Origin of the sequence: Microbacterium album (assembly GCF_014643695.1) — a bacterium.
Classification (GTDB): Bacteria; Actinomycetota; Actinomycetes; order Actinomycetales; family Microbacteriaceae; genus Microbacterium; species Microbacterium album.
In genome coordinates this window covers 1-226,540 of record NZ_BMJY01000003.1, presented here as the reverse complement: position 1 = coordinate 226,540, position 226,540 = coordinate 1, and the positions used below count along the sequence as shown (strand labels likewise).

Here is a 226,540-nt window from a genome sequence, read left to right as displayed (position 1 = left end):
GCTCGGCGGGCTGCGCCTGCGGGATCGGATCGAGACGGCCACCGGTGCCGTCGCCGACATGATGTTCCAGGGCGCTCTCTGGCTCGCCGTGCTGGCCCCGGTCGTCTGGTTCGGCACCACGGTGTACCTCACGCGCGGCGGGCCGCTGTGGCGTCGCTTCGCGGGGCTCGTCGCCGGCATCGTGGTGCTCGTGCCGTGGCCGTTCGTCATGGTGGGGGTGATCGGGCGATGACGGGGCAGACCGGTGCGGCGGCGCGCAGCGCCGCTCCGACGTGGGCGGTGGCGGCCATCGCGGGGTTCTTCGGCCTCCTGTTCGCGTACGCCGTCTGGACCGCGATCAGCTACCTGATCGCGTCCCTGCAGGCGGCGGGCACGGCCGGCCTCTCGCTGACGGCCACGGGGTGGATCGTGTGGCTCCTCGCGATCGCGCTGCCGATCCTGCTCTTCGCCGTCGCGGTCGTCGTCGGGCGCGCGCGGGGGCTCGTGACGCTGACGCTGCTCCTGCTGACCGCGCTCGCCCTCGTCGCGGTCTACTGGCTCGACGTCGTGGCCTACACCAACACCGTGTCGATCCTCGGCTGACGGTCCCCTGGGTCGTTCGTGACCGGCGGTGCCGCCGTGCGCGCGGAAGGCCCGCGGCTCGCGCGATAGAGTGTCCTCGATCGCGCCTCACGCCGCCGCCCGCACGGGCGGCCCGGACGGCGTGCGGCGCATCGGCCGTCCCCGTCCGCGCATCTCTGCGCGCCCTGCACCGAAGGATCCACCCGTGCCGAAGCCCGTCGTGCTCATCGCCGAACAACTCTCGCCCGCCACCATCGAGGCGCTCGGGCCCGATTTCGACGTCCGCACGGTCGACGGGACCGACCGGGACGCGCTGTTCTCCGCCCTCGCCGACGCGAACGCCGTGCTGATCCGATCCGCCACGAAGATGGACGAGGAGGCGATCGCGCACGCGCCGCAGCTCAAGGTGATCGCGCGCGCGGGGGTCGGTCTCGACAACGTCGACATCAAGGCCGCGACGACGGCCGGCGTGATGGTTGTGAACGCCCCCACCTCGAACATCATCTCGGCCGCCGAGCTCACGTGCGGTCACATCCTCAGCCTCGCCCGTCGTATCCCGGCCGCGAAGGCCTCGATCGCCGCGGGGGAGTGGAAGCGCAGCGCCTTCACCGGCGTCGAGCTGTACGAGAAGACGCTCGGCGTGATCGGCCTCGGCCGCATCGGCGCCCTCGTCGCTGCGCGCATGCAGGCGTTCGGCATGCGCGTGCTCGCGTACGACCCCTATGTCACGCCCCAGCGCGCCCAGCAGCTCGGCGCCGAGCTCGGCACCCTGGACGAGGTGCTCGAGCAGTCCGACTTCGTCACGATCCACATGCCGAAGACGCCCGAGACGACGGGCATGATCTCGACCGAGCAGCTGCGTCGCATGAAGCGGACGGCGTACGTCGTCAACGTCGCGCGCGGTGGCCTGATCGACGAGGACGCGCTCGAGCAGGCGCTCAAGGGCGGCGAGATCGCCGGAGCGGGCCTCGACGTGTTCTCGAGCGAGCCGCCCGCCGACACCCGCCTGACCGCCCTGCCGAACGTCGTGGCGACGCCGCACCTGGGCGCCTCCACCGACGAGGCGCAGGAGAAGGCGGGCGTGTCGGTCGCGCGCTCCGTGAAGCTCGCGCTCGAGGGCGACCTCGTGCCCGACGCCGTCAACGTCGCGGGCGGCGTGATCGACCCCTTCGTGCGCCCCGGCATCGCGCTCGTCGAGAAGCTCGGCCAGGTGTTCAGCGGGCTGGCCAAGAGCGCCCTCACGAGCCTCGACATCGAGGTGCGCGGGGAGCTCGCGGCATACGACGTGAGCGTGTACCGCCTGGCGGCCCTCAAGGGCGTCCTCACCAACGTCATCAGCGAGAACGTCTCGTACGTGAACGCGCCGCTGTTCGCCGAGCAGCGCGGCATCGAGACGCGCCTGATCGTCGAGGCCGAGAGCCCCGAGTACCGCAACGTCACGATCCTGCGTGGCACGCTCGCGGACGGATCGGTGCTGAGCGTCGCCGGCACGCTGTCGGGCACCCGCATGGTGCAGAAGATCGTCGCGATCAACAACTACGAGATCGAGGTGCCGATCGAGAAGCACCACGTCGTGTTGGTCTACAAGGACGGCCCCGGGATCGTCGCCGTCTACGGCCAGAAGTTCGGTGCGGCCGGGATCAACATCGACGGCATGCAGGTCGCGCGCGAGCAGGCGGGGCTGGCCCTCAGCGTCGTCACGGTCGACCAGCGCGTGCCCGACGAGGTGCTGGCGGAGATCGGCCGCGACATCGAGGCGCCGCTCGTCACGCAGATCGAGATCACGGAGTAATGCGGGAGAGCGGGGCCGGACGCCGGCCCCGCTCGCTCGGCTCGGACCCCGCGCTCAGTCGTGCGCCGTGCGCTCGACGAGGGCGATGAGGGCGTCGAGGTCGGGTCCGGTCGGCACGTCTCCCGGCACCCCGCCCGTCAGTGCGGCGTTGAGGTAGAGACCGTCGCCGACCAGCATCACGAGCTCGAGCGTCGTGGCGTCGCGCGTCGCGGGACGCAGCATCTCGGCCCACCGTGCGCGCACGTCGCGGAGCGCGGCCGAGGCGGCCGCATGCCCGCCGTGCGCGAGCCGCGACACGGCCACGATCGCGCGATCGAGCGGCCCGCCGCTCTCGCCCGACGTGCGCAGGTAGTACGCGATCGGGCCCTCGGGGGCGGCGCGGCCGATCGCCGCGTCCGCCTCGGCGAGGGCGATCAGTCGTGCGATCAGACCCCGCTCGAGCTCGTCCTTCGAGCCGAAGTGGTACAGCAGGCCGCCCTTGGACACGCCCGCTGCGCCGGCGACGGCGTCGAGCGTGGCGGCGCGGTCACCCTCGTCGATCAGCAGCGCCTCGAACGCGTCGAGCACCTTCTCGCGAGCGTGGGGTGGACGACTCATGCCGTCCACCCTCTCATGTTCGCGCTCGATCCAGAATCCGTTACTATACCTACCGGACGGTACAGTAATCGGGGGATTCATGACGGACACGCGCGCGCTCGCGCCGACCACCACCAGGGCAGGCTGGCGCGCCTGGACGGCCCTGGTCGCGCTCATGCTGCCGGTGCTCCTCGTCTCGGTGGACAACACCGTGCTGACCTTCGCGCTGCCCGGCATCGCCGCCGACCTCGCGCCGACGAGCGCGCAGCAGCTGTGGATGATCGACGCGTACTCGCTCGTGCTCGCGGGGCTCCTGGTCACCGCGGGCTCGCTCGGGGACCGGTTCGGCCGCCGCAGGATGCTCCTGATCGGCGCGAGCGGGTTCGGGATCGTCTCGGTTCTCGCCGCCTTCGCTCCGACGGCCGAGCTGCTCATCGCCGCGCGCGCCGGACTCGGCGTGTTCGGGGCGATGCTGATGCCGTCCACGCTGTCGCTGCTGCGCACCATCTTCACCGACCGCGACCAGCGGCGGCTCGCGCTGGCGGTGTGGGCGTCGATGTTTTCGGCGGGCGCCGCGCTCGGCCCCATCCTCGGCGGCTTCATCCTGGAGCACTTCTGGTGGGGCGCGGTCTTCCTGTTGGCGATCCCGATGCTCGTTCCCATGCTCATCCTGGTGCCGCTGCTCGTGCCGGAGAGCCGAGATCCGCGCCCCGGACCCGTCGACCTGACGAGCGTCGCGCTGTCGATGGCGACGATGGTGCCGATCGTCTACGGGATCAAGGAGATCGCGGTGCACGGCCTGTCCGGCACGACCGCGGTGCTGTTCGCGGCCGGCGGCGGCTTCGGATGGCTCTTCGTGCGGCGTCAGCTGCGGCTGCCGGTGCCGATGCTCGACATGGCGCTGTTCCGGCGGCCGGGCTTCTCCGGCGCGGTCCTCGTGAACCTCCTCAGCGTGACCGCGCTCGTCGGCTTCCTGTACTTCGTGGCGCAGCACCTGCAGCTCGTGGTCGGGCTCGCTCCCATGATCGCGGGCGTGATGCTGCTACCCGGGATGGCGGCGATGATCGTCGGCGGGATCGGCGTCGTGCCGATCGCGCGCCGCTATTCGCCCCGCGCGGTGATCCCGGCGGCACTTGCCTTCTCGGTCGCGGGCTACGTCATGGTCGCGTGGAGCGGGGCGCACGAGCTGGGCGTCCTCATCGCGGCCTTCGCGGTGCTCGGCGTCGGAATCGGTGCGGCCGAGACCGTCGCGACCGAGCTCGTGCTGACCCGGGCGGAGCCCGAGAAGGCCGGCGCCGCCAGCGCGGTGTCCGAGACCGCGTACGAGGTCGGAGCCGTGCTCGGCACGTCGATCCTGGGCGGGATCCTCACCTGGTGGTACCGCGCCACGCTCGACGTGCCGGTCGGCGTGCCGGAGGAGCTCGCCTTCGCGTCGCGCGAGACGCTCGCCGGTGCGATGCACGCGGCCGAGACCGTCGGCGGGGTGGCGGGCGAGGCTCTGCGCCAGGCCGCCGCGGTGGCGTTCGACGGGGGCGTCGTCGTGACCTCCCTGATCGGTGCGGGTCTCGTCGTCGTCGCGGGCGTCATCGCGGCCACTACTCTGGGGAGACACCGGGAGGTCGATCGCCGCTGACGCCTTCCGCGCGCCGTCTCCGCTCTCCTGCGGATCCGGGCGCGAGCAACGCGAGAGAAGGAGAGTCATGGCGCGTGTCGTGAAGCTGGCGGTCATCCCGGGCGACGGGATCGGCCCGGAGGTGATCGCCGAGGCCGAGAAGGTGCTCGATGCCGCGACGGCGGGTTCGGACGTCGTCTTCGACAAGACCCGCTTCTCGCTCGGCGCCGCGCGCTACCTCGAGACGGGCGACACGCTCACGGACGAGGATCTCGATGCGATCAAGGCGCACGACGCGATCCTGCTCGGCGCCGTCGGCGGCGTCCCGGGCGATCCGCGCCTGCGCGACGCGAACATCGAGCGGGGCCTGCTGCTGCGGCTGCGCTTCGAGCTCGACCACTACGTGAACCTGCGGCCGTCGAAGCTGTACCGCGGGCAGCCGGGACCGCTGGCCGATCCGGGCGAGGTCGACTTCGTCGTCGTGCGCGAGGGTACCGAGGGTCCCTACGTGGGCAACGGCGGATCGATCCGCCGCGGCACGCCGCACGAGGTCGCGAACGAGACCAGCGTCAACACCGCGTACGGCGTCGAGCGCGTCGTCCGCTACGCCTTCGAGCTCGCGCAGCGGCGCCGCGGGCGGCTCACGCTCGTGCACAAGACGAACGTGCTCGTGAACGCCGGGTCGCTGTGGCAGCGCGTGGTCCACGAGGTGGGGATTGGATACCCCGAGGTCGCCGTAGACTACCTCCACGTCGATGCGGCCACCATCTTCCTGGTCACGAACCCCGGCCGCTTCGACGTGATCGTCACCGACAACCTCTTCGGCGACATCCTCACCGACCTGGCAGGTGCCGTCACCGGTGGCATCGGCCTCGCCGCCTCCGGCAACATCAATCCGGACGGCGCGTTCCCGTCGATGTTCGAGCCCGTCCACGGATCGGCACCCGACATCGCCGGCACCCAGAAGGCCGACCCCACCGCGGCCATCGGCTCCATCGCCCTGCTGCTCGACCACCTCGGGCTTCGTGAGGAGGCGGATCGCGTCACGCGCGCGATCGAAGAAGACATCGACGAGCGCCACGGCTCGTCCCATCCGGCACCCGCCCGCAGCACGACCGAGATCGGCGATGCGATCGCCGTCCGCCTGCAGGCGTAACCTGGGCCGCACGCACGTCAGACAGGACCCCGACATGACCGACACCATCACCCCGGCCGGCACCGCTCCCGCGCCGCTTCAGTTCGCCGTCACGAAGAACCTCGCCGCGAAGACGACGGCGCAGCGCGAGCAGATCCTGCAGGACCCCGGCTTCGGCACGCACTTCACCGACCACATGGTCGACGTGTGCTGGTCCGAGCGCGGCGGCTGGCACCGCCCGCGCGTGCAGCCCTACGGCCCGATCAGCCTCGATCCGGCCGCCGCCGTGCTGCACTACGCGCAGGAGATCTTCGAGGGCATCAAGGCGTATCGTCACGCCGACGGCGGCGTGTACACGTTCCGCCCCCAGGAGAACGCGCGGCGCCTGCAGCGCAGCGCGCGCCGCATGGCGCTGCCCGAACTGCCCGAGGAGTACTTCCTGCAGAGCCTGCGCGAGCTCATCGCCGTTGACGGCGCCTGGGTGCCCTCCGCGCCCGACCAGAGCCTGTACCTGCGCCCGTTCATGTTCGCCAAGGAGGCGTTCCTCGGCGTGCGGCCGGCCAAGAAGGTCGCGTACTACGTGATCGCGAGCCCCGCGGCGTCCTACTTCGCGGGCGGCGTGAAGCCCGTCAAGATCTGGCTCTCGCAGGACTACCAGCGCGCCGCAAAGGGCGGCACCGGCGCCGCGAAGACGGGCGGCAACTACGCCGCGAGCCTCCTGCCGCAGTCGGAGGCCTACGCGCAGGGCTGCGACCAGGTCGTGTTCCTCGACTCGGACGGCAACATCGAGGAACTCGGCGGGATGAACATCCTGTTCGTGAAGAAGGACGGCACGCTCGTGACGCCCTCCTCCGACAGCATCCTCGACGGCATCACGCGCAACTCGATCCTGGACCTGGCGCGCGACCGCGGCCTCACGGTCGAGACGCGTGCCGTGTCGCTCGCCGAGTGGCGCGACGGCGTCGCCTCCGGCGACATCACCGAGGTGTTCGCGTGCGGCACGGCCGCCGTCGTCACCCCGATCGGGGCGCTCAAGGGCGCCGGATTCGAGGACGAGCAGCCCACCGGCGAGCTCGCGCTCTCGCTGCGTGAAGAGCTCACGGACATCCAGTACGGCCGCCGTGAGGACACCCGCGGCTGGCTCTACCGCCTCGACGACTGAGCCACGTGCCGTCCCGCTCACCTCGGTTTCGACTCCGCCGCTACGCGGCTCCGCTTAACCCGTTTCGACTGCGCGCTTCGCGCTCCGCTCAACGAGCGGGGTGGGTCGGAAGACCGCTCGTTGAGCGAGCGCAGCGAGTCGAAACGGGTTGAGCGAGCGGAGCGAGTCGAAACCGAGCTCAACCCCCGTCACCCGGACGGACCCCGTGGGCGGGTGAGCGCGTTGCGGGCGGGGCGGTAGATGCCGCGTCGGTCGATCCAGGGTGGGGCTTTGACGACCGGGGTGCCGGCTCTCATGCGGATGTCCCATCCGGAGCGGTCGAGGTTGTGGTGGTGCCACCAGCAGAGCAGGACGCCATTGTCGGTGTGGGTGGGGCCGCCGTTCGCGTGTTCGTCGACGTGGTGGATCTCGCACCACGCCGCGGGGATCGTGCACCCCGGGATGATGCATCCGCCGTCTCGGGCGGTGATCGCCCGGCGCTGGTGGGCGTTGAACACCCGCTCCGGGGAGCCCAACTGGACGATGCGGCCGGTGTGGTCGTGGATGACCTTCTGCACGGCCCCCGTGCACGCGATCCGATGCGCGGTGGACACCGGAACGCGGGTGGCGTCGATCCGCGCCGCCCCCGTGGGGTTGTGGAGGTCGTCCTCGGCGACGGTGACCACAAGCGTCGGGGCTGCGCCACCCAATGTCGGGGTGTCGGTGGCTTTCGCGGCGGACTGGATGATCACCGCCAGCACGTCGTGCCGCTTCTGCGCGTTCGTCCGCGGGTCATCGACCACGTCTTCGGTTGACCAGGGGGTGTGCTCGTCCCGGTCTTCCGGGTCGGTGGGGGTGAAGCGGACGGCGGGGTTGAGATGCGCGTCCAACAGTCGCTGCAGCCCCGCGGCGACCTCCGGGAGCAGGGACCCGCGCAGCGGGACGACCCCGTCCCGGGGCGTGCCGAGGGTGAGGCCTCGGTTGCGGGCGGCGCGTTCGTCGTCGGGTGCGGGGCCGTCCTGGTCCAGGTACGCCGCCCACGTGCGCGCATGCACCTCGACCTCCGCGAACGTGGGCGGGATCATCCCGGCCTGTTCTTCGAGCGCACCGGTCGCGTAGGCGACGGTGGTGGCTTCGGCCGCGTCGAACTCGACCGGGTCGGCGCGGTCCTCCACCCGTGCGAGGGCGGTTGTGACCTCGTGTGCCGCGTCCACACCGAGCACGCCCTCGTGCAACGCGTGGGCGACGTGGCGGAACCTCGCCGGAAGCTCCTCACCGGTGAGAGACACACCCGGCCGGGTGCGCTTGTCCAACCGGATGCGGGCGTTGATCGTCTTCGCCGACACCCGGGTGGTGCGCTCCAACAGCTCCACCCCGTTCCGGCACCCGTACCGGGCCGACAGGCGGTCATCCGCATCCCGGGCGGAGCGGGTGTCGATCTCTCCGGCGATGCGGACCCGGGCGGCGTCGACGATACGACCGAGGGCTTCCACCGCGCCGGCCGCGGACACCAGATCAGCGTCCGACAGCGCGGCCGTGTTGTGGATCAGGGCACGCAGATCACCGGGTGAGGGGAACCCCTCACCCGGTGATCGTGTACCGGTGATCCATACCTCCACGGTAGGGGCGACCACCGACATTCCCCGTCGGAGAAACCGCCGATCCACGCCCCAAAACGAAACCCGTGGACGACCCGCTTCCGACGGTGGCTGTGGACGAGGAGTGGACGCCCCGACGTGCCGATCTCCTGATGCAGAGCCCCGGCGCCGCGCAACGTTCCGTTCACCTTCGCCCATGATGCTGTCCCGACATGGGGGGATCGGTCTTTCGCGCGGACATTCAGGGGCTGCGCGCCGTCGCGGTGCTTGCGGTCGTGGCGCAGCACGCCGGACTGGCGTGGGCGCCGGGCGGCTTCGTGGGCGTGGACGTGTTCTTCGTCGTCTCCGGCTTCCTCATCACGGGGATGCTCGTGCGCGAGCTCGAACAGACGGGCCGGATCGACCTGCCCGCGTTCACGGCGCGCCGCGCCCGGCGCATCCTGCCCGCGGCGCTGGTCGTGCTCGTGCCGAGCGCCGCCGTCGCGTATGCCGTCGTCTCGCCGCTGCTGCGCGACCGGACGGTGACGGACGCGATCGCCACGGCCCTGTTCGTGCCCAACTATGTCTTCGCGCTGCGGGACACCGACTACTTCGCCGACGCCACGCCGTCGGTGTTCCAGCACTACTGGTCGCTCGGCGTCGAGGAGCAGTGGTACCTGGTGTGCCCCGCGCTGCTGCTCGCCGCCTGGGTGCTCGGCCGTCGCCGCGGCCAGGCACGGCACGCGGTGGTGATCGCGCTCGTCGCCGTCACCGTGGTGTCGTTCGTCGCGTGCGTGCTCGTCACGTCCCAGTCCCAGCCGTGGGCGTTCTTCGCGCTCTGGACGCGGGCGTGGGAGTTCGGGATCGGGGCGCTCGTGGCGTTGCTGCCGGCGGCGTTGGTGCGTCGTGTGCCGCTCGCCGGCGCGGTGGCGCTCGGCTGGGCGGGGCTGGCGGGCATCCTCATCACGGTCGTCTTCGTGGGGGAGACCCACGCCTTCCCCGGAGCGATCGCGCTGCTGCCCGTTGCGTCGACCGCGGCGGTGATCCTGTGCGGGTCGCGTCTGGCCCTGGCCGAGCACCGGCCGCGGTTCGGCCCGGACCTGGTGCTGACGCCGCGTCCCATGCAGTTCGTCGGCGGCATCTCCTACTCGCTGTATCTGGTGCATTGGCCGCTCCTGCTGCTGATTCCCGCCCTCCTACCGGGGGAGTGGCGCGGTCCGTGGCTGTCGGCCGCGCTCGGGCTCGCCGGCATCCCGCTCGCGTGGCTGCTGTACCGGGGGATCGAGCAGCCGGTGCGCCGGGCACGGGCGCTGGTGGCCGGGGCTCCTCGCCGCACGCTGTGGGCGGCGCTCGCGGGCACGGTCGTGGTGGCGGCGCTCGGCGCGGCGACCCTGGCTTTCGCGCCGGCCCCCGCGCTGGCGACCTCGTCGACCGTGCCGCGCACGGCGCCGGCGGCTCCGCCCGATGCGACGCCGTTCGTCCCGGCGAACCTGACCCCGACCATCCCGGAGGCGCCCGAGGACGAGCCGGCCATGTATGCCGACGGGTGCAATCTCGGCTACGCGGACGCCGAGCCGACGCCGTGTTCGTACGGCGAACCGTCGGGACCGAGGGTGGTGCTGTGGGGGGACTCCCACGCCGCGCACTGGGCCCCGGCGCTGATCGACGTGGCCCAACGAGAGCGCCTGGATGCCGTCGTCCACACGAAGAGCCGCTGCTCCTCGGCGTTCCGGGTGCATGTGCTGGGCGACGGTCCCTTCGAGGCGTGCGACGAGTGGCGCGCCGCGGTGCTCGCCGAGCTGCGCGCGGATCCGCCCGACGTGCTGATCGTGACCGGTTACGCAGAGGAGGCCCCGCCCGAGGGGACCGACCCGGCGACCGCCTGGCGCGACGGCCTGCGCGAGATCGTGGACGCGCTGCCCGACAGCACGAGCGTGGTGCTGCTCGCCGACAGCCCGGACCTCAAGCGGCGACCGCTCGACTGCCTGCTCGAGCACCTCGAGGACGCCCTCGCGTGCGGCGCGCCCGCGGCCGAGGCCCTGGCGGGACCGACGCGCGAGGCGATGCGGGAGGTCGCTGCCACCACGCGCGCGCACCTGGTCGACCTCACGCCGTACTTCTGCGCCCCTCCGGAGGACGGCGGCCTGTGCCCGGCGATCTCCGGCGGCGTGCTGATGTACCGCGACTCCCACCACCTCACCGCCACGTTCTCGACCGCCCTCGGCCCCGCCCTGGGTGAGGCGATCGCGCGCGAGCTGGGTGGCTGGCCGGGTTTGTGAGGGGGACGGGCCAGGGCGGATGCCGCGAGGCGGTGGGACGCCCTAGGCTGGGCCGGTGAAGATCGCCCGGTTCAGCCACAACGACACCATCCGCTTCGGCATCCTCGACGGCACCGCCCTCGTCGTGCTGGCCGGGGATCCGCTGTTCGCCGGCTTCGAGACCACGGGCGAGCGCGTGCCGCTCGGCGACGCGGCGCTGCTCGCGCCGGTCATCCCGCGTTCGAAGGTCGTGTGCGTCGGTAAGAACTACAGCGCGCACGCGGCGGAGATGGACAGCGAGGTGCCGAAGGAACCGCTGCTGTTCTTCAAGCCGAACACCGCTGTCATCGGCCCGGGCGACGCGATCGTGCGCCCGCCGCAGTCGCAGGATACCCACTGGGAGGGCGAGCTGGCCGTGGTGATCGGCCGGATCGCGAAGAACGTCAAGGCCGAGAACGCCCTCGACTACGTCTTCGGGTACACGGTCGCGAACGACGTCACGGCGCGCGACCTGCAGCGCAGCGACGGCCAGTGGTCCCGCGCGAAGGGCTTCGACACTTTCTGCCCGCTGGGTCCCGCGATCGAGACCGACTTCGACTACGCCCAGGGTGAGGTCATCACGCGCCTCAACGGCGAGGTCAAGCAGCAGGCTCCGTTCACCGACATGATCTTCGACGTGCCGACCATCATCGAGTACGTCACGGCGGCGTTCACGCTGCTGCCGGGCGACGTGCTGCTGACCGGCACCCCCGCCGGTGTGGGCGCGTTCCAGGCGGGCGACACGATCGAAGTGGAGATCCCGGGGCTCGGCGTGCTGCGCAACAGCGCTCGCGACGCGCTGGTCTCCTGACGTGAGCGTCCCGGCAGACCTCGCGCCGGACACCATCGCGCGGATCCAGACGCGCACGGTCCGCGTGCTCGCGGCGGGACAGGTGCTCGGCGGGGTCGCGTTCGGGGCCACGGTGTCGCTGGGGGCGCTGCTCGCCGCCGATCTGTCGGGACAGGCGTCGCTGTCCGGACTGGCCACGGCGGCCGGGACGCTCGGCGCGGCGCTGTGCGCCATCCCGCTCGCCCAGCTGGCCGGGGTGCGCGGCCGGCGCTTCGCGCTGTCGGTCGGCAACGCGCTCGCCCTGGTCGGCATCATCGTCGTCGTGCTCGCCGCGGCCGTGCGTGAGTTCCCGCTGCTGCTGGTCGGGATCCTCCTCATCGGCGCAGGCAACGCCGTGAACCTGCAGTCCCGCTTCGCCGCCACCGATCTCGCACCGCGCGAGCGGCGTGGCCGGGCGCTGGGGACCGTGGTGTGGGCCACGACCGTCGGCGGCGTGCTGGGACCGCTCATGCTCACGCCGGGGGAGCTGCTGGGTGGGCTCGTGGGCATGCCGCCGCTGACGGGCGCATACCTGTTCGCCGTGGTGGCGCAGAGCGCGATGTTCGTGCTGTTCCTGGTGGCGTTGCGCCCGGATCCGCTGCTGCTCGCGCAGCGGATCGCTCGTGCTCCCGTCGCGTCCGATGCCCCGGCACCCGAGGCGGATCGCCCGATCGCCGCGCGCTATGCCGTGTTCGCGATCGCGAGCTCGCACATCGTGATGGCGTCGGTGATGGCGATGACGCCCGTGCACCTGGCCCATCTCGCCCACGGCGGGCACGGGGCCGGGCACCAGGGCGACACCACGGAGGTCACCCTGCTGGTCGGCGTCACGCTCGCACTGCACGTGCTCGGGATGTACGGCGCCTCGCCCCTGTTCGGCGTGCTGGCCGATCGGATCGGGCGCGTGGCGACGGTGCTCGGCGGACAGGCGATCCTGGCGGCCTCGCTCGTGACCGCCGCGCTGTGGCCGGGAGAGCCGGCCGCCGTCATGGTCGCGCTGTTCCTGCTGGGCCTCGGGTGGAGCGCGTCGACCGTGGCCGGATCCGCGCTGCTCACCGAGAGCACGCCGATCGGCCAGCGCCCGCGCCGGCAGGGGTTCAGCGACACCGCCATGATGGCGGCCGCGGCCGTCGGCGCCGTGCTGGCGGGCGTGGTGCTCGGCGAGTGGGGCTACGGCCCGCTGGCGCTGCTCGCCCTCGTCTTCGTGGCCGCGGCGACCGTGCTGTCGCCGCTCGGCCGCCGCTGACGCGCGCGACCGGGCATCCGGTCGCCGGATCGCGCGATGCGGACGACCTAGGATTGATCCGATGTCTTCTGCACCCGATCCCCGCACCACGACCGCCACCGGCGCGGACGTGCGCGTGCGCTTCTGCCCGTCGCCCACCGGCCTGCCCCACGTGGGGCTCATCCGCACGGCCCTGTTCAACTGGGGCTACGCGCGCCACCACGGCGGCAAGCTGGTGTTCCGCATCGAGGACACCGACGCCGCGCGCGACAGCGAGGAGAGCTACCAGCAGCTGCTCGAGGCGCTGCGGTGGCTCCACATCGACTGGGACGAGGGCGTGGAGGTCGGCGGCCCGCACACGCCGTACCGGCAGTCCCAGCGTCACGACCTGTACCGCGAGGTGCTCGAGAAGCTGGTCGCCGCGGGCGCCGTCTACGAGAGCTACTCGACCGCCGAGGAGATCGACGCCCGCAACGAGGCGAACGGGCGCGCCAAGCAGCTCGGCTACGACAACTACGACCGCGATCTCACCGAGGAGCAGAAGGCCGCGTTCCGCGCGGAGGGCCGCCAGCCGGCCATGCGCCTGCGAGTGCCGGACGAGGACATCACGTACGTGGACCTGGTGCGCGGCGAGGTGACCTTCCCGGCCGGCTCGTTCCCGGACTTCGTGATCGTCCGTCCCAACGGCATCCCGCTGTATACGTTCGTGAACCCGGTCGACGACGCTCTGATGGGCATCACGCACGTCCTGCGCGGCGAGGACCTCATGCCGTCGACGGCGCGCCAGATCGTGCTGTACCGCGCGCTCATTGACGCCGGCGTCACGAGCTTCATCCCGCGCTTCGGCCACCTGCCCCTCGTGCTGGGCGATGGCAACAAGAAGCTGTCGAAGCGCGACCCGCGCGCCGACCTGTTCCTGCAGCGGGAGAAGGGCTTCACGCACGAGGGCCTGCTGAACTACCTCGCGCTGCTCGGCTGGTCGATCGGGCCCGACCGCGACGTGTTCTCGCTGGACGAGTTCATCGCCGCGTTCGACGTGGCGGACGTCAACCCGAACCCCGCCCGCTTCGACCAGAAGAAGGCCGAGGCGATCAACGGCGACCACATCCGCATGCTCGCGCCCGAGGACTTCGCCGCGCGGCTCGTGCCGTACCTCGCGAAGGCCGGCGTGGTGGGGGAGGAGCCTACGGCCGAGCAGCGCGCGCTGATCTCCGCCGCCGCCCCGCTCGTGCAGGAGCGCCTGCAGCTGCTGGGCGACGCCCCCGGGATGCTCGGCTTCCTCTTCGTGGACGAGGTCGCGTACGACGACGACGCGCTGGCGGGCCTGCCCGACAACGCCGCCGAGGTGCTCAACGCCTGCCTGGCCGCGCTGCAGTTCGTGCCCGCGGGGGAGTTCACCGCAGCGGCGATCCAGGACGCCCTCTCGACCGCGCTGATCGACGGGATGGGCCTCAAGCCGCGCATCGCCTACGGCCCGCCGCGCGTCGCCGTCTCGGGCCGCCGCGTCTCGCCGCCGCTGTTCGAGTCGATGGAGCTGCTGGGCAAGGACGTCTCGATCCGCCGGCTCGGCGCGCTCATCCAGAGGCTCGCGAGCTAGGTCGTCCCCGGCGACACGCCCCGCCCGCGCCCGCGGTTTGGCGGCGCCCGTCGGGTCGGGTAAGCTGGATCCTCGGCACGGCTTCGGCCGGAACGCCCTTGGGGTATGGTGTAATTGGCAACACGGCTGATTCTGGTTCAGTTGTTCTTGGTTCGAGTCCAGGTACCCCAGCCACAAGACCCCTGATTTCCCGCGGGAAACCAGGGGTCATCGTGTTCCGGGCTGCAGTCAGGCGCCCAGAAGTGCCGCGTCCGGCAGGTTCGCAGTCGTCACGGGCCGGCTCACGCTTGCTGGTCGTGCGCGAGGAGCGCGCGGGCGGTGTCGAGAATGGTGGTCCGGACGTCGCGGCTCGTCCAGCCGAGCTGACGACGGGCCTTGCTGCTGTCGACGGTGCGGACGATGCCGAGCTCGTCGACGATCATCGCGAGGTGAGGGTCGCGTCGAGCCGCCAGTCGCACCAGGAAGTCGGGCAGCTGTCGTGTGGGAATCTTCTTCGCCTCGGGGAGGCCCTCGCGAAGGATGCGCGCAACGTCGCGGTACCAGAGGAATGTGCCCGAGCCGTTGTAGCGTTCACCGATCGCTGCGGGCTGTCCGAGGGCGAGAACGTGCAGTCTGGCCTCGTCGCGTACGTCGACGATGTTCCAGCCGAGACGGGGCAGCGCTGGCATCGCCCGGTTCAGCAGGCGGCGGATCACATCGATCGTGCCGGCTCGGCCGGGCGCGCCGACCGGTGGTCCCTGCATGAACGACGGCAGCACCGCGGTCAGATCGAGACCGAGTTCGTCGGCAAGCTCCCACGCGAGCCGCTCCGCGTAGATCTTGGAGTCCGGATACACGTGGAGCGGCTCGCCGGACGGCTCCGACCACATGTGCTCGGTGGTCGTGCTCGAAGGGTCGCCCGATCGGGCGGCAGTCCCCGAAGAGGTGAACACGACCCGGCGCACGCCGACGCGTGCTGCCGTGGTGAGTATCCGTCGGGTGCCCTCGCGAGCAGAGGTGATCAGGTCTGCATCGTGGTCGAACGGCATCGGCGAGGCGGTGTGCAGCACCGCCTCGACGCCGTCGAGCGCCGACTCCCAGCCCTCGTCGTCGAGCAGGTCGGCTTGGACGAACTGAAGCGAGTGCGTTCCCCTGGATCGCTCCAGGATCGCCTGGCGTGCCGGCTCCGCGCGGCGGGTGTCGCGCACCGAGGCACGCACCCGATAGCCGCTGTTCAGCAGCTCCACGATCAGCCACCCGGCGAGATACCCGGTGCCACCTGTGACGAGCACTGTTCCCCGCGATGCGGTCTCACTCATATCCCTCACCCACTCGTTGATGTAACTCAGTGATGAAACTCAATGATATCCGTCATCTGTATCATGGCAACATGACTGAGACCGCGGCGGACGAGAAGGCGCAGATTATCCAAGCGCTGCTTGATATCGCAGGATTCGCGCAGGCGACGATGGCGGCAACGCTGCAGGACTTCGATGCGCCGACCTCGGCGGCCCCCGCACTGCGGATCCTCGCCACGAGCCAGGCGCCCGTCACTCCCCGCGACCTCGCGAGGCTGCTCGAGCGCGACCCGTCCACCGCCAGCCTCATCGCTGACAAGCTCGAGCAGATCGGGCTCGTCGCCCGGCAGCCTCACCCCAGCGATGGTCGCAAACGGGTGCTCGTCCTCACGGAACGCGGCCACCGGCTCTGGGACACCCTGCGCGAGAGGCTCCATGAATCCGCGATCCTCGACGACATGACCCCGGCAGAACGGCAAGGGCTCCTCGACCTCCTCGGCAGGATGCGGGCGAAGGGGCGCCCGTGACCGGGGCGGGCGTCGCCGTTGCGCGGACGCGACGCGCACGCTGGCCTCTCTCGGCGCCCACCGGCAGCCCGCTCACCAGGGAAGGATCACTGGGAGGTCTGGGCGTGAGATGCCCTGAGCCCGCACGCCCTGATCCAGCAGACTGGTCTTGTCGGGCCTTGAAACACACCGTCGGGCGCGACGGCGCGAGGCAGGTCGCATCCGGTTAGAGGGGATAGGCGTCCGGGGCGTCTCGGGCGTCCGGCGACCCCTCGCGCGCCCGAGGCTGGTAAACGGCGCCCCACGGCGCCGATGTGGTGCACCTCGCCCGTGCCCCGTCGGAGCCCGTCTCTCCCGAATCCGTTCTGAGGGCGGCACGCCGCGGGCGGCCTGCCTACGGGCGCGTCCGCTGCAGGCGCTTCTCGCGCTCCTTCTGCTTGGCCGCGAGCGCCTCCTGCTCGCCCTTGAGCGTGGCCGAGGCCAGGACGTCCAGCACGCCGCGGCCGCCCTGCTCGCGGAAGATCCTCCCGTACCGGATGCGGCTGAACACGTCCACCGTGCGCGTGCTCAGGTACCCGATGGCGACGCGTCCCAGCAGCCACGCGGACGCGAAGCCGTTCAGGACCCCGACGACGGCCGCGGCGATCATCACCCACAGCTCTCCGGAGACCGCGGACCAGACGATCATCCCCGCCGTGGGCGCGACACCGATCGCCGTCGCGATGAGCGCCACCCACAGGTGCAGCGAGATGTTGCCGTTGGCGTCGTTCGGCCCCACCCGTCGCCGCGGGTCGACGCCGGGGGAGACCCCGACGGCGCTCGTCAGGATCGCGGCGCCGGATGCCGCGCCGACCGTCGCGGGCAGCGCGGCCACGACGAACGGGATCGCCCACCACGCCTGGGCCAGCACGACGAAGATCGCGGAGACCAGCAGCGCGCGCGGCAGGAAGATGAGCGCCATGGCCCACTGGCGGCCGCGCACGTCGGCCCTCACGCTCTTCTCGTGTTCGCCGACGACGTTCTGCCAGACGGCCGTGCCGTCCTGTCCGTAGAGGTTGCAGCCCGACAACGCCACCATGACGGCGACGATGACGCCCGCGAACGCGCCGACCGGCGCCGTATAGCCGCCCAGCAGCGCGAACACGCCGGTCACGGCGCCGGCCCAGACGGCCGTGCTCGCTTCCAGCGCGCGCCACGGATCCCGCCGCCACTGGCGCAGCTCCTTCATGACGACCGCGCCTGTCGGCGTCGCCGGCAGCATCCCGCCGCCGGCGACGAGCGCGGTGGAGCGCGGTCGCCCGCGACGGCGCTGCACGCGCTGCTCGCGCGGGACGAGCAGGGCGATCGTCCCGGCGACGCACGCGACGGTGAGGGCGAGAAGCGCACCCAGCAGGAGCGCCGTCCCGGCCCAGTCGCCGGCCGCGGCCGCCTCGATCGCGAGGATCGTCCACGACGTCGGGAACACGTCGAGGACCGTCGTGATCGGCCCCTGCGGCAACCCGTGCTGCAGCAGGGCCGGAACGGACTGCATCGCGACCGACACCATCATCCAGCCCGCGAACATCGACGCCAGCACGATGCCCCACTGCACTCCCGCGATCTCGATCCCGAGCCTCGTGCGCATCGCGGCGCCGAGCGCGCCGTAGACCAGGCGCGAGAGCGAGATCACGAACACCCACGTGAGGGCTCCGCCGACGAGCGCGACGGCGATCGTCTCCGGGCCGAGCAGGGCCGCATGCCAGAGCGGAGCGAGCAGCGCCAGCAGCACGTACGCGGCGGCGACGCCGACGAACACGCTCGCCAGCAGAGCGCGCCCGAGCGCCGCGCGCGACACCGGCAGCAACGCGAAGTAGTCGGCGCGCAGCACCCCGGCTCCGCTCATCAGCACCGGCCCCAGCATCGCGCCGAGCATCCACAGCGCGAGCACGAGGGTCAGCACCGAGTGGCGCACCGCCTCGGTGGGCGCGGCGATCGCGGCGTACCAGGTCGCGGCGACGAGAGCCGCACCGATCGCCCATCCGGCCCGCCGCAGCCCCGCCGAGGAGTTGCGCAGCATCGCGAACTTGAGTGAGATCATCCCCCGATCCACGACAGCTCCTCGTCATCGACGGCGGGCGCGCCCACGAGCGCGACGAACCGGTCCTCGAGCGTGGCGCCCGCGCGGACCTCATCGAGCGTGCCCTGCGCCACGACCTCGCCGCGAGCGACGATGGCGACGTGATCGCACAGCTGCTCGACCAGGGCCATGACGTGGCTCGAGATCACCACCGATCCGCCGGTCGCGGTGAATCGGCGCAGGATCCTGGTCAGCACGCGCGCGCTCACCGGATCGACGGCCTCGTAGGGCTCATCCAGCACGAGCACCTTCGGGGTGTGCAGCAGCGCGGTGGCCAGACCGATCTTCTTGCGCATGCCCGTGGAGTACTCGCCGACGAGCGTGCCGAGCTGCTCGGCCTCCTCCAGTTCCAGGATGCGCAGTAGTTCGGCGGTGCGGGCTGCCACGACGTCGCTCGGAATCCCCCGGAACCTACCCCAGTAGGTGAGCAGCTCTCCACCCGTGAGGCGCTCCGGCAGGGCGAGTCCATCGGGCAGTACGCCCAGACGGCGTTTGGCCTCCACCGGGTCCGACCAGACGTCGATCCCCTGTACGAATGCCTGCCCCGCGGAGGGGCGCAGCAGGCCGACGGCCATCGAGAGGGCCGTCGTCTTGCCGGCCCCGTTGGGCCCCACCATCCCGAAGAAGGAGCCCACGGGCACGGTCAGGTCGATGTCGTCCACGGCGACCTTGTCGCCGAAGACGCGGCGGAGCCCGCGCAGCTCCAGGGCCGGCAGGTCGTTGTCAGTGTCGTTTTCCACGAGCATGAGTCCACCCAAGCGGTGCGTGAACGCGATCGCATCGGCCGATCGGCCAGGATCGGCGTCGATCGGCCAGAGCCCGGGGCGGGACGATGGTCCCGCCATGTCGCATCCGTATCATCAAGGCATGGCACTCCCGTCGTCGACGACGTGGCGCCGGCTGGCGCGCCGGCTCTCACCGGCGACGGGGCGCACGCGGGGCGAGTTCGCGACGGACACCGCTCTGACCGCGCTCGCCGTGGTCGTCGGGGCGGCGACCGCGTTGCCCGGCGCCAGCCCGCAGATCCCGGCCTGGTGGTGGCCGTGGGATCTCGCGTTCGGGGCGCTCGCGGCGGCAGCCATCTGGTGGACGCGGCGGTTCCCGGTCGCCGTGGCGGCGCTGATGATCCTCCCGGGGACGGTCGCCATCACGGCGGGCGTGGGTGTCCTGGTGTCCGTCTCCCGCGTCGGCCTCCTTGGTCCGATCCGTGCGGCGGTGCTGCTGACGGCCGTGCACATCGTGATGGCGCTGCCCTACCACGCCGTGGCCCCGGTGCCGGGCATGCCCTGGATCGTGTGGGTCGTCGTCATCCCGCTCCTGTACAGCCTGTGCCTGTGCATCGGTCTGCTCGGCCGGGCCCGTCAACAGGTCATCGCCGGCCTGCGCGCCTCCGCGGCGCGCGACCGCGAGCGCTACGAGGAGCGCCTGTCCGGGGCGCGCCGCGACGAGCGCGAGCGCATCGCCCGCGAGATGCACGACGTGCTCGCGCACCGCATCTCGCTGCTGTCGATGCATGCCGGCGCTCTCGAGTACCGCGCCACGTCCTCCTCACCGCCGGATCCGCAGGAACTGTCTCGTGCGGCGCGCATCATCCGCGAGAGCGCCCAGGGCGCGGTCGAAGACCTGCGGGAGCTGCTGGGGCTGCTCCGCAGCGACGACGAGCTCTCGACCGGGGCTCCGCAACCACGGTTGGACGACCTGCCGCGCCTCGTCGAGGAGGCGGCGGCGGCCGGCCAGCGGGTGCAGCTCGACAGCGACCTTCGCGGCCGTGCGATCCGGGAGGCGACACAGCGGACCGCGTATCGGGTCATCCAGGAAGCGCTCACCAATGCCCGCAAGCACGCTCCGCATGCCGCGGTCACGGTGCAGCTGAGACAGAGCCGCGACCGACTGACGATCCTCGCGACGAACCCGCTTCCTCCCGGCGTGACGCGGTGGGACCTGCCGCCGGCCGGCAACGGGCTCGTCGGCCTGGAGGAGCGCGTGCGCATCGACGGCGGCTGGTTCTCCACCGGTGTGGAGGACGGGGCGTTCCTGCTGCGCGCAGAGCTGCCGGTGGGTGCGCGATGACGGTGCGCGTGCTCCTGGTCGACGACGACCCTCTCGTCGTCTCGGGGCTGCGGATGATGCTGGCCGGCGATCCCGAGATCGAGGTCGTGGGGTCGGCGGCCGACGGCGACGAGCTGCTCGCGGCCGTCGAGCGCACCCGGCCCCACGTCGTGCTGCTCGATGTCCGGATGCCGCGACGGGACGGGGTCGCTGCGCTGAAGACGCTGCGGTCACGGCCGGGCGAGCATCCCGCGGTGATCATGCTCACGACGTTCGGAGCAGAGCCCGTCGTGCTCGACGCGCTGCGCGCCGGGGCGGCCGGTTTCCTCCTGAAGCACACTCCGCCCGACCGGATCGTGGCTGCCGTGCACGCCGCTGCGGCGGGGGAGGCGACCGTGTCGCCGGCGGTGCTGCGGCAGCTGATCGACCGCGTCTCCGCGGGCGCCGGGGCGGATCCCGTACCCGTGGATCCGCTGGCGGGCCTCACAGACCGTGAGCGCGAGGTCGCGCTCGCGGTCGCGGAGGGGCTGGGCAACGGCGAGATCGCCCAGCGGCTCTTCCTGTCGATCGGCAGCGTCAAAGCGCACATCTCGAGCGCGCTCGGAAAGCTCGGACTCGACAACCGCGTGCAGCTGGCGATCGCCGCGCACAAGTCGCGCGGCCCGACGTGACCGCCGTGGCGCCGAGCGCGGGATGGGGGCGTCAGGTCGGGAGCCCCCGGCGTAGCTCGCTCAGCACCGCTTCGGCGTCGTCGTGCCGCGCGAGCGGGGCGGCCTGGCCGAGCCAGAGCGACTGCAGCTCGCCGAGGTCGCGTCGCGCGGCCTCGGCGCGGAACCGGCCCGTCAGCCAGTTCTGGGCGGGGAAGGGCGCGACGGCGCCCGCGGCCTCGATGGCGCGCGTGGCCCGGTTCGGCGCTCCGCGGGCGAGGCGGCCGCTCATGGCCCGCGTGAGCACGGTGCCGTGCGCCGGGGTGGTGTCGATCGCGCGCCGGTGCGCCTCGGTGGCCGCGGAGGCGCGGGTGCGCAGGAACGCGGTGCCGACCTGGACACCCTCGGCGCCGAGCGCGAAGGCCGCCGCGACCCCGCGCCGGTCGGCGATGCCACCGGCGGCGATCACGGGAACGGAGACCGCGTCGGCGACCTGGGGCACGAGCGCGAACGTGCCCACCAGCGACTCCTCCGCGGGCTGCAGGAACGACACCCGGTGTCCCGCGGCCTCGGCCCCGGAGGCGACGACCGCGTCCACACCGCCGGCCTCGAGCGCGACCGCCTCGTCGACCGTCGTGGCGGTGCCGATGACGGTGATCCCGCGTTCGCGAGCCGCGGCGACGACGGCGGCGGGAGGCACGCCGTAGACGAAGCTGATCACGCTCGGTCGCGCCTCCAGTGCGGCGCGAACCTGTTCGTCGAACGGAGGCAGGTAGCGGTCGGTCGGCTCCGGCAGGGGCAGCCCCACCTCGGCGAAGAGCCCGGCCATCGCCGCGCGCGCCCGCGCGAGCTCGTCGGCGTCGGGGTGGCGCTCGGTGCCGGTCGGCAGCCACAGGTTGAGCGCGAACGGCCGATCGGTCGCGGCGCGCAGCCCGGCGGCCGTCTCGCGGATGCGGTCGGGGGCGTACCCGTACAGACCGTAGGATCCGAGACCGCCGCCGTTGCTGACCGCGGCGGTCAGCGCCACGGAGGACAGCCCGCCGAAGGGCCCGAGGACGAGGGGATGCTCGATCCCCAGCAGCCGGGTCAGACGGTTCGCCATGGCAGTCCTCCGTGGCGGCGTCCGGCTAGATGACCCCGAGGGCCAGCATCGCGTCGGCGACCTGGGTGAATCCGGCGATGTTCGCTCCGGCGACGTAGTCGCCCGGCACGTCGTACTCGTCGGCCGTCGCGAGGCACCGGTCGTGGATCGAGGTCATGATGTCGGACAGCCGCGCCTCGGTGTGCTCGAACGTCCACGAGTCCCGCGACGCGTTCTGCTGCATCTCGAGCGCGCTCGTCGACACGCCGCCGGCGTTGACCGCCTTGCCGGGCGCGAAGCGCACCCCCGCCTCGCGGAGGATGCGCACCGCATCGGGGGTCGTGGGCATGTTGGCGCCCTCGGCGACGATGGTGCAGCCGCTGCGGACGAGCGCCTCGGCGCCGGTGCCCATCAGCTCGTTCTGGGTGGCGCACGGCAGCGCGATGTCGCAGGGGACGTCCCAGATGGACCCGCTGGACAGGAACCGGGCGCTGCCGCGGACGGCGGCGTAGTCGCTCACGCGCCCGCGCCGGCCGTTCTTGATCTCCTTGAGCAGGTCCAGATCGATTCCCGCCTCGTCCACGACGTAGCCGCTCGAGTCGGAGCACGCCACGACGAGCCCGCCGAGTTCCTGGACCTTCTCGATCGCGTAGATGGCGACGTTCCCCGAACCGGAGACGACCACGCGCTTGCCCTCGAAGGAGTCGCCGGTCGCGGCCAGCATCTCGCGGACGAAGAAGACGGTGCCGTAGCCGGTCGCCTCGGTGCGCACCTGCGAGCCGCCCCAGGTGATGCCCTTGCCGGTGAGCACGCCGGACTCGTAGCGGTTCGTGATGCGCTTGTACTGGCCGAACAGGTAGCCGATCTCCCGGCTCCCGACGCCGATGTCGCCCGCGGGCACGTCCGTGTGCTCGCCGAGGTGACGGTACAGCTCGGTCATGAACGACTGGCAGAACCGCATGACCTCGGCCTCGCTGCGGCCCTTGGGGTCGAAGTCCGACCCGCCCTTGCCGCCGCCGATCGGCATGCCGGTGAGCGCGTTCTTGAAGATCTGCTCGAAGCCCAGGAACTTCACGATCCCGAGGTAGACGCTCGGGTGGAACCGCAGGCCGCCCTTGTAGGGGCCGAGGGCCGAGTTGAACTCGACCCGGAAGCCGCGGTTGAGCTGAACCCGACCCGCGTCGTCGGTCCACGGCACGCGGAAGATGATCTGCCGCTCGGGTTCGCACAGCCGGCGGATGATCTCCGCGTCGGCGTACTCGGGGTGCTTCGTGACGACGGGACCGAGGCTCTCGAGCACCTCCTTCACAGCCTGGTGGAACTCGATCTCGCCGGCGTTGCGGGCGACGACCTCGTCGTAGACCGGGACCAGTTGTTCATGCAGTGCGGGCACGTGGTTCTCCTTCGTGGTGCAGGCGGCGATCCGTGCAGGAGCGCGCGGCGAGGCGATCGCCTCACCGGCGAGACGCTCCCTGGCCGCGGCACTGCCCCTGACAGAGGACCGCCGACACAGACACTACGCCTCGCGCTCCGCGATCCTCGAATCGCCCATGGCGGATGCGGATCGCGGTGGAGGCGTCACCGCCCCCGGCGCGCTCGCCACATCGCCGCCGCGAGCCACAGTGCGGCCGCGGCCGTGAGGATGCCGTGCGCGATGCGGCCGGCGGGCGGAAGGAAGAACTGCGGGAGGTAGAGCGCGATGGCCGCGGCGAGCAGGATCGCGCTGCCGCGGCTCAGCACGCCGCCGCGCCAGACCCCCATGGCCACCAGCACCGCTCCGATGGCCACCAGGAGCAGTCCGAGGGCGAACAGCGTCAGCTGGGTGGCGCCCTCACGGATCGCGCTGGAGATCTCGAACACCGCCTGTCCCTCGAGCGCGACCGCGTTGAGGGCGAACGTCTCGGCTCCGAAGAACAGCAGGACCAGGCCCGTGCCGAGCCAGGTGACCACGACGGATGACCGCGTGGCCGCCTCGCCGCGGGTCCCGGTGTGCAGTTCGCGCAGGGCGCCGAGCGAGAGTGCCAGGAGCAGGAAGCCGAACGCTCCGGAGAGGTGGGCGATCACCCACCACTCCGATCCCATCGCCTCCGCGTAACCCGCAGCGGTCTCGGACTTGTCCGCCCAGGGGCGGAGCAGGGGGAACAGCCCGAACAGGACGCCGCTGAGGGCGAGCGTCAGGGCACCGGAGCGCGGGGAGCGGCGGGGGTCGTGTGCGGCGGTCATGGCTTCTTCTCCTCGGGGGATGGGGGAGCGGACAGTGTGCGGACGAACGCCTGGACCAGGCGATGGAAGCTGACACCCACGTCCTCCGCCATGCCGAACCCGCCCGCGGACTCGATGTGCGCGAAGCCGTGCACCGTCGCTCGCAGGGCGCGGGTGGTGTGGATGGCGTCGGCGCCGCTGACCCCGCAGCCCTGCAGCACCGTCAGGATCACATCGAGCTGCCTGCGGGCCGGCTCGGCGAGCAGGGGGTCGTGGAGGGGATCCGGGGACACCGCCGCGTAACGCGACGGATGCCCCACCGCGTAGTCCCGGTACGCGTGCATCATGGCCGCGACAGCGTCCTCCCCGCTCCGCCCCAGCGCGGCGGCGGTGAGCGCGCCCGTGATCTCGTCGAGCACTCGCGCCGCGATCAGGGCCCTGAGCTCGCCGAGCCCGGCGACGTGCTTGTAGAGCGACGGGGGAGCCACGCCGGCGTGCCCCGCGACGGCCGTCAGGGTGAGGGCGTCCAGTCCGCGTTCATCGATCACCGCGATGGCCGCGTCGACGACCGCGGCGGGGGAGAGGCCGGCGCCGCTCATCGCGCGACCTCGCCCGACCCCGCGCGACCGGGCGGGGCGCCGCAGCTATCGTCCATAGCTGCCAGGCTAATGACATTAGCCAGCGATCGCAAGGCGGCGAGGCCGGGCGGTCTCGCCTCGCGAGCCGCGATTCCGAGCCTTCTTGGAGACAGCGCCTCGCCCCCGCGAATAGGCTTCTCCGCGTGCCCACCTCACAAGCGAGGCGGGGAAGGGGAACCGCACGATGAGCACCGCCCGCCCGAGACGACGCCGCGTCGGAAGCGTCCTGCTCTCCGTCGCCGGCGTGCTGCTGCTCGCCGTCGGCGCGGCGGTTCTTGGCGCCGCGCTGCTGGCGCCCGAGGAGACCGAGAAGGCGTACGGGCGGGTCAAGACGGAGGTCATCGCGACCATCGACGAGGTGCGCCTGACGGTCTTCGAGGAGTTGCCGGAGGTCCGGCTCGGGGTGTCCGGGGGCATGGTCGAGCTCGACCGCTGCGACGGCACGTTCACCGAGATGCTCTCGTACGAGCGAGCGGACGTGCCGCCGGTGTGGGCGGCGCACAACAACTGCGCCGGGGATGTCATCCTGCCGTGGCAGACGGGTCAGCAGATACGGATCGCGGGGGACGACCGGGTCTTCGAGGTGGTGGACATCCGGGAGACGTCCAAGATCTGGGCGAGCACCGACGACCTGGTCGGGCTCGGCGGCGACTTCGCGCTGCAGACCTGCTATTACGGGGAGGACCGGATGAAGTTCATCGGCCTCGTCCCCGTCGACGCGTGAGGTCGGGGGTACACCGGCGAGCCGCTGCGCGACTCAGCCCGCGGTGAGGATGAGGGCGTCGCCCTGACCGCCGCCTCCGCACAGCGTGACGCCGGCCGTCCCGCTCCCGCGGCGGGCGAGCTCGTGCGCGGCGTGTACGACGAGCCGGTTGCCGGACGCGCCGACCGGGTGACCGAGCGCGATCCCGCCGCCGTGGATGTTCACGACCTCGGACGAGAGGCCGAGCTCCTTCCGCGACTGCACCACGACCGCGCCGAACGCCTCGTTGATCTCGACGAAGTCCAGGTCGGAGGCCGCCAGGCCCTGCCGATCGAGCGCCTGCGCCAGGGCCTGGGCCGGTTGGGCCTGCAGCGAGTTGTCCGGCCCGGCCGTCTGACCGGAGGCCCCGAGCGCTGCCAGGACGCGCCAGCCCTCCGCGTCGGCGCGGGCGCGCGTCGTCACGACGACGGCCGAGGCGCCGTCCGAGATCTGCGACGCGTTGCCCGCCGTGATGCTCCCGTCCTCGGCGAAGGCGGGGCGCAGCCGCGCGAGCGTGTCGACCGTGGTGTCGGGCCGGACGCCCTCGTCCCGCGTAACGCGCACCGGGTCACCCTTGCGCTGCGGGACCTCCAGGGGAACGATCTCGTCGTCCAGCACACCGGTTTCCGCCGCGGCGGTGGCGCGCTGGTGCGAGAGCGCCGCGACCTCGTCCTGCTCCTCGCGCGTCACCCCGAAGCGGGCGTTGTGGCGTTCGGTGGACAGCCCCATGCTGACGCCGTCGTGCGCGTCCGTCAGGCCGTCGTAGGCCATGTGGTCGAGCACCTCGATCGAGCCGTAGGACCAGCCTGCGCGCGAGCCCGGCAGCAGGTGCGGGGCGCGCGACATGGACTCCATGCCGCCGGCGACGACCACGTCGGCGTCCCCGACCCGGATCATGCGCGCCGCGTCGATCACGGCGGCCAGCCCGGACAGGCAGACTTTGTTGACCGACTGCGTCGGCACGTCCCAGCCGATGCCCGCGCCCAGGGCGGCCTGACGGGCCGGGTTCTGGCCCGAGCCGGCGGTGAGCACCTGCCCGACGATCACCGCCTCCACGGCGCTGGCCGGCACGCCGCCGCGCTCGAGGGCCCCGCGGATCGCCGCGGACCCGAGCTGGGGCGCCGTGAGGGAGGCCAGTGCGCCGCTCAGGCGGCCCTGGGGCGTGCGGGCGGCGGCGACGATCACGACGTCCGAGGTGTTCATGGGGTCTCCTCCAGCGCGACGGCGAGCGGCGGTTGGGTCGCCGCGATCACCTCTTCGAGTGTGACACCCGGCGCGAGCTCGCGGAGCGCGAGGCCTTCGGACGTCACGTCGATCACGGCCAGATCGGTGATGATGCGGTCGACCACGCCCCGGCCGGTCAGGGGCAGCGAGCAGTCGTCGACGATCTTCGGCGAGCCGTCCTTGGCGACGTGCTCCATGAGCACGATGACGCGCCCGGCTCCGTGGACGAGATCCATGGCGCCCCCGGGGCCCTTGACCATCTTGCCCGGGATCATCCAGTTGGCCAGGTCGCCCGTCGCGGACACCTGCATGGCTCCGAGGATGGCGGCGTCGATCTTCCCGCCCCGGATCATCCCGAAGCTCGTGGCGGAGTCGAAGAACGCCGCGCCGGGAAGCGTCGTGACGGTCTCCTTGCCGGCGTTGATGAGATCGGCGTCGACCGCGTCCTCGCTCGGATACGGGCCGACCCCGAGGATGCCGTTCTCGGACTGCAGCACCAGCGCCACCCCCGGCGGCACGTAGTTGGGGACCAGGGTCGGGAGCCCGATCCCGAGGTTGACGTACTCGCCGTCGCGCAGCTCGCGCGCGGCCCGGGCGGCCATCTCGGTGCGGGTGAGCGGCATGTCAGTTCCCTCCCTGGACGGTGCGCTTCTCGATGCGCTTTTCGATGGCCGTGCCGACCTCGACGATGCGGTGCACGAACACGCCCGGCAGATGGACGAGGTCGGGGTCGAGCTCACCGGGCTCGACCAACTCCTCGACCTGCGCGACGCACACGTGGCCGGCCATCGCCGCGAGCGGGTTGAAGTTGCGTGCGGCCTTACGGAACACGAGGTTGCCGTGCCGGTCGCCGCGCCACGCGTGCACGAGAGAGAAGTCCGTGGTGATGGCCTCCTCGAGCACGAACTCCCGCTCGACGCCGTCCACGACGAACCGCCGCACGTCCTTGGCGGGCGATGCGACCGCGACCGTGCCGTCGGGCGCGTAGCGGCGCGGCAGCCCACCCTCCGCGACCTGGGTGCCGACGCCCGTCTGCGTGTAGAACGCCGCGATACCGGAGCCGCCGGCGCGCAGCTTCTCGGCGAGCGTCCCCTGCGGGGTCAGCTCCAGCTCCAGCTCGCCGGCCAGGAACTGCCGCTCGAACTCCCGATTCTCGCCCACGTAGGACGACGTCATCTTGCGGATGCGCCGCGCGGCGAGAAGCACGCCGAGCCCCCAGTCGTCGACACCGCAGTTGTTCGACACGACGGACAGATCGGTCGTGCCCTGTGCGAGCAGCGCCTCGATGAGCGCGATCGGGTTTCCCGACAGGCCGAAGCCGCCGACGGCGATGCTCGCGCCGTCGGGGATGTCCGTCACGGCGGACGCGGCGCTCATGTATTGCTTGTCGATCACGTCGAAGTCACTCCCTCGTCACTCCCGCTGCGAGCCGCACGTGCGATGCGCCCGTCCTCCCCACTGTCGGCGAGCCTCGCCGGAGTGCGAAATCCCGCTTGCAACGTGGACCGGCCCAGCCATAGTGTCCACATCATGGACGCTCCGCTCGTAACCGGGACGAACCCGACGCCTCCGGGGACGCAGGCGGTGTCGCGCGCGGCCCTGCTCCTCCGCTTGGTCACCGGGCAGGGCGAGGAGGGGGCGACGTTCGCGCATCTGGTGTCGGCCTCGGGCCTGACACGTCCCACGGCGCACCGACTGCTGTCCGCATTGCGGGCGGAGGGGATGGTGGACCGGGACGCCGTGACGTCCCGCTGGCTGCCGGGCCCGGAGCTGTATCTGATGGGCTCGGTCGCGGCCGCGCGCTACGATGTCGCCTCGCGCTCGCGCGACGTCGTGCGGTCCCTCGCGGCCGCGACGGAGGAGAGTGCGTTCCTCTCGGTCCGGCGCGGGGACGAGACCGTGTGCCTCGTGCGCGAGGACGGCGCGTTCCCCATCCGCTCGTTCGTGCTCTACGAGGGCGTGCGCTTCCCGCTGGGTGTGGCGTCGGCGGGCCTGGCGATCCTCGCCTTCCTGCCCGAGGACGAGATCGCCGCCTACCTCGAGCGCCACGGGGAGCTGCCCAAGCGCTGGGGCGAGGCGCACTCGGCCGCACAGCTCCGCAGGCGCATCGCGCAGACGCAGGATCGGGGTTACAGCGTCAATCCCGGGCTCATCGTCGAGGGCAGCTGGGGGATGGGCGCGGCGGTGTTCGACCGCGCGGGCCGACCGGCGTGGGCCCTCAGCGTGACCGGGGTCGAGTTCCGCTTCGGCCCCGAACGCCGCGCCCGGCTCGGGCGCGCGCTGCTCGCGCACGCGCACGAGCTCACGGGCCGCCTCAAGGCCGTGGCCGGTTAGGGCAGCACGACCGGGCAGGATGGGGGGATGACGATCGATCTCGACGCCTATCTCCGCCGGATCGGCTACGACGGCCCCGTGCGCGCCGATGCGGACACGCTGCGCGCCCTGGTCGCCGCGCACGTCCGGGCCGTGCCGTTCGAGAACCTCGACCCGCTGCGGGGCGTGCCCGTCGCGGATCTCGGTCCCGAGGCGCTGCAGGACAAGCTCGTCGCCCGTGGTCGTGGCGGCTACTGCTACGAGCAGAACGGGCTCATGGGCTACGTGCTCGAGCGGCTCGGGTTCGGCGTCGAGCGGCTGGCGGCGCGCGTGGTGTGGCTGAGGGATCCAGACGGCCCGGAGCCGGCGCAGACGCATTTGGTGCTGGCCGTGACGATCCCGGGCGACGATGCGCGGAGGCTGGTCGACGTGGGCTTCGGCGGGCCGACGCCTCCGGTGCCGCTGGTGCTCGGAACCGCGGCCGAGCAGCCGACCACCCACGAGCCGTACCGTCTGATCGACGGCGACGGGGTCCGGGCCCTGCAGGCTCAGATCCGCGCCGAGTGGCGCACGCTGTACCTGTTCGAGGAGCTGCCGAGGCCGCACGTGGACCTGGAAGTCGGCAGCTGGTACGTCTCGACCCATCCCGCGTCGAAGTTCGTCTCCCAGCTCGTCGCCGCCCGCGTCGCGCCCGACGGCCGCTACGCCCTGCGCGGCCGCAACCTCGCCATCCACCGCGGCGGAGCGACCGAGCGCGTGCGCTTCGACACGGCCGCGCAGGTGATCGAGGCGCTCACGGGCACGTTCGGCATCGATGTGTCGGACGTCGCGGATCGCGCGGAGCTCGAACGCCGCGTCGACGAGGTGCTCGACGCCTGAATCCACGCCCCGCGAGCGCGGACGACTGCCTGTGGACAACTCCGTCCGCGGAATCCGCGCCTCTGCTAGCTTCTCGCGCGAAGGTCGTCCCCTCAGGCTCGAGGGTGTCGTTCGCCCTCACGCGAGGAGATCCATGAACCGCCGTCCGCCGTCCCGCATGCTGTGCGGGATCACCCTGCTCGTCTCGGCCCTGGTGCTGTCCGCCTGCTCGGGAGCGGGCGGTGCGCAGGACGAGAGCCGCAGCCTGAGCGTGCACTGGCTCGCGTACAGCGGCGACGGCGGGTCGGTCGGCGAGACGCGGCTGACGCGGACGCCGAGTGAAGACGGCGACTTCCGAGTGGAGTTCTCGGAGAACGAGGTGGGCGGCATCGGCGAGGCATCGCAGGCGGCCGCATGGAACGCCGCGATCGTGTCGACCCTGTTGACGGGTGGGGAGCTGTCGGGGGCATACCGCTTCGAGACGGACGGCCGCATCGACGGACCGAGCGCGGGCGCTCTGACGACGGCGGGGCTGATCGCCCTGCACCGCGGAGACGAGCTGCTCGAGGGCGTGACGATGACGGGCACGATCAACCCCACCGGGACGATCGGCCCCGTCGGGGGGATCCCCGAGAAGCTGCAGGGAGCGGCCGACGCGGAGTTCACGAAGGTGCTCGTTCCGCTCGGCCAGCGCAACGTCCCCGATGTCGAGGGCCGCGAGGTCGACGTCGTGCGCGAGGGCGAGCGCCTCGGCATCGAGGTCGTCGAGGTGAGCGACGTCTACGAGGCCTACGAGCATCTCACGGGCGAGGTGCTGCGACCCCCGTCGTCGAGCGCGCAGCCCCGGCTCGACAACGCGTCGTACGCCAAGGTCGAAGCGCAGACCGGCGCGGTCCTGGCGCGTTACGAAGAGGCGATGCGGGGCTTCAGCAGGGCCCCGCGTCCCTTCCAGGACATGTTCCTCGTAGAGGGAGGGCTGGTGCAGGAGGTGGAGACGCGGGCGCAGAAGGCGAGGGACCTGCAGCGCCAGGGCCAGCAGGCCGGCGCGTACATCGCCGCGGGCGAGGCCGCCGCGCTCGCCGCGACGCTTGAGGCCGGCGCCAACCTGCTCAACCCGGTCTTCACGCAGGGCTTCGACGGCCTCGGCCTCGTGTTCGCCGACGCACTCGACATCGGCCCCAGCGTCGCGAAGGTCGAGTCCTTCCTCGACCAGCTCGCGGGCTACCAGCCGAAGACGATCGCGGACGTCGAGGGCCTCGTCAACGCGTACGCCGGCACGTTCGACGCCTACTCCCTCCTCATCTTCGCGACAGGCCGTATCGAGGCGATCCAGCAGCGCTTCGAGGGCGGCGGATACGGCTCGCTCGAGGAGCTGTTCACCGAGCTCGTTCAGCCGGTCCTGTACGCCCAACTCGCGGAGGCGCAGCTCGCCGTCACGCAATCGAGCTTCGAGATCGGTCGAGACAACCCGGGGGCGTCGATCAGCGAAGACGTGGACGTGCACGCGGTGGGCGCGTTCTTCCGCCGCGGCGCCGATGCGAACTTCAAGGCCTTCGAGGAGGCCTTCGTCACGCCCCAGGCGGAGGCGGCCGGCATGAGCAACGCGCAACTGCTGGATCTGCTGTCGAACGTCGATCTGACGGTGGCCGCCGCACGCACCCAGCCGGGCATCGAGGCCTTCGTCTCGCGCTACATCGGCGAGGACAGCACGAACGCCGCGTACGCGACTCTCGGCTACGGGCTCAACAATTACGTCCGCAACGCCATGCTCGTCGACAAGTACTACAACAACGCGATCCTCGACTCGGCGTTCACCGTGACCGGCGTGCGGTGGGACGCCGTGCTCAATCACGCGATCGATCTCGGCCGGGACCACCTCAGCAGCGAGATCGCCCTGCTCCGGGACCACGACACCGAGCCGGTGCTGGCCGTGGGCGGCTACGAGTCTGCCGTGCTGAGCGCGTCGGGCGACGTGGCATCGCGCTTCGGCGCGGTCTCGTCGCTCAACGGCGGCTTCGTCACCGCGCGCGTCCTGTCCTATCTGGGAGGGTTCCCCGCCTCGCTGGCCGCGGACTGACGACCCGCCCGCGGCAGCGGCCGGGTCGTCACGACACGCGTTCCCAGCGATCGCCTCCGTGCGCGGCCGCGACCCCGAGCGCGTCGTCGGCCGAGCGCAGGAGGTCGCTCAGGTCATAGCCGGCCGCCGAGACCGACGCCCAGCCCACGCTTGCCGACAGGGGGACGGTGGCGCCCGCCGCCGGCCCCAGGGCGGTGACGGTCACGAGCAGTTCGCGCACCTGCTCGCGCAGCACCTCCGTCGTCCGCGGCGCCAGCACGACCATCCAGCCGTCGCCGCGCCGGCCGATGTCCGCGTCCGCGGGGAACGCGCGCCGCACGCAGCTCTCGAACGAGTCGGAGAGCTCGCCGAAGCCGGCCTCGCCGCACGCGTCACGGAGGTCGGGGATGTCGTCGAGCCGGATGCTGAGGAGGGACCACGATCGCTCTTCGCGCTCACGGGCGCGCGTGAGGCGATCCGCGCCCAGCGTCGAGAAGTGCGCCCAGCGCGTGGGGACGTCGCGCCTGCCGGGCGTGGCACCCTGAGCGAGCCACAGCAGGCTCACGAGCGTGCAGACGGCGTTGACGAGCAGACCGATCCAGTTCACGCTGTGCGTGAGCACCAGATCCTCCGGGCCCGAAGCTGGGAAGAGGAAGATCGTCGCGGCGCTCACGAGGGCGATCAGGGCGAACGCGATCGACGCGACCCGGAGGGGGCGCAGCATCCGGTGGCCGCCCTCCGGGATCCGCGCGAGCTCGAGGAGAGTGAGGGCCGGGAAGACGCCGATCCCGAGGAAGACGATCCGGAAGACGACGCTGAACCCGGCGCCGTCGCCCGCGCTCGTGAGCGCGAGCGCGGCGGCGGCGCCCACCGGCAGGACGACCCAGCCCATGCTGGGCGCTCCGCGCCAGGCGCGCAGCCCCGCCCAGACCAGCACCTGGGAGGAGAACAGCACGCCGAGGGAGGCGCGCCTCAGCGTCTCCAGCTCCAGGCCCGTCGCCGTGACCGTCAATGACGTCGACAGCAGCGCCAGGGAGAACGCGAGCGACCACATCAGCGTCGCGCGGCTCGGCCGGGGCAGGAACCCGAGCCCGATCATCATGATGGCGGCGAGCGTGGTCACGGTGATCTGTGCGATTCCGAACTCGGGCGAGAGTCCCGGCGGAGCGGTCATGGTCGGGTCGTTCATCGGGTCTCACTCATCCTCGTCCGGCTCATCCTCGGGTCGGCACAGCAGCCTGGACCGGCAGCCGCACCGTGACGGTCGTGCCGCGTCCCGTTTCGCTCTCGACGTCGACCGTCCCGCCGTGCGCGGCGACGATGTCGCGGGCGATGCCCATGCCCAGGCCCGTGCCGGGCGCGGCGCTCTCCTGGGCCGTCGCCGCGCGGAAGTACGGCTCGAAGATGCGGGGGAGGTCCTCCGGCCCGATGCCGATCCCCGTGTCGGTCAGCATGAGCTCGGCGCCCTCATCGCCGCGACGGCACGTAACGCGCACGCTGCCCTCGCGAGGCGTGTACTTGATCGCGTTGCTGACGAGGTTGTCGACCACCTGGCGGAGGCGGAACGCGTCGCCCACGAGCGGGACGGGATCCGGCGCCACCAGGTGCAGCGACACGCCCTGTGCCGAGGCCGCGGGCCGGAACGAGTCGAGCGAGTTCTCCACGACGGAGCGCAGGTCGACCGGAGTCGGCTGCTGGGCGGTGTTGCGGCTCCCCGCGCCCGACAGCACCTGCCCGACGAGGACCTCCATGCGTTCGCCGGCTCGGCTGATGTGCTCGAATCGCTCGCGCGCCCAGTCGGGCAGGTCGCCCCGGTCGAGCGCCAGCTCCGCATGCCCGACGACGGCCGTCAGGGGATTGCGCAGCTCGTGCGACACGACCGCCGACAGCCGCTGATGGGCGCGCTCGGACTCGATCAGCGCCGTCACGTCGTGGACGATCAGAAGCACCGACGGCGGCTCGTCGCCGTCGCAGCCCACACGCCGGGCGGACACGGACAGTGCGTGCCACTCGCCGTCCGCGTCGAACAGCCACACGCGCTCGTCGTCGAACACCTCGCCGCGCGCGGCACGCGCGAGGGGGCGCTCCGGGGCCGGGAGCGCCTCGCCGCGGCGGGAGCGGTACTCGACCGCGCGGCCGGGATGGGCCGGATTCTCCGGATCGACCCCGTACAGCCTTGCGTAGGTGTCGTTCATCGCGATCAGCTCGCCGTCCGGGGAGAGGCGGACGATGCCGACGTCGATCGCGTTGAGCATGAGCGAGACGCTGCGCTCTTGCGCGCTGACGCGTTCGATGGTCGCCTGCATGCGGGTCGTCTGACGGCGGAGCAGCCGCTTGAAGGCCCGGGTCTGACGCGCGGACAGATGCGTGGTCAGGCCGATGAAGGTGAGGCACAGGGTCGTGACGATCACGCGCAAGGCCGAACTGTCACCGCCGCCGGTCAGCGCCGTGTCGGCGAGCATGATGCCGACGACCAGGACGAGCGCCCCGATGAGCGCCGTCAGGGGGAAGTGCGTCGCGAGCCACACGATCGGAAAGACCCACAGGAACCCGAGCTGCAGGTCGCCGCCCGCGCCCATGAACCCGATGCCCACGAGGTCTCCGAGGGGGAGTGCGATGACCGCGTGCCGCGGCAGTCGGTGCCAGGGAACCGCGACGGCGGCCATGGTCGTGCCGATGACGACCGCCAGCCCGGTCGCGAACGCCCAACTGGTGATGTGGCCCGGCATGAGCGCCTGGACGACGAGGGCGATGGCGACGACGCTGCCCGCGAAGGCCAGCTGCGTGACCCAGATCGACCGCGCGCGCGAGTCCGGCGCCCGCCCGCCCGGGGGCGGCGCGTGCGGCGCGGTCGCGCGCTCGATGCCCGACGCCATGGGCGCGTCCTACTGACCGCCCGCCGCGCCGCGAAGGCGCGCGCGGGCCCCGGCGTCGTCGCTCTGCGCCACGTCCCGCATCACAGGTCGAGAGACTCGCCCGGCTCGAGCACGTGGAACTCGCCGTCGCCCTGCTCCGTGGCCCACTGCAGCCGCGCATGGTGGATCCTGCGGCCCGCCACCGACAGCGTCATGTCGTGCACCCCGAACGCGCGTCGCGGCCGCACGGCGAGGACGAAGTCCATCGCGTCGCCCAACCGGAGCCACGGCCCGCCGACGGGGACCGCGAGGGTCGGCACGGTGACGCCGTCAGGCACGGCGTATGAGTCGCCGGGGTAGTACAGCTCGCCGTTGACGAGCACGCCGACGTTGTCGACGAGCGGGAGGCTCGAGTGGATCTCCTCGTGAGTGCCGCCGAAGAAGCGCAGCTCGAACGGGCCGGCCGTCACCGCCTCGCCCGCGTGGACGACCGTGACGTCGCGCCCCTCGATCGCGTGCGCGACGGCCGCCGTCGTGAAGACGGGGGCGGCGGGGGCGGCCTCGAAGATGCGATCGAGCTGCTCGGGAGTCCAGTGGTCGGCGTGCTCGTGGGTGATGACCACGGCCTCGAGCGCGTGCAGGTCGGAGAGCGGGGACGTGAACGAACCGGGGTCGATCAGGAGGGTTCGTCCCTCCGACTCGATGCGGAGGGCCGCGTGCTCGTGCTTCGTGATGCGCATGGAACGAGTCAACCATCCCGCGTGCTTCCCGCGCGACACGCGCGGGCGACGCCGGCATCCGGCCTCGATTTGTCCGGTCACCCCGAGACGTGGCATACTCTTCTAGTTGCCGAAACGCCAAGACGGCGGAGCGGGAACAGTGCGGCCCCATCGTATAGCGGCCTAGTACGCCGCCCTCTCACGGCGGTAACGCGGGTTCGAATCCCGCTGGGGTCACCATCGAGACAGCAGCCCGGTCCAGACGGACCGGGCTGCTGTCGTCTCGCCGCCCGCGCGCCCGTGCCCTACCATGAAGGCCACGGCGACCCCCGAGCATCGCCGGCAAGGCTACCCGGCGGTGGAGGCGAGATGAGGGCATGCGCGCGCGGCATCGCGGCGGGACTGCTGCTCGCCGCCGCGCTGGTGACCTCGGCGTGCGGACCCGCTCCCTGGACCTGGGACGGGCAGCCCCCGCAGGACACGCCGACGCCGACCACCACGCCGGTCGTGGTGCCCCGCCCCGTACCGAACGATCTGTCGGGCGGCTCGACGCAGCGCGAAGTCCAGGCGGGAGCCGTCACGGTGACGGTCGACTACTGGTCGACGCTCTCGATGGACCAGTGGACGGCCACGGCCCTCAAGCCGGTCAGCCTCTCGCTCACCGCCACCGTCACCCCGGACGACGGGCAGCGGGTGTATCTGCAGTCCGCCGCGATGATCGCCGCGCCGGGCGCGGAGGACGGCGGGCTCGCGCCGCTCGCCGAGCAGCGCGACCAGGCACGGGTGCAGCCCGGGTACCTCGTCCTGGATCCGTACAGCTACTCCAACACGTTCAACATCGGCGAGGTCCCCGCCGAGGCCACCTTCGTCACCGCGCAGTTCACGTTCGACTTCCTCGTGCAGACGACGCCGACGTCCGAGGAGTTCGCGAAGCAGTCCGCCACCGACACGCTCACGATCGCGATCACGCAGCCGCCGTCCGACGGCTGAGGGTGCCGCCGGCGCCGGAGTGGGGTAGAGTACACGCGCTCGCCCTGCACCCGCCGGTCCCGACGGCATCCCCCCGCAGTGCGCGAGTCGACGTACGAAGGTGAGCGCTCGTGAACCCGACACGATCTCCTCGGCCCCTGCGGCGTGCCGTCGCGCTCGCTCTCGGCATCGCCACCGTCGCGGCCACGACCGCGTGCTCGCAGCTGGCAGACGGATTCGGAGCGATGGAGCGCGCCCTGCGCGGCGACGACACGCCGGCGGTCGTCTCGGCGCCCGCTCCGACGCCCGCGCCGACCGACGCGGGGACGTTCGTCTCGGCGCTCAGCTCCGACGGCTCCGTGAGCCTGAGCACGGACATCGCGGACCAGCTCGAACTGCGGCTGGACGTCTGGATCGTCGAGCCGAAGCGGGCGGCGGAGTGGACGGCGGAGATCCCGAAGGCCTTCGGCTACGCCGTCAACGTGTACGACCACCTCGTCGACGAGAAGGCCGTGCTCGCGGACAAGCGGCGCGCCTACCTGTCGTCCGTCGCGATCAACTCGCGCACCTCACAGGGGTCCGGCCAGGTCGCCAGCCCCCTGCAGTTCAGCGCCGACCCTCGTGCACTGGTGCCGCGGGACACGCTCCGGTCCGAGCGCGGTCTGCTGCTCAACAGTTACCAGGGCGGTTTCCTCGTGCCGCAGACGAGGCTCGGAGAGCTGCCGGCCGACACGTACGGCGTGACGCTCGAGTTCGCCCTCACCGTGGAGGTCGAGGACTCCGTCGGGGAAGGGTCGGCATTCGGTCAGCAGACCGTGTACGAGTACGTCCCGATCGCGATCACGACGCCCGAACAGGGCGAGTGACCCGTCCGGAGTGCGCGTCGGTCCGTCGCGGTTGGGCGCCTCGCGGAACGCTTGAGGTGAAATTGCGGCGGCCTTAAGAGAGGCCCGAGGGAACCTCGCGGCCGCCCCGCTAATCTGGCTCGTGTCACCGCTACCCGAGCGGTGGCATCACGTGCGACGCCGGTACCCGACCGGTCCCGCACGCCGGCACCCGTGCGAGCGGGCGCCGCCGAGGTCGCGCCCGCCAGAGGGCGGCGGTCTCGGCGTGCGTCGCCTGTGCGCCCGCGGCGCCGCGACCCCGCCTGTGTCTGTGACCTGTGTCTGTAAGAGGTGAGCTACCGATGTCCGACGTGCGCAGCGTTTCCGGCCCCGCACACGTGCTCGAGCGCGTCCCCCCGGGGCGCGCGACCCGCGAAGCCGACGACGAGTTCGAGCCCGCGTTCCCCGATGATTTCGGCGCGGTCCTCGAGGACGCCACGGGCCACCGGTCCACGATCGGCTGCATCATCCCGGCGTATAACGAGGAGGAATCGATCGGCGACGTCCTCCGCGCGCTGCTGAACCAGACGCGTGTGCCGGACGTGATCCACGTGGTCGTGAACAACACCTCCGACGGCACGGTGAAGGTCGCGTCGGCGTTCGCCGGTCCGCACGAGATCGACACCCCGAACGGCCAGCAGTTCACTGAGGTCTTCGTGCACGACATCGGCAAGAACCCGGACAAGAAGGTCGGCGCGCTCAACTACGGGTACTCGCTCGTCGAGGGCTACGACTACCTGCTGGGCGTGGACGGCGACACGATCGCGGAGCCGGACGCGGTCGAGTACCTCGAGACGGAGGCGATCTCGGATTCCCGCATCGGCGGCATCTCCGCGATCTACACGATCGATGACCGGCCCATCAAGGGATCGGTCGCGAAGTTCCTCATCGCGGGACAGCGCACGCAGTTCGCCGCCTTCAACCTCCAGAACCTCCTGCGCGGGCGCAACATGGCCGTCCTCGGAGGGCAGTTCTCGATCTTCTCGACCAACGCGCTCCGCGAGGCGATGCGGCAGAACCACCAGACGACGCCGTGGGTGCGGGACAGCGAGGTGGAGGACTCGCTGCTGTCTCTGCAGATCAAGAGCGCCGGCTACCTCACGAAGATCAGCCCCTACGCGCGCGCGTCGGTGGGCGGCATGACGACGCTGAGCGCGTACGACGCCCAGCAGGTGAAGTGGACGTACGGGGCGATCGAGCTCATGTGGCCGGGACAGCGGGGGGACACGAAGGGCCAGCCCTTTCACCCCAATCTGCGGCTGCGGTGGTTCGAGAACTTCGGCATGCTCACCAACCTGTTCGTCCGCGTCGGGTTCGTGACCCTGCTCGCGGCATCGCTGTCGATCGACGCCTTCGTGTTCTCCCCGTGGTGGCTCATACCGCCGGTCGTCGCGACCCTCGTCAACCTCCGCGTGGCGCGCACGATGCGGGACTGCAACCGCCGGGACGTCCTGTTCGCTCTGCTGGTCGTTCCCGCCGAGCTGTTCATGTGGGTCCGGCTCAGCCACTTCCTGCGCTCCTGGACCCGGTTCCTCTCCCGCAAACAGGTCGACAATTGGGCGATGCAGGCCAAAGCCGAGCGAGGCGGGGGAAACGGTCACTGGGTGCCGCTCCTGCTCCTGGTGGCCGTGCTCGTCGCACTCGCGGTGATCTGGAACATGCTGGGGCCGCTCGTGCAGTCCTCCATCCTCTGGATCGGATGGCCCATCGTCGGCGTCGTGACGGTGGTGCAGACGCTGTTCCTCTTCTTCAAGCTCACGCGGCGTCACCACGGCTACCGCGTGTGAGGGCCGTCACGGCCCCGTCAGCACCTCCGCGGTGAGCCGGTAGCCGACCCCGCGCACCGTCTCGATGTACCGCGGGCTCGCCGCGGAGTCGCCCAGCTTGCGACGCAGGTTCGTCATGTGCGCCTCCACGGCGCGCTTGTCGGCTTCGCCCACGAAGTACGACGTGACATACGACTCGCCGCGCAGCACCAGGGTCAGGTCGGCCTTGCTGCGCACGCGGCGCTTCGACTCGAGCAGGGTGGCGAGCAGGTCGAACTCGGTCCGGGTGAGTTCGAGGACGCGGTCGCCGGCGATCACGACGCGGGTCTCGGGGTTCAGGCGCAGATCGCGGTGGCGGAGCCATCGCTCGCCGGCGCCGTCCCCGCCGTCTGCGAGCTCGAGCTCCGTGCCCGGGGCGGTCGCGCCCGCCGGCGAAGGTGCCACCCAGGCGTCGGCGGGGGCGCTGGGGGCGCCGGAGGGCATCGCATAGACGGGCGGAGCGGGCGCGATCCGGTCGGCCGCCGATACCGGAGGCTGCGCGTATGCGTGCCCTGCGTACGCCTGCAGGTGCTGTCGGCCGCCCGGAAACGAGGGGCCGACGCTCTCGGGCCGCTGCTGCGGCGGGGCGGGCACGGGCTGCTGGCGACGCATCACCGCGTCGATCCGGGCGCGGAACTCGCGTGCGCGGAACGGCTTGGTGATGTACTCGTCCGCGCCCGCGCCGAGGCTGAGCACGACGTCGGCCTCGTCGTCGAGCGCGCTCACCACGATGATGAACGTGTCGCTCTGAGCCCGGATGCGCCGGGCCGTCTCGAACCCGTCGATGCCGGGGATGTTCAGGTCGAGCGTCGTCAGGGCGGGCCGATAGGTCAGCACCGCCTGCACGCCGTCGATGCCGTTGCCGACCGAAACCGTCGAGAACCCGGCGGATTCGAGCACGCCGACCAGCACATGCCGCACATCGGGGTCGTCCTCGATGATCACGGCGGTCTTGTTGTGTGCTGTCTCGGGGGACATGTCCGCCACCTTCACGGGAGGTCGCGCGCCGTTCGGGCACAGGGGCACGCGATTTTAAGTCATTGAATCACACATGCGGGACGCGGCGTCCGCAGACGCGGCGTCGCCGGGTCATCGGGACCGGGCGTCGCGGGTCAGCTCGATCGCCGCGGCGTCCCACCAGTCGCCGGCGGGAGGACCGCCGTTGCACTCGCCGTCGCTCTCGCCCGGGGGCTTGATCCACAGGTTCGTGTCCACGACCTCGTCGCCGTACGTTCCGGGCGCGTCTCCGACGACGCGCCCGCGGGGATTGCACCACTCGTCGGTCGCGCCGGCGCCGTTGCGGGAGGTGTCGACGATCGCGTGTCCCCACCCCAGCTCGGCCGCCAGGGCGTGCGCGTAGGCGAACTCGTCGTATGTGGTCTGGTAGTTGGAGACGTTCGTCGCGAAGCCGCGCACGCGCTCACGGACGCCCACCCGATCGATGAGCGACGCCATCCGCTCGACGGGCAGCCAGTTCGAATGCCCGCCGTCGAGGTAGATCCACGTGTTGCGGCCCTCCAGTCGCTCGACCGCGCGCCGCAGCTGCGCCGCGCGTGCGGGGATCGACGCGCACTCGGGCGCGAGGGCCAGGCTGTCCGGTTCGAGCACGACGATCTTCTGCACGTCGCCGGCCGCCGCCAGGGTCGAGCCGATGAGGGCCGTCCATTCGTCGTACTCCGACTCGTCCAGCCCGCCCGCCGAGTACTGGCCGCAGTCGCGCTGGGGTAGGCCGTAGACGACGAGGGCCAGCGCAGCCTCGTGCTCCCGGGCCTGGGCGATCAGGCCCCGCACGCGGGCCTCGACTCGGGACGCCGGGTCCCGCTCGGGGGTGAGCCAGTACGCCGACGGTTGCGCCGCGAGGTGCTCCGCCGCCGCGCGTGCCGCGCTGCCCGCAGCGGCCGCGGCAGCGGCCTGGGCGGCCTTGGACTCACCGGGTGCCAGGACGACGGTCCCCACCCCGGGCGGCTGGGCCGCGGCGAGGCGTGTCGAGGCGCTCGCAAGCCCCGCGAGCAGCCCCGGTACCGCGACCAGCAGCGACGTCAGCGCGAGGACGAGGACGACTCCGAGGCCGCGTCGCGCGGGGTGCGCTCGTCGTCCGTCTCCGCGGCGCCGGGGGCGCGCCGGTGCCGGGGGCATCACCATGGCACCCGACTCTACCGAGGGTGGCGCGGGGGTGCCGTCGTCCGGCTCAGCGGTCCTCGAGGATCCGGGCGCGAACCTCTCGGCGCAGTACCTTCCCGATGAGTGAGCGCGGCAGGTCGTCCACGACGACGATGCGCCGCGGCACCTTGTAGGCGGTCAGGTGGGTGCGGCAGAAGTCCCGCAGGGCCTCGACGTCGATGCCGGAGCCCGCGCGCAGCACGACGGCGGCGGCGACGCTCTCGCCCCCGTCGCCGCGCGGCACCCCCACGACGCTCGCCGCGCTCACATCGGGGTGCGACTCCAGCGTCTGCTCCACCTCGGTCGGCGAGACGTTGAACCCGCCCGTGATGATCAGTTCCTTGAGCCTGTCGACGATCGTCACGAAGCCGTCTGCGGAGACGGTCGCGACGTCGCCCGTGCGCAGCCAGCCGCCGTCGAGCAGCGCGGCGGCCGTCTCGTCGGGCCGCCGCCAGTAGCCCTGGAACACCTGGGGTCCCCGCACCAGCAGCTCCCCCGGTTCGCCGGGAGGCAGGTCTTTCGCGGGGTCGTCGAGGTCGACGATCCGGATGTCGGTGCTGGGGAACGGCACGCCCACGGTGCCGGGCCGCCGCGAGGGCCCCATGGGGTTGCCGAGGGCGACGGGCGAGGTCTCCGTCATCCCGTAGCCCTCGACCAGCAGGCCTCCTGCCGCCTCCTCCCATCGCTCGACGGTCGCGACGGGAAGGCTCATGGCCCCCGAGATCGCGAAGCGCACCGTGGACAGGTCGATCTGGCCACGGGTCGACGCGCGCGCGAGCTGGTCGTAGATGGGCGGCACGGCCGGCAGGAAGGTCGGCGGGCTCTTGCGCGCGGCGTCGGCCACGAGCCCCACATCGAAGGCCGGGAAGAGCACGAGCCGAGCGCCGATGCTGAGGGCGAACGTCAGGCACAGCGTCATGCCGTACGCGTGGAAGAGCGGCAGCACGCCGTAGAACGTCTCCGCGCCCTCGCGCAGGCCCGGGACCCAGGCCTCGCCCTGCATCGCGTTGGCGCGCAGGTTGCGGTGCGTCAGCACGGCGCCCTTCGGGGTGCCGGTCGTGCCGCTGGTGTACTGCAGCAGCGCGATGTCGTCCAGCTCCGGCCGCGGCGTGCGTCGCGGCAGGCGGCGACCGCCCGTGAGCGTCGCCCAGGTCAGCACGCGCCGGGCGGAAGGCCTGCCGGTGAGCCGAGCGCGCGATGCGCGGGCCTTGGGGACCGGCAGCCGCAGTGCCAGCCGCTTCCCGAGCGGCAGCGCCGCCGTCACGTCGACGCTCACGATGACGTCCGGTCGCACGTCCGCCGGAAAGCCCGCGATCGTGTCGTACGTCTTGTCCCACACGATCGCGTGCCGGGCGCCATGATCCTCGAACTGATGGCGAAGCTCCCGCGCCGTGTACAGCGGGTTGTGCTCCACCACGATCGCCCCGAGCCGCAGCACGGCGTAGAACGCGGCGACGTGCTGTGGGCAGTTCGGCAGCACGATCGCGACGCGGTCGCCCTTGCGGACTCCTCGGCGCCTCAGGCCCTCGGCGGCCAGGTCGACCTCGCGCGCGAGCTGCCGGTAGGTCGTGACCTGGCCGAAGAACTCCAGCGCCGGCAGCGAGCGGTGCTTCGCCACGCTCGCATCGAGCATGTCCGGAAGCGTCTGGGTCACCGGGCCGATCTCCGCCGGGACGCCGGGCGGGTATGCGGACAGCCACGGCCTCGAGGCATACGGTCGGGATGACGCCACGGTGTCCTCCTCGGATGTGCCGGATCGGATCGGATCAGCCTACCCGTCCCTGGCCCTCCTGGCACGGCGCACGAGCCGTGCGACGGCCCAGACGACGGCGCCGGTGAACCCGAGCACGGCGACCCAGGGGAGGAGGAAGCCGAGCGCCACCACGATGCCGTTCACGGTCGCCAGCAGACCGTTCCAACCGGCGCGGAGCCCGTCCGCGAAGCCCGTGGGATCCGGCTCGACGGGCGGGGCGTCCGTCACCAGGGAGACGGCGAGGGCCGACATCGTCACGCGCCCGTCGAGGTGCTCCAGCTGCTGCTCGAGCGACTCCAGCTCCGACTGGCGCTGCGCCAGTGCCGTCTCGACCTCGACGAGGTCCGACACGCTCGCGGCCTCCGCGAGCAGGGCCTGCAGCCGTTCCACGAAGGCCCGTGCCGCGTCGACGCGCGCCCGCAGGTCGAGAGCCTGGGTCGTGACGTCCTCCGTGTGCACGCGGCTGCTGGAGACCTCGCCCAGGTCGTCCAGCGCGGCCATGGCGGCCTCGAGCGACTCCGCCGGGACGCGGATGCTGACGTACCCGCCGTCGTCGGGAACGGGAATGGGCATGTACTCGCCGTGCGGCGAGACCAGCCGGCGGTCGCCGCCCACCGACAGCTGCTCGACCCAGCCCCCGTGCTCGGCCGCGAGACCGGCCACGGCGTCGGCGGCGTGCTCGACATCGTCGACGACGACCACGGCCGTCGCCGTGCGGGCCACCTCGCGCGCCGTCTCCGCGCGCAACGGCGAGGACGTGCCGGGGGAGACGGCGGCGTCTTCGCGGACCGCACCGGACCCGCCGTCGCCGACGTCCCCGCCGGACAGCGGGTCGGGCTCCGCCGGGACCTGGACGATCTCCGGCATGCCCGGTCCCGCCTCCGAGGTCACTCCGATCGTCGCGCCGCCGGATCCGGACCCCGAGATGCCCTGCATCACGGCCGGCGAGATGACGGCCGCCACCGCCACGATCGCGGCGGCGACGGCGCCGCCCTGCCAGAGGCGGCGCCTCCGCCGCCCCCGGGCGTGCTGGGAGGCGCGGTGATCGGCGATCGCGTCGAAGACGCGCGCCTCCATGCGCTCGAGAGTCTCCTCGGAGACATCGGGCAGCGCCTCGGGCGCCGCATCGGCGGGCTTGTCGTTCGCGCTCACTGGGCTTCCTCCCTCACGACGGTCCGCAGCCGGGTGCGAATGCGGGAGAGACGGTTGCGGACGACCCCGTGTGCGACGCCGAGCTCTTCGGCCGCCGTCCGGTACGCGTAGCCCTCGGAGACGCACAGGCGGAAGATGCGCTGATCCAGCGCGCTCAGCCCCTTCACCTCTCGCAGGATGCGTTCGACCAGGTCGGCGTCGGCCACCTGCTGCTCCACGTCGACCGTGTCGGGTGCACGATCATCCAGTTGCTCGGCGGCCGCGCGCCGCAGCGATCGCAGGCGGTTCGCGGCCTGGAAGCGGCAGATCGTCGCCAGCCACGGCAGCAGCGACTCGCCGGCGAGCTCCAGCCCGGCCAGCTTGCGCCACGCCACGACGAACGTCTCCTGGGTGACGTCCTCCGCGTCGGGCGCGGAGCGCAGCAGCCCGTGCGCGATCCAGTACACCGGCCGCGCGTGCCGACGATAGAGCGTCCGGAACGCGTGCTCGCTCCCCGCCGCCGCGCGGGCGACGAGCTCGGCGTCGCTCGTGCTGTCCGTCATCCGTCCGCCATTCCATCCGCGGCCCCGGTCGGGCCGCCTCATTGTCTCTCACTCGAGGAATGTCGCGACGGCGCGGATCGTCTCACTGAGCGGCATCTCGTCTCCCGCCGGGTCCCCGCGCGCGGCCCGCGCGCGGGGCCGAGGCCGGTATCCTGAAGCCGCGAGAGGGAGTATCCCGTCAGCGCGCGCTCGTCATCACGGATCTCGACGGTGGGACCCCGGGCGCGCACCGCGGTCGCGCGGGGGAGAGACTTTCGACGCTTCGACGTTCCCTCCATGAGAAAGGCCCCGCGGTGGACCTTGCCCTTCCCCTGTGGTTCGAAGTCGGATCGCTGGTCGTCCTGTCGACGATCCTGATCCTCGACCTGCTTATCATCCTCAAGCGCCCGCACATCCCCTCCACCAAGGAGGCCTCGCTCTGGGTCGCCTTCTACGTCACGCTCGCGCTCATCTTCGCGCTCGTGATGTGGATGGTCGCGGGGGCCACGCCGGCGCAGGAGTTCCTCCTCGGCTGGATGACCGAGTACAGCCTCTCGATCGACAACCTCTTCGTCTTCGTGCTGATCATGGGGCAGTTCGCGGTGCCCCGGAAGTACCAGCAGGAGGTGCTGATGGTGGGCATCATCATCGCGCTGGTCCTGCGCGGGGCGTTCATCCTGCTGGGCGCCGCGCTGATCGAGAACTTCTCGTGGATCTTCTACATCTTCGGTGCCTTCCTGGTCTACACCGCGGTGCGTCAGGCGATGCCCGAGAAGGCCCACGACGACGAGAAGCGCGAGAACTTCGTGGTGCGCGTGCTGAGGCGTTTCATCGACATCACCGACCACTACGACGGGGCCAAGATCCGCACCGTCGTCGACGGCAAGAAGTTCTTCACGCCGATGCTGCTGGTGTTCGTGGCGATCGGCGTGACGGATCTGATGTTCGCGATCGACTCGATCCCGGCGATCTACGGCCTGACGCAGAGCCCGTTCATCGTCTTCACGGCGAACCTGTTCGCGCTCATGGGCCTGCGCCAGCTGTACTTCCTGCTCGGCGGCCTGCTCGAGCGCCTCAAGTACCTGCACTACGGCGTCGCCTTCATCCTGGCCTTCATCGGCGTGAAGCTGTTCCTGCACGCGATGCACGTCAACGAGCTGCCGTTCATCAACGACGGCCGGCACATCGACTGGGCGCCGGAGATCGGCAACTGGGTGTCGCTGGGCGTGATCGTCGCCTCCATGGCGGTCGCCACGATCGCCAGCCTCATCTCGGCGGCACGCGAGAAGCGTGCCGCGGTGGAGACGACGGATGCGCCGAAGGTCGTCGACTCCGTCGGCGCGGGCGATGAACGGCAGGTCCGCTGACACGCGAGCCCGCGGTACACGGCGCGGAGAAATGCCCAGGCGGCAGGCCTGCGCGCCGCCGTCCGCTGGGCACTCTGGGCGCCACGCGCCCTTTGTGCGGGCAGGGTGTTAAGCTGACCGGGTGCGGTGCGTTCGACTTCTCCTTCGCGGCCGCGGCGAGTCCCTGATCTAGGCCGACCTCGTCGCGGAGTCCTCGCAGGCCTGCATCCGCCACGAAGGAGACCGGTTTTCGCATGAGCAACCCCACGAGTGATGTCGTCCGCATCCCGGACCGTCCCCGCACTCTCGCAGAGAAGGTGTGGGAGGACCACCTCGTCGTCAAAGGCGAGGACGGACAGCCCGACCTCATCTACATCGACCTGCACCTGGTGCACGAGGTGACCAGCCCTCAGGCCTTCGACGGGCTGCGCGCCGAGGGGCGCCCGGTCCGGCGCCTCGACCTGACGATCGCCACCGAGGACCACAACACCCCGACGCTGGACATCGACAAGCCGATCGCGGATCCCACGAGCCGGATCCAGATCGAGACGCTCCGCCGCAACGCCGAGGAGTTCGGCGTCCGCCTGCATTCCCTGGGCGACAAGGAACAGGGCATCGTCCACGTCGTCGGCCCGCAGCTCGGGCTGACGATGCCGGGTATCACGGTCGTGTGCGGCGACAGCCACACCTCCACCCACGGCGCCTTCGGCGCCATGGCGTTCGGGATCGGCACGAGCGAGGTCGAGCACGTGCTGGCGACGCAGACGCTGCCGCTGAAGCCTTTCAAGACCATGGCGATCACGGTCGAGGGGCAGCTGAAGCCGGGCGTGACCGCGAAGGACATCATCCTGGCCGTGATCGCCCGGATCGGCACGGGCGGCGGCCAGGGGTACGTGCTCGAGTACCGCGGCAGCGCCATCCGCTCCCTCTCGATGGAGGGGCGCATGACGATCTGCAACATGTCGATCGAGGCGGGCGCCCGCGCCGGCATGGTCGCCCCCGACGAGACGACCTTCGAGTACCTCCGGGGTCGCCCGCACGCCCCGAAGGGCCAGGACTGGGACGACGCCGTGGCCTACTGGCGCACCCTCCCGACCGACGAGGGCGCCGCGTTCGACGCCGAGGTGTTCATCGACGCGGACGAGCTCGAGCCGTTCGTGACGTGGGGGACCAATCCCGGCCAGGGTGTCTCGCTGAGCGACGCCGTGCCCTCGCCGTCGGACTTCGAGGACCCCAACGAGCGCGCCGCCGCAGAGCGTGCGCTCGAGTACATGGATCTGAAGCCGGGCACGCCGATGAAGGAGATCCCGGTCGACGCCGTGTTCATGGGGTCGTGCACCAACAGCCGGATCGAGGATCTGCGTGCGTTCGCGTCGATCATCAAGGGGCGCAAGAAGGCCGACGGGGTGCGCGTGATGGTCGTGCCGGGATCCGCGCGTGTGCGCCTGGAGGCGGAGGCCGAGGGTATCGACAAGATCGTCACCGACTTCGGCGCCGAATGGCGCTTCGCCGGATGCTCCATGTGCCTCGGCATGAACCCGGATCAGCTCGCGCCGGGGGAGCGGTGCGCCTCGACGAGCAACCGCAACTTTGAGGGTCGCCAGGGCAAGGGGGGCCGCACGCACCTGGTGTCGCCGCTCGTGGCGGCGGCCACCGCGATCCGGGGCACGCTGGCCAGCCCTGCCGACCTCGCGGACGCACCCACCGAGTTCGCGTCGACCGGCGTGGAGGCCTGACATGGAGAAGTTCACGACCCACACCGGCGTCGCCGCGCCGCTCAAGCGGTCCAACGTCGACACCGACCAGATCATCCCCGCCGTCTACCTCAAGCGGGTCACCAAGACCGGCTTCGACGACGCGCTCTTCGCGGGCTGGCGCCAGGACCCCGGATTCATGCTGAACCAGGAGCCGTACCGGGACGCGTCGATCCTCCTCGCCGGCCCGGACTTCGGCACGGGATCCAGCCGCGAGCACGCGGTGTGGGCGCTGCGCGACTATGGCTTCAAGGTGGTGCTGAGCCCGCGGTTCGCGGACATCTTCCGCGGCAACTCCGGCAAGCAGGGACTGCTGACGGGGGTCATCTCCGAGGAGGACCTCGAGCGGTTCTGGGCGGCGATGGACGCCCAGCCGGGCGTGGAGATGACGGTCGACCTGACGACGCGCACCGCGACTCTGGGGGACTTCACGGCCGGGTTCGAGATCGACGATTACACTAGGTGGCGGCTCCTCGAAGGGCTTGACGACATCGGGCTCACCCTGCGCAACGAGGAAAAGATCGCGCAGTTCGAGGCCCGCCGGGAGGCGTGGCGGCCACGGACGACACCCGTTCCGTGAGGCCGAGCCCTGAGTCCTGAGCCGAGGCCCCGCCAATGCCTCGCATCGCATGCGGCCGACCGCCGCGAGACACCCTAGTGAGGCATCACCCATGACACTCCTCGGCGACGCGCATACCCCCGGGGCCTCGTCACGCGCGACGGGCGACGTGATCGAGATCCGCGGAGGTCGTCCGCTGACGGGCCAGGTCGACGTGCGCGGGGCGAAGAACCTCGCGACGAAGGCGATGGTCGCCTCGCTGCTCGGCGAGACCCCCAGCACGCTCCGCGACGTCCCGGACATCCGCGACGTCGAGGTGGTCCGCTCGCTGCTCGAAGTGCACGGGGTCACCGTCACGGCGGGGGACGAGCCGGGCTCGCTCGTGCTCGACCCCGCGGCCGCGAAGTCGGCGGGCTTCGAGGAGATCGACGCGCACGCCGGCTCGTCGCGCATCCCGATCCTGTTCTGCGGCCCGCTGCTTCACCTGCTCGGTCAGGCCTTCATCCCCGACCTGGGCGGATGCCGCATCGGCGATCGCCCGATCAATTTCCACCTGGACGCGCTGCGGCGGTTCGGGGCCATCGTCGACAAGCAGCCCAACGGCATCCGCCTCTCGGCTCCCGACGGACTGCACGGCGCGAACATCGAGCTGCCGTACCCCAGCGTGGGCGCGACCGAGCAGGTGCTCCTCACGGCCGTGCGCGCGAAGGGCGTCACGGAGCTGCGCGGTGCGGCGATCGAGCCGGAGATCATGGACCTCATCGGCGTGCTGCAGAAGATGGGCGCCATCATCTCGTATGAGCCGAACCGGGTGATCTACATCGAGGGCGTGGAGGAGCTCCACGGCTACGACCACCGCTCGCTGTTCGACCGCAACGAGGCCGCGTCCTGGGCGTGCGCCGCGCTCGCGACCGACGGAGACATCTTCGTCAAGGGCGCGCGCCAGTACGAGATGCTGACGTTCCTGAACGTGTACCGCAAGGTCGGCGGCGACTTCCGGATCACGGACGAGGGCATCCGCTTCCGCCGCGGCGAGACGCCCCTGAAGCCGGTCATCGTCGAGACGGACGTGCACCCCGGCTTCATGACGGACTGGCAGCAGCCGCTGATCGTCGCGCTGACGCAGGCGAACGGCCAGTCGATCGTGCACGAGACCGTGTACGAGAACCGGTTCGGCTTCACCCAGGCGCTCGTGCAGATGGGCGCGGACATCACGGTGCATCCGCGCGGGCTCGACGGTGCGTACCGTCGCGTGGCGCGGCGTGAGCTCGAGCAGGCTGCCGTGATCAACGGCCCGACTCCGCTGCACGGCGCCGACATCGTGGTGCCGGACCTGCGCGGTGGCTACAGCCACGTGATCGCGGCGCTCGCCGCCGAGGGCACTTCGCGAGTGTCCGGCGTCGGGATCATCAGCCGCGGGTACGAGAAGTTCTTCGACAAGCTCACGGCCCTCGGCGCCGACTTCGACGTCGTCGGCTGAGCGAGCCGTGGTGCGTGGTGCTGAGCGAGCGGAGCGAGTCGAAGTGCGGTCTCCGGAGAAGTCGCGGCCCAGCTGGTTCTGGCCGCTCACGATCGTGATCCCGTTCGTCGGGCTGCTGGCCAAGCTGGAGATCCGCGGGCGGGAGAAGCTGCCCGCGTCGGGCGCCTTCGTGCTCTCGCCGAACCACGTCAGCGAGCTGGATCCGCTGATCGTCGCGGTCGCGGTCTGGCGGCTGGGCCGCGCGCCGCGGTTCATGGCGAAGGAGAGCCTGTTCCGTGTGCCGGTCCTGGGCGCCGCGCTGCGCGCGACCGGCATGGTGCCCGTCGCGCGGGCGTCGTCGCGTGACGCGGCCGCGCAGACCATCGCGCAGTCGACCGCGCTCGTGGAGAGCGGGCGCGGCGTCATCGTGTATCCCGAGGGGACGCTCACCCGCGACCCCGACCTGTGGCCCATGCGCGGCAAGTCGGGCGCCGTGCGTCTCGCGCTCGCGGGCGACCTCCCGCTCATCCCCGTGGCGCACTGGGGCGTGCAGAACATCATGGGTCGCTACGCGCGCGGGCTGAGCCTGTGGCCGCCGCGCAAGCGGGTGCGGATGGTGCTCGGCGATCCGATCGACCTGTCCGACCTGCGCGGGCGTGCCACCGAGCCCGCGGCGATCGCCGAGGGGACGGCCCGGCTCATGGCCGCCATCACGGCCCTGCTCGAGGATCTGCGCGGCGAGAAGGCGCCGGAGCAGCGCTGGGATCCCTCGTCCCACGGGCAGTCGGAGACGGGCCGCCTGTGAGTCGTCGCGCCGACGCCCCCAAGGTGGTCGTGATCGGGGCGGGGAGCTGGGGCACGACGTTCGGCAAGATCCTCGCCGACGGCGGCGCCCACGTGACCATGTGGGCACGCCGCGCCGAGCTCGCGCAGGAGATCGACGAGGCCAAGCGCAACTCGCGGTATCTGCCCGGCATCAACCTGCCGCGCTCGATGCGCGCCACCGCCGATCTGCGCCGCGCGGTCGACGGGGCCACCCAGGTGTACCTGTCGGTCCCGAGCCAGTCCGCCCGCGAGACGCTGCGGTCCCTGCGACCGCTCCTGCGCGACGAGGCCGCGCCGCTCGTGAGCCTGATGAAGGGCGTCGAGAAGAAGTCCGGCCTGCGGATGAGCCAGGTGATCGAGCAGGAGCTTCGCTGCGATCCGGCGCGCGTCGCGGTCGCGAGCGGCCCCAACCTGGCGCTCGAGATCGCGCGCGAGCAACCGACCGCCGCGGTCATCTCCTCGAGCAGCCAGGAGACCGCCGAGGACGTCGCGCGCCGGGCCCGCAACCGCTACTTCCGCAGCTTCGTCAACACCGATGTGATCGGCACCGAGTTCGGCGGCGTCCTGAAGAACCTCATCGCGGTGGCGATCGGCATCGTGGACGGCGTGGGCTACGGCGAGAACACCAAGGCATCGATCATCACGCGCGGCCTCGTGGAGATGACGGACTTCGCGGTCGCGTACGGGGCACAGCCGGGCACGCTGCAGGGCCTCGCGGGCCTCGGCGACCTGATCGCGACGTGCCAGTCGCCGCTCAGCCGCAACAACACGGCGGGAAGGCTGCTCGGCCAGGGATACACGTTCCAGGACGTCGTGCGGCAGATGGAGCAGACGGCCGAGGGGCTCGCCTCGGTGGCGCCGATCCTGCAGCTGGCCCGCGACGCGGGAGTCGAGATGCCGATCGTCCAGCAGGTGAAGATGGTGCTCGACGGCACGCTGAAGCCCCGCGACATCGCGCCGCACCTGACGACAGACGACGACACGCCGCAGGGCGAAGGGACGCAGAATGGCCAGGACGACCGTGGCGGTGCTCTTCGGAGGGCGCTCGAGCGAGCACTCGATCTCCTCCGCGACGGCGGGCGGGGTGCTCGGGGCGATCGACCGTGACCGGTTCCGGGTGATCCCGGTCGGGGTCACCCGCGCGGGCGCGTTCGTGCTCGAGGAGGACGACCCGGCGCGTTTCGCCCTCGATGCGGCCCGGCTCCCCGAGGTGACGGACAACGGCACCCGCATCCTCTGGCCCGTGCCCGACGGTGACCGCGAGCTGCGTGTGCGCCGGCCGGACGGCTCGATCGAGTCCCTCGGCGAGGTCGACGTCGTGCTGCCCATCCTGCACGGGCTGCACGGCGAGGACGGCACGATCCAGGGCTTCCTCGACATCCTCGAACTCCCGTATGCCGGCGGCGGCATCCTGGATTCGGCTCTGTGCATGGACAAGCACTTCATGAAGGTGGCGCTGCAGGCCGAGGGGCTGCCGGTGGCGCCGTGGGCGACCGTCCGGCGCACCCGCTGGGACTCGTCGCCGGAGGACGTGCGCGCCGAGGCGGCGGCGCTCGGCTATCCCGTCTTCGTCAAGCCCGCGCGCGCCGGTTCGAGCGTGGGCGTGTCGAAGGCGCGCGACGCGGGCGAGCTCGACGCGGCCATGGCGACCGCGCTGGCCGAGGACGACAAGGTGCTCATCGAGGCGGCGATCGTCGGCCGGGAGATCGAGGTCGCGATCCTCGAGGGTCGCGACGGCGGCCGGCCCCGAGCATCCCTGCCGGGCGAGATCGTGCTGACCACGCGGGAGTTCTACGACTTCGAGGGCAAGTACCTCGGCGGCGACGGGGCGGACGTGGTGTGCCCGGCCGACCTCGCCGATGACGAGATCGAGACCATCCGGGAGATCGGACGCCGCGCGTTCGAGGCCGTCGACGGCCGTGGCCTCGCCCGGGTCGACGTGTTCCTCACGCCCGACGGGGGCATCGTCGTCAACGAGCTCAACACGATGCCCGGGTTCACGCCCATCTCGATGTACCCCAAGTGTTGGATCGCGAGCGGCATGACGTACGCCGAGCTGATCGCCGAGCTCATCGAGCTGGGCCTCGCCCGGGCCTGAGCGTCGCCCGCTCAGCCTTCGTCGGCCTCCGGGACGATCGTCGCCTCGTCCGGGTCGACGCAGTGTGTCTCGGCGGGCAGGGCCGAGACGATGCGGCTGATCGCGGGGAGCACGGACGACGGGCTGATGACGCTCGTGTCCACGTAGAGCTGCGTCGCCGGGGTGCGGCCGTAGGTCGTGATGCGCTGCATCGGCAGGTCGGAGGCGTCGACGATCCAGTCCACGCCCTCGAACGTCACGCACTGGAGGGTCGTGGGTCCGGGCGGGGTCACGCCGCACCGAAGCATGACCGTGGCCGGCAGGACGTCGGTCGCGGCGCCCCACGCTCCGGCGGCCTGGGCGTCCGTCCAGCGCCGATCGAGACCGCCGAGATTGCTGGGCAGGCGCACGCTCACCTCGGCGCACAGCGGGTCGTTGGCGTCGTCCGCGGCGGGGAGCGACACGGTCGCGGCGCATCCGGTCAGGCCCAGCAGGACGGCCGCGGCGGCCGCGGCGACGAGACGACGGATCACCCTCCCAGCGTAGTTCGCGCCGCCTGACCGTTCCGTCCGCGCGCCGCGGCGCCCGTACGCTGGGGGGATGCGAGCGGCTCGTGGTGCAGCGGAGGATCCGACGGTCGGCCAGCTGAGCGAGGGCGAGATCCTGCGGCGGATCGCCGCGCGGACGGGCCGCGCCGCGGCTGCGCACGTCGGGCCCGGCGACGACGCCGCGGTCGTGGCAGCCCCTTCCGGGTCCGTGGTGGCGACGACCGACACGCTCGTGCACGGGCCGGACTTCCGCCTCGCCTGGTCGAGCGGCTACGACCTGGGCTGGAAGGCGGCCGCCGTGAACCTCGCCGACATCGCGGCGATGGGCGCCCGCCCGACGGGCCTGCTGGTGGCGCTCGCCATGCCCGACGACACGCGCATCTCCTTCGTGGAGAGCATCGCGGACGGTCTGCGCGAGGCCTGCGCCGCCCTGGCTCCGGGGTGCGCGGTCGTCGGCGGCGATCTCACCGTGTCGCCCACCCTGACGCTCGCCGTCACCGCGCTGGGCGACACCGAGGGGCGTCCCCCCGTGCTGCGCTCCGGGGCGACCCCGGGGGACGTGCTCGCCGTGGCGGGAGAGCTGGGCCTCGCCGGCCGGGGCCTCGCCGTGCTGTTCGACCGCTTCCGCGACCCCGCGGGCACACCGGTGCCGGTCGACGCGACGCGCCTGCAGGCCGGCGATCCCGAGGCGCTCGCGGCCCAGCTGCGACCGGCGCCGCCGATCGGGCTCGGTCCGGTCGCGGCCGTCGCCGGGGCCACGGCGATGATGGACGTCTCGGACGGCCTGGGGCTCGACGCCCGCCGGCTCGCGGACTCCTCGGACGTGACGCTCGAGCTCGACGCGAGCGCGCTCGGCGACGACCCGCGGGCGGCGATCGAGGGCGGCGAGGACCACGCCCTGCTGGCGACCTTCGCGGGTGAGGCGCTGCCGCCGGGCTTCCGCGTGATCGGCCGCGTCGTCGAGCGCGGCGATGCGCCGCTGCGGATCGACGGGAAGCCGTACGGCGGACCCGGCGGATGGGACCCCTATCGCGACTGGGACTCGGTCGCCGGCTGAGCCCACCACAGGGCCGTGTCGCCGTAGGCGCGGTCTCGCAGCGGCGCGAGGCCCGCCGCCGCCCAGGCGGGCGCCGGCGAGCGGGAAGACCGTTCCACGATCACGAGCGCGCTCGCGGACAGGACGGGTGTGAGGGACGCGAGGTTCGCCGTCAGCTCGGCGTCCGGGAGGTCGTAGGGCGGGTCGAGGAACGCGATGTCGAACGGCCCCGTCGCCGACCGCAGGAACGGGCCGACGGCGACGGGGTGGACGCGCACGACGGGCGCGCCGGCCCCGATTGAGCGGCGCACGGTCTCGACGTTGCGTCGCGCGACGGTCGCGGCAGGGCGGGAGCGCTCGACGAGGTCGACCGACGCCGCACCGCGGCTGGCCGACTCGAGACCCAGCGCGCCCGATCCCGCATACAGGTCGAGCACGCGCGCCCCGTCCAGGACCCCCGCGGCCTCGAGCGCTCCGAAGAGCGACTCCCGCACGCGATCGCTCGTGGGGCGGGTGCCCGCCGGGGGCACGTCGAGCCGCACGCCTCCGGCCGCCCCCGCGATGATCCTCGTCACCCCTCCACGCTAGGCCACCCCGGTCCGGAGGCGGCGTCGCGGCCCGGTCGCGGCCTGGGGAGGGCGGCGCCGTCCGCGGGGGAGGCCCGACCTAGACTCGGGGCATGTCGTTCACGCTGGACACGCCGCTCGCCGCGGCGCTCGGCGACAAGGCCGCGAAGTCGCTCGCGCGCGCCTTCGGCATGGCCACGGTGGGGGACCTGCTCGCGCACTATCCCCGGCGGTACGCCCTGCGCGGGGAGCTGACGCCCATCCTGCATCTCCCCGTCGGCGAGACCGCCACCGTCATCGCCGAGGTGAAGCAGGTGTCGTCCCGTCCCATGCGCCAGCGCCGCGGTCAGCTGCTCGAGGTGATCATCGGCGACGGGGTGGGGGAGCTCGTCCTGACCTTCTTCGGCCAGGCATGGCGCGAGAAGGAGCTGTTGCCGGGGCGGAGAGGCGTGTTCTCGGGGAAGGTCGCGGCGTACAAGGGGAAACTGCAGTTCTCGCACCCCGACTATCAGCTCTTCGAGGACGACCGCACGGCACTCGCGCAGGCCGACGAGATGGTGCGCACGCCGATCCCGATCTACCCCGCGACGTCCACGGTCGCGACGTGGGCGCTGCAGGCGTGGATCGGCGACGTGCTCGACCGTCTGGGGGATGTCCCGGACCCGGTCCCCGAGGACCTCCGGTTCCGCGACGGCCTGCTCACCGCCCGCGAGGCGCTGAACTGGGTGCACCGCCCGGAGACGCGCGAGCAGATCGACGCGGCGCGCGCCACGCTGCGCATGCACGAGGCGCTCGTGCTGCAGACCGCCCTCGCGCAGCAGCGGCAGTTCGTCCGCATGATGGCGGCGCGCGCGCGTCCTGCGCGGCCCGGCGGGCTGCTCGAGCGGTTCGACGCGGCCCTCCCGTTCGAGCGCACGCCCGACCAGGTGGCGGTCGGGAATCAGATCGCGGGGGATCTCGAGGCGGCGTGGCCCATGAACCGCCTCGTGCAGGGCGAGGTCGGGTCCGGTAAGACCCTCGTGGCGCTGAGGGCGATGCTGCAGGTGGCGGAGTCCGGCGGTCAGGCGGCGCTCATCGCTCCCACCGAGGTGCTCGCCGCACAGCACCTGCGCTCGATGACGCGGATGCTGGGGCCGCAGCTCGCCCCCGAGCTGATGCCGACCCTCCTGACCGGGCAGATGTCCGCGGGCGACCGTCGGAAGGCGGCGCTGCGCGTCGCCTCGGGCCAGGCGCTCATCGTCGTCGGGACGCACGCGCTGCTGAGCGAGGGCACGACGTTCGCCGACCTCGCGCTCGTCGTGGTGGACGAGCAGCACCGCTTCGGCGTCGAACAGCGCGAGACCCTGCGGGCGAAAGGGACGAGCCCGCACGCGCTCGTGCTGACGGCCACCCCGATCCCGCGTACGGTCGCGATGACCGTCTTCGGCGACCTGGACGTCTCGACGATCCGCACGCTGCCCGCGGGCCGAGCCGGCATTCAGACGTTCGTGGCCCCCGTGGCCGAGAAGCCCGGCTGGTTCGCGCGCGTATGGGACCGCGTCGCGGAGGAGGTCGACAAGGGGCACCAGGTCTTCGTGGTCTGCTCGGCGATCGACGCCGAGAAGGCGGCGGCCGCTCCCGGAGCCGACGACGGCTCGGCCGGCTCGGCGGCCGTGGAAGGGCAGCCCGCCCGCCCGACCTGGGGAGTCGTGCAGGTCGCGGAGCTGCTGTCCGGGCATCCGCGGGTCGGCCGGCTCCGCCTCGCGACGCTGCACGGGCGGATGCCGGCCGAGGAGAAGGACCGCATCATGCAGGACTTCGCCCGCGGGGACATCGACGTGCTCATCGCGACGACGGTGATCGAGGTGGGCGTGGACGTCCCCAACGCGTCGACGATGGTCATTCTCGACGCCGACCGCTTCGGCGTGTCTCAGCTCCATCAGCTGCGGGGCCGCGTCGGGCGCGGGGGCGTACCGGGTCTGTGCCTCCTCGTCACGGAAGCCGAGGAGGGCAGCCTGGCCCGCTCGCGCGTCGAGGCGGTCGCCGCGACGCTCGACGGTTTCGAGCTCGCCGAGATCGATCTCGAGCTGCGGGGAGAGGGCGATGTCCTCGGGGACGCGCAGTCGGGGGTGCGCTCCTCGCTCAGGCTGCTGCGCGTGGTCAAGGACGCGGACCTCATCGCGCGTGCGCGCGGCGAGGCCGAGCGGATCCTCGAGCGCGACCCGACCCTGGACGGCCATCCCGGCCTCGCCGAAGCCCTCGAACGCCGCGTCACGCAGGAGGAGCGCGCCGCCCTGTCGCGCAGCTGACGCGGTTCGCGGGGGCGCGGCCCAGGGTGACGCACGATTCCGCGGGGTGACACGTGAACCTCGCCGCCCGCGGACGCTCGATAGGCTTTCCCCTATGAACCCCCGGATCGCCGTCGTTCCCGGCTCCTTCGATCCGCCCACCTTCGGGCACCTCGACGTCATCCGCCGCGCCGCGGCTCTGTACGACGAGCTGCACGTGCTGGTCGTGCACAATCCCGACAAGGCCGCCATGCTGCCCATCGCGCAGCGGCTGGCGCTCCTCGAGCAGTCGATCGAGGAGGGGGACGTGCCCGGGAAGGTGATCGTCGGTTCGTGGAGCGTGGGGCTGCTGGTCGACTACGCGCAGGAGGTCGGCGCGGGCGTCCTCGTCAAGGGCATCCGGTCGCAGCTGGACGTCGCGTACGAGACGCCCATGGCCGTGGTCAACCGCCACCTCGCCGGCATCGAGACGGTGTTCCTGCTGCCCGAGCCGTCGCACGCGCTCGTGTCGAGCTCCCTCGTGCGCCAGGTCGCGGGCCTCGGCGGCGACGTCTCGCCCTACGTGCCCCCCGCGGTGGCCCGCTTCCTCGCCAAGGCCAGCACGAACGACTTCTGACCCCGCGACAATCCGCCCCCGCGCCGACAATCCGTCTCCGCGCCGACAATGCGTGTGAGGCACGCATGGTCAGCGCAGAGACGGATTGTCGCGAGTGGTCGCGCGGCCTTCGTTCAGGGGCGCGCGAGTAGAATCGACGGGTGAGATCTCGACTTTCCGGCCCCTTCGTGCTGCCCGTGCGCGACATCGTGCGCAAGCCGGGCGAGATGCGCGAACACTCCCTGAGCATCCCCGCGCCCGAGCGCTGGGGCGAGGGGATCGTCGCTGTCCCGGCGGGCGGAGAGCTCGAGGTGGACGTCCGGCTGGAGTCGGTGCACGAGGGTATCCTCGTCTCCGGCACGGTCGACACGCGGTACGAGGGCGAGTGCGGGCGCTGCCTGCGCGAGATCGCCGCGCCCGTCGAAGTCGAGTTCCAGGAGCTTTTCGAGTATCCTGGGCAGGAAACAGCTGACTTCGAGGTTCAAGACGACCACGTGGATCTTGAAACTCTGGTCAGGGACGCGACGGTACTCGCGCTCCCGTTTCAGCCGGTCTGTCAGCCGGATTGCCCCGGCCTCGACCCGGTCACGGGTGAGCGACTGACCGAGAGCGCCGGCGCAGAGCAGCAGGCGCCCATCGATCCTCGGTGGGCCGCGCTCCACGAGTTCACCGACCAGGATGGATCGGCGCGAGACCGCGTCGCCCCGAGCACAGAAGAGAGTTAGCCATGGCAGGTAACCCCCCGAAGCGGAAGGTCTCCCGTTCCAACACCCGTTCGCGCCGCGCGCAGTGGAAGGCCGAGGCCCCCGCGCTCGTCAAGACGGTCGAGAACGGCAAGGTCGTCTACAGCCGCCCGCACCACGCGAAGGTCGTCACCGACTCGCAGGGCACGGAGCTGTTCCTCGAGTACAAGGGCCGCAAGGTCGCGGACGTCTGATCCGCGGGCTGGACGGGCGACCGTGACGCAAGACAGTCGCGGTGCCCAGCGCCTCACCGAGAAGCTCGGCGTCGACATCGACGCCGAGCTTCTCGATTTGGCGCTGACGCACCGCTCCTTCGCATACGAGAACGGCGGGATCCCGCACAACGAGCGCCTGGAGTTCCTGGGCGACTCGGTGCTGGGCCTCGCCGTCACCAGCATGCTCTTCACGCGGCACCCGGAGCTCGACGAGGGCTCGCTGGCCAAGCGCCGGGCGAGCGTGGTCTCGACCGTGGCGCTGGCCGAGGTCGCCCGCGGCATCGGCCTGGGGGAGCACCTGCGCCTCGGGCGCGGCGAGGAGCGCACGGGCGGCCGGGACAAGGACTCGATCCTCGCGGACGCGATGGAGGCGGTCATCGGCGCCACGTACCTGTCGGCGGGGCCCGACACTGCGACGGCCATGGTGCTCAGGCTCGTCGAGCCCCTGCTCGAGGACCCCGAGCGATACGGTGTCGCGATGGACCCGAAGACCGGCCTGCAGGAGATCGCGGCTCGTCAGGGGCTCACGCCTCCCGTCTATGTCATCGAGTCCAGCGGCCCGGACCACGATCGCCGCTTCGTCGCGACCGTGACGGTGGGCGAGCTCGAGATGACGGGCGAGGGCACGAGCAAGAAGACCGCGGAGATGGCCGCGGCGCTCAGCGCCTGGCGTCTCCTGAACCAGCGCGTCAGCGCCTGACGCGTGCCCGAGCTCCCCGAGGTCGAGGTCGTGCGCGCCGGGCTCGCACCCGCGGTCACGGGCGCGCGCATCGTCGCGGTCGACGCACGCGATCCGCGCGCGCTGACGCGACACGCGGGTACCCCGGCCGACTTCGAGACGCGGCTGACGGGGCGGCGGATCCGGGCGACGGCGCGCCGTGGCAAGTTCCTGTGGCTGCCGCTCGAGAGCGAGAGGCCGGGCATCCCGGCGTCGCTGGGCGGTGCCCCGTCGTCGCCCGAGGCGATCATGGTGCACCTCGGGATGAGCGGGCAGATGCTCCTGCGCACGCCGGATGCGCCCGCCGAGCGGCACGAGCGCGTGCGATTCGCGATCGAGCATCCGGAGCACGGTGAGCTCGCGGTGGTCTTCGCCGATCAGAGGACGTTCGGGTCGTTGGCCATCGATCCGCTCGTCGATACCCCGGATGCGGCGCCGGGCGGCTCCGGCGACGACGCGCCGCTCGTGCCCGCGCAGGCGGCGCACATCGCGCGCGACCCGCTCGATCCCGCGTTCGACGACACGCGGTTCCGGAGCCGGATGTCCGCGACCGCGTCCGCGGTCAAGCGCGTGCTGCTCGACCAGACGGTGGTGAGCGGGATCGGGAACATCTACGCCGACGAGGCGCTGTGGGCGGCCCGCGTGCACCCCGAGACGCCCGGCCGGGCGCTGTCGCGCCGCAGGGTCGACCGGCTGCTGGCGGAGGTGCGCAGCGTGTTGGTGAAGGCGCTGGCGGAGGGCGGCACGAGCTTCGACGCACAGTACGTCAACGTGAACGGCCAGGCCGGCTACTTCGCGCACAGCCTCAGCGCCTACGGTCGGCACGGCCAGCCCTGTCCGCGCTGCGGACGTGTGCTCGTGCGCGTCGCCTTCGCGAACCGCAGCAGCCACTTCTGCCCGCGCTGCCAACGCGTCGGGTGAGCGCCGGGGTCCTGGGTTCGTCCTCTGCTCGAAAATTGCATGATTAGTTTCACGGTTGCGAGCGACTTGAAACTCAAGTGCCGATAGAGTTTCATTGTGGACCTGGAGATGTTCGTAAACGGTGAGATGGGTTGGTTCACTCCCATCTCGGGTCATGACGCGTATCTGGGCGAGTGGACGCACAAGGCGTTCGTTCCGGCACCGCTTCCGGTCGCACCGCCCATCCTGGGAGCCACGGCCTACATGGCGGTAGCTGAGGCACGTGCGTCGCTGGCGGCGCTCGACAACACTGCACGCCAGCTCCCCAACCCGCAGCTGCTGCGGCACCCGGCTCTCCAGCGCGAGGCGCAGAGCACCTCAGCACTCGAAGGCACGTACGCGCCCCTCGAATCGGTGCTCACCGCCGACGAGGACAGTCCGCGAACACCTGAGCTCGTCGAGGTGCTGAACTATGTCCGCATGGCCAACGCAGGCTTCACGCATGTCTCGCAGGGTCGGCCGATCTCGGTGTCATTCCTCAGCGCGATGCAGGGGATGCTGATGCGGGGCACACCCCTGGAGAGGGAGTCCGGTCACGTGCGTGAGACGCAGGTGGTGATCGGCCGCAGGGCAGACGCTCCCATCGGCGGCTTCCCCGTGAACTCCGCGCGGTTCGTTCCGTCGCCTCCGGGGCTGGATCTGGAGGCTAACCTTCGCGACCTCGTGGACTGGATGGAAGCTGATCATTCCGGGCGAATCGACCCTGTCGTGGTCGCGGCGATGGCGCACTACCAGTTCGAGACTCTGCACCCGTTCCGTGACGGCAACGGTCGGCTCGGCAGGTTCCTCATCGTGCTGCAACTGCTGCACGACAACGTGCTTTCGGAGCCCACTCTCACCGTTTCGCCGTGGTTCGAGGAACGCCGTACCGAGTACTACGACAGGCTTCTGGCGGTGAGCACTCACGGCGATTGGGATGGGTTCGTCACCTTCTTCGCACGCGGTCTGCAAGCAGCCGCTGACCAGACGCATCGCCAGATGAACACCCTGGTCGCGGTGCAGGCAGAGCTGAAGGATGAGATCCGCCAGTCGAAGCTGCGCGCCGACTCCGCGCATGCGATCGTTGATTTCGCTGTGGCGAACCCGACGTTCTCGATCAACAAGGCGCAGGCGGCCCTCGGCCTTTCCTATCAGCGCGTGAATCGCCTGGTCCACCAACTCGAAGAGCTGGGCATATTGAGTCGGTTTCAACAGCCTGGGCAAGGTCGGCGCTTCTTCGCGCCCCGAGTGCTGAAGGCGCTTACAGAGTCGATGTGATCCGCGCTGCGGAGCGGAGCGCCCCGCGGGCGGAAACTGGGCTACTTCGCGCAGCCTCAACGCCTACGGCCGACACGGTCAGCCGTGTCCGCGCTGCGGACGTGCGCTCGTGCGCGTCGCCTTCGCGAACCGCAGCAGCCACTTCTGCCCGCGCTGCCAGCGGCTGAGCCGTTGAGGGTTCGACGCCGACGGGTCAGCGGCGGACGGCGTCGGCGAGCGCGAGGGCGTCGGCCGCGAGACGCGCGGACGAGTCCTCGTCGCGCATCCACAGCGGGACCGCGCGCGTCGTGATGCCCGCGGCCCCGAGCGGAGCGACCGCCGCCGCATCCGACTCGTCCACGAGCCACCCGTCTAGGAGGCCGCCGTCGGCGCGCGCACCGTAGTGCCGGGCGACGGCCTCGGCGGATGTCTCCACGCCGATCGCGGCGAGGCACGCGTCCGCCATCCCTCGCACGACCGCGCCCGCGATGATCCCCGAGACGCCGACGATCGGTGCGCCGGACGCCGCGAGCGCCTCCCGCATCCCCGGTACCGAGAGCACCGGCCCCACCGACACGACGGGGTTGGACGGGGCGATCAGAATGGCGTCGGCGTCGGCGATGGCCTCGTGCGCGCCCGCCGAGACGGTGGCGTGCTCGATCCCGCGCTGCACGAATCCGGTCGCCGGGATCTGCGCGCGGTGGCGCACCCACCACTCCTGGAAGTGGAGCGGTGCGCCGTCCGCGCGCAGCACGTGCGTGTCGATCTCGTCATCCGTGGCGGGATGGAGCGTGGCACCGAGATCCCAGCGCGTGCCGAGGCGCCGGTAGACCTCCGACAGCGGCAGGCCCTCCCGCAGCCACGCGGTGCGCGCGATGTGGGTGCCGAGGTCCAGATCGCCGAGCGTGAACCAGTCGGGAGCCGTGCCCCAGGCCGCCAGCTCGGCGGACACGCGCTCGGTCTCGTTTGATCGCCCCCAGCCGCGCTCGGTGTCGTTGACACCCGCCAGCGCGTACAGCAGGCTGTCGTGGTCCGGGGCGATGCGAAGCCCCGACACCCACCAGTCGTCCGCGGTGTTGACGACCACGTCGATGCGGTCCCGGCCGCCCGTGCGTCGCACGTGCTCGCGCAGTCCTTTCACGAAGCGGGCGCAGCCCACGCCGCCGCCGATCACCGTGTACCTCACGGATCCACGCTAGCGGGAGGCAGGGGACGCGGATCGCACGAGGCGCTTCTCCCACATTCCCGCGTACGACGCCGGGAGGAATCCGACGGCCTCGTTCACGTCGAGCATGAAGCGGTTCTCCTCGGCGTTGCCCGTGCTGACGCACGGCGACTCCGGCGCGACCTCCCGCCAGCGCTGCAGGCCGACGCACTTCACGATCGCGCCGAGGCGACGCCCCCGGTGCTCCGGCATCACGAGCGTTCCCCACTGCTCGGTAGGGCGCGTGCGGTCGACGCCGATGAACAGCTCGTTGAACGCCGCCACCTCGCCCGTGGGCACGTGGATGACCAGGGTCACGCCCATCAGGGCGCCCGCCTTCTCGTGCTGCTCGTCGCGGCGATGGACGCGGGCCGCGTCCCAGTGCGCCTGCTCGGTGGACAGCGCCCCGAGCGGCACGTCGGTGCTCATCCGGGCGATCGCGGCGGCGTAGCCCGCGGCGTACTCGTCGGGGGTGCGTCCGGCCCACCAGACCGGCCGGTACTCGGCTCCGGCGCGGGCCAGCGACTCGGCCAGCAGCCGGTCGACCGCGTCGAACGAGCCGCGCAGGTCGAACACGCTGATGCGCTCGACCTGCCCCAGCGCGTACCCGTTGCGCAGCATCCGGCGCGTGGGCTCGTCGGCGGCGGGGATCCAGCCGGCGCCCGTCGGCGGCACGAGCCGGTCCTCGACCGGTACCGCCTGGTGGATCGTGTATCCCTGCAGCACCGAGCGCCCCAGGTCGAGGGCGCGCCGCTCGATGTCGGCGGTGAGCGCGTCGCCGACCTCCCGCGCGGCGTGCTCGTCGAGGTCCGCAAGACAGACCTCGATCTCGGCGGAGCGCCGGATGGTGTTCTCGATCGTGAGCGTGCCGACGCCCAGGACGGGACCGTCCGGGTCCCCGCTGGCGCGGGCCGCGACACCGAGGTGCGTGTAGTACTCGGCGTCGCGCCACCGCGCCAGCAGGTCGCGGGGGTCGTCGTCGTGCAGATCCGTGCCGGACTGGCGCCGCCACGCCTCGTTGCCGAGGCGCACCAGCTCGAGGAAGTCCTCGGCATCGGCGTCCTCGAGCCGTGCGGGCACGTGGACCGGGTCGATGCGGATGTCCATGGCGTTTCCTTCTCGTCGTTCGTGCGCGCCTGTGGCTCGCGCCTGTCGTGTCCGCGCGCTGCGCGGGGGAGGGGCGTTCATCGCCCGTACTGCTGGAGGGAGGCGGCCGCCTCGCGCACGGAGCGCGCGAGCTCGGCCTCGCGGCGGTACTGGTCCAGTGCGCGCTCGGCGCGGGCGTCGCGCTCGTCGCGGTCCGCGGCCACGTGCCGGGGGCGCGTGCCCCACAGCAGCAGGGCCAGGCCGATCCGCATCGCGATGCGGTGGTGGAGCGCCGTCCGCGGCGCGCGGTCCTGCAAAGAGACGTGCATCAGCGCGTCCCGTGGCGGCGACGGCGGTTGCGGCGGATGCGACGTGCGCACCGCTGCGCTCTCGGACGGGCGGTGGTCGCGGTCGCGGTCGGCGGTCAGACGGATGTCGGACATGGTGGTGTTCCTTCGGTGAGTCCCCGAACGGGGAGGGAGAACCGCCCGGGAATGGGCGGAGGTGGGAGCGCTCGCGTCCGGGGCGCTGAAGCGCCGGCGCCGGACAGGGCGGCGGGAGAGGGGATCGGGCAGCTCGTGCCTGATCAGGCGAATGCCGGAGGGCGGGCCTTCGCGCGTGGAGCGTCGTGGCCGGCCGCGGTCGCCTCGAGGGGCGGAGCGGGCGTCAGCCTCGCGCTCGCCCGTTGCGACGGGCGGAGGTGCGGACGGACGCCACTGCGGTGAACGGTGTCACGCGATTGTTAGCCGTCGTGGTGATCATGGCGCCCTCCTCTCAAACCTCGCTGCGGGTCGCGGATGACGACACTATCGGCGGCGTTCAGCTTTCGTCAAGCTCGTTCTCAGACTGTCGTGCACGCCGGCCCGGCGCGCCCGGGCGCGCGGCACCCGTCCGGTAGCGTGAAACCCTGCGTTTCGGGAGGGATCGGAGGCACGCGGATGCACCTGAAGAGCGTGACGCTCAAGGGCTTCAAGTCGTTCGCTCAGCCGACCACCTTCGCGCTCGAACCGGGCGTGACCGCGATCGTCGGCCCCAACGGCTCGGGCAAATCGAACGTCGTGGACGCCCTCGCCTGGGTCATGGGGGAGCAGGGCGCGAAGACGCTGCGCGGCGGCAAGATGGAGGACGTCATCTTCGCCGGAACCGCGACGCGCGGTCCCCTCGGGCGCGCCGAGGTGCAGCTCACGATCGACAACTCCGACGGTGCGCTGCCGATCGAGTACAGCGAGGTGACGATCAGCCGGACGCTGTTCCGGAACGGATCGAGCGAGTACGCGATCAACGGGGAGTCGTGCCGGCTGCTCGACGTGCAGGAGCTGCTCAGCGACTCGGGTCTCGGCCGCGAGATGCACGTGATCGTCGGACAGGGGCGCCTGGACGCCGTGCTGCAGGCGACGCCGGAGGACCGGCGCGGCTTCATCGAGGAGGCCGCGGGCATCCTCAAGCACCGACGCCGCAAGGAGAAGACGCTCCGCAAGCTCGAGGCGATGGAGCAGAACCTCACCCGCCTCAGCGATCTGGCCGGTGAGATCCGGCGCCAGCTCAAGCCCCTCGGCAAGCAGGCCGAGATCGCGCGCGAAGCGCAGACCATCGCGGCCATCGTGCGCGACGCGAAGGCGCGCCTGCTGGCGGACGAGGTCGTGCAGCTGCGGGCGGCGCTCGCCGACCACGCGCGCAGCGAGCAGGAGCGGCACACCGAGCGGCTGGTCCTGCAGGAGCAGGCGGACGGCGTGCGGGCGCGCATCGCCCAGCTCGAGCGGGAGCACAACGCGGAGGCCGTCGACGAGGCCCGGCGGGTGGCTTTCGGCCTCGAGCAGGTGCAGGAGCGCCTGCGCGGGCTCTACACGCTCGCCAATCAGCGGCTCGCGCTCCTGGGCGCGGACGAGGATCCCGACGCGGTCGCGGTGACCGTGACCCAGGAGTCCATCGACGCGGCGCGCGCGGAGATCGGCGAGATCGCGGACGGCCTGGGCGCGGCGCAGGACGCCGTTCAGGAGGCCTCGCGGTCGGTCCTGCGCGCCCGCGGCGAGCTCGACGCGCTGGACGCGGACATCGCCGAGCAGAGCGCTCTCGTCTCCGAGCACGACATGAGGATCACGGCCCTGCGCGGTTCGGCCGAGGCGGCGCAGTCCGCGCTCGCCGCCGTGCGCGGCGGCGTGCTGCGGCAGCAGAACGCGCTCGACGCCGCCAATCAGCGCCGCGTCGAGGCCGCGGAGGAACTCGAACGGATCGACCCGGCCGTCGCGTCCGAGGGCAGCGCGGCCGAACATCAGGCCGCCTACGAGATCGCGCAGCGCGAGGCGGGGGAGGCCGAGGCCGATCTCGACCGCATCCGGGAGGCGCATCGTGGCGCCGAGCGCGAGGCGGACGCCCTCACGGCGAAGGTGGCTGCGCTCTCGAGCGCGTTGGACGTGCACAACGGCGCCGCGGCCCTGGCCGCCGAGGGCGGCGAGGGCGTGCGCGGACTCGTGGGCGACTCCGTGCATGTCGACCCGGGCTTCGAGGCGGCCATCGCCGCCGTGCTCGGCCCACTCGCCGAGGGCCTGCTGGTGGACTCGCGCGACGCCGCGTTCGCCGTGGCTTCGGACGCGGCGCGGTACGGCGTCGTCGACATCGTGATCGCCGAGGCCCCGTCTGCTGCGGCGACCGCGGCCGGGGTCCCCGAGGGACGGCTCTCCGGCGTGGCCGGCGTCGTCCGGGCGACCGACGTGGTGCGCGCGCCCGCCGGCATCCTGCGCGTCCTCGACGCGGTGGCCGTGGCCGACGACCTCGCTGCGGCGCGCCGCGCGTTCGACGCGGTGTCGGAGGACGTCGCCGCGCGGCTGACGGTGGTGACCCGCGCGGGCGAGGTCTGCACGGCCCAGACCCTCCGCGCCGGCACGGGGGAGCGGTCGCGCCTGGAGCTTCAGGCGGAGCGGGATGCGGCGGCCGCCCGGCTGGACGAGGTGCGCGTGCACGTCGACGGGCTCGCGATCGAGCGGGCCGAGGCCACCGAGCGTCTGCAGACCGCGCGGCGGGTCGCGAAGGAGGCCCTGCAGGCGCTGCGGGAGCACGATGCGCACCTGGCGCAGCACGCCGAGCGGCTGAACAAGGCCACCGTCCGGCACGAGGCCGCCGTCGCCGAGTGCGAACGCCTGGAGACGGGCCTGTCGCAGGCGCAAGCGGCCGTCGCCGACGCCGAGGCGAAGGCGAAGGCGGCCACCGCCGAGCTCGAGCGCGCACTCGAGCAGCCCCGGCCGATCCTCGACGCATCAGCCCGTGAGGGGCTGCTGGCGGCGCTCGAGTCCGCGCGCGAGGAGGAGATGCGCACGCGCCTCGAGGTCGAGACGCTGAAGGAACGGGTGCGGGCCGCCGAAACACGGGCCGCGGGCCTCGAGCGCCAGCGCGAGCGTGAGCGGCAGGCCGCGGCGCAGGCCGCGCGGCGCGCCGTCATCCGCCGCGCGCAGCGGGAGACCGCCGCGGGCGTCGTGGCCGAGCTGCCGCATCTGCTGGACTCGGTCGACCGCTCCGTGACGCAGGCGCGCGTTGCCCTCGCCGAGGCCGAGAGCGCCCGGAGCGCGGTGTCGGCCGAGCTGCGCGAACTGCGCGGCCGCGACGCCGCCCTCCGCGAGCGCCTCACGGGCCTCACCGAGAGCGTCCACGGCCTTGAGCTTCAGATCCACGAGAAGAAGCTGCACCTCACGAGCCTGCTCGAGCGCGTCTCGAGCGAACTCGGGTTGACCGAAGACATCATCGTTTCGGAATATGGTCCGGATCAGCCGGTCCCACGCGATCCCGCCGACATCTCAGCACGCGCGGAGGCCGCGGAGGCCTCGACAGATGCCGCAAACGACATGCCCGCGACGATCCCATACGACCGGCGCATGCAGGAGCGGAGGCTGCGCGACGCCGAGCGCAAGCTCGCCCAGCTGGGACGGGTCAACCCGCTCGCGCTGGAGGAGTTCGCGGCCCTCGAACAGCGGCACAAGTTCCTCACGGAGCAGCTCGACGACCTCGTCCAGACCCGCAAGGACCTGATGACGATCATCGCCGAGCTGGACGAGCGCATGCAGACGATCTTCGAGGCCGCGTTCGAGGACACCAGGGCCGCGTTCGCCGAGGTGTTCCCGATCCTGTTCCCCGGGGGCACGGGGAGCATCGCGCTCACGAATCCGGACGACCTGCTCACCACGGGGATCGAGGTGTCCGTGCGCCCGGTCGGGAAGAAGATCGAGCGGCTGTCGCTGCTGTCGGGAGGCGAGCGGTCTCTCGCGGCGGTGGCGTTCCTGACGGCGATCTTCAAGGCACGACCGAGCCCGTTCTACATCCTCGACGAGGTCGAGGCCGCGCTCGACGACGCGAACCTCGGCCGCCTGCTGGGCGTGTTCGAGCAGTTGCGCGCGTCGAGTCAGCTGATCGTCATCACCCACCAGAAGCGCACCATGGAGATCGCCGACGCGCTCTACGGTGTCTCGATGCGCCAGGACGGCGTCTCGGCGGTCGTGGGCCAACGCATCTCGGAGCGCGCCGCCTCGTGAGCGGGGTCGGGGGCGCCGCCGCCGCGTTCGACGAGATCGCCCCGCTCCTGCGCCGTCGGCCCGACGTCGAGGCGCACGACCTCGTGGCCGCGGACGCGAGCGACCGCCTGATCCTCGCCGAGGCCGCCGAGACGGCGTCGGATGAGGCGGTCGTGATCGGCGACCGCTACGGGGCGCTGACGCTCGCGCTGCTGCGCGCCGTCCCGTCGATGCGCATCCGGCTCCACCAGGACGCCGTCACCGGCGAGCACGCGCTGCGCGCCAACGCGGCGGACCTCGGGATCCCGCTCGACTCGGTGTCCTGGCACGAGCTCGACCGCGAGCTGGTCGTCGGCTCAGGCACGGTGGTGCTCCAGCTGCCCCGATCCCTCGACGCGCTCGACGAGATCGCCGGGGTCGTCGCGGCCGATGCCGACGACGCCGTGCGCCTGGTCGCTGGGGGACGGGTCAAGCACATGACCCTCGCCATGAACGACGTGCTGGCGAGGCACTTCGCTGACGTGCGGGCGAGCAGGGCGGCGAGCAAGTCGCGCGTGCTGCACGCCGCGAGACCGATCCGCGGTGCCGCCGAACCGTGGCCGCGGCGTCGTGACCACCCGGAGCTGGGCATCACGGTGTGCGCGCACGGCGCGGCGTTCGCGGGCACCTCCGTCGACATCGGCACGCGCTTCCTGCTCGAGTTCCTGCCCTCGATGCCCGAGGCCGGCACCGCCATCGACCTGGCCTGCGGCACGGGCGTGCTGGCGACCGCCCTGGCGCGCCTGCGCCCCCGCACGACGGTCATCGCGACGGATCAGTCCGCGGCGGCGGTCTCCTCGGCGCGCGCGACGGCAGCGGCCAACGGCGTGGGCGACCGCGTGCGGGTCGTGCGCGACGACGGTCTCGCCGCTCAGCCGGACGCATCGGCCGATCTGATCCTGCTGAACCCGCCCTTCCACTCCGGCGCCGCCGTGACGGCGGAGATCGCACCCCGCCTGTTCGCCGACGCCGCGCGCGTGCTCCGCCCCGGCGGCGAGCTCTGGTGCGTGTTCAACTCGCACCTCGGTTACCGGCCCGTGCTGGAGCGCGTGGTGGGCCCGACCGGCCAGGCCGGCCGCAACCCGAAGTTCACAGTCACGGTCTCCACGCGCCGCTGATCCGCGATCCCGCGCCCCGCCGCCCAGCACGAGCAGCGGAGATCTGCATGCCCGCGGTCGCCCGGACCGGATCCGAACCGCAGACGCGCAGATCTCCGCCGGCGGTGCAGGCACCGAGCGGCGACGTAGGCTGGAGGCATGGCGGAGAAGTGGTCCCTGGGTCGCGCGCTGCGCGGCATGTTCGTCAAGCCCACGATCGACGAGACCACGTGGGAGGACCTCGAGACCGCGCTGATCACGGCCGACTTCGGCCCGGACATCACCGAGCGGATCGTCGACGACCTGCGCGAGCAGGTCGAGCGGTACCGCACCACCGACCCGCGCGACCTGCTGCGGATGCTCACTGAGACCCTCGAGGAGCGCTTCGCGGTCTACGACACGACGCTCAAGCTGACCGAGCGCCCCGCCGTCGTGCTCGTCGTGGGTGTCAACGGCGTCGGCAAGACCACGACGATCGGGAAGTTCGCTCACTTCCTGCGCCGCTACGACCGCACCGTCGTGGTGGGCGCCGCCGACACGTTCCGTGCCGCGGCGGTCGACCAGCTGGCCACCTGGGCCGAGCGCGGGGGCGCGCAGATCGTGCGCCCCGATCGCGAGGGGCAGGATCCGGCGGCCGTCGCCTTTCAGACGATCGACTTCGCCAAGCGCACCGGGACCGAGATCGTGCTCGTGGACACCGCCGGCCGGCTGCACACCAAGGGCGGGCTCATGGACGAGCTCACCAAGATCCGCCGTGTCATCGAGAAGCAGGCGCCGATCAGCGAGGTGCTGCTCGTGCTCGATGCGACGACCGGGCAGAACGGGGTCATGCAGGCCGAGGCGTTCCTGGAGCACGCGGGTGTCACGGGCCTGGTGATCTCGAAGCTCGACGGCTCCGCGAAGGGCGGTTTCGTGCTGGCCGTGCAGGAGCGGACGGGCATCCCCGTCAAGCTGCTCGGGCAGGGCGAGGGCATCGGCGATCTCACCGGCTTCACGCCGCACGTGTTCGTCCAGTCGCTCGTCGCCGGAGCGCTGGACTGACGCTCCCGTCGGCGGCCGACACGCCTGGGACCGCGGACCTACCGCGGCAGGGGCACCGGCTGGTTTCATAGGGTCATGGCGATCGAACACGACTTCTTCGGCCTGCTGGAATCGGGTCCCGACGGCTCGATATTCTGGTCGGAGAACATCGACCTGGGAGACCAGAACGTGACGGTCGACCTGACGGCTCCGGACCAGAACGAGGTCTCGCGCGCCGCGCTGGACGCGGCCGCTGCCATGGTGTCCTCCCTCGAGGAGCTCGATCGCCGCGCCCGGATCGCCATGCTCGGCGAGGTCGACAATCGCGCGAGCGAGGTGACCGAGTACATCCTGATGCAGCAGGAGACGCTCGGCGAGGAGCTCGAGGACTTCCTCGTCGACATCAGCGGCGACCCGGCCGTGGACATCATCCGCTCGCTGCAGCTCATGAGCATGACGATCCTGGCGGACGAGCACGGCGGCGAGGACCCGTTCGCGGTGCTCGAGTACGCGCTCGACCCGGACGCCGCGGACGACGTGCTGCTGGTCAACCTCGACTCGGACGGCTCGGTCCAGTCGGTCACCAGCGCCGACTGACGGCGTCGCTCAGCTCAGGGCGGCGGCCAGCTCCCGCAGCCGGGTCAGCGCGTCCTCGCGCTCGGCGCGGTGAGCCTCCGCCTCGGCCGCGAGCGGCGGCAGGAACCCGGCGAGCGTGCGATTGACCGCGACGACGTGCACCGTCATCCCCAGCGCCTCGCCGAGCACCAGGCGCAGCGGCGGCACCGCGTGATCGGCTCCCTCCATCGGCGTGCCCGCGTCGTACACCCCGCCGCGGGCGGTGACGAGCACGGCAGGCCGGCCGGCGAGCGGGGGCTCCTCGGAGCCGAACGGCGCGGTCCCGCCCGGCACGTGGATGTGATCGAGCCATGCTTTGAGCGTCGACGGCATCGAGTAGTTGTAGAGCGGCACCCCGATGACGAGCGCATCGGCGGCCAGCAGCTCGTCCACCAGTGCGCGCTGGGTCGCGTCGGCATGCGGCGGCACGACACCCCGCCGCATCGTGGCGGGCCAGTGCAGGTCCGCGGCCGCCAGGTGCGGCGGCGGGTCGGCGTGCAGGTCGCGGTGCACGATGCGGCGGCCCTCCCCGGCGGCCTGCCAGGCGTCGGCGAAGGCCGCCGTGAGGTCGCGCGTGGTCGAGTGCTGGGTGTCGGCGGAGGAGTCGAGGTGCAGCAGCGTCGTCATGCACCGATGCTACCGACCGGCGCTGCCCGCCGCCGCGACGAGCTCGCGCGTGTACGGATGCCACGGGCGCGCGAGCACATGCTCGGTGGCGCCCTGCTCCAGCACCTGGCCCGCCCGCATGACGGCGACCCGGTCGCTGACGCGGCGCACGACCGCGAGGTCGTGCGAGATGAACACCATGGCGAGGCCGTCGCGACGCTGCAGCTCGCCGAGCAGGTCGAGGATTCCCGCCTGGGTCGTGACGTCGAGCGCCGACACGGGCTCGTCGCACACCAGCACGTCCGGGCGCCCGGCGAGCGCGCGCGCGATCGCCACCCGCTGGCGCTGTCCGCCCGAGAGGTGGGCGGGCCGGCGGGGGAGCATCGCCGGGTCGAGCCCGACCCGGCGGAGCAGCTCCGCCGGCGTCGGGGCGTCGTCGCGCCGGGCGTGGCGCAGGATCCGCTCGACGGAGTGCCGCGGGTCGAACGATCCGAGCGGGTCCTGGGGGACGAGGCGGATGCGCGCGCCCTCCGCCCGGCTGACCGAGCCGGCGTCCGGCTCCTCGAAACCCACGAGCAGCCGGGCGAGGGTCGACTTCCCCGAGCCCGACTCGCCCACGATCCCCAGCGCCTCTCCGGCGCGAAGCACGAGGTCGACGCCATCCACGGCCACCACCTCGCCCGAGGCGCCGTGGTAGCGCCGGACAGCCCCGCGGGCGCGCAGGACATCGCGTCCCGCGGCGGGGGCCGGGCCGGGTTTGGCTCCGCGCGGCACCGCGGCGAGGAGCGCCCGCGTCGTGGCATGGCGCGGTGCGGTCAGCAGCGTGCGGGCGTCGCCGGTCTCCGCGATGCGGCCGTCCTCGATCACCGCGACGCGGTCGGCGAGGCGCTCGACGGCGCCGAGGTCGTGGGTGATGAACAGGATGCCCGTGCCCTCGTCGCGCAGGCGCGCGAGCAGGTCGAGCACGCGCACGGCGGTCGTCGCGTCGAGCGCCGTCGTCGGCTCGTCGGCCACCAGGAGGGCTGCACCGCCGACGAGGGCGGACGCGATGAGAGCGCGCTGACGCATGCCCCCCGAGAACTCGCCGGGCCGACGCCGCAGCCACCGAGCCGCTTCCCGATCGTCCGCGGTCGCCGGGTCCGCACCGCCGCCCTCCTCGCCGCCGCACTCCGCGGGCTGGGCCGCGCCGAGGGGCAGGCCCGCCGACCGCAGGGCGTCGATCACCCGGCGCCGCCGCTCGGGCCGTGGCACACCGCGCACCGCGAGGCTCTCGCCGACCTCGGCGCCGATCGTGCGAAGCGGATCCAGCGACTGCAGCGCATCCTGCAGGACGAGCGCGGCTGCGCCGCCGCGCACGCCGCGCCATTCGCGCTCGCTCAGCCGAAGCCCGTCCCGTGCGGCGATCGTGAACTGCGCCGCGTCCACGTGCGCGCCCTCGCGGCGCGTGAGCCCCAGCACGGTCCGGGCGAGGACGGACTTCCCCGCGCCGGATTCCCCGACCACCGCCACGCACTCGCCGGGGGCGACGTCGAGGTCGATGCCGCGGAGCACCGGGGTGTGCCCGCGCGTCCCGTTCGGCAGCGACACCCGCAGGTCGCGCAGCCGCAGGAGCGGCGGGCCGGCCTCGTGGGCGGCAGGGCGGGCGCTCACGCGGCGCCTCCCGCTCCGGAGGCGCGGCGCCCGAGCACCGTGAGAACGGTCGCGGTGGCCACGATGGCGAGCCCGGGGAACACGGTCATCCACCATGCCGTGGAGATGTACACGCGCCCGGCGTTCAGCATCGCGCCCCACTCGGGCGACGGCGGCAGGGCCCCCAGCCCCAGGAAGCTCAGCGCCGACACCCAGACGATCGCCTGTCCGACGCCGAGCGTGGCCGTCGCCACGAGCGGCCACAGGGTGTTCGGGGCGATGTGCCGCGTGAACACCGTGAGCGGCCCGGCGCCCTCGTGTCGTGCGAAGCGCACGTACTCGCTTCGCACGACGCCGCGCAGTCGGGCGCGGAGGATCCGCGCGTAACCGGGTGCCGTCGCGATGCCGATCGCGAGCACCGAGGCGCCGGTGCCCGGGCCGATCACCGCGACCAGCAGCAGCGCCATGACCAGCGTCGGCAGCGCGAACAGTACCTCGACGACGCGTGCGATGGCGGCATCGAGCCAGGCCGGGCCGAGCGCGCCCGCGAAGCCGAGCACGAGGCCGATGCCGATGCCGATCGCGGTCGCGGCGAGCCCGATCCCGGCCGAGGCCGTCGCGCCGTGGACGACGCGCGTGAACAGGTCGCGTCCGGACTCGTCCGTGCCGAAGGGATGCGCCCAGGACGGGGGAGAGAATGCCTGCGCGGGCGCGATGGCCAGGGGGTCGCCGGGAGCGAGCGCCGACGGGGCGATGACCGCGACGAGGATCGCCAGCAGCGCGCCCGCCGCCGCGACGCCGCTCGGCCCCAGCCGTGTCCGAGCGCGCGCGCCCGCCTGCGCCGTCACGATCCCACCGCCAGCTCCGGGGTCCGCGGGGGTGTCCCGCGCGCCGCGACCGACCGTCGCGGCGCGCGCAGGCGCGGGTCGACGACAAGCTCGGCGGCGTCCACGGCCGTCACGACGATCACGTAGAGCACGGCCACGACGACGACCGCGCCGATCACGAGCGGCACGTCCCGGCCGAGTGCGCCGTCGAGCAGCAGACGGCCGAGCCCGGGCCGCGCGAAGAGCGACTCCACGATGACGGCGCCGCTGAGCAGGTTGCCGAACGCCCAGCCGGACAGGGACAGCGCCGGCAAGCTCGCATGCCGGAGCGTGTGATGCAGCAGCACGCGCGGCTCTCCCGCACCGCGGGAGCGCGCGGTGGTTGCGAACGGGGCGCGGTCGGCGTCGACCAGCGCGTCGCGCGACACCTGGGCCAGGAACCCGGCGATCGGGATCGCGAGCGTGACGACGGGCAGCACGAGGCCCGCCGGATCCGCCCCGGAACTCGTCGCGGGCAGGATGCGCAGCGACGACGCGAAGACGAGGATGAGCACGGCGCCCAGCCAGAACTGCGGCGTGACGGTCGCGACGAGCTCGAGCCCCCGCAGCGCGGCGACCGCGGCGCGGCCCGCGCGCCCGCGCGAGACGGCCGCGATCGTGGCGCCGACGAGAGCGAGCGCCCAGGCGAGGAGGAGGGCCAGGGTCGCGAGAAGGAGGGTCGCGGGCAGCTGCGCGGCGATCAGCTCCACCACGGGTTGCCGGCGCGCGTACGAGTCGCCGAGCTGCAGCGTCGCGATGCGCCACAGCTGAAGCGCGTACTGCACGAGCAGCGGCTGGTCGAGCCCGTACTCCGCGCGCGCGTGGGCGACGGCCTCCGGGCTCGCCTGCGAGCCCGGCCCGCCGAGGATCGCCTCGAGCGGATCACCGGAGGCGCGCAGCGCGAAGAACACGACCGTGGCGACCACCCACACCACCAGGAGCGCACCGCCCACGCGCCCGGCCAGCCACCGCAGCCAGCCGGGCGCGCGGCGAAGCGCGGCGCCGGCGTCAGTCCGTGAGGCGGGCATCGACGAAGGTCGGCGTGGCGACCGTGCCGAGCGTCGTCACTCCCGTCACGCCACGGGTGAGGAAGTGGTTCTGCTGGTCGTACAGCGGCAGGATCGCGTAGCTCTCCAGGATGCGCTGCTGGGCCTGCGCGTAGAGGTCGGCGCGCACGTCCTCGTCGTGACTCGCCGATGCCTCGTCGAGCAGGGCGTCGAGCTCCGGGTCGGCGAGCTGGGCGTGGTTCGCGAAGTAGCCCGACGGGGCGGGCTCGATGCCGTCCGAGTGATAGAGCACGCGCAGCACCTCCGGCCCGACGCGCGTGTACGGGGCGCTGACGGCCTCGTAGGAGTACTCGCTCTGCCCCTCGGCGAATCCGATCGCGCCGTACCACGCGGACAGGTCGAGCGGCGTCAGCGTCACGTCGAACCCCACGGCTCGCACATTCGCCTGGATCTGCTCGAACAGGGACTGCTCGGCCGCCACGGACTGGTTCGTGCTGACCGGGAAGCGCACGCTCAGGCGGCGTCCGTCCTTCATCCGCACGCCGTCGGCGTCGCGCTCGGTCCAACCGGCCGCGTCCAGCAGCGCGTCCGCCTCGGCGACGTCCGTCTCGAAGAGGCTGTCGTCGCTTTCTCCCGTCGGCTCGGTGCTCGCCAGCGGCGAGTAGGAGCGCTCGACCGTGCCGAGGTAGAGCGCCTCGATGCCCGGGTTCGGGTCGGCCGCGCGGATGAACGCCTCGCGCACGCGGATGTCGTCGAACGGAGGCTGTGCCGTGTTGAGCTCGATGCGGTTGACGGACCCGGGGCGGGGGGCGTCGATGTGCTCGATGTCCTCCGCCTGCTGCGCGGATACGATCGCGTCCGGCTGCGGGTTGTCGATCACGTGCACCTCGCCGGAGACGAGAGCGGCCTGGCGCGTCGCGGCGTCCGGGATGAAGCGCCACACGATCTCGTCCAGGTGCGCCGGCCCCTCGAGCTGGGTCTGGGGTCCCGGAGTACGGTAGTCCGGGTTGCGGACGAGGGTGATCTGCTGCTGCGGCACCCATTCGTCCACGATGAAGGGACCCGTGCCGATCGGCGCCGCGCAGTTCTCCTCCATGCCGCGCGCGATGCCGGCGGGGGACTGGATCGCGGTCCACTGCATGCTGAGCGATTCCAGCAGCGCGGAGTCCGGTTCGGACAGGTGGAAGCGCGCGTGCGTCGCGTCGACCGCCTCGACCTCCGCGACCTTGCCGACCGCGAGGTAGCCGGTCGACGATCCGGTGGCCGGATCCTGCAGATGCTCGATGTTGACCTTGACGGCCTCGGCGTCCAGCGGGGTGCCGTCGGTGAACGTCACGCCCTCGCGCAGCGTGAAGTCCCACGTGAGGCCGTCGTCGGACACCTCCCACTCCTCGGCGAGCCACGGTGTGATCGTCCCGTCCGCGGTGCGTCCCACGAGCGGCTCCAGATACTGCGTGCTGATGAGCGCCTGCGGGTAGTTGCCGCCCACGTGCGGGTCGAGGCACGTGGGCTCGGCGTCCCCCGAGGCGTAGACGAGCGTGCCGCCCTCGTGTGGCTCTGCTGCGCCGCCGCCACCGGGTGAGCAGGCGGTGGCGACGAGCGCGGTGGCGGACACGAGGACGAGCGCGGGCAGGGCGCGACGAAGCATGGGCACCTTCTCGGGAGTATTCGGACTGAGTCCAACAATACTCCCCTCGCAGGGCGACCGGATCGCCTCTCGCCGTACGCTGGTGCCATGAGCACCTCGCGCGCGGGCCGCCCCAAGGCGTCGTCGCGCGCCACGCTGGCCGAAGCGGCGTGCGAGCTGTTCCTCGAGAAGGGGTACGAGGCGACGTCGACCGCGGACATCGCGGCCCGCGCCGGCGTCAGCCGGTCGAGCTTCTTCAACTACGTCGACTCCAAGGCCGGGCTGCTGTGGGGCTCGCTCGACGAGCGGCTCGACCGACTCGAGCGCGACCTGGCGGTCCCCGGGCGGTCCGTCGGCGACGCGGTGCGCGCCGTGGCGAGCGGGTTCGCGCCGGACGCGCTGGCCCTCGCGTTCGCGAACGCCGAGGCGATGGGCGTGGCCGCGGAACTGGAGCGCGAGGCAGCGCTGCGCCGGGCACGCGTGGCGCGGGCGGTGGCCGGGGCGTTGCGCCGTGGCGGAACGGACGCCCTCGTGGCGGAGGTCGCGGGCGCCGCGTACGGAGGCGCCGTGGTCGCCGCCGTCGAGCGGTGGTCTCTCGCGGGACCGGGGCGCACGGCGCTCGCGGCCGTGCTCGACGAGGCGCTCGCCGCCATCGGGCTCATCCCCACCGACTGACGGGCGTCCGGATCTCCCTTGTCCGGCACGCCGGGACTGCGTAGCGTGGAGTGACGGACGCACCGAGGATCGAGACCGAGCACTTCGGGGGGGCGGGCATGAGCGAGACGCACGAACGGGGAACAGGCGCGCCCGACGCAGCGGGAGCCCTTCGTTCCAGTCGCGTGGCCGGCACCCTGGCCATGGTCGGCGGACTGGTCCTGATCCTCGTCGGGATCGTCGTCTGGGTCATGGTAGCGATGCAGCTGCGGGCGGAGAACATCGTGGTCCCCGACGACGCCATGGCGTTCCAGGGCCAGGTGGTGAGCGGGCCGCTCACGGCATTCGTGCAGGCCGACATCATCCAGCACCACGCGCTCGAGGCGAGCGGGGGCAAGACGTACGCCGAGCTCGCCCAGGACGACCCCGTGCGCGCGACCATGATGAACGCGTCGTTCCTGCGCGCGTCGCTGTTCACGTCGGTCGTGTCGTTCGGCGTGGCGGCGTTCGCGATCGGGACGGGCGTGCTCGCGATCATCCTCGGGTGGGGCCTGCGCCGGCTCGCCGCCGCCCGCGCCGCGCTGCAGGCCTGAGCCGTCCGCCCGGCCGCCGGCCGCGGAGCACGGTCACGTAGACTTGGGCCATCATGGCAACCTTCGGCACGCTCTCCGATCGGCTCACCGAGACCTTCCGCAACCTTCGCACGAAGGGCAAGCTCTCCCCGGCCGACGTCGACGGCACCGTCCGCGAGATCCGGCGCGCACTGCTCGACGCGGACGTCGCGCTGACCGTCGTGAAGGACTTCACCGCGCGGGTGCGCGAGCGCGCCCTGGGCGACGAGGTCAACCGTGCGCTGAACCCCGCGCAGCAGGTCGTGCAGATCGTGAACGAGGAACTGGTGGGCATCCTCGGCGGCGAACAGCGCCGCCTGCAGTTCGCCAAGAACCCGCCCACCGTGATCATGCTGGCGGGCCTGCAGGGATCCGGTAAGACGACCTTCGCGGGCAAGCTCGCGCGCCAGCTGGAGAAGGACGGCCACACGCCGCTGCTGGTCGCGGCCGACCTCCAGCGGCCCAACGCCGTGAACCAGCTGCAGGTCGTGGCCGAGCGTGCGGGCGCGGCGGTCTACGCGCCCGAGCCGGGCAACGGGGTGGGCGACCCCGTGCGCGTCTCGCGCGACGGCGTCGAGTACGCCCGCCAGAAGCTGCACGATGTGGTCATCATCGACACGGCCGGCCGCCTCGGCGTGGACGCCGAGCTGATGAAGCAGGCGGCGGACATCCGCAAGGCGACGAACCCGGACGAGGTGCTGTTCGTCATCGACGCGACGATCGGCCAGGACGCGGTCAACGTCGCCAAGGCGTTCCAGGACGGCGTCGACTTCACGGGCGTCGTGCTGTCGAAGCTCGACGGCGATGCGCGCGGCGGCGCCGCGCTGTCGGTCGCCTCGCTCACCGGACGGCCGATCATCTTCGCCTCGACGGGTGAGGGCCTCGACGACCTCGAGCCGTTCCACCCCGACCGCATGGCGAGCCGCATCCTCGACCTCGGCGACATCCTGACCCTCATCGAGCAAGCGCAGCAGGCCTTCGACGAGGAGGAGGCGGCGAAGGTCGCCGAGAAGTTCGCGAAGGATCAGTTCACGCTCGAGGACTTCCTCGAGCAGATGCAGCAGCTCAAGAAGATGGGCTCGATGAAGAAGATGCTCGGCATGCTGCCGGGCATGGGCCAGATGAAGCAGCAGCTCGAGGACTTCGACGAGAGCGAGATCGGCCGCACCGAGGCGATCATCCGCTCGATGACCCCCGCCGAGCGTCAGAACACCAAGATCCTCAACGGCTCGCGCCGGGCGCGCATCGCGCGCGGGTCGGGCGTGACCGTCACCGACGTCAACCAGCTCGTGAACCGCTTCGAGCAGGCCGCGAAGATGATGAAGACCGTCGCCCGCGGGGGCACCCCGAACATCCCGGGCATGGGTCTGGTTCCGGGGATGGGGCGTCCCGGCGGGTCGTCCAAGCGCGGCAAGGCGGCGAAGAAGAAGGGCGGCTCGCGCTCGGGCAACCCCGCCAAGCGCGCCGCGGAGAACGCGGGCCTCGCCGCGACGCAGCAGCCCACGGGCTCGGGCTTCGGCCTCGGCGCGGCCAAGGCGCCGAGCGAGGCCGACCTGGCCGAGATCCAGAAGCTCTTCGGCAAGGGCTGACCCCGCCGCCCCGTCGGGGGCCCGCTCAGCGCGCCGGAACGGGGGTGTCGACGTCGACGCCGTGGAGGTCGCGCAGCTGCGCGACGGTCTGGGCGACCTGGGCGTCGCGCGCCGCGGGGTCCCAGCCGAGGAGCGGGGCGAGAGCGTCGGCGATCGTTTCGATCGCGTCGCGGTCCGCGCGTCCGGTGAAGGCCAGATCGGTGCGACGGAACACCACGTCGGCCACGTGTGCCACGTGCTCCTCGCGCACCATCCACGCCAGCTCGCGGGTCGACAGCCCGCCCCCCAGGAGCGGCTCGTCGGGGCCCTCCGCGAGGAACGCCCCGAGCGCCGCGGCCCGGGTGCCGTAGCGCTCGAGCAGCAGGCGCGTGCGCGGGGAATCCTCGCCCAGGTGCAGGCGCAGCCACGCGGCCTGGTCGGTGGGAGTGCGGGGGTAGTCGCGCCCGCCGCCGATGACCCGCCCCGCGGTGCGCACGGTGCGCTCGCGCCCGAGCAGGGCCAGCACCGTGTCTGCCAGGTGCTCGCCGAGCGCCCGGAACGTCGTCCACTTGCCTCCGACGAGGCTCACCAGCGGTACCCGCCGGCCCTCCGTCGCGGCCCACGGCCGGTCCACCTCGATCCGGTAGTCGCGCGAGACGAAGCCGGGCGCGGTGTCCTCGTGGCGCGGGAGCGGGCGGATGGCCGAGAAGCGGTAGACGATCTGGGAGCGATCCACGGCGATCCGGGGGAACACGATCCGGATCAGGTCGAAGAAGTAGTCGACCTCCTCCTCCGTGCACACCGCCGGCTCGGCCGGATCCGCGTCGATGTCGGTCGTGCCCACCATCACGCGGCCCTTGAGCGGGTAGATCAGCACGATCCGCCCGTCGGCGTTCTCGAAGAAGATCTCGCGCCCGCCCGTTGCCCGCAGCAGCTCGGGATGGTCGAGCACGACGTGCGAGCCCTTCGTGCCCCCCATGAAGCGGGTGGGCGCGCCCAGCGACGCGTTGGTGAGGTCGGTCCACGGACCCGACGCGTTCACGACGACGTCGGCCTCCACCGCGAACTCGGCGCCGGTGAGACGGTCGCGCAGTCGCACCGCCGCGCCGTCGCGGCCCACGGCCTCGACGTAGTTGAGGGCGCGCGCCCCCGCCTGTCCGCTGGCGGGGTGCGCCGCGAGGCCGTCCAGCAGCACATCGAGCGCGAGCCGCTCGGGGTCGTGCATGGACGCGTCGAAGTACGTCGCGGTGTACTTCAGCTCGCGGTTGAGCGCGGGCAGCTGCCGCAGCGATCGACGGCGTCCGAGGAACGCGTGGCGGGGCGCGACGCGTCCCGCGCCGGAGAACGCGTCGTACAGCACCAGGCCCACCTTGATCAGCAGCGCACCGCGCTCGGCGGGCGGTCCCGAACGGTGGGTCAGGAAGCGCAGCGGGGCCGTGAGCAGCCCCGAGAAGGTCGAGAAGATCGGGATCGTGGTGCGCAGGGGCCTGACGTAGTGCGGCGCGATGCGCAGCAGGCCGTTGCGCTCGCGCACCGACTCCTTGACGAGGCGGAACTCGCCGTTCTCCAGGTAGCGGATGCCGCCGTGGATCATGTGGCTCGAGGCTGCGGACGCGCCGGAGGCGAAGTCGCCGCGCTCGACCAGGAGCACGTCGACGCCCTGCAGCGCCAGATCACGGAACGTGGCGATGCCGTTGATCCCGCCGCCGACGATCAGCACGCTGGTGCGCCCCGCGGTGCGCGCCTCGGTCACGCTGGCGCGTTCGGGCTGGGCCGGCATGGTTCCCCCTCTGGCTCGCCTGGTCCCGGGACCCCGGTGGGCGGTCCCGATGGGCGCTCACCTCTACCCTAGGGATCCATGGACTACGTCGTCGCGATCGATCAGGGCACCACCAGCACGCGCGCCATCGTGTTCGACCGCGCCGGCCGCCCCGTCGCCACGGGACAGCTCGAGCATCGACAGGTGTTCCCGCGCCCGGGATGGGTCGAGCACGACCCCATGGAGATCTGGGCCAACACGCGCGAGGCGATCGGGCAGGCGCTGGCGAAAGCCGACATCACGCGCCACGACGTCGCGGCGATCGGCATCACGAACCAGCGCGAGACGGCCGTGGTGTGGGATCGCGTCACGGGACGGCCCATCGCCAATGCGATCGTCTGGCAGGACACCCGGACGCAGGGGATGGTCGACGAGCTCGCCGCCGAGGGCGGGACGGATCGCTTCGCCGACGTGACGGGGCTGCCGCTGGCGACATACTTCTCCGCGACCAAGATCGCCTGGATCCTCGACAGCGTGGAGGGCGCCCGCGAGCGCGCGGAGGCCGGCGAGCTGCTGTTCGGGACCACCGACACGTGGGTGCTGTGGAACCTCACCGGGGGCGCGGGCGGTCGCGGGGGAGCGGGAGCGGGCGTGCACGTCACCGACGTCACGAACGCCAGCCGCACACTGCTGATGGACCTGCGCACGCTCGACTGGGACGACGAACTCCTCGCCGCGTTCGCCATCCCACGCGCGATGCTCCCGGAGATCCGCTCCTCGTCCGAGGTCTACGGACATGCCGGCACGCGGAGCCTGCTGCGGGAGACGCCCATCGCGGGCATCCTCGGGGACCAGCAGGCGGCGACGTTCGGCCAGGCCGCGTTCGAGCGCGGCGAGTCGAAGAACACCTACGGCACGGGTAACTTCCTGATCTTCCAGACGGGGGAGGAGATCGTCCGCTCGCGCAACGGGCTGATCACGACCGTCGCGTACAAGCTCGGCGACGAGGCGCCGCGGTACGCGCTGGAGGGCTCGATCGCGGTGACCGGATCGCTCATCCAGTGGCTGCGCGACAATCTCGGGATCATCCGCACCTCTCCCGAGGTCGAGCAACTCGCCGCCACGGTGGAGGACAACGGCGGCGTGTACATCGTGCCGGCGTTCTCCGGCCTGTTCGCGCCGTACTGGCGCCCCGACGCGCGCGGCGCGATCCTGGGGCTCACCCGCTACGCGAACAAGGGCCACATCGCGCGCGCGGCGCTCGAGTCCGTCGCGTTCCAGACGCGCGAGGTGCTGGACGCCGTGGCCGCCGACGCCGGGATCGGGCTCGAGGAGCTGCGCGTGGACGGTGGCATGGTCGCCAACGACGCCCTCATGCAGTTCCAGGCGGACATCCTGGGTGTGCCCGTGCTGCGCCCCGAGGTGACCGAGACCACGGCGCTCGGCGCGGCATACGCCGCGGGCCTGGCCGTCGGCTTCTGGGACAGCCTCGACGAGCTGCGCGCCCTGTGGCGTGAGGACCGCCGCTGGGAGCCGGCCATGGCCGCATCAGACCGCGAGGCCCGCCTGGCGCGCTGGAAGGACGCCGTGACGCGCACGTTCGACTGGGAGCGCTGAGCCCGCGCCGGCGGCGCGCGCAGGTCAGGGCTGCGGGGGAGTGAGGCGGCCCAGGCCGATGTGCTCGCGCAGGGTGGGGCCGTTGCGGAACTCGCGGATGAGCGAGCGCGCCACCTCGCGCAGGTCGCCGTCCGCCGCGTCCGCGACCGCCACCTGCCGCTCGTAGCTGGCGCCGCGGTCGAGGATCTCGCCGACGCCCGCGAACTCGCGCGCGCACTTCAGCTCCGCTGCGACGGGCTCGAGGCGCTCGAGCGTCTCCCGCAGGTGCTCCTGCACGGGCACCTGCGTCCCCTCCCGGTCCACGATCACCTCCGCCTCCAGGCCGTAGCGCGCCGCGCGCCACTTGTTCTCGCGCGTGAACCACGGCTGCAGCGACGGCAGCTCTCGCCCCTCGTCGAGGTCGCGCGAGAACGACTCCACGAGCGTCTGCACGAGCGCGGCGACCGCAGCGAGCTCGGGCAGGGTCGACATGCCGTCGCACGCGCGGATCTCGATCGTCCCCCATCGCGGGGCGGGACGGATGTCCCATCGCACCTCGGTCGCGTCCGCGATGACGCCCGTGCGCGCCATGTCCTCGAGGTAGCTCTCGTACTCGCGCCACGACCGCAGCTCCCACGGCAGGCCCGTCGTGGGCAGCTGCTGGAAGACCAGCGCGCGGTTCGAGGCGTAGCCCGTGCGTTCGCCCGCCCAGAACGGGCTCGACGCCGAGAGCGCCTGCAGGTGCGGGATGTAACCCGTGAGGGCGTGGATGATCGGGAACACCTTGTCGACGTGGTCGATGCCCACGTGCACGTGGATGCCCCAGATCATCATGTTGCGGCCCCACCACTGGGTGCGCTCGATGAGGGTCGCGTAGCGGGTCTTGTCCGTGACCGACTGGTCGTACCAGCGCGCGAACGGATGGCTGCCGGCGCACATCAGCTCGATCCCCAGGGGGTCGGTCTGCGCGCGGACCGCGGCGATCGCATCCGAGATGTCGTCGACCGCCGCGGCCACGGTGTCGCCCACGCCGCTGGTCACCTCGACCGTGTTCGTCAGCAGCTCGGCGGTCACGGTGTGGCGCTCGAGCGCCGTCGCCTCCTCGAGCGCCGGCATGATCTCGGGCGCGCGCCCGACGAGGTCGCCCGTCTCGCCGTCCGCCAGCATGAGCTCCCACTCGATGCCGACGGTGGAGCGGGCGGAGGGCGCGAATGGCTCGGTCATGCGATCAGTCTCACACCGCGGGCGCCCCGGAGGCGTGAGCTTCCCGTCCTCGCGCGTCGTCTGGCAGAATCCGGTGCCGCCGACACACCCTGTTCGCGAGGGGGCCGCGTATCTGGCAGAATGGAGGGTCGGACCGGGTGGCTCGACCCTCTATCCAGCCCCCGTCCTCTTCTTTTGAGCTTCCGCCGGTGTGCACCCCACTCACCGGGCGACTGGTTCGTCTCGTCATTCACACCACACAGGAGAATCGTGGCTGTCAAGATCCGTCTGAAGCGCCTGGGCAAGATCCGCGCGCCGTACTACCGCATCGTCGTCGCCGACTCGCGCACCAAGCGCGACGGTCGCGTGATCGAGGAGATCGGCAAGTACCACCCGACCGAGGAGCCCTCGTTCATCGAGGTCGACTCGGAGCGCGCGCAGTACTGGCTGTCCGTCGGCGCCCAGCCGACCGAGCAGGTTCGCGCCATCCTCAAGATCACCGGCGACTGGGGCACCTTCAAGGGCGACAAGGACGCGAAGAGCACGCTGAAGACCGCCGAAGAGAAGCAGGCGTACGTCGCCGACTCCTCGAAGAAGTCGGTCGTCAAGCCGCGCGTCGAGAATAAGGCCGAGGCCCCGGCTGAGGCTGAGGCGTCGGAGCCGGCCGCCGAGGCCGAGACCGCCGAGTAATCGTGCTGGCCGCCGCGCTCGAGCACCTCGTCAAGGGGATCGTCGATCACCCGGACGACGTGCGCATCCTCTCGTCCGCCTCGTCGCGGGGTGACGTGCTCGAGGTGCACGTCCACCCCGACGACCGCGGCCGGGTGATCGGGCGCGGCGGTCGTACCGCGAAGGCCCTCCGCACGCTCGTGTCGGCGCTCGCGGACGGCTGGCGCGTGCGCGTCGACGTCGCGGACGACTGACGTGGCGGCGGCGAAGTCTCCCAAGAACCAGCTGCGCGTCGGACGGCTCGTCAAGGCGCACGGCCTCAAGGGTGCGCTCAAGCTCGAGCTGTACACGGATGACCCGAACGGCCGGTTCGTGCCCGGCGCGACGTTCACCCTGCAGGTCCCCGAGCACTCGCAGTGGCACGGTAAGACCGTCACGGTCCGCGAGTTCCGCTGGATGAACTCCCACCCGGTCGTATTTTTCGAGGGCGTCGACGACCGCACCGCCGCGGAGACGCTCGTGCGCGCCATCCTGTGGATCGACCAGGACGAGGACGCTCCCGCCGAGCCCGACGCGTGGTACGACCACCAGCTGATCGGACTGGACGTGATCCGCGACGGCGCTGTCGTGGGCAAGGTCGCCCGCGTCGACCATTTCCCGGCCCAGGACCTGTTGGCCGTGGCGACCGACGCCGGCGAGGTGCTCGTACCGTTCGTGGCCGCGATCGTGCCCGAGGTCGACGTGGAGGGCGGCCGCATCGTCGTGACCCCGCCCCCCGGACTGTTCGAGGAGCTGCCGGAGACGGAGCCCGAGCAGGCCGCTGAGGCGGAGACGCGCGACGCCGAGGCCTGAACCGATGCGCATCGACATTGTCACGATCTTCCCGACGTTCTTCGATGTGCTGGGCGTATCGCTCCTCGGCAGGGCCCGGGAGAAGGGCCTGCTCGACGTGCGGGTGCACGACTTGCGCGACTGGACGCACGACCGCCACCGCACCGTCGACGACACGCCGTACGGCGGCGGCGCAGGCATGGTCATGAAGCCGGAGCCGTGGGGCGAGGCGCTCGACGAGATCCTCGGCGAGGACGCGGTCCTGGTGGTGCCGACGCCGTCCGGCGAGGTCTTCCGCCAGCCGCTGGCGCGCGAGCTCGCCCAGGAGAAGCAGCTCGTGTTCGCCTGCGGCCGTTACGAGGGCATCGACCAGCGCGTGATCGACCACTACGCCGCCCGGGGCCGCGTGCGCCTCGTCAGCATCGGCGACTACGTGCTCAACGGCGGCGAGGTCGCCGCGATGGCGATGATCGAGGCCATCACCCGGCTCCTTCCCGGGTTCATGGGCAACCCGGAGAGCCTCCTGGAGGAGTCGCACGAGGACGGGCTGCTCGAGTACCCGATCTACACCAAGCCCGCCGTCTGGCGCGGACTCGAGGTGCCGCCCGTGCTGCTGAGCGGCAACCACGCCGCGGTGGCCGCCTGGCGCCGTGAGCAGAGCATCGAGCGCACGCGGGAGCGGCGGCCCGACCTCCTGCCGGACTGAGCCGCGCGGCGCGGCCGTCACGCGCGCGCCCGGTCCACCCGAGTGAGGTCGACCACGGCGTGTTTGAACTCCGGCATGGACGACACCGGGTCGAGGCGGTCGTCCGTGAGCAGGTTCACGCTCTGATCGTCCGGGAAGTGGAACGGCAGGAAGACGGTGTCGGGGCGGATGTTGCCGCTCACCCCGACGCGCGCCTCCAGGGAACCGCGCCCGTTCTCGATCCGCACCCGGTCGCCGTCACGCAGTCCCCGGTCGCGCGCGGTTGCGGGGTGGAGTTGGGCGACGAGCTCGGCGCTGGCCTCCGTCAGCTCGGGCACCCGGCGGGTCTGGGCGCCGCTCTGGTAGTGCTCGAGCAGGCGGCCCGTGATGAGGCTCAGCTGCGCCCCCCGCGGACTCTCGCGCGTCGCGGCGCGGACCGCGACCAGCCGGGCGCGCCCGTCGGGGTGCGCGAAACGGTGCGCGAACATCCGCGGGGTGCTCTCGCCGTCTGCCGGATACGGCCAGTGGGCGACCTCGCCCGCGTCGAGCAGCTCGTGGCTGAGCCCGGAGTAGTCGGCCGGCCCGCCGGCCGAGGCACGCGCGAGTTCGTCGAACACCCGCGACGGTTCCACGTCCCACGTGCCGGGTGCGTCCAGCCGCCGGGCGAGCTCCGCCATGATCCACAGCTCACTGCGCGCTCCCGCGGGCGGCGGGACGGCGCGGCGTCGCCGCAGCACGCGCCCGTCGAGGTTGGTCATGGTGCCCTCCTCCTCGGCCCACTGCAGCACCGGCAGCACGACGTCGGCCATCCGCGCCGTCTCCGACAGGACGAAGTCGCTCACGACGAGCAGGTCGAGGCGGCCCAGCGCATCCCGCACCGACTGCACGTGCGGCGACGACACCACGACGTTCGACCCGTGGACGAGCAGCGCGCGGATCCCGCCCTGGCGCCCGCAGCTGCGCAGCAGCTGCACCGCCGGGACGCCGGGGCCGGGGATGAGCTCCGGATCGACGCCCCACACCGCGGCGACGTGCGCACGGGCGGCCGGATCGTCGATTCTCCGGTAGCCGGGGAGCTGATCGGACTTCTGTCCGTGCTCACGCCCGCCCTGGCCGTTGCCCTGGCCGGTCAGGGTGCCGTACCCGTTGCCGGGGGTTCCCGGCAGACCGAGCAGGAGCGCGAGGTTGATCGCGGCGGTGGCGGTGTCCGTTCCGTCCGCGTGCTGTTCGACGCCCCGTCCCGTGAGGATGTAGGTGGATCCGGACGTCGCGAGACGCCGCGACAGCGAACGGATGGTGTCGGCGGGCACTCCGGTCGCCTGCGCGGCGCGTTCCGGCCACCACGCCGCCACCGAGCGCCTGAGCGCAGCGAAGCCGGTCGTGCGCCGGCCCACGTACTCCTCGTCGTACAGGCGCTCGGCGATCACGACGTGGATCAGGCCCAGGAGCAGGGGGAGATCGGCGCCGGGGACCGGCTGGAGGTGCAGGCCCGCGCCGTCGGCGGTGAGCGCTGCCGTCGTGCTGCGGCGAGGGTCGACCACCACCAGACCGCCGCGTGCGCGCGCTCCCTGCAGGTGGGAGACGAAGGGCGGCATCGTGTCGCCAACGTTCGATCCCAGCAGCAGGATCGTCTCGGCCGTGTCGAGGTCGGTCAGCGGGAACGGCAGGCCACGGTCGATGCCGAACGCGCGGTTCGCGGCGGCGGCGGCCGACGACATGCAGAACCGGCCGTTGTAGTCGATGCGGGACGTCCGCAGGGCGATGCGGGCGAACTTGCCGAGCTGGTAGGCCTTCTCGTTCGTCAGGCCTCCGCCCCCGAAGACGCCGATCGCGTCGGGTCCGCTCTCCGCGCGGAGGGCGGCGATGCGGGCGGCGACGTGGTCCAGGGCATCCTCCCAGGACACCGTCCGCAGCTCGCCGTCGTCGCCGCGCAGGAGCGGGCTCGTCAGGCGGTCAGGTGTCGCGAGCAGCTCCGCAGCCGTCCAGCCCTTGCGGCAGAGGCCGCCGCGGTTGGTGGGGAAGTCGCGGCCCGCGACGGCGACGGGGAGGCGCTCGCGGGGCGTGGGGCGCAGGCTCATGGCGCACTGCAGCGCGCAGTACGGGCAGTGCGTCGCCGTGGCCGGGGCCGTGTCCGGCGGCGCTGCGGCGAGAGCCGAGTACGTCATGCGGCCGCCGCCTCTCGGGCTCCGAGCAGCTCGGCGATCCGCGCCCGGCAGCCGCCGCACCCGGTTCCGGCCCTGGTGCACCGCCCCACGTCCGCCACGGATGCGCAGCCGTCGCCGATCGCGTCCTCGATCGCCCCGGCCGTGATGCCGTTGCAGACGCAGACGGTCGCGTCGCGCCCGGTCGGGCGGGGAACCTGCTCCTCCGCGGCATCGAGCCGCAGCAGCAGGGACCGGTCCGCGGGCAGCTCGCCGCGACGCGCGTACAGCACGCTCAGCTCGGCGGCGGTGCGGGGGAGCCCCACGGCGACGAACCCGGTCAGCGCCCCGTCGGTCGTGACCATCTTGACGTAGGCGCCGTGCTGGGGGTCCGCCCACACGGCGACACCCGGCGCCTTCTCGCCCGCGGGGACCGGGGCGAACGGGTCGGCGGAGACCTCGCCCGCGGCGACCAGATCCACCTGTTCCGCCTTGAGCGCCACCACACCGGGCGCCTCGTCGACGAAGGCGCCCGGCGCGACGCCGTCCAGCTCCTCCCGTAGCGCGCGCGCGAGCCATTCGGCCTGCCGCCAGCCGGGCCCGATCAGCCCGCTCGGGCCCCCGGACCCCGCGTCGGGTGCGTCCGGAGCCCGGTCGGCCACCTGCGCGCAGTCCCCGATCGCGTGGATGCGCTCATCCGACCAGGAGGCGAGTCGCGCGTCGACGAGCACGCCGGCGCCGACGCGCAGCCCGGCGGACTCGGCGAGCTCGGTGCGCGCGCGGACACCGCAGGAGAGCACCAGGAGGTCGCCGTCGATGCGCCGTCCGTCGGAGGTGACGAGCGCGCGGAAGGTCCGGACGCCGTCTGCACTCTGGCGGGCGATGACCGCTTCGGCGCGGGTGTGGGGGACCACCTCGACCCCGGCCGACGCGAGAGCCGCCGTGAGCACGGCGGCCGCACCGCGATCGAGCTGGCGTGGCATCGGTGCCGGGCCGAAGTGCGCCAACCGCACCGACGCGCCGGTCCGCGCCAGCAGCAGGGCGAGCTCGATCCCGAGGACCCCCGCGCCCAGCACGACGATCCGTGCGCCGGGGGCGATCCGCGCGCGGAGGCGCTCGGCGTCCTCGGTGCTGCGCAGGACGCACACGCCGGACGTGAGAGCGTCGTCCAGCCCCGAGGTGTCGGCACCGAGCCGCTCGAGCCCGTCCAGCGCGGGCACGGTCGCGCGCGCACCGGTCGCCAGCACGAGCCTGTCGTAGGCGATGCGGCGGCCGTCGTCCAGGGTCACCTCGCGCGTACTCCGATCGATCGACGCCGCCCGCGCGCCCACCATGACCTCCGCGCCGGCCGCCCGCAGCTCGGCGACGTCCCCGATCGTCAGCTCGTCCCTGTCGAGATCGCCGACCGCGTATTCCGCGACCAGCACCCGGTTGTAGGGCGCCTCGCTCTCGGCCCCGATGATCGTGAGCGTGAGGCGTCCGGCGCTGATCGCGGGGAGCAGCTCCTCGGCGAAGCGCAGGCCCACCGGGCCGAGACCGATCAGGACGACGCGCGGCGGCGTGGCGCGGGCGACCGGCATGGCCATCAGATCCGGTGCCCGGCCAGCGAGGCCCGCGGCACGAGGTAGACGGCGGCGGTCACGACCAGCATGACGGCGTATGCGGCGATGAAGCCCCAGAACGCGGCGGTGTATCCGCCCGTGGCGGCGTGCGAGGCCGCCAGCACCTGCGGGATGACGAACCCTCCGTAGGCACCGATCGCCGATATCAGACCGAGGGCCGCGGCGCCCTTGCGCTGGGCGCTCACCGAGTGCGCGTCCCCCGCCGTCGCGGCGCCGCGCGCCGCGAAGATGCTCGGGATCATGCGGTACGTCGCGCCGTTGCCCATTCCGGTGGCGACGAACAGCAGCAGGAAGCAGCCGAGGAACACCCAGAAGCTGCCGAGCGGCAGCGTGAGGATGAGCCCGAGGGCTCCGGCGATCATGAGCATGAACGCGACGATCGTCATGCGGGCGCCGCCGAAGCGGTCGGCCAGGCGCCCTCCGTAGGGACGGGCCAGGGAACCGACGAGCGCGCCGAGGAACGCGAGCGTCAGCGAGGCGGTGCCCACGTGGAACGTGGAGAACTCGGGGAACTGGTCCGCGATCAGCTTCGGGAACACTCCCGCGAAGCCGATGAAGGAGCCGAAGGTGCCGATGTACAGCAGCGCCATCACCCACAGGTGCGGCTCGCGCAGCGCCGACGCCGCCCCCGCGAAATCCGCCTTCGCCGACGACAGGTTGTCCATGAAGCGATACGCGCCCCACATCGCCAGCAGGATCAGCGGGATCCACATCCACCCCGCCAGCTGGATGTTCAGCGTGCCCGCCGCGCCGAGGGTGACGGCGATCGGGACCAGGAGCTGCGCGATCGACGTGCCCAGGTTGCCGCCGGCGGCGTTGAGCCCGAGCGCCCAGCCCTTCTCCCGCTGCGGGAAGAAGTAGGTGATGTTGGCCATGGAGCTGGCGAAGTTGCCGCCGCCGAAGCCCCCGAGCGCCCCCACCAGCAGCAGCACGCCGAACGGCGTCTCCGGGTTCTGCACCACGACGCCCAGCAGCGCGGCCGGGATCAGCAGCAGGCCGGCCGAGACGATCGTCCAGTTGCGACCGCCGAAGAGCGCGACGGCGAACGTGTAGGGGAAGCGCATCGTGGCTCCCACGAGGCTCGGGAGGGAGATGAGCCAGAACGACTCCGTGGTCGACAGCGTGAAGCCCGCCGCCGGGAGCAGCACGACGACGATGCTCCACAGCTGCCACACGATGAAGCCGAGGAACTCCGCGAAGATTGACCAGCGCAGATTGCGCCGGGCGATCGCCCGGCCCTGCGACGCCCAGAAGACGTCGTCCTCGGGGTTCCAGCCGTCGATCCAGCGCCCGGGGCGGCGCACGATCGTCGTGCGGGAAGCGGTGTCGGCGGTGCTGTGAGGGGCGGTGCTGTGCGGGGTGGTGCTCAGGGACATGGCCATGGCGACTCCTCCGGATGGCAGCGGCGTGTGGTTCCGAAGGTAGGGGCGGGATGTTTCGTGCCCGAGCGCTCGCGGGTTACCTCTCGATCACCGTTCGATCACGCGGCTGCCCCGGACCCGTTGAGGGCTTCGTCACACGCCCGAAACATGGCGTCCTCCGCCGGGCCCGCCGCGCGTTTCGTAGACTCGCTGGCATGGATGAGCCGCCCACGACCACCGCGCCCGAGCCGGCCGTGACCGAACTGCGCGGGGCCGTGATCACGGTGAGCGATCGTTCGTCGCGCGGCGAGCGCGAAGACCTGTCCGGTCCCGCTGCCGTCGCCGCGCTGCGCGTCGGTGGCTTCGACTGCGACGACGCGGTGGTCGTGCCGGACGGAGCGGAGAACGTGGAACGAGCGCTCGTGGCGATGATCGCCGCGGGGGCGCGCGTGATCGTCACGACGGGAGGCACCGGACTCGGACCGCGCGACGAGACGCCGGAGGGGACGCTGCGCGTGATCGAGCGCGAGGTGCCGGGGATCGCCGAGGAGCTGCGTCGCATCGGGGCGGCCGAGAAACCGGCCGGCATGCTGTCGCGCGGCATCGCCGGGGTGGCGCGCGGCGCGCTGATCGTCAACCTGCCCGGCTCGCCCGCCGCCGTGCGCAGCGGGATGCCCGTGGTGCTGTCCGTGGCGCGTCACGCCGTGGGCCAGCTGGCGGGGGAGGACCACCGGTGACCGGCGCCGTCCGCGTCGCGCGGATCTCGGATTCCCCCATCGCGCTGGGCGAGCACGTCGCGGCGGTCGACGACCCCCGCATGGGCGCCGAGACCTCGTTCGTCGGCCGCGTGCGCGACCACGATCCGGACGCCGCCGGGACGGTCGCGGCGCTCGAATACACGTCTCACCCCGACGCGGAGACGGTCCTGCATCGGATCGCCGCGGGCGCCGCGGAACGGCACGGCGCGCTCGTCGCTGTGAGCCATCGCGTCGGCCGACTGGAGGTCGGCGAGGCCGCGGTCGTCATCGCCGTCGCGGCACCGCACCGATCCGAGGCGTTCGCCGCGTGCCGCGAGGTCATCGAGGACATCAAGCGGGAGCTGCCCGTGTGGAAGCGGCAGATCGAGGCCGACGGCACGACCGAATGGAAGGGCCTCGGCGGCTGACGGCACCGCGGACGGCTCAGCCGCCCGCGAACGGGGGGAGCACGTCGACCGTCTGCGCGCCCGCGAGCGGCGCGTCGTCGTCGCGACGCTCGCCGTCCACCAGCACCGCGCAGCGCGGGAGGATCCCGCCGAGGCCCGGGTACTGGGTGGTCAGAGCGGCGCGCAGCTCGCCGAGGGTGGCCTCGTCCCGCGTCTCCTCGGCCCGTCCGGCGGCCTCTTCCGCGGCGGCGAAGTAGCGCACGCGGGTCATCGGCCCGTCTCCCATGTCTTCGCGAGGGAGACGACGTCGGCGACGGCCCGCTCGACGTCTGCGGGGGTCCCACCCGCGCGCCCGGCGGCGAGCCCGGCGAGGAACGCGGTCAGCGGCGCGGCCGGCCGAGCGACGCCGTGGGCGACGTCGCGGGCGAGGTCCAGGATGAGCGCGATCGGCACCTCCGCCGGATCCAGGCCGAGCCGCTCCGCGGCGGCACGGCTCCACGCGTCGAGCGCCTCGGGCGGCAGGGTGCGCGAGCCGTCGGTCATGACGACTCCTCCTCGCGGGTCCAGGACCCGCTGCGGCCGCCCGTCTTCGCGACGATCCGTGCGTTCTCGATCGCGGCGGAGCGATCCATGCCCTTGACCATGTCCACCACCGACAGGGCAGCGACCGTCACGGCGGTGAGCGCCTCCATCTCGACGCCGGTGCGATCGGCGGTGCGCACGGTCGCCTCGATCGCGACGCCGCGGTCCTCGACCGCGAGGTCGACGACAGCGCCGTGCACGCCGATGACGTGCGCCAGGGGCAGCAGCTCGGCGCACTTCTTGGCGCCCTGGATGCCGGCGATGCGGGCCACGGCCAGCACGTCGCCCTTCGGAACCGAGCCGTCCCGCAGCGCCGCGGCCGTCTCGGGGGCGACCCGGACGAACCCCCGCGCGGTCGCCGAGCGCACGGTCGGCTGCTTCTCCGTGACGTCCACCATGCGCGCGTGGCCGGCGGCGTCGAGATGCGTGAAACTCATGACACCAGCATGACATCGACCTGATCGCCCGCGGCGACCTGCTCGACGTCGGCCGGGACCACCGCGTAGGCCTCGGCCTGCGCGAGGCCGCCTGCCAGATGGGAACCGGAGCCCCCGCGCGTGGCGGGGCGCACCGTCCAGCGACCCGGATCCGTCCGGTCGATCGCGGCGGGGACGTACTGGCGCCGTCCGGGCGGTGTGCGCCAGCCGACCGCAGCGGGCAGGCGCAGCAGCGGCCTGTGCAGCTCGGCGCGGCGCTGGGCCGCCAGCAGCGCTGGACGGACGAACGCCTCGAAGGACACCGCGACGCTCACGGGATTGCCCGGCAGCCCGAACAGCAGCGCTCCGGTCGTCAGCCGTCCGAACGCCTGGGGCTTGCCCGGCTGCATCGCGACCTTGGTGAAGGAGATCTCGCCGCCCAGCACGTTCTTGACGACCTCGTACGCGCCGGCGCTGACGCCGCCGGAGGTGATGACGACGTCGGCGTCCGCCGTCTCGGCGAGCAGTTCGCGCAGTTCCCGCTCCTCGTCCGACACCCGGGCGACGCGGACCAGCTCCGCCCCCGCCGCCCGCACCAGGCCGGCCAGCAGCGTGCCGTTCGACTCGGGGATCTGCCCGTGCCGCAGGTCGGCTCCAGGATCCGCCAGCTCGCTGCCGGTCGAGACCACGACGACGCGCGGCGGTTGGGAGACGACGACGCGATCCACGCCGGTGGCCGCCGCCGCCGACAGCTGCAGCGGGCCGAGGAGCGTGCCGGAGGACACCACGACATCGCCCGCCCGGAGGTCCTCTCCGCGGCGACGGATGTGCGCGCCCACGGCACGGGGCGCGCGCAGCACGGTGGCGCGTTCGAGCGAGTCGTCCAGGCCGCCGGCCGTCTCCTCGAAGGGCACGATCGCGTCCGCGTCGCGCGGCACGGGCGAGCCGGTCATGATGCGGACCGCCTCGCCCTCGGCCAGCGCCGGTTGCTCGCCGGTGCCCGCGGGCAGGTCCGCGACGACCCGCAGGACCACCGGTGAATCGGGGCCCGCCCCCGCCACGTCGGCATGGCGCACCGCGAACCCGTCCATGGCGGAGTTGTCGAAGACGGGCACGTCCACGCGGGCGCGCACGTCCTCCGCGAGCGTCAGGCCCGTCGCGTCGGTCAGGGGCACGGACTCGGTCGCGGTGGGGTCGACCGCGGCCAGGACATCGTGCAGCTGCTCCTCGACCGTGCGCAGCGGCGCGCTCACGCCGTGCGCTCCGGCACGCCGACGAGGCCTGCGGCGGGGGAGCCGAGAGCCCCCGTCCACGCCAGCATCCCGCCGGCCACGGTCGCGGCATCCGTCCCGTGCGCGGACAGGAGCGTCGCGGCCTCCGCGGAACGCACACCGCCGCGGCACACCACGGCCACATCCCGGCCGGAAGCCGCCGGCGCGAGACGCTGTGCCCAGCCATCCGGGTCCGCCCGCAGCTCTCCGAGCGGCAGGTGGAGCGCGCCGGGGATCGTGCCGTCCCGCACCTCGTCGAGCTCGCGCACGTCGATCACGAGCGGAGCGGGCGCTCCCGCCAGCGCCGCCGCCAGCTCCTCGGGGGAGATGCGACGCTGGGCGGGGGTGGGAGCGGAACCTGCCCTCGATGACCCGGCGGTCGGCGCCGCGGTCTGTGCCTCCGGGGAGCGTCCGCGAAGCGGCACTTCCCGCTGGGTGGCGCGGAGGCCGTCGATGACCACGATGCGCCCCAGCAGGGGCTCGCCGATCCCGGCGATGAGCTGGATCGCCTGGGTCGCCATGAGACCCCCGACCTGTAGGCACAGCGCGCCGAGCACGCCCACCTCGGCGCAGGTCGGGACGGTGCCGGCACTGCCGGCCGGGTACAGATCCGACAGCCGCACGGTCGGCGCGCCGGTCGGCGGAGCCGACCAGAAGACCGTCACCTGCGCGGCGAACTCCTGCACGGTGCCCCAGACGAGCGGCACTCCGAGCTCCTCGCAGCCGGCGGCGACGGCCTCGCGGGTGTCGAACGTGTCGCTCCCGTCGAGCACGACGTGCGCTCCGGACAGCAGCTCAGCGGCGTTGCCGGGCGTCAGCCGCTCCCGCACCTCGTGCACGCGCACCTCGGGGGCCAGATCCGTCGCAGCGCGCGCCGCGCTCGTCGCCTTGGCCTCGCCCACGTCCCGGGTGCGGTGCATTACCTGGCGCTGCAGGTTCGACAGCTCCACCACGTCGTCGTCGATCACGGTGAGCGCGCCGACGCCCGCGGCCGCGAGCGCGAGCACCGCCGGGGAGCCGAGCCCGCCCGCGCCGACGATCGCGACGTGGGCGGCCGCGAGTCGCCGCTGACCGAGCTCGCCGAGCGGTGCGAGGACGTGGTGGCGCGCGGTCCGCTCCCGCTCGGCGGGCGTGAGTGTGGCAACCGGCTCCACGAGAGGGGGCAGGCTCGGACGGTCGGTGGACATGCCGACAGCCTACGGCCGGCCGCTGCGAGCGGCGCCGGTGCGACCCACGGCGCGTAGGCTGGCGGGATGGGACCGCACGGGATCGAATCCGGGAGCCGGCCGTGACCGTCGTGCCGGTGACGATCGGCCGCCGCGTCGTGGCCGAGCCCGGCGCCTCCGCGTCCGGCCCTCTCGTCGACACCTTCGGTCGGGTCCACCGCGACCTGCGGATCTCCCTGACCGACCGCTGCTCGCTGCGCTGCACGTACTGCATGCCCGAGCAGGGCAACGAGTGGCTCGCCAAGTCGAGCATCCTCACGCTGGACGAGATCGAGCGCGTCGCACGCGTGGCGGCCGCCGCGGGCATCACGACCTTCCGCCTCACCGGGGGAGAGCCGCTGCTGCGAAACGACCTCGTGGAGGTCGTGCGACGGCTGCGCGCGATCGAGGGGCCGGACGGGCCGGTGCAGGTCGCGATGACCACCAACGGGATCCGGCTGCCCGAGGCGCTGCCCGGCCTGATCGACGCCGGCCTCGGCCGGCTCAACATCTCGATCGACACGCTCCGGCGCGACCGCTTCCACGCGCTCACCCGGCGCGATCGGCTCGACGACGTCCTGCAGGGCATCGCCGCCGCGGCGGCGTCGGGGCTCGCTCCGCTCAAGCTCAACGCCGTCGCCATGCGCGAGGTCAACGACGACGAGCTCGTCGAGCTGGTCGAGTTCGCGATCTCGCACGGCGCGCAGCTGCGCTTCATCGAGCAGATGCCGCTCGACGCCGGGCACACATGGTCGCGCGAGCGCATGGTCACGCGCGACGAGATCCTCGCAACGCTCTCGCGTCGCTGGCACCTCACCCCCGTGCCGGGTCGCGGCGGCGCGCCCGCGGAGACCTGGACCCTCGACGGCGGTCCCCACCGCGTCGGCGTGATCGCGTCCGTCACGGCGCCGTTCTGCGGCGACTGCGATCGGCTGCGTCTGACCGCCGACGGTCAGCTGCGCAACTGCCTGTTCTCGACCACGGAGTTCGACGTGCTGCCCATCCTGCGGGGCGACTCCGACGACATCGACCGCGACCTCGACGCCATGATGCGCGGCTGCATCCTGCGCAAGCTCCCCGGGCACGCCATCGACGACCCGTCCTTCCTCCAGCCCGCGCGCGGCATGAACGCGATCGGCGGCTGACCGGCCGCGTTCGGCGCGCCGCTTCGCCCGCCACGGAATCGGAGAAAGCCACGCCCTCGGAGCGATCCGGCGGATCGGTTCCGAGACGGTGGATTCCTCCGACGCGGTGGCGCTGCGTCGGCCGGCGCGGACGTCTCAGAGGTGCGTCACCGACAGGTCGGGAGCAGTCTCGAGGAGGCGGGCGGCCGCGCGATAGCGTTCCGCGATGACGTCAGCGATGCGCGGATCCGGCGCGAGCGGCGCCGTCACGACGTCCGCGCCCGCCGCCGCGACGACGTTCGCGAAGTGCCCCGGCGCGAGCACGTAGCTCGCGGCCACGACGCGACCGGCGCCCGCGGCGCGCGCGGTCTGGACCGCGGCGCCGATGCGCGGGTCAGCGCCGGCGGCGTACCCCACCGTCACCGGATTCGGGATGCGCGCGGCCAGGAGGTCCCGCATGCGCTCGACGTGGACGGCCGCCTCCGGGCGGGACGATCCGGCCGCCGCGAGCACGACGTGGTCGCGCGCCTCCAGTCCTGCCTCGTCGAGCCGTGCGGAGAGCACCTCCGCCAGCAGGGGATGCGGACCGAGGGGGTCGGTCGCGACGACACCGCCGCGCGAGCGGGCAGCGCGCGCGATGTCGACGCCGGTGTGGAACCCCGCCGACAGCAGCAGCGGCACGATCACCGCGGGGCCCGCCATGGCGGCGACCACCTCGTCCACCGACGGTTCCTGCACGTCGACGAACGCCTCGGCGACGCGCGTGCCGGGCAGCTTCAGGAGAGCCAGGAGCGCATGGATCGCTTCGCGCCCCTCCGCGAAGTGCGTTCCGTGTGAGCAGGCGATCAGGGCGGGATGCGACGGCACGGTCAGTCCTCCACATTCAGGCGGTATCCGCGCTTGACGACGGTCTTGATCACATCGGGCGCGCCCAGCGCCTCCCGCAGCCGTGCGACCGCCATCTCCACGGCGTTCGCGCTCTGGCCCGAGCGGGGCAGCACGCGCTGCAGCTCGGCTCGCGAGACGACGCCGCCGCCCGCGTCGAACAGCGCGGAGAGCACGTCAGCGCCGGCGGGCGAGAGCGCGACGACCCGCCCGCCCAGCACGGCGCCTCCGCTGCGCAGCTCGAGACGCCCCGCCGGGGTCACGTACGAGGGCGCGTGGCCGCCGCCGAAGTGGGTGACGACCGCGCGCACGAGCGATCCCAGGCGGCCCCGCTCCGCGACGAGCGTCTCGACCCCCGCGGCGCGCAACGGCTCCGCGGTCACCGGACCGACGGCGGTCATCAGCAGGCGCCCCCGCGCGGCGAGACCGCGGATGGCATCGGTGACGCCGGCCCGCTCGGCCTCGGCGAGCCACTCGGCAGCACCGGGGGCCGACGTGAACAGCACGGCGTCGTACTCGCCGTGGGCCGCGGCCACCACGGAGCGACGGACGAGCGCCGGGTCGGGCGGCGGCCCCCAGCGGTACACCGTGAGGCTGACGACGTCCGCGCCGTGCGCGGTGAAGAGCTCGTCGAGGCCGTCGGCGCCCGAGCCGTGATGCTGCACCGCGACGCGCTTGCCGGTCACGCCCTCCGCGACGAGGTAGGCGCCGAGCTCCGCCGCCGTCTCCGATTCCGCGACCCAGTCTGCGGTCAGCCCGGCCTGCTGGATCGCGCCCCGCGCCTTGGGCCCGCGCGCGACGAGCTGCGCTCCGCGGAACGCCGCCGCGAGCTCGTCCGCGAGATCCGCCTCCTGCGCGGCCTCCATCCAGCCGCGGAAGCCCACGCCCGTGGTGGCCACGACGATGTCGGGCGGATGGGCGATGAGCTCGCGCGTGCGGGCGATCAGCGTCGCGTCGTCGATGTGCGACTCGATCGTGAGCGCCGCCGCCTGTTGCACGGTCGCGCCGTGCCGTTCGAGCGCCGCCGTCAGCTCGCTCGAGCGGCGGTCGACGGCGATGAGGATCGCGCATCCCGCCAACGCCGTCGAGAGCAGGCGCGGCGACGCGTCGGCCGGTCCGGGAGTGGGGGGCATGCGATGGCTCACCCGGATGCGGCCGCGCCGGCGGGGGAGGGCGCGGGGAGCAACAGCTGCTCGCGCGCGACCTCGCCGATCACGATCACGGCCGGGTTGGTCACGCCGGCGTTCGTCGCGTCGGCCACCGCCTTCGCCAGCGTGGTGAAGGTGGTCCGCTGGTGCGATGTGTGGCCGCTCTCGACGATCGCCACCGGGCGGCTCGCGGGTGCGCCCGCCTCGAGCGCTCCCGCGACGATCCGCTCGAGCGCGGCCACGCCCATCAGCACGATGGTCGTCACGGTCTCGTCGGCGAGGGCGGCGAGCGTGCCGGCGCCGAGCGGCGCCTGTCCGTTGACCACGTGCATCGCGCCGGCCACCCCGCGGTGCGTCACCGGGATGCCGGCCGCCTGAGGCACGGCGATCGCCGAGCTGGGCGCCGGGACTACCTCCACCGGCACGCCGGCCGCCAGGCAGGCGGTGACCTCCTCGCCGCCCCGGCCGAACACGAATGGGTCGCCGCCCTTGAGCCGCACCACGCGGCGGCCCGCGCGCGCGCGCTCGACGAGCAGGGCGTTGATCCGCTCTTGCGGCACCGGGTGGTGGCCGGGGCGCTTGCCCACGTCGATCACCTCGACCTCGGGATCCAGGTCGGCCAGCACGTCCACGGGGCCGAGGCGGTCGGCGATGACGACGTCGGCCTCCGCCAGCAGCCGACGCGCGCGCACCGTCATGAGGTCGATGGGCCCCGGCCCGCCGCCGACGAGCGACACGCGGCCGCGCGCCGCCTTGCGCACCCTGCGCAGCGGCAGCGCGCCCTCCTCGAGCAGGCGACCGATCGCGTCGCGCACCCGCACGGCCCGGCGCGGATCGACGCCCGCGTCCGACGCCACTCCGACGATCACGTCGCCCGCTCGCGCCTCGGCCGCCAGGCGTGCCGTGCCGTGGGCGCCGTCCGAGGCGTTGACGCAGAACACGCGGCGCTCCTCGCACCACGCGGCCACGCGGGCATCGACGCGAGGATCGCCCGTCGCCGTGTGGACCAGCCACGCGTCGTCGAGGTCCTCCTCGCGCACCGCGCGCGGGATCCACTCCGCGTCGGCGGCCCGGACGAGGTCGTGCGTCTCGGCGCCGAGCGCGGGCGCCACGACCCGCACTCGCGCGCCTTCGTCCCGCAGCCTCGGCAGGCGCCGCGCGGCGACCGAGCCGCCCCCCACGAGCACCACGCGCCGGCCCTGCAGCGTCACCCCGATCATCGTGGTCACGATCCGTCCCCCTCCCAGCGGATGAACACGTCTCCGTCCCGCACCGCGACGGGCCAGACGGGGATGTCGCGCGCGTCCTTCCCCTGCGTCTCCACCACCCGGCCTGTGCGCAGGTCCCATGCCTGCTTGTGCAGCGGCGAGGCGATCGTGGGGATCTCGGCGTGCGTCCCGTCGGACTCCGAGTATCCCGGTCGCGTGTTTCCCGACGGCGTCGGCGTGTTACCGAGCGATTTCGTGCCCACGATGCCACGGGACAGCACGTGCGCGCGCCCGTAGGGGTCGAAGTTCGACACGGCCCGCACGCTGCCGTCGGCGAGGAGGAACAGCGCGACCTGCGTGTCGCCGAGCAGCGCCGCCCGGCCCCGTTCCACCTCGAGGTCCGAAAGCGCGCAGACCCGCACCCAGGCCGGTGCGCGCGCGATGTCGGCGGCGGGGGACGGGGCGGAGGTCATCGGCGCACCTCCAGGGTCGTGCCGGCGATCAGGACACCGGCCTCCCGGCGCTCCTCCTCGGACGCGGGGCGCACCTGCCCTCGTTCGGCGACGTAGGCGAGCGACGGATCCGGCGTGTCGGGCGCGTTCACGAACGACGCGAAGCGGGCGAGCTTCTCGGGATCCCGCAGCGTGGCCGCCCACTCGTCCTCGTACTCGTCCACGTGCCGCGCCATCGCGGCATCGAGGTCGGCGCAGATCCCGAGGCTGTCGTCGAAGATCACGCGCCTCAGCTCGTCGATCCCTCCCTCCAGCTCGGCGACCCAGGGCGCCGTGCGCTGCAGGCGGTCGGCGGTGCGGATGTAGTAGAGGAAGAACCGATCGATCGCGCGGATCAGCGCATCGTCGTCCAGTCCCTCGGCGAGCAGCTGCGCGTGCCGCGGGGTGAAGCCGCCGTTGCCGCCCACGTACATGTTCCAGCCGTTCTCGGTGGCGATCACGCCGACGTCCTTGCCGCGTGCCTCGGCGCACTCTCGTGCGCAGCCCGAGACGCCGAGCTTGAGCTTGTGCGGGGCGCGCAGTCCGCGATAGCGCAGCTCGAGCCGCACGGCCATGCCGACGGCGTCGAGCACTCCGTACCGGCACCATGTCGAGCCGACGCACGACTTCACGGTGCGCAGCGACTTGCCGTAGGCGTGGCCGGACTCGAAGCCCGCGTCGACGAGGCGCTTCCAGATGAGCGGCAGCTGTTCCAGCCGCGCCCCGAACATGTCGACCCGCTGTCCGCCGGTGATCTTGGTGTACAGCCCGAAGTCCTTCGCGACCTGGCCGACCGCGATCAGGCCCTCGGGCGTCACCTCGCCGCCGGGCATGCGCGGCACGACGGAGTACGAGCCGTCCTTCTGCATGTTGGCCATGACGTGGTCGTTGGTGTCCTGGAGCGACGCGTTCTCGCCGTCGAGCACGTGCCGCCCCACGAGGCCGGCGAGGATGCTCGCGATGGCCGGCTTGCAGACGTCGCAGCCGCGACCGCGGCCGAAGCGCTCGATGATCGCGCTGAAGGTCGTCAGCCCCGACACCAGGATCGCGTCGTAGAGACGTCGCCGGGACAGATCGAAGTGCTCGCACAGCGCGTCGCTCACGGTGTGGCCGAGCGCGGCGAGCTCCGTTCCCACGATCTTCTTCACGGCCAGGAAGCACGAGCCGCACGTGGCTCCGGCCTTCGTGCAGGCCTTGACCGCCGCGGCGTCCGCGCAGCCGTCCTGATGCACAGCCTGCCGAATGCGCCCGGCCGTGACGCTCGAGCAGGAGCATACGACCGCGGCGTCCGGAAGATCGCCCGATGGCGGTTCGACGCCGTCCGCGGGCAGGAGGTATGCCGCGGGATCGGCGCCGAGCGGGCTGCCGACCAGCGGGCGCAGGGCTCCGTATGCCGCGGCGTCGCCCACGAGGATGCCGCCGAGCAGCGTCGTGGCGTCGTCCGAGAGCACGAGCTTCTTGTACACGCCGGCGACGGGATCGGCGTAGACGACGTCGAGCGCGCCGGGCGAGGTCGCGAACGCGTCGCCGAAGCTCGCCACATCGACGCCGGAGAGCTTGAGCTTGGCGGAGTCGTCGTAACCGGGGAAACAGGCGTCGCCGCCGAGGAGCCGGGTCGCGGCGACCTCGGCCATCGCGTACCCGGGCGCGACGAGCCCGACGCAGCGGCCGTCGAAGCTCGCGACCTCGCCGATGGCCAGGATCGCGGGATCGCTCGTGAGGCACCCCTCGTCGATCGTCACGCCGCCCTGCGGCTCGACCCGCAGCCCCGCCGCCCTGGCGAGCTCGTCGCGCGGACGGACGCCGACGGTGAAGACGACCACGTCGGCCGCGGCGTACGACCCGTCCTGGAACTCCAGGCCCGCCACGTTGCCGGTGTGGTCCGGATCCAGCCGTGTCGTGCGGCTCTCCGTGCGCACGGCGATGCCCCGTGCCTCGATGAGACGCCGCAGGGTCGCACCACCGCGTGCGTCGAGCTGCGCCGACATGAGCCTGTCGGAGGACTGCACGACGGTGCACGACACGCCGAGCCCCTGCAGGGCGCCGGCCGCCTCGAGCCCCAGCAGGCCGCCGCCGATCACAGCGCCGACGAGCGGGCGCCCGAGCTGTTCGGCGCGGCGGCGCACGAAGTGCTCGAGCCCGACGAGGTCGTCGAGCGTGCGGTACACGAAGCAGCCGGGCAGCGAGAAGCCGTCGAGCGCCAGCGTCGCGGCGTACGAGCCCGTCGCGAGCACGAGCGCGTCGTACGGCACGGTGCGGTGCGAGCGCGTCGTGACGGTGCGCGTCTCCCGGTCGATCCGGATGACGGGGTCGGTCGGTGCGAACGACACGCGCGGGTCGTCGAGCACGTCCTGATCGAGGCTCAGCTCGGCGGGGGAGGTGCCCTCGAGGTAGGCCGTGAGGCCGACGCGGTCGTAGGGCGCGCGTCCCTCCTCGCCGAGGAGGGTGATCCGCACCTCGTCGCCGGCCCGGCTCAGCAGGCTCTCGACGAAGCGGTGCGCCACCATGCCGGCGCCGACGACGACGACGCGGAGGGACGGGGCGGTCGGGACGGTCATGTCGCTCCTGCGGTGGGTGATCACGGACGGTGATGACCCTCACGCTAGGAACGGCGTGTTTCGCGGCGCCGCGACGTTCGGTTACCCCGAGCGAACGATTCGCTCACCTCGAGCGGGACCTGTTTGTGAGAACAGGTGCCCCGCGGGCGACGGAGTGCGACGGATCAGGCGACGCCGAGGAACGAGCGGTCCGTGAGGACGATCGGGCCGTCCTCCGTGATCGCGACCGTGTGCTCGGAGTGGGCGCCGCGGGAGCCGTCGGCGCTGCGCAGCGTCCATCCGTCCGGGTCCGTGACCAGCTCGTCGGTCGTGTGCAGGAACCACGGCTCGAGCGCGACCACGAGCCCCGGCTTGAGGGGATAGCCGCGGCCGGGCCGGCCGTCGTTGGGCACGTGCGGGTCGCCGTGCATGGTGCGGCCGACGCCGTGGCCGCCGAAGTCCGTGTTGATGCTGAGTCCCTCGGCGCGCGCGACCGCCGCGATCGCCGCCGAGATGTCGCCGACGCGGTTGCCGACGGTCGCCGCCGCGATGGCGGCGTCCAGGGCGCGCTGGGTGGTCTCGATGAGCGCGAGGTCCTCGTCGCGCGGCGTGCCGACGACGAACGACACGGCCGAGTCAGCCACCCACCCGTCGACCGCCACGGCGAAGTCGAGCGTCACGAGGTCGCCGTCGCGCAGCGCGTAGTCGTGGGGCAGCCCGTGGAGCACCGCATCGTTGATCGACGTGCAGATCACCTTGCCGAACGGGCTCGCGCCGAAGGAGGGGTGGTAGTCGATGTAGCACGACTCGGCGCCGGCGCGGCGGATGAGCTCGTGCGCGCGCCGGTCGATCGCGAGCAGGTTCGTGCCGACCTTCGTCTCCTCCCGCAGCGTCGCGAGGCTCTCGGCCACGAACCGGCCGGCGGGCCGCATCTGCTCGATCTCGGCCGGGGTGCGCAGTTCGATCATGGAAGTCCTCTCGCTCCCCTCCATTGTCCCAGAGCCCAGGCTGTGCCTTCCGTGTGCACCCTGCCCGCGGCGCCCCGCGCCGGGTCGCCAGCCCGTAGCATCGGGGTATGGCGCTGCGTCGCATCTTCTCCCGGTGGCTCTGGCCGGCCGCCGCCGTGCTGCCGCTCTGGCTGCTGCTGGGCTGGGCGGTCTTCGGCGCGAGCGGCTGGGCGTTCCTGTGGGTGCTCTTCATCGCGATGCCCTCCGTCGCGCTCACCCAGGTCGTGCTCACGCTGCTCGTGCGCGCCCGTCCGTCGTTCCGCCAGACGCGTGCGGTCTCGTGGATCGACGTGGCCGGATTCGGTGTATGGCACGCGCTCACGATCGCCGTCGGCCTGTTCAGCGCGCGCTGGTTCGGCCTGCTGCTGACCCTCGCGATCGCGGCGGCCATCGCCCTGTTCTGGATCCAGCTCTGGCAGCTGTGGCGCGAGGCCGCGTCGCGGGTCGGACGCGTCTCGTTCGCCGAGGCCGAGGGCATCCTGCGCGGTGAGCAGAGCGGGTTCCCGGGCGCTCGCACGCGGCAGGGCACCGGCACGCCCGTGATCGTGGTCGAGGAGGGGCAGCAGCCCCGAGCTTGACACGCCCGCGTGCGTTTGGAACGCGCGCTGCGGCGTGGCACAATGGATCCTTGTGCCGTGGCCGGCGCAGCCGTCGCTGCGCCCGCTTCGCCGCTCTGCCCCAGGGGAGCCGAGGGTCTTCGACCTCACAGCACACGCATACACCTCATCGAATTCGAACGCGGCCGACCTGTGGCGGCCGCAGGAAGTGATCCGACATGCACATCCTCGACGCCGTCGACGCGGCCTCGCTCCGCTCCGACATCCCCGCCTTCGGTCCCGGTGACACCGTCAAGGTGCACGTGAACATCGTCGAGGGCAGCCGCTCGCGTATCCAGGTGTTCCAGGGCGTCGTCATCGGCCGCCAGGGCGACGGCGTGCGCGAGACCTTCACGGTCCGCAAGATCAGCTTCCAGGTCGGCGTGGAGCGCACGTTCCCGGTGCACTCGCCCGTGATCGACCACATCGAGGTCGTCACGCGCGGCGACGTCCGCCGCGCCAAGCTCTACTACCTGCGCAGCCTGCGCGGCAAGAAGGCGAAGATCAAGGAGAAGCGCGACAACGGCTGAGTCGTCGCCTCCTCCGACGGAACCCCGTGGCCCGATGGGCGCGGGGTTCCGTCGTTTCCGGGCCCGGCGAGCGCAAGCCCGGGGAATCGCGGGACTCACGGGCGTTCCCCGGCGGGCCTTCAGGAGCAGGGTGCGGAGTGTGCGACCCTGGAGGGAGCGCCTTTCCGGCGCACGGCTTTCGAAGGATCACATGAGCAGCGAGCAGTCCGCCCCCGCGGCGCAGGATTCCCGTCGCGGTCGCGGATGGCTGGCCTTCCTGCGCGACGTCGTCGTGATCGTCGTGATCGCGGTCCTCGTGTCGTTCCTCGTGAAGACCTTCGTCGTGCGGTCCTTCTTCATCCCCTCGGCGTCGATGGAGGACACGCTGCTGGTCGACGACCGGATCCTCGTCGACGAGCTCACTCCGAACTGGGCCGGCTACTCGCGAGGCGACGTCGTCGTGTTCGCCGACCCCGGGGGCTGGCTCGAGCCCACGCCGCAGCCGGAGCGCTCGCCCATCGTCGAGGGCATCGACTGGGTGCTCAACCTCGTGGGGCTCTCGGCGTCCGACTCGCAGGATCATCTCGTCAAGCGCATCATCGGCCTTCCCGGCGACCACGTCGTCTGCTGCAACGCACTCGGGCAGATCACCGTGAACGGCGTGCCGATCGACGAGCTCGGGTACATCAAGCTGCCGGCCGGGGACACCGTGGCGTCGGAGAAGGCGTTCGACGTCGTCGTGCCGGACGGGTCGCTGTGGGTCCTGGGCGACAACCGGAACCGCTCGAAGGACTCGCGCTACAACACCGAGCAGCCGGGGGAGGGGTTCGTTCCCCTCGACAACGTCGTCGGCAAGGTCTTCCTGCGCATGTGGCCCCTCGACCGCTTCGGCGGGGTGGACGGCCACCACTCCGTGTTCGCGGGCGTGCCCGAGGACGAGGAGGGCGATCCGGGGGAGGCGTCGCGCTGATGCCCGTCGCCGTGCCCACCCTCGCACTCGAGCGGGAGCTGCTGCGCGACGCTCCCTTCGTGTTCGCGTGCGATGAGGTGGGCCGCGGCGCCCTCGCGGGGCCCGTCGCCGTGGGCGCGTCCGTGATCGACGCCGACGCGGCCGCGATCGCCGTTCCGGAGGGGCTGCGCGACTCGAAGCTCGTGGCCGAGGCCCGGCGCGCGGCCGTCGCGGAGCGCGCCGCGGGATGGGTGCGCGCGAGCGCCGTGGGATGGGCCGAGGCGTGGGAGATCGACGAGGTCGGCATCATGCGCGCACTGGGGCTCGCCGCCATCCGGGCCCTCGCGGCGCTCGAGGAGCGCGGCTTCGCGCCCGCCGCCGGCGTCGTGCTGCTCGACGGAAACCACGACTACATCACGTCGGCCGGCGCCACCGGCATCACCGTGCGTCCGGTCGTGAAGGCTGACCGCGACTGCGCCTCGGCCGCGGCGGCGTCCGTGATCGCGAAGGTCGCGCGCGACGCGCGCATGACGACGCTGCACGAGGAGCTCCCGGCGTACGAGTGGTGCCGGAACAAGGGGTACGCGAGCCCGGTGCACCGTGCGGCGATCCGCGAGCGCGGGCTGAGTCACCATCACCGCCGCTCGTGGAGCATCGCCGACGCCCCCACCCTCTTCTGAGGCGCGGCGCCGGCCGGATCGGCACGGCGATCGACGCGGGTCGCACGACCTAGGATGGAGCCATCATGGATGACGACGTCTTCGAAGACTACGACCGGGAACTCGAACTCGCGCTCTATCGCGAGTACCGGGATGTCGTCTCGCAGTTCCAGTACGTGATCGAGACCGAGCGGCGCTTCTACCTCGCGAACGACGTCAGCGTCGTGCGTCACGACACGGAGCACGACTTCTACTTCGAACTGACGATGACGGACGTCTGGGTCTGGGACATCTACCGCGCCGACCGCTTCGTCAAGTCGGTGCGCGTGCTGACCTTCAAGGACGTCAACATCGAGGAGCTCTCCCGGCGCGACTTCCAGCTGCCCGAGGAGCTCTCGCTCGACGGCAAGTAGCCCGCCCGAGCGGGACGCCTCGTCCCCAGGGGGAAGAGCGCGGGGGTTGTTCGCGTCGGCGCCGACCGGGCGGATCGCGGGCCCGGGAGCGGGCGAGGCTCTTCGCATGGCACGCAAGGACGACCTGGGGAGAGCAGGCGAGGAACGCGCCGCGCTGTACCTGACCAGACGCGGTTACGAGATCCTCGACCGGAACTGGCGCTGCGCCGACGGCGAGATCGACATCGTCGCGGCCCACGGGCGCGACATCGCCGTGGTCGAGGTCAAGACCCGCACGAGCATCGGGTACGGGCATCCGTTCGCCGCGATCGACGACCGCAAGCTCGCGCGGCTATGGCGGCTGGCGATGGCGTGGGCGAGCGCGCATCCGGGCCGGGCCCGGTACCGGCGCCTCCGCGTCGACGCGATCGCGATCATCGGCCCCGCCCCCACCACGGGCACGCTGGAGCACCTGGAGGGCCTGAGATGAGGGTCGCGCGCACGTGGGCGGTGGCCCTGACGGGGCTGCGCGGCGAGCTCATCGAGGTCGAGGCCGACATCACGGCGCAGAAGCCCGATTTCCGTCTCATCGGGCTCGCGGACAAGGCGCTCGGAGAGGCGGTGAGGCGCGTCACGAACGCGTGCGAGAACAGCGAGATGCGCTTGCCCGACCGGCGGCTCACAGTCAACCTGTCTCCGGCGGGCCTGCCCAAGCAGGGCACCGGCTTCGACCTCGCGATCGCCGTCGCGGCGATCGCGACGGACGGGCTCGTGCTGCCCGACTCGCTCGCCCGCACGGTGCACATCGGCGAGCTGGGGCTCGACGGGCGCCTCCGACCCGTCCCGGGAGTGCTGCCGGCCGTGCATGCGGCCGCGGCGCGCGGCTTCGAGCGGTTCGTCGTGCCCCACGCGAACCTCGCCGAGGCCCGGCTCGTGCCGGACGTCGAGGTGCTCGGGGCGGTGTCACTCGCGGAGGTGGCCCGGTGGCACGGCGCGGACGTCGAGGTGCCCGATCTCGAACCGGTCCCTGCGCCGCCCCGCGCCCGCCCCACCGAAGAGCGGATCGACCTCGCGGACGTCGTCGGGCAGCCGGCCGCGGTCGACGCGCTCATCGTCGCGGCCGCGGGCGGGCACCATCTGCTGATGTCGGGCCCGCCCGGGGCGGGGAAGACGATGCTCGCGCGCCGGCTCCCCGGCATCCTGCCGCCCCTCGACGAGGACAGCGCGCTCGAGGTCGCGTCGCTGCGCTCCCTGGCGGGGGAGGCGGTCACGAGCCTGACGCTCACCCCGCCCTTCGAAGCCCCGCACCACTCCGCGTCGATCGCGGCCCTCGTGGGCGGCGGCTCGCGCACCGCCCGCCCCGGCGCGATCGCGCGGGCCAGCCGGGGCGTGCTGTTCATCGACGAGGCGGCCGAGGCGCCCACGGGCGTGCTCGACGCGCTGCGGCAGCCGCTCGAGCAAGGCCGCATCGAGATCCACCGCGCGGGATTCCGCGCGGAGTTCCCCGCGCGCTTCCAGCTGGTGCTCGCGACCAACCCGTGCCCGTGCGGGGAGTACGGGGTGCGCGGCGGCACGTGCATCTGCGCCCCCATGGTGATCCGGCGCTATCTCTCGCGGCTCTCGGGCCCGCTGCTCGACCGCATGGACATCGACCTGCGCCTCCAGCGCGTCTCCACCGCACGGCAGACCGAGGGCCCCGCCGTGACGACCGCCGAGGCGCGGGCGCGCGTGAGCGCGGCGCGCGTCGCCGCGGCCGAGCGCCTGCGCGACACGCCCTGGCGGACGAACGCCGAGGTTCCCGGGACGTGGCTGCGTCAGGGGCCCTGCCCCGTCCCGGCCGAGGCGCGTCGTCCGCTCGACGCGGCGCTGCAACGTGGTGCGATCACCCTGCGCGGCTATGACCGCATCCTCCGCGTCGCGTGGACGCTGGCCGATCTCGCGGGTCGAGAGCTCCCCGCCGCCGCCGACGTCGGGCAGGCACTGTTCCTGAAGAAGGGCATCGTCCCGTGAGCGCCGCCACCCCCCACCCCGCGGACCTGTCGCGGGACCCGGACCTCTTACGCGACGCGGACGGGCTGAACGCTCCGGTGGCGGACCGGCGCGCGCTGCTGCTCCGGCTGGCGTGGAGCGTGATCGCCGAGCCCGGAGACGGCGTCGCGGGCCGACTGGCGGCGGCGCTGGGCGTGGCCGGGGCTCTCGAGTTCGTGAGCACGGCGCGCGAGCGGGCGCTGCCCCCCTCGGGAGCGGACGTCTCGGCGAGGGAGCTCGCGGCGGCGCTGGAACGCTGGCGTCCCCGGCTCGGCGCGCGCCTGCTGCGCGACGCCGTCCGGGCCGCGCGGCGCGCGCGGCTGACCGTGCTGATCCCGGAGGGCGAGCTGTGGCCGAGCCGGCTGCCCGACCTGGGGCCTCACGCTCCGTTCGCGCTCTGGGTGCGCGGCGATGCGCCCGCGCTGGCGCGGCTCGAGCGGTCGATCGCGATCGTCGGGGCGCGGGCCGCGACTCCCTACGGCGAGCACGTCGCCGGCATGCTGGCGGGGGAGCTGGCCGAACGCGGCGTGTGCGTCGTGTCCGGCGGCGCCTACGGAGTCGACGGTGTGTCGCACCGCGCCGCGTTGGGCGCGGGCGGCCCGACGATCGCGTTCGTGGCGGGCGGTGCCGACCGCGTGTACCCGGCCGCGCACGCGCACCTCTTCGCGCGCATCGCCGAGCGCGGCGCCGTCGTCAGCGAGGTTCCCCCGGGGGTGGCCCCGACCAAGTGGCGCTTCCTGCAGCGCAACAGGCTCATCGCCGCCGTCAGCGGCGCCACCGTCGTGGTCGAGGCGGGGCGGCGCAGCGGCTCGCTCAACACCGCCGGGCACGCGGCCGCGCTCGGCCGCCCGCTCGGGGCGGTGCCCGGGCCGGTCACGAGCGCGACGTCCGAGGGCAGTCATCGACTGCTGCGCGAGTTCGACGCCATGTGCATCACCAGCTGCGCGGATGCGCTCGAGCTGCTCGGCGAGTGGGACGAAGCCGCCGCGCCGTCGGGGGAGCGAACGCGCCCGGAGACGATCCGCGTGCTCGACGCACTCGCGCCGCGGGCGTGGCGCGACGCCGACGAGATCGCCCGTCGCAGCGGGCTGTCGCTCGCCGAGGTGCAGGCACAGCTCGGCCTGCTCGAGCTCGACGGGCGGGTCGAGTCGGATCCCGAGGGCTGGCGCCTCGCCCGGTGACGGGCGAGCCCGTCGCAGGAGGCGGCTCTCGGCGGGTCGTCTCCGTACCGGCCGCGGGCCGGGCGAAGCTGGGAGCGTGCTGCTGACGGACGCGATCGACGCCTTCGCGGTGCACCTCGAGCGGGTGCGCCGGCTGTCCGAGGCGACCGTGCGCGCCTACCGGGGCGATCTCGCCGACCTCGCGGCTGTCACAGGCGAGACACGGGTCGACGACGTCGACCTCGAGCAGCTGCGGGAGTGGCTGTGGCACGCGTCCCAGCGCGGCGACGCGCGCTCGACGCTCGCGCGCCGCACGTCCGCCGCCCGCGCGTTCTTCCGGTGGGCTCTCGAGGAGGACCTGATCCCGGTCGATCCGAGCCTGCGCCTGGTGGCCCCCAAGCGCGGGCGCACGCTCCCGCGCGTGGCGACGGCCGACGCGCTGAGCGACGTGCTGCAGCGCCTGGGGGAGAACGCTCGCGAGGGCGACCCCGTCGCTCAGCGCGACCATGCGCTGCTCGAGCTGCTGTACGGCGCCGGGATCCGGGTCTCCGAGCTGTGCGGCCTGGACCCCGACGACCTGGACCTCGAGCGGTCTACGGCCCGCGTCCTGGGCAAGGGCGCGAAGGAGCGGGTCGTCCCCTTCGGCGTCCCGGCCCGGCGGGCGCTGACGAGCTACCTCACCACCGGTCGGCCCGCGCTGGCCGCCCGGGCGACCGCACCGCCACCGGCGCTGTTCCTCGGCGTGCGGGGCGGCCGGCTGGGCCCCCGTGCCGTCTACGACCTGGTGACGCGCCACGTGGGGCCGGCGCTGGCGTCGAGCGCCGTCGGTCCGCACACGCTGCGCCACTCCGCGGCCACGCACCTGCTCGACGGCGGCGCCGATCTGCGCGCGGTCCAGGAGCTGCTGGGCCACGCCAGCCTCGGGACGACCCAGATCTACACCCACGTCTCGTCCGAACGGCTCGCCGCCGCGTACCGCCTCGCGCACCCCCGCGCCTGACGCGGGGTGCGCCCAGGCGGCGCGTCAGCAGCACGGCAGCAGCACGGCGCGCGGCACGTTGCCGAGCAGCAGGAGCGGATTGACGTATTCGCCGTGCAGACGCGCCCCGATGTGGAGCGCGCCGTGGGCCGTGTGCCCGCCCGTCGCCACGCGCCCCACCGCCTGGCCGCGCAGCACCCGGTCCCCGGCGGTAAGGTCGGACGAGACCGGTTCCAGGGTGCTGACCAGCCCGTCGCCGTGGTCGATCGTGATGAGGGGGCGATCCACCACGGTGCCCACGAAGGCGACCGTCCCGTCCGCCGGTGCGACCACCTCCGCCCCCACCTCCGCAGCGACGTCCACACCGCGGTGACCCGGTCCGTAGCGGTGCGGGGGCGCGACGTAGGGCTCGACGATCTGCATCGGCGGCGGCGCGGGCCACCGCCACGGTTCGCGAGCCGCCAGCTGAGCGGCGGCGGGGACCGACCCCTGCGGCGTGCCGCCCGTGGACGCGGTCGGCGACAGGATGAGGACGGCGGCGAGCAGGATGGCGAGGAGAGGACGTCTCATGGAACCAGGGTGATCGCGGGCCCGCCGGGCAGAGACCGCGGAACGGCGCGCGGGGGACAACCCGGCCCGGGTGAGCGCCTGGGGACGAGGGACGGAACGCGCGGTGAACTCCTGCCTTCGCCCGGCGCGGGACGCGGGGGCGCTCCTGATACACTGGAGGTCGCATCCCGAGCATCGGGGTGACTACGCGTGCCCATAGCGGCGCCATCTCCGGATGAGCGTCGTGGCAATCACTCCCATCGGTCCCTCGCAGAGGGTGGGCGTGTGCCGGGCACCAGGCTCGCCGGTCGTCCGACCGGCAGATCAACCGAGAGTGGCGCAATCGACGCCAAGAGAAGGAGAACGGCCATGGCCGTCGTCACCATCCGCCAGCTGCTCGACAGCGGCGTGCACTTCGGACACCAGACCCGCCGGTGGAACCCGAAGGTCAAGCGCTTCATCCTCACGGAGCGCAGCGGCATCCACATCATCGACCTCCAGCAGTCGCTGACGTACATCGACAAGGCGTACGACTTCGTCAAGGAGACGGTCGCCCGCGGCGGGACCGTGCTCTTTGTCGGCACCAAGAAGCAGGCCCAGGAGGTGCTCGCCGAGCAGGCGACCCGCGTCGGCCAGCCCTACGTGAACGAGCGCTGGCTCGGCGGTCTGCTCACGAACTTCCAGACGGTCTCGAAGCGCCTCGCCCGCATGAAGGAGCTCGAGGAGCTGGACTACGACGACCCCGCCGGCTCGGGCTTCACGAAGAAGGAGCTCCTGCTCAAGAAGCGTGAGCTCGACAAGCTGCACAAGTCGCTGGGCGGCATCCGGAACCTCACGAAGACGCCGTCGGCCCTGTGGGTCGTCGACGCCAAGCGCGAGCACCTCGCGATCGACGAGGCCAAGAAGCTGGGCATCCCGGTCATCGGCATCCTCGACACGAACGTCGACCCCGACGACCTGCAGTACCCGATCCCGGGCAACGACGACGCGATCCGCTCGGTGTCTCTGCTGACGCGCATCATCGCGGACGCCGCGGCCGAGGGGCTGCAGCAGAAGCACAACCCCGAGGGTGACGCCGAGCCGCTCGCCGAGTGGGAGCGCGAGCTGCTCGAGCAGGGCACTGACGCTCCGGCCGAGGCCGCTGTCGAGGCTCCGGCCGAGACCGAGGCCCCCGCCGAGACGCCGGTCGACGCCCCGGCCGCCGAGACCACCGAGAAGTAGTCGCCGGATCCGATCGGATCCACCGAACCTGAGGAGCCAGAACCCATGGCCAACTTCACCATCGCCGACATCAAGGCGCTGCGCGAGCAGCTCGGCACGGGCATGGTCGACACGAAGAAGGCGCTCGAGGAGGCCGACGGCAACGTCGAGAAGGCCGTCGAGATCCTCCGTCTCAAGGGCGCGAAGGGCAACGCGAAGCGTGCCGACCGCTCCACGAGCGAGGGCCTGGTCGTGGCGCGAGAGCTGGACGGCAAGGCCACGCTGGTCGAGCTCGCGTGCGAGACCGACTTCGTCGCCAAGAACGACCGCTTCATCGCCCTCGCCGACAAGGTCGCCGACGCCGCTGCCGCGGTCGCCGCGGACTCGGCCGAGGCCGCCCTGGCCGCGCCCGCGGGCGACCAGACGGTCGACCAGCTGATCGCCGACGAGGCCGCCATCATCGGCGAGAAGGTCGAGCTGCGCCGCGTGCGCACGCTGTCGGGCGACGCCTTCCAGGTCTACCTGCACAAGACGAGCAAGGACCTGCCCCCGCAGGTCGGCGTCATCGTCGCGTACACGGGCGACGACGCGGAGACCGCTCGCGGCATCGCGCAGCACATCTCGTTCGCCAACCCGTCCTACCTGACGCGCGACGAGGTCCCCGAGTCCGAGGTCGAGAAGGAGCGCGAGATCGTCACGGAGCTGACCCGCAACGAGGGCAAGCCCGAGGCCGCGCTGCCGAAGATCGTCGAGGGGCGTCTGAACGCGTACTTCAAGCAGGTCGCCCTGCTCGACCAGGCCTACGCCAAGGACGACAAGCAGACGATCGCTCAGATCGCGAGCGCTGCCGGCATCACCATCACGGGCTTCGCCCGCTTCAAGGTCGGCGCGTAACGGCGCATCGAGGGGGCTCGGATCCGCGCGGATCCGAGCCCCCTTTCCGCGCGCCGACACACCGGCTGACCGCTTCGAGGATTGCTCGCCGGATGCTGACCCCGTTGCGGGTAGCGTGAGACACGGCGAGGAGAGGAACGACACGTGATCGATGAGAAGACCGGACGCAGACGCGTCCTGCTCAAGCTCTCCGGCGAGGCCTTCGGCGGCGGGCAGCTGGGCGTGAACCCGGATGTCGTCAGCCAGATCGCCCGCGACATCGCCGAGGCGGCCGACGACGTCGAGATCGCCGTCGTCGTCGGCGGCGGCAACTTCTTCCGCGGCGCCGAGCTGAGCCAGCGCGGCATGGACCGCGGGCGTGCCGACTACATGGGCATGCTCGGCACCGTGATGAACGCGCTCGCGCTGCAGGACTTCCTCGAGCAGGCGGGCGCGGCCACGCGCGTGCAGTCCGCGATCGCCATGACGCAGGTCGCTGAGCCGTACATCCCGCGCCGCGCCGTGCGACACATGGAGAAGGGTCGCGTGGTCATCTTCGGCGCCGGCGCCGGCCTGCCGTACTTCTCCACCGACACGGTGGCGGCGCAGCGCGCCCTCGAGATCGGGGCGGATGAGGTCCTGGTCGCCAAGAACGGCGTGGACGGCGTCTACACCGCGGATCCGCGCACCGACCCCACGGCGACCCGGCTCGACACCGTCAGCTACAGCGACGCTCTCGTCAAGGGTCTCAAGGTGGTCGACTCGACGGCCTTCAGCCTGTGCATGGACAACGGGATCGACATGCGCGTGTTCGGCATGGAACCCGCAGGCAACGTCACCCGTGCGCTGCGCGGCGAGCGGATCGGCACCCTCGTCACCACCTGACCGATCGCCCCCGGCCCGGCCCGTCCGGCGCGGCGGCCGTCCGGCGCGGCGGCCGTCCGGTGCGCGGCATCGGACGTCCCCGCGTCTAGACTTTTCCGTACTACCCCGATGAATGGAGTCACCGTGATCGCGGACGTCCTGGCAGAAGCCACCTCCCGTATGGACCGAGCCGTCGAGGCGGCGAAGGAGGACTTCGCCACCGTTCGCACCGGCCGAGCCAACCCGCAGCTGTTCCAGCGCATCCTGGTCGACTACTACGGCACCCCCACGCCGCTGCAGCAGCTGGCGTCGCTCGCGAACCCCGAGGCACGCACCCTGATCGTGACGCCGTACGACAAGTCCGCGCTGAAGGCCATCGAGGACGCCATCCGCGAGATGCCGAATCTCGGCGCGAACCCCACGAACGACGGCAACATCGTGCGCATCACGATGCCGGAGCTCACCCAGGAGCGCCGCAAGGAGTTCGTCAAGATCGTCCGCGCCAAGGGCGAGGACGCCAAGGTGCGCGTGCGGGGCATCCGTCGTCAGATCAAGGACGATCTGGACGCGCTGCGCGACGAGATCGGCGAGGACGAGATCGTGCGCGGCGAAAAGGAGCTCGACGCCATCACGAAGTCGCACGTCGAGCAGATCGACGAGGCCCTCAAGCACAAAGAGGCCGAGCTCCTCGAGGTGTGAGCGCATGTGTGTCGCTCTCCGCGACCGGTTGAGTGAGGACGCCCCGTGACCGAGTCGCAACCAGACGCCCCCGGCGGCCGGGACCCGGGCGGCGACGAGGGGCACGCCGATCGCGGCGCGCCTCACGGTGAGCACGCGGCGGCGTTCCAGGCCAGGATCCGGGCGGCGCGCTCCGAGTTCGAGCAGCACGCGGCCCAGGCCCGTGACCACTTCGACGAGGCGAACGAGCGCATCAAGCAGCGCACGGGGCGCGACCTCCTGCTCGCGATCGGCATCGGCGTGGGCATCGGCGGGCTGACGCTGTCGGCGCTCGTGTTCGTCAAGTGGGTCTTCGTGATCTTCGCGCTGGCGGTGGTCGCCCTCGCGGTGTTCGAGCTCTCCCGCGCGCTGCAGGGCGGAGGGCGGCGCATCGACCTCGCGCCGCAGCTCATCGCGGTCCCGCTGCTGCTGCTGCCGGCGTACTTCGGTGATCTCTGGTTCCACTGGTCCATGCTGTTCGCCGTGATCGCACTGGTCGTGGTCTGGCGCCTGCTGCGCCAGATGGCCGCGCAGGACGGCCGCGTGTACGCCGACGTGCTGTCGGACGTGCTGGTCGGCGGCCTTGTCCCGGTGTACGTGGCGTTCCTCGCGAGCCTCGCGCTCGTGCTGCTGCGTCAGCCCGGGGGCGAGTGGTGGGTCCTGGCCTTCCTCATCGTCGTGATCGTCGCCGACACGGGGGCGTACGCCGCGGGGCTCGCCTTCGGACGGCACCCGATGGCCCCGCGGATCAGCCCCAAGAAGACCTGGGAGGGCTTCGCGGGTGCGGTCGTCGCCTCGCTCGCGGCGGGCGCCCTGCTGGCTCACTTCATGCTCGGCCTGCCGTGGTGGGCGGGTCTCATCCTCGGGGCCGTGCTCGTGGGGACGGCCACGGCGGGGGACCTCGGCGAGTCCATGCTCAAGCGCGACCTGGGCATCAAGGACATGAGCTCGTGGCTGCCCGGCCACGGCGGAGTCCTCGACCGGCTGGACAGCATCCTCCCGTCCGCGACCGCCGCGCTCGCGCTCCACTATCTGCTCGCACCGCTGGGGGCCTCATGACCGACTCGTCCTCCGTCCAGCGCCTGCCGTTCCCGCTCGCCACCGGGCGCGAGCGGGGTTACGACCGCGACGCGGTCGACGCCTTCCTCGCGCACGCGAGGACCGCCTTCGAAGGGGGCGATGAGGCGGCGCTGGATGCACGCGCCGTCCGCGAGGCGTCCTTCCCGCTGCGGCGGGGCGGGTACCGGATCGATGCGGTCGACGCCGCGCTCGCACGGGTCGAGGACGCGTTCGCGGCGCGGGAGCGCGAGCGTGCGATCGCCGAGGCAGGACCAGAGGCGTGGGTCGAGCGGGCACGTGCCGACGCGCAGGTCATCCTCGAACGGCTCCGGCGCTCTCGGGGGCAGCGATTCGACCGCGTCGGGCTGTTCGCGTACGGGTACGCCCCCGACGAGGTGGACCTCGTCGCCGATCGTCTCGCCCGTTACTTCCAGGCCGGCGAGCCGGTCACGGTCGAGCAGGTGCGTGCCGTCGCGTTCCGCTCGGTGCGGAACGGGTACCGCGAGGAGCAGGTCGACGCGGTGCTCGACGCCGTGATCGACGTCATGCTCGCGGTGCGTTGACGATGCGGGACGAGCCGGACGGCTCCCGTGGCGCGCTCCGGACCGCGACGCTAGACTCGTGGGCACTGTGACTTCCGCCAACGAGACTCAGCCCCGCGCAACGGCGCTCACCCGACGCGACGCGAGAGCCCTGGCAGCGCGGCAGAAGGCCGGTCCCGCCCCCGCGCGCCTGAGCCGGCGACGCGCTGCGCTCAGCGTCTTCTCCGGGGTCGCGGCCCTCGGGTTCGTCGCGGCGTACCTGGTGCCCGCCGGTGCCGCGCTGGCGGAAGCCGTCGCGCCACCCTCCTCGTTCGAGCACGCGGCGGCGGACGCCCAGGCGTACGTCTCCGCCGAAGACCTGGCACATGCCGGGCTCGAGCGGGGCGCTTACGAGGTCTACGTCGCGCCCAAGCCCCCGCCCGAGCCGGAGCCGGAGCCGACCAGCCCGACGAACGGCACGGTCGCGGCGACGGGCGCAGAGGCAGCCCCCGTGCTCCAGACCCCGTTCTACACCGGCGGCGGCTCGGCCTCGGACTGGATGGCGGCCGCCGGCATCCCGGAGAGCGACTGGGGCTACGTCGACTACATCGTGACGCGCGAGAGCGGGTGGAACCCGAACGCGACCAACCCCTCGTCGGGCGCGTGCGGTCTCGTGCAGGCGCTCCCGTGCAGCAAGGTTCCCGGCAACGGGTACGACCCCGTCGACAACCTGACCTGGGGGAACGGCTACGCGGTCGGTCGATACGGAAGCTGGGCCGCGGCCTACGCGTTCTGGACCGCGAACCACTGGTGGTAGGCACGCCGCGATGCCCCGTTCCCGACGCCCTCGCCGCGAGGATCGCGATGACGGGTCGCTCGAGCGCCTGATCGCGGGCTGGCGCCGCACCGAGACCCGGCGTGGACGCGAGTACTCCGTGCAACCCGTCTCCGGCGCGCGTGCGGAGAAGAGCTATACCTGTCCGGGCTGCCGCGGCACGATCGAGCCCGGACGCGCGCATGTCGTCGTCTGGAGCGAGGACGGCGTGCTCGGTCCGGCCGCCGACCTGGCCGCTCGGCGCCACTGGCACACCCACTGCTGGAAGACGTCCTGACCTGAAGGAGACCAGACCGATGGAGATCCGCGGAGCCACGCTCCTTCCCGCGCGTCGCGAGGACGTCGAACTGCGCACGAGCGACGGGCTCACCCTCGTCGGCGAGCTGGCGCTGCCGGCCCACGGCGATCCTGTCGCGACGCTCGTGACGCTGCACCCGCTGCCCACGGCGGGGGGCTTCATGGACTCGCACGTCATCCGCAAGGCGGCCGCGCGCCTGCCCGCCCTGGCCGACCTCGCCGTGCTGCGCTTCAACACCCGGGGCACGTCGTCGCCGCGGGGTACGAGCGAGGGCGCGTTCGGCGACGGCGTCGCGGAGGAGGCCGACCTCGCCGCGGCGATGGATTTGGTGTCGGAGCGCGGACTGCCCGCGCCGTGGCTGCTCGGATGGTCGTTCGGGACGGAGCTGGCGCTCAAGTACGGCCGCCCTCACGACATCCGCGGCGCGATCCTCCTGTCGCCCCCGCTGCGGCGCGCGACCGAGGAGGACCTGCGCGGCTGGGTCGGCGACGAGCGCCCCCTGATCGCGGTGATCCCGGAGTTCGACGACTTCCTGCGCCCCGCGGAGGCGGCGGAGCGATTCGCGCCGATCCCGCACATCCAGCTCATCGACGTCGAGGACGGCAAGCACCTGTGGGTGGGGGAGAAGCAGACGTACCGGGTGCTCACGGAGGTCGTGCGCGCCGTCAACCCCGCGGCGCTCCCGCTGCCCACCGAGTGGCCGGACGACGAGGTGACCGAGCCGTCCTGATCATCGGTCTCGCGCCGTCGCGTCCCGGCGAGGGCGCGCGCCGGTCAGCGCTCGTTCATACGCGGGATGATCACCTGACGGTAGATGATGAGGATGCTCGCCGCGACGGGGATCGCGATCAGCGCCCCGAGGAGCCCCAGCAGCGAGCCGCCCGCGAGCGCGGCGACCACGACCACGCCGCCCGGGATCGAGACCGCGCGGCTCATGATGCGCGGCGACAGCACGTACGCCTCGATCTGCATGTACACGAGGTAGTAGATGGCCGCCGCCAGCGCGGTGCCGGGGGAGCCGAGGCCGGGGATCAGGCACGTGAGCGTGATGATCGTGGAGCCGGTCAGCGTGCCGACGAGCGGGATCATCGAGCCGAGGAATGCGACGACCGCGAGCACGGCGGGGAACGGGGCCCCGATGATCGACAGGAACACGATGCTCAGCACGCCGTTGATGATCGCGAGGCTGACCTGGCCCATGACGTAATAGCCGACGGAGTCGGTGATCTGCTCGGCGAGCGACATGAAGCGCGGCCGCTTCGAGGCGGGCGCGAGCTGATAGATCGCCGCCTTGAGCGACGGCGTCGAGGCGGTGAAGTAGATCGTCAGGATGAGCACGATGAACGCGCCGAAGAGTCCGCCCAGGACGCCGAGCGTGAGCCCCACGACTCCCTCGCCGATCGTGTCGAGATTGCCGAGGAGCCAGCCGTTGACGGTCGCGAAGATCTCGTCGACCGCGAGCGTCGGGAACAGGCTGAGCAGCCACTCCCGGACCTCTGCCGTCCATGTCCCCCGGTCGATGATGACCGTGACCTGCCGCACCAGCTGGGTGATCTGCTGGACCAGGACCGGCAGGATGATCAGGACGATGCCCGCGAACAGGCCCAGGACGGCCACGAGCGTGATGAGCACCGCGGCCCATCGCGGCAGGCGCCGGCGCTCGAACCAGGAGACGACCGGATCCAAACCCAGCGCGATGAACAGAGCCGTGCCCACGTACAGCAGCACCGTGGACAGCGACTCGACACTCTGGATCAGGAGGATTCCGAGTCCGACGCCCAGCGTGGCGACGAGAGCGACCCGGAAGGGGTTGTGGATCTTCAATGGTCCTCCTGAGGGCCTGTCGTCAGGTCAGGATATGAGGTGCCGGGGGCTGAACCGTGCTTCGACCTGCTCCTGGGCAACTTTCAGAACGGTTCGCTAGTCTGAAGTGATGTCCTGCCGGTCCTGGCGGGGCACCACGTCTGTCCGTCGGACCGACGGCTCGGAGCCGCCGGCCCGTCGAGTGCCAGGCCCGCCGGCCCGTCGAGCGGGCCGTGTGAGGAGTCGGATTCGTGCGTTTCGTCTGGGCGGTCGTCGCCTTCGTGATCGCTGCCGCGCTGATCGGCGCGGGCATCGCCCAACGCACGGTGTTCCTGGGACCCGACACCGCCACGCTGGAGGTCGAGGCCGACGCGAGCCAGCCGTACACCCTCATCGACTCCGAGGTCTTCCGCTCTCACACGGGCACGCAGACGCTCGAGATCGCCGGTTCCGAGCGGATCTACGCCGCCTACGGCCGCACCGACGACATGCGGGCCTGGCTGTCCGATGCGCCCTACAACCACGTCACGGTCGACGACGAGGGGAACGTGGGCTCGACGGTCGTGCAGCCCGAGGGTGGAGAGGACTTCCCCGGCCGCGACCCCGAGGGCTCCGACCTGTGGCTGCAGGAGTACTCCGCCGAGTCCGAGCTGACGACGCGGCTGCAGCTGCCCGAGGGCGTCAGCATGCTCATCGCGTCCGACGGCACGCAGCCCGCCCCGGCGGACGTGTCGATCGTGTGGCCCATCTCGAACGCGACCCCCTGGGCGGGTCCCCTCATCGTCGCGGGCGCGCTCATGCTCCTGCTCGGTCTCGTGCTGTACGTCCTGGGCGTGCGTCACCTGCGCCGGTCGCGCGGCCCGCGCCGCAAGGGTCCGGCGGTGCCGCCGACGGAGCCGGTGGCGCTGCCCGCCGGTCGTCGACGCGGCCCCGCGGTCGGTCCCGCCGAGGACCGCAAGCAGCTGACGGGCCCGGAGGGCTCGGACGCCGACTCACAGGACGAGCCCGCCCCCGAAACGGACGGGCCGAGCTCCTCGGGCGATTCGCGCGCGAGCGGCGGCCGCGGACTGCGTCGGCGCGGGGGAAGGGCGCTCGTGGCCGTCCCCGTGTTCGCGCTCAGCGCGGCGCTGCTTGCGGGCTGCTCGCCGGATGTGTGGCCCGAGCTCGGCGGCACGCCGTCGCCGTCGCCGACGCCCACCGTCGTCGCCCCCGAGAACCAGCAGCCGCCCGCGCTCACCGACGCGCAGGCCGAGCGGATCCTCGCGTCGATCTCCGAGACGGTCGCGCAGGCGGACGAGGCGCGCGATGCGGAGCTGGCGGCCACGCGCCTCGAGGGCATCGCGCTCGAGATGCGCGAGGTGAACTACCGCATCCGCGGTGAGGTGGAGGACCACCCGGGCCCCCAGCCGATCCCGGCGGGCTCGCTCGAGATCCTGCTGCCCCAGGCGTTCGACGAGTGGCCGCGTTCGGCCATGGTGATCGTGGAGGCGGACGGGGAGGAGTCGGCTCCGCCGAGCATCCTGATGCTCACGCAGGCCGATCCCTGGTCCAACTACCGCGCGACGACGATCGCCAGCATGGAGGCGGCCGTGGAGATCCCCGACCTCGCGCCGTCGTGGCTCGGGGCCGCGCTCGTGCCGCCGGACTCGTCGTTCCTCGCACTGCCGCCGAACGAGGTGGCGGCCGCCTACGCGGACGTGCTCGCCCATGGCGAGCAGAGCGAGTTCGCCGACCTGTTCGATCTGTCGGGCGACTCGTTCCGCGTCGCGGCGGAGCAGCGTCGCGCGGACACGCTGGCGCACTTCAACGAGACGGGTCAGGAGACCGGGAGCATCGAGTTCCACCAGCGCCCCGGCCCGACGGAGCCCGTGGCGCTCGCGACGCTCGGGAGCGGCGCGATCGTCGCCGTGACGGTCGACGAGATCGAGACCGTGCGTCCGCTCGAGGAGGACGCGGTCATCAAGCTCGACGCGGACCCCGCGATCTCGACGCTCACGGGCGAGACCTCGACCCCGACGGGCGTGGAGACCACCTACACTGACCAGTTGTACTTCGCCGTGCCCGCCCAGGGGTCCACGGAGAGGATCCGCCTGCTCGGCTACTCCTCGGGTCTGCGCGACGCGCGCATCCTCGAGGAGGAGTGAGCGCGCACGCCACAGCAACGATCGACGAATCGAAAGGTGATCGATGAGTGACGCCGCCCCCTCACAGCAGTTGAGCGCCGCCGCCCTGCGGGGTGCCGTCGACCTCTCGGCACTCAAGAACCGGCCCGCTCCCACGGGTTCCGGCGCACCGGCGGCCCCCGCAGGATCCTCTGCGGCAGGGGCCCCCGCGCCGGGCGGAGCGCCGTCGCTCGTCTTCGACGTGACCGATGCGACGTTCGGCGAGGTGCTCGAGCTCTCGCGGAGCGTGCCGGTCGTGGTCGACCTGTGGGCCGAGTGGTGCGGGCCGTGCAAGCAGCTCAGCCCCGTCCTCGAGAAGGTCGTGGCGGAGCTGGCCGGCCGCCTCGTGCTCGCCAAGGTCGACGTCGATGCCAACCCGCAGCTGCAGCAGGCGTTCCGGGCCCAGTCCATCCCGATGGTCGTCGCGCTCGTCGGCGGCCAGCCGGTGCCGCTGTTCACGGGCGCGGTGCCCGAGGAGCAGGTCCGGCAGGTGTTCGACCAGCTCCTGCAGCTCGCCGCGCAGAACGGCGTGACCGGTACCGTCCCGGTGGAGGGCGCGCCCGCAGAGGCGGCGGAGCGTCCGCTGCCGCCGCTGCATGCCGAGGCCTACGCCGCCATCGAGGCCGGCGACTACGATCGCGCGATCGCGGCGTACGAGAAGGCCCTCAAGGAGAATCCGCGCGACGAGGAGGCACAGGCGGGTCTCGGCCAGGTGCGTCTGCTCGCCCGCGCCCAGCGCGTCGACCTGCAGGCGGCGCGCGACGCGGCGGCGGCGAACCCGCGCGACGTCGACGCGCAGCTGACCGTGGCCGACCTCGACATCGCGGGCGGGCACGTGGACGACGCGTTCGACCGACTGCTGGAGCTCTTCGCCGCGCTGCCCTCGGACGAGCGCGGCCCGGTGCGAGAGCGCCTCGTCGAGCTGTTCGGCGTCGTCGGGGCATCCGACCCGCGCGTCGTCCGCGCCCGCGGACGACTCACCTCGCTGCTGTACTGAGGCCCGGTGAGCGTCTACCTCGACCACGCGGCGACCGCGCCGCTCCGGGCCGAGGCACGCGACGCGTGGCTCGAGGCGACGGAGGCCGTCGGCAACGCCTCGTCGGTGCACGCGTCGGGCCAGCAGGCCCGGCGCATGCTCGAGGACGCACGGGAGCGGCTCGCTGTCGTGCTCGACTGCGAACCGATCGAGATCGTCCTGACCTCCGGCGGCACCGAGGCGATCAATCTCGCGCTGAAGGGCCTGTGGTGGGCGCGGCCCGCCGGCCGTGACGCGGTCGTCCTCCCCGACGGCGAGCATCACGCGACGCTCGACGCCGTCGAGTGGTTGCGGACGCACGAGGGGGCCGTCGTCGCTCCCGTGGCGCTCGACGCGCACGCCCGGATCCTGCCCGAGCGCCTCGAGGCGGTGCTGGCGGGCGCGCCCGCGGCCTTCGCGACCGCGCTGGTCGCGAACAACGAGGCGGGCACGATCAACGATGCCGCGGCGCTCGCGCGGGTCGCGGCCGGGAAGAACGTGCCGCTGCACCTGGATGCGGTGGCCGCGTTCGGGCACGTGCCGCTGTCGTTCCGCACCTGGCGCGGCGCACACGACGGGCCGTCGGGCCTGGTCGCGCTCAGCGTCTCGGGGCACAAGGTGGGGGCTCCCGTCGGCACGGGGGCGCTCGTCGTCGCACGGAGCGCCGGGCTGGTGCCGCTGCTCCACGGCGGGGGCCAGCAGCGGGGCCTCCGCGCCGGCACGCAGGACGTAGCCGGCGCCACGGCCCTCGCCGTGGCGGCGGAGCTCGCCGAGCGCGAGCGTGCCGCCGAGACGCGGCGCCTGCGGGCGCTGCGCGATCGGCTGATCGCCGGTGTGCGCGCCGGCATCCCGGAGGCGGTGCTGCTCGGTGATCCCGCGGACCGGCTGCCCGGCAACGTCCACCTTCACCTGCCCGGCGCGGCGGGGGAGTCCCTGCTGTACCTGCTCGACATGGCGGGCATCGCGGTGTCGACCGGCTCGGCCTGCCAGGCGGGGGTGGCCGAGCCCTCGCACGTCGTGATGGCCATGGGGCGCGACGAGCGGACGGCGCGGCAGGTGCTGCGCATCACGCTCGGCCGCACGACCGTCGACGCGGACGTCGACGCTCTGCTGACCGCTCTCCCCGCCGCATACCGCCAGATCGCCGGGCGCTGACCCTTCTCGCTCGCTGCGGTGTCGGAGCGCATGAGCTTCGGACGTCCGGCCCCCGCTCAGATCCCGGTTCCTAGACTGGGGGCATGCGGATCCTGGCGGCCATGAGCGGAGGCGTCGACTCCGCCGTGGCGGCTGCGCGGGCGGTCGACGCCGGACACGACGTGGTGGGCGTGCACCTGGCGCTGTCGCGCGCGGGCGGCACGCTGCGCACGGGCAGCCGCGGCTGCTGCACGATCGAGGACGCGATGGACGCGCGCCGCGTCGCGGACCGGCTGGGCATCCCCTTCTACGTGTGGGACTTCTCCGAGCGCTTCCGCGACGACGTGATCGAGGACTTCGTCGCCGAGTATCAGGCGGGCCGCACGCCCAACCCCTGCATGCGCTGCAACGAGCGGATCAAGTTCGCGGCGCTCCTGGAGCGAGCGCTCGAGCTCGGATTCGACGCCGTCTGCACGGGGCATTACGCCACCGTCCGTGACGGGGCCCGCGGGCTCGAGCTGCACCGGTCGAGCGAGGAGGCGAAGGACCAGTCGTACGTGCTCGGCGTGCTCACCGCCGACCAGCTCGCGCACGCCTACTTCCCGCTCGGGGATACGCCGTCCAAGGCGCTGGTGCGTGCCGAGGCGGAGTCGCGCGGCCTGACCGTGGCGTCCAAGCCCGACAGCTACGACATCTGCTTCATCCCGGACGGCGACACGCGCGGCTGGCTCGCCGAGCGGGTCGGAACCGCCCCCGGTGAGATCGTCGACCGAGCCGGAGCGGTCGTGGGCAGTCACGACGGCGCCCACGCGTTCACCGTCGGGCAGCGTCGCGGCCTCCGCCTCGGTGTCCCCGCGCCGGACGGCAAGCCGCGCTTCGTGCTCGAGGTGCGACCGGTCACGAACACGGTGGTGGTCGGCCCCAAGGAGGCGCTCGCGATCGCGGAGCTCGCCGGCGCCCGCTACACGTGGGCCGGGGCGGCGCCGGAGGACCCGGCGACCGCGTTTGCGTGCGAGGTGCAGGTCCGAGCGCACGCGGATCCCGTCCCCGCCACCGCCGCCGTGCGTGAGGGCGAGCTTGTGGTGACGCTCGTCGATCCACTCCACGGCGTCGCGCCCGGTCAGACCGCGGTCCTCTACGACGGCACGCGCGTGCTCGGCCAGTGCACGATCGACCGCACGGTCTCGGCCGTCCCGGTCGACGCCTAGCATCCGCCACGAAAGCACGTGCTCTGAGCGACGACACGCGATCTTCGACGTGTTGTCGTGCAGAGCACGTGCTTTCGCGCGGGCGGCGGGGGTCGCGGCGACGGGGGCGGCTAGCGAGCCGGAGGCAGGCGCGCAAGCGCCGGGGGATGTCGGGGGCTCTCTTTAGACTGAAGCGGTGGCTGACGGCGAGATGGACGTTCCCGGGGAGGCGCGCGCGGAGCGCCCGATCGACGGGCTGACGCTGGATCAGGCGCGGGCCGAGGCGCGCGACCTGACCGAGCGGATCCTCGAGGCGAAGGACGCGTACTACGGGCGCGACACGTCGCTCGTGGACGACGCCACCTACGACTCGTGGATGCGGCGCCTGGAGGAGCTGGAGCGCGCGCATCCCGAGCTGCGGGGGCAGGACTCGCCGACGCAGATGGTGGGCGCGGCCGACGGCACGGCTCTCGCCACGATCGAGCACGCCGAGCGCATGCTCAGCCTCGACAACGTCTTCTCCCTCGACGAGCTGCGGGAGTGGTGCGCCAAGACGCAGCTCGCCGCGGGACGCGAGGTCGCATGGCTCACCGAGCTCAAGATCGACGGTCTGGCGATCAGCCTGCGCTACGAGAACGGCGTGCTGACCTCGGCCGCCACACGCGGCGACGGACGCGTCGGCGAGATCGTGACGGAGAACGCCCTGCGTCTGGCCGACATCCCCGAGCGGCTGCAGGGCGAGGGGCACCCCGAGATCGTCGAGGTGCGCGGAGAGGTGTTCATCCCCGTCGCCGCCTTCGAGCGGCTCAACGCGCTGCAGGCGGAATACCGTGAGCGCGCCGTGACGGAGGCGCGCGAGCGGGCCCAGGCGCGCAAGGCGGGCCGTGAGTTCGACGAGGCGCGCGCGCAGATCGCGGCGGCTCGGCGGTTCCCGGCGTTCGCCAACCCCCGCAACGCGGCGAGCGGCGGCCTGCGTCAGCTGCTCGACAAGAAGAGCGGCCTCGAACTCGAGGGAGCCCTCGAGCGGATCGGATCGCTGCGGCTGTACGTACACGGGATCGGCGCGTGGCCGAACCCGCCCGTCGCCGCGCAGAGCGAGGTGTACGAGCTGCTCGCGTCTTGGGGGCTGCCCACGAGCCCGCACACGCGCGTGTGCCGCGGCGTGGACGAGGTCGCCGCGTTCGTGGAGCGCTACGGCGCGCAGCGCCACTCGGTCGAGCACGAGCTCGACGGCATCGTGGTCAAGGTCGACGAGCTGGCCCTGCACGACGAGCTCGGTGCGACCAGCCGCGCGCCGCGGTGGGCGATCGCTTTCAAGTATCCGCCGGAGGAAGTGCACACGCGCCTGCTCGACATCGTGGTCTCGGTCGGGCGCACGGGCCGTGCCACCCCGTTCGCCGTGATGGAACCCGCCCAGGTGGCCGGAAGCGTCGTGCGGCAGGCGACGCTGCACAACCAGGACGTCGTCAAGGCGAAGGGCGTGCTGATCGGCGACACGGTCGTGCTGCGCAAGGCGGGCGACGTGATCCCCGAGGTACTGGGTCCGGTCGTCGAGAAGCGGGACGGCACCGAGCGCGCTTTCGTGATGCCCACGGACTGCCCCGAGTGCGGCACGCCGCTGCGCCCGATGAAGGAGGGCGACATCGACCTCCGCTGCCCCAACGCGAAGGACTGCCCGGCCCAGGTGCGGGGGCGCGTGGAGCACATCGGATCGCGCGGGGCGCTGGACATCGAGGCGCTGGGCGAAGTCACTGCGGCCGCGCTGACCCAGCCAGACGTTCCCCGAGAGCCCCCGCTGCGCACCGAGGCGGGTCTGTTCGACCTCACGATGGAGCAGCTCCTCCCGATCGAGGTCGTCGTGCGCGACGCCGAGACCGGCGAGAAGCGCGTCAACGAGCACACCGGCGAGTACGTGCGGCGCGCGCCGTTCCGCCGGAACCCCACGCCCGCCGAGCGCAAGGAGGGCCGCGAGGGTCCCCAGCCGTCGGCCCAGGCGGAGAAGCTCCTGGAAGAGCTCGAGAAGGCCAAGACCAAGGACCTGTGGCGCCTGCTGGTCGCGCTCAACATCCGGCACGTCGGTCCGGTCGCCGCTCGCGCGCTGGCCGCGTGGTTCGGCTCGCTGGACGCGATCATGGCGGCCGACCGGGACGAGCTCGCCGCTGTGGAGGGCGTGGGACCGATCATCGCCGACTCGCTGCGCGAGTGGTTCGACGTCGACTGGCACCTCGAGATCGTGGAGCGCTGGCGCGCGGCGGGCGTTCGGTTCGCCACACCGGGGCATCCGGGTCCCGGCGCCGCCCAGGCCCAGGGCGGCGTGCTCGACGGGATCACGGTGGTCGCCACCGGCACGCTCGAGGGCTACACCCGCGAGGGCGCACAGGAGGCCATCATGCGCGCCGGCGGCAAGGCCGCCTCGAGCGTCAGCAAGAAGACCGATTTCGTCGCCGCGGGGCCCGGAGCGGGCTCCAAGCTCGCCAAGGCGGAGCAGCTCGGCATCCGCATCCTCGACGCCGCGCAGTTCCATGTCCTGGTCACGGAGGGCCCCGGTGCCCTGCCGCCGGCGCCCGACGCGAGCTGAGCCGTCGCACCGCACTTCCGTCCCGCCCGATCCCGTCGCCCCCCTTGGCGATCGCCTCGAATCCTCCTAGCGTTGACGCATCGCTCGGAGCGCCGACGCACGGGAGGTCCGCATGTCCGCACACGCCTGGCTGATCGTCGCCCTGGTGGTCTACTTCGCGGCGATGATCGCGATCGGCGTCTATGCCGCCGTGAGGACCAAGAGCCACAAGGACTACATGCTCGGCGGCCGCAACCTCCCGCCGGCGGTCGCCGCGCTCAGCGCGGGGGCCTCGGACATGTCGGGGTGGCTCGTCATGGGGCTGCCCGGCGCCATCTACGCCGCGGGGCTCATCGAGGCGTGGATCGCGATCGGCCTCACGATCGGCGCGTATCTCAACTGGCGGTTCGTCGCGCCCCGGCTGCGGGCGTACACCGAGGTCGCGGGCGACGCGATCACGATCCCGAGCTTCTTCGAGAACCGGCTGCGCGATCGGTCTCGTCTGCTGCGGGTGATCTCCGCCGTCATCATCCTGGTCTTCTTCACCCTGTACGTCTCGAGCGGCATGGTCGCCGGCGGCTTCTTCTTCGAGAGCGCGTTCGGCGGCGAGTACCTCGTCGGGATGCTCCTCGTGGGCGGGGTGACGCTCGCCTACACGCTGTTCGGCGGGTTCCTCGGCGCCTCGTTCACCGACTTCGTCCAGGGGCTGATGATCCTCGCCGCCGTGCTGGTCGTCCCCGTCATGGCGGTCGTCGCCCTCGGAGGCCTCGGCGAGGTCGGCACGGCGATCTCCGCTGAGCACTTCTCGATGCTGGGCGCCGCCGGGCTCACGGGCGCGACCGCGATCGCGATCGTCTCGTCCCTCGCGTGGGGCCTGGGGTACTTCGGCCAGCCCCACATCATCGTGCGCTTCATGGCGCTCCGCAGCGCCGAGGAGGCGAAGACCGCGCGCCGGATCGGCATGGCCTGGATGATCCTGTCGCTGCTCGGCGCCGTCACCGCCGGATTCATCGGCATCGCGTTCTTCCGCGTCGACGGCCTGGCCAATCCCGAGACGGTGATCCTCGAGATGGCCCAGGCGCTCATGCACCCCCTGGTGGCGGGCCTCGTGCTCTCGGCCGTGCTCGCGGCGATCATGTCCACGATCTCCAGCCAGCTGATCGTCACCTCCTCGGCGCTCGTGGAGGACATCTACCGCGTGATCGTGCGCACGTCGCCCGACCAGAGGATCCTGGCGCTGCTCGGGCGAGCGTGCGTGCTGGTCGTGGCCGTCGTCGCCATGGCGCTGGCCCTGAACCCCGAGAGCACGATCCTCGAGCTGGTCGGCTTCGCCTGGGCGGGCTTCGGCGCGGCGTTCGGTCCGCTCATCCTGCTGTCGCTGTTCTGGCGGCGCCTGAGCGCCGCCGGGGCGATCGCGGGCATGGTCGTGGGCGCGGTCACGGTCTTCGTCTGGCCCCTGCTCGGCACGGGCCTCTACGAGATCGTCCCCGGGTTCGCGCTGAACCTCGTCGTCGCGGTGGTCGTGAGCCGGATGACCTACCGGCGCGAGACCGCGGTGGACGACGAGTTCACGCGCACCGGGCTGATCCTGACCGGCGACGCGCACGCAACCGACGGGGCGGAGCCGCCCGCCCCGCGCACCTGAGGCCGCCACATGTCGCGCGGCGCGTCCGGCAATGCGACCTAGGCTGAGGGCATGGAGCAGCGCACCCTCGGACGCACCGGACGCGACGTGTCGGCGATCGGACTGGGCACCTGGCAACTGGGCGGCGACTGGGGCGACGTCGCGCCGAGTGACGCCTTCGGCGTGCTGGACGCCGCCTACGCGTCGGGCGTGACGTTCTTCGACACGGCCGACGTGTACGGAGACGGCCGCAGCGAGCAGACGATCGGGGAGTGGCTGCGCGCCAACCCCGACTCGGGCGTGTTCGTGGCGACGAAGATGATCCGCCGGGCGTCGGCGCCCGACCTGTCCGCTGCCACGCTCGACAACTTCCGCGCCTGGACGGACCGGTCGCGCCGCAACCTCGGCGTGGACACGCTCGACCTGGTGCAGCTGCACTGCCCGACCAGCGACGTATACGAATCGGATCGGGTGTTCGACGGCCTCGACACGCTGGTCGCCGACGGCGCGATCGCAAGCTACGGCGTCAGCGTCGAGACGGTCGCGGAGGCCCTGCGCGCGATCGGGCGGCCCGGGGTCGCGAGCGTGCAGATCATCCTGAACGCGTTCCGCCGCAAGCCGCTCGACGAGGCGCTGCCGGCCGCGATCGAGGCGGGCGTCGGGATCATCGCGCGCGTGCCGCTCGCGAGCGGCCTGCTGAGCGGCCGGTACACGCGCGAGACGACGTTCGCAGCCGACGACCACCGCACATACAACCGGCACGGCGAGGCGTTCGACGTGGGGGAGACGTTCGCCGGCGTGGACTTCGAGGCCGGCGTCGACGCGGCGTCCCGCTTCGCGGAGCTGGCGCGCGCCGCGGGCCTGAAGCCGACGACCGCTGCACTCGCCTGGGTCGCCCAGCAGCCGGGCGTGACGACGGTCATCCCCGGCGCGCGCAACGCGGAGCAGGCCCGCGCCAACGCCGCCGCCGGCGACGTCGAGCCGCTGCCGGAGGACTTCCTCGACGCGGTGAGGGACCTCTACGACTCGGCGATCCGCCCGCTGGTCCACCACCGCTGGTAACGGGCATGCCGACGGAGACGTCCGGCCGCGCCGCATGAACGGGGCGGGGGCGCGGGCGCCGGGGATCAGCCCTTGCCGTGGCGCGGCTTGCGCGGCGGACGGTCGTCGCGACGGTCGCCGTCCTGCGCGGGCCGGCGGCCGCGCGCCCGGCGGTCCGGCGCGATCTCGATCAGGCGACCCGAGATGCGGGTGTCGCGCAGCCGGTCGAGCACGCTGCGATCCAGGTTCGCGGGGAGCTCGACGATGGAGAAGTCGGGGCGGATCGTGATCGCCCCGAAGTCGTCGCGTCCGAGGCCGCCCTCGTTCGCCAGCGCGCCGACGATCTGCCGGGGCTCCACGCGGTGCCGGCGACCCACCTCGATGCGGTACGGCTCGTAGTCGCCGCGGCCACGGCGTGCGGGGCGGTCCTCACGCTGCGCGGTCTTCCCGCGAGCCGGACGGTCGTTCGCCGCGACGGCGGCGGCGAGCCGGTCGTCCTCGGCCTCCAGCAGCAGGGGCTTGTCGCCCTGCGCGACGACGGCGAGCGCGGCGGCGACGTCCGCCTCGGGAACGTCGTGGTGCCGCACGTAGTGGGCGATGACGTCCCGGAAGGTGTCGATGCGGTCGGTCTCCTGCAGCGCGGCGGTGATCGCGTCATCGAAGCGGGCCAGTCGCGTGCTGTTGACGTCCTCGGCGGTGGGCAGCTGCATCTGCGTGGGCTGCTGGCGGGTCGCCTTCTCGATGTGCCCGAGCAGGTAGCGCTCTCGCGGCGTGATGAAGCTGATCGCATCGCCCGTGCGCCCGGCGCGGCCCGTGCGGCCGATCCGGTGCACGTACGATTCGGTGTCGGTGGGGATGTCGAAGTTCACGACGTGGCTGATGCGCTCCACGTCGAGGCCGCGCGCGGCGACATCGGTGGCGACCAGGATGTCGAGCTTGCCGTCCTTGAGCTGGTTCACCGTCCGCTCGCGGAGGTTCTGAGGGATGTCGCCGTTGATGGCGGCGGCCGAATAGCCGCGGGCACGCAGCTTCTCGGCGAGCGTCTCGGTCTCGTTCTTCGTGCGGACGAACACGATCATCCCGTCGAAGTTCTCGACCTCGAGGATGCGCGTGAGTGCGTCGACCTTCTGCGCGTACGAGACGACGAGGTAGCGCTGCGTGATGTTGGCGTTGGTCGCGGTCTTCGCCTTGACGGAGATCTCCTCCGGGTCGCGCAGGTACCGCTGCGCGATGCGCCGGATCTGCGCGGGCATCGTGGCCGAGAACAGCGCGACCTGCTTGTCCTCCGGGGTCTGCGAGAGGATCTGCTCGACGTCCTCGGCGAAGCCCATCTTCAGCATCTCGTCGGCCTCGTCGAGCACGAGGTAGTCCAGGCCCGACAGGTCCAGCGTGCCCTTCGCGAGGTGGTCCATCACGCGGCCCGGGGTGCCGACCACGATGTGCACGCCGCGCCGCAGGGCCGACAGCTGCACGCCGTAGCCCTGGCCGCCGTACACGGGCAGCAGGTGCACGCCCTTCATGCGGGCCGCGTACGACTCGAACGCCTCGGCCACCTGCAGCGCCAGCTCGCGCGTCGGCGCGAGGACCAGCGCCTGCGGGGTCTTGCGGGACGTGTCGAGGCGCTCGAGGATCGGCAGCGCGAACGCCGCCGTCTTGCCCGTGCCGGTCTGCGCCATGCCGACGACGTCGCGGCCGCTGAGCAGTGTGGGGATGGTCGCGCGCTGGATCGGCGAGGGCGTCTCGTAACCGAGGTCGCGGATCGCGGCGAGCACGCGCCCGCTGATGCCGAGCTCCTCGAAGCCGGGATCGGCGGGGGGATCGGCGGATTCCGTGCGGGCGGGTTCTTCGTGGGTCACGTCGCCACGGTAGCGCGTGCGGATGTGCGAACGCCCCGTCGGCCTCACTCCGCCGACGCGGGTCCGCCGGCCCCGGAGGCTTCGAGCTGCTCGCGCACCTTGCGACGCAGCACCTTGCCGATCATCGACTTGGGCAGCTCGTCCACGATGAAGATGCGCCGGGGCACCTTGTAGGGGGTCAGGATGTCGCGCACGAAGGCGCGCACGGCGTCGGGGTCGATCTCGGCGCCGTCGTCGGGAACGACCGCGGCGACGACCTCTTCGCCGCTGCGCTCGCTCCTCAGGCCCACGACGGCGGCATCCGCGACGTCGGGGTGCTGGCGCAGCGCGCCCTCCACCTCGGTGGGTGCGACGTTGAAGCCACCCGTGATGATGAGCTCCTTGATCCGGTCGACGATGCGCACGAACCCGGCTTCGTCGATCGTGACGATGTCGCCCGTGCGGAACCAGCCGTCGACGAACACCTCCTCGGTCTCCTCCGGCTTGCCGTAGTACCCGCCGAAGACCTGCGGTCCGCGCACGAGGAGCTCGCCCGGCTGACCCGGCGTGACGTCTCGGCTCGGCTCGTCGGGATCGACCACCCGGCACTCGGTTCCGGGCAGCGGGAGGCCGACCGTGCCGGCGACGCGGTGCGACGCGACGGGGTTGGCCATCAGCACGGGCGAGCACTCGCTCAGGCCGTAGCCCTCGACGAGGAACCCGCCCGTCTCGGCCTCGAAGGGCTCGACGAGTGCGGGGGAGAGGGCCATCGCGCCGGAGATCGCGATCTCGGTGCCCGCGAGCGACACGCCGCGCTCCTTCGCGCGCTTCAGCAGGCGCTCGGCGATCGGCGGGACGAGGGGCAGGAACGTTGCGGGGTGCTTGCGCGCGACGTCCAGCACCATGTCGGGATCGAACTTGGGGAACAGCACCAGCCGCGCGCCCATCGACATCGCGAACGTCAGGCACAGCGTGAGGCCGTACGCGTGGAACATCGGCAGCACGGCATAGACCACGACGCCGTGGCCCCGGGTGATCGTCGGCACCCAGGCGCGCGCCTGCGCGGCGTTGGCGAGCAGGTTCCGATGGGTCAGGGCGGCGCCCTTGGGCGTCCCCGTGGTCCCGGAGGTGTACTGGATGATCGCGAGGTCGTCCGTGCCGGGGCCCGGGTGCGAGCCGGCGAGCGGCGCCGAGGCGTCGAGCGCCTCCCACGGGACGGCGCCGCGCACGCGCTCGGTCAGCTGGGCCCGGGACTCGCGCGCCTTCGGGATCGGCAGCCGCAGCGCGAGCCGCAGAGGCAGCGGCATGGCGCGCGTGACGTCCACGGACACCAGCGTGCTCACCCGCAGGTCCGCCGGGAACTCCTGCACGGTGCGGACGACCTTGCTCCACACGATCGCGTGCTTCGCGCCGTGGTCCTCGAACTGCTTGCGCAGCTCGCGCGGCGTGTAGAGCGGGTTGTGCTCGACGACGACCGCGCCCAGCCGCAGGATCGCGTAGAACGCGATGATGTGCTGCGGGCAGTTGGGAAGGATGATCGCGACGGGATCGCCGCGCCGCACGCCGCGGGCGCGCAGACCCTCCGCCACGCGCTCGATCGCTGCGTTGAGGGCGGTGTAGTCCATCGTGCGTCCGAAGAACTGCAGGGCGGGCGCGTCGGGGTAGTCGCGCCCCGAGGCCGCCACGAGGTCCAGCAGCGAGCCCTCGATCGGGTCGAGGTCGGCCGGCACCCCCTCGGCGTAGCTGTTCACCCAGGGCCTGGCGGGATCGTACGTCGTCACCCGACCAGCGTACGCGCCGGGCGACGGAGGGTAACCGACGCGCGCGGCGGACGCCGCCCGGAGCCCTGGGCACTCCGTCACCGAATGTTCACCGGGGTAGTCCAAGACGTTCACCGTGCGGCGGGGCGGGATTCACCGTCGCGGCCGAAGCTGGAACGTCACGTCATGAGGCGCTCCTGCGGGATGCGTCTCGCAGCGAGGGGGGAGGCGGCGCGATCGACGGGGGGTCAGCATCCGCCAGCACGCCGCTGGCGTGGGTGGAGTCGCCGCTGCAGCTTATCGGTGCCGCGGAGTGGGCGGCCGCGCACGACATCACGGTGCCGGTCGCGGGCCGGTTGACGGCCCAGATGCCGGAGACCGCCACCGAGCTCCTCGCCCGCGGCGCGCGCTTCGCCGCCACGGACGCCTATCTGGGCATCCCCTGGCGGGCCCTGATGCGGCATCGGCACTGGCTCGTGGGCGACGGGTTCTCCGGCCAGTTCCGGCTCGCGGCGGCGTTGCTGCGGCCCCGCCGGGTGACCTTCCTGGACGACGGCGCCAACGCGGTGCCCTTCGCGGACGTGCTGACCGGGCGCCGGCCCTACCGCCGGCCCGGCGTGACGGAGCGGGGGCTGACGACGCGCGTCGCTCCGCTCGCGCTCGACCACGTGCTGGGCCGCGCCATCGCCGGTCACGTCGAGATCTTCACGGCCTTCGACCTGGGCGAAGGGCGCCGGGACGCGCTGGCCGACCGCGGCATCCGGGTGCGGCGTCATCGATTCGACTGGACGCGGGCCTCGGCCCCGCCCAGCGGCCTGCGCGGCCGCGTCGTGCTGGGCAGCGCCCGGCCCGCGGACGGGCTGATGCCGCTCGGCGACTACGTCGCCTGGGTGGAGGGTGTCGCGCGCGGCACCTCGGTCGTGTACCTGCCGCATCGACGTGAGACGGACGAGCAACTGGCGGCGGTTGCCCGGATACCCGGAGTGGACGTGCGCCGCACGCTGCTCCCCGCGGAGCTGGTGCTCGCCGGGGCCGTGGACCTCGACATCGTGACGCTCGCTTCCAGCACGGTCACGACGATTCCGCTCGTGCTGGCGGGCACGGGCAGTGCCGTGCGCCCGCACGGCGTCGCGGCACCCGAGGGGCGCACCAGGTGACAGCGGGCGAGAGCGTGGGGCGTCCGTGAGCGCCTGCGTCGCGATCATCCCCGCCCGCGGAGGCTCGAAGGGCATTCCTCGCAAGAACCTCGCGCGCGTCGGCGGCGTCCCGCTCTTGGCGCGGGCGGTCCGCGCCGCGCGGGAGGCGCGGGGAATCGAGCTCGTGGTCGTGTCGACGGACGACGACGAGATCGCCGCCGTGGCCGCCGCCAGCGGGGCGCGTGTCGTGAGGCGCCCGGGGGAGCTGGCCGGCGATGAGGCATCGTCCGAGGCGGCTCTGCTCCACGCGCTCGCGGCGCTCGAGGCGGACGGCATCGAGCCGGGCACCGTCGCCTTCGTGCAGGCCACGTCGCCGTTCATCGACACGGATGCGCTCGGAGAGGCGGTGCGCCTGATCGGCGACGGAGAGCTCGACAGCGTGTTCTCGGCGGTGCCCACGTACGGATTCGTCTGGACCCGCAACGCGGACGGCACGTACTCGGGTCTCGGCCATGACGCCGCCCACCGCCCGCGTCGGCAGGACAGGGAGCCGCACCATCTCGAGACGGGGGCGTTCTACGTCTTCGATGCGGCCGGCTTCCGGGCTGCGGGCCATCGCTTCTTCGGCCGCATCGGCGTCGTGGAGGTTCCCGAGCAGACCGCGATCGAGATCGACGCGCCCGAGGAGCTCGAGCGCGCTCGAGCGATCGCCCCGCTGGTGGACCGCCCCGAGCCGATCGACGTCGACGCGGTCGTGACGGACTTCGACGGCGTCCACACCGACGACAGCGTTCTGGTGCGCTCCGACGGCCTGGAATCGGTCTCGGTGAGCCGTTCGGACGGCATGGGCGTCAAGCTGCTGCGGGCCGCCGGCATCCGCCTGCTCATCCTCTCGACCGAGACGAACGAGGTGGTCGCGGCCAGGGCGCGCAAGCTCCGCGTGGACGTGCGCCACGGCGTCGAGGACAAGGCCGCCGTGCTGCGCAGCTGGGCTGAGGAGGCGGGCGTCGACCTCGCCCGCGTGGCCTATCTCGGCAACGACGTCAACGACCTCGGCTGCCTCGCGTCGGTCGGCTGGCCCGTCGTCGTGCCCGAGGCCCATCCCGCCGCTCGCGCGGCGGCCCGCGTCGTGCTGACCCGGACGGGCGGGCGCGGAGCTGTGCGCGAGCTCGCGGAGCGCGTGCTGGCCGCCCGCGCGGCCACGCCCGTGGCGTCGCCGTCCGCTGCGACGTCCCATGTGTTCCATCAGGAGAGGACAGACCCATGACCGTTGCCATCGGATCCCGCGTCGTCGGGGGCGGCCAGCCCACGTACGTGATCGCCGAGATCGGGCTCAACCACAACGGCGACGTCGAGCTGGCCAAGCGCCTCATCGACGTCGCGGCGGACGCCGGTGCCGACGCCGTGAAGTTCCAGAAGCGCACGCCCGACATCTCCACGCCGGAGCACATGCGCGACGTGCCGCGGGAGACGCCGTGGGGCACCATGACATACCTCGAGTACCGCCATCGCGTCGAGTTCGGCCGTGACGAGTACATCGAGATCGGCGACCACGCCACGATGCGCGGTCTCGACTGGTTCGCGTCGCCGTGGGACGTCCCGGCCGTCGAGTTCCTGGAGGACCTGGGCGTCGTCGCCCACAAGGTCGCCTCGGCATGCCTGACGGATCCCGAGCTGCTGGGCGCCATCCGCGAGACCGGCAAGCCCGTGCTCCTGTCGACGGGCATGTCCACCATGGAGCAGATCGACCGCGCCATCGAGCAGCTCGGCACCGACCGGCTCGTGCTGCTGCACGCCACCTCGACCTATCCGATGGAGCCCGAGGAGGCGAACCTCCGGGTCCTGCGGGTCCTGCGGGACCGCTTCCCGGGTGTGCCGGTCGGCTACTCGGGTCACGAGCGGGGCCTGCAGATCTCGATCGCGGCCGTGGCGCTGGGCGCGGTGGCGGTCGAGCGGCACATCACGCTCGACCGCACGATGTGGGGTTCCGACCACGCGGCGTCGCTCGAGCCGACCGGACTGAGCCACCTGGTGCGCGACATCCGCATCGTGGAGGCGGCGCTCGGCGACGGCGTCAAGCGCGTGTTCCCGGGCGAGCTCGCGCCCATGGCCAAGCTGCGCCGCGTCGGAGCCTGACGAGTGCGGATCATCGGGGTCGCCGAGTCCGACTCCTACCTGAAGTGGGGCGCGGCGCTGCTGGGGCGAGCGCCCGACGACTGGGACCGGCGGCTCATGATCGTCGAGGGCGCCCTGACGGTGACGGCCGCGCAGGAGCGGGCCTGCGTGCACGGGACGCCGTTCGAGGGGTCCGCCCTCCCGCGGGTGGCCTACAAGGACCTCGTCGAGCGAATCACGGCCGAGCGGCCCGACGCGGTGCTCGTCGCCGCACACGGTCCGCTGGCGCGCGTCCTCATCGAAACCGTCGCCCGCGTCCAGCCGCGTCCCGTGATCCTCTCCGGGCTTCCCGGGATCTCGATTCCCGTGACCTGGCTCGCGCTGGAGCGCCGCGCGCAGGCGGACCTCATGATCGTCCACTCCAAGCGGGAGGTGCGCGAGTTCCGGGCGCTGTCGGTCGCGCGCGGATGGGACCACCGCCTGGCGCTGGCGTCGCTGCCCTTCGCGGATCGCGAGCGCCCGCACCGGGGAACCGACCTCGTGTTCGCCGCACAGTCCGTGGTGCCGCGCACCGAGCCCGACCGGATGCGCGTGGCGCGGCTGCTGGTGCGCGCCGCGCAGGCGCACCCGCACCGGCGCGTCGTGCTGAAGCTGCGCGGCACGGCGGGGGAGCCGCAGACGCACCGGGACGACCTGCCGTATCCGGCGCTGCTGGAGCGGCTCGCCCCGCTCCCGCCGAACCTCGCGGTCTCCACCGTCTCCATGGCGCGCGCGCTCGACACCGCGGAGGGGCTCGTCACGGTGAGTTCGACCGCGGCGATCGAGGCGATCGCGCGCGGCGTCCCCGTGATCGCGCTGGACGTCTTCGGGGTGAGCGACGAGCTGATCAACCCGGTCTTCACGGGCAGCGGGCTGTTCGGCGACGAGCGGGCGGTCGTCGACAGGGCGTTCCGCACGCCGCGACCCGAGTGGCTCGACGACAACTACCTGCACGACCCTGCGGACGACGACTGGGCGCCTCAGCTCGAGGAGCTGGTGCGACGGCGGCGTGCGGGCGAGCTGCCGCCGCGAGCGCCGCTGCCCCGGGTCGGGGGGCCGCTGCGGGCCGCCTGGCACCGCAAGCGCGTGCTCGGTCGACACGACCGCTCGCTCGCAGGCGTGGTCGCGCTCGCGATCGGCCTGCCGCTGCGCCGCGCCGTGCACTTCGTCAACAGCATCCGCGCCCCGCGCTCGGCGTCCTGAAGCGGGTGCCGCGGACCGCCTAGACTTGCGGGGTGTCTGAAATCACCCCCGATCTCGTGCGCCATCTCGGTGTGCTCGCCCGGATCCAGCTGAGCGACGAGGAGGTGACCCGCCTGACCGGAGAGCTCGACGCCATCGTCGACAACATCGCCAAGGTCTCGCAGGTCGCCACCCCCGACGTCCCCGCGACGAGCCACCCGATCCCGATGGAGAACGTCTTCCGCCCGGACGAGGTGGCCGTGACGCTGACCACGGCGCAGGCGCTGCAGAACGCGCCCGACGCCGACGGCTCGCGCTTCCGCGTGACCGCGATCCTCGGCGAAGAGCAGTAAGGGGAGCGAACCGTGACCGACGACATCATCCGGCTCAGCGCCGCCCAGCTCGCCGAGAAGCTCGCCGCCCGCGACGTCTCGAGCGTCGAGGCGACGCGCGCCCACCTCGACCGCATCGGCGCCGTCGACGGCGACGTCCACGCGTTCCTGCACGTCTCCGACCGCGCGGTCGACGTCGCGGCCGACATCGACCGGCGCCGCGCCGCGCGCGAGGAGCTCGGCCCGCTCGCGGGTGTGCCGCTCGCGATCAAGGACGTGCTGGTCACGACCGACATGCCGTCCACGTCCGGATCGAAGATCCTCGAGGGGTACGTCTCGCCCTTCGATGCGACCGTCGTCGCACGGTCGCGCGCCGCCGGCCTCGTCCCGCTCGGCAAGACCAACATGGACGAGTTCGCGATGGGCTCGTCCACCGAGCACTCGGCATACGGCCCCACGCGCAATCCGTGGGACCTCGACCGGGTTCCCGGCGGTTCGGGCGGTGGCTCGGCCGCTGCTGTCGCCGCGTTCGAGGCGCCCCTCGCGCTGGGGTCGGACACGGGCGGATCCATCCGACAGCCCGCGCACGTCACCGGCACCGTGGGGGTCAAGCCGACCTACGGCGGCGTGAGCCGCTACGGCTCGATCGCGCTGGCGTCGAGCTTGGACCAGGTGGGGCCGGTCACGCGCACGGTCCTGGATGCCGGCCTGCTGCACGACGTCATCGGCGGACACGACCCGAACGACGCCACCTCGATCCCCGACGCCTGGCCCTCGTTCGCGGAGGCGGCCCGCGAGGGCGCGCGCGGCGACGTGCTGAAGGGGCTGCGCATCGGCGTGGTCAAGGAACTGCCCGACAGCGGGTTCCAGACCGGCGTCGCGGCGTCCTTCCGCGAGGCGCTCGCGCGCATGGAGGCGCAGGGCGCCCAGATCGTCGAGACCAGCGCGCCCCACTTCGAGTACGCGGTCGCCGCGTACTACCTGATCCTCCCCGCCGAGGCGTCGAGCAACCTGGCGAAGTTCGACTCGGTGCGGTTCGGGATGCGCGTCGACGTGCCGGGAGGCACGGTCGAGGACGTCATGTCGGTCACGCGCGACGCGGGCTTCGGCCCCGAGGTCAAGCGGCGCATCATCCTCGGCACCTACGCGCTGTCCGCCGGCTACTACGACGCGTACTACGGCAGCGCGCAGAAGGTGCGCACGCTCATCCAGCGCGACTTCGCGGAGGCCTTCGCGTCGGTCGACGTGATCGCGACGCCCTCGGCGCCCACCACGGCGTTCCGCATCGGCGAGAAGATCGACGACCCGCTGTCGATGTACCTCAACGACCTCACGACGATCCCGGCGAACCTCGCGGGCGTCCCCGGCATCTCGGTGCCGTCGGGGCTCGCGGCGGAGGACGGGCTGCCCGTGGGCATCCAGTTCCTCGCGCCCGCCCGGGAGGACGCCCGACTGTACCGCGTCGGCGCGGCGCTGGAGGCGCTGCTCGTCGACGAGTGGGGCGGCCTGCTGATCGACCGCGCTCCCGAACTGCACGCCTCTGACGCGAAGGGAGCGGCGCGCTGATGGCCGCGGCACAGCTGATGGACTTCGACAAAGCCCTCGAGATGTTCGAGCCGGTCATCGGCCTCGAGGTGCACGTCGAGCTGAACACCAAGACGAAGATGTTCTCGCCGGCGGCGAACCCGGCCCACGCCGACAACCACGACGCCGAGCCCAACACGCTCGTCGCGCCCGTCGACCTGGGCCTTCCCGGCGCGATGCCGACCGTCAACGCCGAGGCCATCCGCTCCTCGATCAGCCTGGGCCTGGCGCTCGGCTGCTCGATCGCGCCGTCGAGCCGCTTCGCGCGCAAGAACTACTTCTACCCGGACCTCGGCAAGAACTACCAGATCAGCCAGTATGACGAGCCGATCGCGTTCGAGGGGCAGGTGGACGTCGAGCTCACCGACGGCACGATCGTGACGGTGCCGATCGAGCGCGCTCACATGGAGGAGGACGCCGGCAAGCTCACGCACGTCGGCGGCGCCACCGGGCGGATCCAGGGCGCCGAGTACTCGCTCGTCGACTACAACCGCGCGGGCGTGCCGCTCGTGGAGATCGTGACCAAGCCGATCTTCGGCGCCGAGCACCGGGCCCCGGAGCTCGCCAAGGCGTACCTGGCGACCATCCGCGACATCGCGATCGCGCTGGGCATCTCCGAGGCGCGCATGGAGCGCGGCAACATCCGCTGCGACGCCAACGTCTCGCTGCGTCCGCGCGGCGAAGAGCGACTCGGCACGCGGACCGAGACGAAGAACGTCAACTCGATGCGCTCGGTCGAACGGGCCGTCCGGTACGAGATCCAGCGGCAGGCGGCGATCCTGGCCGGGGGCGGCACCATCACGCAGGAGACGCGTCACTGGCACGAGGACACCGGCACCACGTCGCCGGGCCGGCCGAAGTCCGACGCGGACGACTACCGGTACTTCCCGGAGCCCGACCTGCTGCCGGTGGCGCCCAGCGCGGAGCTGATCGAGGAGCTGCGCGCGGCCCTTCCCGAGCCGCCGGCGGCGCGCCGCCGCCGGCTGAAGGCGGACTGGGGCTTCACGGATCTGGAGTTCCAGGACGTCGTCAACGGCGGGCTGCTGAACGAGGTCGAGGCGACCGTGGCGGCGGGCGCCGCCCCGCAGTCGGCCCGCAAGTGGTGGACGGGCGAGATCACGCGCATCGCGAACGCCGAGGGACGTGAGCCGGGCGCGCTCGTCGCGCCCGAGCACGTCGCGGCGCTCCAGGGGCTCGTCGACGAGGGCACCCTCACCGACAAGCTCGCGCGACAGGTGCTCGAGGGCGTCATCGCCGGCGAGGGCACGCCGCAGGAGGTCGTCGACGCGCGCGGGCTGGCCGTGGTCTCCGACGACGGCGCGCTCATCGCGGCGATCGACGAGGCGCTCGCCGCGCAGCCGGACGTGCTGCAGAAGATCCGCGACGGCAAGGTGCAGGCGGCCGGCGCGATCATCGGTGCCGTGATGAAGGCGATGAAGGGCCAGGCGGATGCCGCCCGCGTGCGCGAGCTCATCCTGGAGCGCGCGAGCCAGGCCTGACGTCGGCCGGGACGCTCCCGCCCGCTCCGGCGCGGCGGGGCGAGCCTCGCTGCGCCAGGGTCTCGCGGCGACCCTGGCGCTCGTCGTGGCCGGGCTCGCCCCGCTGGACGGCGCGCCCGCTACGGCGGCGTCGCATGCGACCCCCGCAGCCGCGCACCCCGCCTCGGCGGATGGGGGCGAGACGGCGACCCGCGAGGAGCTGGCCGCGGCGATCGCCGGGCTCCTCGTCGACCAGCTGTCCCCGTCGGCGCTGGCGGCGTCGGTCGTGATGGGGCACGTCGGCGGGACCGACGCGGGACGCCTGCGCGCCTACGCCGAGGAGAGCGGTGTCGGCGGGTTCATCCTGATGTCCTCCAACGTGCCCGCCGACGAGGCGGCTCTGCGCGCGCTCACCGACCGGCTCGCGGGCGAGCCGGCGGCGACGCTCCCGCTGCTGCTCGGCGTGGACCAGGAGGGCGGCGACGTCCGGCGGCTGCCGTGGGACGAGCTTCCCGCGGCGCGAGACCTCCAGCAGCGGCCACCGTCGGATGCGCGCGCCGCCTTCGAGGCGCGGGGACGCCTCCTGGAGGGCGCGGGGATCGCGGCGAACTTCGGGATCGTCGCCGACCTCGGCACCGACGTCTCCGGGTTCATCCGGCGTCGGGCGCTCGGCACGGATCCGGCGGGCGCCGCGCGTCGCGTCGCGGCCGCCGTCGCGGGCGAGCGTCCCTCCGCGTTCTCGACCCTGAAGCACTTCCCGGGTCACGGCGCCGCGCCCGGCGACTCGCACGTGGGCATCCCCGAGACCTCGATGCCGCTGGCGGAGTGGCGGCGCACGCACGCGCTGCCGTTCGTCGCCGGGATCGACGCGGGCGCGGAACTCGTGATGACGGGGCATCTGCGCTTCACCGCGGTGGACGACGAGCCCGCCTCCCTCTCCGCAGAGTGGTACCGCATCCTGCGTGAGGATCTCGGCTTCGAGGGGGTCGCGATCACCGACGACCTGGGCATGCTCCTGTCCTCGGGGGAGGACCGCTACGCCGATCCGGTCCGCAACGCGGTCGACGCACTGGCCGCGGGCGCGGACATGGTCATGGCGGTGGCCGGCTCGGACGCGGGCACAGCCCCGCGCATGGCGGCCGGCATTGTGGCGGCCGTCGAGCGGGGCGAGCTCGCGCCCGCCCGGCTCCGGGAGGCGGCGACGCGCGTGGCGACCCTCCGCGTCCTCGCCTCCGGGCTGCTCGACTGAGTCGTGACAGCACACCGCGCCCGGGCGGGCGTCGTGTCCGAGCCGGGCGGCAGAATGGAGTCATGGGGCGTGCGGACGGATCGGGGCGCATGGTCTCGCCGGAGGGCGCCGACGATGCCGGGACCGGCATCCTGCATGTCGACATGGACGCGTTCTACGCCGCGGTCGAGGTGCTGCACGACCCGTCCCTGCGTGGGAAGCCGCTCATCATCGGCGCCGTGGACGCGCGCTCGGTCGTGTCGAGCGCGTCGTACGAGGCGCGTCGCTTCGGGGTGCGCTCCGCCATGCCGGTGGGGCAGGCCCTGCGGCTGTGCCCGCAGGCGATCGTCGTGCCGCCCCACTTCGACCGATACCGCGCGGTGTCGGCGCAGGTGATGGAGATCTTCCGCAGCATCACGCCGCTCGTGGAGCCGCTGTCGATCGACGAGGCCTTCCTGGACGTGCGCGGCGCGCGCCGGCTCTGGGGCACGCCGGGTGAGGTCGCGCGGCTCATCCGCCGTCGCGTCTTCGCGGAGACCGGCCTCACGGCGAGCGTCGGCGTCGCCGCCACGAAGCACGTGGCGAAGATGGCCTCGACGATCGCGAAGCCCGACGGGCTGCTCATCGTGCCGGCGCGCGACACACAGGGCTTTCTCGATCCCCGGCCCGTGCGGGCGATGTGGGGTGTAGGCCCGAAAGCGGCCGAGGCGCTCGAATCGCGCGCCATCCGTACGATCGAGGACATCCGGCGCACGCCCCCGCACGTGCTGGAGCGCGCGATCGGTCCTGCCGGCGCCGCCCGCATCGCGCAGCTGGCTCGCGGTATCGACCCGCGGGAGGTCGAGACGACGCGCGTGGAGAAGAGCATCGGGCATGAGGAGACGTTCGAGACCGACGTCTCCGACGTCGAGCTGCTGCGCGCGGAGCTGCTGCGGCTGTCGGACCGTGTCGGAGCCCGGCTGCGGCGAGCGGGGCTCGAGGCCGCCGGGGTCGCGATCAAGGTGCGCTTCTCGGACTTCTCGACGATCACGCGGTCGGCCACGCTGCCGGATCCGACGGCCGTGGGACAGCGCATCGGCGAGGCGGCGCGGGAACTGCTCGGCGCCGTCGATCTGCGTCTGCCGATCCGCCTGATCGGCGTCCGGGCCGAGCGGCTCGTGCCCGCCGGGTCCGGCGGGGCGCGTCTGTGGGACGACGACGAGGACTGGCGGCGGGTCGAGAACGCGCTCGACGGCGCGCTGGCCCGGTTCGGCCGCGGCGCCGTCACCCGGGCGACGTTCCTGCGCGAGGGTGAGCGGGACGCGCGAGGCCCTGCTCATCCGCGTCCTCCCGCGGATTCGGACTGACTCTCGTCCCGCGCGCCGATGAACGGTAGCGTGGGGACATGCCCAACATCGCACTGGAGCTCGGCAAGATCTCGGCAGGCGTCGGCGTGAAGAGCGCCTACGGCGAGCAGCAGGACGTGGACGGCGTGCGCATCGTGCCCGTGGCCGCGACGTGGACCGGCTTCGGCGGCGGCTCCGACGACGCTGGCAACGGCGGCGGGGGCGGCGGCGGATTCTCCGTGCCGGTGGGCGCGTACGTCCGCCGCGGCGACACGCTCACCTTCGAGCCGAATGTGGTGTCGCTCCTCGCGGTCGGGATCCCGTTCGTGTGGGTCGCGGGGCGTGCGCTGAGCCGCATCATCCGTGTCCTCAAGAAGTAGCACCTCCGACTCCCCGTTCGTCCTCGCGCACGAGGCGGCCTGCACCGCGGTCATCGCCGCCGTCGCCGCGCTGCCGCCCGGCCCGGCGATCGTCCTGCTCGACGGGCGCAGCGGCAGCGGGAAGTCCACCATGGCGGCCCGCCTGGTCGCGGAGTGGCCGCGCCCGGGGGAGCGCCCCCAGCTGGTGGCGCTCGACTCGCTCTACCCGGGATGGCGTGGGCTCGCCGAGGGGACGCGCCTGGTGCGCGAGTGGGTGCTGGAGCCCCACCGCTCGGGCCGGCCCGGGCGGTGGCGACGCTTCGACTGGATCGAGGCGCGGTTCGCCGAGGCGCACGACGTCGATCCGGCCCGTCCGCTCGTGGTCGAAGGAGCGGGCGCGCTCACGCCGGCGTCGTCGGCGCTCGCGGACGTCACCGTCTGGGTCGACGCGCCGGAACCGTCGCGCCGTGGGCGGGCGCTCGCCCGGGACGGCGAGGCGTACGAGCCGCACTGGGACGTGTGGGCCGGGCAGGAGGCCCGGCACATCGCCCGCAACGACCCCCGCGGCCTCGCTCAGCTGGCCTTCGAGCTGCCGTGACCGCTGATACACTCGCCGAGGCTGCGCGGAGCGCGCAGCGGAACCGGGAGGTGAGCGCGATGAGTCCCGCCGATAGTCGCATGCCGCACCCGGTCGGAGGCAGCTCGGTCTGAGCGTCCTCGGGGCGGGTGACGGCCACGATCCGTCGTCTCTGCGATCCCGAGGAGTGACCGTGAGCGCTGCCCCCCGCCCTGAGCCGTCCGCCGACCTGCGTCAGCTGATCGAGCAGCGTCGCTACGACGAGGCCGCCGACTGGATGCTGCGCCATCCGCGCCACGTCGTGGCGGACGAGATCGCGCGCATGCCCGCGGTCGAGGCTGCCGCGGCATTCCGCCTGCTGGACAAGGAGCAGGAGCTCGAGGTCTTCGAGGAGCTCGACGCCCCGCAGCAGCAGCGGATCCTCGAGGGGCTGCGGGCCGCGGAGTTCCGCTCCCTCGTCGAGCAGCTGGACCCGGACGACCGCGTGCGCATGCTGCACGAGGCGCCGGCCAAGGTGGTCCGGCGGGTGCTCGCCGATCTCAGCCCCACGGAGCGCATCCGCACGACGCAGCTGCTCGGCTATCCCGACGGCTCGGTCGGGCGCTTCATGACGCCCGAAGTCATCGCGCTGCGAGAGCACCTCACGCTGTCCCAGGCCCTGGACGTCGTCCGCCGGCAGGGGGAGACCGCGGAGAGCGTGTACACGCTCGCCGTGGTGGACGGGTCGCGTCACCTGCGCGGCACGGTGGGGCTCGACGACCTGGTGCTGGGCGGTCCCGACGCGCTCGTCGCGGACGTCATGGACGCCGACCCGCCCGTGGTCCAGGCGACCGACTCGGCGGAGCAGGCGGCGCGGCTGATGCGGGACACGAACGAGGTGAACCTCTTCGTCGTCGACAGCGAGCGGCGCCTGCTCGGGCTGTTCAGCTTCGACGACGCGGTCGAGGTGCTCGAGGAGGCCGACAGCGACGACGTGGCGCGGCAGGCGGGATCGCAGCGCTGGGAGGGCCACTACATGGCCGTCGGGGTATGGCGGCTGTCGCGCTATCGCGCGCTGTGGCTGAGCCTGCTGCTCGTCGCGGCGACGCTGACCGTGACGGTCACGCAGGTGTTCGAGCACACGCTCGCGCAGGTCGCGCAGTTGGCCCTGTTCATCCCGATGCTCGTGGGCGCGGGCGGCAACGCGGGCGCGCAGGCCGCGACGGCGTGCGTGCGCGCGCTCGCGCTCGGGGAGGTGCGCGTGTCGGACGTGTGGCGCGTGGTGTGGCGCGAGACCCGGGTCGGGTTCATCCTCGGCGCGCTCCTCGCGGCGCTCGGCGTGCTCGTCTCGCTCCTGTTCGTGGATCTGCGCATCGCGGTCGTGGTCGGGCTCAGCCTGGTGCTGATCTGCACGTGGGCGGCGACGATCGGCGGCACGATGCCGCTCCTGGCGCGCAAGCTGGGGATCGACCCGGCCATGGTGTCCGCGCCGCTGGTGACCACGCTCGTGGACGCGACGGGTCTGATGATCTACTTCCTCATCGCTCAGGCCGTGCTCGGCCTGTGACCCGGGTCTCGGCTCCCCGGAATCAGGCGTCGTCGTGCGCGTCGGCGGCCTGAATGAGGCCTTCGAGGCGGTAGCCGAGCCAGTCGTAGACGCCGTAGCGGGGGTCTTCCGGGTCGTGCGGGTGATCCTCGTCCGTGATGCCGAGGCGCGTCGCGATCACGAGCCGCAGGGACGTGAGGGTGCGCAGCCACGACTCGATGCTCTCGCCCTCGAGCGAGACGTCGACGGGGGCCAACTGGTCCTCCGTGCGCTCGACGCGCGCGAGATCGTCCAGGACGACCCGCGCGTCGTGGGCACGGCGGCGCAGGAGGTCCGAGCGCGTAACCGCGCGGAACTCGCGCGACGTCTCGGGGTCCTCGGGGTACGCGTCGGGTGTGAGGCGCTCGACCGCCGGGTCGGGCGCGGACGGGGTGCTGTCGACGATGTCGGCGAACTGACGCACGAGGTCCGCCAGGTGGGTCACCTCGATGCGGGTCAGTGTCAGCAGGACGATCTGCTCGGTCACGCGGCTCTCCTCGCTCACTCGGCCCTGCGCACGGTGGCCCACAGCCCGTAGTCGTGCATCGCCTGCGCGTGGAGCTCCATCTGCTCGCGCGGGCCCTCCGACACCACCGCGTGGCCCTCGTGGTGCACCGCGAGCATGAGCTCGGTGGCGCGCTCGGCGCTGTAGCCGAAGTACTCGCGGAAGACGCGCACGACGTAGCTCATCAGGTTGACGGGATCGTTCCAGACGACGGTCTGCCAGGGGACGTCGGCCGCCGGGCGTTCGGCCCGGCGCGTCTCCTCGTCCAGCGCCGGCAGCGCGGCCCCGACGCGCACGACGGTCCGCGGCATCACGCCCACCCCAGCTCGTGGAGCCGCTCGTCGTCGATGCCGTAGAAGTGCGCGATCTCGTGCACGAGGGTCGTGTGGATCTCGTCTCGCAGCTCGTCCTCCGTCTCGCAGTTCGCCAGGTGCGGCTCGCGGTACACGATGATGCGGTCGGGCAGCTCGCCCATGCCGTAGCGGTCCCGCTCGGTGATCGCGAGCCCGTCGTAGAGTCCGAGCAGGTCGAGCGTGCCGTCCTCGGGCCGATCCTCGACGACGAACACGACGTTGTCCAGACCCTCGACCATGTCGTCGGGCAGCCGGTCGAGCTCGTCGACCACGAGCGCCTCGAACGCTTCGGCATCCATCTCGATCATGGGATCATCCGTCGCGGGGGAGACACTCCGGGGAGGCGCGAGAACATGGGGTGGCTAACCGGGCTTGAACCGGCGACCTCCTGGACCACAACCAGGCGCTCTACCAACTGAGCTATAGCCACCGTGGCCCCCGGCATCGCGGGGACAACTTCATCATTCTCTCACATCTCGGAGGCGAACGACGACATCACGGACGAGGCGATCGCGCGTGCCGCGTCGCTGGTCGGCCCCGGCTCGGGCACGAACACCGCCCGCCGGTAGTACTCGAGCTCGCGGATCGACTCGAGGATGTCGGCGAGCGCGCGGTGACCGCCGTCCTTCGTGGGCGCGTGGATGTACGCGCGAGGGAACCAGCGGCGCGAGAGCTCCTTGACGCTCGAGACGTCCACGTTGCGGTAGTGGAGGTGCGCGTCGACGCGCGGCATGTACTTGGCGAGGAACATGCGGTCGGTGCCGATGGTGTTGCCCGCGAGGGGCGCCTTGCGCTCCTGGGGGGCGAAGCGCGCGATGTACTCCAGGGAGAGGCGCTCGGCCTCCTCGAGCGGGACGCCGGCCGGGATCTCGTCCAGCAGTCCCGACTTGCGGTGCATCTCCGTGACGAACTCGCCCATGTGGTCGAGCGCCGCCTGAGACGGGCGGATGACCACCTGGAAGCCGGGATCCAGGATCCGCAGGTCGAAGTCGGTCACGACGATCGCGATCTCGACCAGCTCGTCGACCGCGAGGTCGAGGCCCGTCATCTCGCAGTCGATCCAGACGAGCCGGTCGTTCTCGGAGGCGCCTACCATGCGATCCAGCCTATCGACGGGGAAGGGCGCGGCAGGACGCCCCCCATCCGTGCGGGGCACCGCGGGGCGCTAGCGTAGAGGTGAGGCCTCCTTAGCTCAGCGGAAGAGCAACGAACTTCTAATTCGTCGGTCGAAGGTTCGAATCCTTCAGGGGGCACTTCGCGGAAGGTCGGCCCGGGCGCCCTCGTCGTGCCCCGCTCGGTAGCGACGCGGACTCAGGCCGTAGCGGCGCTTGAACGCGGTGCTGAGCGCGAACGCGCTGCCGTACCCGACGTCGGTCGCGATCTCGACGATCGGGTCGTCTGTCATCCGCAGCCGCTCCGCGGCGAGCGCGAGGCGCCACCGGGTCAAGAGCGCGATCGGCGTGGTCCCGGTGATGTCGGCGAAGCGTCGCGCGAACGCGGCCCGCGACATGCCGGCGACACGTGCCAATCGCTCGATCGTCCACGGCTCCGCCGGATCGCCGAGCAGTGCACGGATCGCCGCCCCGATCAGGTCGTCGGCGTAGCCGCGCACCAGGGAGGGAGGAAGCGTCACCGCGCCGTCGACCCAGTGCCGGAGGGTCAGGGCCAGCGTGAGATCGGCAAGCCTCGAGAGGACGACGTGCTGAGCGGCGTGGTCCTCGAGCAGCTCGTCGTTGAGCAGGCCGATCGCCGATCGCAGCGATGACGCGGCGTCCGGCCCGTCGACGACGAGCACCTCCGGGAGTTGTTCCAAGAGCATCTCGGCTGTCGCCGGCAGGTGTTCATACGTGCCCGACAGCAGCACGTGTGATGCATCCCGGTCCGAGGCGTTCCCCCACGTGCGCACCCCGCGATCCCACGCCGCGACGAGTTCGGTGCCGTCGGCGCTTCGGCACACCTGCCCGGGCTCGATGACGGCGAGGGGCGCGGAGGCACGAGTGTCGCCCAGGCGCCAGGCGGCGGTGCCACGCACGAGCGCAAGGCCGCTGGGGCCGAGGCGGTGCGTCCCCCCGCCGACCATGATGTCGATCTCCCCGCGCGCCGGGGCGACGAACGTCAGGGCGGCGTGGTCGGCGATGTCGATCGCGAACGGCGCGCGCATCTGGCTGCGCAGCAGGAACGGCGACGCCGCGGTTCCGAACAGTCCGCTGATCACGTCCATGGGGCCGATCATAGACGCTCGATGATGGAATCGAGACTCTCAGCTATGGAGCGTATCGGGATTCGCGTGCACCGTGGAGGACATGAGAACAGAGACCATTCTTATCACCGCGGGTACCGGCAAGATCGGCTCGCGCGTCGCGGACCGTCTCGCTGCCGCGGGTATCGATCACCGGGTGGGCTCGCGCGGTTCTGACGTGCGCTTCGACTGGTATGACGAGGGGACCTGGCCGGCTTTCCTCGACGGGGGCACGGCGGCCCTGGTGTCGTTCGTTCCCGACCTCGGCTTCCCCGGAGCCGCCGATATCGTCGCCCGGTTCGGGCGCCGGGCCGCGGCCGCCGGAGTGCGTTCGTTCGTCCTGATTTCCGGCAGGGGCGAGGAGGGCGCGGCCGCCGCCGAGCAGCTCCTGGCGCAGGAGGTCGGTCCGATCACGGTTCTGCGATGCGCCTGGTTCCAGCAGAACTTCTCCGAGTCGTTCCTCGCCGATCCCGTCCGTGAGGGCGTCATCGCCCTGCCGGCGGGCCGGGTGGCCGAGCCGTTCATCGATGCGGAGGACATCGCCGATGTCGCCGTCGCATGCCTGACGGACCCCGCGCGGCACGGTGGGGCGGTCCACGAGCTCACCGGACCGGAACTGCTGACCTTCGCAGATGCGGCCGCCATCCTGAGCGATGTCACGGGTCGAAGGATCGACTACCTTGCGGTCACGGCCGACGACTACGTGCAGCGGGCCGTCGCCGGTGGCCTCGGCCTCGAGGAGGCCCGGGCGTTCGCCGATCTGTTCAGCACCATCACGGATGGACGCAACGCTTCGCTCGCCGACGGCGTCCGCGCGATCCTCGGGCGACCGGCGGGACGATTCGCGGACTATGCCTCGCGCACAGCCCCCACCGGTGTCTGGGAGGCTCGTTGAATCCGTTCCCGGCGTCGGCGACCGTACCCCTGACGATGGTGGCCGCGCTCGGATCTGCCGTGGTCGGAGGCGTCCTGTTCGCGTTCTCGGCCTTCGTGATGGATGCGCTCGGGCGGCTCCCTCCCGACCGTGCAGTCGAGGCGATGCGGTCGATCAACGACAGGGCGCCGACGCCTTCGTTCATGCTCGCCATGTTCGGCACGGCTGTCACGGCGTGCCTCGTCGCGGCCGGTGGCCTGAGCCGCCTCGAGGAATCGTCCGGGCAGCTCGCTGTCGCAGGAGCGATCGCCTACCTGGCCTCGCTCGCGATCACCATGGTGTTCCATGTGCCGGCCAACGATCGGCTCGCCCGCACCCCGGTGGGTGACGACCACGTCGAGGCGTGGGCTCGCTACGCCCGGCCGTGGACGCTGGGCAATCACGTGAGAGCAGGACTCGCGATCGCCGCCGCGGCGCTTTTCGTCGCGGCGTTGGTGGCCTGACCCGGCCTGACCCGTGCTGGCCCGGGCGCGACCCCTCCCCGGACCGGCGCGCGTACCCGCTGTCCGAAGTCCGATGGCGGGGTGTTCAACGGCCCGCTCGTGGCGTAGCCTCCTGTCGCAAAGCGGAAGCGGAAGGAGGCTGCCATGTCGACAACGCAGACGCGACGCGTGATCGTCGCCTACGGCCCCACGGGAGCCGTCGGCGTGCTGCGTCAGGTGGAGGGTGGTGCGTACGCCGTGACGATGGCGGGCGCCGGTGCCCCTCTGGGGGAGTATCCGACACTCGAGATCGCCAAGAGCGCCCTGTGCTCGCACCTCAAGCCGGGCTCGCCGCGACCGGAGTTCCGGGAGCACTGATCGCTGGGCGACCGGCGGCTCAGGCGATCGTCGCCTGAGCCGCCGGTTCGCGCCGGCCCGTGTCGAGGATCCGCAGGCATACGTGCACGGCGGGGCCGATCAGCGCGGCGAACGCGATGGTGCCCCACCCGACCGTGCCGCCGAGCAGCCAGCCCAGGGCGAGCACCGTGAGTTCGACCGCGGCGCGTGCTTGCCAGACGGGCCAGCCCAGGCGCCGGTTGAGTCCCGTCATGAGTCCGTCACGGGGGCCGGGCCCGAAGCGGGCGCCGATGTAGAGGCCGGAGGCCAGGCCGACCAGCGCGATGCCGCCGCCGAGCATCGCGATGCGGGCGAGCACGCTCTCGGCCGAGGGGAGCAGGTCGAGCGTGAGCTGGAGCGCGGTGCCGACCACGAGGATGTTCAGGACGGTGCCGGCCCCGGGGCGCTCGCGGAGAGGGATCCACGCGAGGAGCACGAGCGCTCCCAACAGGTTCGTGACCCATCCGACGCCGAGCCCCGTGTGCAGCGCCAGGCCCTCGGCGAGCACGGTCCACGGGTCGACGCCGAGACCCGCCTCGACGGTGAGTGCGACGCCGGCGCCGTAGAGCGGCAGGCCGATCAGCAGCTGGACGATTCGACGGGGCATGCTGCGCGGCGGCTCTGGGGTCGTTCCGGCGCGGGCAGGGGAGGGGGGAGCGGACGGCATGGGAACAGTCCACCGGAAGATTGGCCTTGGGTAAAGGAGCCAATCGCGCTACGGTGGCTCGATGATCGACTCCCGCCTGTCCGCCCGCGCGCTCGTCGCGCATCTCGGCCCCTGGCGAACGCGCGAGCCCGCGTACGAGGCGCTCGCCGACGCGGTGCGCTTGCTGTGCCTCGACAACCGCATCGCGCCGCGCACCGCGCTGCCCGCCGAACGAGAGCTGGCGGCCCGTCTGGGAGTGAGTCGCACCACGGTCGCCGCCGCGTATCGCAGCCTGCGCGCCACGGGGCACATCGAGAGCGTGCGCGGCTCGGGGAGCGTGACGTTGCCCCTGGGCAGACGGGACCTGGGGCGGGCGACGGGAGGCGAGGGCATCGATCTGCAGCAGGCGAGCCCCGCGGCATGGCCGGGGCTCGCCGCCGTCTACGCCGACGCGGCGACCGAGGCGCCCGCCTTCGTCGCGCGTCCCGGGTACGACGTCAGGGGGCGTCGTTCCCTGCGCGAGGCGATCGCGCGCCGCTACACCGAGCGCGGGCTGCCCACCGAACCCGCGCAGATCCTGGTCACGAACGGCGCGCAGAGCGCGATCTCGCTCATCGCCACGCTCGTCGTCGCGCGCGGAGACCGCGTCGTGCTCGAGACCCCGACCTATCCCCACGCCGCCGAGGCCTTCGCCCGCGAGGGGGCGCGCCTGGTGGGTGTTCCGGTGGTCGTGGGCCAGGGCTGGGATCTCGAGCGGGCGGAGCATGCGATCCTGCGTGCGCGTCCGAGCGTCGTCTACCTGATGCCCGATTTCCACAACCCGACGGGCGAGTGCATGCCCGCACAGACCCGTACGCGCCTCGCCGAACTGGCCCGGTCGATCGGTTCGGTCCTCGTGGTCGACGAGACCACCGCGGAGCTGGGGTTCGACGCGGCTCCTTCGCCCCTGCCGTTCGCCGCGAGCGCCGGGGCGGAGGAGGCCGTGACGCTCGGCTCCCTCGGCAAGACGGTGTGGGGAGGGCTGCGAGTCGGATGGATCCGGGCCGGCCGGGATCTCGTGCAGCGCCTGACGGTCGCACGTCCGAGCAGTGACCTCGGCACACCCGAGTTCGAGCAGGCGGTGGCGGAGCGCCTGCTGCCCGCGATGCCGGAGATCCTGCGCCAGCGAGCCGCGCTGCTGCGGGAAGGGCATGACGTGCTCCTGCGCACGCTCCGGCGCGAGGTGCCCGAGTGGGACCTGCCCGACGTGGGGGGAGGCGTTGCGCTCTGGATCGGCCTGGGTGCGCCTCGCAGCTCGGCGCTGACCCTCGCGGCGCGGCGGCATGGCCTCCTTCTCTCGGCCGGGCCGCGATTCTCGGTCGGGGGCGGGCACGAGCGTCATCTGCGGGTGCCGTTCACCGCGCCCGCCGCCGTGCTCGATCGGGCCGCGCTGCTCCTGGCCGAGGCGTGGCGCGAGGTCGCCGGCCAACCGGTCGAGTCGGCGGAGGCGGCCGCCCTCGACGCCGTGGTGTGACGGAGCCTCACGAGCGCAGGGCGGCCACCGCCTCGTCGGCGGTCCAGAACTCGCCGACCGCGATGAAGCGTCCCGAGGCGACGTGGAGCCGCTCCGCGCGGAAGCGCTCGCCCAGGGGGTGCTCGACGCGTCGCAGGTGACCGAGGACGCGCGCGTCCGGGGCGACGACGCGCCAGAGTGCGGCGCCGGCGCGGAGCAGCGTCTCGCGGCCGCGGATCGCGGGGGCGGCGACGGGAACGGCGGGAACGCGGGCGGCGGTGGCGGTGTTGTGCATGACGACTCCTCTCTGCCCGCGAGGTTACGAGGGGGTCCGGACATCCGCGCCGCCGCCGTCCTGGGCGCGTAGCGTGGAGTTCCGTCGCGGCACGAGAACGAAGGAGTGGGACATGGAGACGTTCGTACTGGCAGGCGGGTGCTTCTGGTGCCTGGATGCGGCGTACCGCGCGTTGCGCGGCGTCGAGGAGGTCGTCTCGGGCTACACGGGCGGTGACACCCCGAACCCCACCTACGAGCAGGTGTGCACGGGGGCCACGGGGCACGCGGAGGCGGTCAAGGTGACGTTCGATCCCGAGCTCATCGCGCCGGACGTGATCCTTGATGCGTTCTTCACGATGCACGATCCGCGTCAGCTCGACCACCAGGGCCACGACGTGGGCACGCAGTACCGCTCGGCCATGTTCCCGGCGGACGACGCCCAGCGCGAGCTCTTCGAGCGGGCGCGAGAGCGGGCGTCCGAACTGTGGGACGCACCGCTCGGCGATGTCGAGGGCACGATCGTGACCCGGATCGAGCCGCTCGGCGAGTTCTTCGAGGCGGAGGATCACCACCAGGACTTCTTCGCGAAGAACCCCACCCAGGGCTACTGCCTGGCCGTCGCCGTGCCGAAGGTCAACAAGGTCCGCGCGCGCTTCGCCGAGTACGCCGCGTAGCGGGCTCCTCTCGTCCACAGGCGGCGCATCCGGGCGATCCGTCCCGGCACACGGCGCCTGCCGCTCCGCGGGCGGTCCGTCCGGGCCACGCTCGGAGCGAGGCCGTCGGCGACGGCCCCGCCGGGGAGGGGCCCCGGCGCCGAAGGGACGAGCATGAGCGACATCATCACGATCACCGGCAACATCGCGACCGACCCGCTGCACCAGACCACGAACACGGGAGTGCCCGTGACGCGCTTCCGGCTCGCCAGCTCGCAGCGCCGCTTCGATCGCGACTCGGGACAGTGGGTCGAGGGCGCGACGAACTGGTACTCGGTGTCCGCGTTCCGCGCGCTCGCCGAGAACGCGCACGCGTCGCTGCGGAAGGGCCAGCGCGTGGTCGTGACCGGCCGTCTGCGGTTGCGGGCGTGGGAGCGCGACGGCCGGAAGGGCATGGAGGCGGAGATCGACGCCGACGCCCTGGGGCACGACCTGCGGTTCGGCACCTCCGCCTTCACGCGGCGCGGCGCCGTGGCGCCGGGCGATTCCGCACCGCAGGACGCGGCCGGGCCCTCCTCCGGGGATGACGCCTGGGCGCCCGCCGCGACGTCCGCTCCCGGCGATCCGGACGATCACGGCGACACCCCGTTCTGAGGGTCGGGTTTTGAGGGTCGGGTTCTGAGGGTCGGGTTCTGAGCTCGCCGGGCTCGGTTCGGGCGCCGGGCGCGTGAGGCCGACGCCGTAGACTCGGCAGCGTGACCCAGCGACTCGACGCCCGGATGCGACTCGTCCGCCGCCGAGGAGCACCGCTCCTGCTCGGGGTGCTCGCGCTCGTGACGGTGCTCGCGGGCTGCGTCCCCGAGCCGGCGCCCACGCCGACCGCCGAGCCGCCCGCGTCGGCCCCGGACCCCGCCCCTACGCACGAGCCCCCCGTCGCGCTCGTGCCCGACGGCACAGCGACCGACAACCTTCCGATCTTCACCGAGGTCACCGAGCGCGTGTGGGCGTCGGAGCACCGGGCCGAGGGGCGCGCGTACATCGACGCGCTCGTGGAGGCCGGGTTCGACAAGGCCGACATGCAGGTGACCGAGGACACGTCGACGGTCGGAAACCCCGCCGAGTCCATGCAGTTCTCCGTGCTGTGGAAGGGAGAGTGCCTTGTCGGTCAGGTGGGCCCCGACATCGGCGAGGCCGTGACGCGCGTGCTCGGCGCCCTCGAGAACGGCACCCTCTGCCTCCTGGGCAACACGCGCCCCATCGACTGGTGACCTCTTCACCGCCCGCCCCGCGGCGGAACCGCGCCGCGCTCTAGACTGGGAGCCAAATGGCTGAATATATCTACCAGATGGTGAAGGCCCGCAAGTCCGTGGGCGACAAGCTGATCCTCGACGACGTGACGATGGCGTTCCTGCCGGGCGCCAAGATCGGCATGGTCGGACCCAACGGTGCCGGCAAGTCGACGATCCTCAAGATCATGGCGGGTCTCGATCAGCCGTCCAACGGCGACGCGACCCTGACGCCCGGCTTCTCGGTCGGGATCCTGCTGCAGGAGCCGGAGCTCGACGAGTCGAAGACCGTGCTCGAGAACGTGCAGGACGGCGTCGCCGACATCAAGGGCAAGGTCGACCGCTTCAACGAGATCTCGGCGCTCATGGCCGAGCCGGACGCGGACTTCGACGCGCTGCTCGCCGAGATGGGCACGTTGCAGGAGGCCATCGACGCCGCCGACGCGTGGGACCTCGACGCGCAGCTCGAGCAGGCGATGGACGCCCTTCGCACGCCGCCGGGCGACGCGATGATCACGCACCTCTCGGGCGGCGAGAAGCGGCGCGTCGCGCTGTGCAAGCTGCTGCTCGAGAAGCCCGACCTGCTGTTGCTGGACGAGCCGACCAACCACCTTGACGCCGAGAGCGTGCTGTGGCTCGAGCAGCACCTCCAGAAGTACGCCGGCGCCGTGATCGCGATCACGCACGACCGGTACTTCCTCGACCACGTCGCCCAGTGGATCGCCGAGGTCGACCGCGGCCGGCTATACCCCTACGAGGGCAACTACTCCACCTACCTCGAGAAGAAGGCCGAGCGCCTCGAGGTGCAGGGAAAGAAGGACGCCAAGCTCCAGAAGCGCCTCAGGGAGGAGCTGGAGTGGGTCCGCTCGAACGCCAAGGGGCGCCAGGCCAAGTCGAAGGCGCGTCTGGCCCGCTACGAGGAGATGGCCGCGGAGGCCGAGCGCACGCGCAAGCTCGACTTCGAGGAGATCCAGATCCCGCCGGGGCCGCGCCTGGGCAACATTGTCATCGACGCGAAGAACCTGAAGAAGGGCTTCGACGGTCGCACCCTGATCGAGGACCTGAGCTTCAACCTGCCGCCCAACGGCATCGTCGGCATCATCGGCCCCAACGGCGTCGGCAAGACGACGCTGTTCAAGACCATCGTGGGGCTCGAGCCGCTCGACGGCGGGGAGCTCAAGATCGGCGAGACCGTCAAGATCAGCTACGTCGACCAGACCCGCTCGAACATCGACCCGGAGAAGACGCTGTGGGAGGTCGTGTCCGACGGTCTCGACATCATCACGGTCGGCAAGACCGAGATCCCGTCGCGCGCGTACGTGTCGAAGTTCGGCTTCAAGGGTCCGGACCAGCAGAAGAAGGCCGGCGTCCTGTCGGGCGGTGAGCGCAACCGCCTGAACCTCGCGCTCACGCTCAAGGAGGGCGGCAACCTGCTGCTCCTCGACGAGCCGACCAACGACCTCGACGTCGAGACGCTGCAGTCCCTCGAGAACGCGCTGCTCGAGTTCCCCGGCTGCGCGGTGGTCATCACCCACGACCGATGGTTCCTCGACCGCATCGCGACGCACATCCTGGCGTACGAGGGCACCGAGGAGAACCCGGCCAACTGGTACTGGTTCGAGGGCAACTTCGAGGCGTACGAGGCGAACAAGATCGAGCGTCTCGGCCCCGATGCCGCGCGTCCCACACGTGCGACGTATCGCAAGCTCACGCGCGACTGAGCCGCGCAGACCGAGCACGACGCAGGAAGGCCGCCCCGATCGGGGCGGCCTTCCGTGTGGGTGACGCTCCTTACGGGAGCAGGCCCTCGAATGCGTCCGGGTGCTGCTCGAGCCACGCCTGGATCGCCTCGGCCTCGCGACCCTCGCCGTACTCGTTCACGACGAGGTCCTCGAGCGCGCCGTACTGCTCGTCGTCGAGGTGGATGTTCGCGATCAGCTCCGCGGCGTCCGGGAACTCCTCCGCGAAGCCCTGCTTGCCGAGGAAGTGCAGCGACTCGGGCTCGCCCATGGCGCCGAGCGGGTCCTCCAGGTCCTTCACGTCGAACGCGCTGTTGGCCCAGAAGGGGCGCCAGAGCGTGACGACGATGTCCTCCTCGGCCGCGATCGCGTTCTGCAGCGCGGTGAGCATCGTCGCGGTCGACGAGGTGATGAGCGTGAAGTCGTCCTCGAGCTCGTAGGTCGGGATCATGGAGTTCTCGGTCACGCCGGTGAGTCCGGCGCCCGGCTCGATGCCGATGATCTCGCCGCCGAAGCGGGTGGGATCGTCCGCCAGCTCCGCGATGGAGTCGATGTCGGTGTAGCTCGGGACCGCGATCGTGAGCTTGGCGTTGTCGTAGTACGCCCCGATGTCCTCGATGGTGTCGCCGTATCGCTCCATGTACTCCGCGTGCGTCACCTCCGGCCACGCCGAGGGGTACACGTCGATGTCGCCATTGGCGAGCGCGGTGTAGAGCGGCGCGGCGTCCGTGAGCTCCTCCATCTCGACCGTGTAGCCGAGCTTCGTGAGCTGGTCCTCGAGCAGGTACGCGGTGCTGAGCCCGTCCGTCCACGAGGGGATGAAACCGAGCGTGATCGTGCCCTTGTCGCCGTCGCCGTCGCCGGACTGTCCGGCGCCGCCGTCGGTCGCGCAGCCGGCGAGCGCGAGGCTCGCGGTCGCTCCGAGGGCGATCGCCCCGATCAGGTGTCGCTTGTGCATGGTGCTTCCTTTCTTCCCGCGTGCTGTGTCGCGGGCTTTGGGGATCACTTCGCGCCGAGGGGCGCGGAGGTCAGAGGGCGCGGGTCGCTCCCGCGGGGTCGGCGGTCGCCGGATCCGTCGTCTCGCCACCGGCGCCGGACGCCGGATCGGACGCGGGGCCGGACGCGTCGCGGCGCCGGGCGAGCGCAGCGCGGAGCGAGCGCGGGTAGTCGCCCGGGTTGCCGAGCGCGGCCGTCACACGGTCGAGGAACACCGCGAGGATCACGACGCTCAGGCCCGCCTCGACGCCCTTCGCGAGGTTCAGCGTCGAGATGGAGGAGACGACCTCCTTGCCGAGGCCGTCGGCGCCCACGATGCCGGCGACGACCGCCATCGACAGGGCGAGCATGATGACCTGGTTGATGCCCGCCATGATCGTGGGCGTCGCGAGCGGCAGCTGGATGCCGCGGAGGATCTGGCGTGACGTCGCGCCGAACGCGTGGCCCGCCTCGACCGTCTCACGGTCGACGCCGCGGATCCCGAGCTCGGTGAAGCGCACACCCGGCGGGAGCGCGAAGATGATGGTGGAGAACAGCCCCGGGACGACGCCGATGCTGAAGAACGTCACCGCGGGGATCAGGTAGACGAAGGCGGGCATCGTCTGCATGAAGTCCAGGATCGGGCGCAGGAACGAGCTCACGGCCTGGTTGCGGGCCGCGAGGATGCCCAGGGGGATCGCGAGGGCGATCGCGAGCAGCGTCGCGATCAGCACGAGCGCGAGCGTCTGCATGGACGTCTCCCACTGGTCCATCGCGACGATCAGCAGGAAGGTCACGGCGGTGCCGACCGCGAGCTGCCACGAGCGGATCGCCCAGCCGAGCAGTGCGGCCACGAGGATCAGGGCGGGGGCCGGGACAGCGAGGAGGACGTCGGTCAGGCTGTCGATGAGCCAGCGCATGGCGACGCTCACGAGATCGAGCAGCCAGTCGAGATTGGTCTTGATCCAGTCGATACCGCCGGCGACCCACGCGCCGACCGGAATGCGGAGGAGCTCCATCACACCGTCTCCTTTCCGCCGGTGGTCTCGAGTCCGTCGGAGCGCGCATCGCCTTCCGCGAGCAGCTCGTCGATGACCTGGGTCGGCACGGGCGGCAGCGGCAGCTGCAGCTCCTCGGTCGCGTTGGGCCCCGGGCCCAGCGCGGCCAGCAGTGTGACGCGCGGGATGACGCCCACGAGACGCCCGGCGTCGTCGGTGACCGCAAGCGGCAGCTGCGACTCGATGGCCGGAACGAACAGGTTCATGAGCACCTCGTCGGATCCGACGACGTGCGGGGCGGGGCGGACGATCTCGCTCAGCGCCGAGCCGCCGCGACGAAGGAGGCGCAGGGCGTCGCGGTCGGTGACGATGCCGATCAGCCGTCGGTCGCGGCCGACGACGTACGACGCGGAGGAGTAGGCGTCGCGCATGGTGCGCAACGCGGTGCGCGGCCCCGCGCTCTCGACGATGACGGGGCGGGGTCGTTCCATGACGTTGCCCGCGGTGAGGACGCGCGCCCGATCCACGTCCTGCACGAACTGCGCCACGTAGTCGTTCGCCGGGTCCGTGAGGATGTCCTCGGGCGTGCCGATCTGCACCACGCGCCCGTCGCGCATCACGGCGATCCGGTCACCGAGGAACATCGCCTCGTTGAGGTCGTGCGTGATGAAGATGATGGTCTTCTGGAATCTCGCCTGCAGGTCGAGCAGCTGCTCCTGCATCTCGCGCCGGATGAGCGGATCCAGCGCGCTGAACGCCTCGTCCATCAGCAGGATGTCGGTGTCGGCGGCCAGCGCCCGGGCGATGCCGACACGCTGCTTCATGCCTCCCGAGAGCTGACCCGGGAGCTTGTCGCCCCAGCCGCCCAGTCCGACGAGGGCGAGGATCTCCTCCGCGCGTGCGAGCCGCTCGCTCTTCGCGACGCCGCGCAGCTCGAGCGGATAGGCGACGTTCGCGGCGACCGTGCGGTGAGGCAGCAGGGCGAAGTGCTGGAACACCATGGAGATGCGGTCGCGGCGGAGCTCCCGCAGCCGCCCGTCGGACACACCGGTGAGCGGCTCGCCGTTCACGGTGATGGTGCCGGCGGTCGCGTCATGCAGGCCGTTGAGCATGCGGATGAGCGTGGACTTTCCGGAGCCGGACAGGCCCATCACGACGAAGATCTCGCCGCGCCGCACGTCGAACGACGCGTCGATCACGGCGGCCGTCGTGCCGCCGTCCAGCTCGTGGCGGGGGACTCCCGCGCGAAGACGCTCCACGGCGTCTTGCGGACGGCGCCCGAAGACCTTGTACAGGTTGCGAGCGCTCAGGGCGATGGCGTGGTCGTTCTCGGTCACGTTCTCCTCTGCCGAGTGGCACGACGGGTGTCGCGCGATCGGTGATCGGTTACGGTCCGGGCAGACGATGCGTGCCACACGGGGTGCGGCCGTCGGGTCGACGACGATCGTCGGCCATACGGATGCCGTGGGGGCGGTATCCGCGGGCCTGGTTTGGGCGCGGGCCCCGGTCGCGTCGCACGCGTCACCCGGGCTCGCATCGGCCTCTGCGGCGCAGTTGCCCGCGCTCCACCGGAGGCCTCGCCTAGGCTAGCAACGTCGCGTCCGCCGCCTCTGGCCGAGTCACCGGCAGGCTTCCGCCGCCAGATCCGCGTCGATCCGGGGCGAGGAGACGCACGGGAGGGGCACTGGAACCCGCCCTGGTCGTTATCGGATCGTGACAGAAACCACCAGAATCGGGACGAAACCCGACGACGAGAGGACGCCATGGCCCGCGTGCATGTTCCCGTTCACCGCCGATGGGGAGATCTGGATGCGCTGGGGCATGTCAACAACACGTCGATGCTGAAGCTGCTGGAGGAGGCGCGGGTCCGCGCCTTCTGGGTACCCGAGGATTCGGCGGAGGCGGCGCCCACGGCGGTCTTCGGCTCCGACGTGCTCGAGGGCGCGGGCTCGCTCGCGACGCTCATCGCACGTCAGGAGATCGAGTATCTCCGGCCCGTGCCGTACGGCCACGAGCCGCTCGACGTGCAGCTCTGGATCGGACGGCTCGGCGGCTCGAGCGCCGAGGTCTGCTACGAGGTGCTCAGCCCGGCGGGAGCCGAGCCGCAGGTGGTGTACGCCCGCGCCTCCACCGTCGTCGTCCTCGTGGACAGGGCGACGGGTCGTCCCGCTCGGCTGCCGGCGCCGCTGCGCGAGGCGTGGTCGCCCTTCCTGGAGGAACCGATCGCCTTCGCGCGTCGCTGAGGTGGGCACGCATGGGGGATCCGTCGCCCGCGCGGCGCCGGGAGCCCGCGAATGGGGGAGACTGGAAGACGGCGTTCGCGTCGCCCCAGCACGTCCGCGCCGGCACGAGAACGTACGTCGAAGAGGGAGCTCGCATGGACACGTCCACCGTTTCGGATGCCTTCCGGCGCGAGCGGTACCCGTACCTGCGGCATCACGCCGACCGGGTCTACCTGGACTCGGCGGCGACCTCGCAGCGTCCGGACTCCGTGATCGATGCGGAGGACGCCTTCGCCCGCACCGAGTACGCCGCGGTGCATCGCGGGTCGAGCATGGCGACGGGGGAGGCGACCTGGGCCTTCGAGGCGGCACGGACGTCCGTCGCCCGGCTCGTGGGCGCGGGGGAGCGCGAGATCGTCTTCGCGGAGAACGCCACCGATGCGCTGAACATGATCGCGCTCGGCCTTTCCGACGCGTCGGCCGGACTCGGGGCCCCGCAGCTGGCCCTCGCCGCGGGCGACGAGATCGTGGTCACGGAGGCCGAGCACCACGCCAACCTCATCCCGTGGCAGCGGCTCGCGCGCCGGACGGGCGCGGTGCTGCGCGCGGTGCCGGTGGATGAGCGGGGCGTGTGGTCGGTCGACGACCTGGCGCGCGTCGTCACGCCGCGCACGCGCGTCGTCGCGTTCGCGCACGTGTCGAACGTGACGGGCTACATCGCCCCCGTCGCGGAGGTGGTCGCCACAGCACGCGCGGTCGGGGCTCTCACGGTGCTCGACGCGTGTCAGTCCGTGCCGCACCTCCCGGTCGATCTGGCCGGCCTCGGCGTCGATTTCGCGGCCTTCTCATCGCACAAGATGCTCGGACCGACGGGGATCGGCGCGCTGTACGGACGCGCCGAGCTGCTGGACGCCTTGCCGCCGGCGCGGACGGGCGGGTCGACCATCACGACGGTGACGATCGACGATGCCGAGTTCCTCCCGGCGCCCCAGCGATTCGAGGCGGGGACGCAGCCGGTGACACAGGCGGTCGGCTTCGGCGCCGCGGCCGACCATCTCGTCGATGCCGGTATGGAGGCCGTGCGCGCCCACGAGGCGGAGCTCGCAGGCCTGCTCGTGGACGCCGTCCTCTCGGTGCCCGGCACGCGCCTCATCGGCCCGGGCGAGGGCGCCGAGCGGGCGGGGCTCGTCAGCTTCGCGGTGGACGGGGTGCACGCCCACGACGTCGGGCAGTTCCTGGACGAGCGGGGGATCACGGTTCGCACGGGGCACCACTGTGCCCAGCCGCTGCACCGCCGGCTCGGCGTGGCGGCCACGACCCGTGCGAGCGCGTACGTGTACTCGACGGCCGACGACGTCGCCCGCTTCCGGGAGGCGCTGTCCGACGTGCGCGGGTTCTTCGGAGCAGACCGGTGAGCGCGGGCCTCGAAGAGCTGTACCGCGAGCTGATCCTCGATCACTCGCGGCACCCCGTCGGGCGCGGCGACGTCTCGCACGCGGCGCACACCCACCACGAGCTCAACCCGTCATGCGGAGACGAGATCACCCTGGGCCTCACGCTCGCCGACGGCCGGATCTCGGAGCTGGTGTGGGAGGGCCAGGGCTGCAGCATCTCGATGGCGTCCGCGTCCGTGATGGCGCAGCTGCTCGCCGAGGCGCGGAGCGACGACGCGTTCGCCCGCATCGAGGAGTTCCGGACGATGCTCCGCTCCCGCGGCGCGACCGAGCCGCCTGAGGCACTCGGGGACGCCGCCGCGTTCCAGGGCGTGGCGAAGTACGTCATGCGCGTCAAGTGCGCCATGCTCGCCTGGGTCGCGCTAGAGGCGTGCCTGAAGCAGGCGGCCTAGGAGAGGCGCGCGGGGCGGCCGGATCAGCCCTGGCCGGGCACGCGCAGCATGATCTCCTGCGCGACGGTCGCGAGGAGTACGCCGTCGCGCGAGTACAGCTGCCCCTGCGCGAGGCCGCGCCCGCCCCGCGCACTCGGGGATTCCTGCACGTACAGCATCCACTCGTCCGCGCGTCCGAAGCGGTGCCACCAGATGGCGTGGTCGAGGCTCGCGGTGCGGATGCCGGGCGTCGCCCACGGGACGCCGTGCGCCCGCAGCACCGGCTCCTGGATCGTGAAGTCGGTGACGTAGGCCAGGGCGGCGCGGTGCAGCATCGCGTCGTCCCCGATGGGACGACGCAGCCGCGTCCACACGGCCTGGCGCGGGGCGGGATCGTCGACGGCGACGTAGATGTGCCCCCCGACGTGCCGCACCTCGATCGGGTTGTCGCGGATGGCGAAGGCCGCTTCGGGCCGCCTGCCCATCCGCGGATCCGGGCCGGGGAGCTCCTCGGGCGCGGGGACCTCCGGCATCGGGACCTGGTGATCCAGGCCCGGATCGTCGTCCTGGAACGAGGCGATGCCGGAGAAGATCGGCTCGCCGTCCTGGAAGGCCTGGATGCGACGGCGCGAGAACGAGCGACCGTCGTGGATCCGGTCGACCGACAGCGTCAGCGGCTTGCCGACGTCGCCCGGTCGCAGGAAGTAGCCGTGGAGCGAGTGCGGAGCGCGGTCGGGCGGAAGCGTGCGGGCGGCGGCCACGACGGCCTGCCCGAGCACCTGACCGCCGAAGATCCGCCCGTTCGGCATCGCGTGCGAGGCCGCGGTGAAGATGTCCTCGCTCGTGCGCGCGCCCGTCTCGCCCAGCGCGAGCACGTCGAGGAGCACGCCGACGGGGTCCGGGTTCGGGGCGGCATCGGTCACCCGGCCAGTCTAGGCGGGCCGATCCCGGCGACCGCCGAGACGCGCGCCCGGGTCCTGTCCGGCGACCTAGGCTGGAGGGATGACCGCCCGCCTCGTGCTCGCCGACGCCGACACGGCGCAGGACGCCCTCACCTTCGCCCGCCGCGCGGCCCGCATCGGTGACGAGGGCGTGCGGCTGCAGGGCTCCGGCGGAGTACTGGTGATGTCCGCGGCGGCGCTCGCCCCGCACGGGATCCTCGATCGGACGCCGACCGTGCTCGCCCTGCGCGTGATCGCCGCCGATCCCGAGCTGCAGTGCGACCTCGTCGTCTCCGAGCTGTCCGAGACGGAGGACCCGACGTCCCTCGGGCTGCCGGACACGGCGATCGCGCCGGCCTGGGCCGGGATCGCGCCCCCGCGCGCCGGCTGGGAGCCACAGGGGGAGATCCCCGCGGCGACGCTCGCCGCACGCGCCCAATGGGGAATCGCGGCCGTGGCCGAGCGCGTCCCGCGCGATGCGGGTGAGGAGGTCGTGCGAGCCGTCCGCGGCGACGTCTGGGGCGCCCCGGACGATGACCTGGCCGGCCTGCCTCTCGGCGTCGCGTTCGCGGCGTTCTCGTTCGGCTTCATCGCGGGCGAGGAGCAGGCTCGCGTGACGATGTCGGGCCGCTGGACGCGCGTGACGCTGCAGCGCGGCCACGTCCTCTCCCGCGGCCCGGTCGCGTCCGGCCTGACGCCCGTGCGCGCCACCGGCGCGCGCCCGGCCCCCTGACGCCGCCGCGCTGGCGCGGAATGCGGTACGTGTGTTGGGGTAGGTCGTTGACTAGCGCCGGTGCGGTTTACTAGCGCTCCCCGCGCTAGTAAACCGCACGGACGCTAGTCAACGTCGGAGGGGCGTGCGTCGTCACGGCTCGGGGGTCGGCTCGAAGGTGTTGACCATGGCCATCGCCGCGCGCTGCAGGTAGTCCCACAGCGTGGCCTCGTGCAGGGGCGACAGGCCCAGCTCGTCGACGGCCGCGCGCATGTGCCTCAGCCAGCGGTCGCGCGCATCCGGATTCACGTGGAAGGGCGCGTGGCGCATACGCAGGCGCGGGTGCCCCCGGTTCTCGCTGTACGTGGTGGGTCCGCCCCAGTACTGCTCGAGGAACAGCGTCAGCCGTTCCTTGGCGGGTCCGAGGTCCTCCTCGGGGTACATCGGCTTGAGCACGGGGTCGTCCTCGACGCCCCGATAGAACGCGTCGACGAGCTTCACGAACGTGTCGTGCCCGCCCACGGCCTCGTAGAAGGTGATGGAGGGGTTCTCCCCGTGCCCCGCGGGGCGGATGCCGAGACTCACAGTGCCGTGTCCTTTCCGTGGCCGGCCGGGGTTGCGTCGGCCGCCGAATCCTCCGGCGGGTTGGCCGGGCCGTCCGCGGCCCGGTCCTGCGCCGGTGCGGGTCCCTTCTTCCGCACGCGGGGCCGCCACGAGGGCCGCTCCGGGAGCGGTTGGGGCTCGGTGCGCGGCGGATTGGCTCCGCGCACACGCAGCGCGCCGTCCGCGCCGGCGAGCGTGACGGCGGAGAGCGAGGGGAGCTCCAGCCCGAGCGCGTGGACCGTCTGGCGCACGCGCATGCGAAGCTCGCGCGCGACGTCGTCTTTCGCGCTCGGCTTCGCCCGCAGCACCAGGCGGATACTGAGCGTGTCGCCCTCGACGGATTCGAGCCCCCAGACCTCCGGCGCGTCCACGATGCGTGTGCGCCAGCGCTGGTCCTTGGCCAGCTCGTCGGCGGTCTCGAGCAGGGACTCCTCGACCGCCGCGACATCCACGTCGGCGGGGAGCCCCACGTCGACCACGACGCGGGACCAGCCCTGCGACATGTTGCCGATGCGCGTGATCTCTCCGTTGCGGACGTACCAGAGCGTCCCGTTCACGTCGCGCACATGCGTCACGCGGACGCTCACGAACTCGACCACGCCGGTCGCCAGGCCGAGGTCCACGACGTCGCCGATGCCGATCTGATCCTCGGCGACGATGAGGAGACCGTTCAGCACGTCCTTGACGATGTTCTGCGCGCCGAAGCCGAGCCCCGCGCCGATCGCCGCGCTGATGAGGGCGAACGACCCGAGCAGGGTCTGGTCGATCGCGTTGACGATCAGGATGATCGCGACCACCACGATCGCCGTATTGATGATGTTGTGCAGGATCGATCCGAGCGTGCGGGTGCGCTGCACGAGGCGCACCGAGGCGAGGGGGGAGCGCTCGAGTGCACGCGTGTCGTCGACCCGCGCCTTCGACTTCGCGCCCTGGACGATTCGGTCGACGACGCGTCGCACGAGGGCGCGCAGGAGCCACGCGACCAGGAAGCACCCGACGATGATCGCCGCGATGTGGACGAGCTTCCACCCCGCGTCGACCAGGAAGGCGAGGACCTGCTCGGAGAAGGTCATGACGTCTTCGAGGGGGTCGTCGGTGCTCGTGCGCGTGCTCATCGGGTCGATGTTAGGCGGCGAGCCCCGGTGCGCGCTGTGCGCGTCGTCGGGGCTCGCCGGGAACGATCGTGGTCGGCAGGGTCACTCGTCCTCGTCGCGCGCCTGCGCGGCCAGCGCGCGCTCGACGCCGGCGAGTCCCTCGAGCACGATGCGGCGCAGCGCAGCCGGAGCCTCGGGGTTCTCGCCCAGCCACGTGCGGGTCGCCTCGAGCAGAGCGGCGTCTGCGAGAGGCGCCGGGTAGAGCAGCTCGCAGAGGTACTCGGCGATCTTGAAGGTGCGCGATTCCCAGATCGGCACCAGCATGCCGAAGTAGGGCGCCACGTACTCGCGCAGCAGATGGCGCGACGCCGGGTGCACGAATCCGGTGGCCGCCGAGCGCACGAGCGAGTTGGGCAGCTCGTCCCGCTCGACGAGCGACGCCCACGCCTTGGCCTTGGCCTCGGGCGTGGGGATGGCGGCGCGGGCCTGCGCGGCGAACTCGGCGCCCTTCGCCGTGTTGTCGGCGGCCAGGGCGTCGTCGATCGCGGCGTCGTCGGCCGCTCCTCCCGCCGCGAGCGAGACGAGGAGCTGCCACGCCAGGTCCGTGTCGACCGTCAGGCCCTCGAGGGCGATCTCCCCGTCGCGGAGGCGGCGCACCGTCTCCCACTGCGCGGGCGTCGACGCCGCGGACGCGAAAGCGGTCACGAACTGCAGCTGTGCATCGCTGCCCGCCTCGGCGCCCTGCGCGAGCTCCCACAGGCTGTCCGCCACGCGGGCGCGCGTCGCCTCGCGCGCCGCGGGGGCGACATACGCGTTCGCGGTCAGCTGCAGCTGCGCGAGGGTGGTGCGGATCGTCGTGGACTCGGACTCGCGACCGATGTTGCGCAGCACCAGGTCGACGTAGTCGCTCGGCGCCGACTCGGCGTCGCGGGTCTGATCCCACGCGGCGCCCCACACGAGCGAGCGGGCCAGCGGATCGGAGATGTCGGCCAGGTGGGCGATCGCGGTCTCGAGAGAGCGGTCGTCGAGCCGGATCTTCGCGTACGCGAGGTCGTCGTCGTTCAGCAGCACGAGCGCCGGACGCCGCTTGCCCTTCAGGTCGGGCACCTCGGTGAGGTCGCCGTCCACGTCGAGCTCGACGCGGTGCGTGCGCGTGAGGGCGCCTCCGGCGAGCTCGTAGAAGCCGATCCCCAGGCGGTGGGGACGGATGGTGGGGTAGTCGGCGGGAGCGGTCTGCGTGATGGCGAAGCGGGAGATCGTGCCGTCGCCCGCCTCGTCGATGACCGGCGAGAGCGTGTTCACGCCCGCGGTCTCGAGCCACTTCGCGGACCAGCCCGACAGGTCACGCCCGCTCGTGCGCTCCAGCTCCGTGAGCAGATCCCGCAGCTCCGTGTTCGAGAAGGCGTGCTTGCGGAAGTAGGAGCCCACGCCGGCGAAGAACGCGTCGATGCCCACCCACGCGGCGAGCTGCTTCAGCACCGATCCGCCCTTGGCGTACGTGATGCCGTCGAAGTTGACCTGCACGTCCTCCAGGTCGTTGATCGGCGCGACGACCGGGTGCGTGGACGGCAGCTGGTCCTGCCGGTAGGCCCAGGTCTTCTCCATCGCGTTGAAGGTCGTCCAGGCCTCGGTCCACTCCGTCGCCTCGGCGGTGGCGATCGTGGAGGCCCACTCGGCGAACGACTCGTTCAGCCACAGGTCGTTCCACCACTTCATCGTCACGAGGTCGCCGAACCACATGTGCGCGAGCTCGTGCAGGATCGTCACGACCCGACGTTCCCTGACCGCATCCGTGACGTTGCTGCGGAACACGTACGCCTCGGTGAACGTGACGGCGCCGGCGTTCTCCATGGCGCCCGCGTTGAACTCGGGGACGAACAGCTGGTCGTACTTCTCGAAGGGGTACGGGTAGCCGAACTTCTCCTCGTAGTAGGCGAAGCCCTGGCGCGTCTTCTCGAAGATGTAGTCGGCGTCGACGTGGTCCCACAGGCTCTTGCGCGCGAGCACGCCGAGCGGGATCACGCGGCCCTCCGAGTTGGTGAGCTCGGACCGGGTCTCCTCGTAGGGGCCCGCGACGATCGCGGCGATGTAGGACGACATGCGCGGCGTCGGCGCGAAGCCCCACGTCGCGTTCTCCCCGTCGTCGTGCGGGATGGGCTCGGGCGTCGGCGAGTTCGAGACGACCTTCCACGCGGCAGGCGCCGTCACCGTGAACTGGAAGGTGGCCTTGAGGTCGGGCTGCTCGAACACCGCGAACACCCGGCGCGAGTCGGCCACCTCGAACTGCGTGTACAGATACACCTCCCCGTCGACGGGGTCCACGAAGCGGTGCAGACCCTCGCCCGTGTTGGTGTAGAGGCAGTCGGCGTCGACGACGAGCTCGTTCTCCTCCTCGAGACCGTCGAGCTGGATGCGCGAGTCCCGGAACGCCACGGAAGGGTCGATCTCGCGGCCGTTGAGCGTGATCTCCCGGACGTCCCGGGCGATCAGGTCGATGAAGGTGGCGGCCCCCGGCGTCGCGGAGAAGCGCACGACGCTGCGCGAGCCGAACACCTCGGCGCCCTTGGTGAGGTCGAGCGCCACCTCGTAGGAGCGCGTGTCCACGACGGCGCGGCGCTCCTGCGCCTCGATGCGGGTGAGGTTCTCTCCAGGCACTGCTGAGCTCCCGAGGGGTGTGTGGCAGGGGAGTGCCGCGCGGGCGGCGGCAACTCGACAAGCCTACGTGTTTCGAGGCCCGGGATCGCGGTGAGACTCCGACCCGATGAACATGGGATGAAACATGCGAGCCCGTGCACGCGTCGCGCCGCGGTTGGGCCTACCATGCGAGCCGGGGGAGCACGAAGGAGACGGCGATGGCCCGAGACGATCGTGGCGCGGAACGGCTGGCCGCGGCCGTCACGGTTGCCGCGGTGCTCGTCGCAGGGTATTTCGCAGTCGGAGCCGGCGTGGGCACGATGGGAATGACGGTTCAGCGGCCCGACGCCGAGTTCTCGCGGTTCGTGGAGGCGCTGGCGGACGTCCCCGGTGTCGAGGCCGCCGAGGGCGACCGGTGGAGCGAGGGACTGATCCTCGGCGAGCTGCGGACCTCGGCCCGCGTGACGATCAAGGCCGAGGAGTCGGCGGTGGAACGGCTGCGGGTGGCCGCCTGCGAAGCCGGGTACCGCGAGGACGTCGACTGGCGGGTGACGGTGGAGACCGAACGCGGCTCGGCGGCGGTGGTCTACGCCTACGACGACCCGTGCCCGCAGATCGGGCGCGAGGCGGTCGCCGCGGCGCGCCAGCTCGACGCCATCGCCGTCGGGTGCACCATCCAGTACGAGCAGCGCGCGGACGTGGGTTTCCTCCTGATCGACAGCGGCGACTGCCCCGGCCCCGATGATCGCGCGGAGCGCTTCCGGCGCGGGATCTCGCTGCTGCGCGGCGCCCCGGACGTCGCTGCGTCGGCGCGCGCGCCGGAGGGCACCGACGTCACCGTGTGGAGCGACGCGCTCACCATCACGGCCTCGCCGGGAGAGCGCGGGCCGATCGGCGATCTGCTGGACAGGCTCGCCGCGAGGGGGGTCGTGATCTTCGAGGTGGACGATCCCGGCCGGCGCGTCCATATCGGGGTCCTGCGCGACACGGACGAGGAGCGCGTGCGCTCGCTCGTCTCCGGCAGCGAGCTCCGGTTCTCCGGCTACGACCTGACGGTGAGTCGCCTGGGAGATCCCGTCGCGGGCTGACGCCCCGCGCGACCCGGTGGTCGACGTCCTGGACCCGCGCGCGATCGACGTGTGCGCCAGGTGCGAGACTGGAGGGGTGAACGAGCAGCGCGAGAACACCCCCACGTCCACCGTCACCGCGACCGAGCGCGGGCCCCTCTTCGCCTCGGCGGCGGCATCGAGCGGCGAGCCCTTCATCGAGACGCCGGTCGCGTACGACGCGATCCTGCTGGCGAGCTTCGGCGGCCCCGAGGGGCAGGACGACGTGATCCCGTTCCTGCGCAACGTCACGCGCGGTCGCGGCATCCCGGACGAGCGGCTCGAGGAGGTCGCGACGCACTATCGCCACTTCGGCGGCATCAGCCCGATCAACGCGCAGAACCGCGAGCTCAAGGCCGCGCTGGAGGCCGAGATCGCGCGGCGCGGACTGGACCTGCCGGTCTACTGGGGCAACCGCAACTGGGACCCCTATCTCGAGGACGCGGTGCGTCAGGCGCACGCCGACGGGCACCGCACACTGCTGGCGGTGGCGACGAGCGCCTACAGCTCCTACTCGAGCGATCGGCAGTACCGCGAGGACATCGCCCGGGTGCTCATCGACACCGGTCTCGGGGAGGGGGACGATCCCGTGGCGATCGACAAGGTGCGGCTGTTCTTCGACCACCCCGGCTTCGTCGAGCCCTTCTACGAGGGTGTGCGCGACGCGGTGGCGGCCTACCTCTCCGACGGCGTGGCCGCCGAGGCGATCCGCGTGCTGTTCTCGACCCACAGCATCCCGACGGCCGACGCGGAGCGTTCCGGACCGCGCGACGTCGACTGGGGCGAGGGGGGCGCGTACGCCGCGCAGCACCTCGCCGTGGCCGAGCACATCATGAACCGGCTCGCCGAGGAGGTGCCCGACGCCGCCGGCACGGGCTGGAAGCTCGTCTACCAGTCCCGCTCGGGCCCGGCCTCCCAGCCGTGGCTCGAGCCCGACATCAACGACGAGATCGCCGAACTGCCCGCGCAGGGGGTCGAGGCCGTCGCGATCGTGCCGCTGGGCTTCATCAGCGACCACATGGAGGTCATGTGGGACCTCGACAACGAGGCGATGGAGTCGGCCGCCGAGGCCGGCCTGCGCTCGGTCCGCACCCAGACGCCGGGCGTGCACCCCGCGTTCGTCGCGGGCCTGGTCGACCTGATCGAGGAGCGCCTCAACGGCACGCCCGCTGCCGAGCGTCCGCACCTGACCCCCCTGGGGCCCTGGTACGACGTGTCCCGCCCCGGGGACAGCGAGAACGCCCGCCTGGGCTTCCGCCCCGCCGCCGCCGGCCTCCTGCCCTGACGGCCGCCTGCTCCGTCAAGGAGCGTGAGCATCGGGGGTGTTCAGGGGGACGATGGTGGGTGCGGTGCGCTCATCGACGAGTGAGCGGAAGATGCCGTGAAGGTCCCCGTCATCGCCCTCGGGAGCGATCTGCGTTTCATGGTCGCCGTCTGTGATGAGTAGGCGAGGTTCGTGCTGGAATCCGTCACTGATCGGGCGGGCGCCGTCCAGCACGGCGAGCAGACCGAAGACCGCGCTGTCCGCGCACTCTCGGAGCGCCGCGCGCAGCATCAGCCGATCATGGGCACCGCGGCTCGCGAACCACCTGTGCAACTCCACGAGACGGGGATGCCGCTCGCGCCCGGGCGGCTCCTGCAACGTCGCCATCACCTGGTCGACCGCGGGCGCAAACACCGCTGCGTAGATCGCGTCGACGAACCGCTCCCCACCGAATTCCGCAGCCATGCGGGCACTCCTCTGCTCGGGTCTTCTCTGGTTGTGCTGCGCATGGTCATCCGGGGAGGGTGGCGGCGTGGGCGGGGATGATGCCGAGGCGTTGTTGGGCTTGTGGGTAGGTGACTTCGCGTGGGGGGTGGCGGGGTGTGGGTGGGGGTGCGTCGGGGTCGTAGGAGCCGGGTGGGGACCAGCGGTCGATGAATCCGGATCGTCGGAACCAGACGCCCTGGGGGCCGTAGGCGTCGGGGTTGAAGAGCGGGGCTTCGAACGCTCGTGCCGTGACGTCATGGTAGATCTCGCGCTGCCATGCCTCGTACGCGGCCGCAACGACCTCGAGCGGAGCCTGGACAAAGCCGATTGACCCTGTGGTCGGCGCGAACGCCTCGTCGAGCAGCGTGAGCATCTGCTCACGGTGGCGGCGCGGTGAACTTGCGCGCAATGCCGACGCTTCGCCGTTCGCATCCGCGTCCTGAAACGTTCATCGTTCGAGACCTGCGGCGTTGCCGGGCGGCCATCTCCGAAAGCGGACGGACATCTGAAATACCGGTGCGCGCGCCCGTGCGGTGAGGAACGATGCGGCCGTGCGGTGAGCGCAACGCGGCGCCGCACCGTCCCTAGGATAGTCTCCATGCGCATCCACATCGCGACCGACCACGCCGGGCTCGAGTTCTCCACGCAGCTGCAGCACCACCTGGCGGGGCAGGGGCACGAGGTCGTCGACCACGGGCCGATCGAGTACGACCCCGTGGACGACTATCCGGCGTTCTGCATCCGCGCGGCGCAGGCCGTGGTGGCCGACCAGGAGAGCGGCGTCGAGGCGCTCGGCGTGGTATTCGGCGGCTCCGGCAACGGAGAGCAGATCGCGGCGAACAAGGTCCGCGGGGTGCGCGCCGCGCTCGTGTGGAGCATCGCTACCGCCGAGCTCGCCCGCGAGCACAACGACGCCAACGTGATCGCGATCGGCGCGCGACAGCATGGGTTCGACGACGTGGTGGGCTTCATCGATCGCTTCATCGAGACGCCCTTCTCGGGCGACGAGCGTCACGTGCGGCGCATCGGGCAGATCGCCGCGTACGAGACCGACGGCACGCTCGAGCCGGACCCGCGCGCGAGCTGATGCCCGAGGGTCATTCCGTCCACCGCATCGCGCGGCAGTTCGAGCGTAACTTCGTCGGCCGGCAGGTTCAGGCCTCCAGCCCGCAGGGTCGGTTCGCCGCGGGAGCGGCCGAGCTGTCCGGCCGTGTGCCGACCAAGGCGCAGGCGGTGGGCAAGCAGATGTTCCTCGAATTCGACGGTCAGGTCTGGCTGCGCGTGCACCTGGGCCTCTACGGCGCGTGGGACTTCGCGGGCGAGATCCTCGTGGATCCCACGATCGCCTCGGCCAACGGCAGGATGGGGCAGACGAACCAGCGGGGCACCGACCTCGGAGGCGCCGACGACGCGCCGGTGTTCGACGACGCCGGCGAGAACTCGCTGACCTCGATCGGCGCGCCCCGCAAGACGCGGGTGCACGTGCGGATGTCGGAGCAGACGAAGGGGCTCGACGAGGCGGACGGCCTCGAAGCGGCTGATGCGGAGTGGCCTCCTCCGGTCGTGGGACAGGTGCGCCTGCGGCTGATGACGGACGTGACGTGCGCCGACCTGCGCGGCCCCACGGCGTGTGTGGTCGAGACGCCCGAGCAGATCGACGCTGTGATCGCCCGCCTCGGCCCCGATCCGCTCGTGGGCGACCCGGCCGAGAACGAGGAGCGCTTCGTGGCGGCGGTGCGCCGCCGCAACGTGGCGATCGGCCTGCTGCTGATGGACCAGTCGGTGGTCAGCGGCATCGGCAACGTGTACCGCGCCGAGATGCTGTACCGCGCGCGCCTCGATCCGCACACGCCGGGCAAGGCGATCCCCGAGGAGATCGTGCGGGAGCTGTGGCACGACTGGGACCGGCTGCTGCGCATCGGCGTCGAGACCGGTCAGATGATGACGATGGACGGCCTGGAGGGCGAGGCGTGGCGCAAGGCAATGGCACACCGCGACGACCGGCACTGGGTCTACCACCGCGCGGGTCTGCCGTGCCGGGTCTGCGGCACGGAGATCGTGCTCGAGGAGATGGCCGCCCGCAAACTATACTGGTGCCCCGGATGCCAGCGGTGACCCGGGGTGCCCACGTCGACGTGATCGCCGAGGTGCGGATCGGGGGCGAGGGGCGCGAGCTGATGCCGCTCGCGATGGTCGATCCCGCGGCGGTGTACGACGTGCACCTCGCGGACGGCCTGATCGCCGACATCGCGCCGGCGGGGGCGCTGCCGCGCCGGGGCACGGTGCTCGACGGCGGCGGCGCCTGGCTCATCCCCGGGCTGTGGGACCACCACGTGCACGTCGTGCAGTGGGCGCTGGGCGTGGAACGGGTGTCGCTGCGCGACGCGGCGTCCGCGCAGGAGGCGGCGGCGCTGGCGGCGCGGGCGCCGGTGCGGTCGGATGGGCGGCGCATCGCGGTGGAGATGCGCGACGCGCTCTGGCCCGAGCCCGCGGCGCTCGGCGTGCTCGACGCCGCGACGGGCGACGTGCCCACCTACATCCTCAGCCTCGACCTGCACTCCCTGTGGCTCAACTCGGCGGCGCTGCGGCGCGAGGGCCTCGAGCCCGACGCGGCCGGGCTGGTGCGCGAGGAGGCGGCGTTCGCGATCACGCGCGTGCTCAACACCGTTCCGGACGCCGACGCGGATGCCGCCGTGACGCGCGCCGCGCAGGCGGCTGCCGCGCGGGGGCTCGTGGGCTACGTCGACCTCGACATGACCTGGAACGAGGACGCGTGGCAGCGGCGCGTCGCGGCTGGGTTCGATGCTCTCCGCGTCGACTTCGGCATCTACCCCCAGCACCTCGACCGGGCGATCGCGCTCGGACTGCAGTCGGGCGACCCGTTGCGCGATGCGGACACCGATCTCGTGCGCGTCGGCCCGCTCAAGGTCATCACCGACGGCTCGCTCGGCACGCGCACCGCGGCGTGCAGCCACGGCTATGCGGACGACCCCGGCAACCGGGGTGCGCTCAACGTCGACCCCGCGCAGCTGCGGGAGCTGATGACGGCCGCGACCGCGGCGGGCATCGGGTGCGCCATCCACGCGATCGGTGACGTGGCGAACACCCTCGCGCTCGACGCGTTCGCCGCGACGGGGGCGGTCGGGCGGATCGAGCACGCGCAGCTCGTGCGTCACGCGGATCTCGCGCGGTTCGCGCGGCTGGATGTCGGAGCGAGCGTCCAGCCGGAGCACGCGCTCGATGATCGCGCGCTGACGGACGAGCTCTGGGCGGCGCAGACGGCCTTGCCCTACCCGTTGCGTTCGCTGCGCGACGCGGGCGCCAATCTGCTGCTGGGCTCCGACGCGCCGGTCGCTCCGCTCGACCCCTGGGTCTCGATGGCCGCGGCCGTGTTCCGTACGCGGGACGGCCGCGATCCGTGGCGCCCGGAGGAGCGCGTGGACGCCGCGACGGCGTTGGCGGCCTCCACGGGCGGCGGCTCGCTCCACGGCGCGCGCATCGAGCCCGGCGAACCCGCCGACCTCGCGCTCATCGCGCATGATCCGCTTGCGGCATCCGAGACCGAGCTGCGCGCGATGCCGGTGCACGCGACGATGATCGCCGGACGGCTGACCCACCTGGACTGAGCGGCCGCGAACGCGCCGAGGGGCTCCGGACGGATCCGGAGCCCCTCGGCGTGACGTTCTCGCTCGGCCTTACTCAGCGATGTGGGCGACGAGGAACCAGCGGTCCTTCTCGAGACCGGCCTTGATGCCGATCGCGACGTCCTGGCTCGTGAGGTCGATCTCGTCGAGGCCCTCGATGGCCGCGTCCAGGTCCGCGATGATGCGGTCGATGTCGGCCACGACCGCGCGGATCGTGTCGTCCGACCGCGAGAAGCCCGCGGCGACCGTGCTGCCCGCGGCCTTATCGGCGACGCTCGTCAGTCGCGCGTCGATCGGCAGGCCCAGGGCCACGATGCGCTCGGCGGCCTCGTCGGCCCAGTCGCGGGCGTGGTCCACGAGCGTGTCGAGGAACTCGTGCACGCCGATGAAGTTCTCGCCGCGCACGTGCCAGTGCGCCTGCTTGCCGTTGACGGTCAGGGCCTGAAGTCCCAGGACCACGGGGGTGAGGAACTGCGCGGCGCCGGCGGCGACCGTCGGGTCGCTCGCGGTGGTCGAGACGGTCTGGTTCTTGCTCATGACGTTCCTCCGAAACTGATGGCTGGAATGCCTCTCTGTACGACAACGCTACTCTTCCGTCCGCATTCCGCAAGCAAGCAAAGGCTCGGCTAAATTGCCGCTCACCTGGGGAAAGTGAGGCTTGCCATACCAGCGGAGCGGGCACGGGGATTGACGTCGCCGTAGAGTCGCGTTATGACCGTCTCGCCCCGTGCCTCGATCATCGTCCTCGGCGACGCCGAGCCCGCCATCCATCCGGACGCCTTCGTGGCGGACGGAGCGCGCGTCTCCGGCGCCGTCGTCCTGGGGGAGCGCGCGAGCGTCTGGTACAACGCGGTCGTGCGAGGCGACATCGCGCCGATCTCCGTCGGCGCCGGAAGCAACATCCAGGACAACGTGTCCGTCCACGTCGATGCCGCGCATCCCGTCGTGATCGGCGAGGGCGTGTCCGTGGGCCACAACGCGGTCGTGCACGGCTGCACGATCGGGGACGGCGCGCTCATCGGGATGGGTAGCGTCGTACTGTCGGGAGCCGTGATCGGTGCCGGAAGCCTCGTCGCGGGCGGCGCGGTCGTGCTCGAGGGCACCGAGATCCCGCCGCGCTCGCTCGTCGCGGGCGTTCCCGCCAAGGTGCGCCGCGAGCTGACGGACGAGGAGGTGGACCGCCTGCGCAGCAACGCCGAGCGGTACCTGGCGATCGCGGAGCGCCACGCCGACGCCACGCGCGGCTGACCGCCTCAGTGCGGCGGGAGGTCGCGCGCGAGATGCGCCGCCTCGGCGCGGTTGGTCGCGCCGAGCTTGCGCAGGATGGCGGAGACGTGCACGCTCGCGGTCTTGCCGCTGATGAACAGCCGCTCACCGATCTGGCGGTTGCTGAGGCCCGAGGCGACGAGCCCGAGCACCTGACGCTCGCGGTCGGTCAACTGGTCCGCGGCGCGACGTGAGGGGGCCTCGCGTCGGAGTCCCGCCGAACGCCCGAACGTCAGGGCCTGGTCGAGCACACCGCCCGTGCCGCGATCCCGCGCCTCGGCGATCGCGCGGTCGAGGCACGCGCGCGCCTCGGTGCGTTCGCCGTCCTCCAACAGCGTCTCGGCGAGCCGCAGCAACGCGTCGGGCCGTACCTGGACCGGAAGACGAGGGTCGTCTGCCACGGCGAGCGCTGCGCGCCGTGTGGACACGGACGGCGACAGCTCTGCCTCGATGAGCGGTGCCCACGCCTCGAGCGTGGGCCAGCCGCCGTCCCGGATGAGCTCGCGGAGGCGCCCGGCTGCGACCTCGCTCTCGGGGGACTCCCTCGCCGCCCGCGAGATCACGCGCGCCGCCGTCCACGCGAACGGCGGGACGTGCCCCGGATGCACGGGTTGAGGATCCTGTGCCAGCAGCAGTTGCGCCTCGCGCCACGCGCGGGCGGGATCGCCGAGCGCAAGCGAGACCTCTGCCGTGACGTGCGCGACCGTCACGCGCGACTGCAGCTCGAAGGCCGACGTCGAGGCGAACAGCGCGCGCCCGGAGGCGAGCGTCTCCGCCGCGCCGGGGGCGTCGCCCCGCAGCAGCTGGAGCCAGGCTCGATCGCGCACCAGGTAGGAGCGCCCCGTCGTCGCGAGCGCCATCGGCAGGTATCGCTCGAGCAGCGACTCCGCCTCTTCCCAGCGACCGAGCGCGAGCAGCGGATCGACGGTGTTGGAGGCGAGCACGATGCCGGACGTTCGGTCGGCTCCCAGCGTCCGGGCCGCGGCGAGCCCTTCCTCGGCGATGGCGAGCGCTCTCGGGTAGTCGCCCAGGTGCTGGGCGACGTCGGACGCGTTGACCCAGTAACGGAGGAGGGCGGGACCATCGGAACCCGCGATGTGTCGTGCACGTTCGAGCTCGTCCACCGCGCTGTCGACGCGGCCGAGGTGCGCATGGCAGATGGCGCCGATGTTCACGCCGACCGACTCGAGTCGGGCGCGCCCGATGCGGTGAGCGAGGGCGGCCCCCTCCCGGGCGAGTTCGAGCGCCTCGTGGTCCTCGCCGATGAGCGTCAGCCGCCCGGCCAGCGAGACCATCACGTCGGCACGGAGGCTCTCGAAGGCGACCGCGTCCTGCGCGGCGAGTGCGTCGACTGAGCCGGCTCGCGCTCGCGCAGCGAGCGCGTCGAGCGTCGCGAGCGCCTCCCGATAGGACTCGATCGAGCCGGGACGCGCGGCGATCGCGAGGCCGCGGGCCTGATTGTTCAGCAGCATCGCGTGGTCGAAGGTGCCGGGCGCGCATTCCCGCAACGCGGCCTCCAGGACACCGAGGCTGCGCTCGACGTCGCCGGCGTTGCGCAGGTACGTGGCGGTGCGACCCATGAGTTCGAGGCGGCCCATCCCGGCCGCGCGCTCGGGGTCGGGGACGACTTCCCAGAGCGAGAGCGCGCGCTCGGCGTGCTGCGCCGCCGACGCGTATCCGGTCGTGGCGCGGGCCTCCCGCATCGCGCGGACCCATGCCGGGAAGGCCCGCGCCGCGTCGCGCGCCCCCTCCCAGTGATGGGCGATCGCCGCGGCGACCCGAGCCCCGGCTTCGGCGCGCGCCTCGTACTCGACCGCGTAGCGTCCGTGGAGGCGTTCTCGCTCTCCGGGCAGCACGTCGTCGAGGATCGCCTCGCGCACGAGCGCGTGGCGGAACGAGTACCCGGTGGGGGTCGCAAGGATGACGGCGCCCGCCATCGCCTCTCGGAGGGCGTCCTCGAACTCGGACCGTTCGCCGTCCTCGGAGACGGCTGCGAGGAGGTCGTGCGCGACCTCGACCCCGCCGACGGCGAGGCGGCGCACGACGCGACGCGCCTCCTCCGACAGCCGCTCGTAGCGGACGAGCAGCAGCTCGCGCAGTCCGTCGGGGAGGGTGCCGGGCTCGTCGGCGCAGGCCTCGAGGGAGACCAGCTCCTCGATGTAGAACGGCACGCCGTCGCTGCGCGCCAGCAAGGCGTCGACGGCGGACTCGTCCGGTGCGTGGCTCAGGAGCTCGTGCATGAGGGCGCGCGTGGCGTGCCGATCGAGGCGTTCGAGCGCGACGCGCACGCAGCGCCGGTCACGGATCAGCTCGGTGACGAACCCGCGAGCGATGTGACCACGCCCGATGTCCTCGGTGCGGTACGTGACGATGATGAGCACGCGCGCCGCCGTGAGGGCGCGGCTGAGGAAACGGACCACGGCGAGGCTTGCGGGGTCCACCCAGTGCAGATCCTCGATCACGAGGACGACCGGCCTTTCCGCCGACACCGCCTCGAGAAGGAGCATGATCGCCTCGTGCAGGCCGCCGGCCGATGCATCGGACTGGGTCGCACCGCCGACAGCGAGCTCGGGGAGGCGTTGCAGCGCTGACCCCGCGTCTCCTGCCAGCCGGCGTACTTCGTCGTCGCCCAGCTCGCCCGTCAGCGCACGCAGCGCGCCGGCGATCGACGTGTAGGCCTGCCCCGCGCCGCCCATGTCGATGCAACGGCCGACCAGCACACGCGCATCTCCCGCGTGCCGTGCGACGAACTCGGTGAGCAAGCGGGTCTTCCCGATGCCGGCCTCGCCGGCGACCGCCACCGTGCGCGTCTCACCGCCGGTCACGACCCGCAGCGCGTCCGCCAACTGCGCCAGCTCGGCATCGCGCGCCACCATCGTCTGCGTCTGCCTGGTCACGGGTTCATCGTGCCACCGCCCTCCGACATCGGGGGCCGACGGCGTTCGCCGGGAGGTGCCGCTCACGCGCCGTGGCGCGCGATCATCCGGCGTGCGACGCGAGACACGCGCCGTTCCGTGCGCCCCGTGCCGCGCTCATCGAGGCGGCGCTCATCGAGGGCGCGCGCTCGAGCGATCGCCGCCTCCGCTTCCCGCACGTCCTGTTCGTACCGGCTCAACTGGATCGTCGGATCGATGTACATGTCCGTCCTTCCCTCGTGCCACCCACGCTGGCCTCTGAGGTGGGCACGGGGCATCGGAAGATCGCCCTATTCCGGTCGATCGGGCCCCTCAGACGTATTCGGCCCTCGCGATGGAGGATCTCCTCCGCAGTGCAGGACGCGCCGCGTCGGGCGCTCGGCGCGGAGTCGGCTAGACTCGAACGCGCTGCCCGGCAGTCCGGGGATGTAGCTCAATGGTAGAGCCCCAGTCTTCCAAACTGGTGGTGCGGGTTCGATTCCCGTCATCCCCTCCACGCGCCTCCGCACCGCCCCGTAAGTCCCGCCCGGCATCGTCGGCTAGACTTCACGGGGCCGTTTCGTGCTCCCATGAGGGATCCCCGGGGCGTAGCTCAGCTTGGTAGAGCGCCCGCTTTGGGAGCGGGAGGCCGCAGGTTCAAATCCTGTCGCCCCGACACACGGCCACACAGACCTAATCACGTAAGGCCTTCAACCACGCAAGGACATCATCCCGCCGCGCGGCTTGCACGCGGGAACCGTCACCGAGGAGAACGAACCCCTATGGTCAACAGCACCGTCGAGAAGCTCAGCCCGACCCGGGTGAAGCTGCACATCACGGTCAGCCCTGACGAGCTCAAGCCGAGCATCCAGCACGCGTACGAGCACATCGCTCAGGACGTGCAGGTCCCCGGCTTCCGCAAGGGCAAGGTTCCGGCTCCGATCATCGACCAGCGCATCGGTCGCGCTGCCGTTCTCGAGCACGCGGTCAACGAGGGCCTGGACGGCTTCTTCCGCGAGGCCGTCGCCGCGCACGAGGTGAAGCTGCTCGGACGCCCGTCGGCCGACATCGTCGAGCTGCCCAGTGAGAAGGACTTCTCGGGCGACCTGGTCGTCGACGTCGAGGTCGACGTCCGCCCCGACTTCGAGCTGCCCGACTACGAGAGCCTCACGATCACGGTCGACGCGACCGAGGTCGACGACGCGCAGCTCGACGAGGAGCTGGACCGCCTGCGTTCGCGCTTCGGCACGCTCGTGACGGTGGACCGCCCGGCGGCGAAGGGCGACTTCGTCGAGCTCGACCTGGTCGCCACGATCGACGGTCAGGAGATCGACCGGGCCGAGGGCGTCTCGTACGAGGTCGGCTCGGGCGAGCTGCTGCAGGGCATCGATGAGGCCATCGATTCGCTCACGGCGGGGGAGGACACCACGTTCCGCTCCACGCTGGTCGGCGGCGACCACGCCGGCGAGGAGGCCGAGGTCGCCGTCACCGTCAAGGCCGTCAAGGAGCGCGAGCTGCCCGAGGCCGACGACGACTTCGCCCAGATGGCCAGCGAGTTCGACACGATCGCCGAGCTGCGCGAGAGCCTGCGCGAGCAGGTCGAGTCGCGCGGCGCCTTCTCCCAGGGGTCGGCCGCGCGCGACAAGCTCGTCGAGACGCTGCTCGAGCAGGTGGACATCCCCGTGCCGGCGCAGCTGATCGAGGACGAGGTGAACCAGCACCTCGAGCAGGAGAGCCGCCTCGAGGACGACGAGCACCGCGCCGAGGTCACCGCGGCCAGCGAGAAGCAGTTCCGCACGCAGATGCTGCTCGACGAGCTCGCCCAGAAGCTCGAGGTGCAGGTCTCGCAGGACGAGCTGACCCAGTACCTCATCCAGATGTCCAGCCAGTACGGCATGGCGCCGCAGCAGTTCGTCGAGGCGCTGCAGCAGGGCAACCAGCTGCAGGCGGTCGTCGCCGACGTGGCCCGCAACAAGGCGCTCGCGCTCGTGCTCGGCAAGGTCACGGTCGTCGACACGAACGGCAAGCCGGTCGACCTCTCGGGCTTCGCCGCGACGGCCGAGGACACGCAGGCGGACTCCGCGGAGGAGAGCGACGCCGAGAAGTCCGAGTGACCTCTCGCTGAGATGCCGCGAAGGGCGGGTGCTCCGGCACCCGCCCTTCGCGCGTCCGTTACGGCCGGATGATGGCGCCGGAGCGCGCCGGGATGCCGTCCGCCTCTGCGCCGAACGGGCGCGTCGAGAACAGCACCTCGCGGGGCGGCTCGATCGCCAGCGGCACGTCTGCGAGGTTGACCACGATCTCCAGCGCGCCGCGCCGCAGGCGGATCCACTTCGGGTCCTCGCTCCACTGCGCCGACAGGCGGTCGAAGCGCGGGTCGGACAGGTCGGGCTCGCGGCGTCGGAGGGCGATGAGCTCTCGGTGCACGGACAGCAGGCGGGTGTGCCGCGACTCGTCCTCGGCCTGCGGGTACGGCTCGGCCCAGTCGAGCTTCGAGCGGTGGAACGTCTCGGGATCCTGCGGGTCCGGCACCACATCGGGATCCCACCCCATGCGCTCGAATTCCGCGATCCTGCCCTTCGCGGTGGCCTCGCCCAGCTCGGGCTCCGGGTGCGCCGTGAAGAACTGCCACGGGGTGGACGCGCCCCACTCCTCGCCCATGAACAGCATGGGGGTGAACGGCGACGCCAGCGCCAGCAGCGCCGCGACGGCGAGCAGATCCTCGTCGAGGGATTGCGACAGCCGGTCGCCCGTCGCACGGTTGCCGATCTGGTCGTGGTCCTGCGCGTACGTCACCAGGCGCCAGGTCGGGGTGGCCGGATCGATCGGGTGGCCGTGGTTCCGCTCCCGGAAGGAAGACCACGTGCCGTCGTGGAAGAACCCTCGCGTCCCGGCCTTGGCGAGAGCCTCGATCGGCTCGAAGTCGGCGTAGTAGCCGCTCGTCTCGCCCGTGAGCGCGACGTGCACGGCGTGGTGGTAGTCGTCGCTCCACTGCGCGTGCACGCCGTAGCCGCCGCCCTCGCGCGGGGTGATGAGCTTCGGGTCGTTCATGTCCGACTCGGCGATGAGCGTGAGCGGCCGCCGGAGGTGCGCGCTGAGCGCGTCGACCCGCTCGGCGAGTTCCTGCAGGATGTGCGCCTCGCCACGCCGGTCATGCTCGTCGTCGACCAGCGCGTGCACCGCGTCGAGCCGGAGGCCGTCCACGTGGAAGTCCCGCAGCCACATCAGCGCGTTGTCGGTGATGTAGTCCCGCACCTCGCGCCGCGCGAGGTCGATCGAGGCGCCCCAGGTGTTGGCGCTGTCCTCGCGCAGGTAGGGGGCGAAGCGCGGCAGGTAGTTGCCGCTCGGCCCCAGGTGGTTGTAGACCACGTCCTGGATCACCGCGAGCCCGGCCGCGTGGCACGCGTCGACGAAGCGCTGATACGCCTCCGGTCCGCCGTAGGTCTCCGACACGGCGTACCAGAGGACGCCGTCGTAGCCCCAGTTCCATGCCCCGTTGAAGGAGTTGACGGGCAGCAGCTCGACGAAGTCGATGCCCAGATCCACGAGGTGCGGCAGGCGCGCGATGGCGGCGTCGAGCGTGCCCTCCGGCGTGAACGTGCCCACGTGCAGCTCATAGATGACGCCGCCCGCGAGCTGGCGTCCCGTCCACGACGCGTCGGTCCAGGCGAAGGCGAGGTCGTGCACGCGGCTCAGCGCATGCACGCCGTCGGGCTGTCGGATCGAACGCGGGTCGGGCAGGGGCGTGGGGTCGTCGTCGAGGAGGTAGCCGTAGTCCTGGCCTGCGAGCGCCGGGACGTCCGCGCGCCACCACCCCTCGTCGTCGCGGCGCATCTCGTGCGGCTGTCCGTCGAGCAGCAGTCCCACCCGCGACGGGCGCGGCGCCCAGACCTCGAAGCTCACGCTGACCCCTTCTCTTCCGTTCTCTTCTCCGCTCTCAGCAGAAGCGCGACCGGATAGCGGCTCAGCAGCCGTCCCAGGAGCAGCTCGCCGCCCTCGACGGCCTCACCGCCGATGGCGTCGATGTAGCGTCCCGGCGGCGTGAGCACGCGTGTGTCGTTCCAGCCGCCGCGGCGCGACAGGCCGATGGGCAGGCGTGTGGCCACGGCGACCGCGCCCCCGCGGTCGAAGGCGATCGCATGCGCGGATGCGTGCCCCACGACGGGCAGGCCGGCGTACCGCGTGAACAGCTCGGGGCGGTCCCGGCGCGCGCGCAGCACGCGCGACGTCACGAGCAGCTTGGCAGCGGCCGACTCGTCCGGGGGAGGCAGCTCGCCGCCGTCGATGCGCTCGAGCAGGCGCCGCCGTTCGTCGAAGTCGACCGGCAGGCGGTTGTCCGGATCCACGAGCGAGCGGTTCCACAGCTCCGAGCCCTGGTAGACGTCCGGCACGCCCGGAGCGGCGAGCTGGAGCAGTTTCGCCGACAGGGCGTTGATCCAGCCTGCCTCGCGCACGAACTCCACGCACTCCTCGACGGCCGCACGAGCGGTCTCGTCGTCGAAGGCCGCGTCGACCAGGGCGTGCAACCGCTCCTCGAACGCCTCGTCCGGGTCGGTCCAGGACGTCCCGGTCGCCGCCTCGCGCGCCGCCTTCTCCGCGTAGGCGTGGGCGCGCTCGCGCGACAGCGGCCACGCGCCGATGAACGACGCCCACAGCAGCGATTCGAGGGGGCCGTCGCCGAGCGGCGCACGCCCCCGCAGCGTGGCGAGGGTGCTGCGCCACAGCTGCGGCACCTCGGAGAGCGCGTCGATGCGGGCGCGCGTGTCCTCGCCGCGCTTGGTGTCGTGCGTGGACAGGGTCGTCATCGACAGCGGCGTGCGGGCCTGCCGCAGCATCTGGCGGCGATGGAACTCGTCCACGTCGATCGCGAACTCCGACGGGTCCCCGCCCACCTCGTTGAGCGACGCGAGCCGCCCGTAGCGGTAGAAGGCGGTGTCCTCGACGCCCTTGGCCATGACCGCACCCGACGTCTGCTGGAAGCGGATCGCGGCGGGATGCGCGGGATCGGCGAGGTACGGGAGCACCCGGTCGATCGCCGCGGCGAGCTCCGGACGCCTCCGTCGGGCGTGCGTCGCGGCTTCGTGCAGGTGCTCGATCCCCGCGGGCAGGTAGGAGCGGTACACGGGAAAGCACGCCAGCAGCTCGCGGAGAGCGTCTTCGACCGCGTCCGTCGCCGGCAGCAGGCGGGCGAGGCGCGCGACCTCGGCGCGCAGCAGCGTCCTGGCGACCGCGCTCTTGCCCTCGTGGACGAGCGCTCCCCAGTCCGCCGGGCCGCCGCGCAGCTCGGCCTCGAGGTCGTCGAGCACGGGCTCGGCGGCCGGGTCGATCAGCACGCGATCGATGTCCCCGAGCGCGTCGTACCCCGTCGTGCCGGCGGTGGCCCAGTGCGGCGGGAGCTCCTCGCCGTGCTCCAGGATCTTCTCCACCAGCACGTACGCCCCGCCAGTCTCCTCCGAGAGCCGCGCGAGGTAGCCGCCCGGATCCGCGAGCCCGTCGGGGTGATCGATTCGAAGTCCGTCGACGAGCCCCGCGCGGACCCACCGCAGGACCTCGGCATGGGACTCGTCGAAGACGCGGGGATCCTCGACGCGCAGGCCCGCGAGCGTCGTCACGGCGAAGAAGCGACGGAAGTTCAGTTCCGCGTCGCCGCGCCGCCAGTGCACGAGCTCATAGTGCTGGCGCGCGTGCACCTCGGCGGGGGTTGCGCCGTCGTCCGCCGTCCCCGGCGCCAGCGGGAAGCGGTGCTCCCAGTAGCGCAGCGTCCCGTCCTCGATGCGCAGCTCCGGATCGTCCTCGCCGAGCACCGGCAGCCGGATGCGGCCGCCGCCGGCGTCCCAGTCGATGTCGAACGCGTCGGCGTAGCGCGACTCGCGTCCGTGCGTCAGCAGGTCCCACCACCAGGGGTTGTGGGCGGGCGTCGCGACTCCCATGTGGTTGGGGACGATGTCCACGAGGACGGCCAGCCCGGCCGCGTGGGCGGCGTCTGCGAGCCGAGCCAGCGCGTCCGGACCGCCGCGGTCCGGGTCGACCGCGCTCGGATCGGTCACGTCGTAGCCGTGTGCCGAGCCCGGCTCGCTCGTGAGGATCGGGGACAGGTAGACGGCGTCGGCGCCGAGCGCGGCGATGTAGTCGATGAGCGCGGTTGCGGCGTCGAGGTCGAACTCGCGCCGGATCTGCAGGCGGTAGGTGGACCGCGGCGTCCTGCTCACGAGCGCGGCTCCCGGGGTGCGTCGGAGCCGGAGCCGTGGAGGCGCACGGATGCCGCGGGCGAGTACTCCGGCGGGGGCTCCGGCTCGCGGTACTCCCGCAGCACCAGCACGGACCGCGCCGGGGCCTCCAGGGGCGTGCCGGACTCGCGGGGCGCGGGATCCGCGCCGTCGGCGGTGTTGAGCACGACCTCCCATGCGGTGCAGAACTCGTCCGCCGGGAGCGTGAACTCGACCGGCTCGGAGTGCGCGTTGAAGCACACGAGGAAGTGCCGGTCGACGATCCGCTCCCCGCGCGGCCCGCGTTCGCGGATGCCCTGCCCGTTCAGGAACACCCCGAGCGAGCGGGCGTAGCTCGTCTGCCAGTCGTCGGGCCCCATGGGCGATCCGTCCGGCGTGAACCAGGCGATGTCCGGGAGCGGGTCGCCCTCCCCGCGGCGTACGGGGCGGCCGTCGAAGTAGCCGCCACGGCGGAACGTGGGATGCTCGCGGCGCAGGCGGCTCACGCGCGCGGTGAACTCGATGAGCGGGTCGTCCGCCGCATCCCAGTGCACCCATGTGAGGGGGGAGTCCTGCGCGTACCCGTTGTTGTTCCCCGCCTGGGTGCGGCCCAGCTCATCCCCGTGCAGGATCATCGGCACGCCCTGGGACAGCAGCAGCGTCGCCAGCAGGTTGCGCTGCTGCCGTGCCCGCGCCTCGAGGATGTCCGGATCGTCCGTCGGCCCCTCGACGCCGAGGTTGTACGAGCGGTTGTGCGATTCCCCGTCGCGGTTGTCCTCGCCGTTGGCGTCGTTGTGCTTCTCGTTGTACGAGACGAGATCGCGCAGCGTGAACCCGTCGTGCGCCGTCACGAAGTTGATCGACGCGATCGGCCGCCGGGCGGAGTTCTCGTACAGGTCGGCCGAACCCGTGAAGCGGGACGCGAACTCGCCGAGCGTCGCGGGCTCGCCCCGCCAGAAGTCGCGCACCGTGTCGCGGTACTTGCCGTTCCACTCGGTCCACTGCGGCGGGAAGTTGCCGACCTGGTAGCCGCCGGGGCCGACGTCCCACGGCTCGGCGATGAGCTTCACCTGGGACACCACGGGATCCTGCTGCACGAGGTCGAAGAAGCTCGAGAGCCGGTCGACCTCGTAGAACTCGCGCGCCAGCGCGGAGGCGAGGTCGAACCGGAAGCCGTCGACGTGCATCTCCAGGACCCAGTAGCGCAGGGAGTCCATGATGAGCTGCAGCGCGTGCGGGTTGCGCACGTTGAGGGTGTTGCCCGTGCCCGTGTAGTCCATGTAGTACTGCGGGTCGTCCTCGACCAGACGGTAATACGCGGCGTTGTCGATGCCCTTGAACGACAGCGTCGGACCCAGGTGGTTGCCCTCCGCGGTGTGGTTGTAGACCACGTCCAGGATCACCTCGATGCCCGCCGCGTGCAGCGTGCGCACCATGGCCTTGAACTCCTGCACCTGCTCGCCGACGTCGCCGCTGGAGGAGTACTCGGCGTGAGGGGCGAAGAACCCCAGGGTGTTGTAGCCCCAGTAGTTGCGCAGGCCCTTCTCCAGCAGCACGCTGTCGTGCACGAACTGGTGCACGGGCATGAGCTCGATCGCGGTGACCCCCAGCCGGCGCAGGTGGGCGATGACCGCGGGGTGCGCGATGCCGGCGTACGTGCCCCGCAGCTCCTCCGGGACGTCCGGGTGCAGCGCCGTGAGGCCCTTGACGTGCGCCTCGTAGATGACGGTCCGGCTGTACGGCGTCGCCGGGGGTCGGTCGCCCCGCCAGTCGAAGTAGGGGTTGATCACGACCCCCCGCATCGTGTGCGCCGCCGAGTCGTCCTCGTTCCGCACGGACGGATCCGTGAAGTCGTGGTCGAAGAGGGACGGATCCCAGTCGATCGTCCCCGACATCGCCTTGGCGTACGGATCGAGCAGCAGCTTCGACGGATCGCACCTCTGGCCCGTCGAGGGATCGAAGGGCCCGTGCACGCGGTAGCCGTAGCGCTGCCCGGGCGCCACCTCGGGGAGGTACGCGTGCCACACGTACCCGTCCACCTCGATGAGCGGCACGCGCGTCTCGCGGTCCTGCTCGTCGAACAGGCAGAGCTCGACGCGCTCGGCGAGCTCGCTGTACAGCGCGAAGTTGGTGCCGTCGCCGTCGTACGTCGCTCCCAGCGGATAGGGCCGTCCGGGCCACGTCTCCATGCAGACCTCCTCGGGGTCGCTTTGACGGTAGCCCCCGCGGACATCCGCTGGAAGGGCTTGCCGCGAACGCACTCCAGCGGGTACGGATGCGCGGCCCGCGGCGCGACGTATGCCCACGGCGAACACGCGCCGGGGGCGACGAAGGCCGCCGGTAGGGTCGTAACGACGCACCACCGAATGGAGTGAGAATGCCCGAACCGCTGATGGCACAGAGTGTCTTCGACCGGCTGCTGAAGGATCGCATCATCTGGCTTGGCTCGGAGGTGCGCGACGAGAACGCGAACGAGATCTGCGCCAAGATCCTGCTGCTGGCCGCCGAGGACTCGCAGAAGGACATCTACCTCTACATCAACTCGCCCGGCGGTTCGATCACGGCGGGCATGGCGATCTACGACACGATGCAGTTCGTGCCCAACGACATCGTCACGGTGGGCATCGGCATGGCGGCCTCGATGGGGCAGCTGCTGCTCACGAGCGGCACGAAGGGCAAGCGGTACATCACGCCCAACGCGCGGGTCCTGCTGCACCAGCCGCACGGCGGCTTCGGGGGCACGGCGAGCGACATCCAGACGCAGGCGCAGCTCATCCTCGACATGAAGCGCCGTCTCGCGGAGATCACCGCCGCGCAGACGGGCAAGAGCGTCGAGCAGATCAACGAGGACGGCGACCGCGACCGCTGGTTCTCGGCCGAGGAGGCCCTCGCGTACGGCTTCGTCGACCACATCCGCGAGCACGCCGTCGACGTGACCGGCGCGGGCGGCACCGACCGCGACGCGAACTGAGCGCCGAGCAGCTGAGCACAGAGAAGGACGTATCGAAGATGCACACCCCCTACACCGGCGCCGTCTCGCCCCAGGGCCTGCAGATGCCCGGCAGCCGCTACATCCTGCCCCAGTTCGAGGAGCGCACGGCCTACGGCTACAAGCGCCAGGACCCCTACAACAAGCTGTTCGAGGACCGCGTCATCTTCCTCGGCGTGCAGGTGGACGACGCGTCGGCCGACGACGTCATGGCCCAGCTGCTCGTGCTGGAGAGCCAGGACCCCGACCGCGACATCATCATGTACATCAACTCGCCGGGCGGGTCGTTCACGGCCATGACGGCGATCTACGACACGATGCAGTACATCTCTCCCCAGATCCAGACCGTCGTGCTGGGTCAGGCCGCGTCCGCGGCGGCCGTGCTGCTCGCGGCGGGCGCACCCGGCAAGCGCCTCGCGCTGCCCAACGCGCGCATCCTGATCCACCAGCCCGCCGTCGGCGAGGCGGGTCACGGGCAGGCGTCGGACATCGAGATCCAGGCGGCCGAGATCATGCGCATGCGCACGTGGCTCGAGGAGACGCTGGCGAAGCACTCCCACCGCTCGGTCGAAGAGGTGCACCGCGACATCGACCGCGACAAGATCCTGGGCGCCAAGGAGGCCGTGGAGTACGGCCTCGTCGACCAGGTGCTCACGACCCGCAAGCGCACGCCGGCCGCGAAGTGACGCGCCGACGGTGACGTCGAGGATGCCCCGGTCGCGCGGTCGCGCGCCGGGGCATCCTCGCGTCGTCGTGACCGGACCGTCATCGAATCCGGCGTGTGGGGCGTCCCCGGCGTCGGTGGCAGCGGTTAGGCTCAAGAAGACTCGAAGCCAGATCCGCGGGGAGGACTCACATGGCTCGCATCGGTGAGAGCGCCGACCTGTTCAAGTGCTCCTTCTGTGGAAAGAGCCAGAAGCAGGTGCAGCAGCTGATCGCCGGCCCCGGCGTGTACATCTGCGACGAGTGCGTCGAGCTGTGCAACGAGATCATCGAAGAGCGCATGGCGGAGTCGCAGGGCGGGGGAGAGGTCAGCGAGTTCGACCTGCCCAAGCCGCGCGAGATCTTCCAGTTCCTGGACGAGTACGTCGTCGGCCAGGTGCAGGCCAAGCGCGCCCTGTCGGTCGCGGTGTACAACCACTACAAGCGCGTGCGTGCGCGCAACCAGCTGCAGCCCGCGGACCAGAAGGCCGAGGATGTCGAGGTCGCCAAGAGCAACATCCTGATGCTCGGCCCGACCGGGTGCGGCAAGACCTACCTCGCGCAGACGCTCGCCAAGCGCCTGAACGTGCCGTTCGCGGTCGCCGATGCGACCGCGCTGACGGAAGCGGGCTACGTCGGCGAGGACGTCGAGAACATCCTGCTGAAGCTGCTGCAGGCCGCGGACTTCGACGTCAAGCGCGCCGAGACCGGCATCATCTACATCGACGAGGTCGACAAGATCGCCCGTAAGGCCGAGAACCCCTCGATCACGCGCGATGTCTCCGGTGAGGGCGTGCAGCAGGCCCTGCTGAAGATCCTCGAGGGCACGGTCGCCTCCGTGCCGCCGCAGGGCGGGCGCAAGCACCCGCACCAGGAGTTCATCCAGATCGACACGACGAACGTGCTGTTCATCGTCGCGGGTGCGTTCGCCGGGCTCGAGGACATCATCTCGTCCCGCGTCGGCAAGCACGGGGTGGGCTTCGGTGCCCCGCTGCACGACAAGAGCGACGACAGCGCGCTGTTCAGCGAGGTGCTGCCGGAAGACCTCCACAAGTTCGGCCTGATCCCGGAGTTCATCGGTCGCCTGCCGGTGGTCGCCTCGGTGAACCCGCTCGACCAGGACGCGCTGATGGAGATCCTGACCGTGCCGCGCAACGCCCTGGTGAAGCAGTACCAGCGGATGTTCGAGCTCGACGGCGTTCAGCTCGAGTTCGAGGACGACGCGCTGCGGGCGATCGCGGATCTCGCGGTCGCGCGCAAGACCGGAGCGCGCGGGCTGCGCGCGATCCTCGAGGACGTGCTCGGACCGATCATGTTCGAGATCCCGTCGGCCGACGACGTTGCGAAGGTGATCGTCACGCGCGCCGCCGTCGAGGACGGCGCCGAGCCGACCCTGGTGCTGGCCCAGAAGAAGAAGAGCGCGTAGGCGTCGGCGCGGGGAGCGAGCGCGTGAACGAGCTGAAGTTGTTCCGGCGCGTCGCGATCTGGACGGTCGTCGTCTCCCTGTCGATCGCCGCGCTCACGGGGATCTCGGTGATCCTGACCGGCGACGGCGGGAGGCTCGAGGTCAGGGTCATGGGCACCACCGCAGCCGTGGGGGCCTACGGGATCGCGGTCCTGTGCAACCTCGCCACCCTCGGCAAGCCCTACCAGTGGGTGGGCTGGCTCGGACTCCCGATCTCCACGCTGACCATCGTCATCGGCGTGGTCCTGATCTGGCTACCCGCCGACTCGTCGGTCCCTGAGGTCTGGGCGCGCGGGACGTGGGCGGGCATCCTCACCACGCTCGCTCTCGCGCATGCGTCGCTGATCGTCCAACTGGTGCGCCGACCGCAGGCGGCCGTGCGGGGCGTGGTGGGCGCCACACTGGCGACCATCGCGGCATACGCCGTGCTCGGACTCATCCCGATCCTGGCCGACGACATCCGGCTCGGCGAGGGGTACTGGCGCGCGCTATGGGTGATCGTGATCCTGTGCGTGCTCGGCACGATCGTCTCGCCCGTGATCGGCGCGATCCTTCGGGGCAGGGACGCGGACTCGGCGCACCTGACGATCGATCTCCCGGCCGACCTGCTCGAGCGGATCGACGCGACGGGCGATCGCGAGCACGCCGTCCGCGCCGCGCTCCACCACGCGTTCCCGCCGCCCCCGGGCGCTGACATCCTCCCGCCACCCGACCACCACCGTTGACTAGCGCCGGTGCCGCTTACTAGCGCTCCCCGCGCTAGTGAACAGCACCGGGGCTAGTCAACGGGAGGGACGAACGCGGGCTCAGCGCTCGGCGTCGTTCATGCCGTCGATGTGGCCCACCACGGCCTTGCCGTCGGGGCCGAGGGAGACCGTGACGCCGGTGTCGAGCTCGGCGATGGGGCGTCCCTCGAGCCAGGTGAGCGTCCAGCCCGGCATCGCACCGCCCTGCACGGCCGAGGACGTCAGGTGGTGCTCGACCTGCGCGATCGTCTCGCGCAGTTCGGCGGGCACGGACGCCGGGGGCTGCGATCCGGCGGTCCAGCGGGTTCCGAGCTGCATCAGTCCTCCGTCTCCGCGAGGTCGATCCGCGTGACCGCGAACTCCTCGCCCTCGGTGATCTCGAGTTCGGCGATCCGGCCGACCGCCTTCAGGTCGTCGGCGGCGAGCCGAAGAGCCGCGGCCCTGTCGCCGGGCGCCGTGATCGCCGCGGAGTCGACCGGGGTCTTCTGCGACGCCTTCGCCTCCGTCTTCGCGCGGCGGATGCCGATCAGCGCCTCGCTCGCGCCGGCGAGCACCGCGGGGTCGCCCGTCACGCCGCTCACGGTCGGCCAGGGCGCGGTATGCACCGAGCCCTCCTGGAACCAGCTCCAGGACTCCTCGGCGGCGAACGCCAGGACAGGCGCGAGCAGGCGCAGCAGCGCGGACAGGGCGGTGCGCAGCGCGACCGCGGCCGACTGGCCCGCGGGGCCGCCCGCGTAGGCGCGCTCCTTCACGAGCTCCAGGTAGTCGTCGCAGAACGTCCAGAAGAACGACTCCGACACCTCGAGCGCGCGGGCGTGGTCGTAGGCCTCGAGCGAGGCGGTCGCCTGCGCGATGACCTCGTCGAGCGTCGCGAGCATCGACAGGTCGAGCGGCTCGGTCACGGCCGCGCCGGGGTCCCCGAGCACGCCGGGCGCCTCGAAGCCCAGCACGAACTTGGCCGCGTTGAGCACCTTGATCGCCAGGCGCCGGCCGATCTTGATCTGCGTCGGGTTCTGCGGATCGAACGCGGCGTCCGTGCCGAGCCGGCTCGACGCGGCCCAGTAGCGCACCGCATCCGAGCCGTGCTTGTCGAGGATGTCCGCCGGCGTGACGACGTTGCCCTTCGACTTCGACATCTTCTTGCGGTCGGGGTCGACGATGAAGCCCGAGATCGCGGCGTTGGCCCACGGCGCCCGGTCGTCCTCGAGGGCGCTGCGCAGCAGCGTCGAGAACAGCCACGTGCGGATGATGTCCTGGCCCTGCGGGCGCACGTCGAACGGCGCCACCAGCTGCCACAGCTCGTCGTCGCGCTGCCAGCCGCCGGCGAGCTGGGGGGTGAGGGACGACGTCGCCCACGTGTCCAGCACGTCCGTCTCCGCGTCGAAGCCGCCCGGCACGCCGCGCTGGTCCTCCGTGTACCCGGGCGGGACGTCGCTCGACGGGTCGACCGGGAGCTGGAAGGCATCCGGCAGCAGCACACGGTCGTAGTCGCGCTCGCCCTGCTCGTCGAGCGCGTACCAGACCGGGATCGGCACGCCGAAGAAGCGCTGGCGCGACACCAGCCAGTCGCCCGTGAGGCCGTTCACCCAGTTCTCGTAGCGGACGCGCATGAACTCGGGGTGCCAGTCGATCTGGCGGCCGAGCTCGAGGAGCCGCTCGCGCAGGCGCTCGTCCCGGGCCCCGTTGCGGATGTACCACTGCCGGGTGGACACGATCTCGAGCGGGCGGTCGCCCTTCTCGAAGAACTTCACGGGGTGCATGAACGGCCGCGGCTCGCCGATGAGCTCCTCCGACTCGGTCAGGAGCTCGACGATGCGCTTCTTGGCGCTGAAGACCGTCTTGCCCGCCAGCTCGGCGTAGAACGCGAGGCCCACGGGGCTCGTGATGGCCTCCGGCGCCTCCGCGACGATCCGGCCGTCCTTGCCGATGATCGTGCGGTTCGGCAGGTCCAGCTCCCGCCACCAGATGATGTCGGTCACGTCGCCGAAGGTGCAGATCATGGCGATGCCCGAGCCTTTGTCGGGCTGCGCCAGCGGGTGCGGCAGCACGGGCACCTCGACGCCGAACAGCGGCGTGACGACCGTGGTGCCGAACAGCGGCTGGTAGCGCTCGTCGTCCGGATGCGCCACGAGCGCCACACACGCGGGGAGCAGCTCGGGACGCGTGGTCTCGATGTGGACGTCGCTCGAGCCGTCGGCCTTGTGGAAGGCGAGGCGGTGGTACGCGGCCGGCTGGTCGCGGTCCTCGAGTTCGGCCTGCGCGATCGCCGAGCGGAAGTCGACGTCCCACAGCGTCGGCGCGAGGGACTGGAACGCCTCGCCCCGCTCGACGTTGCGCAGGAACGCGAGCTGGCTCGAGCGGATCGTGTCGTCCGAGATCGTGCGGTACGTCTGCGTCCAGTCCACCGACAGGCCGAGCTTGCGCCACAGGTCCTCGAACGTCTTCTCGTCCTCGACCGTCAGCTTCTCGCACAGCTCGATGAAGTTGCGGCGGCTGATCGGCACCTGGTCGGCGGCCTTGACGTTTTTGGTCGTGCCCTCGAACGGCGGCGTGAAGTCGGGGTCGTACGGCAGCGACGGATCGCAGCGGACGCCGTAGTAGTTCTGCACGCGACGCTCGGTCGGCAGGCCGTTGTCATCCCACCCGATCGGGTAGAACACGGTCTTGCCGCGCATGCGCTCGTAGCGCGCCTTGACGTCGGTGTGCGTGTACGAGAAGACGTGCCCGATGTGCAGCGATCCCGACGCCGTGGGCGGGGGAGTGTCGACCGAGAACACGCCCGCGCGGCCCTTCGCCTTCGCGGCGTCGCGGTCGAACAGGTACGTGCCCTGCTCCTCCCACGCAGCGCCCCACTTGTCTTCGAGACCCTCGAGGGCGGGCTTGTCGGGAACGGCGGCCATGCGGATCTCCTCGGTATGTGCGGCACGGTGTCTGCGTGCCTGAGTGTGGGGTCCGCCCAGTCTACCGGCGCCCGCCGGGACGCGCCCGGCCGACGCGTCCGCCCCGCCGGCACGTCCTGCGCCTCTCGCGCCTCTCGCCCTGTGCCTTCTTCCCTCTTCCCTCTTCGCTCCCTCCTCCCGCCTGCGTCCCCCGCCCTCACCGGCGCGCCGCCAAGAGGAGGGGGCGCGCCGCATCGCGGAGATGTGCAGCGCTGAGGGCCGTGTGGCGGATGCGATCCGCTATCTGGCACATCCACTCGGCGTGGGCACGCTGGAACCGCTGTCTCGCGCGAGTGCGCGGCTCGTCCACAGGGCGGAGGAAGCGAGCGGGCGTCCAGTTTTCGCTCCGGACGGGCGGCTGGGGCCGGTGGGCGAGCCAGCGTGGACATATGGATGTTGTCGAAGAAGTGCGTGCTCGTGGCGGGGTTGTACGCGTGGCCGAACTGCGGGAGGCAGGCGCCGGTCGACGCGCGATAGAGGGAGCCGTGGCCCTCGGCCTGCTCAGCCGTCCGCGGCAGGGCTGGGTCGCGCTGCCCAACGCCGACCCCATGCTCGTCTCAGCGGCGCGGGTCGGAGTCGTGCTGACCTGCGTGACGCAGGCGGCGCGTCTCGGGCTGTGGGTGCCCCGGTCCGATCGGCACCATGTCGCGGCGCCGGCTCACTCGGGAGCCGTCGGGCGCACGGCCGCGCACGTGCACTGGGCGAAGCCGATCGTGCCCCGGCGCCCCGGCGAGTTGGTCGATCCCATCCAGAACGTCCTGATGCTCGTGGCCTGCTGCCTCCCGCGCGAACAGGCGGTCGCCGTGTGGGAGTCCGCGCTCAAGGCGCGGCTGATCGAGGCCCAGGAGATGGCGGGCTACCCGCTGCCAGCGCGTGCCCGCGACGTGTGTGCGCTCGCTCGGCCGTTCGCGGACGCCGGGACGGAATCGATCGTCTGCCATCGCCTGCGGTGGCTCGATGAGCCGGTCATCCCGCAGGTCGTGATCGCGGGGCGTCCGGTCGACGTGCTGATCGGCGAGCGCCTGGTTGTCCAGATCGATGGGGGACACCACGTCGGTCCCCAGCGGGACAGCGACATCGAGCACGATGCGCGGCTGCGCCTGATGGGCTACCACGTCATCCGCGTCAGCTATGACCAGATCATGAATCAGTGGGAACGCGTGCACGACCTGGTCCTCCGCGCCATCGCGCAGGGCCTCCACCGCGCGCCGTCCGCTCGCCGGCGCGCGTGATCCGCTCTCGTGCGCGCTCCCGTCCGCCCGCGCGTCGTTTGGCTCCTCACACAGGCGCGCCCACGAGGAGTAATCGCTCCGCGGGAGAGGAAATGCGCAACTCGGAGGGCGTCTTCCGCGGATCCGTCCTCGAAGCGGCGCATTTCCTCGGGGCGTGCGCGCGGGGTCCTCGGGCGTGCGCGGCCCAGCGGGGCGCGTGCGCGTGGCGCAAGGACGTGGCCGTGGTCGCGGGGTCGAGTTCGCGTCCCGCCGGTGACGCCGTAGAATCGACGCATCGGCATCGATCCGGACATCACCGGGGAGCTCGCGGAAGAACCGGCGCAAGCCTCAGTAGAACCGCGCGGGGCAGGCCCGTCACAGCCGCAGTGAGAGCGGCGTCGCGTGCCCGGAGACGGGAGGCGGCGCAACGCGGGGTGGTACCGCGGCCGACCGGTCGTCCTCGCAGTCCCTTCCGGAACTGCTGGCCTCACACGGAGCCCTGATGACCTACCCCAAGTCCTCGTTCGGACCCGCCGCCGACCGCGATGCCGTCACGCCGAGCCCGCGGTTTCCCGCGATCGAGCGGGACGTGCTGTCGTTCTGGGAGCAGGACGACACCTTCCGCGCCTCGATCGAGCAGCGCGACGGCTCCGAGGAGTGGGTGTTCTACGACGGCCCGCCGTTCGCGAACGGCCTGCCGCACTACGGCCACCTCTTGACCGGGTACGCGAAGGACGTCTTCCCGCGCTTCCAGACGATGCGGGGCCGGAAGGTCGACCGCGTCTTCGGCTGGGACACCCACGGGCTTCCGGCAGAGCTGGAGGCGATGAAGCAGCTCGGGATCACCGAGAAGAGCGAGATCGAGCAGATGGGCATCGACGCGTTCAACGCGAAGGCGCGCGAGTCCGTCCTCGCCTACACGCGCGAGTGGGAGGACTACGTCACCCGCCAGGCCCGGTGGGTCGACTTCGAGCGCGGTTACAAGACGCTCGACACCACGTTCATGGAGAGCGTGCTGTGGGCCTTCAAGACGCTGTACGACAAGGGACTCGCCTACGAGGGATACCGCGTCCTGCCGTACTGCTGGCGCGATCAGACCCCGCTGTCGAACCACGAGCTGCGCATGGACGACGACGTCTACAAGATGCGCCAGGACCCCTCGGTGACCGTCACGTTCCCGCTGGTGGGGGAGAAGGCCGCGGCGCTCGGGATCGAGGGCGTGCGGGCGCTCGCGTGGACGACCACGCCGTGGACGCTGCCGACCAACATGTCGCTCGCGGTGGGCCCGCAGATCACCTACGCCGTGGTGCCGGCCGGACCCAGCGGGGCGAAGGAGGGCGCCACGGGCGAGGAGTTCCTGCTCGCCGAGGAGCTGCTCTCGGGCTACGCGAAGGACCTCGGTTACGAGTCCGCGGACGATGCGAGGGCTGCGATCCGGACGCGCGTGGCGGGATCCGACCTGGCGGACGTCGCGTTCGAGCGGCTGTTCGACTACTTCGCCGACGCCGAGAAGTGGGGCACCCAGCACGCGTGGCGCATCCTCGTGGACGACTACGTCACGACCGGGGACGGGACGGGCATCGTGCACCAGGCGCCGGCCTACGGTGAGGACGACAAGCGCCTCAACGACGCGGCGGGCATCCCGACGATCGTGTCGCTGGGGGACGACGGCCGCTTCCTCGACATGGTCACGGATGTGGCGGGCGAGCTGTGGATGGATGCCAACACGCCCATCGTGCGTCTGCTGCGCCAGAACGGGCGCCTCCTCCGCCTCCAGTCGTACGAGCACTCCTACCCGCACTGCTGGCGCTGCCGGAACCCTCTCATCTACAAGGCCGTGTCGAGCTGGTTCGTCCGCGTGACGGACTTCAAGGACCGGCTGCTCGAGCTCAACGAGCAGATCACGTGGGCGCCGGAGAACGTCAAGCACGGCCAGTTCGGCAAGTGGCTCGAGGGCGCGCGGGACTGGTCGATCAGCCGCAACCGGTTCTGGGGCTCGCCCATCCCGGTGTGGAAGTCGGACGACCCCAATTACCCGCGCGTGGACGCGTATGGGTCGCTGGAGGAGCTCGAGCGCGACTTCGGCACGCTGCCCCGCAACGAGCAGGGCGAGGTCGACCTGCACCGACCGTACATCGACCAGCTCACGCGCCCGAACCCGGATGACCCGACGGGCAAGAGCACGATGCGCCGCATCGAGGACGTGTTCGACGTGTGGTTCGACTCCGGATCGATGCCCTTCGCGCAGGTGCACTATCCGTTCGACAACCGCGAGTGGTTCGACTCGCACGCACCGGCGGACTTCATCGTCGAGTACATCGGCCAGACCCGCGGCTGGTTCTACGTGATGCACGTGCTGTCGGGGGCGCTGTTCGACCGCCCCGCTTTCACGGGCGTGTCCTGCCACGGCATCGTGCTCGGCAACGACGGTCAGAAGATGTCGAAGTCGCTGCGCAACTACCCGGACGTCTCGGAGGTGTTCGACCGCGACGGCTCGGACGCCATGCGCTGGTTCCTGATGTCGTCGAGCGTGCTGCGCGGCGGCAACCTCGTCGTTACCGAGGAGGGCATCCGCGCCGGCGTGCGCGAGTTCCTGCTGCCGCTGTGGAACTCGTGGTACTTCTTCGCGACCTATGCGAACGCCGCGGGCGGGCCCGACGGTTCCGGCTACGAGGCGACCTGGCGCACCGACTCCACCGACGTGCTCGACCGGTACATCCTGGCGCTGCTGGGCGACCTGGTCACGGGTGTCGCGGAGGACCTGGACCGCCTCGACTCGACGACGGCCGCGGCGCGGCTGCGGGACTTCGCCGAGGTGCTGACGAACTGGTACATCCGCCGTTCGCGCGACCGCTTCTGGATGGGCGTCGTCTCGGAAGACGCGCAGAGCACCGAGGCGTTCGACACGCTCTACACCGTGATGGAGACGCTGACCCGCGTCGCCGCCCCGCTCATCCCGCTGGTATCCGAGCGCGTGTGGCAGGGCCTGACCGGCGGCCGCAGCGTCCACCTCACCGACTGGCCGGACGCGTCGGCGTTCCCCGACGCCGCCGACATCCGCGCGGCCATGGACGCCGTGCGCGAGGTATCCAGCGTCGCGAACGCGCTGCGCAAGAAAGAGGGGCTGCGCGTGCGCCTGCCCCTGGCCAAGCTCACGGTCGTCACCGCTCAGGCCGGTGCCCTATCGCAGTTCGAGGACATCCTGCGCGACGAGCTGAACGTCAAGGCGGTCGAGCTCGTCGAGCTCGGCGAGACCACGGCGTCCGAGTACGGCATCTCGCATCGCCTCACGGTGAACGCCCGCGCTGCGGGCCCGCGCCTGGGCAAGCAGGTGCAGCAGGCGATCCGCGCGGCCAAGGACGGCGACTGGTCCGAGAGGGACGGCGTCGTCACGGCGGGCGGCCTCGCGCTAGAACCGGGCGAGTACGAGCTCGTGCTCGAGACCGCGGGACGCCCGGAGGGTGAGGCGCTCGCGCTCCTGCCCAGCGGGGGCTTCGTGCTGCTGGACACCAACACCACGCCCGAGCTCGAGGCCGAGGGCCTGGCCCGCGACGTGGTTCGCGCGGTGCAGGACACGCGAAAGGCGGCCGGGTTCGACGTGAGCGACCGCATCCGACTGTCGCTCGCCTTCGCCGATGCGGCCGACGCCGCGGCCGTGGAGAGCGCATTCGAGGTCGCGGACGTGGCCGGCGAGACCCTCGCGCTCGAGCACACGCTCACCACGGGGGCGGACGCGGGAGAGGCCGAGCACACCGCCGTCATCGCGGCGCGCACCTACGCCAACGCCGGCGACTTCGTCGTCGCGGTCAGCAGGATCGGAGCAGCACAGTGAGCGACAGCGACATCGTCGAGAGCACGCCCGAGGACCGGCGTCGCGCCGACGCCGTGTACGAGGCGCTGCTGCAACGCGCGGGGGAGCGCTGGGTGCAGCCTCGCATGGAGCGCACGGCGCGCGTGCTCGAGCTGCTCGACGACCCGCAGCGCACGTACCGGGTGGTGCACGTCACCGGCACGAACGGCAAGACGTCCACGAGCCGGATCATCGAGAGCCTCGTGCGCGCGCACGGCCTGCGCACCGGCCTGTTCACGAGCCCGCACCTGGAGCGCTTCACCGAGCGCATCCTGATCGACGGCGCCCCGATCGCGGATGCCGCGGTCGCGGACGCGTGGGACGAGATCGTGCCCTTCGTGGGCATCGTCGACGCCGAGCTCGAGGCGTCGGGCGAGGAGCCTCTGACGTTCTTCGAGTTGCTGACCGTGCTCGCCTTCGTCGCGTGCGCCGACGCGCCGATCGACGTGCTCGTGCTCGAGGTCGGCATGGGCGGCGCGTGGGATTCGACCAACACCGCCGACGGCGACGTCGCGGTCTTCGCTCCCATCGCCATCGACCACGCCGACCGCCTCGGGGCCACCATCGCCGAGATCGCGACGGTGAAGGCCGGGATCATCAAGGACGGCGCACGCGTCGTGTCGGCCCGCCAGGTGCCCGAGGCCGAGCAGGTGCTGCGCAGGGTCGCGGCGGAGAAGGGCGCGACGATCGCGTTCGAGGGCGCGGACTTCTCGCTGGCCGAGGACCGGATGGCCGTCGGCGGTCAGCTCATCACGGTGAAGGGCCTGGCGGGCGAGTACGGCGAGGAGTACCTGCCGCTGTACGGCCGCCACCAGGGCGCCAATGCGGCCCTCGCGATCGCCGCGGTCGAATCGCTGATCGGCGCCTCGTCGCAGCCCCTCTCGGCCGAGGTGCTGACCGAGGGGCTCGCCGAGGTCGTCTCGCCCGGGCGTCTCCAGCTGGTCGGCATCGACCCCACGGTCGTCGTCGACGCCGCTCACAACCCCCACGGGGCCGCTGCGCTCGCGCGCGCGCTTCCCGAGTCGTTCGACTTCGACGAGTGGGGCCTCGTGCTGGGCGTGCTGGGCGACAAGGACGAGGTGGGCATCGTGCGTGAGCTCGGCCCGATCGCCGCCCATGTCTTCGTCACGGCGCCGGAGTCCGACCGGGCGGCGGACGCCGATCACCTGGCGGATCTCGCCGAGAGCGCCGGTCTGCGCGTCACGGTGCATCCGCACCTGGCGGATGCCGCGGATGCCGCGCGCGAGTGGGCGGCGAGCTCGAACCGGCGGGCGGTCGTGATCGCCGGCTCGGTCGTACTGGCGGGCGAGGCGATCGCGCTCGCCCAGGCGGAGGATTGGAAGTCCGGATGGCAGAGCTGACGCAGGGAACCCCGGAGCCGAACGACGGGACCGGGCAGGGCAAGCCGCGCCGATACCGGACCCTGCCGGAGAAGCTCGGTCAGGTCGTGCTGGCGTTCGAGGCGATCATCGTCTTCCTCGGCGGCCTGTCGATCTACGGCCTGCGGGCGCTCCCCGAGGGCATCGCGCCCTGGTGGGGGATCGTGGGCGGCTCGGTCGTCGCCGTCGCGATGTTCCTGACGAGCGGCCTGCTGCGCCACCGGTGGGCGTTCGCCGTGGGCTGGGTGCTCCAGGTGGTCGTGGCGCTCGGCGCGTTCTTCGTGCCCGCCATGCTGCTCGTCGCGCTCGTCTTCGGCGGGATGTGGGCGTATGCGACCATCGGTGGGGGACGGATCGAGCGGCGTATCGCCGCGCAGTCCGGATCCGCCGACCGACCGAACTGACACAAGCGACCGACTGGCAACACCGTCGAGCGAATCGGCGGCACGAACGAAAGGGTGCACACCGCACATGGCCACCGAAGAGACCCTCGTCCTCATCAAGCCCGACGGCGTCGCGCGCGGGCTCACCGGCGCGATCCTCGCCCGGATCGAGGCGAAGGGCTACTCCCTCGTCGACATCCGGCTGGTCGAGCCCACGCGCGAGCGTCTCGCGCAGCACTACGCCGAGCACGAGGGCAAGCCGTTCTACGAGCCGCTCCTGGAATTCATGATGTCGGGCCCCAGCGTGGCGATCCGCCTCGCCGGCAACCGCGTGATCGAGGGGTTCCGCTCCCTCGCCGGCACCACGGACCCGACGACGGCCGCTCCCGGCACCATTCGCGGCGACTTCGGTCGCGACTGGGGCGTGGCGGTGCAGCAGAACCTCGTGCACGGCTCGGACAGCCCCGAGTCCGCCCAGCGCGAGCTCGGCATCTGGTTCTGACAGGCGGCGTCTGTCGACGTCAGAACAGGGAGTTCAGCACGTCGAGCCGGAGCTGGGCCAGCACCGCGATGATGGCGTAGCTGAGCACGGCGAGCAGCGGAAGCCACCCCACGAGGGTACCGGCCGCCCTCCGGGCGGCCCGGGGAGCCGGCAGCGCCCCGATGCGCAGCGCGTGCAGCAGCACGGCGTAGAACGTCGGGATCGTGACCAGCCAGGTGACCATGCACCACGGGCACAGGGTGCCCAGCACATAGATGCTCTGGCCGATGAGCCACACGATGAACCCGAACGCGAACGTCATCCCGAGCGCGAACAGCGCCCAGAACCACTTCGCGAACCGCGCTCCCGCGAGGATCGCCATGCCGACGACGACGGGAGCCACCCATCCCGTGAGACCGAGGATGGGGTTGGGGAAGCCGAACACGGATCCCTGCCACGACGTGAGATTCGCGCCGCACTGCACCAGGAGGCTGAAGTCGCACCCGGCGGAGGAGCCGGGGTTCATCAGCAGGTGGAAGCGCTCGGCGGTGAGGGAGAAGGCCGCCCACCAGCCGATCGCGCCCGCGATGACGAGCCAGAGGGCGAGAGCGGTGGGGAGGGTGCGGGGCTCTGTCACCCGGCCATTCTCTCCCCTCCGGACCTGAGCGAAGGCCCATCGGCCGGGCACGCGGCTCGCCACGCCAAGCACTTGCGTGCGCGAATCGCGCCGGTGATGCGATAATGGCTGTTGACGTGTTCTCGGCCGCGCCGAGACGAGCGTCGAATGAAGACTTCGGGGCAATGGCTGCCCTGTGCGATCAGAAGCGCGCGACCGTCGTCGCGAGCCGGTCGCAGGCCGAGTGAGTTCGCGGCACCGCCTGAGTGCGGAGCAGCACGAGTTTTCCGGGCGACGCGCGGCTGTCCGCCCGCAGGGAGTACGCCAGCGATGGCTGAACAGAACAATGAGCACGATGACCGCACCGTCGACGCGTCCGGGGACGCCGTAGCGCCGGAGGGCGCGAACGAGACCGCAGACGCGGCTGTCGAGCAGACGCCGGCCGCCGAGCGCGCCGACGCCGCTCCCGAGGCCGAGCCGGACACCCCGTCCGAGCCGGACGCATCCGCTGAGCCGGAGGCGCCCGCTGAGCCGGAGGCGCCCGCTGAGCCGGAGGCGCCCGCTGAGCCGGAGGCGCCCGCTGAGCCGGGCGACGAGCAGCCTCCGCAGACCGGCGACGAGCAGCCCGCGCAGACCGGCGACGAGCAGCCCGCGCAGACCGCGGCGGAGGAGCCGGCCGAGCCGGAGCGTCCGACCGCCGTGAGCCTGGGGCTCCTGCCGGAGAACTTCGTTTCGCAGGTCAGCACGGCCCTGCACTTCTACGCTCCCGACGTGAAGCCGCTGCCGGCGCTTCCCGCCCCGGACGAGTCGCCCAGCGGCGGTGGCCGCTCGTCGCGTCGCCGCCGCCGCGGCGGGTCCGATGACTCCGACGCATCGCCGCAAGCTGAGGACAACGGCGGTGGCGCCGCTGGCCGGCGCCGCCAGCGCGTCGTCGAGGTCGTCACCGAGCCCCAGCGCATCAAGGGCTCCACGCGCCTCGAGGCCAAGAAGCAGCGGCGACGCGACGGTCGCGAGGCCGGTCGGCGCCGTCCGGTCGTCACCGAGGCGGAGTTCCTCGCGCGACGCGAGGCCGTCGACCGCCAGATGGTCGTTCGTTCCAAGGCCGGGCGCGTGCAGATCGCCGTGCTCGAGGACAACGTGCTCGTCGAGCACTACGTCGCCCGCAGCCAGGACGCCTCACTCATCGGCAACGTGTACCTCGGCCGGGTCCAGAACGTCCTGCCCAGCATGGAAGCGGCGTTCGTCGACATCGGGCGCGGCCGCAACGCGGTGCTCTACTCGGGTGAGGTCGACTGGGACGCGGTGGAGACGGGGAATCAGCCTCGCCGCATCGAGCTCGCCCTCAAGCCGGGCGACAAGGTGCTCGTGCAGGTGACGAAGGACCCCGTGGGCCACAAGGGCGCCCGCCTCACGAGCCAGATCTCGCTGCCCGGCCGCTACCTCGTCTACGTGCCCGGCGGTGCGATGAACGGCATCTCCCGCAAGCTGCCGGACACCGAGCGTTCGCGCCTGAAGAAGATCCTCAAGGAGGTGCTGCCCGAGTCGTCCGGCGTGATCGTGCGCACGGCCGCCGAGGGGGCCACGGAGGAGCAGCTCACGCGCGACGTCAACCGACTCACCTCCCAGTGGGCGCACATCAGCAGCATGGTCGAGAAGGGGCAGGCGCCGAGCCTGCTGCACTCCGAGCCCGATCTGCTGGTGAAGATCGTCCGGGACGTCTTCAACGAGGACTTCTCGAAGATGCTCATCCAGGGCGAGGATGCGCAGCGCACGATCACGAGCTACCTCGAGGGCGTCGCCCCGGATCTGCTCGACCGCATCGAGAAGTACGAGGGCGAGCAGGACCCGTTCGACGCGTTCCGGATCACGGAGCAGATCGAGAAGGCGCTCGACCGCAAGGTCTGGCTGCCCTCGGGCGGATCGCTCGTGATCGACCGCACCGAGGCCATGACGGTCGTGGACGTCAACACGGGCAAGTTCGTCGGCTCCGGCGGCAACCTCGAGGAGACCGTCACCAAGAACAACCTCGAGGCGGCCGAGGAGATCGTGCGGCAGCTGCGCCTGCGGGACATCGGCGGGATCATCGTGGTCGACTTCATCGACATGGTGCTGGAGTCCAACCGCGATCTCGTGCTGCGGAGACTCGTCGAGTGCCTGAGCCGCGACCGCACCAAGCACCAGGTCGCTGAGGTGACCTCTCTGGGGCTCGTGCAGATGACGCGCAAGAAGCTGGGGCTCGGGCTGCTCGAGACGTTCAGCGAGCCGTGCGAGACGTGCGCCGGCCGGGGGCTGATCGTGCACCACGACCCGGTGGTCAAGCACCGCCCCGGCGGCGGCTCCGGCTCCGGGCGCCGCTCGCGCGGCGGCAACGGCGGCTCGTCGGGCGGCTCGAACGGTTCGGGCGGAAACGGCAGCCCGAACGGCTCGTCGGGCGGCTCCAACGGCACCCACGTGATCACGGAGGGTGTGAAGACGGCGCTCGCGCAGATCGCCGCCTCGACGATCGCGCCCGCCGAGAAGCCCGCCGCGCAGGCGCCGATCGAGATCGATCTGCCGGAGGGCCCGCGCACGGAACCGTCCGCTCCCGAGCGCCCCAAGAAGTCCCGCCGCAAGCGCAGCGCGGAACCGTCGGCCCCGAAGTCGGAGGCCGAGCAGCTGCTCGACTCGGTGCTCAGCGCGCTCCCCGAGCCGAAGGCGCCGGGCCAGGGACGCGGGCGGAGCCGGCGGGTCACGACGGCGGCGCTCACGGGCACCGCCGTGGCCGTCACGCCCGTCCCGCCTACCGCGGACTGAAGCCGCCGCGGCCGCGCCGCTGCCGGGCGGTGACGCGAAGGCCCGACGCGATCAGGGCGCGCACGAGCTCCTTCCCGGAGACCCGTCGCGCCCCCGCGGCGACCAGGGCCGGCACCTGCTGCTCCGGCACGTCGTAGTGGTCGTGGTCGAACGCGCGTGCTGGGACGTCGTGCGCCGCCGCGAACGCGTGCAGCTCCTCCAGGTCGGTGTCGCTCACGAGGTGCGCCCACCGGCGCCCGTGCGCGGGCCACACCGGGTCGTCGACGAGGATCGCCATCCCACGATCCTAACGACGCGCCGAGAGGGACCGCTTTGCCGGATCGGGCCAGGATCGGGTAGAGTATTCCTTTGGTGCGTCCCCTGTGTCGCGCGCTGACGACGGCGGCGCGACGAAAGTCTTGCAGACGCCCCTCGCTGCCAGCGAGAGCAAGCGAAGTCTTCCCGTGAGATTCGGAAGCCGGCAGGCTTCCCCAATGAAACAGGTGTGAAGTGGTTTACGCAGTTGTGCGCGCCGGTGGCCGGCAGGAGAAGGTCGAGGTCGGCACCATCGTTCAGCTCGACCGTGTGCAGGCTGCCGCGGGCGAGACGATCGAGCTGCCCGCCGTGCTCTTCGTCGACGGCGACAGCGTGACGACGGACGCCGACAAGCTGGCCGCGGTCAAGGTGACGGCCGAGGTCCTCGGCAACCTGCGCGGCCCGAAGATCGTCATCCAGAAGTTCAAGAACAAGACCGGCTACAAGAAGCGCCAGGGCCACCGTCAGGAGCTCACGCGCGTCAAGGTCACCGGCATCAAGTAAGTCCCGACGGCACTCCAGACGGAACTTCGAGAGAGTAAGGGCTAGCAATGGCACACAAGAAGGGCGCAAGCTCCACGCGGAACGGCCGCGACTCCAACGCCCAGCGACTGGGCGTGAAGCGCTTCGGCGGCCAGGTCGTCAACGCCGGCGAGATCCTCGTCCGCCAGCGCGGCACGCACTTCCACCCGGGCGCGAACGTCGGCCGCGGTGGCGACGACACGCTGTTCGCCCTGGCCGCGGGCGCGGTCCAGTTCGGCACGAAGGGCGGCCGCAAGGTCGTCAACATCGTCGCGGGCGAGTAATTCGTCACAGCGCGGACATCCACTTCGGACGGGGCGGGCTTCGAGCCTGCCCCGTCCTGTCTTTTTCGGCGGTCGTATCCTCATGACCGCGACTTCACGAGCACATCTGGGCGGTAGGGATCATGGTCACGTTCGTCGATGAGGTGACGCTGCATCTTCGCGCCGGCAAGGGCGGGAACGGCTGCGTCTCCGTTCACCGCGAGAAGTTCAAGCCGCTGGGCGGCCCGGACGGCGGCAACGGCGGCAACGGCGGCGACATCGTGCTGGTCGCCGACCCGCAGACCACCACGCTGCTCAGCTACCACCACTCGCCGCACCGCTCGGCGGGCAACGGCGGCTTCGGCATGGGCGATCACCGGTCGGGCGCCGTGGGGGAGACCCTGGAGCTGCCCGTCCCCGTCGGGACGGTCGTGAAGGATCCGTCCGGCGAGCTGCTCGTCGACATGATCGAGCCGGGCATGCGCTTCGTCGTGGCTCCGGGCGGTCGGGGAGGGCTCGGCAACGCGGCTCTCGCGTCGCCCAAGCGGAAGGCGCCCGGCTTCGCGCTGCTCGGCACGCCCGGTTGGGAGGGCGATGTCGTCCTCGAGCTCAAGACGGTCGCGGACGTCGCGCTCGTCGGGTTCCCCTCCGCGGGCAAGTCCAGCCTGATCGCGGCCGTGTCGGCCGCGCGCCCGAAGATCGCCGACTACCCGTTCACCACGCTGCACCCGAATCTCGGTGTCGTCCAGGCCGGCGACGCCCGCTTCACGATCGCGGACGTGCCCGGCCTCGTCGAGGGGGCGAGCGAGGGGCGCGGCCTCGGCCTGGAGTTCCTGCGCCACGTCGAGCGATGCACGGCGCTGGTGCACGTGCTGGACTGCGCCACGCTGGAGCCCGGTCGCGACCCGATCAGCGACCTCGAGGTGATCCGGGCGGAGCTCGGCGCCTACCCGGTGCCCGAAGGACAGGCGCCCCTCCTGGAGCGCCCTCAGGTGGTCGTGCTCAACAAGATCGACGTTCCGGAGGCCGAGGAGCTGGCGGCGTTCGTCCGTCCCGACCTGGAGGCCATGGGATACCGCGTGTTCGAGATCTCCACCGTCGCGCGACGCGGCCTGCGCGAGCTGACCTTCGCGCTCGGCGAGATCATCGAGGAGCACCGCAAGGCGGCTCCGGTCGCAGCGCCGAAGGAGCGCATCATCATCCGCCCGAAGGGATCCGAGAAGGAGTTCTCGGTGCGCGTCGAGGGCGGCACATACGGCGCCGTGTACCGCATTCTCGGCGAGAAGCCCGTGCGCTGGGTCCAGCAGACCGACTTCCAGAACGAGGAGGCCGTGGGCTTCCTCGCCGACCGGCTCGAGAAGCTGGGCGTGGAGGACGAGCTCTATCGCGCGGGCGCGGTGCCCGGATCCACGGTCGTGATCGGCGAGGGCGACAGCATCGTCTTCGACTGGGAGCCGTCGATCAGCTCCGCGGCCGAGCTCATCCAGGCGCCCCGCGGCACCGACCCCCGTCTGCTCCAGAACCGCCGCCGCACCACGTCCGAGCGGCGCGAGAAGTACTACGAGCGACAGGACGCGCGTGCGGCCGCCCGCGCGGAGGAGGACGAGCTGCGCCGTGCGCGCCGGGAGGACCTGCCCGAGGAGGGCGCGTCGTGAGCGTCGCGGTGCGGGCGGACCTCGCGTCCGCGCGCCGCATCGTGGTCAAGGTCGGCTCTTCGTCGATCAGCGGAGAGTCCTCGTGGCGCATCCCGGTCATCGTGAAGGCGATCGCCGACGCGCACCGCCGCGGGGCGGAGGTGCTTCTGGTGTCGTCCGGTGCGATCGCCACCGGCATGCCGTTCCTCGAACTCGAGACACGCCCCACCGACCTGGCGACGCAACAGGCCGCCGCGGCCGTCGGGCAGAACGTGCTCGTCTTCCGCTATCAGGAGGCGCTGCGTCCGTTCCGGATCGTCGCGGGCCAGGTGCTGCTGACGGCCGGCGACCTCGAGAACGCGACGTCGCGCAGCAACGCCAAGCGTGCCATCGAGCGCCTGCTGGGGCTCCGCATCCTGCCCATCGTCAACGAGAACGACACGGTCGCCACGCAGGAGATCCGCTTCGGCGACAACGATCGGCTCGCGGCTCTCGTGGCACGCCTGGTCGAAGCGGACGCCCTCGTCCTGCTGAGCGACATCGCCTCGCTCTACACGCATCCCCCGAGCGAGCCCGGCGCCGAGCCCCTCGACGTGATCGCGCACGACGCGGATCTGTCCGGGCTCGAGTTCGGCGCGACCGTCGTCAACAGCGTCGGCACCGGGGGAGCGGCGACCAAGGTGTCCGCGGCCCGGCTCGCCGCCGCGAGCGGGATCGGCGTGCTCGTCACGAGCGCCGATCTCGTCGCCCAGGCGCTGGCCGGAGACCGGGTGGGCACGTGGTTCGAGCCGGCGCCGCGTCCCGAGGTCGTGGCGACCGGGCCGGTCGATACACTTTCCCAATGAGCATCGTCCAGGATCCCCGGGTCGCGGTGGACACGCCCGCCGACCGCCTGCGTCTCGCGAAGGACGCCGCCCGGATCACCGCCCGTCTCACGAGCGCGGAGAAGGCTGCCGCGCTCGGCGCGATCGCCGACGCGCTCGTCGCGAACGCGGACGACATCATCGCCGCGAACGCCGACGACCTGGCACGCGGGGAGCGTGACGGCATCGGCCGCAGCCTCCTCGATCGCCTACGGCTCGACGCTCCGCGTATCGCGGGGCTCGCCGACGCCGTGCGCGCGATCGCGGCGCTGCCCGACCCCGTGGGGGAGGTCGTGCGCGGCCACCGCATGCCCAACGGCGTCAACCTGGAGCAGGTGCGCGTCCCGTTCGGCGTGGTCGGCGCGATCTACGAGGCGCGCCCCAACGTCACGGTCGACATCGCCGCGCTCGCCCTCCGCTCCGGCAACGCCGTGGTCCTGCGCGGCGGCAGCGCGGCCCTGGCGTCCAACACCGTGCTCGTGGCGGTCATGCGGGACGCGCTCGAGCGGCAGGGGATCTCGCCCGAGGCGATCCAGTCGGTGGATGCCTTCGGACGCGACGGGGCCCGAGCGCTCATGCAGGGACGGGGCTTCATCGATGTGCTCGTGCCGCGCGGCAGCGCCGGTCTCATCGAGACGGTCGTGACGGAGTCCATCGTGCCGGTCATCGAGACGGGCGCGGGGAACGTCCATGTCGTGCTCGACGAGTCGGCGCCGGAGGACTGGGCGCGCGAGATCGTCGTCAACGCGAAGGTGCAGCGCCCGAGCGTCTGCAACGCGGCCGAGACGGTGCTGGTCCTGAGGGCCGCCGCCGAGCGGCTCGTCCCGCCGGTCGTCGCCGCGCTGCAGGGCGAGGGCGTCACCGTGCACGGCGACGAGGCCGTGTCGTCGCTCGCGCCGGGCGTGGTTCCCGCCACCGAGGACGACTGGGCGACCGAGTACCTGAGCCTGGACATCGCGATGCGCGTGGTGGACACCCTCGACGACGCGCTCGATCACATCCGTCGTTACTCGACCGGCCACACCGAGTCGATCGTCACGACCGACGTGCGCAACGCGGAGCGCTTCCTGGCCGAGGTCGACTCGGCCGTGGTCCTCGCCAACGCTTCGACCCGCTTCACGGACGGGGGCGAGTTCGGCTTCGGAGCCGAGGTCGGCATCTCGACGCAGAAGCTGCACGCGCGCGGCCCCATGGGGCTGCCGGAACTGACGAGCACCAAGTGGCTCGGACGTGGCGCCGGTCAGGTGCGCCCCTGAACGATAAGCTGGACGACGCACGTCCGCCTCAACCCGAACGGAGCTTCTATGCACCTTGCCGCGCTTGCGGTCACCGCCGCTGAGACCGACCACCACGGCAACGTCATGCTGGAGACGCTGCCGTTCGGCATCGTCGCGCTGGTCATCTTCGGCGTCCTCGCCGCTGTGACGGCGTCCTACCGCAACGTGTCGAACCGGCACGCGCACAAGGTCGAAGCGCACGTCGAGCACGAGACGGGTCACGGCCACTAGGTCGCCCCGTGACGGTGCAGTCGGGACCACTGCGGATCGGCGTGATGGGTGGGACGTTCGATCCCATCCACCACGGACACCTCGTCGCGGCGAGCGAGGTAGCGCAGTCGTTCGGCCTCGACGAGGTCGTGTTCGTCCCGACGGGCCGCCCCTGGCAGAAGGAACAGGTCTCGCCCGCCGAGCAGCGGTATGAGATGACGGTCATCGCGACCGCCTCGAACCCCCAGTTCACGGTGAGCAGGGTCGACATCGATCGCGACGGCCCCACCTACACGGTCGACACGCTGCGCGACCTTCGTGCGCAGCGGCCGGACGCGGAGCTGTTCTTCATCTCGGGCGCTGACGCCGTGGCGCAGATTCTCAGCTGGAGAGACCACGATGAGCTGTGGGATCTGGCGCATTTCGTCGCGGTATCCCGACCCGGTCACGTGCTCGACGTCGAGGGGCTGCCGGTGCGCGGCGTCAGCCAGCTGGAGATCCCGGCACTGGCCATCTCGTCGACCGATTGCCGTGACCGCGTGCGCCGCGGGTTCCCCGTCTGGTATCTGGTTCCGGACGGTGTCGTGCAGTACATCGCGAAGCATCACCTGTATCGGAGCAAGGCATGAGCACACCGGACAAGCCTTCGCAGCCGCTCACCCGCCGCCAGCTGCGCGAGATGCGCATGACGGGGCAGAACCCCGTCATCACGCCGGCGGATGTCACAGCCGCGGGCGCCGCCGCCCACGTCCCCGCGCCTGAGGAACCCTCCGCGACTCCCGAGGAGCAGGCCCCGCCGGCCGTCCGCGAGACGGCGCCCGCCGACGCGCGCGACGAGCCTTCTCCCGCCGCCTCCGAGGCGGACGGTCGCGAAGCGGCGCCGGCCGCCGAGGCCGCCGCGCTGGAGGCCGCCGCTCAGGAGTCGTCGGCCCCGCAGGCGCCGCCGAAGGCGTCCGAGCTTCCGCAGGAGTTCGGCGGGCGGCCGCTGACCCGGCGCCAGGTGCGGGAACGGGAACGCCGCGGCGCCGGCCTGACCGGCGAGCAGCCGCTCCCGGCGGCCGGGGACGCCGGCTCGGACGCGGGCGTCGCCACCGGCATCCCGCCCCGCGAGCGCGCCGAGGACAGCCTCGCCGCGGACAGGGCCGCCGCGGACAGGGCCGTCAAGGCTGAGCGTGTCGCCGAGAGCGAGACCTCGGTGGTGTACGAGGTGGTGGATGAGCCGGCCCCATCGCGGGACGGCACGACCGGCGCTGCGCCGGACGAGCTCGTCGCCGAGCCCACCGTGCCCGCCGCGACCGATGCACAGGACGACGCCGTTCCTGCGGCCGAGGACAAGCACGCGGAGGCCCCGGTGCAGACCGTCTTCGTGGCGGAGGTCGCGGACGTCGCCGAGGACGCGGTCCAGGAGAAGGCGGCCGATCTTCCCGACCGCCCGGTCGTGGACCCCGGGTTCGGCTCCGCGCTGTTCGACGCCGACAAGCGCGCCGGCTCGGCACCCGGGTCGTTCGAGGACATCCTGTCGCAGTCCTCGGACTCGAGCGGCTCCGCGGCGGCCGGGAGCACCCTCGTCCTCACGCAGGACCCGGGTCCGATTCCGCTCAGCGCACCGATCACGGCGACCGGTGAGCTCCTGCTCACCAGCTCCCACACGCTGCCCGACGGCTTCGGATCGCGCGGCCACGTCGAGGGGGCCACGGACGGCAAGGACGTCGACGCCGTGCTCATCGACCGCGAGCTGCCGCTGTCCTCCTCGCCGACGCCGATCGCGGCCAGCGCGGCAGTCAGCACGTCGAAGAGCCCGTCCGAGGTCATCCGCCCTCCGGCGCCGGAGAAGAACCAGAAGCTGACGCTCATCCTCGGCATCACCGCGGCTGCGCTCGGTGTCGCGCTCATCGGCGTCGTGATCGTCGCCTTCACGACGGGAGTGCTGTGATGGCCTCGGCCGAATCGCTCGCCATGCTGAAGATCGCCGCCGAGGCGGCGGACGCCAAGGGCGGTGAGGACCTCGTCGCGCTCGACGTGTCGGAGCCGCTCCCGCTCGTCGACGTCTTCCTGCTCGTCACGGGCCGCAGCGAGCGCAACGTCGCCGCGATCGCCGACGAGATCGAGGACCGCCTGCACGAGGCGGGACACAAGCGCCTGCGCCGCGAGGGCCGCGCCGAATCGCGATGGGTGCTGCTCGACTTCGGCGACCTCGTCGTGCACGTCTTCCACCAGGAGGAGCGCTCCTTCTACGCCCTCGAGCGCCTCTGGAAGGACTGCCCCGTCGTCCCCGTCGAGGTCTCGACGACGCGCCCGGAGGACTGACCAGATTTTCCGGACTCGGTCGTCCTGTAGTAAGCTGTGTGAGTTGCCCGGGGCTTCTACCGGGTGACATCTGGGCCTGTGGCGCAGCTGGTAGCGCACCTGCATGGCATGCAGGGGGTCAGGGGTTCGAGTCCCCTCAGGTCCACCAGTGTGATGAGTCGGGACATGTGTCTCTGACGACAGTTAGGACATCGGCCGGCTCGCGGCACGACGCCGGCGGTTGCGTGGGAAAGACCCCGGCAGAAGATCAGCGGTAGTCGTAGTAGCTGATCTCCAGGTACGGGTAGGGCCAGCGATCCGAACCGATCAGGTGGTTCGTCTCTTTCAAGACGCGGATGTCGATATCGATCCCGGCCCATTCGCCCGGAGTCTCCTCGTACTGGAAGAACCAGTACCGCGCGTCCTCCTCGTCCCTGGCCTCGAGCGTCGTGAACCCGGCAGCCTCGAGCTCGGGTAGCAGCGCCTCCGCGTCGGCGAGCGCGGCCTCGGTGGTCGCGTACTCGTATTCCAGATCGATGTCCTTGCCGCTCTGCTCCGCGAGCACGAGGGCGCCGCACTCGGGCAGCGGGAACGGCTCGTCCCACCACTCGGGCAAAGACACCTCCTCGCGGTGGGGGAGGCCCGAGGGCTCGATCTCGGCGGGGTCAACCGCGCACGGATCCTCTTTCGACTCGTCGGCGGCCGGGGTGCTGGCCGTCGGGCTGGGTTCCGCCGTCGGTGCCTCATCCGCGGGCTCGGCCGAAACGCTCGCGCATCCGGCGAGCAGCAGCCCACCGAGCAGCCCGGTCGCCAGCAGGATGAGGGAAACGGGTCGGCGCATGGTGGTCCTCACGTCGGGGCGGCTGCCCGGGAGTCGCTGGTGCTGCCAGTGTATTCGGCGACGTCGGGGCCCTGCGTAAGCGGCATAACCGCTACGCACCGATCGGGCAGGTCATGCCGGTTGAGTAGAGGGCATCCCTTGCCAGCGATTTGCGTCGGCAGCTGACTCCCGGCTCGAACTGGAATCAGCCCCGAGGACGACGCCCTCGCTCGTAAGCGGCTCGCGAAGGACCGGCCGTGTCAGCGCGAGACGATCTCGGCCACCGTGCGGGCGAGCACGAGGCGTGCCATCGCCGTCGGGAGGCGCGGATCGTCGAGGGCGAAGATCACCACCCGGTCGTGCGCGACGATCGCCGTGAACGCCATGTCGCGATGCGCGGCAACCGCCCCGCGCACCTCCTCGGCCCAGCCGGGCTCGGCCGTTTCGCGCCCGTCGGTCCACGGTGGGGCGACGAGGAGCGGATCGATCGTCGGCACGCCGCCCTGGACGGCGAAACACCCACGGCCCGGCAGGCCGCTGGCGCGCGCGGGCACCACGACGATCTCGCGACCGTTCTCGCCACGCGTGGAGCCGGGAAGCGCCCGTAGGGCCCAGGTCTCGACCCGGCCCTCGGCTCCGCCCGCGAGCGGGCCGCGCATCCGGCCGCGCGCGCCGAGCACCCGCCAACCGCGCGGCAGCGCGATCCCGATCTCGAAGGGATCGGGATCGCCGTCGCCCTCGAACCGCCAGCCGTGTCGCCTGCACCAGGCCTCGCGTGCCGCGGCGACACGCCGGTGCAGCGCCTCCCTGCCCCAGCGCGCCCGCACGGCGAAGAACACCGCCACGCCGAGCCCGATCAGACCGATGACGATGGCGACCTGCGCCGGCCGCGGCAGGGCCGCGGTGAGGAACATGGACGCGAAGATCGCCGCGATCGTGCCGGCCAGGGCGAGTGGCTGGATGCCCGCGGCACCCGTCCACGGCCTGGCCGGCAGCCGGGGCTCGGCGTCATCGGCCCGCCGCGCGATTCGATCGCGCGCGTCGGCTGCTGCCTGTTCGCCGCTTCCCATCTCGTCCACGCTCATCCCGTCGCCCTCTGCACCGACTGACCGACACCAGAGGACCCCGGGCCGAGTACGGCGTGTGGGATGATCCCGATGCCGCACGGCTTGAGCTCGTCGACGGGCCGCCAGTGAGTCTGCAACAGCGTACAGAATCTGTCGGTCGCTCCCCGCAGCCGGCGACTCACCCGGGGTGGTCGGCCCGGAGCCGCCGCCGGATGGCGCGGGCGGAGTGCGCAGCGCGCGCGAGGCGTCGGCCGTTGTAACGCACGCCGCCGCGGAGGCGTAGCAGGATCGCCACCCACGTCGCGAGGCCGCGCTCGGCCAGCCATACCGGGACCCACAGGAGGCTCGAGGCGGGGAAGACGGTCCGCCCGCCGTGCCGGCGGCGTCCCCGCTCGGCGACGGCCAAGAGTACCGCCACCACGGCGAACAGCGCCGCGGGCCGCCGCCGGAGGCACACGGCGACGGGCAGGATCGAGGCCTCCAGCGCGAGCCGCCAGGGCTGCGCCCAGCTGTCGTACGCCTGCCGGACCCGCTGAGAGAGGAAATGGCGAGCCGACGGGGGCCGCCGGGCCACGAGGATGTCGGACCTGGTGCACACGCGGCCCCCGGCGGCGCGCACGGTGCGTTCGAGCTCGAGATTCTCGAACAGTACGTCCGCGTCGTAACCGCCCGTCGCCGTGATGGTCGACCGTCGCACCGCGTAGGTGCCGGGGTAGTCGGCGGACAGTCCCCGGTTGAGCAGCGTGCGCGCGGTGTCCCAGCGTGCGTGCCAGGGGAGGGGGACGAAGTGGTTCTGCGGTTTGACGAGGTCGGCGGTGCGCAACTGCTCCACGACGGCGCTCAGCGACTCGTACTCGTAGCGCACGTCGTCGTCGGCGATGACGATCGCCTCGTGGCGCGCGATTCCGATACCGGTGAGGACACCGCGCACCTTGCCGTTCGCGCCCTCCGTGACGGCGACCGGCACATGCCGCACGAGTCCCCGCCACGCGCGGGCGTGCGCCGCGAAACGCGGGGCGTCGGACCCGTCGACGACGGTGACGTCGACCCACTCGCGCAGCCGCCCCAGATAGGCGGTCAACTCGGCCAGCCCCTCGTCCGATCCCCAGCGCAGCGGCAGGACGTACTCGGCCGCTATTCCGGCAGGGCGGGCGGCCGCCCGCATCGCCGGTGGACGCATGGACGGCAGGCGCCCGTCAGTCATCCGTGCGGAACCCTGCCGCCTTGTGCGTGCCGTCGCAGAAGGGCTTGATCGTCGACAGCCCGCACCGGCACAGGGCCACGGTGCGGCGGTGGCGCGGGATCGGCTCGCCGTCGGCGCTGCGCAGCTCGACCTCTCCGCGCAGCAGCAGCGGCCCGTCCGGGTACGCGGTGATCGTGGGGCGCTGCTCAGTCATCGTGGGCCTTCCGCAGGGAGGTCTTCCCGCTCGTCCAGGCATCGAGCAGGTGCGTCCCCACCCAGCCGTCGACGGTCAGGCAGGCCGCGGCGCCGAACATGATGTCGGGCAGCAGGTCGGGTCGGTCCTCCGCAAGCGATCCGGCGAGGTCGCGGCCGGCGATCTGCTCGTGCACGGCATCCGCCTCGACGTGCTCGTCGAAATAGTCCGTGACATCCTCGCCGAAGCCGAGCCGCCGTAGGCCGTCGCCGTACATCCGGTTCGGGATCGACGACGTCATCTCGAACGCGGCCAGATGTCCCACGATGGCGCCGACGAGGCGGCGATTCAGCCCGAACATCGACATCATGTTGTGCGCCGCGAGCGTGATCGCCGGAACGTCGTCGATGTAGGCGCCGTAGGTGTCGTCCAATCCGGCGCCGCGCAGCGTGGCGGCGAAGATCTCGGCGTGCACGCGGTCCGGCTGACCGCCGCCGTACTCGTCCGCCTGGATCTCGACGAGGGCCGCCTTGGCTCGCCCGTGGAGGCGTGGGATCGCCCAAGAGTGCGGGTCCGCCTCGCGGAGCGTGTACACCGAGCGCTGCACGAGGAACTCCCGCGCCTGGTCGAGGGTGGCCTTCTTCGCGAGGTAGCGCGAGACGCTGGGCCCGGAGTCGGCGCCGGTGAGGGCGAACAGCGCGCGGGACACGGCATCGGCGGTGGGTTCCGGCAGCTCGGGCATGGGCACGGCCCGGCGCAGGTCGCGTTCGAATCGCTCCTCGAGCGTGCGGCGCGTCGCAACGAGCCCCGGGTCCCATTCGAGTGCCGGGTCGAGGCCGTCGATCGAACCGTACGCCGACGCGTACAGCGTGAACAGCGCGAGCTGCACATCCTCGTCTCGGATGACATCGGGCGCCTCCGCCACCGCTCGCCGGGCGAGCTCGCCGTGGTGTGCCCCGTTGCCGCCGTCTTCGCCGCCGGTGCCCGTGAGGTGCAGCAGGACGGCCGTGCTGAGGGGCCCGCGAGGAGCGAAGGGAAGCCGCGCGGTCTGTGGTGCGGCGAGGGTCTGGGACACGGATGCACTCCGATCGTGGGCGCGGGTCACGCCTGGGGCACCGGTGTGGCGCCAGGCGATGGCCGTTCGAGGAACGGGACGGCGGCAAACCTCCCCGCGACCGCCGATGGTCGCATGGAGGCAGACCGATTCCATGCGACCAGTGTGCGCTGCCGCACCGTCCGCCGCACGACCCTCGACGGGCCGCGCGCCACCGCGTACACTGAGCGGATTTCGCGTCCCGCGCTCGCGCGTGCGGCGCGGAGCGACGGTCAGACTCGCCGACGCTGCGGCGGACGGCGCGTCGAGTGGACCTTGCGGTACAGGCGGGTGATGTGTCCTTCGACGGTGCGCGGAGACACATGAAGGCGTCGCGCGATGTCGGCGTTCGACAGCCCGGCCTGGATCAACTCCCGGATCTGACGCTCGCGCGGGGTGAGCGGCTCGGCGCCTCCGTCTCGCAGGGGCGAGAGCAGCCGATGCCCCGGGAGATCGAGTCCGCGGTAGAGTTCCTCGCCGCGGGCCTTCGCGGACCGGCGCAGGCGCTCCGGGGCGGTCGGGTCGCCCGCGATCGTCGCGAGTACCTCCGCGGCGATCCCGGGCAGCCCGAGGCCGACGAACCGGTGCGCCACGTCGAGCAGGGCCACCGGGTCGGCGTCCGCGACCGCGCGGGCGTGGGACACGTGGGCGCGGTGCATGGCCCCGTCCAGGGAGTCCGCGACGGAGAGCAGGAGCTTCGCGGCCTCGCGAGAGCCGAAGCGCACGCCCACGTGCAGCGCCTCCGCTGCGAAGCCGTACAGCCCGTCGCGGATCAGCTCGCGCCCCGTGGCGACGAGCTCGTCGGTGACGGCGTCGGTGTCCGGGTCGACGAGATACCGCGCGGACGTCGTCTGCGCCAGCACACCACCCGTCACGGCCGCGCTGCCGCGCGACGCCATGCTCCGCAGCGCGCGAAGGAGCCGCAGGGCCTCGTCCGTTCGACCGACGAGGGCCGCGGCGTGCGCGCGCACGGCGGTGTGCATCGCCGCGTAGCCGGTCGGGTCCCCCAGGTCGCGGGTGGCGTCCGCGCCGCGGGCGAGGCGGTACGCGCGGCCGGCCTGCCCGGCGGCTAGTGACCAGCTCGCCAGCGCGAGTTCGTAGCCGACGCTGCCGGGAGCCGGACTGTCGTGCTGCTCGGGGCTGTCGATGCGACGCACGATGGCCCGGCTGTGCGCCGGGCCGCTCGAGCTGAGCGCACAGATGAAGATTGTCGCATCGAGCTCGTCGCGCAGTGACGTGTCGCGGAACGCGCGCAGCGTCGTCTCGGCCTTGATCCACAGCGAGCGGGTGAACCCTGCACGGGGCGAGCCGGTGCCGAGGAGCGCGAGGCAGGATGCCACGCGCACGCGGGCACGGCTGCTTGCAGCAGCGTGAGACAGCAGTGCCTGAGAGTGGTCGGATTCGTAGACGGCGAGGAACTCGCGGTGCCGTCCGCTCTGAACCAGATGCAGCAGGCGGTGAGCCTCGAGTTCTCCGCGGGTCGCGTCTCCGCTCGCCTGTTCGAAGGCCTTCGCCAGGAGCGCGAACGCGCGGTCGGGGTCCCCGGCGAGATAGTGTGCCAGCTCGGCCTCGGCGACCGCGACGCGGGACAGCGCGGTTTCGTAGGCCGCGTCGTGCAAGGACGGGAGGACTCCGCGGACCCCCGCGAGAGCGGCCTGCGCTTCTTCGGCGTTGCCGCGGAACCACCAGGCGTGCGAAAGGGCCAGGTGCAGCTCGACACGGGTGACGGCGTCCCCGGTGCGGGGGAGCGCGGCGTCGGCGAGACGGGTGAGGGCGCGCCAGTCACGCTCCGCCCGCAGCGCGGTGATCGCGCGCAGCAGCATCGCGTCGTCGACGGGACGGTCATGCTCGAGCGCCCACTGGAGCACGTGAGCGGGCGGATGCGGATGGGCGAGCACGCGAAGGTGGCTCGCCTCCACCTCGTGTGGAGGGAGCGTGTGCCGCACGGCCTCGGCGAGCGCCGGCGCGCGGAACTCGGCTCGCCCCTCCCGCAGGTGCAGCAGGCCGTCGGCGATGAGGTTGTGCAGGATCTCCGTCTCACCGCGGTCGAGCCGGCGGAGGTCGACGGGCTGTTCGAGGGCGATCCGCCTCAGGAGGGCCGCCCCCGCCGGGGAGCGGCCAGCGAGCTCGATGTGCGCGTGGGACGTGAGGAGCGCCGGGTCGAGCGGGCCCGAGAGCTGCCAGCGGGATCCGACTCGGACGATCCCTCCGGTCAGCTGGAGCTCAGACGCCAGACGTGCGACAACGGCGGGGACGAAGCCTCCCGCGCGTCCGATCTGCTCGGCCGTCGCGAGATCGACGTCCGCGCCCAGCCGGGCCGACAGAAAGCCGGGGAGTTCCTCGAACGACAGCACCGACACTGAGACCACGCTCAGGGCGCCCGTCGTGCGGAACCAGACGGGGATGTCCTCGGGAGCGCATGCGACGACCACGTGCAAGCGAGCCACCGCCTCGGGATCGAGGGCGTCGAGCGCGGCGCTCGTCGGCACGATCACGGTGGAGGCCTCCTCCGGGACGGAGGGGAGCGGGGCCGGGTCCGAGGGCAGCAGCACCGCCGCGGGGTGCAAGCGGGAGGCCAGCCCGCGGGTCACGAGCGTTCGGATGCCGTTGCCGCGGGCGCCCGTGACGACCACACGCCGCGGGAGGGCCACGGGGTCATCCGCGAGCAGTTCGCGCAACTGTTCCTCGGCGACTCGCTCGCACAACCGCGATCCGTCGTCCATGACCCGAATGTCCACCACGCCAAGCGAGCCTATCCGCCGCGGGGACCTCGCCTGCGCAATCGGGGGTCTACCTCGCTATTGGGGCCGTCGGGTGCCTCGTTATCGTGAACCGCCGGCCGTGTGGGCCGGACTCAGAGGCGTGGAAGGACCGAACGGGAAAATGGTTGGAACAGGGGAGACTCCGGTGAAGACGCAGCGGATCACCGGGGCGAAGAAGGCGGCGCTCACGGCCGTGGCCGTCGCGGCCGCGGCAGGTGTCGCCTTCGGCAGCGCGCAGACGATCGGGGCGCTGTTCACGTCGCAGGCCACCGTTGAGGGCCAGAGCGTCAAGACCGGGACGGTCGAGATCTCGCCCGCGTTCGCCGCGAACTCCGACCCGATCGACGTCTCCGGTCTGCTGCCGGGCGACACCGTCTCCACCACGCTCGACGTGAGCAACACCGGTTCGGCCGACCTGTATTACACGGTCCGACTCAACCTCGACGGCGCGACGGACACCGCGCTCGCCACGGCGCTGCAGGTCAAGGTCACGGCAGGCTCCTACTCCGCCACTCAGACGCTCGGCGCTTGGCCGGGGAGCACGATGGAGGTTGCGACTCCGATCGATGCGGGCGAGCGGATCCCCGTCACGATCGAGGTGACGCTTCCCCTCTCCGCCGCAAACACGCTGCAGGGCACGTCTGCGACCTTCGACGTCCAGTTCGATGCCACGCAGAAGCGCAACAACCCCGCCGAGCCTCAGGACCGCATCATCACCCACGGTATGGGCTGATCCGATCCACTGCGCGGTCGGCACGGCGACCGAAGACGTGTCGCCGCATGAGGGTTGAAGAAGGACGGAAACGACGTGGAACCTGAGGTCTGCTCGGTGACGGTGGGCGCGACGCCCGTGACGGGCGCGCTGCCCGCGACCGGCGCGGAAGCGCCGTGGTGGGTGATCGGCGTGGCGCTGGTCGTGCTGGTGGCGGGGGCCGCGCTGGTCGCCCTGCACCGGAGGACCCGAAATCAGCGCGGTGCCGGCGCGGGGGCCGGCGCCGCGCTCGTCCTCGGCGTGGCGCTCCTGGCGTCGTCGCCCCTGGTGGCGACGACGCCCGCGCAGGCGTCGGTCACAGGTGCGACGACCACATCGGTGAGCTACAGCTCAGGCTGCGTGCTATTCGGGATCGAGGACGTGCTCACGGTCACGTCCGGGGACGTCCTCCCGGGGGATGAGGCCGTGGTGTTGACGGTCGAGACCGTCAACCGCTTCGGCGGACCCGTGGTCCTCACCGCTGCCGCGGGCGTCACCGAGGGGTCCGACGCCCTGCCCGGCACCCTGACAACGGCGCTGAACGGAACGCCCGCGTCGAGCGTGACGGTCGATCCGGGTGCGCGCACGGCCGTGGGCGTGCTGCTCGCGATGCCGAGCGACATCGGCAATGACGCGCAGGGGCTCGAATCCGAGTTGGTCCTGACGATCACGGCGGTGGAGGAGTGAACCGCGGGTCCGTTCCCGCGCGGGCCGTGTTGGCGGGTGTCGCGGTGTTGGCGCTAGCGCCGGGGACGGTGTCGGTGGGGGCGTCGTTCACGGCGCAGGCGACGGTGCCGGGCGTGGCGAGTGTGGTCACGGCGTCCGTGTCGGGGTTGCAGGGTGGTCAGGCGAGCCGCACGAGTGCGGGCGTGGCGAGCGTGACGTGGGATGAGCCTGCTCTGCGTGCCGACGAGGCCGAGTACGTCGTGGAGCGCACGGTCGGCTCGGTGACGTCGGTCATCGACCCGGTGGTGACCGCGGCCGATGGCGCAGTGGGATTCGTCGACGACCTGACCGTGCCCGCTGTCGACGCTGCTTCCCTGGTGGGCATCGACGCGGGCTTTTATCACACGTGCGGGGTCACGGAGGCGGGTGCCGTTGCGTGCTGGGGAAGCGGCATCTACGGTGCGCTGGGCAACGGCAGTGCGCAGCAGCGCCCGACGCCGACCCTGGTCGACGTCAGCGCGTTGCCGGGCACACCCCGCTTCCGCTCCGTCTCCGCGGGCGACGAGCACACCTGCGCGCTGACCGAAGCGGGCGAGATCTACTGCTGGGGAATGGAGACGTACGGTCGGCTCGGCGTCGCGGGCGCGGCCAACCGGTGGTTTCGACCCGTGAGCCCAGTGGAGGCCGACCTGTCCCCAGGAGACCGGTTCGTCTCGGTCAGCGGCGGCTCTTGGCACACATGCGCTCTGACACAGGCCGGACGGGTGTTCTGCTGGGGGAACGGCGGGGGCGTAGGGAGTCTGGGGGACGGCCGGAGTGACATCGCCGTCGTCCCCGTGGAGGTGTCGAGGACGCACGTCCCGTCCGGCGCGAAGTTCGTAGCGATCGACTCGGGATCGACGCACACGTGCGCTGTCATCGAAACGGGCAGGGCCTACTGCTGGGGTATGGGAGGAGACGGCCAGCTCGGCCACGGCGCGCGCGTGAACGCGCATGTGCCGACCGCCGTGAACATGGCGGCGTTCCCGGGGGAGCGCTTGGTCTCCGTCGCCGCAGGGTACGCGTCGACGTGCGCGCTCGCCGCCTCGGGAGCCGTGTACTGCTGGGGTTTCAATCGGTCCGGACAGCTCGCCGACGGAACCACGGCGAGCAGTCTTGTTCCCGTCCGAGCCCTGCGGGGGTCCATTCCGCAGGGCCGTGAGATCCTCAGCATCTCGGCGTTCCATGAGCACGTGTGTGTGCTGGTCGACGACGGTTCCGCGCACTGCTGGGGCAGCGACGAGTTCGGGCAGCTCGGCCGCGGCGGATCGGGCTACGCCTCGCAACCGGTGGCAGTCGCTCGCGCAGCGCTTCCTCCCGACGCGCGGCTCACGCAACTGAGCGCGGGGGTCGAGCACACGTGCGCGCTCAGCGCGGATCACGGTGCCTTCTGCTGGGGCTTAGGCGCGTACGGCCGGCTCGGCGACGGATCCACCGCATCGCACCGCGTGCCCGCTCGAGTCGACCACTCGGGGCTTCCCCAGCTCGATCCGTGCGACCCCGGGTGGGTGGCGGTCGCCGGGCACCGTTGCGCCCCCGGGGCGGATATCGCCGTGGGGTACCGGATCGACCACTCGCTGCGGGGCTGGACGCCGCCACAGCCGCTGCTGGTGTCCGCGCCCGTGGCGGACATCCCGTGACCGGTCGTACGACGAGAGTGAATGGACATCGTGGAACCTGAGATCTGCACCGTGTCGGTCGGCGCCCTGCCCGCTACCGGAGCTGCATCGTCGGGATGGCTGGTCGCGATCGCCGTGATGGCGTTGCTCGGCGGCGCCGCTCTGCTGGCCCTGCAGCGTCACCGCGCCCGCGCGACGACCGCGGGCGTGGCGGCGTTCGCGCTGGCGCTCGGCGTGGGGGGCGTCGTGCTGGCACCGCTCGGGAATGAGCGGCGCGCGGCAGCGGCGGAGCGGCCCTCCATCAGCTACAGCGACGGCTGCGCACACCTGGGCCTCGACGCCGTGACGCCCTCGCCGGACATCCGCGACGGACTGACCCCGGGGCACGAACAGGTCGCGCTGAGTGTCGACGTCGCGAACAGGTTCGCGGAGACGATCGAGCTCACGGCAGACGCGGCGCTGAAGGGTGCGGACGGGCCCGTCGTCGCGGCCGTGTTCGCGAGGGAGCTTCTCGGCGAGGCGCCCGAGGGTGGCGTCGCGTTGGAACCAGGGGAGCGGACCACGGTGCTCGTCGTGGTCGGCCTCCCCTCGGATCAGGACGACGACCACGAGGGGCAGGGCCGGGTCCTGGAGCTCACGCTCACGGCCGAGGAAACCTGATGCGCGTACGCACGGCGCGCGCTCTCTCCCGCGTGCGCTGGACGGCGATGATCGCTCTGGGCGTCCTGCTGGTCGTGCCCCTCCTGCTCCCGCTCGCGGGCGTCCGGCTGGTCAGCGTCGACGGCGGTTCGATGGCACCGACGTACCGCCCCGGCGAGGCCCTCCTCGTCGCGGATCCGCCCGCCACGCGAGTCGGGGTCGGCGAGCCGGTGCTCGTCGGAGACCCGCCCGCCGCGTACGTTCATCGCGTGATCGCGGTGGACGGCGATCTGCTGCGTCTGCAGGGCGACGCGAACGCCACCGCGGACCCGGGGACGGTGCATGTCTCCGAGGTCACCGGCGTCATCGCTGTGCACCTCGCCCACCCGGCCGGAGCGGTCGTGTCGGCGGTGACCGTGCTTCCGGGGCGCATCCTGCTCGCGGGCCTGGTCGTGCTGCTGCTGGTGCTGCCGGTTCTCGCCCCGCGCCGTCCGTCCGGCCGGTCCCCGGCGGGCGATGACCGGACCGCAGGCGACGAACCCCTGCGCGGTGCGGTCGCCGCGCCCTCAACGCTCGGACACCGCTGACACCGGCGCCATATACCGACCCGCCTCGTGGCGTTGACGGGCAGCGACGCCCGCGCGTCGTCGTGGCCATACCGGCGCCTCAGCCGGGTGGCCGGTCTCGCGATCTGTGGCGGGTGAGGGCGTTGGGTGCGGGTCGGTAGGTGCCGCGTCTGTCGATCCAGGGTGGGGCTTTGATGACGGGGGTGCCGTTTCGCATGCGGATGTCCCATCCGGAACGCTCGAGGTTGTGGTGGTGCCACCAGCAGAGCAGGACCCCGTTGTCGGTGTGGGTGGGGCCGCCGTTCGCGTGTTCGTCGACGTGGTGGATCTCGCACCAGGCGGCGGGGATGGTGCAGCCGGGGATGACGCATCCGCCGTCTCGGGCGGTGATCGCCCGGCGCTGGTGGGTGTTGAACACCC

The 226,540-nt window shown here is 72.0% G+C and carries 213 protein-coding genes, 7 tRNA genes and 1 pseudogene (1 of these 221 cut by a window edge); 137 read left to right on the top strand and 84 right to left on the bottom strand.

The features are described 5' to 3' along the window. From IEX37_RS05870 to serA, 3 genes are all read left to right on the top strand, one after another. Positions 1-232, top strand: partial view of a DNA polymerase III subunit gamma/tau gene (locus IEX37_RS05870; protein ID WP_188755309.1) — the end only. It extends 281 nt beyond the left edge of the window; only the last 232 of its 513 coding nucleotides appear in the window; its start codon lies beyond the left edge, outside the window; the stop codon is at positions 230-232. After that, positions 229-582, top strand: a complete 354-nt coding sequence (locus IEX37_RS05865) for a hypothetical protein (protein WP_188755308.1) — start codon at positions 229-231, stop codon at positions 580-582. The genes IEX37_RS05870 and IEX37_RS05865 overlap by 4 nt, the downstream gene beginning before the upstream one ends. A 184-nt stretch (positions 583-766) precedes the next feature. After that, positions 767-2,353: a phosphoglycerate dehydrogenase gene (serA, locus tag IEX37_RS05860; RefSeq protein WP_188755307.1), complete on the top strand. Its 1,587-nt coding sequence runs from the start codon at positions 767-769 to the stop codon at positions 2,351-2,353. A gap of 54 nt (positions 2,354-2,407) precedes the next feature. Here the strand turns inward: serA and IEX37_RS05855 are convergent, their stop codons facing one another. Beyond that, positions 2,408-2,950 (bottom strand): TetR/AcrR family transcriptional regulator, encoded by a 543-nt coding sequence (locus IEX37_RS05855; protein ID WP_188755306.1) that lies wholly within the window; start codon positions 2,948-2,950, stop codon positions 2,408-2,410. Between the two features lie 79 nt (positions 2,951-3,029). Between IEX37_RS05855 and IEX37_RS05850 the strand changes: the two genes are divergently transcribed. From IEX37_RS05850 to IEX37_RS05840, 3 genes are all read left to right on the top strand, one after another. Then, entirely contained in the window at positions 3,030-4,562 is a 1,533-nt protein-coding gene (locus tag IEX37_RS05850; RefSeq protein ID WP_188755305.1) for an MFS transporter, read from the top strand. A gap of 67 nt (positions 4,563-4,629) precedes the next feature. Continuing rightward, on the top strand, positions 4,630-5,697 hold the full coding sequence (locus IEX37_RS05845) for a 3-isopropylmalate dehydrogenase (RefSeq protein WP_188755304.1): 1,068 nt from the start codon (positions 4,630-4,632) through the stop codon (positions 5,695-5,697). A gap of 34 nt (positions 5,698-5,731) precedes the next feature. Beyond that, positions 5,732-6,838, top strand: a complete 1,107-nt coding sequence (locus tag IEX37_RS05840) for a branched-chain amino acid aminotransferase (RefSeq protein ID WP_188755303.1) — start codon at positions 5,732-5,734, stop codon at positions 6,836-6,838. A gap of 188 nt (positions 6,839-7,026) precedes the next feature. Here IEX37_RS05840 and IEX37_RS05835 read toward each other — a convergent pair whose 3' ends face one another. Continuing rightward, the gene (locus tag IEX37_RS05835; RefSeq protein ID WP_188755302.1) at positions 7,027-8,451 is read right to left on the bottom strand and encodes an HNH endonuclease signature motif containing protein; all 1,425 of its coding nucleotides are present in this window, start codon (positions 8,449-8,451) and stop codon (positions 7,027-7,029) included. Between the two features lie 176 nt (positions 8,452-8,627). Here IEX37_RS05835 and IEX37_RS05830 point away from each other — a divergent pair, with 176 nt between their 5' ends. The 5 genes from IEX37_RS05830 to IEX37_RS05810 all read left to right on the top strand — a co-directional run bounded on the left by IEX37_RS05830 (position 8,628) and on the right by IEX37_RS05810 (position 14,516). Beyond that, positions 8,628-10,673 (top strand): acyltransferase family protein, encoded by a 2,046-nt coding sequence (locus IEX37_RS05830; RefSeq protein ID WP_188755301.1) that lies wholly within the window; start codon positions 8,628-8,630, stop codon positions 10,671-10,673. Between the two features lie 55 nt (positions 10,674-10,728). Next, positions 10,729-11,502, top strand: a complete 774-nt coding sequence (locus IEX37_RS05825; protein WP_188755300.1) for a fumarylacetoacetate hydrolase family protein — start codon at positions 10,729-10,731, stop codon at positions 11,500-11,502. A 1-nt stretch (position 11,503) separates the two neighbouring features. Then, positions 11,504-12,766 carry an MFS transporter gene (locus IEX37_RS05820; RefSeq protein WP_188755299.1) on the top strand — a complete coding sequence of 421 codons (1,263 nt, stop codon included), beginning with the start codon at positions 11,504-11,506 and terminating at the stop codon, positions 12,764-12,766. Between the two features lie 61 nt (positions 12,767-12,827). After that, a complete protein-coding gene (gltX, locus tag IEX37_RS05815) occupies positions 12,828-14,342 on the top strand; it encodes a glutamate--tRNA ligase (RefSeq protein ID WP_188755298.1) in 1,515 nt (504 codons plus the stop codon). 99 nt (positions 14,343-14,441) lie between these two features. Next, a tRNA-Gln gene (locus IEX37_RS05810) sits at positions 14,442-14,516 on the top strand. 107 nt (positions 14,517-14,623) lie between these two features. Here IEX37_RS05810 and IEX37_RS05805 read toward each other — a convergent pair. After that, complete coding sequence (locus IEX37_RS05805) at positions 14,624-15,640, bottom strand: NAD-dependent epimerase/dehydratase family protein (RefSeq protein ID WP_188755297.1); 1,017 nt, start codon at positions 15,638-15,640, stop codon at positions 14,624-14,626. A gap of 32 nt (positions 15,641-15,672) precedes the next feature. On the opposite strand from IEX37_RS05805, the gene IEX37_RS05800 reads away from it, so the two are divergent. Next, positions 15,673-16,146 carry a MarR family winged helix-turn-helix transcriptional regulator gene (locus IEX37_RS05800; protein WP_229663098.1) on the top strand — a complete coding sequence of 158 codons (474 nt, stop codon included), beginning with the start codon at positions 15,673-15,675 and terminating at the stop codon, positions 16,144-16,146. Between the two features lie 373 nt (positions 16,147-16,519). On the opposite strand, the gene IEX37_RS05795 is transcribed toward IEX37_RS05800, so the two are convergent. Together IEX37_RS05795 and IEX37_RS05790 are read right to left on the bottom strand one after the other, a co-directional pair. Further along, a complete protein-coding gene (locus IEX37_RS05795; RefSeq protein ID WP_188755296.1) occupies positions 16,520-18,202 on the bottom strand; it encodes a hypothetical protein in 1,683 nt (560 codons plus the stop codon). Further along, positions 18,199-18,981, bottom strand: a complete 783-nt coding sequence (locus IEX37_RS05790) for an ABC transporter ATP-binding protein (protein ID WP_229663097.1) — start codon at positions 18,979-18,981, stop codon at positions 18,199-18,201. Before IEX37_RS05790 ends, IEX37_RS05795 begins: the two co-directional genes overlap by 4 nt. A 127-nt stretch (positions 18,982-19,108) precedes the next feature. Between IEX37_RS05790 and IEX37_RS05785 the strand changes: the two genes are divergently transcribed. Beyond that, the gene (locus tag IEX37_RS05785) at positions 19,109-20,311 is read left to right on the top strand and encodes a sensor histidine kinase (RefSeq protein WP_188755295.1); all 1,203 of its coding nucleotides are present in this window, start codon (positions 19,109-19,111) and stop codon (positions 20,309-20,311) included. Then, the gene (locus tag IEX37_RS05780) at positions 20,308-20,961 is read left to right on the top strand and encodes a response regulator transcription factor (RefSeq protein WP_188755294.1); all 654 of its coding nucleotides are present in this window, start codon (positions 20,308-20,310) and stop codon (positions 20,959-20,961) included. Before IEX37_RS05785 ends, IEX37_RS05780 begins: the two co-directional genes overlap by 4 nt. A gap of 31 nt (positions 20,962-20,992) precedes the next feature. On the opposite strand, the gene IEX37_RS05775 is transcribed toward IEX37_RS05780, so the two are convergent. From IEX37_RS05775 to IEX37_RS05760, 4 genes are all read right to left on the bottom strand, one after another. Next, the gene (locus tag IEX37_RS05775) at positions 20,993-22,039 is read right to left on the bottom strand and encodes an NAD(P)H-dependent flavin oxidoreductase (protein WP_188755293.1); all 1,047 of its coding nucleotides are present in this window, start codon (positions 22,037-22,039) and stop codon (positions 20,993-20,995) included. 25 nt (positions 22,040-22,064) lie between these two features. After that, positions 22,065-23,411, bottom strand: coding sequence for an NADP-specific glutamate dehydrogenase (gene gdhA / locus IEX37_RS05770; RefSeq protein WP_188755292.1), 1,347 nt, complete (start codon positions 23,409-23,411; stop codon positions 22,065-22,067). Positions 23,412-23,596: 185 nt separating this feature from the next. Beyond that, positions 23,597-24,241 carry a hypothetical protein gene (locus IEX37_RS05765; RefSeq protein WP_188755291.1) on the bottom strand — a complete coding sequence of 215 codons (645 nt, stop codon included), beginning with the start codon at positions 24,239-24,241 and terminating at the stop codon, positions 23,597-23,599. Beyond that, the gene (locus IEX37_RS05760; protein ID WP_188755290.1) at positions 24,238-24,819 is read right to left on the bottom strand and encodes a TetR-like C-terminal domain-containing protein; all 582 of its coding nucleotides are present in this window, start codon (positions 24,817-24,819) and stop codon (positions 24,238-24,240) included. The genes IEX37_RS05765 and IEX37_RS05760 overlap by 4 nt, the downstream gene beginning before the upstream one ends. A 223-nt stretch (positions 24,820-25,042) precedes the next feature. On the opposite strand from IEX37_RS05760, the gene IEX37_RS05755 reads away from it, so the two are divergent. Then, entirely contained in the window at positions 25,043-25,582 is a 540-nt protein-coding gene (locus tag IEX37_RS05755) for a hypothetical protein (protein ID WP_188755289.1), read from the top strand. Positions 25,583-25,615: 33 nt separating this feature from the next. Here the strand turns inward: IEX37_RS05755 and IEX37_RS05750 are convergent, their stop codons facing one another. Genes IEX37_RS05750 through IEX37_RS05740 form a run of 3 tightly spaced genes read right to left on the bottom strand, consistent with a single transcriptional unit; the run spans position 25,616 to position 28,219 of the window. Then, positions 25,616-26,803, bottom strand: coding sequence for an acetyl-CoA C-acetyltransferase (locus IEX37_RS05750; RefSeq protein ID WP_188755288.1), 1,188 nt, complete (start codon positions 26,801-26,803; stop codon positions 25,616-25,618). Continuing rightward, positions 26,800-27,447 (bottom strand): CoA transferase subunit B, encoded by a 648-nt coding sequence (locus IEX37_RS05745; RefSeq protein WP_188755287.1) that lies wholly within the window; start codon positions 27,445-27,447, stop codon positions 26,800-26,802. Before IEX37_RS05745 ends, IEX37_RS05750 begins: the two co-directional genes overlap by 4 nt. Before the next feature lies 1 nt (position 27,448). Further along, positions 27,449-28,219: a CoA transferase subunit A gene (locus IEX37_RS05740; RefSeq protein ID WP_188755286.1), complete on the bottom strand. Its 771-nt coding sequence runs from the start codon at positions 28,217-28,219 to the stop codon at positions 27,449-27,451. Positions 28,220-28,354: 135 nt separating this feature from the next. On the opposite strand from IEX37_RS05740, the gene IEX37_RS05735 reads away from it, so the two are divergent. The 3 genes from IEX37_RS05735 (at position 28,355) to IEX37_RS05725 (ending at position 32,072) form a co-directional block, all read left to right on the top strand. Continuing rightward, the gene (locus IEX37_RS05735; RefSeq protein WP_188755285.1) at positions 28,355-29,158 is read left to right on the top strand and encodes an IclR family transcriptional regulator; all 804 of its coding nucleotides are present in this window, start codon (positions 28,355-28,357) and stop codon (positions 29,156-29,158) included. A gap of 27 nt (positions 29,159-29,185) precedes the next feature. After that, entirely contained in the window at positions 29,186-30,016 is an 831-nt protein-coding gene (locus IEX37_RS05730) for an arylamine N-acetyltransferase family protein (protein ID WP_188755284.1), read from the top strand. A gap of 133 nt (positions 30,017-30,149) precedes the next feature. After that, the gene (locus IEX37_RS05725) at positions 30,150-32,072 is read left to right on the top strand and encodes a S16 family serine protease (RefSeq protein ID WP_188755283.1); all 1,923 of its coding nucleotides are present in this window, start codon (positions 30,150-30,152) and stop codon (positions 32,070-32,072) included. Between the two features lie 28 nt (positions 32,073-32,100). Here IEX37_RS05725 and IEX37_RS05720 read toward each other — a convergent pair whose 3' ends face one another. The 3 genes from IEX37_RS05720 to IEX37_RS05710 form a co-directional block, all read right to left on the bottom strand. Beyond that, positions 32,101-33,240 carry a diguanylate cyclase domain-containing protein gene (locus tag IEX37_RS05720; protein ID WP_188755282.1) on the bottom strand — a complete coding sequence of 380 codons (1,140 nt, stop codon included), beginning with the start codon at positions 33,238-33,240 and terminating at the stop codon, positions 32,101-32,103. Between the two features lie 25 nt (positions 33,241-33,265). Continuing rightward, entirely contained in the window at positions 33,266-34,927 is a 1,662-nt protein-coding gene (locus IEX37_RS05715) for a sensor histidine kinase (protein WP_188755281.1), read from the bottom strand. 80 nt (positions 34,928-35,007) lie between these two features. Further along, a complete protein-coding gene (locus tag IEX37_RS05710; protein ID WP_188755280.1) occupies positions 35,008-35,646 on the bottom strand; it encodes an MBL fold metallo-hydrolase in 639 nt (212 codons plus the stop codon). A gap of 143 nt (positions 35,647-35,789) precedes the next feature. Here IEX37_RS05710 and IEX37_RS05705 point away from each other — a divergent pair. From IEX37_RS05705 to IEX37_RS05690, 4 genes are all read left to right on the top strand, one after another. After that, positions 35,790-35,865 (top strand) — tRNA-Glu (locus IEX37_RS05705). Positions 35,866-35,994: 129 nt separating this feature from the next. Then, on the top strand, positions 35,995-36,615 hold the full coding sequence (locus IEX37_RS05700; RefSeq protein ID WP_188755279.1) for a hypothetical protein: 621 nt from the start codon (positions 35,995-35,997) through the stop codon (positions 36,613-36,615). Between the two features lie 110 nt (positions 36,616-36,725). Then, positions 36,726-37,460: a fructose 1,6-bisphosphatase gene (locus IEX37_RS05695; protein WP_188755278.1), complete on the top strand. Its 735-nt coding sequence runs from the start codon at positions 36,726-36,728 to the stop codon at positions 37,458-37,460. 320 nt (positions 37,461-37,780) lie between these two features. After that, entirely contained in the window at positions 37,781-39,265 is a 1,485-nt protein-coding gene (locus tag IEX37_RS05690; protein WP_188755277.1) for a glycosyltransferase family 2 protein, read from the top strand. 6 nt (positions 39,266-39,271) lie between these two features. On the opposite strand, the gene IEX37_RS05685 is transcribed toward IEX37_RS05690, so the two are convergent. The 5 genes from IEX37_RS05685 to IEX37_RS05665 all read right to left on the bottom strand — a co-directional run bounded on the left by IEX37_RS05685 (position 39,272) and on the right by IEX37_RS05665 (position 44,890). Next, a complete protein-coding gene (locus tag IEX37_RS05685; RefSeq protein WP_188755276.1) occupies positions 39,272-40,261 on the bottom strand; it encodes a response regulator transcription factor in 990 nt (329 codons plus the stop codon). 111 nt (positions 40,262-40,372) lie between these two features. Next, positions 40,373-41,425 (bottom strand): glycoside hydrolase family 6 protein, encoded by a 1,053-nt coding sequence (locus IEX37_RS05680; protein WP_229663096.1) that lies wholly within the window; start codon positions 41,423-41,425, stop codon positions 40,373-40,375. A gap of 46 nt (positions 41,426-41,471) precedes the next feature. Next, entirely contained in the window at positions 41,472-43,175 is a 1,704-nt protein-coding gene (locus IEX37_RS05675; protein ID WP_188755275.1) for a long-chain-fatty-acid--CoA ligase, read from the bottom strand. 39 nt (positions 43,176-43,214) lie between these two features. After that, positions 43,215-44,348, bottom strand: a complete 1,134-nt coding sequence (locus tag IEX37_RS05670) for a DUF4349 domain-containing protein (RefSeq protein ID WP_188755274.1) — start codon at positions 44,346-44,348, stop codon at positions 43,215-43,217. Beyond that, positions 44,345-44,890 carry an RNA polymerase sigma factor gene (locus IEX37_RS05665; protein WP_188755273.1) on the bottom strand — a complete coding sequence of 182 codons (546 nt, stop codon included), beginning with the start codon at positions 44,888-44,890 and terminating at the stop codon, positions 44,345-44,347. Before IEX37_RS05665 ends, IEX37_RS05670 begins: the two co-directional genes overlap by 4 nt. A 293-nt stretch (positions 44,891-45,183) precedes the next feature. Between IEX37_RS05665 and IEX37_RS05660 the strand changes: the two genes are divergently transcribed. From IEX37_RS05660 to IEX37_RS05630, 7 genes are all read left to right on the top strand, one after another. Continuing rightward, positions 45,184-46,236 (top strand): TerC family protein, encoded by a 1,053-nt coding sequence (locus IEX37_RS05660; RefSeq protein WP_188755272.1) that lies wholly within the window; start codon positions 45,184-45,186, stop codon positions 46,234-46,236. A gap of 233 nt (positions 46,237-46,469) precedes the next feature. After that, complete coding sequence (leuC, locus tag IEX37_RS05655) at positions 46,470-47,951, top strand: 3-isopropylmalate dehydratase large subunit (RefSeq protein ID WP_188755271.1); 1,482 nt, start codon at positions 46,470-46,472, stop codon at positions 47,949-47,951. A gap of 1 nt (position 47,952) precedes the next feature. Further along, the gene (gene leuD / locus IEX37_RS05650; protein ID WP_188755270.1) at positions 47,953-48,549 is read left to right on the top strand and encodes a 3-isopropylmalate dehydratase small subunit; all 597 of its coding nucleotides are present in this window, start codon (positions 47,953-47,955) and stop codon (positions 48,547-48,549) included. 91 nt (positions 48,550-48,640) lie between these two features. Next, on the top strand, positions 48,641-50,008 hold the full coding sequence (gene murA, locus IEX37_RS05645; RefSeq protein WP_188755269.1) for a UDP-N-acetylglucosamine 1-carboxyvinyltransferase: 1,368 nt from the start codon (positions 48,641-48,643) through the stop codon (positions 50,006-50,008). 43 nt (positions 50,009-50,051) lie between these two features. Beyond that, positions 50,052-50,792 (top strand): lysophospholipid acyltransferase family protein, encoded by a 741-nt coding sequence (locus IEX37_RS05640; protein ID WP_188755268.1) that lies wholly within the window; start codon positions 50,052-50,054, stop codon positions 50,790-50,792. Continuing rightward, positions 50,789-51,919, top strand: coding sequence for an NAD(P)H-dependent glycerol-3-phosphate dehydrogenase (locus IEX37_RS05635; protein ID WP_229663095.1), 1,131 nt, complete (start codon positions 50,789-50,791; stop codon positions 51,917-51,919). Before IEX37_RS05640 ends, IEX37_RS05635 begins: the two co-directional genes overlap by 4 nt. Then, positions 51,819-52,910: a D-alanine--D-alanine ligase family protein gene (locus IEX37_RS05630; RefSeq protein ID WP_188755267.1), complete on the top strand. Its 1,092-nt coding sequence runs from the start codon at positions 51,819-51,821 to the stop codon at positions 52,908-52,910. Before IEX37_RS05635 ends, IEX37_RS05630 begins: the two co-directional genes overlap by 101 nt. Before the next feature lie 11 nt (positions 52,911-52,921). Here the strand turns inward: IEX37_RS05630 and IEX37_RS05625 are convergent, their stop codons facing one another. Beyond that, the gene (locus tag IEX37_RS05625; RefSeq protein WP_188755266.1) at positions 52,922-53,422 is read right to left on the bottom strand and encodes a DUF3515 family protein; all 501 of its coding nucleotides are present in this window, start codon (positions 53,420-53,422) and stop codon (positions 52,922-52,924) included. A gap of 67 nt (positions 53,423-53,489) precedes the next feature. On the opposite strand from IEX37_RS05625, the gene thiL reads away from it, so the two are divergent. Then, positions 53,490-54,494, top strand: coding sequence for a thiamine-phosphate kinase (gene thiL, locus IEX37_RS05620; RefSeq protein ID WP_188755265.1), 1,005 nt, complete (start codon positions 53,490-53,492; stop codon positions 54,492-54,494). On the opposite strand, the gene rsmD is transcribed toward thiL, so the two are convergent. Next, positions 54,464-55,048, bottom strand: a complete 585-nt coding sequence (gene rsmD / locus IEX37_RS05615; protein ID WP_188755264.1) for a 16S rRNA (guanine(966)-N(2))-methyltransferase RsmD — start codon at positions 55,046-55,048, stop codon at positions 54,464-54,466. The genes thiL and rsmD overlap by 31 nt on opposite strands. 104 nt (positions 55,049-55,152) lie before the next feature. On the opposite strand from rsmD, the gene IEX37_RS05610 reads away from it, so the two are divergent. From IEX37_RS05610 to IEX37_RS05575, 8 genes and pseudogenes are all read left to right on the top strand, one after another. Next, positions 55,153-57,327, top strand: coding sequence for an ATP-dependent DNA helicase RecG (locus IEX37_RS05610; protein ID WP_188755263.1), 2,175 nt, complete (start codon positions 55,153-55,155; stop codon positions 57,325-57,327). A 94-nt stretch (positions 57,328-57,421) separates the two neighbouring features. Beyond that, the gene (gene coaD / locus IEX37_RS05605) at positions 57,422-57,922 is read left to right on the top strand and encodes a pantetheine-phosphate adenylyltransferase (RefSeq protein ID WP_188755262.1); all 501 of its coding nucleotides are present in this window, start codon (positions 57,422-57,424) and stop codon (positions 57,920-57,922) included. Positions 57,923-58,128: 206 nt separating this feature from the next. Then, positions 58,129-58,626, top strand: a complete 498-nt coding sequence (locus IEX37_RS05600; protein ID WP_188755427.1) for a YceD family protein — start codon at positions 58,129-58,131, stop codon at positions 58,624-58,626. Between the two features lie 2 nt (positions 58,627-58,628). Beyond that, positions 58,629-58,838, top strand: coding sequence for a 50S ribosomal protein L32 (gene rpmF / locus IEX37_RS05595; RefSeq protein ID WP_188755261.1), 210 nt, complete (start codon positions 58,629-58,631; stop codon positions 58,836-58,838). A 22-nt stretch (positions 58,839-58,860) separates the two neighbouring features. After that, entirely contained in the window at positions 58,861-59,559 is a 699-nt protein-coding gene (gene rnc, locus IEX37_RS05590; protein ID WP_188755260.1) for a ribonuclease III, read from the top strand. Between the two features lie 3 nt (positions 59,560-59,562). Beyond that, positions 59,563-60,498 carry a bifunctional DNA-formamidopyrimidine glycosylase/DNA-(apurinic or apyrimidinic site) lyase gene (gene mutM / locus IEX37_RS05585; RefSeq protein WP_188755259.1) on the top strand — a complete coding sequence of 312 codons (936 nt, stop codon included), beginning with the start codon at positions 59,563-59,565 and terminating at the stop codon, positions 60,496-60,498. Between the two features lie 96 nt (positions 60,499-60,594). Beyond that, positions 60,595-61,794, top strand: coding sequence for a Fic family protein (locus tag IEX37_RS05580; protein ID WP_188755258.1), 1,200 nt, complete (start codon positions 60,595-60,597; stop codon positions 61,792-61,794). A gap of 46 nt (positions 61,795-61,840) precedes the next feature. Continuing rightward, positions 61,841-61,969: pseudogene (locus IEX37_RS05575) on the top strand (zinc finger domain-containing protein); the annotation flags it as partial. An 18-nt stretch (positions 61,970-61,987) separates the two neighbouring features. Here IEX37_RS05575 and cofD read toward each other — a convergent pair. From cofD to IEX37_RS05560, 3 genes are all read right to left on the bottom strand, one after another. Next, positions 61,988-62,959 carry a 2-phospho-L-lactate transferase gene (cofD, locus tag IEX37_RS05570; RefSeq protein WP_188755257.1) on the bottom strand — a complete coding sequence of 324 codons (972 nt, stop codon included), beginning with the start codon at positions 62,957-62,959 and terminating at the stop codon, positions 61,988-61,990. Between the two features lie 9 nt (positions 62,960-62,968). Then, complete coding sequence (locus tag IEX37_RS05565; protein WP_188755256.1) at positions 62,969-64,084, bottom strand: GNAT family N-acetyltransferase; 1,116 nt, start codon at positions 64,082-64,084, stop codon at positions 62,969-62,971. A 77-nt stretch (positions 64,085-64,161) separates the two neighbouring features. Then, a complete protein-coding gene (locus tag IEX37_RS05560; protein WP_188755255.1) occupies positions 64,162-64,506 on the bottom strand; it encodes a hypothetical protein in 345 nt (114 codons plus the stop codon). 495 nt (positions 64,507-65,001) lie between these two features. On the opposite strand from IEX37_RS05560, the gene smc reads away from it, so the two are divergent. From smc to IEX37_RS05540, 4 genes are all read left to right on the top strand, one after another. After that, on the top strand, positions 65,002-68,580 hold the full coding sequence (smc, locus tag IEX37_RS05555; protein ID WP_188755254.1) for a chromosome segregation protein SMC: 3,579 nt from the start codon (positions 65,002-65,004) through the stop codon (positions 68,578-68,580). After that, entirely contained in the window at positions 68,577-69,716 is a 1,140-nt protein-coding gene (locus tag IEX37_RS05550) for a class I SAM-dependent methyltransferase (RefSeq protein ID WP_188755253.1), read from the top strand. Before smc ends, IEX37_RS05550 begins: the two co-directional genes overlap by 4 nt. 138 nt (positions 69,717-69,854) lie before the next feature. Then, complete coding sequence (ftsY, locus tag IEX37_RS05545; protein WP_188755252.1) at positions 69,855-70,736, top strand: signal recognition particle-docking protein FtsY; 882 nt, start codon at positions 69,855-69,857, stop codon at positions 70,734-70,736. Between the two features lie 75 nt (positions 70,737-70,811). Then, a complete protein-coding gene (locus IEX37_RS05540) occupies positions 70,812-71,312 on the top strand; it encodes a DUF2004 domain-containing protein (RefSeq protein ID WP_188755251.1) in 501 nt (166 codons plus the stop codon). A 9-nt stretch (positions 71,313-71,321) separates the two neighbouring features. Here the strand turns inward: IEX37_RS05540 and IEX37_RS05535 are convergent, their stop codons facing one another. The 5 genes from IEX37_RS05535 to IEX37_RS05515 are packed head-to-tail and all read right to left on the bottom strand — an operon-like array spanning position 71,322 to position 77,086. Further along, the gene (locus tag IEX37_RS05535) at positions 71,322-71,957 is read right to left on the bottom strand and encodes an FMN-dependent NADH-azoreductase (protein ID WP_188755250.1); all 636 of its coding nucleotides are present in this window, start codon (positions 71,955-71,957) and stop codon (positions 71,322-71,324) included. Positions 71,958-71,966: 9 nt separating this feature from the next. Further along, the gene (locus IEX37_RS05530; RefSeq protein WP_229663094.1) at positions 71,967-73,586 is read right to left on the bottom strand and encodes an ATP-binding cassette domain-containing protein; all 1,620 of its coding nucleotides are present in this window, start codon (positions 73,584-73,586) and stop codon (positions 71,967-71,969) included. After that, positions 73,583-74,413: an ABC transporter permease gene (locus tag IEX37_RS05525; RefSeq protein WP_229663093.1), complete on the bottom strand. Its 831-nt coding sequence runs from the start codon at positions 74,411-74,413 to the stop codon at positions 73,583-73,585. Before IEX37_RS05525 ends, IEX37_RS05530 begins: the two co-directional genes overlap by 4 nt. Further along, positions 74,410-75,459, bottom strand: a complete 1,050-nt coding sequence (locus IEX37_RS05520; protein WP_188755248.1) for an ABC transporter permease — start codon at positions 75,457-75,459, stop codon at positions 74,410-74,412. The genes IEX37_RS05525 and IEX37_RS05520 overlap by 4 nt, the downstream gene beginning before the upstream one ends. Continuing rightward, positions 75,440-77,086: an ABC transporter substrate-binding protein gene (locus IEX37_RS05515; RefSeq protein WP_188755247.1), complete on the bottom strand. Its 1,647-nt coding sequence runs from the start codon at positions 77,084-77,086 to the stop codon at positions 75,440-75,442. The genes IEX37_RS05520 and IEX37_RS05515 overlap by 20 nt, the downstream gene beginning before the upstream one ends. Positions 77,087-77,173: 87 nt before the next feature. Between IEX37_RS05515 and IEX37_RS05510 the strand changes: the two genes are divergently transcribed. The 3 genes from IEX37_RS05510 to ffh all read left to right on the top strand — a co-directional run bounded on the left by IEX37_RS05510 (position 77,174) and on the right by ffh (position 79,919). Further along, the gene (locus tag IEX37_RS05510; protein ID WP_188755246.1) at positions 77,174-77,740 is read left to right on the top strand and encodes a TetR/AcrR family transcriptional regulator; all 567 of its coding nucleotides are present in this window, start codon (positions 77,174-77,176) and stop codon (positions 77,738-77,740) included. A 98-nt stretch (positions 77,741-77,838) separates the two neighbouring features. Continuing rightward, positions 77,839-78,312, top strand: a complete 474-nt coding sequence (locus IEX37_RS05505) for an aromatic ring-opening dioxygenase LigA (protein ID WP_229663092.1) — start codon at positions 77,839-77,841, stop codon at positions 78,310-78,312. A gap of 53 nt (positions 78,313-78,365) precedes the next feature. Next, complete coding sequence (gene ffh, locus IEX37_RS05500; protein ID WP_188755245.1) at positions 78,366-79,919, top strand: signal recognition particle protein; 1,554 nt, start codon at positions 78,366-78,368, stop codon at positions 79,917-79,919. A gap of 25 nt (positions 79,920-79,944) precedes the next feature. On the opposite strand, the gene IEX37_RS05495 is transcribed toward ffh, so the two are convergent. Next, positions 79,945-81,678, bottom strand: a complete 1,734-nt coding sequence (locus IEX37_RS05495; protein WP_188755244.1) for a glycerol-3-phosphate dehydrogenase/oxidase — start codon at positions 81,676-81,678, stop codon at positions 79,945-79,947. A 78-nt stretch (positions 81,679-81,756) separates the two neighbouring features. On the opposite strand from IEX37_RS05495, the gene glpK reads away from it, so the two are divergent. Continuing rightward, positions 81,757-83,274, top strand: coding sequence for a glycerol kinase GlpK (gene glpK / locus IEX37_RS05490; RefSeq protein WP_188755243.1), 1,518 nt, complete (start codon positions 81,757-81,759; stop codon positions 83,272-83,274). A 24-nt stretch (positions 83,275-83,298) separates the two neighbouring features. On the opposite strand, the gene IEX37_RS05485 is transcribed toward glpK, so the two are convergent. Further along, the gene (locus IEX37_RS05485; protein WP_188755242.1) at positions 83,299-84,477 is read right to left on the bottom strand and encodes a glutamate--cysteine ligase; all 1,179 of its coding nucleotides are present in this window, start codon (positions 84,475-84,477) and stop codon (positions 83,299-83,301) included. Positions 84,478-84,726: 249 nt separating this feature from the next. On the opposite strand from IEX37_RS05485, the gene rpsP reads away from it, so the two are divergent. From rpsP to trmD, 4 genes are read left to right on the top strand one after another with little or no spacing between them, the layout of a single operon-like run. Beyond that, positions 84,727-85,146, top strand: a complete 420-nt coding sequence (rpsP, locus tag IEX37_RS05480; protein WP_188755241.1) for a 30S ribosomal protein S16 — start codon at positions 84,727-84,729, stop codon at positions 85,144-85,146. A 2-nt stretch (positions 85,147-85,148) separates the two neighbouring features. Beyond that, the gene (locus IEX37_RS05475; protein ID WP_188755240.1) at positions 85,149-85,379 is read left to right on the top strand and encodes an RNA-binding protein; all 231 of its coding nucleotides are present in this window, start codon (positions 85,149-85,151) and stop codon (positions 85,377-85,379) included. A gap of 1 nt (position 85,380) precedes the next feature. Further along, positions 85,381-85,977 carry a ribosome maturation factor RimM gene (gene rimM / locus IEX37_RS05470; protein ID WP_188755239.1) on the top strand — a complete coding sequence of 199 codons (597 nt, stop codon included), beginning with the start codon at positions 85,381-85,383 and terminating at the stop codon, positions 85,975-85,977. Between the two features lie 4 nt (positions 85,978-85,981). Next, on the top strand, positions 85,982-86,662 hold the full coding sequence (gene trmD, locus IEX37_RS05465; RefSeq protein WP_188755238.1) for a tRNA (guanosine(37)-N1)-methyltransferase TrmD: 681 nt from the start codon (positions 85,982-85,984) through the stop codon (positions 86,660-86,662). Between the two features lie 17 nt (positions 86,663-86,679). On the opposite strand, the gene IEX37_RS05460 is transcribed toward trmD, so the two are convergent. The 3 genes from IEX37_RS05460 to IEX37_RS05450 are packed head-to-tail and all read right to left on the bottom strand — an operon-like array spanning position 86,680 to position 91,780. Continuing rightward, positions 86,680-88,806, bottom strand: coding sequence for a molybdopterin oxidoreductase family protein (locus IEX37_RS05460; protein ID WP_188755237.1), 2,127 nt, complete (start codon positions 88,804-88,806; stop codon positions 86,680-86,682). Beyond that, on the bottom strand, positions 88,803-90,362 hold the full coding sequence (locus tag IEX37_RS05455) for an FAD-dependent oxidoreductase (protein ID WP_229663091.1): 1,560 nt from the start codon (positions 90,360-90,362) through the stop codon (positions 88,803-88,805). The genes IEX37_RS05460 and IEX37_RS05455 overlap by 4 nt, the downstream gene beginning before the upstream one ends. 5 nt (positions 90,363-90,367) lie before the next feature. Further along, complete coding sequence (locus IEX37_RS05450) at positions 90,368-91,780, bottom strand: MFS transporter (RefSeq protein ID WP_188755424.1); 1,413 nt, start codon at positions 91,778-91,780, stop codon at positions 90,368-90,370. A gap of 200 nt (positions 91,781-91,980) precedes the next feature. On the opposite strand from IEX37_RS05450, the gene IEX37_RS05445 reads away from it, so the two are divergent. Together IEX37_RS05445 and IEX37_RS05440 are read left to right on the top strand one after the other, a co-directional pair. Next, positions 91,981-92,502, top strand: coding sequence for a MogA/MoaB family molybdenum cofactor biosynthesis protein (locus IEX37_RS05445; protein WP_188755235.1), 522 nt, complete (start codon positions 91,981-91,983; stop codon positions 92,500-92,502). Then, on the top strand, positions 92,499-92,930 hold the full coding sequence (locus tag IEX37_RS05440; protein WP_188755234.1) for a molybdenum cofactor biosynthesis protein MoaE: 432 nt from the start codon (positions 92,499-92,501) through the stop codon (positions 92,928-92,930). The genes IEX37_RS05445 and IEX37_RS05440 overlap by 4 nt, the downstream gene beginning before the upstream one ends. A 16-nt stretch (positions 92,931-92,946) precedes the next feature. On the opposite strand, the gene IEX37_RS05435 is transcribed toward IEX37_RS05440, so the two are convergent. The 5 genes from IEX37_RS05435 to IEX37_RS05415 are packed head-to-tail and all read right to left on the bottom strand — an operon-like array spanning position 92,947 to position 96,365. Continuing rightward, complete coding sequence (locus tag IEX37_RS05435) at positions 92,947-93,180, bottom strand: MoaD/ThiS family protein (RefSeq protein ID WP_188755233.1); 234 nt, start codon at positions 93,178-93,180, stop codon at positions 92,947-92,949. Beyond that, a complete protein-coding gene (locus IEX37_RS05430; RefSeq protein WP_188755232.1) occupies positions 93,177-93,452 on the bottom strand; it encodes a DUF6457 domain-containing protein in 276 nt (91 codons plus the stop codon). The genes IEX37_RS05435 and IEX37_RS05430 overlap by 4 nt, the downstream gene beginning before the upstream one ends. Then, entirely contained in the window at positions 93,449-93,928 is a 480-nt protein-coding gene (gene moaC / locus IEX37_RS05425) for a cyclic pyranopterin monophosphate synthase MoaC (protein ID WP_188755231.1), read from the bottom strand. Before moaC ends, IEX37_RS05430 begins: the two co-directional genes overlap by 4 nt. Continuing rightward, positions 93,925-95,160: a molybdopterin molybdotransferase MoeA gene (locus tag IEX37_RS05420; protein ID WP_188755230.1), complete on the bottom strand. Its 1,236-nt coding sequence runs from the start codon at positions 95,158-95,160 to the stop codon at positions 93,925-93,927. Before IEX37_RS05420 ends, moaC begins: the two co-directional genes overlap by 4 nt. Beyond that, complete coding sequence (locus IEX37_RS05415; RefSeq protein ID WP_188755229.1) at positions 95,157-96,365, bottom strand: ThiF family adenylyltransferase; 1,209 nt, start codon at positions 96,363-96,365, stop codon at positions 95,157-95,159. Before IEX37_RS05415 ends, IEX37_RS05420 begins: the two co-directional genes overlap by 4 nt. Before the next feature lie 101 nt (positions 96,366-96,466). On the opposite strand from IEX37_RS05415, the gene moaA reads away from it, so the two are divergent. Then, entirely contained in the window at positions 96,467-97,528 is a 1,062-nt protein-coding gene (gene moaA, locus IEX37_RS05410) for a GTP 3',8-cyclase MoaA (RefSeq protein WP_373286251.1), read from the top strand. 135 nt (positions 97,529-97,663) lie between these two features. Here moaA and IEX37_RS05405 read toward each other — a convergent pair whose 3' ends face one another. The 6 genes from IEX37_RS05405 to map form a co-directional block, all read right to left on the bottom strand. Next, the gene (locus IEX37_RS05405; RefSeq protein WP_188755228.1) at positions 97,664-98,374 is read right to left on the bottom strand and encodes a sirohydrochlorin chelatase; all 711 of its coding nucleotides are present in this window, start codon (positions 98,372-98,374) and stop codon (positions 97,664-97,666) included. A gap of 2 nt (positions 98,375-98,376) precedes the next feature. Beyond that, positions 98,377-99,525 carry a uroporphyrinogen-III synthase gene (locus IEX37_RS05400; protein WP_188755227.1) on the bottom strand — a complete coding sequence of 383 codons (1,149 nt, stop codon included), beginning with the start codon at positions 99,523-99,525 and terminating at the stop codon, positions 98,377-98,379. A gap of 8 nt (positions 99,526-99,533) precedes the next feature. Continuing rightward, complete coding sequence (cobA, locus tag IEX37_RS05395; protein ID WP_229663115.1) at positions 99,534-100,760, bottom strand: uroporphyrinogen-III C-methyltransferase; 1,227 nt, start codon at positions 100,758-100,760, stop codon at positions 99,534-99,536. A gap of 5 nt (positions 100,761-100,765) precedes the next feature. After that, positions 100,766-101,221, bottom strand: a complete 456-nt coding sequence (locus tag IEX37_RS05390) for a nitrite reductase (NAD(P)H) small subunit (protein ID WP_188755225.1) — start codon at positions 101,219-101,221, stop codon at positions 100,766-100,768. Further along, positions 101,218-103,797, bottom strand: coding sequence for a nitrite reductase large subunit NirB (gene nirB / locus IEX37_RS05385; RefSeq protein WP_188755224.1), 2,580 nt, complete (start codon positions 103,795-103,797; stop codon positions 101,218-101,220). The genes IEX37_RS05390 and nirB overlap by 4 nt, the downstream gene beginning before the upstream one ends. 164 nt (positions 103,798-103,961) lie before the next feature. After that, positions 103,962-104,744, bottom strand: coding sequence for a type I methionyl aminopeptidase (gene map / locus IEX37_RS05380; protein WP_188755223.1), 783 nt, complete (start codon positions 104,742-104,744; stop codon positions 103,962-103,964). A 107-nt stretch (positions 104,745-104,851) separates the two neighbouring features. On the opposite strand from map, the gene IEX37_RS05375 reads away from it, so the two are divergent. The 9 genes from IEX37_RS05375 to IEX37_RS05335 all read left to right on the top strand — a co-directional run bounded on the left by IEX37_RS05375 (position 104,852) and on the right by IEX37_RS05335 (position 112,076). Further along, positions 104,852-105,361, top strand: a complete 510-nt coding sequence (locus tag IEX37_RS05375; protein ID WP_188755222.1) for an MFS transporter permease — start codon at positions 104,852-104,854, stop codon at positions 105,359-105,361. A gap of 197 nt (positions 105,362-105,558) precedes the next feature. Next, on the top strand, positions 105,559-105,909 hold the full coding sequence (rplS, locus tag IEX37_RS05370; RefSeq protein WP_188755221.1) for a 50S ribosomal protein L19: 351 nt from the start codon (positions 105,559-105,561) through the stop codon (positions 105,907-105,909). Between the two features lie 190 nt (positions 105,910-106,099). Beyond that, complete coding sequence (gene lepB, locus IEX37_RS05365; protein ID WP_188755220.1) at positions 106,100-106,858, top strand: signal peptidase I; 759 nt, start codon at positions 106,100-106,102, stop codon at positions 106,856-106,858. Further along, positions 106,858-107,517 carry a ribonuclease HII gene (gene rnhB / locus IEX37_RS05360; RefSeq protein ID WP_188755219.1) on the top strand — a complete coding sequence of 220 codons (660 nt, stop codon included), beginning with the start codon at positions 106,858-106,860 and terminating at the stop codon, positions 107,515-107,517. The genes lepB and rnhB overlap by 1 nt, the downstream gene beginning before the upstream one ends. A 65-nt stretch (positions 107,518-107,582) precedes the next feature. Further along, positions 107,583-107,909 carry a DUF2469 domain-containing protein gene (locus IEX37_RS05355; RefSeq protein ID WP_188755218.1) on the top strand — a complete coding sequence of 109 codons (327 nt, stop codon included), beginning with the start codon at positions 107,583-107,585 and terminating at the stop codon, positions 107,907-107,909. A 106-nt stretch (positions 107,910-108,015) separates the two neighbouring features. Beyond that, a complete protein-coding gene (locus tag IEX37_RS05350; protein WP_188755217.1) occupies positions 108,016-108,378 on the top strand; it encodes a YraN family protein in 363 nt (120 codons plus the stop codon). Further along, positions 108,375-109,898 (top strand): YifB family Mg chelatase-like AAA ATPase, encoded by a 1,524-nt coding sequence (locus IEX37_RS05345; RefSeq protein ID WP_188755216.1) that lies wholly within the window; start codon positions 108,375-108,377, stop codon positions 109,896-109,898. Before IEX37_RS05350 ends, IEX37_RS05345 begins: the two co-directional genes overlap by 4 nt. Further along, entirely contained in the window at positions 109,895-111,097 is a 1,203-nt protein-coding gene (gene dprA, locus IEX37_RS05340) for a DNA-processing protein DprA (protein WP_229663090.1), read from the top strand. Before IEX37_RS05345 ends, dprA begins: the two co-directional genes overlap by 4 nt. Positions 111,098-111,173: 76 nt before the next feature. Next, positions 111,174-112,076, top strand: a complete 903-nt coding sequence (locus IEX37_RS05335) for a tyrosine recombinase XerC (protein ID WP_188755215.1) — start codon at positions 111,174-111,176, stop codon at positions 112,074-112,076. Positions 112,077-112,100: 24 nt separating this feature from the next. On the opposite strand, the gene IEX37_RS05330 is transcribed toward IEX37_RS05335, so the two are convergent. Further along, positions 112,101-112,625, bottom strand: a complete 525-nt coding sequence (locus tag IEX37_RS05330) for a murein hydrolase activator EnvC family protein (protein WP_188755214.1) — start codon at positions 112,623-112,625, stop codon at positions 112,101-112,103. A 348-nt stretch (positions 112,626-112,973) separates the two neighbouring features. Here IEX37_RS05330 and rpsB point away from each other — a divergent pair, with 348 nt between their 5' ends. The 9 genes from rpsB (at position 112,974) to IEX37_RS05285 (ending at position 119,701) form a co-directional block, all read left to right on the top strand. Next, on the top strand, positions 112,974-113,825 hold the full coding sequence (gene rpsB, locus IEX37_RS05325; protein ID WP_188755213.1) for a 30S ribosomal protein S2: 852 nt from the start codon (positions 112,974-112,976) through the stop codon (positions 113,823-113,825). A 45-nt stretch (positions 113,826-113,870) separates the two neighbouring features. Beyond that, positions 113,871-114,698 carry a translation elongation factor Ts gene (gene tsf, locus IEX37_RS05320; protein WP_188755212.1) on the top strand — a complete coding sequence of 276 codons (828 nt, stop codon included), beginning with the start codon at positions 113,871-113,873 and terminating at the stop codon, positions 114,696-114,698. A gap of 144 nt (positions 114,699-114,842) precedes the next feature. Then, a complete protein-coding gene (gene pyrH, locus IEX37_RS05315) occupies positions 114,843-115,562 on the top strand; it encodes a UMP kinase (protein WP_188755211.1) in 720 nt (239 codons plus the stop codon). A gap of 123 nt (positions 115,563-115,685) precedes the next feature. Beyond that, positions 115,686-116,240, top strand: coding sequence for a ribosome recycling factor (gene frr / locus IEX37_RS05310; protein WP_188755421.1), 555 nt, complete (start codon positions 115,686-115,688; stop codon positions 116,238-116,240). Positions 116,241-116,285: 45 nt separating this feature from the next. Continuing rightward, positions 116,286-117,317 carry a phosphatidate cytidylyltransferase gene (locus IEX37_RS05305; RefSeq protein WP_188755210.1) on the top strand — a complete coding sequence of 344 codons (1,032 nt, stop codon included), beginning with the start codon at positions 116,286-116,288 and terminating at the stop codon, positions 117,315-117,317. Beyond that, positions 117,314-117,880, top strand: coding sequence for a DivIVA domain-containing protein (locus tag IEX37_RS05300; protein WP_188755209.1), 567 nt, complete (start codon positions 117,314-117,316; stop codon positions 117,878-117,880). The genes IEX37_RS05305 and IEX37_RS05300 overlap by 4 nt, the downstream gene beginning before the upstream one ends. 67 nt (positions 117,881-117,947) lie before the next feature. Then, a complete protein-coding gene (locus tag IEX37_RS15935; protein WP_229663089.1) occupies positions 117,948-118,655 on the top strand; it encodes an aggregation-promoting factor C-terminal-like domain-containing protein in 708 nt (235 codons plus the stop codon). 10 nt (positions 118,656-118,665) lie between these two features. Further along, a complete protein-coding gene (locus IEX37_RS05290; RefSeq protein WP_188755208.1) occupies positions 118,666-118,950 on the top strand; it encodes an Rv1322 family protein in 285 nt (94 codons plus the stop codon). A gap of 19 nt (positions 118,951-118,969) precedes the next feature. After that, positions 118,970-119,701: an alpha/beta hydrolase gene (locus IEX37_RS05285; protein WP_188755207.1), complete on the top strand. Its 732-nt coding sequence runs from the start codon at positions 118,970-118,972 to the stop codon at positions 119,699-119,701. A 44-nt stretch (positions 119,702-119,745) separates the two neighbouring features. On the opposite strand, the gene IEX37_RS05280 is transcribed toward IEX37_RS05285, so the two are convergent. Continuing rightward, positions 119,746-120,795: an AI-2E family transporter gene (locus IEX37_RS05280; protein WP_188755206.1), complete on the bottom strand. Its 1,050-nt coding sequence runs from the start codon at positions 120,793-120,795 to the stop codon at positions 119,746-119,748. Between the two features lie 230 nt (positions 120,796-121,025). Here IEX37_RS05280 and IEX37_RS05275 point away from each other — a divergent pair, with 230 nt between their 5' ends. From IEX37_RS05275 to IEX37_RS05245, 7 genes are all read left to right on the top strand, one after another. After that, on the top strand, positions 121,026-122,918 hold the full coding sequence (locus IEX37_RS05275; RefSeq protein WP_188755205.1) for a DUF8094 domain-containing protein: 1,893 nt from the start codon (positions 121,026-121,028) through the stop codon (positions 122,916-122,918). A gap of 43 nt (positions 122,919-122,961) precedes the next feature. Beyond that, positions 122,962-123,933, top strand: a complete 972-nt coding sequence (locus tag IEX37_RS05270) for a tetratricopeptide repeat protein (protein WP_188755204.1) — start codon at positions 122,962-122,964, stop codon at positions 123,931-123,933. A 6-nt stretch (positions 123,934-123,939) separates the two neighbouring features. Beyond that, the gene (locus IEX37_RS05265) at positions 123,940-125,106 is read left to right on the top strand and encodes a cysteine desulfurase family protein (protein WP_188755203.1); all 1,167 of its coding nucleotides are present in this window, start codon (positions 123,940-123,942) and stop codon (positions 125,104-125,106) included. A gap of 83 nt (positions 125,107-125,189) precedes the next feature. Next, positions 125,190-126,293, top strand: a complete 1,104-nt coding sequence (gene mnmA / locus IEX37_RS05260; RefSeq protein ID WP_188755202.1) for a tRNA 2-thiouridine(34) synthase MnmA — start codon at positions 125,190-125,192, stop codon at positions 126,291-126,293. A gap of 190 nt (positions 126,294-126,483) precedes the next feature. After that, a complete protein-coding gene (gene ligA, locus IEX37_RS05255) occupies positions 126,484-128,850 on the top strand; it encodes an NAD-dependent DNA ligase LigA (RefSeq protein ID WP_188755419.1) in 2,367 nt (788 codons plus the stop codon). A gap of 112 nt (positions 128,851-128,962) precedes the next feature. Then, positions 128,963-130,474: a sodium/proline symporter PutP gene (putP, locus tag IEX37_RS05250; protein ID WP_188755201.1), complete on the top strand. Its 1,512-nt coding sequence runs from the start codon at positions 128,963-128,965 to the stop codon at positions 130,472-130,474. A 51-nt stretch (positions 130,475-130,525) separates the two neighbouring features. Next, entirely contained in the window at positions 130,526-131,515 is a 990-nt protein-coding gene (locus tag IEX37_RS05245) for an aldo/keto reductase (RefSeq protein WP_188755200.1), read from the top strand. A gap of 65 nt (positions 131,516-131,580) precedes the next feature. On the opposite strand, the gene IEX37_RS05240 is transcribed toward IEX37_RS05245, so the two are convergent. Together IEX37_RS05240 and IEX37_RS05235 are read right to left on the bottom strand one after the other, a co-directional pair. Further along, the gene (locus IEX37_RS05240) at positions 131,581-133,350 is read right to left on the bottom strand and encodes a DEAD/DEAH box helicase (protein WP_188755199.1); all 1,770 of its coding nucleotides are present in this window, start codon (positions 133,348-133,350) and stop codon (positions 131,581-131,583) included. 44 nt (positions 133,351-133,394) lie between these two features. Further along, on the bottom strand, positions 133,395-135,110 hold the full coding sequence (locus IEX37_RS05235) for a long-chain-fatty-acid--CoA ligase (protein ID WP_188755198.1): 1,716 nt from the start codon (positions 135,108-135,110) through the stop codon (positions 133,395-133,397). A 257-nt stretch (positions 135,111-135,367) separates the two neighbouring features. Here IEX37_RS05235 and IEX37_RS05230 point away from each other — a divergent pair, with 257 nt between their 5' ends. From IEX37_RS05230 to mgtE, 12 genes are all read left to right on the top strand, one after another. Then, positions 135,368-136,246: a hypothetical protein gene (locus tag IEX37_RS05230; RefSeq protein WP_229663088.1), complete on the top strand. Its 879-nt coding sequence runs from the start codon at positions 135,368-135,370 to the stop codon at positions 136,244-136,246. A 25-nt stretch (positions 136,247-136,271) separates the two neighbouring features. Continuing rightward, on the top strand, positions 136,272-137,492 hold the full coding sequence (locus IEX37_RS05225; protein WP_188755197.1) for an acylneuraminate cytidylyltransferase: 1,221 nt from the start codon (positions 136,272-136,274) through the stop codon (positions 137,490-137,492). Further along, positions 137,489-138,361 carry an N-acetylneuraminate synthase family protein gene (locus IEX37_RS05220; RefSeq protein ID WP_188755196.1) on the top strand — a complete coding sequence of 291 codons (873 nt, stop codon included), beginning with the start codon at positions 137,489-137,491 and terminating at the stop codon, positions 138,359-138,361. Before IEX37_RS05225 ends, IEX37_RS05220 begins: the two co-directional genes overlap by 4 nt. Before the next feature lie 3 nt (positions 138,362-138,364). Further along, positions 138,365-139,582: a DUF6716 putative glycosyltransferase gene (locus IEX37_RS05215; protein WP_188755195.1), complete on the top strand. Its 1,218-nt coding sequence runs from the start codon at positions 138,365-138,367 to the stop codon at positions 139,580-139,582. 32 nt (positions 139,583-139,614) lie between these two features. Then, positions 139,615-139,914, top strand: coding sequence for an Asp-tRNA(Asn)/Glu-tRNA(Gln) amidotransferase subunit GatC (gatC, locus tag IEX37_RS05210; RefSeq protein WP_188755194.1), 300 nt, complete (start codon positions 139,615-139,617; stop codon positions 139,912-139,914). 12 nt (positions 139,915-139,926) lie between these two features. Continuing rightward, the gene (gene gatA, locus IEX37_RS05205; RefSeq protein ID WP_188755193.1) at positions 139,927-141,459 is read left to right on the top strand and encodes an Asp-tRNA(Asn)/Glu-tRNA(Gln) amidotransferase subunit GatA; all 1,533 of its coding nucleotides are present in this window, start codon (positions 139,927-139,929) and stop codon (positions 141,457-141,459) included. Then, positions 141,459-142,976: an Asp-tRNA(Asn)/Glu-tRNA(Gln) amidotransferase subunit GatB gene (gene gatB / locus IEX37_RS05200; RefSeq protein WP_188755192.1), complete on the top strand. Its 1,518-nt coding sequence runs from the start codon at positions 141,459-141,461 to the stop codon at positions 142,974-142,976. Before gatA ends, gatB begins: the two co-directional genes overlap by 1 nt. Next, positions 142,927-144,204 carry a glycoside hydrolase family 3 N-terminal domain-containing protein gene (locus tag IEX37_RS05195; RefSeq protein WP_229663087.1) on the top strand — a complete coding sequence of 426 codons (1,278 nt, stop codon included), beginning with the start codon at positions 142,927-142,929 and terminating at the stop codon, positions 144,202-144,204. The genes gatB and IEX37_RS05195 overlap by 50 nt, the downstream gene beginning before the upstream one ends. Positions 144,205-144,266: 62 nt before the next feature. After that, positions 144,267-145,529, top strand: coding sequence for a DNA polymerase IV (gene dinB / locus IEX37_RS05190; protein ID WP_188755191.1), 1,263 nt, complete (start codon positions 144,267-144,269; stop codon positions 145,527-145,529). Positions 145,530-145,567: 38 nt separating this feature from the next. Further along, positions 145,568-145,888, top strand: coding sequence for a hypothetical protein (locus IEX37_RS05185; protein ID WP_188755190.1), 321 nt, complete (start codon positions 145,568-145,570; stop codon positions 145,886-145,888). Then, positions 145,872-146,465 carry a nucleoside/nucleotide kinase family protein gene (locus IEX37_RS05180; protein ID WP_229663086.1) on the top strand — a complete coding sequence of 198 codons (594 nt, stop codon included), beginning with the start codon at positions 145,872-145,874 and terminating at the stop codon, positions 146,463-146,465. The genes IEX37_RS05185 and IEX37_RS05180 overlap by 17 nt, the downstream gene beginning before the upstream one ends. A gap of 172 nt (positions 146,466-146,637) precedes the next feature. After that, positions 146,638-147,990 carry a magnesium transporter gene (gene mgtE / locus IEX37_RS05175; RefSeq protein ID WP_229663085.1) on the top strand — a complete coding sequence of 451 codons (1,353 nt, stop codon included), beginning with the start codon at positions 146,638-146,640 and terminating at the stop codon, positions 147,988-147,990. Positions 147,991-148,012: 22 nt separating this feature from the next. Here mgtE and IEX37_RS05170 read toward each other — a convergent pair whose 3' ends face one another. The 5 genes from IEX37_RS05170 to orn form a co-directional block, all read right to left on the bottom strand. Continuing rightward, the gene (locus IEX37_RS05170; RefSeq protein WP_229663084.1) at positions 148,013-148,495 is read right to left on the bottom strand and encodes a DUF2017 family protein; all 483 of its coding nucleotides are present in this window, start codon (positions 148,493-148,495) and stop codon (positions 148,013-148,015) included. Positions 148,496-148,509: 14 nt separating this feature from the next. After that, positions 148,510-148,824 (bottom strand): ATP-dependent Clp protease adapter ClpS, encoded by a 315-nt coding sequence (clpS, locus tag IEX37_RS05165; protein ID WP_188755189.1) that lies wholly within the window; start codon positions 148,822-148,824, stop codon positions 148,510-148,512. After that, on the bottom strand, positions 148,824-149,174 hold the full coding sequence (locus tag IEX37_RS05160) for a metallopeptidase family protein (protein WP_188755188.1): 351 nt from the start codon (positions 149,172-149,174) through the stop codon (positions 148,824-148,826). The genes clpS and IEX37_RS05160 overlap by 1 nt, the downstream gene beginning before the upstream one ends. Before the next feature lie 46 nt (positions 149,175-149,220). Further along, positions 149,221-149,296: transfer RNA gene (locus IEX37_RS05155), tRNA-His, on the bottom strand. A 39-nt stretch (positions 149,297-149,335) separates the two neighbouring features. Beyond that, entirely contained in the window at positions 149,336-149,962 is a 627-nt protein-coding gene (orn, locus tag IEX37_RS05150) for an oligoribonuclease (protein ID WP_188755187.1), read from the bottom strand. A gap of 85 nt (positions 149,963-150,047) precedes the next feature. Between orn and IEX37_RS05145 the strand changes: the two genes are divergently transcribed. Further along, a tRNA-Arg gene (locus tag IEX37_RS05145) sits at positions 150,048-150,119 on the top strand. Here IEX37_RS05145 and IEX37_RS05140 read toward each other — a convergent pair. Further along, positions 150,110-151,087 carry an AraC family transcriptional regulator gene (locus IEX37_RS05140; RefSeq protein WP_188755186.1) on the bottom strand — a complete coding sequence of 326 codons (978 nt, stop codon included), beginning with the start codon at positions 151,085-151,087 and terminating at the stop codon, positions 150,110-150,112. The genes IEX37_RS05145 and IEX37_RS05140 overlap by 10 nt on opposite strands. Positions 151,088-151,169: 82 nt before the next feature. Between IEX37_RS05140 and IEX37_RS05135 the strand changes: the two genes are divergently transcribed. The 3 genes from IEX37_RS05135 to IEX37_RS05125 all read left to right on the top strand — a co-directional run bounded on the left by IEX37_RS05135 (position 151,170) and on the right by IEX37_RS05125 (position 152,839). Then, complete coding sequence (locus IEX37_RS05135) at positions 151,170-152,000, top strand: Rossmann-fold NAD(P)-binding domain-containing protein (protein ID WP_188755185.1); 831 nt, start codon at positions 151,170-151,172, stop codon at positions 151,998-152,000. Next, positions 151,997-152,482 carry an anthrone oxygenase family protein gene (locus IEX37_RS05130; RefSeq protein ID WP_188755184.1) on the top strand — a complete coding sequence of 162 codons (486 nt, stop codon included), beginning with the start codon at positions 151,997-151,999 and terminating at the stop codon, positions 152,480-152,482. The genes IEX37_RS05135 and IEX37_RS05130 overlap by 4 nt, the downstream gene beginning before the upstream one ends. Positions 152,483-152,626: 144 nt before the next feature. Next, the gene (locus tag IEX37_RS05125; protein ID WP_188755183.1) at positions 152,627-152,839 is read left to right on the top strand and encodes a methyltransferase; all 213 of its coding nucleotides are present in this window, start codon (positions 152,627-152,629) and stop codon (positions 152,837-152,839) included. 19 nt (positions 152,840-152,858) lie between these two features. On the opposite strand, the gene yczE is transcribed toward IEX37_RS05125, so the two are convergent. Beyond that, positions 152,859-153,464 carry a membrane protein YczE gene (gene yczE, locus IEX37_RS05120; RefSeq protein ID WP_188755182.1) on the bottom strand — a complete coding sequence of 202 codons (606 nt, stop codon included), beginning with the start codon at positions 153,462-153,464 and terminating at the stop codon, positions 152,859-152,861. A 121-nt stretch (positions 153,465-153,585) separates the two neighbouring features. On the opposite strand from yczE, the gene yczR reads away from it, so the two are divergent. Then, entirely contained in the window at positions 153,586-155,016 is a 1,431-nt protein-coding gene (gene yczR / locus IEX37_RS05115; RefSeq protein ID WP_373286250.1) for a MocR-like transcription factor YczR, read from the top strand. 7 nt (positions 155,017-155,023) lie between these two features. Here the strand turns inward: yczR and IEX37_RS05110 are convergent, their stop codons facing one another. Continuing rightward, on the bottom strand, positions 155,024-155,290 hold the full coding sequence (locus IEX37_RS05110; protein WP_188755181.1) for a hypothetical protein: 267 nt from the start codon (positions 155,288-155,290) through the stop codon (positions 155,024-155,026). A 112-nt stretch (positions 155,291-155,402) separates the two neighbouring features. On the opposite strand from IEX37_RS05110, the gene msrA reads away from it, so the two are divergent. The 4 genes from msrA to ettA all read left to right on the top strand — a co-directional run bounded on the left by msrA (position 155,403) and on the right by ettA (position 158,931). Beyond that, the gene (gene msrA / locus IEX37_RS05105; RefSeq protein ID WP_188755180.1) at positions 155,403-155,945 is read left to right on the top strand and encodes a peptide-methionine (S)-S-oxide reductase MsrA; all 543 of its coding nucleotides are present in this window, start codon (positions 155,403-155,405) and stop codon (positions 155,943-155,945) included. 153 nt (positions 155,946-156,098) lie between these two features. Then, entirely contained in the window at positions 156,099-156,578 is a 480-nt protein-coding gene (locus IEX37_RS05100) for a single-stranded DNA-binding protein (RefSeq protein ID WP_188755179.1), read from the top strand. A 101-nt stretch (positions 156,579-156,679) separates the two neighbouring features. After that, on the top strand, positions 156,680-157,192 hold the full coding sequence (locus tag IEX37_RS05095; protein WP_229663083.1) for a DUF6993 domain-containing protein: 513 nt from the start codon (positions 156,680-156,682) through the stop codon (positions 157,190-157,192). Positions 157,193-157,248: 56 nt separating this feature from the next. Continuing rightward, positions 157,249-158,931, top strand: a complete 1,683-nt coding sequence (gene ettA / locus IEX37_RS05090; RefSeq protein ID WP_188755178.1) for an energy-dependent translational throttle protein EttA — start codon at positions 157,249-157,251, stop codon at positions 158,929-158,931. 70 nt (positions 158,932-159,001) lie between these two features. Here the strand turns inward: ettA and IEX37_RS05085 are convergent, their stop codons facing one another. From IEX37_RS05085 to IEX37_RS05075, 3 genes are all read right to left on the bottom strand, one after another. Beyond that, positions 159,002-159,907 carry a glycine betaine ABC transporter substrate-binding protein gene (locus tag IEX37_RS05085; RefSeq protein ID WP_188755177.1) on the bottom strand — a complete coding sequence of 302 codons (906 nt, stop codon included), beginning with the start codon at positions 159,905-159,907 and terminating at the stop codon, positions 159,002-159,004. Positions 159,908-159,977: 70 nt separating this feature from the next. Further along, entirely contained in the window at positions 159,978-160,943 is a 966-nt protein-coding gene (locus IEX37_RS05080; RefSeq protein ID WP_188755411.1) for an ABC transporter permease, read from the bottom strand. Continuing rightward, positions 160,943-162,259 (bottom strand): quaternary amine ABC transporter ATP-binding protein, encoded by a 1,317-nt coding sequence (locus IEX37_RS05075; RefSeq protein WP_188755176.1) that lies wholly within the window; start codon positions 162,257-162,259, stop codon positions 160,943-160,945. Before IEX37_RS05075 ends, IEX37_RS05080 begins: the two co-directional genes overlap by 1 nt. A 426-nt stretch (positions 162,260-162,685) precedes the next feature. Here IEX37_RS05075 and IEX37_RS05070 point away from each other — a divergent pair, with 426 nt between their 5' ends. The 3 genes from IEX37_RS05070 to sufU all read left to right on the top strand — a co-directional run bounded on the left by IEX37_RS05070 (position 162,686) and on the right by sufU (position 164,990). Beyond that, the gene (locus IEX37_RS05070; protein ID WP_188755175.1) at positions 162,686-163,165 is read left to right on the top strand and encodes an acyl-CoA thioesterase; all 480 of its coding nucleotides are present in this window, start codon (positions 162,686-162,688) and stop codon (positions 163,163-163,165) included. 134 nt (positions 163,166-163,299) lie between these two features. Then, positions 163,300-164,559, top strand: a complete 1,260-nt coding sequence (locus tag IEX37_RS05065) for a SufS family cysteine desulfurase (RefSeq protein WP_188755174.1) — start codon at positions 163,300-163,302, stop codon at positions 164,557-164,559. Then, positions 164,556-164,990 (top strand): Fe-S cluster assembly sulfur transfer protein SufU, encoded by a 435-nt coding sequence (gene sufU / locus IEX37_RS05060; protein WP_188755173.1) that lies wholly within the window; start codon positions 164,556-164,558, stop codon positions 164,988-164,990. Before IEX37_RS05065 ends, sufU begins: the two co-directional genes overlap by 4 nt. A gap of 23 nt (positions 164,991-165,013) precedes the next feature. Here sufU and IEX37_RS05055 read toward each other — a convergent pair whose 3' ends face one another. Then, the gene (locus IEX37_RS05055; RefSeq protein WP_229663082.1) at positions 165,014-165,892 is read right to left on the bottom strand and encodes an acyl-CoA thioesterase; all 879 of its coding nucleotides are present in this window, start codon (positions 165,890-165,892) and stop codon (positions 165,014-165,016) included. A gap of 79 nt (positions 165,893-165,971) precedes the next feature. Here IEX37_RS05055 and IEX37_RS05050 point away from each other — a divergent pair, with 79 nt between their 5' ends. Further along, positions 165,972-166,643 carry a DUF8185 domain-containing protein gene (locus tag IEX37_RS05050; RefSeq protein WP_188755172.1) on the top strand — a complete coding sequence of 224 codons (672 nt, stop codon included), beginning with the start codon at positions 165,972-165,974 and terminating at the stop codon, positions 166,641-166,643. Positions 166,644-166,775: 132 nt separating this feature from the next. On the opposite strand, the gene IEX37_RS05045 is transcribed toward IEX37_RS05050, so the two are convergent. The 3 genes from IEX37_RS05045 to pepN form a co-directional block, all read right to left on the bottom strand. Further along, positions 166,776-167,207 carry a globin gene (locus tag IEX37_RS05045; protein ID WP_308421663.1) on the bottom strand — a complete coding sequence of 144 codons (432 nt, stop codon included), beginning with the start codon at positions 167,205-167,207 and terminating at the stop codon, positions 166,776-166,778. After that, positions 167,204-168,340, bottom strand: coding sequence for a mechanosensitive ion channel family protein (locus tag IEX37_RS05040; protein ID WP_188755171.1), 1,137 nt, complete (start codon positions 168,338-168,340; stop codon positions 167,204-167,206). Before IEX37_RS05040 ends, IEX37_RS05045 begins: the two co-directional genes overlap by 4 nt. Positions 168,341-168,421: 81 nt before the next feature. Continuing rightward, positions 168,422-170,974 carry an aminopeptidase N gene (pepN, locus tag IEX37_RS05035; RefSeq protein ID WP_188755170.1) on the bottom strand — a complete coding sequence of 851 codons (2,553 nt, stop codon included), beginning with the start codon at positions 170,972-170,974 and terminating at the stop codon, positions 168,422-168,424. 197 nt (positions 170,975-171,171) lie between these two features. On the opposite strand from pepN, the gene IEX37_RS05030 reads away from it, so the two are divergent. Both IEX37_RS05030 and IEX37_RS05025 read left to right on the top strand, forming a co-directional pair. Next, entirely contained in the window at positions 171,172-172,041 is an 870-nt protein-coding gene (locus IEX37_RS05030; protein WP_188755169.1) for a hypothetical protein, read from the top strand. A 76-nt stretch (positions 172,042-172,117) separates the two neighbouring features. Continuing rightward, positions 172,118-173,344 carry a ferrochelatase gene (locus IEX37_RS05025; protein ID WP_188755168.1) on the top strand — a complete coding sequence of 409 codons (1,227 nt, stop codon included), beginning with the start codon at positions 172,118-172,120 and terminating at the stop codon, positions 173,342-173,344. A 15-nt stretch (positions 173,345-173,359) separates the two neighbouring features. On the opposite strand, the gene IEX37_RS05020 is transcribed toward IEX37_RS05025, so the two are convergent. Together IEX37_RS05020 and IEX37_RS05015 are read right to left on the bottom strand one after the other, a co-directional pair. Continuing rightward, positions 173,360-173,788 (bottom strand): DUF2057 domain-containing protein, encoded by a 429-nt coding sequence (locus tag IEX37_RS05020; RefSeq protein ID WP_188755167.1) that lies wholly within the window; start codon positions 173,786-173,788, stop codon positions 173,360-173,362. Positions 173,789-173,834: 46 nt separating this feature from the next. After that, complete coding sequence (locus tag IEX37_RS05015; RefSeq protein ID WP_188755166.1) at positions 173,835-174,182, bottom strand: hypothetical protein; 348 nt, start codon at positions 174,180-174,182, stop codon at positions 173,835-173,837. 225 nt (positions 174,183-174,407) lie between these two features. Here IEX37_RS05015 and IEX37_RS05010 point away from each other — a divergent pair, with 225 nt between their 5' ends. The 3 genes from IEX37_RS05010 to IEX37_RS05000 are packed head-to-tail and all read left to right on the top strand — an operon-like array spanning position 174,408 to position 177,435. Further along, positions 174,408-174,896, top strand: a complete 489-nt coding sequence (locus tag IEX37_RS05010; protein ID WP_188755165.1) for a ribose-5-phosphate isomerase — start codon at positions 174,408-174,410, stop codon at positions 174,894-174,896. Continuing rightward, positions 174,896-175,924: an Fpg/Nei family DNA glycosylase gene (locus tag IEX37_RS05005; RefSeq protein WP_188755164.1), complete on the top strand. Its 1,029-nt coding sequence runs from the start codon at positions 174,896-174,898 to the stop codon at positions 175,922-175,924. The genes IEX37_RS05010 and IEX37_RS05005 overlap by 1 nt, the downstream gene beginning before the upstream one ends. Continuing rightward, positions 175,912-177,435, top strand: a complete 1,524-nt coding sequence (locus tag IEX37_RS05000) for an amidohydrolase (RefSeq protein WP_188755163.1) — start codon at positions 175,912-175,914, stop codon at positions 177,433-177,435. Before IEX37_RS05005 ends, IEX37_RS05000 begins: the two co-directional genes overlap by 13 nt. Before the next feature lie 69 nt (positions 177,436-177,504). On the opposite strand, the gene IEX37_RS04995 is transcribed toward IEX37_RS05000, so the two are convergent. Next, positions 177,505-177,990 carry a Dps family protein gene (locus IEX37_RS04995; protein ID WP_188755162.1) on the bottom strand — a complete coding sequence of 162 codons (486 nt, stop codon included), beginning with the start codon at positions 177,988-177,990 and terminating at the stop codon, positions 177,505-177,507. A gap of 174 nt (positions 177,991-178,164) precedes the next feature. Between IEX37_RS04995 and IEX37_RS04990 the strand changes: the two genes are divergently transcribed. Next, positions 178,165-178,701 carry a gamma carbonic anhydrase family protein gene (locus IEX37_RS04990; protein WP_188755161.1) on the top strand — a complete coding sequence of 179 codons (537 nt, stop codon included), beginning with the start codon at positions 178,165-178,167 and terminating at the stop codon, positions 178,699-178,701. A 5-nt stretch (positions 178,702-178,706) separates the two neighbouring features. Here the strand turns inward: IEX37_RS04990 and IEX37_RS16090 are convergent, their stop codons facing one another. Further along, positions 178,707-181,616 carry a helix-turn-helix transcriptional regulator gene (locus tag IEX37_RS16090; RefSeq protein WP_188755160.1) on the bottom strand — a complete coding sequence of 970 codons (2,910 nt, stop codon included), beginning with the start codon at positions 181,614-181,616 and terminating at the stop codon, positions 178,707-178,709. Between the two features lie 62 nt (positions 181,617-181,678). Beyond that, positions 181,679-181,858 carry a hypothetical protein gene (locus IEX37_RS04980; RefSeq protein ID WP_188755159.1) on the bottom strand — a complete coding sequence of 60 codons (180 nt, stop codon included), beginning with the start codon at positions 181,856-181,858 and terminating at the stop codon, positions 181,679-181,681. 198 nt (positions 181,859-182,056) lie between these two features. Between IEX37_RS04980 and IEX37_RS04975 the strand changes: the two genes are divergently transcribed. The 3 genes from IEX37_RS04975 (at position 182,057) to tig (ending at position 183,727) form a co-directional block, all read left to right on the top strand. Then, a tRNA-Gly gene (locus IEX37_RS04975) sits at positions 182,057-182,130 on the top strand. An 85-nt stretch (positions 182,131-182,215) separates the two neighbouring features. After that, positions 182,216-182,289: transfer RNA gene (locus tag IEX37_RS04970), tRNA-Pro, on the top strand. A gap of 106 nt (positions 182,290-182,395) precedes the next feature. Beyond that, on the top strand, positions 182,396-183,727 hold the full coding sequence (gene tig, locus IEX37_RS04965) for a trigger factor (protein ID WP_188755158.1): 1,332 nt from the start codon (positions 182,396-182,398) through the stop codon (positions 183,725-183,727). 58 nt (positions 183,728-183,785) lie between these two features. Here the strand turns inward: tig and treZ are convergent, their stop codons facing one another. From treZ to glgX, 3 genes are read right to left on the bottom strand one after another with little or no spacing between them, the layout of a single operon-like run. Then, complete coding sequence (gene treZ, locus IEX37_RS04960) at positions 183,786-185,516, bottom strand: malto-oligosyltrehalose trehalohydrolase (protein ID WP_188755157.1); 1,731 nt, start codon at positions 185,514-185,516, stop codon at positions 183,786-183,788. Beyond that, positions 185,513-187,822, bottom strand: coding sequence for a malto-oligosyltrehalose synthase (treY, locus tag IEX37_RS04955; RefSeq protein ID WP_188755156.1), 2,310 nt, complete (start codon positions 187,820-187,822; stop codon positions 185,513-185,515). Before treY ends, treZ begins: the two co-directional genes overlap by 4 nt. Beyond that, a complete protein-coding gene (gene glgX / locus IEX37_RS04950; protein WP_188755155.1) occupies positions 187,819-190,008 on the bottom strand; it encodes a glycogen debranching protein GlgX in 2,190 nt (729 codons plus the stop codon). The genes treY and glgX overlap by 4 nt, the downstream gene beginning before the upstream one ends. 188 nt (positions 190,009-190,196) lie before the next feature. On the opposite strand from glgX, the gene IEX37_RS04945 reads away from it, so the two are divergent. From IEX37_RS04945 to IEX37_RS04930, 4 genes are all read left to right on the top strand, one after another. Continuing rightward, positions 190,197-190,790 carry an ATP-dependent Clp protease proteolytic subunit gene (locus tag IEX37_RS04945; RefSeq protein ID WP_188755154.1) on the top strand — a complete coding sequence of 198 codons (594 nt, stop codon included), beginning with the start codon at positions 190,197-190,199 and terminating at the stop codon, positions 190,788-190,790. A gap of 38 nt (positions 190,791-190,828) precedes the next feature. Beyond that, positions 190,829-191,494 carry an ATP-dependent Clp protease proteolytic subunit gene (locus IEX37_RS04940; protein ID WP_188755153.1) on the top strand — a complete coding sequence of 222 codons (666 nt, stop codon included), beginning with the start codon at positions 190,829-190,831 and terminating at the stop codon, positions 191,492-191,494. Between the two features lie 170 nt (positions 191,495-191,664). After that, positions 191,665-192,936 (top strand): ATP-dependent Clp protease ATP-binding subunit ClpX, encoded by a 1,272-nt coding sequence (gene clpX, locus IEX37_RS04935; RefSeq protein WP_188755152.1) that lies wholly within the window; start codon positions 191,665-191,667, stop codon positions 192,934-192,936. A gap of 23 nt (positions 192,937-192,959) precedes the next feature. Then, the gene (locus IEX37_RS04930; RefSeq protein WP_188755151.1) at positions 192,960-193,700 is read left to right on the top strand and encodes a hypothetical protein; all 741 of its coding nucleotides are present in this window, start codon (positions 192,960-192,962) and stop codon (positions 193,698-193,700) included. 81 nt (positions 193,701-193,781) lie between these two features. Here IEX37_RS04930 and IEX37_RS04925 read toward each other — a convergent pair whose 3' ends face one another. Then, positions 193,782-194,039 carry a hypothetical protein gene (locus tag IEX37_RS04925; RefSeq protein ID WP_188755150.1) on the bottom strand — a complete coding sequence of 86 codons (258 nt, stop codon included), beginning with the start codon at positions 194,037-194,039 and terminating at the stop codon, positions 193,782-193,784. Then, the gene (gene valS / locus IEX37_RS04920) at positions 194,039-196,621 is read right to left on the bottom strand and encodes a valine--tRNA ligase (protein WP_188755149.1); all 2,583 of its coding nucleotides are present in this window, start codon (positions 196,619-196,621) and stop codon (positions 194,039-194,041) included. Before valS ends, IEX37_RS04925 begins: the two co-directional genes overlap by 1 nt. A 524-nt stretch (positions 196,622-197,145) precedes the next feature. Here valS and IEX37_RS04915 point away from each other — a divergent pair. The 5 genes from IEX37_RS04915 to ndk all read left to right on the top strand — a co-directional run bounded on the left by IEX37_RS04915 (position 197,146) and on the right by ndk (position 203,985). Next, positions 197,146-197,892, top strand: a complete 747-nt coding sequence (locus IEX37_RS04915) for an endonuclease domain-containing protein (RefSeq protein ID WP_229663081.1) — start codon at positions 197,146-197,148, stop codon at positions 197,890-197,892. A gap of 481 nt (positions 197,893-198,373) precedes the next feature. Further along, positions 198,374-201,703, top strand: a complete 3,330-nt coding sequence (ileS, locus tag IEX37_RS04910) for an isoleucine--tRNA ligase (protein ID WP_188755147.1) — start codon at positions 198,374-198,376, stop codon at positions 201,701-201,703. Then, positions 201,700-203,082, top strand: a complete 1,383-nt coding sequence (locus IEX37_RS04905; RefSeq protein WP_229663080.1) for a bifunctional folylpolyglutamate synthase/dihydrofolate synthase — start codon at positions 201,700-201,702, stop codon at positions 203,080-203,082. The genes ileS and IEX37_RS04905 overlap by 4 nt, the downstream gene beginning before the upstream one ends. Continuing rightward, on the top strand, positions 203,070-203,504 hold the full coding sequence (locus IEX37_RS04900; protein WP_188755146.1) for a DUF4233 domain-containing protein: 435 nt from the start codon (positions 203,070-203,072) through the stop codon (positions 203,502-203,504). Before IEX37_RS04905 ends, IEX37_RS04900 begins: the two co-directional genes overlap by 13 nt. A gap of 67 nt (positions 203,505-203,571) precedes the next feature. Next, positions 203,572-203,985: a nucleoside-diphosphate kinase gene (gene ndk / locus IEX37_RS04895; RefSeq protein ID WP_188755145.1), complete on the top strand. Its 414-nt coding sequence runs from the start codon at positions 203,572-203,574 to the stop codon at positions 203,983-203,985. Positions 203,986-204,004: 19 nt separating this feature from the next. Here the strand turns inward: ndk and IEX37_RS04890 are convergent, their stop codons facing one another. Then, positions 204,005-204,601, bottom strand: coding sequence for a vitamin K epoxide reductase family protein (locus tag IEX37_RS04890; RefSeq protein WP_188755144.1), 597 nt, complete (start codon positions 204,599-204,601; stop codon positions 204,005-204,007). 309 nt (positions 204,602-204,910) lie between these two features. Here IEX37_RS04890 and IEX37_RS04885 point away from each other — a divergent pair, with 309 nt between their 5' ends. Then, entirely contained in the window at positions 204,911-207,373 is a 2,463-nt protein-coding gene (locus IEX37_RS04885) for an Rne/Rng family ribonuclease (protein WP_188755143.1), read from the top strand. Here IEX37_RS04885 and IEX37_RS04880 read toward each other — a convergent pair. Then, complete coding sequence (locus tag IEX37_RS04880) at positions 207,360-207,650, bottom strand: DUF4031 domain-containing protein (protein ID WP_188755142.1); 291 nt, start codon at positions 207,648-207,650, stop codon at positions 207,360-207,362. The two genes, IEX37_RS04885 and IEX37_RS04880, sit on opposite strands and share 14 nt — an antisense overlap. A 212-nt stretch (positions 207,651-207,862) precedes the next feature. Between IEX37_RS04880 and rplU the strand changes: the two genes are divergently transcribed. From rplU to IEX37_RS04830, 10 genes are all read left to right on the top strand, one after another. Beyond that, positions 207,863-208,171, top strand: a complete 309-nt coding sequence (gene rplU / locus IEX37_RS04875) for a 50S ribosomal protein L21 (RefSeq protein ID WP_188755141.1) — start codon at positions 207,863-207,865, stop codon at positions 208,169-208,171. Positions 208,172-208,218: 47 nt separating this feature from the next. Continuing rightward, on the top strand, positions 208,219-208,473 hold the full coding sequence (gene rpmA / locus IEX37_RS04870) for a 50S ribosomal protein L27 (RefSeq protein ID WP_188755140.1): 255 nt from the start codon (positions 208,219-208,221) through the stop codon (positions 208,471-208,473). A gap of 122 nt (positions 208,474-208,595) precedes the next feature. Next, positions 208,596-210,107 carry a GTPase ObgE gene (gene obgE / locus IEX37_RS04865; protein WP_188755139.1) on the top strand — a complete coding sequence of 504 codons (1,512 nt, stop codon included), beginning with the start codon at positions 208,596-208,598 and terminating at the stop codon, positions 210,105-210,107. Then, positions 210,104-210,931 carry a glutamate 5-kinase gene (gene proB / locus IEX37_RS04860; RefSeq protein WP_188755138.1) on the top strand — a complete coding sequence of 276 codons (828 nt, stop codon included), beginning with the start codon at positions 210,104-210,106 and terminating at the stop codon, positions 210,929-210,931. Before obgE ends, proB begins: the two co-directional genes overlap by 4 nt. Then, a complete protein-coding gene (locus IEX37_RS04855; RefSeq protein ID WP_188755137.1) occupies positions 210,928-212,205 on the top strand; it encodes a glutamate-5-semialdehyde dehydrogenase in 1,278 nt (425 codons plus the stop codon). The genes proB and IEX37_RS04855 overlap by 4 nt, the downstream gene beginning before the upstream one ends. 48 nt (positions 212,206-212,253) lie before the next feature. Further along, on the top strand, positions 212,254-212,457 hold the full coding sequence (locus tag IEX37_RS04850; RefSeq protein WP_188755136.1) for a hypothetical protein: 204 nt from the start codon (positions 212,254-212,256) through the stop codon (positions 212,455-212,457). An 8-nt stretch (positions 212,458-212,465) separates the two neighbouring features. Further along, positions 212,466-213,065 carry a nicotinate-nucleotide adenylyltransferase gene (nadD, locus tag IEX37_RS04845; protein ID WP_268236514.1) on the top strand — a complete coding sequence of 200 codons (600 nt, stop codon included), beginning with the start codon at positions 212,466-212,468 and terminating at the stop codon, positions 213,063-213,065. Further along, a complete protein-coding gene (locus tag IEX37_RS04840) occupies positions 213,062-214,369 on the top strand; it encodes a hypothetical protein (protein WP_188755135.1) in 1,308 nt (435 codons plus the stop codon). Before nadD ends, IEX37_RS04840 begins: the two co-directional genes overlap by 4 nt. Continuing rightward, positions 214,369-214,743, top strand: a complete 375-nt coding sequence (rsfS, locus tag IEX37_RS04835; protein WP_188755134.1) for a ribosome silencing factor — start codon at positions 214,369-214,371, stop codon at positions 214,741-214,743. The genes IEX37_RS04840 and rsfS overlap by 1 nt, the downstream gene beginning before the upstream one ends. Positions 214,744-214,815: 72 nt before the next feature. Further along, positions 214,816-214,891, top strand: a tRNA-Ala gene (locus IEX37_RS04830). A gap of 99 nt (positions 214,892-214,990) precedes the next feature. Here the strand turns inward: IEX37_RS04830 and IEX37_RS04825 are convergent. From IEX37_RS04825 to IEX37_RS04800, 6 genes are all read right to left on the bottom strand, one after another. Further along, on the bottom strand, positions 214,991-215,563 hold the full coding sequence (locus IEX37_RS04825; protein ID WP_188755133.1) for a hypothetical protein: 573 nt from the start codon (positions 215,561-215,563) through the stop codon (positions 214,991-214,993). A gap of 239 nt (positions 215,564-215,802) precedes the next feature. After that, a complete protein-coding gene (locus IEX37_RS04820) occupies positions 215,803-216,627 on the bottom strand; it encodes a hypothetical protein (RefSeq protein WP_188755132.1) in 825 nt (274 codons plus the stop codon). A 160-nt stretch (positions 216,628-216,787) separates the two neighbouring features. Continuing rightward, positions 216,788-217,813: a glycosyltransferase family 2 protein gene (locus IEX37_RS04815; protein WP_229663079.1), complete on the bottom strand. Its 1,026-nt coding sequence runs from the start codon at positions 217,811-217,813 to the stop codon at positions 216,788-216,790. After that, the gene (locus IEX37_RS04810) at positions 217,806-218,006 is read right to left on the bottom strand and encodes a CDGSH iron-sulfur domain-containing protein (RefSeq protein WP_188755131.1); all 201 of its coding nucleotides are present in this window, start codon (positions 218,004-218,006) and stop codon (positions 217,806-217,808) included. The genes IEX37_RS04815 and IEX37_RS04810 overlap by 8 nt, the downstream gene beginning before the upstream one ends. Beyond that, positions 217,999-219,060: an iron-containing redox enzyme family protein gene (locus IEX37_RS04805; RefSeq protein ID WP_229663078.1), complete on the bottom strand. Its 1,062-nt coding sequence runs from the start codon at positions 219,058-219,060 to the stop codon at positions 217,999-218,001. Before IEX37_RS04805 ends, IEX37_RS04810 begins: the two co-directional genes overlap by 8 nt. Before the next feature lie 251 nt (positions 219,061-219,311). After that, the gene (locus IEX37_RS04800) at positions 219,312-221,819 is read right to left on the bottom strand and encodes a helix-turn-helix domain-containing protein (protein ID WP_188755129.1); all 2,508 of its coding nucleotides are present in this window, start codon (positions 221,817-221,819) and stop codon (positions 219,312-219,314) included. Between the two features lie 166 nt (positions 221,820-221,985). Between IEX37_RS04800 and IEX37_RS04795 the strand changes: the two genes are divergently transcribed. The 5 genes from IEX37_RS04795 (at position 221,986) to IEX37_RS04775 (ending at position 226,141) form a co-directional block, all read left to right on the top strand. Continuing rightward, entirely contained in the window at positions 221,986-222,573 is a 588-nt protein-coding gene (locus tag IEX37_RS04795) for a hypothetical protein (protein ID WP_188755128.1), read from the top strand. A gap of 75 nt (positions 222,574-222,648) precedes the next feature. Beyond that, entirely contained in the window at positions 222,649-223,278 is a 630-nt protein-coding gene (locus IEX37_RS04790; protein ID WP_188755127.1) for an LAVTG motif-containing sortase-dependent surface protein, read from the top strand. Positions 223,279-223,346: 68 nt separating this feature from the next. Further along, a complete protein-coding gene (locus IEX37_RS04785) occupies positions 223,347-224,936 on the top strand; it encodes an RCC1 domain-containing protein (RefSeq protein WP_188755126.1) in 1,590 nt (529 codons plus the stop codon). A gap of 21 nt (positions 224,937-224,957) precedes the next feature. Then, positions 224,958-225,575 (top strand): LPXTG cell wall anchor domain-containing protein, encoded by a 618-nt coding sequence (locus tag IEX37_RS04780; protein WP_188755125.1) that lies wholly within the window; start codon positions 224,958-224,960, stop codon positions 225,573-225,575. Next, positions 225,575-226,141, top strand: a complete 567-nt coding sequence (locus tag IEX37_RS04775) for a S24/S26 family peptidase (protein ID WP_188755124.1) — start codon at positions 225,575-225,577, stop codon at positions 226,139-226,141. Before IEX37_RS04780 ends, IEX37_RS04775 begins: the two co-directional genes overlap by 1 nt. Before the next feature lie 79 nt (positions 226,142-226,220). Here the strand turns inward: IEX37_RS04775 and IEX37_RS04770 are convergent. Beyond that, positions 226,221-226,540 (bottom strand): HNH endonuclease signature motif containing protein (locus IEX37_RS04770; RefSeq protein ID WP_188755123.1); only part of this gene is annotated, 320 nt, incomplete at its 5' end.

Excerpts from the sequence above, each read along its gene's own strand:
- IEX37_RS05865 (WP_188755308.1), top strand. The coding sequence starts at position 229 with ATGACGGGGCAGACCGGTGCGGCGGCGCGCAGCGCCGCTCCGACGTGG.
- IEX37_RS05855 (WP_188755306.1), bottom strand. The coding sequence starts at position 2,950 with ATGAGTCGTCCACCCCACGCTCGCGAGAAGGTGCTCGACGCGTTCGAG.
- IEX37_RS05850 (WP_188755305.1), top strand. The coding sequence starts at position 3,030 with ATGACGGACACGCGCGCGCTCGCGCCGACCACCACCAGGGCAGGCTGG.
- IEX37_RS05845 (WP_188755304.1), top strand. The coding sequence starts at position 4,630 with ATGGCGCGTGTCGTGAAGCTGGCGGTCATCCCGGGCGACGGGATCGGC.
- IEX37_RS05840 (WP_188755303.1), top strand. The coding sequence starts at position 5,732 with ATGACCGACACCATCACCCCGGCCGGCACCGCTCCCGCGCCGCTTCAG.
- IEX37_RS05830 (WP_188755301.1), top strand. The coding sequence starts at position 8,628 with ATGGGGGGATCGGTCTTTCGCGCGGACATTCAGGGGCTGCGCGCCGTC.
- gltX (WP_188755298.1), top strand. The coding sequence starts at position 12,828 with ATGTCTTCTGCACCCGATCCCCGCACCACGACCGCCACCGGCGCGGAC.
- IEX37_RS05805 (WP_188755297.1), bottom strand. The coding sequence starts at position 15,640 with ATGAGTGAGACCGCATCGCGGGGAACAGTGCTCGTCACAGGTGGCACC.
- IEX37_RS05800 (WP_229663098.1), top strand. The coding sequence starts at position 15,673 with ATGAAACTCAATGATATCCGTCATCTGTATCATGGCAACATGACTGAG.
- IEX37_RS05795 (WP_188755296.1), bottom strand. The coding sequence starts at position 18,202 with ATGATCTCACTCAAGTTCGCGATGCTGCGCAACTCCTCGGCGGGGCTG.
- IEX37_RS05785 (WP_188755295.1), top strand. The coding sequence starts at position 19,109 with ATGGCACTCCCGTCGTCGACGACGTGGCGCCGGCTGGCGCGCCGGCTC.
- IEX37_RS05780 (WP_188755294.1), top strand. The coding sequence starts at position 20,308 with ATGACGGTGCGCGTGCTCCTGGTCGACGACGACCCTCTCGTCGTCTCG.
- IEX37_RS05775 (WP_188755293.1), bottom strand. The coding sequence starts at position 22,039 with ATGGCGAACCGTCTGACCCGGCTGCTGGGGATCGAGCATCCCCTCGTC.
- IEX37_RS05765 (WP_188755291.1), bottom strand. The coding sequence starts at position 24,241 with ATGACCGCCGCACACGACCCCCGCCGCTCCCCGCGCTCCGGTGCCCTG.
- IEX37_RS05760 (WP_188755290.1), bottom strand. The coding sequence starts at position 24,819 with ATGAGCGGCGCCGGCCTCTCCCCCGCCGCGGTCGTCGACGCGGCCATC.
- IEX37_RS05755 (WP_188755289.1), top strand. The coding sequence starts at position 25,043 with ATGAGCACCGCCCGCCCGAGACGACGCCGCGTCGGAAGCGTCCTGCTC.
- IEX37_RS05750 (WP_188755288.1), bottom strand. The coding sequence starts at position 26,803 with ATGAACACCTCGGACGTCGTGATCGTCGCCGCCGCCCGCACGCCCCAG.
- IEX37_RS05745 (WP_188755287.1), bottom strand. The coding sequence starts at position 27,447 with ATGCCGCTCACCCGCACCGAGATGGCCGCCCGGGCCGCGCGCGAGCTG.
- IEX37_RS05735 (WP_188755285.1), top strand. The coding sequence starts at position 28,355 with ATGGACGCTCCGCTCGTAACCGGGACGAACCCGACGCCTCCGGGGACG.
- IEX37_RS05730 (WP_188755284.1), top strand. The coding sequence starts at position 29,186 with ATGACGATCGATCTCGACGCCTATCTCCGCCGGATCGGCTACGACGGC.
- IEX37_RS05725 (WP_188755283.1), top strand. The coding sequence starts at position 30,150 with ATGAACCGCCGTCCGCCGTCCCGCATGCTGTGCGGGATCACCCTGCTC.
- IEX37_RS05720 (WP_188755282.1), bottom strand. The coding sequence starts at position 33,240 with ATGAACGACCCGACCATGACCGCTCCGCCGGGACTCTCGCCCGAGTTC.
- IEX37_RS05715 (WP_188755281.1), bottom strand. The coding sequence starts at position 34,927 with ATGGCGTCGGGCATCGAGCGCGCGACCGCGCCGCACGCGCCGCCCCCG.
- IEX37_RS05710 (WP_188755280.1), bottom strand. The coding sequence starts at position 35,646 with ATGCGCATCACGAAGCACGAGCACGCGGCCCTCCGCATCGAGTCGGAG.
- IEX37_RS05700 (WP_188755279.1), top strand. The coding sequence starts at position 35,995 with ATGAGGGCATGCGCGCGCGGCATCGCGGCGGGACTGCTGCTCGCCGCC.
- IEX37_RS05690 (WP_188755277.1), top strand. The coding sequence starts at position 37,781 with ATGTCCGACGTGCGCAGCGTTTCCGGCCCCGCACACGTGCTCGAGCGC.
- IEX37_RS05685 (WP_188755276.1), bottom strand. The coding sequence starts at position 40,261 with ATGTCCCCCGAGACAGCACACAACAAGACCGCCGTGATCATCGAGGAC.
- IEX37_RS05680 (WP_229663096.1), bottom strand. The coding sequence starts at position 41,425 with ATGGTGATGCCCCCGGCACCGGCGCGCCCCCGGCGCCGCGGAGACGGA.
- IEX37_RS05665 (WP_188755273.1), bottom strand. The coding sequence starts at position 44,890 with ATGACGGACAGCACGAGCGACGCCGAGCTCGTCGCCCGCGCGGCGGCG.
- leuC (WP_188755271.1), top strand. The coding sequence starts at position 46,470 with ATGAGCAACCCCACGAGTGATGTCGTCCGCATCCCGGACCGTCCCCGC.
- leuD (WP_188755270.1), top strand. The coding sequence starts at position 47,953 with ATGGAGAAGTTCACGACCCACACCGGCGTCGCCGCGCCGCTCAAGCGG.
- murA (WP_188755269.1), top strand. The coding sequence starts at position 48,641 with ATGACACTCCTCGGCGACGCGCATACCCCCGGGGCCTCGTCACGCGCG.
- IEX37_RS05630 (WP_188755267.1), top strand. The coding sequence starts at position 51,819 with ATGGCCAGGACGACCGTGGCGGTGCTCTTCGGAGGGCGCTCGAGCGAG.
- thiL (WP_188755265.1), top strand. The coding sequence starts at position 53,490 with ATGCGAGCGGCTCGTGGTGCAGCGGAGGATCCGACGGTCGGCCAGCTG.
- IEX37_RS05610 (WP_188755263.1), top strand. The coding sequence starts at position 55,153 with ATGTCGTTCACGCTGGACACGCCGCTCGCCGCGGCGCTCGGCGACAAG.
- coaD (WP_188755262.1), top strand. The coding sequence starts at position 57,422 with ATGAACCCCCGGATCGCCGTCGTTCCCGGCTCCTTCGATCCGCCCACC.
- IEX37_RS05600 (WP_188755427.1), top strand. The coding sequence starts at position 58,129 with ATGCGCGAACACTCCCTGAGCATCCCCGCGCCCGAGCGCTGGGGCGAG.
- rpmF (WP_188755261.1), top strand. The coding sequence starts at position 58,629 with ATGGCAGGTAACCCCCCGAAGCGGAAGGTCTCCCGTTCCAACACCCGT.
- IEX37_RS05565 (WP_188755256.1), bottom strand. The coding sequence starts at position 64,084 with ATGGACATCCGCATCGACCCGGTCCACGTGCCCGCACGGCTCGAGGAC.
- IEX37_RS05560 (WP_188755255.1), bottom strand. The coding sequence starts at position 64,506 with ATGTCCGACATCCGTCTGACCGCCGACCGCGACCGCGACCACCGCCCG.
- smc (WP_188755254.1), top strand. The coding sequence starts at position 65,002 with ATGCACCTGAAGAGCGTGACGCTCAAGGGCTTCAAGTCGTTCGCTCAG.
- ftsY (WP_188755252.1), top strand. The coding sequence starts at position 69,855 with ATGGCGGAGAAGTGGTCCCTGGGTCGCGCGCTGCGCGGCATGTTCGTC.
- IEX37_RS05540 (WP_188755251.1), top strand. The coding sequence starts at position 70,812 with ATGGCGATCGAACACGACTTCTTCGGCCTGCTGGAATCGGGTCCCGAC.
- IEX37_RS05535 (WP_188755250.1), bottom strand. The coding sequence starts at position 71,957 with ATGACGACGCTGCTGCACCTCGACTCCTCCGCCGACACCCAGCACTCG.
- IEX37_RS05520 (WP_188755248.1), bottom strand. The coding sequence starts at position 75,459 with ATGCCCGCCTCACGGACTGACGCCGGCGCCGCGCTTCGCCGCGCGCCC.
- IEX37_RS05515 (WP_188755247.1), bottom strand. The coding sequence starts at position 77,086 with ATGCTTCGTCGCGCCCTGCCCGCGCTCGTCCTCGTGTCCGCCACCGCG.
- IEX37_RS05510 (WP_188755246.1), top strand. The coding sequence starts at position 77,174 with ATGAGCACCTCGCGCGCGGGCCGCCCCAAGGCGTCGTCGCGCGCCACG.
- IEX37_RS05505 (WP_229663092.1), top strand. The coding sequence starts at position 77,839 with ATGAGCGAGACGCACGAACGGGGAACAGGCGCGCCCGACGCAGCGGGA.
- ffh (WP_188755245.1), top strand. The coding sequence starts at position 78,366 with ATGGCAACCTTCGGCACGCTCTCCGATCGGCTCACCGAGACCTTCCGC.
- IEX37_RS05495 (WP_188755244.1), bottom strand. The coding sequence starts at position 81,678 with ATGCCGGCCCAGCCCGAACGCGCCAGCGTGACCGAGGCGCGCACCGCG.
- glpK (WP_188755243.1), top strand. The coding sequence starts at position 81,757 with ATGGACTACGTCGTCGCGATCGATCAGGGCACCACCAGCACGCGCGCC.
- IEX37_RS05485 (WP_188755242.1), bottom strand. The coding sequence starts at position 84,477 with ATGACCGAGCCATTCGCGCCCTCCGCCCGCTCCACCGTCGGCATCGAG.
- trmD (WP_188755238.1), top strand. The coding sequence starts at position 85,982 with ATGCGCATCGACATTGTCACGATCTTCCCGACGTTCTTCGATGTGCTG.
- IEX37_RS05460 (WP_188755237.1), bottom strand. The coding sequence starts at position 88,806 with ATGACGTACTCGGCTCTCGCCGCAGCGCCGCCGGACACGGCCCCGGCC.
- IEX37_RS05455 (WP_229663091.1), bottom strand. The coding sequence starts at position 90,362 with ATGCCGGTCGCCCGCGCCACGCCGCCGCGCGTCGTCCTGATCGGTCTC.
- IEX37_RS05450 (WP_188755424.1), bottom strand. The coding sequence starts at position 91,780 with ATGTCCCTGAGCACCACCCCGCACAGCACCGCCCCTCACAGCACCGCC.
- IEX37_RS05445 (WP_188755235.1), top strand. The coding sequence starts at position 91,981 with ATGGATGAGCCGCCCACGACCACCGCGCCCGAGCCGGCCGTGACCGAA.
- IEX37_RS05435 (WP_188755233.1), bottom strand. The coding sequence starts at position 93,180 with ATGACCCGCGTGCGCTACTTCGCCGCCGCGGAAGAGGCCGCCGGACGG.
- IEX37_RS05430 (WP_188755232.1), bottom strand. The coding sequence starts at position 93,452 with ATGACCGACGGCTCGCGCACCCTGCCGCCCGAGGCGCTCGACGCGTGG.
- moaC (WP_188755231.1), bottom strand. The coding sequence starts at position 93,928 with ATGAGTTTCACGCATCTCGACGCCGCCGGCCACGCGCGCATGGTGGAC.
- IEX37_RS05415 (WP_188755229.1), bottom strand. The coding sequence starts at position 96,365 with ATGTCCACCGACCGTCCGAGCCTGCCCCCTCTCGTGGAGCCGGTTGCC.
- IEX37_RS05400 (WP_188755227.1), bottom strand. The coding sequence starts at position 99,525 with ATGCCCCCCACTCCCGGACCGGCCGACGCGTCGCCGCGCCTGCTCTCG.
- cobA (WP_229663115.1), bottom strand. The coding sequence starts at position 100,760 with ATGATCGGGGTGACGCTGCAGGGCCGGCGCGTGGTGCTCGTGGGGGGC.
- IEX37_RS05390 (WP_188755225.1), bottom strand. The coding sequence starts at position 101,221 with ATGACCTCCGCCCCGTCCCCCGCCGCCGACATCGCGCGCGCACCGGCC.
- nirB (WP_188755224.1), bottom strand. The coding sequence starts at position 103,797 with ATGACCGTCCCGACCGCCCCGTCCCTCCGCGTCGTCGTCGTCGGCGCC.
- map (WP_188755223.1), bottom strand. The coding sequence starts at position 104,744 with ATGATCGAACTGCGCACCCCGGCCGAGATCGAGCAGATGCGGCCCGCC.
- IEX37_RS05375 (WP_188755222.1), top strand. The coding sequence starts at position 104,852 with ATGGCGCTGCGTCGCATCTTCTCCCGGTGGCTCTGGCCGGCCGCCGCC.
- rplS (WP_188755221.1), top strand. The coding sequence starts at position 105,559 with ATGCACATCCTCGACGCCGTCGACGCGGCCTCGCTCCGCTCCGACATC.
- lepB (WP_188755220.1), top strand. The coding sequence starts at position 106,100 with ATGAGCAGCGAGCAGTCCGCCCCCGCGGCGCAGGATTCCCGTCGCGGT.
- rnhB (WP_188755219.1), top strand. The coding sequence starts at position 106,858 with ATGCCCGTCGCCGTGCCCACCCTCGCACTCGAGCGGGAGCTGCTGCGC.
- IEX37_RS05355 (WP_188755218.1), top strand. The coding sequence starts at position 107,583 with ATGGATGACGACGTCTTCGAAGACTACGACCGGGAACTCGAACTCGCG.
- IEX37_RS05350 (WP_188755217.1), top strand. The coding sequence starts at position 108,016 with ATGGCACGCAAGGACGACCTGGGGAGAGCAGGCGAGGAACGCGCCGCG.
- IEX37_RS05345 (WP_188755216.1), top strand. The coding sequence starts at position 108,375 with ATGAGGGTCGCGCGCACGTGGGCGGTGGCCCTGACGGGGCTGCGCGGC.
- IEX37_RS05330 (WP_188755214.1), bottom strand. The coding sequence starts at position 112,625 with ATGAGACGTCCTCTCCTCGCCATCCTGCTCGCCGCCGTCCTCATCCTG.
- rpsB (WP_188755213.1), top strand. The coding sequence starts at position 112,974 with ATGGCCGTCGTCACCATCCGCCAGCTGCTCGACAGCGGCGTGCACTTC.
- tsf (WP_188755212.1), top strand. The coding sequence starts at position 113,871 with ATGGCCAACTTCACCATCGCCGACATCAAGGCGCTGCGCGAGCAGCTC.
- IEX37_RS05300 (WP_188755209.1), top strand. The coding sequence starts at position 117,314 with ATGACCGACTCGTCCTCCGTCCAGCGCCTGCCGTTCCCGCTCGCCACC.
- IEX37_RS05290 (WP_188755208.1), top strand. The coding sequence starts at position 118,666 with ATGCCCCGTTCCCGACGCCCTCGCCGCGAGGATCGCGATGACGGGTCG.
- IEX37_RS05285 (WP_188755207.1), top strand. The coding sequence starts at position 118,970 with ATGGAGATCCGCGGAGCCACGCTCCTTCCCGCGCGTCGCGAGGACGTC.
- IEX37_RS05270 (WP_188755204.1), top strand. The coding sequence starts at position 122,962 with ATGAGTGACGCCGCCCCCTCACAGCAGTTGAGCGCCGCCGCCCTGCGG.
- mnmA (WP_188755202.1), top strand. The coding sequence starts at position 125,190 with ATGCGGATCCTGGCGGCCATGAGCGGAGGCGTCGACTCCGCCGTGGCG.
- ligA (WP_188755419.1), top strand. The coding sequence starts at position 126,484 with ATGGACGTTCCCGGGGAGGCGCGCGCGGAGCGCCCGATCGACGGGCTG.
- putP (WP_188755201.1), top strand. The coding sequence starts at position 128,963 with ATGTCCGCACACGCCTGGCTGATCGTCGCCCTGGTGGTCTACTTCGCG.
- IEX37_RS05245 (WP_188755200.1), top strand. The coding sequence starts at position 130,526 with ATGGAGCAGCGCACCCTCGGACGCACCGGACGCGACGTGTCGGCGATC.
- IEX37_RS05220 (WP_188755196.1), top strand. The coding sequence starts at position 137,489 with ATGACCGTTGCCATCGGATCCCGCGTCGTCGGGGGCGGCCAGCCCACG.
- gatB (WP_188755192.1), top strand. The coding sequence starts at position 141,459 with ATGGCCGCGGCACAGCTGATGGACTTCGACAAAGCCCTCGAGATGTTC.
- IEX37_RS05195 (WP_229663087.1), top strand. The coding sequence starts at position 142,927 with ATGCCGCCCGCGTGCGCGAGCTCATCCTGGAGCGCGCGAGCCAGGCCT.
- dinB (WP_188755191.1), top strand. The coding sequence starts at position 144,267 with ATGGGGCGTGCGGACGGATCGGGGCGCATGGTCTCGCCGGAGGGCGCC.
- IEX37_RS05185 (WP_188755190.1), top strand. The coding sequence starts at position 145,568 with ATGCCCAACATCGCACTGGAGCTCGGCAAGATCTCGGCAGGCGTCGGC.
- clpS (WP_188755189.1), bottom strand. The coding sequence starts at position 148,824 with ATGCCGCGGACCGTCGTGCGCGTCGGGGCCGCGCTGCCGGCGCTGGAC.
- IEX37_RS05160 (WP_188755188.1), bottom strand. The coding sequence starts at position 149,174 with ATGATCGAGATGGATGCCGAAGCGTTCGAGGCGCTCGTGGTCGACGAG.
- orn (WP_188755187.1), bottom strand. The coding sequence starts at position 149,962 with ATGGTAGGCGCCTCCGAGAACGACCGGCTCGTCTGGATCGACTGCGAG.
- IEX37_RS05140 (WP_188755186.1), bottom strand. The coding sequence starts at position 151,087 with ATGGACGTGATCAGCGGACTGTTCGGAACCGCGGCGTCGCCGTTCCTG.
- IEX37_RS05135 (WP_188755185.1), top strand. The coding sequence starts at position 151,170 with ATGAGAACAGAGACCATTCTTATCACCGCGGGTACCGGCAAGATCGGC.
- IEX37_RS05125 (WP_188755183.1), top strand. The coding sequence starts at position 152,627 with ATGTCGACAACGCAGACGCGACGCGTGATCGTCGCCTACGGCCCCACG.
- yczE (WP_188755182.1), bottom strand. The coding sequence starts at position 153,464 with ATGCCCCGTCGAATCGTCCAGCTGCTGATCGGCCTGCCGCTCTACGGC.
- yczR (WP_373286250.1), top strand. The coding sequence starts at position 153,586 with ATGATCGACTCCCGCCTGTCCGCCCGCGCGCTCGTCGCGCATCTCGGC.
- IEX37_RS05110 (WP_188755181.1), bottom strand. The coding sequence starts at position 155,290 with ATGCACAACACCGCCACCGCCGCCCGCGTTCCCGCCGTTCCCGTCGCC.
- msrA (WP_188755180.1), top strand. The coding sequence starts at position 155,403 with ATGGAGACGTTCGTACTGGCAGGCGGGTGCTTCTGGTGCCTGGATGCG.
- IEX37_RS05100 (WP_188755179.1), top strand. The coding sequence starts at position 156,099 with ATGAGCGACATCATCACGATCACCGGCAACATCGCGACCGACCCGCTG.
- ettA (WP_188755178.1), top strand. The coding sequence starts at position 157,249 with ATGGCTGAATATATCTACCAGATGGTGAAGGCCCGCAAGTCCGTGGGC.
- IEX37_RS05085 (WP_188755177.1), bottom strand. The coding sequence starts at position 159,907 with ATGCACAAGCGACACCTGATCGGGGCGATCGCCCTCGGAGCGACCGCG.
- IEX37_RS05080 (WP_188755411.1), bottom strand. The coding sequence starts at position 160,943 with ATGGAGCTCCTCCGCATTCCGGTCGGCGCGTGGGTCGCCGGCGGTATC.
- IEX37_RS05070 (WP_188755175.1), top strand. The coding sequence starts at position 162,686 with ATGGCCCGCGTGCATGTTCCCGTTCACCGCCGATGGGGAGATCTGGAT.
- IEX37_RS05065 (WP_188755174.1), top strand. The coding sequence starts at position 163,300 with ATGGACACGTCCACCGTTTCGGATGCCTTCCGGCGCGAGCGGTACCCG.
- IEX37_RS05050 (WP_188755172.1), top strand. The coding sequence starts at position 165,972 with ATGACCGCCCGCCTCGTGCTCGCCGACGCCGACACGGCGCAGGACGCC.
- IEX37_RS05040 (WP_188755171.1), bottom strand. The coding sequence starts at position 168,340 with ATGAGCACGCGCACGAGCACCGACGACCCCCTCGAAGACGTCATGACC.
- IEX37_RS05030 (WP_188755169.1), top strand. The coding sequence starts at position 171,172 with ATGGCCCGAGACGATCGTGGCGCGGAACGGCTGGCCGCGGCCGTCACG.
- IEX37_RS05020 (WP_188755167.1), bottom strand. The coding sequence starts at position 173,788 with ATGGCTGCGGAATTCGGTGGGGAGCGGTTCGTCGACGCGATCTACGCA.
- IEX37_RS05015 (WP_188755166.1), bottom strand. The coding sequence starts at position 174,182 with ATGCTCACGCTGCTCGACGAGGCGTTCGCGCCGACCACAGGGTCAATC.
- IEX37_RS05010 (WP_188755165.1), top strand. The coding sequence starts at position 174,408 with ATGCGCATCCACATCGCGACCGACCACGCCGGGCTCGAGTTCTCCACG.
- IEX37_RS05005 (WP_188755164.1), top strand. The coding sequence starts at position 174,896 with ATGCCCGAGGGTCATTCCGTCCACCGCATCGCGCGGCAGTTCGAGCGT.
- IEX37_RS05000 (WP_188755163.1), top strand. The coding sequence starts at position 175,912 with ATGCCAGCGGTGACCCGGGGTGCCCACGTCGACGTGATCGCCGAGGTG.
- IEX37_RS04995 (WP_188755162.1), bottom strand. The coding sequence starts at position 177,990 with ATGAGCAAGAACCAGACCGTCTCGACCACCGCGAGCGACCCGACGGTC.
- IEX37_RS04990 (WP_188755161.1), top strand. The coding sequence starts at position 178,165 with ATGACCGTCTCGCCCCGTGCCTCGATCATCGTCCTCGGCGACGCCGAG.
- IEX37_RS04980 (WP_188755159.1), bottom strand. The coding sequence starts at position 181,858 with ATGTACATCGATCCGACGATCCAGTTGAGCCGGTACGAACAGGACGTG.
- tig (WP_188755158.1), top strand. The coding sequence starts at position 182,396 with ATGGTCAACAGCACCGTCGAGAAGCTCAGCCCGACCCGGGTGAAGCTG.
- glgX (WP_188755155.1), bottom strand. The coding sequence starts at position 190,008 with ATGGAGACGTGGCCCGGACGGCCCTATCCGCTGGGAGCGACGTACGAC.
- IEX37_RS04945 (WP_188755154.1), top strand. The coding sequence starts at position 190,197 with ATGCCCGAACCGCTGATGGCACAGAGTGTCTTCGACCGGCTGCTGAAG.
- IEX37_RS04940 (WP_188755153.1), top strand. The coding sequence starts at position 190,829 with ATGCACACCCCCTACACCGGCGCCGTCTCGCCCCAGGGCCTGCAGATG.
- clpX (WP_188755152.1), top strand. The coding sequence starts at position 191,665 with ATGGCTCGCATCGGTGAGAGCGCCGACCTGTTCAAGTGCTCCTTCTGT.
- IEX37_RS04925 (WP_188755150.1), bottom strand. The coding sequence starts at position 194,039 with ATGCAGCTCGGAACCCGCTGGACCGCCGGATCGCAGCCCCCGGCGTCC.
- valS (WP_188755149.1), bottom strand. The coding sequence starts at position 196,621 with ATGGCCGCCGTTCCCGACAAGCCCGCCCTCGAGGGTCTCGAAGACAAG.
- ileS (WP_188755147.1), top strand. The coding sequence starts at position 198,374 with ATGACCTACCCCAAGTCCTCGTTCGGACCCGCCGCCGACCGCGATGCC.
- IEX37_RS04900 (WP_188755146.1), top strand. The coding sequence starts at position 203,070 with ATGGCAGAGCTGACGCAGGGAACCCCGGAGCCGAACGACGGGACCGGG.
- ndk (WP_188755145.1), top strand. The coding sequence starts at position 203,572 with ATGGCCACCGAAGAGACCCTCGTCCTCATCAAGCCCGACGGCGTCGCG.
- IEX37_RS04885 (WP_188755143.1), top strand. The coding sequence starts at position 204,911 with ATGGCTGAACAGAACAATGAGCACGATGACCGCACCGTCGACGCGTCC.
- IEX37_RS04880 (WP_188755142.1), bottom strand. The coding sequence starts at position 207,650 with ATGGCGATCCTCGTCGACGACCCGGTGTGGCCCGCGCACGGGCGCCGG.
- rpmA (WP_188755140.1), top strand. The coding sequence starts at position 208,219 with ATGGCACACAAGAAGGGCGCAAGCTCCACGCGGAACGGCCGCGACTCC.
- obgE (WP_188755139.1), top strand. The coding sequence starts at position 208,596 with ATGGTCACGTTCGTCGATGAGGTGACGCTGCATCTTCGCGCCGGCAAG.
- IEX37_RS04855 (WP_188755137.1), top strand. The coding sequence starts at position 210,928 with ATGAGCATCGTCCAGGATCCCCGGGTCGCGGTGGACACGCCCGCCGAC.
- IEX37_RS04850 (WP_188755136.1), top strand. The coding sequence starts at position 212,254 with ATGCACCTTGCCGCGCTTGCGGTCACCGCCGCTGAGACCGACCACCAC.
- IEX37_RS04840 (WP_188755135.1), top strand. The coding sequence starts at position 213,062 with ATGAGCACACCGGACAAGCCTTCGCAGCCGCTCACCCGCCGCCAGCTG.
- rsfS (WP_188755134.1), top strand. The coding sequence starts at position 214,369 with ATGGCCTCGGCCGAATCGCTCGCCATGCTGAAGATCGCCGCCGAGGCG.
- IEX37_RS04825 (WP_188755133.1), bottom strand. The coding sequence starts at position 215,563 with ATGCGCCGACCCGTTTCCCTCATCCTGCTGGCGACCGGGCTGCTCGGT.
- IEX37_RS04820 (WP_188755132.1), bottom strand. The coding sequence starts at position 216,627 with ATGAGCGTGGACGAGATGGGAAGCGGCGAACAGGCAGCAGCCGACGCG.
- IEX37_RS04815 (WP_229663079.1), bottom strand. The coding sequence starts at position 217,813 with ATGACTGACGGGCGCCTGCCGTCCATGCGTCCACCGGCGATGCGGGCG.
- IEX37_RS04810 (WP_188755131.1), bottom strand. The coding sequence starts at position 218,006 with ATGACTGAGCAGCGCCCCACGATCACCGCGTACCCGGACGGGCCGCTG.
- IEX37_RS04780 (WP_188755125.1), top strand. The coding sequence starts at position 224,958 with ATGGACATCGTGGAACCTGAGATCTGCACCGTGTCGGTCGGCGCCCTG.
- IEX37_RS04775 (WP_188755124.1), top strand. The coding sequence starts at position 225,575 with ATGCGCGTACGCACGGCGCGCGCTCTCTCCCGCGTGCGCTGGACGGCG.